Origin of the sequence: Nitrospira sp. (genome assembly GCA_037045225.1) — a bacterium.
Classification (GTDB): Bacteria; Nitrospirota; Nitrospiria; order Nitrospirales; family Nitrospiraceae; genus Nitrospira_A.
This window is the reverse complement of record JBAOHZ010000009.1, coordinates 2,874,029-3,104,714: the sequence shown is the minus strand read 5'-3', so window position 1 is coordinate 3,104,714 and position 230,686 is coordinate 2,874,029. Positions and strand designations below refer to the sequence as shown.

Here is a 230,686-nt window from a genome sequence, read left to right as displayed (position 1 = left end):
TTGCAAGGTCCCGAGCTTCAGCCCGTAGCGGTCGAGCCGCTCCATGCGTGTCTCAACATATTCCCGCAGCGCAGAAGTGACCGCTACATGCCGCCCCGTGATCATCAATCGCATTCCATCCTCGTTTCTCAGGCTGCCCGTACCACCATACGCTCAAGCCTGTTGCGACGATTGTTGTGCGCCCACGGAGCCGCATCCATGGTGCCGGCCCCGTCCACCCTAGAAAAATTTCCTGCGTTGCGTCGCAGAGGGAATGTTGTCCTCCGCGCGATATTTCGCCACGGTGCGACGGGCGATGAGGACTTGCTGCGTGCGCAGCCGTGCGGCGATTTCCTCGTCTTTAAGAGGTTTCCGAGCATCCTCCGCCGCTACCAGTTGTCGAATCATTTCGCGCACCGTGAGCGACGACAACATGTCTGTCGGCTGATCGGCGCGCTGCAGGCCGGCGTTAAAGAAAAATTTTAACTCCAACATCCCCTGCGGACAATACATATACTTATTGGCTGTCACCCGGCTGATGGTCGACTCGTGCATGCCGATATCCTCGGCGACTTGTTTAAGGACCAACGGCTTTAGGTGCTGGATGCCCCGTTCAAAAAATCCTTCCTGAAACTTCACAATGCTGGACACGACTTTCACAATCGTCTTGTTGCGCTGTTCAATGCTCCGGATCACCCATTGCGCCGCGCGCAGTTTATCGTCCAAATAGGCTTTGGTCTCCGCCGAGCCAGACTGCCCCGACGACATCAGTTGTTTGTAGTACGGGCTGATCCGCATACGCGGCAGGCCGTCATCGTTGAGCAGCACTTCCCACACACCTTCGTTCTTGACGACAAAGACATCAGGCACGATGGCATAATTCTGCGTATTCGAAAACGGCCTCCCCGGCTTCGGCTCCAACCCCTCGATAATCCGGGTAGCCTCGAACACATCGTCCATCGAAATATTCAACGCCTTGGCGATGCGGCTATACTGCTTTTTCTCCAGGTCCTTCAGGTGATGCAGTACGATGGATTCCAACACCGATCCCTTCAGCACGCCGGGGCGTGATCCTAAGGAAGCGATCTGACTGCGGCCCAAAAACTTCAGTTGCAGCAACAGACACTCGGACAAGTCCCTTGCCGCCACACCATTTGGGTCGAATCCTTGAACATCTTTCAGTACCGACTCCGCCTCATCGACAGTATATTTGGTGTCCGCCACCAGTTCGTCCAAGGTCATGCGAAGATAGCCATCGTCGTCCAGGTTTCCAATAATGAGGCGTCCGATGGCTTTTTCTCGGTCGGAAAGCCCCGACAAGGACAGCTGCCAGACGAGATGATCTTCCAATGAAGTCAACTTCGCCACGGTTTGTTCATAGGAGGGAAACTCATCCTTCGAGGATGAGCTATAGTCTGTTTCACCGCGACGCAAGTCCGTGTCGAAGTAGTCTTCCCAGCTGGAGGCCGAGAACTCCTCGGCATTTTCCCCGCTTTCAGCGGGCTTGTCATCGCCTTCGCCGCGCACTTCATTGGCCACGGTGGTCGACGTATCCGGCTGTTCCCGCTCTGCGGTCGCAGTTTCCTCACTCTCCTCGGTCTCCGTCGCCAATTCATCGAGCAAGGGATTTTCCATGAGATGCTGCTGCAAGCTCTGCTGAAGCTCCAACCGGGATAATTGCAACAGTTTGATCGCCTGCTGCAATTGCGGCGTCATGATCAGTTTTTGACTGAGCCTGAGATCCAGTCGCAGCTTCATCACACACTCACTTCCTTGCCGTTACAAACGGAATCCTTCGCCCAAATACACAGCCCTAGCCATTTCACTTTTCTCGATCACCCCCGGGGGGCCTGCTTCCAAGATCGTACCTTCATTGATGATGTAGGCCCGATCAGTAATCGACAACGTTTCCCGGACATTGTGGTCTGTAATCAACACGCCGATATTCCGCTGCTTTAAGCGGATGATAATTTGTTGGATATCGGCCACGGCAATGGGATCGATACCGGCAAACGGTTCATCCAACAGCATAAATGAAGGGCTGGTGGCTAACGCGCGAGTGATCTCGAGACGTCGACGTTCCCCGCCAGACAAGGCATAGGCCTTACTCTTGCGAATATGCACCAGATCCAGCTCTTTCAGCAATGTCTCGACCCGCTCCATACGCTCACTTCTCGAATAGCCCAGCATCTCCAGAATCGCAAGGATATTGTGTTCCACCGACAGCCGGCGGAACACCGACGACTCCTGCGGCAAATACCCAATGCCGCGTCGAGCCCGCTTATACATAGGCAACTCTGTAATCTCATGGCCGCTGAGGGTGATCGTTCCCTCGTCCGGCTGACACAGGCCGACCATCATATCGAAAATCGTCGTTTTTCCGGCCCCGTTCGGCCCCAGGAGACCGACGACTTCGCCGGCCTGCACATCCAGTGAGACGCCCTTCACCACCTTCCGGCTGCGAAAACTCTTCACCAAGCCACTGGCAGCCAGACGATCGGGCGCACCCGCCGGAGTCGCACCATCCAGGGCCGATGCGTGAGCGGCTGATGACATCGAGCTCACCGCTTGACACCACCTTCCCCCTCGATGACCACTTGTGAGTCGCCCTCGACCACACTTCGATCTTCGTCCAGAAACATGATGATCCGCTTGCCGGATACGCGGGTCCCCTTCTGCCAAGCCACCGGCTCACCAGTGAGAATGATTTTCTTTTGATCTTCGTAGTAGACGGCCTTCTCGCACGTTGCCCGGCCATCTTCTTTCTGAATTTTCACTCGGCCAGTCGCTTCAACCATTCGGATACTCCGCTCCGAGACCGCAGGCGCGGCATCCTGCTCCGGAGATTCCATCTTCTTCGCAGTCGGATTTGACTTGGACTTGGATGCGACGGCCGCAGGCTTGCTGTCTGCGCCAGTACGGTTGGGGTGAAACGACACCACCATATGATCTGAATGCACCACCAGCAGCCCACGGGTCAAGACAACCGCGCCATCAAAAATCGCGGTATTTTCTTGATTGCTGACCGTCATGGTTCGAGACGTAATGGTCGTCGTCGCCGCATTCGCCGAAGACTCTTTCCTTGCGACCGGGTCCGCTCCATGCACCACTGAACTACTGAGTAGAGCTCCGGCACTAGGAAGCAGGCACCACATCCACACGCACATCGTCCAAGACCTGAAACTCTTCTTTGTCCATCTTGCCCAGCAACCCTTTGCCGGTGACTTGCAACCCATGTCCGTGAATCGTGACCTCGTCTGGAGTTTGAATTTCATGCCGCGCATCAGTCCATACAAGATTATTTGTCTGAATGGTATAGCCACTTTGCGTCTCAACCACAATCGGCGTGGTCCTGTTGGAAAGTTGAAAGTTCTTCGTCTGTGTATCCAGGGTGCCCTCATCACCGGACAGTGTGAGTTCCTGTCCCTGCGCCCCGTACATGGTGATGTGCACCTTATTTAAGATGGCGCGGCTGTCCTTTTCGAACAGGCGTGCCTGTTCGGCCTGCACTTTCCACTGCACAAGATCGCCTTTGGTCTGAGTGAAGGTGAAGTCCTGAATACGGGCATCGGCCGATTCAGTGCCCACGGGCTCGACTGAACGCGACGAGGAACTAGGATTGGAACGGGTGATGAGCAAGTACCCAAGAAATGCAGCAAGCACCACACTAAGGGTGAGAAGACTTCGACGAATCCAACGTTCCCACATGGCGAAAAGCCCCTAATTTGAAGAGCTTCCCCGGTCGTGGCCGGTGGCATGATAGTAGCATTCCACCATGACCAAGTAAACCTGCAGCCTGCGTATAGCTTGAGAACAAGTTCGGAATGAGCGATGCAAAGGAAGGCAGGGAAGGAACGAGGCCACGACGACCATGAAGTCGTCGTGGCCTTCGCTATTTAGCTTTCTGCTGAGGCAGACGCTTTTTCAGTCGTCTCTTTCTTTTCTGCAGCCGTAACGTCCGTTGCTGGAACGGCCTTCGGCTTCTCCGGTCTCGTCACCAATTCGATGGCGACCATTTCTGCGGCATCACCAATCCGGCGGCGGGTGCGGATGATGCGCGTATAGCCTCCGGGACGTTCACGGAAACGTGACGCGACATCGCTGAACAGCTTTGCCACCACGGCCTTGCTGCGCAGGAAGCTCAGCGCACGACGACGGGCAGGAAGGTCCCCCTCTTTTCCAAGGGTGATCATACGATCGGTAAAACCACGAATTTCCTTGGCCTTGGCCTCCGTCGTTTCGATGCGCTCATGCTCCAGCAATGAAGTCACGAGACTCCGAAACAGCGCCCATCGGTGTTTAGTTTGACGTCCGAGCTGTCGACCCTTCTTTTTGTGGCGCACGGTAGTCCTGTTCCTTTCTTACTCTGAACGTACGCCCGCGTCGCCTGACGGCAAGGCGTCGACTTTCATTCCAAGGCTCAGTCCCATTTCGGTCAGGATTTCCTTGATTTCGTTGAGGGACTTCTTTCCGAAATTTTTGGTCTTCAACATTTCGGCTTCTGTTTTTTGCACTAAGTCGGCAATCGTCTTGATGTTGGCATTCTTCAAGCAATTGGCTGCCCGAACGGACAATTCCAGCTCATTCACACTACGATAGAGATTCTTATTCACTTCATCGGACAGCTCTTCACTTCCTGCAGTCGGCTTCGCATCCGAACGCTCTTCAGGATTGATGAAGATATCCAAGTGCTCACGCATAATCCCCGCCGCGTTCGACAAGGCATCGCGCGGAGAAATGGTGCCATCCGTCCAAATCTCAAGCGTCAACTTGTCATAGTCGGTCATCCGACCGACACGGGCATTCTCGACGTGGAAATTCACCCGCTTGATCGGGGAGAAAATGGAGTCCACAGCGATCACCCCAATAGGCAATCCCTCTTCCTTATTACGTTCAGCCGGTACAAATCCACGACCATGCTTGATGGTCATTTCCAAATCAAGCGCGGCATCTTTGTCCAGCGTGGCAATGTGCAGATCGGGAGTAAGAATCGTGACATCCCCGTCGTGCGCAATATCAGATCCCTTCGCTTCACCCGGTCCCTTCTTCTTGAGCCGAATGGTTTTGGGCTTGTCGCCCTGCAATGCCAACCGCAGACTTTTCACATTCAAGATGATGGAAGTCACATCTTCCGTCACGCCTGGAATCGTGGAGAACTCGTGTAACACCCCCTCGATCTTGACAGTGGTCACTGCCGCTCCCGTCAAAGAAGACAGCAACACCCGACGAAGGGAATTCCCCACCGTGGTGCCAAATCCTCGTTCAAATGCCTCGGTCGTAAATCTTCCGAATGTCGGGGAAAGAGTGTCCTTGTCGACTTCCACCCGCATGGGGATCTGAAAGTCTTTCATCGCTTTAATCATGACTCCCCCTTCAGTAACTCGTGTGTGCCCATCTATCGTTCAGCCATGGCCGGACAATCCCAAAACTCTCCGGTCATGTATTCTTAGCGCGAGTACAATTCCACGACCATCTGCTCGTTCACCGGCAGCACGATGTGCTCCTTGGTCGGCAACGAACGAATGGTGCCCTTGCAGGCACCTCGGTCCAATTCGAGCCATTCCGGGATACCGCGGCCGTCCACCGCAGCCAGCGCACCCTGAATGGGAAGAAGTTCACGGCTCTTCTGCCGGACTTCCACGGAATCACCCGCTTTGACGAGGGCACCGGGCGCCTTCACCTTCCGACCGTTGATCATCATGTGGCCATGATTCACCAACTGCCTGGCCTCTTTTCGGGAGGCTCCGAAGCCGAGTCGGTACACGACATTATCCAAGCGACATTCGAGGAGGCGCAATAACGTATCACCCGTGACGCCGGTCTGACGTTCGGCCCGTTCAAAAATGCCACGAAATTGGCACTCTTGCAGCCCATAGATCCTCTTGAGCTTCTGCTTCTCGCGCAACTGCAGACTGTAATCCGACGTCCGCTGACGAGCTTGACCATGCTGCCCAGGGGGATAACTCCGGCGCTCGATGGCGCACTTTTCGGTCATACAACGAGACCCTTTCAAGAAGAGCTTCTCGCCCTCTCTCCGACACAAGCGGCAGACAGGTCCACTATATTTTGCCACGCTACTACCCCTCCTCTACCTCAACGACTCAAGTACGACTAACTCAGCAATTACTTCGTTTTGATGGTGTCGCCCACTTTAGACGCGGCGGCGCTTCGGCGGCCGACATCCATTGTGAGGAATCGGCGTTACGTCGCGAATCAAATTGATGCGCAATCCGGCACTTTGCAGCGAGCGAATGGCGGACTCACGCCCAGCCCCCGGCCCGTTGACATACACGTCCACCTGACGCATACCGTTCTCCATGGCCTTCCGCGCCGCCGCCTCGCCCGCACGTTGCGCGGCAAAAGGAGTGCTCTTGCGTGACCCCTTAAATCCTTGATTGCCTGAGCTGGCCCAGACGACGGTATTGCCGCTCATATCCGTAATGGTCACGATCGTATTATTAAACGATGCCTGGACGTGAGCCACTCCGCTCTGGACAATCTTCCGTTCCTTCTTCTTGCCCTTCTTCACACTCATAAAATCTCCCTCAGCGCATGGCGCCTGCTCGGTCTAATCTCTTATCCTCTGGAACCAGCGGGCTTCTGTGGTTTGCTGCCCACACCCGAGCGACGGCCCTTGCGGGTGCGTGCATTGGTCTTGGTCCGCTGTCCACGAACAGGCAACCCTTTGCGATGCCGGAGACCACGAAATGTCCCGGTATCCACCAGTCGCTTAATGTTCATCGACACTTCTTTGCGCAAATCGCCTTCCACGCGATAGTCACGCTCGATGACTTCTCGAATCTTGACGATTTTATCTTCACTCACATCTTTCACGCGAATGGATCCATCAACTCCAGCTTTCTTGAGAATCGCTTGAGCTGCGACGCGCCCGATCCCATACACGTAGGTCAAACCGATATCGATTCGTTTGTCTTTTGGCAAATCCACGCCCGCAATACGCGCCATAATTACCCTCTCGTTCCTTCCCTTAATTGGACAGTGAGCCGGCTTGAAGAGCCCCCCAGGATGGGTTAGATGCTGCCTTAAACGACTTCATCTGCATGCCTGACATGCCCAATAGCCAAGGCAGCCCACATTCCGGTCAACCCTGTCTCTGTTTGTGACGCGGATTGGCGCATAAAACACGAACGACCCCACGCCGGCGGACCACTTTACATTTTGCACAAATCGGTTTGACTGACGACTTGACCTTCATAGCAATTCCATTTCTCCACTACTTGAAACGATAGGTAATCCGGCCCCTAGTGAGATCATAGGGCGACAACTGCACAGTCACCTTATCGCCAGGAAGAATACGAATGAAGTGCATCCGCATTTTTCCAGAGATGTGCGCTAAAATTCTGTGCCCATGTTCCAGCTCGACACGAAACATTGCATTCGGGAGTGTTTCAGCCACCGTGCCGGTCACTTCTATGACATCTTCTTTTGGCACGTATCGGTACGCCTCCCCGTCTTTAATGTGATAATTGTGACAGGATTCTCGCCGGGCCATTCGGCTGAATGGCAATCGTATGCTCAAAATGAGCTGACCACCGACCATCCTGAGTCACAGCCGTCCAGCGATCTTCCAATATGCGAATGGCACTGCTCCCCATATTCACCATAGGCTCGATGGCCAACACCATACCAACCTGGAGACGGGGACCTTGTCCAGGTCGTCCATAATTCGGAACTTGCGGTTCCTCATGGAGCTGCCTTCCTATACCATGGCCGACAAATTCAGTCACTACAGCAAAGCCTGCTGTTTCAACATGCGTTTGAACTGCATGCGAAACATCAGAGAGGCGATTGCCAACAACTGCTTTGGCAATGCCACGATACATCGCTTCTTCGGTCACCTGAATCAACCGTAAGGATTCACTACTTGCCGTTCCCACCGGGACGGTAATTGCCGAATCGCCGTAAAAGCCAGAGACAATGGCACCCAAGTCAAGGCCGATAATGTCTCCCTCGTTGAGACGACGCTTCGATGGAATCCCATGCACGACTTGCTCATTCACAGAGGCACACAACGTCTTCGGGTAGTTACGATACCCCTTAAACGCAGGAATGGCACCACGACCCCGGATGGCCTCTTCAGCCATGCGATCAAGATCATCGGTCGTAATGCCTGGTACCACTTTTCCCTTTAACAATTCCAGTACTTCAGCAACCACCTGAGACGCTTGTGCCATCAACGAGACTTCGTCCGGCGTTTTGAACACGATCATGTAGCGCCGAGCCCAACAAGCATCTTGGCTAACCGATCATACACGTGGGCCATCTCACCAGCCCCATCAAGGTTACTGAGCCTATTTTTGCCCTCGTAGTAAGCAATCAATGGCGACGTCTGCTCGTCATAGACCCTAAGGCGAGCCTCGATCGTCTCGGGCTTGTCATCACTCCGTTGAACCAACGGCGTAGCACAGCGATCACACTGGCCACTGATCTTCGGCGCGGCAAAATCCACATGAAAGACACTTTGACACTTCGGACAGCTCCGGCGGCCGCTGAGTCGCTTGACGACATCCTCTCGCGTGACCCGAAAATTGATCACCCGATCAAGGCTCACCCCTCGATCAGCAAGTAGCCGATTCAATTCTTCCGCCTGCGGAACGGTTCTCGGAAATCCGTCTAAAATGAATCCCTTCTGACAGAGCGGATCACCTAATTTCTCCCGCACCATGCCAATCACCACGCTGTCCGGAACAAGCTGCCCCGCATCCATACTTTTTTTAGCTTCGATTCCTAACGGGGTTTGCTTCCGCACTGCCTCACGTAGGAGGTCACCGGTTGATATCTTTGGCCAACCGAATTGAGCCGTAACTCGATCCGCTTGAGTCCCTTTTCCCACCCCTGGTGCGCCCAAAAATACAAGTCGCATTCGATCGCCTTAACTGGTTCTTCCCCGGAGCTTCCCCTTCTGGAGGAACCCATCGTAATTGCGATTCAATAGATGCGACTCAATCTGTTGAGCCGTATCCAGTCCGACACCAATAACGATCAGTAGTGAGGTTCCACCAAAGTAGAAGGGCATGTTGAGCTTGTAAATCAGGAACTCTGGAATGACGCACACGATTGCGAGATAGATCGCTCCGGCAAAGGTAATCTTGGTCAACACCGAATAAATATAGTCCGAGGTCCTCTGGCCTGGTCTGATGCCAGGCACAAAGCCTCCATATTTCTTCAAATTATCGGCCATATCAACGGGATTCATAACGACTGCGGTGTAAAAGAAACAGAAGAACACAATCAGCCCGACGTACATTAACGTATACAACAATGAGCCTGGTGCCAATTGGGATCCAATAGCCTTAATCCAAGGAGTCTCAAAAAATCCGGCAATCGTCGCAGGAAAAGCAATGATCGACGACGCGAAAATTGGCGGAATCACACCCGCGGTATTAATCTTGAGTGGAATGTGCGTGCTTTGTCCACCGTACACCCGACGGCCGATCACCCGTTTTGCGTATTGAACAGGAACCTTCCGACGCCCACTTTCGAGAAACACAATGGCTGCGACCACACCGAACATGACTAGCGTCAAGATAACCAAGAGAGGGAAGCTCAACTGACCAACCTTATACAAGTCGAAGGTCTGCGCCACAGCTGCTGGCAGTCTTGCAACGATACCGGCAAAGATAATGAGCGAAATGCCATTGCCAATACCTCGTTCCGTGATCTGTTCGCCCAACCACATTAAAAAACCCGTGCCGGCGCAGAGCGTAATCACGGTCATAAACCGGAACCCCCAGCCTGGGCTGAGCACGAAGGCACCTTGATTCATTTGCTCCAGGCCGACCGCAATGCCGAACCCCTGAATGAGGGCAATGACGATGGTGCCGAACCGAGTGTATTGAATAATCTTCTTTCGACCGCGTTCCCCCTCTTTGGCGAGTTTGGACAGATGAGGAATCACCACCGTCAACAACTGAAGAATGATCGAGGCGCTGATGTAGGGCATGATGCCCAGCGCAAAAATCGTCAGTCTGGAGAGGGATCCGCCGGAGAAAATATCCAAAAATCCGAGTAAGGCGCCGCCTTGCTTCTGAAGAAATTCGGATAAAGCTTCTCCATTGATACCCGGTGTGGGGATATGAGCACCCACACGATAGACGATAAGCATTCCCAGCGTAAATAATACGCGGGTTCGCAACTCAGGTATCTTGAAGATGTTTTGAAAACTAGTCAGCAGACGCTCAAACACAGGGAATGACCTCGGCCCTCCCCCCGGCTGCCTGAATCTTGGCCTCTGCTGATTTGCTGAACTTATGAGCCTGAACCACAAGAGGCTTCGTGAGCTCCCCCTGGGCCAGAATCTTAATCAGCTCTCCTTTTCGCCGCACAAGGCCTTCATTGATCAAGAGTTGGGGCGTAATGGCTTCTGTCGTCTCCAGATCAGCCAAACTTTTCAAGTTAATGATCGTATATTCTGTTCGAAATTGATTGGTGAAGCCGTACTTTGGAACTCGACGAATCAAAGGCATTTGTCCGCCTTCGAACCCAGGTCGCTTTCCTCCGCCTGAGCGAGCCTTCAAACCCTTATGCCCCTTCGTCGCGGTCTTTCCATGGCCGGATCCAGGACCACGGCCGATACGCTTTCGTTTGTGTTTCGCTCCACGAGAAGGAGCAAGATCATGCAACTTCATTGGGGACTCACTTCCAGTAAATAGCCAACCTTGGCGATCATGCCTTTAACTTGATCGCTGGCGGGACGTGACACCGTGGCGTTGAGTTTTCGAAGCCCCAATCCCCTGAGAACCAAGCGATGCTTATACGGCGTCCCAATCGGACTCCGCTTCAGGGTGATACGAAGGCTTGCTTGAGTACTTGCGGTTTTCTTTTCAGTAGCCATTAGACTTGCACCTGCGCTTCAGTTGCAACACTCCGTCGTAATCTCATCATTTCTTGAGGATCACACAATTGCTGAAGGCCGTGGAGAGTCGCTCTGACAGCGTTGAATGGATTACCACGACCCAAGGTCTTGGCAATGATGTTATGCGCGCCAGCCAGTTCAACAACAGCCCGAACAGCGCCTCCGGCAATGATCCCGGTACCATCAGCAGCAGGCTTCAGCAAGACGTGCTCAGCACCGAAGAGGCCGTGCACTTCATGCGGAATAGTCCCTCCCTTAATCGGGACACGAACCAAATGTTTCTTGGCTTGCTCGACGGCCTTGGAAATCGCAACAGGCACTTCTGCTGCCTTCCCCTTGCCAACACCGACATACCCCTGACCATCGCCAACCACCACTAAAGCGCAAAAATTGAAACGCTTTCCGCCCTTTACTACTTTGGCGACACGGTTGATAAATACTACTTTGTCTTTTAGGCTCAGTTCTTCGGGATTGACTCGCACAACGTCATTCTCCTTTAAGTCGTCTCATGTGACTTGTCACGAGCAGAAGTTAGGCAATCTGCACGGATCTGACACCTAAAACTGCAGGCCGCCTTCACGCGACGCATCAGCCAGGGCCTTAACGCGACCATGATACTGTCGCCCGCCACGATCGAAGACAACCATCGAGACCTTGGCTGCCTTCGCCCGTTCGGCAATTAGTTTTCCAACAGCTTTCGCGCCTTCAATGCTTCCCGTCGATTTCACAGACTTGCGCAAGGCCTCGTCCAATGTGGAGGCCGCGGCTACGGTATGACCGCGGAGGTCATCAATAATCTGAGCATAAATATGAGAGCGACTACGAAAGACATTCAGGCGTGGCCGATCACTCGTCCCAATGACAGATTTTCGAACGCGCCTCTTACGACGCGCTAATTTTCTATTTTTTTCTTGGATATTCATCAGTCGTCCCTACTTACCGGTCTTGCCCGCCTTCTTCCTCAAGACTTCACCGGCGTATCGAATTCCTTTTTGCTTATACACATCAGGCGGCTTAATCGAACGAATATTCGCCGCCACCTGACCGACTAAACGCTTATCCACCCCTTTAATGGAAATCAGGGTTTGCTTATCGACCTTTACATCAATGCCTGCAGGAACCGTATAGGTCACCGGATTGATGTAGCCGACATTAAAGCTCATTTCTCGTCCCTGCAATTGAGCCTTATAGCCGACACCCGTAATCTCCAGGGCCTTCTCATACCCCTTCGTGACACCTTGAATGATGTTACTGAGTTCCGCTCGAACGAGCCCATGCATCGCACGAATCTGGCGCGCATCGCCAGAGCGGTTGACCAACAGCTGCCCATCCTTCACCGCGACACTCAAACCATCAGTTAATTTCCAATCAAGTTTGCCGATCGGGCCCTTGACTGAGACAACGTGACCGGACACCTTAATGTCCACACCAGCTGGCACTGAAATTGGTTTCCGCCCTATCCGCGACATACGAACCCCGTTACGACGTTACAGCGACTCCGGTTATTACTGCGCCTTACCCGACTCTAACTACCAGACAGAACAAAGAACTTCTCCGCCTAACCCAGACCGCCTGGAATCACTGTCAGTCATAAGACCTTTCGAAGTAGAGATGACCGCCACACCGATACCATTCCTAACCTTGGGAACATCATCCCGACCGACATACACACGCCGCCCTGGTTTGCTGATTCGTCGCATCCCCGTGATCATCGGGCGAGCTTCATCCACATACCGAAGTTGGACGGAGAAATAGGGATGTCCCTCTTCCTGCATCTCACCGTAACCGAGAATGAATCCCTCTTTCCCAAGAATGTTGAGAATTTGCCGTTTCACCTTTGAAACGGGGACCTTCACCACATCCTGCCGCCGACGAGCCGCGTTCCCTAGTCTCACCAATAGATCAGCAATCGGATCAGTAATCATGCATTCCTCTTCTACGCCGGCAACAATTCACTTCAAATGAAGCGGCTACCAGCTTGACTTACGAACTCCTGGAATCTCACCCTTGAGGCTCAAAAATCGAAAACAGATACGACACATCCGAAAGCGACGTAAAAATCCACGAACACGACCACAGAGTCCACATCGGTGGTAGTCACGACAAGCAAATTTCGATTTTGCAGCCGCTTTGTTCCTTAGTGCTAATCTTGACACGCGATCCCCCTTACTCGTGCGCGGCTTACCTCGCCACGCCAACTGACACCTACGGGCGCATTAGGCCCGAAACGGCATCCCTAAATGCTTGAGCAAAGCCTTACCCTCATCGTTTGTTCTGGCGGTCGTGACGATCGTGATATCCATGCCATGGATCGAGGCGACGGTATCGTATTCGATTTCAGGAAAAATCAATTGTTCCTTCAGGCCGAGCGTGTAATTGCCGCGACCATCGAAAGCCTTTGGCGACACACCACGGAAGTCTCGAATACGCGGCAGGGCGAGGGAGATCAAGCGGTCCAAAAACTCCCACATCCGCCGGCTGCGAAGGGTAACCTTAGCGCCAATCGGCATTCCCTGTCTTAACTTGAAGCCTGCGATGGCCTTCTTGGCTCGCGTAGTAACCGGCTTTTGCCCGGTAATGATGCCAAGCTCATTAGAGGCACTCTCCAGTAACTTCACGTTTTGAATGGCCTCGCCCATCCCCACGTTCAGGACGATGCGTTCGAGCCGAGGAACTTGCATCAAGTTGCCGTAACCAAACTCCTTCATCAAAGCCGGAACCACCTGATCGCGATAAGTGTCCCTGAGCCTCGGGGAGAACTGGTGCTCATTGCCTGAATCCTGAGAGATCTCAGGAGCGGCGGCCTCTTTCTTGGTTGACGACTTTGAACTCGCCGCCTTACTGCCCTTACCCTTCTCTACTTTTGCCATGAACGTCTTTCCTGTTCCGACTATTCGACAATTTCTTTGGATTTTTTACTCAGTCTGGCCCGCCGACCGTCATCTTGGCGCTTGACCCCCAGCCGAGTCGGCTTCTTCGTAACTGGACACAAAAACATCACATTGGAAATGGCCAGTGGTGACTCACGCTCTAAAATCCCACCCTGACGAAGCTTTTGATTCGGCTTGGTGTGACGTTTGATCATATTGAGTTTTTCCACCAGGATCTTGCCGGCGACCGTATCGACAGACAAAACCTTGCCTGACTTCCCACGCTCACGTCCGGTCACCACCACGACGGTGTCGCCCTTGCGAATTTTTGTTTTAATTCGTGCCATCCCTACCAGAACCTTTCTTCCTTCAACTACAACACTTCCGGCGCAAGCGAGATGATCTTCATGAACTTCTTCCAGCGAAGCTCACGAGCGACCGGGCCGAAAATACGGGTACCAACAGGCTCCCCTTGCGCGTTGATCAACACACAGGCATTGCGGTCGAACTTAATGTAGGAGCCATCATCGCGACGCACTTCTTTGGTTGTCCGCACGATAACTGCCCGACTTACATCGCCCTTCTTCACACCAGCCTGTGGAATCGCTTCCTTGACGGCTACGACCACGATGTCGCCCAACGATCCGTACCGACGCCTGGTTCCCCCAAGCACATGAAAACACATGACTTGCTTCGCGCCGGAATTATCGGCCACATCCATGTATGTGTAATTCTGAATCATTCCCTGCCCTACTCACTGCCAAGGATTTAAACCCCTCAGCGGTTCAAGTGTGTTCCGTCGTTATTTCTCAGGTTGCCCCTTAGTCATGACGCGTACCACACGCCAATGCTTATCCTTGCTGATGGGACGCGTTTCACTCAGTTGTACCCGATCCCCTACTTTGCACACATTCCCCTCATCGTGCGCCTTCAGCTTGGTCACTCGACGAAGCACTTTTTTGTAGATCGGATGAATGACCGAACGTTCAACGGCAACGACCACCGTCTTATTCATCTTATTGCTGACGACGTTGCCATACCATTCACGTCGATGTTGTTGGCCTTCCTTCATACGCCCCTTCTCTCTTACTTACCGACCGATTGGTCGGTTTGTGTCTGCAGCAACTCCAGCTGACGCCTCACCGTCTTGAGCCGAGCTATGTCACGCTTCGTGCTCCGAACTTGCATCGGGTTTTCAAGCCTTCCAATGCCGAGCTGGAACCTGAAATTGAACAGCTCTTGGCGCAGCTGCTTTTCCTTGTCGGTCAACTCATCAATCGAGAGACCGCTGAGATCCTTCACATCCATCACATCACCACTCAACACGGGCTACAGGTTACTGAAATTCACCACGGGCAACAAATTTCGTCGCGATCGGAAGCTTGTACGAAGCCAGCTTCAAGGCCTGTTTGGCGACGTCAGGAGCCACGCCACCCATTTCGTACATGATTCGACCAGGCTTGACTACGGCCACCCAATACTCAGGGTTGCCCTTACCTTTACCCATGCGTGTTTCTGCCGGTTTCTTGGTGATTGGTTTGTCGGGGAAAATCCGAGTCCACACCTGACCACCACGCTTCACGAAACGTGTAATGGCAATACGGGCGGCTTCAATTTGACGACTCGTAATCCATCCTGGCTCAAGGGCCTTTAAGCCGAACTCACCGAGGGTAATAGCTCCCCCACGGTAAGCCTTCCCGCGCATTCGGCCCTTCTGCATTTTTCTGAACTTAACTTTCTTTGGCGCTAACACAGACCCACCTTTTCCTTATCGAAGCTATTAGCCAAGCCGACCAAGTGCCGAATCTGGCTTTAATTGAAGAGCAGGCAACAGCTCGCCCTTATAGATCCAGGTCTTCACACCAATCTGGCCCATTGTCGTATGAGCCTCAGCGAACCCATAATCCACCTCAGCTCGTAAGGTATGCAGTGGTACACGACCCTCACGATACCATTCAGTACGGGCAATTTCCGCTCCACCCAAACGTCCAGCCACCATAATTTTAATACCCTGAGCACCCAGACGAAGGGCTGACTGCACACTGCGCTTCATGGCGCGACGAAAGGCGACGCGCTTCTCCAACTGAGTTGCCACATTCTCGCTGACCAGCTGAGCATCAAGTTCCGGCTTCTTGATTTCCTTCACCGTTATGTAAGCTTGGCCGGAGTATTCCTTCTCAAGAGCCGCCTTGAGCTTGTCGACTTCCGCCCCTTTACGTCCGATGATAATCCCCGGACGGGCGGTATGGATAATCACCCGGGTCTGATCGCCAGACCGCTCGATTTCTACCTTCGCCACTCCGGCGTGATAGAGCTTAGCTTTCACCATTTTACGGATCTTAATATCTTGGTGAAGGAGCCGGGCGTAGTCCTTATCCGCGTACCAGCGGGAACTCCACGTGTAGTTATACCCGATGCGATACCCAATTGGATGTGTCTTCTGACCCATGAAGAATAACCCTCAGTCTAAGTGTAAAGGCCTAGCTATTCGCTGCGGCACCTGGAGCAGCCACCGCAATGGTGATATGGCTTGTGCGCTTCTGGATAGAATTAGCACGTCCCATTGATCGCGCTCGAAAACGCTTATAAATTGGCCCACAGTTCACAACGGCCTGAGATACCCACATCTCGTCGCTGTCGCCCAGCTCCTTCTGCTCGGCATTGGCTACAGCCGAACGAAGCAGCTTCTCAATAACCCGGGCGGCATGCTTCGGGGTATGCCGGAGCATCGCTAATGCCATAGGCACTTGCTGCCCTCGAATCATGTCAATGACAATGCGCGCCTTTCGAGGCGTAACTCGCACAAAACGTAAAATTGCTTTTGCTTCTGCCATAGCTGACCCCACCCACACCTTCCGATCCTTCAGCAAACCAGCGATTACTTCAGAGCCACTGCTTTTTCGGTCTTTGCCTGCCCATGGCCTTTAAAAAAGCGCGTAGGAGCAAATTCACCGAGCTTATGGCCGACCATATTCTCAGTCACAAAAACGGGAATGAATTTCTTGCCGTTATGCACCGCAAACGTGTGCCCGATCATATCCGGCACAACGGTCGAACGACGCGACCAAGTCTTAATAAGTTTGCGGTCTTTCATCTGATTCATCTGTTCGACTTTTTTCATCAGATGATCGTCAACGAATGGACCCTTTGTAATTGAACGAGGCATGAGCCGCTCCCCTACTTCTTCCTACGTGCGATGATGAATTTATCAGTCGCTTTATTCTTACGGGTTTTGTAGCCCTTTGCCGGTGTCCCCCAAGGGGACACGGGATGGGGATTGCCCTGACCGGACTTTCCTTCGCCTCCGCCGTGGGGGTGATCAACCGGGTTCATGACCACACCACGAACATGGGGACGCTTCCCCTTCCAGCGAGTGCGACCCGCCTTTCCGACAACAACATTCTCATGATCCACATTGCCAACCTGCCCGACCGTAGCCATGCAGGTGGATAATACCTTGCGCATCTCACCGGACTTCAGGCGAATTTGCACATACGCACCGTCGCGGCCCATGACCTGGGCAGACCCACCGGCACTGCGAATTAATTGGGCACCTTTTCCTGGCTTCAATTCGATGTTGTGAATGGTTGTACCCAACGGAATATTCACCAGCGGGAGCGCATTCCCTGGTCGTACCTCAGCACCCACACCAGACTGAACCGCATCGCCAATAGCTAGCCCAACAGGAGCGAGGATGTAGCGCTTTTCGCCATCGGCATAGTGCAATAAGGCAATTCGCGCGGAGCGGTTCGGATCATACTCGATCGCGGCCACTTTCGCGGGAACACCAGCCTTGTCCCGTCGAAAATCAATCTGTCGATAGAGGCGCTTGTGCCCGCCCCCACGGAAACGAATTGTTTGTCGGCCATCATTGTTACGCCCACCGGTCCGGAGATGGAAACCCGTCAGTGCCTTTTCAGGCTTCTTCTTGGTGAGCTTCTCACCCTGAATAGCCGTCATTCCGCGGCGGCCAGGCGTCGTTGGTTTATAGACTTTTAATGGCATAACTGTTTCTCACTTTATCGAGAGGCTCACCGGCTACACGCTTTCGAATAGCTCTAGCTTCTCGCCTTCCTTCAACGTGACAAATGCCTTCTTCCAATCTGACCGCTTGCCGACAAAGCGACCCAAGCGCTTTACCTTGCCACGAATATTTACCACGTTGACGCGGGACACCTTGACCTTCAAAAGCGTTTCGACGGCCTGTCTGATTTGAATCTTATTCGCATCGGGATGAACCAGAAAACCGACGGTGTTACCCTGCTCCCGCAGTGCGGTAATCTTTTCCGTCAAGAGCGGCTGAATAAGTACCTGATGGAGGTCGCCCCTCATGACCACACCTCTTTCACACGGCTTAATTCACTCTGCGGAATCACCAGAGAGTGACACCGAAGGACGTCGTACACATTCAATTCTTCCGGCCTCAAGACCGTGACGCCGGACAAGTTCTTACCAGCCTGCACGAGATGGGAATTCGCGTCACCGACAACGAGAAGAGCGGTGCCAGAGATACCGAGCTGAGCCAGCGCGCTAGCGAGCAACTTCGTTTTCGCTTCCGCAATGACTAGGTCGGATACCACAAGCACACTACCGTCAAGCACTTTCGAAGACAGTGCACTTTGCAAGGCAGCACGATACTTCTTCCTCGGCATACCATAGGCATAACTTCTCGGCTTTGGACCAAAGACGGTGCCCCCATGCCTCCAAACAGGAGAGCGGAGGGAGCCAGAACGTGCCCGCCCCGTATGCTTCTGCTTCCAAGGCTTTTTCCCTGAGCCACTCACTTCTCCTCTACGCAAGGTGGAAGCAGTGCCCTGGCGGTCGCATGCACGCTGCATCACCACAGCTTCATGCACGAGAGGCACGTGGGGCTTGCAACCAAACACTTCGTTCGGCAAGTCCACCGTACCGACTTTCTTCTTTTTTGAGTCCACCACATCAACGATCGGCATAGCTCAACTCTTCTTCGACTTCCGCACAATCAGCAGCCCATTCACACCACCGGGCACTGCTCCGCGGACAAACAACAGGTTTTCATCTGGACGTGCATCAATCACTTTCAGACGCTGAACCGTGACGCGCTCGTCCCCCATATGCCCTGGCAGGGCCTTATTCTTCCAGACACGGGACGGGTAGGAACTGGCACCGATAGAGCCTGGCGCGCGATGAAACATCGATCCATGAGTCTCAGGACCGCCCGCATAGTTATGCCTGCGAACAACACCCTGGAATCCCTTACCCTTGGAAACCCCGACCACATCGACCCAATCGCCCTTTTTAAAGATGTCGACCTTAATGGTCTGCCCAACAGTAACGTCCCCGACTTTCGGAAACTCGCGCAGCCATCGACTAGCTGGAGCCTGATGCTTCTTCAAATGCCCCAATTCACCCTGCGACAGACTACGCTCCTTGACTTCGCCGAATGATAACTGGACAGCCTCGTAACCATCACGCTCTTTGGTCTTGACTGAAACAACCCGACAAGGTCCAGCCTCAATGATTGTTACCGGCGCCAAAACGCTTTCGTCATAAACCTGGGTCATTCCCAGCTTTTTACCCAACAATCCGTTTGTCATCGTCTTCCTGTCAGCTCACACGAGATCGGCCAGGCCGATCGTCAGAGCTTAATCTCCACATCCACGCCGGCCGCCAAATTCAACTTCATCAACGAATCCATAGTTTCCGGCGTCGGCTCCATGATATCCAACAGTCGCTTGTGAGTGCGGATCTCAAATTGCTCACGAGACTTCTTATCAACGTGAGTTGAGCGCTGCACCGTAAACTTCTCGATTCGTGTCGGCAAAGGGATGGGACCGACAACCCGGGCACCACTCCGACGCACCGTCTCAACGATCTCGACTACCGACTGATCAAGCACGCGATAATCAAACCCGCGCAACCTGATACGAATTCTTTGATCGACTTTCACGCTCAACTCCTCACATGCCGGCCAACGGACCGGGACATCACTACGCTAAAATTTCCGTGACGACACCCGAGCCCACGGTTTTGCCGCCCTCACGCACCGCAAACCGCAACCCCTGATCCATCGCAATCGGGCTGATCAACTCGCCCGTCACCGTCACATTGTCTCCCGGCATCACCATCTCCACGCCCGGCGTCAACGTCACAATCCCCGTCACGTCGGTCGTCCGGAAGTAGAACTGCGGCCGGTAGCCGTTGAAGAACGGCGTATGCCGTCCGCCTTCTTCCTTTGTCAACACATAGATCTCGGCCTTGAACTTCGTGTGCGGCGTGATGCTCTTCGGCTTCGCCAACACCATGCCCCGCTCCACATCTTCCTTCTTCGTCCCGCGCAACAAGACGCCGATGTTATCCCCCGCCTGCCCCTCGTCGAGCACCTTGCGGAACATTTCTACGCCCGTCACGATGGTCGTCTGCGTCGGCCGCAGCCCGACGATTTCGATTTCGTCGCCGACCTTCACGATGCCCTTTTCGCAACGCCCCGTCACCACCGTCCCGCGCCCACTGATCGTGAACACGTCTTCGATCGGCATCAGGAACGGCTTATCAATGGCCCGAGTCGGGGTCGGGATATACGTATCCACCGCTTCGAGCAATTTCAGAATGGACGGCACGCCCAACGGCCCCTGATCACCCTCGACCGCCTTCAGCGCCGATCCCTGCACGATCGGAATCTTGTCGCCCGGAAAATCGTACTTCGTCAGCAACTCCCGCACTTCGAGCTCGACCAACTCCAGCAGCTCCTTGTCGTCGACCTTATCCGCCTTGTTCAGAAACACCACGATGTAGGGGACGCCCACTTGGCGCGCCAACAAAATGTGCTCCCGCGTCTGCGGCATGGGACCGTCGGCGGCACTCACCACCAGGATTGCGCCATCCATCTGCGCGGCGCCGGTGATCATGTTCTTCACATAGTCGGCGTGGCCCGGGCAGTCAACGTGCGCATAGTGCCGATTGTCCGTCTCGTATTCGACGTGACTGATCGCGATCGTCATGATCTTGCTAGCATCCCGACGGCCCTGGCTCTCGCTCGCCTTCGCCACTTCGTCGTAGCTGATAAACTTCGCCATTCCGCGATCCGCACAGATCTTGGTCAGCGCACTCGTCAGCGTCGTCTTTCCATGGTCCACGTGCCCGATCGTCCCGATGTTCACGTGGGGCTTTCGTCGCTCAAATTTCGCCTTCGCCATCCCCAGTCCTCCCTAGTTCACAGACCCAGAACCCCTACTCACCCCGATGCTTCGCAGTGATTGCTTCCGCAATTTGCCTCGGCACCTGGTCGTAGCGGTCGAATTCCATACTGTATGTTGCACGGCCCTGCGTCCGAGATCGCAAGTCCGTCGCATACCCAAACATTTCCATCAATGGCACAGTGGCCTCAATGGCCTGAGCGCCGGCACGCACCTTCATTCCCTGAACTTTTCCCCGGCGACCATTGAGGTTACCGATGACATCGCCCATGAAATCCTGCGGGACAAGCACTTCGACCTTCATGATCGGCTCGAGCAGCACGGGATCAGCTTTCTTACACGCATCCGCAAATCCCATGGAGGCGGCAATCTTAAAGGCCATCTCATTAGAGTCAACATCGTGATAGGAGCCGTCAATTACAGTAACCTTGACGTCGCGCAACGGAAACCCAGCAACCACACCGGTCTCCATCCGCTCCTTAACACCTTTCTCAATAGCAGGAATGTATTCCTTTGGAATGGAACCGCCGACTGTCTTATTAATGAATTCCAACCCCTTACCGGCCTCAGAAGGCTCGACTGTCAGGACAACGTGGCCATACTGCCCACGACCGCCCGTCTGCTTAATGTACTTAGACTCAGCTTCAGCCTTGCGCCGAATCGTTTCACGAAACGCGACCTCCGGCTTGCCAACATTGGCCTCAACCTTAAATTCACGCATCAATCGGTCGACGATGATCTCAAGATGCAGCTCACCCATACCAGCAATGATGGTCTGGGCGGTTTCCTCATCGGTCCGCACCCGGAATGACGGATCTTCCTGCGCCAATTTCTGCAAGGCGAAACCCATCTTTTCTTGATCCGGCTTCGTCTTTGGCTCGATCGCCATCGCAATAACCGGCTCTGGGAATTTCATGATCTCAAGCAGCACGGGCTGCTTTTCATCGGCCAGGGTATCACCCGTCGTGGCATTCTTAAGACCAACCGCAGCAGCAATATCTCCAGCGTAAACGATATCGATTTCCTCACGCTTATTGGCGTGCATCTTCAAAAGTCGACCAACACGATCCTTCGTGCCCTTGGTCACATTAAGTACCGGCGTACCGGTCTTCAAAGTGCCAGAGTAAACCCGAAAGAACGTGAGCTGGCCCGCGAACGGGTCTGTCATAATTTTGAAAGCCAGAGCAGAAAACGGATCAGAGTCGGATGGACGCCGCTCAACTTCCTTTGAAGTATTCGGATCAATGCCGATAACTGGAGGAATATCCACCGGGGACGGAAGGAAATCGACGACGCCATCCAAGAGCTGCTGCACACCTTTATTCTTGAAGGCTGATCCGCACAGGACAGGCACCACCTTCATCGCAATAGTCCCAGCCCGAACGACCCGACGCACCTCTTCTTCCGTCAACGACTGACCATTAATATACTTCTCCATGACCTGATCATCGAATTCGGCCACGGCGTCCAGCATTTTCTGGCGATACTCGTTGGCCTGGTCGACCATATCAGCCGGGATCTCACCAATCTTATATTTAGCACCTAACGTTTCGTCGTCGTAGAAGTACCCCTTCATGGAGATCAAGTCGACAGACCCACGAAACTCAGCCTCACGCCCAATCGGAATCTGAATCGGCACAGGATTCGCGCCCAATCGATCAATAATCGACTGGACACTCGCATAAAAATCAGCACCGATGCGATCCATCTTATTCATAAACGCAATGCGTGGCACTTCGTACTTATCGGCCTGACGCCAGACAGTCTCAGACTGAGGCTCGACACCCTGAACAGAATCAAACGCGGCGACCGCACCATCAAGCACTCGCAAAGACCGCTCCACCTCGATCGTAAAATCGACGTGACCAGGCGTATCAATAATATTGATACGGTGCTCACGCCAGAAGCAGGTCGTCGCAGCCGCCGTGATCGTAATACCACGCTCACGCTCCTGCTCCATCCAGTCCATAGTGGCGGCGCCCTCATGAACCTCACCCATCTTGTGCGTCATTCCCGTGTAGTAGAGAATGCGCTCAGTAGTCGTAGTTTTTCCGGCATCAATATGCGCCATGATGCCGATATTTCTCGTTCGCTCTAACGGTGTCTGCCTAGCCACAACTCCCCCAGAAAAACAAACGTGCCGCCATCCGAGCCGGAAACCTTTGACCGCAAGGCCGAATTCGACCCAACTACCTTGCAGCTCGGCTCATCAGCAGCACGACACTACCAACGATAATGGGCGAAAGCTTTATTAGCCTCAGCCATTCGATGAACGTCTTCGCGCTTCTTTACCGAAGCGCCAGTATTATTGGAGGCATCCAACAATTCAGCCGCAAGCCTATCCCGCATACTCTTCCCACCACGAGACCGGGAATACTCCGTGATCCACCGCAAAGCCAACGACACTCGACGAGAGGGACGTATCTCGACAGGAACCTGATACGAAGCCCCACCAACCCGACGAGACTTCACCTCCACCACCGGCTTCACATTATCGATGGCCGACTTGAAGACCTTCATCGGATCGCCGCCGTTAGTCTTCTCCTGAATCACATCAAAGGCCCCGTAGCAGATCCGCTCAGCCGTACTCTTTTTCCCACCACCCATCAGGACGTTCAGGAACTTCCCAACGAGCTTGTCACGATATTTCGAATCTGGCTGCGCTTCTCGGTGACCAAAAAATTGTCCGCGTGGCATCGTTGTCCTATAAAATGAAATCGGTTTTCGCCACGCATATGCGCGGCGAGATAATCACTTACTACTTGGGACGCTTCGCTCCATACTTTGAACGCGCCTGCTTCCGATCGGCGACGCCAACGGCGTCGAGGGAACCACGAACGATGTGATAACGCACACCAGGCAAGTCCTTCACGCGACCGCCACGAACCAACACAATCGAGTGCTCCTGAAGATTGTGCCCCACACCCGGGATATAGGTCGTAACCTCCATCCCATTCGTCAAACGAACACGAGCCACTTTTCGTAGCGCCGAGTTCGGCTTTTTCGGGGTCGTGGTGTAGACACGAAGACAGACACCGCGCTTCTGAGGACAGCGCTTGAGCGCAGGACTCTTCGTCTTTGACTTAACGAGCGTCCTGCCTTTTCGAACCAGCTGATTAATCGTTGGCATGCACGTACTCTTTCTTGAAAAACAAACGTTTGCTCAGAAAACATTCGTGAGCGAAGCCGTCGGATTATAGAGATGTGACCTACTTATGTCAAGAATGTTCTTTTTCTTTTCATCCATTATTTTCGGTTGGCGTATCTGCTGAACCACCCGCAGACTGACCAACGGCCACCGGTAACGGCTGTCCTCCCGATAGCTCACCAGGAGCCTTGGCACTGGCCACAAAGGTCTCCCGATACTCTTCAAAGCCACTACCGGCAGGAATGAGTCGTCCCACGATCACGTTTTCCTTCAACCCGAGGAGGTTGTCCTCGCGTCCATTGATGGCAGCTTCAGTCAATACACGGGTCGTCTCCTGGAACGACGCGGCAGAGATGAAGCTATCCGTGGTCAACGCAGCCTTGGTGATGCCCAGCAGGACCGGCTTTCCGAGTGCTGGTTTCCCGTCCTTCTCGAGCACCCGCTGGTTCTCCACATCGAAAAGGCCCTTGCTTACCTGGCTACCAGGCAAGAAGGATGTATCTCCTGGATCCTCAATCCTGACCTTCCGCAGCATTTGCCGAACAATGATCTCGATATGTTTGTCGTTGATCGACACACCCTGCAAGCGATAGACGTCTTGCACTTCGTCGACCAGGTATTTCTGCAGCTCCTTCGGCCCCAATACATCCAGGATGTCGTGAGGGTTGGCAGAACCGTCCATGAGGGGCTCACCGGCCCGAACCCAGTCCCCCTCGTGCACGTTGACGTGCTTCCCCTTGGGGATGAAATACTCTTTGACATCGCCCATTTTATTGTCGACCAGGACCTTGCGCATACCCTTCACAAACCCGCCATACGACACTTCTCCGTCGATCTCACTGATTACCGCCTGCTCCTTAGGCTTGCGGGCCTCGAACAGTTCAGCAACCCGCGGGAGACCTCCAGTGATGTCTTTGGTCTTGGTCGTTTCACGCGGAATCTTGGCTAGAACGTCACCGGGATGCACCATGGCACCCTTCTCAACGAAAATGTGAGCCCCGACCGGCAAAAGATATCGGGCAACCGGCGCGCCGCCAGACCCAGAAACTTTGGCCGTCTTTCCACTATCATCCTTGATCGATACGCGCGGTCGAAGCGTGGCCCCGCTCTGCTCGATGATCACCTTGCGTGACAGTCCGGTCACTTCGTCGAACTCTTCCTTCATGGTGACGCCTTCCAGAATGTCGCCGTAGGCAACCTTTCCGCCCGTCTCCGTCAGGATGGTTAACGAATAGGGATCCCACTCGACCAACTTCTGAGCAACCTCAACTCGATCGCCGTCCTTCACCTTGATTTTGGCGCCATAGACAACGGGATACTTCTCACGTTCCCGACCGCTGTCGTCGACGATAGCGATTTTTGCGTTGCGGTTCATAACAACCCACTCGCCCTCTTTGTTCCGAACCGCAATGCCGGCATTATGCACATCGGCATTTTTCTTCGCATCCAAGCTCATGTATTTCAGATGCCCCGCGTGCTTGGCCTCCAACACCGTCTGTTCGACCACTTTACTGGCCGTACCACCGATATGGAAGGTACGCATCGTCAACTGAGTGCCAGGCTCACCGATGGATTGTGCGGCGATGACGCCGACGGGCTCGCCCTTTTCAACCAATCGTCCACGCGACAGATCACGCCCATAACAAAGCCGACACACGCCACGAGCTGACTGGCAAGTGAGCACTGATCGAATCTTGACCCGATCAACACCGGCCTCTACCACAGCCTTCGCCTGCTCTTCGTCGATTTCTTCGTTGAAAGAAACAATGATCTCGCCCGTGACTGGATCGCGGATGTCTTCGCCGGCGAGACGTCCAAGGAGACGCTCTTCCAATGGCTGAATGATTTCTCCGCCCTCCAGCAGTGCACTGACCAAAATCCCGTCCGTCGTGCCGCAATCTTCTTCGGTCACGATGACGTCCTGAGCGATGTCAACTAATCGACGCGTCAGATAGCCAGAGTTGGCCGTTTTCAGCGCGGTGTCGGCCAGACCTTTTCGCGCGCCGTGCGTCGAGATGAAATATTGCAACACCGTCAGCCCTTCACGGAAATTGGCCGTGATCGGAGTCTCGATGATTTCACCGGAAGGCTTCGCCATCAATCCGCGCATACCGCCGAGCTGACGAATCTGCTGCGAACTACCTCTCGCACCCGAGTCGGCCATCATGAAGATCGGATTGAAGGACTCGATCTTCGCAGGATCGCCTCCGGCGCCCAACTCCTTCATCATTTCATTGGCGACCTGCTCGGTAACGTGCGCCCAAATGTCGATGACCTTGTTGTATCGCTCACCGTTGGTGATCAAACCCTCGGAATACTGCTTTTCGATTTCATTGACTTCATGCTGAGCCTTCCCGATCAGGTCTTCCTTACGAGACGGAATATGCATGTTATCGATACAAATGGACATCCCGGCTCGGGTTGCGTAGTGGAAGCCGAGATCCTTGATCTTATCCAGGAAGGTGACCGTCTCGCGATGTCCCGCTTGCCGATAGACCGCGTCGATGAGTTTCGACATTTCCTTCTTGGTCATCAGCTTATTGGCGTCGGCGAACGGCATCATCGGAGGCAGAATTTCTGCCAGGATGACGCGACCCGCAGTGGTCTGGACCATCGCGCCGTTGACTCGAACCTTAATCCGGGCGTGCTCGTCCAGGGCGCCCGCATCATACGCAATGCGTGCCTCTTCGGGTGAGCCGAACAACTTACCTTCACCCTTCGCGCCGACCCGCTCCTTGGTCAACCAGTAACAACCCAGCACCATGTCCTGAGAAGGAACGGCAATCGGTTTCCCGTTAGCCGGAGACAGAATGTTGTTGATCGACATCATCAGCACACGCGCTTCGACCTGTGCCTCCACGGACAACGGCACGTGGACCGCCATTTGGTCTCCGTCGAAGTCGGCGTTGAACGCCGCGCAGACGAGCGGATGAAGCCGGATCGCTTTACCTTCGACCAGGACCGGATCAAAAGCCTGAATACCCAGTCGGTGCAGGGTCGGGGCGCGATTGAGCAACACCGGGTGCTCCCTGATGACCTCATCGAGCACGTCCCACACTTCCGGGCGCTCTTTTTCGACCAACCGTTTGGCACTCTTGATGGTCGTGGCCGCGCCACGCTCTTCCAACTTGTGGAAGATAAACGGCTTGAACAATTCCAGGGCCATTTTCTTGGGCAAACCACACTGGTGCAAACGCAACTCCGGGCCGACGACGATAACGGTTCGGCCTGAGTAGTCCACACGTTTCCCCAACAGGTTTTGCCGGAATCGACCCTGTTTACCCTTGAGCATGTCGCTCAACGACTTCAGTGGGCGCTTGTTTGGCCCACGAATCGCCCGGCCCCGACGGCCGTTATCAAACAGCGCGTCCACCGCCTCTTGCAACATCCGCATTTCGTTACGAATGATGACGCCAGGGGCCTTCAGCTCGATCAAGCGCTTCAAGCGATTGTTCCGGTTGATCACACGCCGGTAGAGATCGTTGAGGTCTGACGTCGCAAAGCGGCCTCCGTCCAGCGGGACGAGCGGGCGCAATTCAGGCGGCAGCACCGGGATGACGTCCATAATCATCCATTCCGGCTTATTCCCGGAGCGGCGGAACGCTTCCAAGACCTTCAAACGCTTGGCATACTTTTTCTTGAGCGCGGCGGAAGCCGAAGCCTTCGCCTTCACATGCAATTCGTCCCACTGCGTATTGATATCCACCTTCCGGAGAAGTTCACGGATCGCCTCAGCGCCAATGCCGACCTTGAACGCGCCGCTTCCATACTCCGACTGCAATGACCGTAGTTGCTCCTCCGAGACCAACTCTTGCTCGCTCATGCTGGTCGAGCCGGGATCGACCATGACGTAACTCTCGAAATACAAAATCTTTTCGAGCTGCTTGAGGCTCATGTCGAGCAACGTGCCGATCCGGCTCGGCACGCCTTTCAGGAACCAGATGTGCGCGACCGGCGCCGCCAGCTCGATATGGCCCATCCGTTCACGGCGGACCTTAGACTGGATGACTTCCACGCCACACTTGTCGCAGACGATGCCGCGGTGCTTCATCCGCTTATATTTGCCGCAATTGCACTCCCAGTCCTTAATCGGCCCGAAAATTTTTGCGCAGAACAACCCGTCCTTCTCAGGCTTGAACGATCGATAGTTGATCGTCTCGGGCTTCTTGACTTCACCATAAGACCACGACCGGATTTTTTCGGGCGACGCAATGCGAATCCGCATCGAGTCGAACGACACCGAGTCACGCGGTTTTTCGAATAATGTGTATACACCTTCCAAGGTTGATCCCTCCTTAACGGTCGCCTGAGCGCAGTTCTGAGTGGTGAGCTATCTGACGTCCGCTCTCAAGACTCAGCACTAGAATCAGTCCTTTGATTTGACCAGCTCGACATCGAGCCCAAGACTTTGCAGCTCTTTGACTAACACGTTGAACGATTCCGGCAATCCAGGCTCCAGGAACGGCTCGCCCTTCACAATGGCCTCATACATACGAGACCGGCCCGGCACGTCGTCCGACTTGACGGTCAGGAATTCTTGAAGAATGGACGCGGCCCCATAGGCCTGAAGCGCCCAAACTTCCATCTCTCCCAAACGCTGACCACCGAACTGCGCCTTTCCTCCGAGTGGCTGTTGCGTCACAAGGGAATATGGACCAATCGACCGGGCGTGAATTTTATCGTCCACCAGGTGGTGGAGCTTCAACACGTACATATATCCGACGGTCACGGGACTGCTGAAGGATTCACCGGTTCGCCCGTCCATCAACATCGTTTGACCACTGGGAGACAATTTTGCTTTCTTGAGAAGCTCCTTGATCTCCTTCTCAGAGGCTCCGTCGAACACAGGACTAGCGACCTTAATGCCCAATGCTCTGGCAGCCCAGCCCAAGTGCGTTTCCAGAATCTGCCCCACGTTCATACGAGACGGCACACCCAACGGATTCAGCACGATTTCAACCGGCGTTCCGTCCGGAAGATACGGCATATCCTCTTCCGGCAGCACGCGAGACACGACACCCTTATTCCCGTGGCGTCCGGCCATCTTGTCACCGACCTGGATCTTCCGCTTCATCGCGATGTAGACCTTCACCAACTTGATCACACCCGGCGGAAGCTCATCCCCCCGTCTCAGCCGCCCGACTTTTTCGTCGTACAGCGTCTGCAGGATTTCAATCTGCTCCTTAGCGCGACGCTCAACATCCTCAAGCTCCTTCTGCTCATCAGGATCACTGAGAATGATGTGGCGCACCATGTCGTCCGGCAACCGCTTCAGAATTTCCGCAGTGAGCTTGCCCTTTTTCTTGAGAATCACGTCGCCCGTCTCAGGATCCATCAGATCCCTACCGACGACTTTTCCGAGCAACAGCTTACGGACCTTCTTGGTCTTTTCATCTTCAATGATACGCAGCTCTTCCTGGTGGTCGCGCTGCAACTTCATGTGATCTTCGCTCTCAATACTCTTGGAGCGCTCATCCTTATCCAGGCCCTTGCGGGAGAAGATCTTCACATCGACGACGATACCTTCCACGCCCGGCGGGACCGTGAGAGACGTATCCTTCACGTCACCGGCCTTTTCACCGAAGATCGCGCGCAACAGTTTTTCTTCCGGCGTCAGCTGGGTTTCACCCTTCGGCGTCACCTTCCCGACGAGAATGTCGCCAGGCTTCACTTCGGCACCGATCCGGATGATGCCGCTCTCATCGAGATCACGGAGCGCTTCTTCGCCGACATTCGGAATGTCGCGAGTAATGTCCTCCTTGCCCAACTTGGTATCGCGCGCTTCCACCTCGAACTCTTCAATATGGATGGACGTGAAGGCGTCTTCTCGAACGAGCTTTTCGCTCAACAAAATCGCGTCTTCAAAGTTGTATCCACCCCAGGGCATGAACGCGACGAGCACATTCTTGCCGAGTGCCAACTCGCCGTGGTCGATAGCCGGTCCATCGGCCAACACCTGCCCTCGCTTGACGGGCTCGCCGATCCGAACCACCGGCGTCTGCGTAATGCAGGTGTTCTGGTTCGATCGCTGGAACTTGATCATCTCGTATACATCAAGACCGGAATCGTTTCGCTTGCGGCCTTCTTTGGCATCCGCCCGCACCACAATCCGGGTGGCATCAACGCTTTCCACCACACCTTCACGTTTGGCCTGCACGACATACCCCGAGTCACGCGCAACCACCGCTTCCATGCCGGTGCCGACCAACGGCGATTCAGCCTTCAACAGAGGCACGGCTTGCCGCTGCATGTTCGACCCCATCAAGGCACGGTTCGCGTCGTCATGCTCAAGGAACGGCACCAACGCTGTGGCGACGCTGACGACCTGCTTCGGAGACACGTCCATGTATTCGATTTTGTCGGGGGTCGCAGTAATAAAGTCCCCGGCTGAACGCGCCGAGACCGTTTCGGACACGAGGCGACCCGTCGTATCAACTTTCGAATTGGCCTGGGCGATAATGTACTTGTCTCCCTCGATCGCCGAGAGATACTCCAGTTCGTCACTGACTCGCCCCTTCACCACCTTCCGATAGGGTGCCTCGATAAAACCAAATTCGTTGATGCGCGCATAGGTGGCAAGGGATGTGATCAATCCGATGTTCGGACCTTCCGGCGTCTCAATCGGACAAATGCGGCTGTAGTGCGACGGATGCACATCGCGCACTTCGAAGCCTGCGCGCTCGCGCGTCAAACCACCGGGGCCAAGGGCCGACAGGCGGCGCTTGTGCGTGATCTCAGCAAGGGGATTCGTTTGGTCCATGAACTGGGAGAGCTGACTGCTGCTGAAAAACTCCTTCACCGCTGCGACCACGGGCTTGGCATTGATCAAGTCGTGCGGCAACACGGTCTCCATATCCAGGAGATTCATGCGCTCTTTAATGCTCCGCTCCATGCGCACGAGGCCGAGCCGGAACTGGTTTTCCAAAAGTTCACCGACAGACCGCACACGACGATTGCCCAAGTGGTCGATGTCGTCGATCTCACCCCGGCCGATCTTAAGATTCACCAGATACCGCACTACCTCAACAATATCTTGCGCCGTCAGCGTCCGCTGTTCGAGGGCGAAATCCAAGCCCAGCTTTTTGTTGAGTTTGAGCCGCCCGACCGGCGACAGATCATAGCGTTTCGGACTTAAAAACAAATTATCGAACAGGGCTCGCGCAGTTTCGACAGAAGGGGTTTCACCTGGCCGGAGACGGCGGTAGATTTCGACCATCGCCTCTTCTTTCGAGCCGGTGCGCTCCATATCGAGCGTATCAAGGATCACCAGCGTGGCATTGGTCGTGTCCAGATAAATGACCTTGAATTCCTCAATGTCGCTATCCAGGATCTTCTCAAGGATTTCTTCCGTCAGTCGTTGGTTCTTCTCTGCCAGCGACTGTTTCTTGCCGCTGTCGACCAACTCAGTCAACACGGCGCGCCCCACCAGTTCGGCAGGCGTGACAGGAATTTCCTTGATCCCCGCCGCCTTCAGCTTGGCGATTAAGACCTTCGTTAACTTCGCACCTTCTCGAACAATGGGATCCTTGCCGCCCTTTTCGGTCACTTCCGTCGAACACTTCAGACCGTGATGGATTTCAGGATCAAGCTTCCGATAGAGCTTCCCCTTGGAGACACGAATCTCCTCCACGGGATAATACATTCGTAACAGATCATCCGTGCTATACCCGAACGCCTTCAAAAGGATGGTGGCCGGCATTTTCCGACGACGATCGATACGAACGTACAGAATATCCCGCGCATCAAACTCAAAATCGAGCCATGACCCCCGGTAGGGAATGATCCGGGCAGAATACAAGACTTTGCCGCTGGCATGCGTCCGCCCCTTGTCGTGCGTGAACGACGCGCCCGGCGAGCGGTGCAACTGACTGACCACCACTCGCTCGGTCCCGTTGATCAGGAAGGTGCCGCGCTCGGTCATAAGCGGAAGTTCTCCGACATAAACTTCCTGCTCCCGAACATCCAACACTTTTTTCTTCGGCCCTTTATCCTCTTTATCGAAGACAATCAGCCGTACACGCAACTTCAACGGCACGGCAAACGTCATGCCCTGCTCAAGGCACTCCCGCTCGTCGTACTTGGGTGTCCCCAACGAGTAGTTAGAGAATTCCAAGGCCGCGGTGTTGTTGTAGTCGGTAATGGGAAAGACGCTGGCTAACGCCGCCTGCAACCCTTGATCCTTGCGACGGTCCGGCTCGACTTCCATCTGGAGGAACTCTTCGTAAGACCGTTTCTGGATTTCGATGAGATCTGGGATATCGATACTCGTGCGAATCCGAGAAAAATCTTTACGTTCGACAAACTCCGAAAGAGTCGATTCCGACATTCGTTAGCCCTCCAAGCTCATAAGGAGATGAACGCCCTGCGCCATCCCAACGGACAACTCACACTGCAGCCCACAGAAAGAGTTACTTCACTTCGACTTTCGCCCCGCTCTCTTCGAGCTTCTTCTTCATCGTGTCGGCTTCTTCCTTCGTGGCACCGGCCTTGATGGGCTTGGGAGCGCCCTCGACCAGGTCCTTCGCTTCCTTGAGTCCGAGGCTGGTGAGCTCGCGCACCACCTTGATAACCTGGATCTTCTTGTCGGCCGGGGCACTGACCAAAATAACATCGAACGACGTCTTCTCTTCGGCTGGGGCTGCCGCCGCTCCACCGCCACCCGCGGCCACCACGGCCACCGGAGCCGCCGCCGTCACCCCGAAACGCGTCTCCAGTCCCTTGACCAGATCGGCCAATTCCAACACGCTCATGCCCTCGATTGCCTTGATCAACTCATCTTGTGACAACTTGGTTCCTGCTGCTGCTGACATGTCGCCCTCCCCTTTCTTTTTATCCTGAATGGCTGCAATGACTCGCACAAACTTGCTTAACACTCCGCTCAACGCGTACACCACGCCGCGAATCGGGCCCTGCATGGCCGATAGCAGCATCGCAATCAACACTTCCTTTTTCGGCAGCTGCGCAATGGCATTCAGATCCGCCGCCTGCACTAGCCGGCCCTCCAACACTCCGACCGTCACCTTGATTTTCTCAGAGCGTTTCTCAGCCTGAATAAAATCACGCAAGATTTTGGCCGGGAGAACCGGGTCGTCGTATCCGATCACCAAGCCGGTCGGCCCCTTGAAATGCTCCTTGGCATCCGCAAGGATGGTCCCGGTCGAGGCGCGTACGGCCAAGGTATTCTTGATGACGCAGTACTCGGCCTTGGCGCCTCGCAACTGCCGGCGCAACTCGGTCATTTGATTGACGGGCATCCCGGCACACTCCGTCAGAATGGCCAAGCGGGCGCGACCGAACTTTTCCGTCAACTCTGCGATCGCTGTTGCCTTCTCTTCTTTCTTCATGCCTCTCCCCTTACTGAGAACCTGCCTGTTCTCAACTCCACAACTTCGACAGCGCCACAGGATCCAGCTTCACGCCAGGCCCCATCGTGCTCGACATCGTCACACTCTTCAGATATCGGCCCTTACAGGACGACGGCTTTGCCTTCACCACAGACTCCAACACAGCCTGCGCATTGTCGTAGAGCTTCTGAGCATCAAACGATACTTTGCCGACAGGCACTTGCACGATTCCGGCTTTCTCGACCTTAAATTCGACACGACCCTTGCGAATCTCACTGACGGCCTTGCCGACTTCAAATGTGACCGTGCCGGTTTTCGGATTGGGCATCAACCCACGGGGGCCGAGCACCTTACCGAGCTTACCGACAGAGGCCATCAGATCAGGCGTGGAGATTGCGCAATCAAACTCCATCCACCCGCCCTTGATCTTTTCCATCAGGTCATCCGACCCCACGTGATCGGCACCGGCCTGGCGAGCCTCCTGCTCTTTCTCACCCTTGGCGAAGACGAGCACGCGGAGCTTCTTACCCGTTCCATGCGGCAACGCGGTCGTCCCGCGCACCATCTGATCCGAGCGCTTGGGATCAATCCCCAGCCGAATCGCCAGATCGACAGATTCATCGTACTTAGCAAACGACGCCTGCTTGACGGCCTCGACGGCCTCTTTCAATCCATAAAACCTAGGCTCGATCTTTTCCTGAGCCGCGGTCAATTTCTTTCCCATACTGCTGCTCCTTCACATCCGACGGAGGTTCACTCTGCAGACACTTACTGGACGGTGATGCCCATGCTACGCGCGGTTCCCTGAATAATCTTGATGGCGCCCTCAAGATCAGCCGCATTCAAGTCAGACAATTTCTTCTGCGCGATTTCACGAACCTGAGCCTGACTGACCTTCCCCACCTTATCCTTGTGTGGCACGCCCGACCCTTTGATGATCCCAGCGGCCTTTTTCAACAAGTCCGACGCCGGAGGCGTCTTCATGATGAAGGTAAAGCTCCGGTCCTTGTAGACCGTGATAATCACCGGGATAATGCTATCCCCGTCCTTCTGCGTCTTGGCGTTGAACTGCTTGCAGAACTCCATGATATTCACACCATGCTGTCCCAATGACGGGCCAACCGGCGGAGCAGGATTGGCCTTGCCGGCCGGAATCTGCAACTTAATCTGCGCTGATACTTCCTTGGCCATGAGTTACTCCCTGAGAACTGCGGACTGAGCGCGAGGGCTGAGAACGGCTCCCAGTCCACCATCTCGAATCCAGTGACCTCAAATACGTTCGACCTGCAAAAAACCAAGCTCGACCGGTGTCGATCGGCCAAAAATACTCACAAACACCTTCACCCGGCTATGATCGGCATCCACATCATCTACCGCGCCATTAAAGCCCAGGAATGGACCGTCGACAATCCGAACATTGTCGCCCTTGATAAACCGAACCTGCTCCCGCGGCCCTGCCGCACCGGCATCCACCTGCTTCAGCAACGAATCGACTTCTTCCGACGACAACGGTGTGGGCTGCGCACCTCCGCCGACAAACCCGGTCACCTTCGGCGTCTCCTTGATCATCTGCAGCGTTTCGTCAGCGAGCGGTGCCTCCAGCTCAATCAGGACATAGCCCGGGAAAAACTTTCGACGAGACGTCCGCCGCTTCCCGTCCTTGATCTCAATGACATCTTCTGTAGGAACCAGAACCTGCCCAAGTCGCTCGGTGAGCCCCATTTGACTTGCGCGCTCGAGGAGACTGGTCTTCACGCGACCCTCAAACCCCGCATAGGTATGGATGACGTACCAGTTCTTATTGCTCATCGTCTCCTCTCAGCTGAACATCCAGCATCGTATCGTCCGGGCATCGCAGGACCTGTCCAGCCGCACCACGCAACTAAATAACCTTGCGCATCAGCCAGCCCAGCACGGAATCCATCATCGACAGATACAGGGACATGAGAATGCAGAATACGATCACGACCGTGGTGGCACCGATCGTTTCCGCCCTCGTCGGAAAAGAAACCTTCTTGAGTTCACCGCGCACACCCTCGATGAATTCTCGAATAGAGGTGATCAATCGATGAAACACGGTTACAATCCTCTCTTAGAACGTTCCACACACTTCATTGACCGCGAGCCAACCGGCACCCGCCACACATCCACGCGCTCAGGCGCCCTCGGCTTGGCAGGGGCACTAGGATTTGAACCTAGACTCTCGGTTTTGGAGACCGATGTGCTGCCGTTGACACCATGCCCCTCCATCCGGAACATGAGCACTGCCGAGCCACGGGCCATGCCCCACCCAGCAGAAAAACCCTACTTCACTTCCTTGTGCGCGATATGCTTCCGGCAGAACTTACAGAACTTATTCCGCTCCAGCCGATCCGGATCGTTCTTCTTGTTCTTGCGGGTCGTATAATTTCGCTGCTTGCAGACCGTACAGGCCAAGTCAATGATATCTCGCATTTGCCATCCCCTGAGCCGTCAACACTCAGCCACCAGCCCCGCTTCAAGAGCTGATCACTGATCGCTGATCGTGCATTCTTACGCTAAAATTTCCGTGACGACACCCGAGCCCACGGTTTTGCCGCCCTCACGCACCGCAAACCGCAACCCCTGATCCATCGCAATCGGGCTGATCAACTCGCCCGTCACCGTCACATTGTCTCCCGGCATCACCATCTCCACGCCCGGCGTCAACGTCACAATCCCCGTCACGTCGGTCGTCCGGAAGTAGAACTGCGGCCGGTAGCCGTTGAAGAACGGCGTATGCCGTCCGCCTTCTTCCTTTGTCAACACATAGATCTCGGCCTTGAACTTCGTGTGCGGCGTGATGCTCTTCGGCTTCGCCAACACCATGCCCCGCTCCACATCTTCCTTCTTCGTCCCGCGCAACAAGACGCCGATGTTATCCCCCGCCTGCCCCTCGTCGAGCACCTTGCGGAACATTTCCACGCCCGTCACAATGGTCGTCTGCGTCGGCCGCAACCCGACGATTTCGATTTCGTCGCCGACCTTCACGATGCCCTTTTCGCAACGCCCCGTCACCACCGTCCCGCGCCCACTGATCGTGAACACGTCTTCGATCGGCATCAGGAACGGCTTATCAATGGCCCGAGTCGGGGTCGGGATATACGTATCCACCGCTTCGAGCAATTTCAGAATGGACGGCACACCCAACGGCCCCTGATCACCCTCGACCGCCTTCAGCGCCGATCCCTGCACGATCGGAATCTTGTCGCCCGGAAAATCGTACTTCGTCAGCAGCTCCCGCACTTCGAGCTCGACCAACTCCAGCAACTCCTTGTCGTCGACCTTATCCGCCTTGTTCAGAAACACCACGATGTAGGGGACGCCCACTTGGCGCGCCAACAAAATGTGCTCCCGCGTCTGCGGCATGGGACCGTCGGCGGCACTCACCACCAGGATTGCGCCATCCATCTGCGCGGCGCCGGTGATCATGTTCTTCACATAGTCGGCGTGGCCCGGGCAGTCAACGTGCGCATAGTGCCGATTGTCCGTCTCGTATTCGACGTGACTGATCGCGATCGTCATGATCTTGCTAGCATCCCGACGGCCCTGGCTCTCGCTCGCCTTCGCCACTTCGTCGTAGCTGATAAACTTCGCCATTCCGCGATCCGCACAGATCTTGGTCAGCGCACTCGTCAGCGTCGTCTTTCCATGGTCCACGTGCCCGATCGTCCCGATGTTCACGTGGGGCTTTCGTCGCTCAAATTTCGCCTTCGCCATGATTCACTCCTTTTCTCAGAACTCTGTTTTCCCAGAAACCCTAACCGTATATTCAGGCTTCCCACCGACGGACGGGCGCCCCTTCCGAACAAACTTGACTGGAGCCCACGACGCGAATCGAACGCGTGACCTCGTCCTTACCAAGGACGTGCTCTGCCAACTGAGCTACGTGGGCCCTACTTCACAGTCTTCATCCGCTCGCGCACCCTCTGTCCGCACCCGTGGTCGAGCACACTGGATTTGGAGCGGGCGATGGGATTTGAACCCACGACAGCCAGCTTGGAAGGCTGGAACTCTACCACTGAGCTACGCCCGCCCACGGTGAACTAGCAACACTTCAACGATCCGCCCACGCCGGACTCAGCTCTACAAGCCCGCACACACCGACAGATCCGGATCAATCTTCAATACCAACCAGACGTGCCTCTCGCACACACCATCCGGCCGGACGAGCTTGGTTTGGTGGGCAGGCAAGGATTCGAACCTTGGAAGCCATAAGGCAGCAGATTTACAGTCTGCCCCCTTTGTCCACTTGGGTACCTGCCCGCTAGGCACACGTTCCCAAACTCAAGCGTATTCGACTTATTTCAAATAAATCCCAACCAGAGTGACGTCATTCCCAAGAGAGAAGAACGAAAGTAAGCCTCACCACGCACAGCTCCCCAGCAAAACAACAGAGCTGGAGCGCTGATGAGATGAGGATTGATCTGGCCTCGAAAGCAGCCGATTTTATTTGCCGCGCGGTCCATTGTCAAGGGGGTATGTTCTATGCAGGAACAATTCTAGGAGACAGGCGTGGCAACACAGGCGCCTCTGGCAGGAGGAGCCCCTCCCGGGCGCGTGAGCACCTGATCGGCCTGACGAATCATGTCCGTAGAGCTTCCCAATACATCCGTCATCAGTCGCAACAACTCCGGAGCAGACAGGCGGAAGTCCGGCGCCAGAAACCGCTTGCGCGCCATGACTTTTTCAGCTGGATCTTCCGGCTCGTAATACCCGCTCAAGACAGCATTCTGTTCCGCCTGACTGAGCCGGGACATCCAGGCCGACACCTGACGCGACCGGCTAGGCGAGCGAGCTTCACGTCCGCCGGCCTTCTCCACTTCCAACTGTGTCCATACCGCCCATCCCACAAACACCGCCCAGGTTTCATTAAGCGCTTCCCACGATTCCGTCTCGCTGAGAAAACGCTCCTCCGTCACAGTTTTTTTTTGGAGCACGGGGGTAATGAGGACGTGCTGGTACCGACACCGCTGCTGTTCACGGGCGAAAGCCATCAGTGACAGAGGGGCCGGCAAGAGCCCAGCTTCCTGCTCGATAAAATCCATGTACGCGTGAAATAGCTCGTGATAGAGCGTTTCCAACTCTTTATGCGTCAACCGCGCCAATGGACGCAACGTTCTCCCCGCTGCATTGAGAGACAGCGATCGGGCCAACACCATTCGATGCTCAGCCGGATGATACTCTGCGGCAAAGGCATGGAGATCCTCAAACTCGAAGGACACAAACTCCGCTGGAACTTGCTCAAGGAACCGAGTGGGGAGATTGAGGGCCTTTGCTTCCGCCATGAGGGTGGCCCAGAGACGTGAGGAATCCGAAGTCGCTGCCACCGTGTCAGCCATGGCCTGGCCGATGCCCAGCCATCCCCACAACAACCCCACCGTCACCACGGAGAGCGCGGTTCGGCAGACACTGCTCTGTGAACGCACAAGACGCATGATGATCCTGAATCGAAAAACGGACTGCGAGCACTTATCCTAAGTTATCTGGTGGGAGCGAGCATCCTAGACATACCGGTCATCCTCGCGCGCCCAATCGTGCCCATGCCCTTCCTCGACCAAGGCCAAGGTTTCGAACAGACGGGGAGACACGTGATCGAGGAATCGCGAAGGTTTGGACAACAACATGCCCGAACTCCGATCATAGACATTGATCGGATAGGTCAAGAACAGGTAGCGCTTCGCCCGCGTCACGGCGACGTACAACAACCGTCGCTCTTCTTCAAGCTCCTCATCGGTATTGAACGAGAAGACCGAAGGGAATTTCCCATCCACCACCCATAATAAAAACACACACTGCCACTCCAACCCCTTCGCCGAATGAATCGTCGACAACACCACTTGCTCATCGTCACGCCCGATAGCCTCCACGCCCACGGCACTGCCGTCGGGTGGTGCCAGCGCTAAATCCGCCAGGAACTCAGTCAAGCCGGGGTAGCTCTCGGCAATGGTGTGCAAATGATCCAAATCTCGAATGCGCTTGGGATAGTCGTCATGATGATCCTTCAGAATCGGCAGATAATACTCGTAAACCCGGTTCACCTGTTCCGTCGGGCTCAGATCGTCACTCTTCGACAGATTGTCGAGGACCAGCGCCAGCTCCTTCAATCCCTTGCCCGAGCGGCCGCTACTGCTCCGCAGCACCTCGTACGGATCATTCACCCGCACCATGGCCGCGACCAGATCCTGAGCCTTCTTCGGACCGACCCCTTCAACCAGCATGAGCACCCGGTGCCAACTGACCGCATCCTGGGGATTCACCACCACTCGCAAATGGGCCAGAAGATCCTTCACATGCGCGGCTTCGATAAACTTGATCCCGCCCCGCTTCACGAACGGCAACCCACAACGCGACAGCTCGATTTCCAAATCGAAGGAATGAAAGCTGGAACGAAACAGCACCGCAATCTCATTCAGCGGCACACCTTCTTCGCGCAGTTCCAGAATTTTTTGCGCCACAAATCGAGACTGTGCATTCTCCCCGGCTGCCTCCACCAGCGCCGGCAGCGGCCCGTCCAACTTACGCGTGAACAAATGTTTCGTATATTTCTCGGGAGCTTCCTGAATGATCTCATTCGCAACGCTCAGGATCGGCTGCGTGCTGCGGTAATTCTCCTCCAGCTTGTAAATCTTGGCACCGGGGAACCAGGAGGGAAATTCCATGATGTTACGGAATGTGGCGCCGCGGAACGCATAGATGGATTGGGAATCGTCACCCACGACCATGACATTGTCATGAGTGGCCGCCAGCTTCCGAATGAGTTCCGCCTGCAGTCGATTCGTATCCTGGTACTCATCCACTAGGATGTACCGGAATTGCCGCGAGATCGTGGTACGAGTCGGCTCATCCTTCGTCAGTAGGTCCCGCAATAACACCAACAGGTCGTCGTAATCGAGCAGCTGGCGCTGGCGCTTCGCGGCCTGATAGGCGCGCTGGAGCTTCCCCAGCGCATCGAGATGGTCGGCAAAGTGGGAATATTCGTCGAGAACAATCTCTTCCAATCCGCGGAGCGTATTTTCGCACTTACTGTAGATCTCCGCGATGGTTCCCTTGCGGGGGAATCGCTTATCTTTTTCGTTCAGGCCCAGCTGGGCGCGCAGGAGGGCAATCAAATCTTCCGCATCGCCTCGGTCCATGATCGTAAAGCCTGGCTCGATCCCGAGCACTCGCCCGTGGCGGCGCAGCAGCATATTCGCCACGGAGTGAAACGTGCCGCCACAGACTCGCTGGCTGCGCGATCCGATTAACGCGCCGACACGTTCCAGCATTTCTTCGGCAGACTTCCGGGTGAAAGTCAGCAGCAAAATATGCGAAGGATCCACCCCGGAATCGATGAGATAGGCAACGCGATGCACGAGCGTCCGCGTTTTGCCGCTTCCGGCACCGGCAATGACGAGTGCCGGGCCATCCACTGCCGTCACAGCCGCATACTGCTGCGGGTTCAGCTCCTTGGCATAATCCAACGAGAACTTCCGGACATGGTCTTGATCCGGAGTCCGTTTCAGAATGTAGGGCTTACTCTCTCGGTCCATGTTGGCATCCGACTGGGTAGTGAGGCACATGACGGGGCGGTCGGGCTGTATAACATACCATCCGGTCCCTTGCAACGACAGCGCCTATGAGCGCCGTCCACGATCGCGTCAAATCAAGATCAACACTTGGCCCTTCAAATTGAGTTGTATATAATGCCGGACCAGCAGGGGACTTCTATGATGACCAGACCGCATTCGTTCGCGCAACAAATACAAACCGTGGCTGAGCTCATGCTCGCGGTGGCAGGAGAATCCGTCTCCGTCATTAAACGCGCCGCCCCGGAGCAGGCCTTGAAGCTCAAACGCCAAGATGAGTGGAGCATCTATCTCGAATTCTTGCGCGTCATGTTCAACCTCACCGACCGCGTGTCAGCGCTCAATATCCCGCTGAAGGAGCAGCCGCAATTCATGGACGAGTTGACCGACACGGTCATCGACCAACTCAAAAAAGCCCTGGAGCCCGCCTTTGGCGTCGGCAGCGACCAAACGGAAATCGTCCTAACGATCGGAACAGCCGTGGCCGAAAGCCGACAGACCTATGAGCGCTACCGATTCCTCGTCACAGAAGACAGCCCGGCAAAGAACGACTTGTACCGGGACTTCAGCGATCGCATCGCGAGTGCCGTCGGCGCCCCGAAGAATCCGGGCGTCAGCGCAGCCGCCACGCTCTGTGTGAGCGCCGTCATCCCCGCCCTCATCGGTATTTTCGAGGGACAGACGCCAGCGACGGCCGCCGATACCACCGCGAGCCCGGCCACGGCCGGAGGGAGCAGCGCTCCACGCGGAACCACAGGCACCGATATTAAATTGGTCAGCGTCATGTCGAGCATTAAAGGCGAGGAAGTCGAAACGCGATGGGGACTGCATCCGCGTTTCCGCCAAGACCTGACCCAGGAGGAGGCGAAACAACTGACGGCAACCATGAATCGAGTCGCCAAGATTCTCGGAGAGCGCTACGCCACCGTTGCCTTTTCTGACCAGTGGGCATCCTGGCACAAAGCCGGACACGCCTGACGCACAGCATTCGGGAAGCGTGACCCCACGGTCTCCTTCCTTACCTAATCGACCACATTCCACGGAGGCGTCGTGCAAGCACCCGATCATACACAACCCCCTCAAGATACGATTCCCCACAACCTGAACCGACTCGGAGAGCTGGCCCGCAATCTTTGGTGGAGCTGGAACCAACCGGCACGGCAGCTCTTTGAATCCATCGACCCGACGCTCTGGTTTCTGACCCATCACAACCCCGTGCAGTTGCTCTCCGGGGTGAAACCTGAACGCTTCGCCACATTGGCCAACGACCCAAATTTCGCACGCCAATACTCCGCCGTAGTGCGTGGCTTCGACGAATATATGAGCAGTAAGAACACGTGGGCAGCCACCGAGTTCCCTGCGCTCCAAAATTCTCCAATCGCCTATTTTTCGGCTGAGTTCGGACTCCACATTTCGATTCCCATCTATAGCGGCGGACTCGGCATCCTGGCTGGGGACCATTGCAAGGAAGCCAGCGACCTGGGTATTCCCCTCGTCGGTATCGGGTTCATGTACCCACAAGGGTACTTCAAGCAGCGGATCAACCCGGAGGGGTGGCAGGAAGCCACCTATGCGCCTTTCAATCGGCATGATTCGCCGATTCAGCAGGCCATGACGCCGAGCGGCAGCCCCTGCTCCATCAAAGTCGAGATCGGCCATCGCCAAGTCACGGTCCTCGTCTGGCAAGTGCGCAACGGGCGGATGTCCCTCTATCTGATCGACACGGATGTGCCCGAAAACACCCCGGAAGATCGCGCCCTCTCCGCACGACTCTACGGCGGAGATCAAGAGACCAGGCTCTGCCAGGAATTTTTGTTGGGAATCGGCGGCGTGCGTATCCTGCGCGCACTGGGTATCAATCCCGCCGTCTGGCACTGCAATGAAGGCCATTCGGCCTTCCTCACCCTGGAACGGATCCGCGAATTCGTCACTGCCGGTCGCAGCCACGCCGAAGCGAGCGACTTAGTCCGTCAGAGCACGGTCTTCACCACGCATACCCCCGTTCCCGCCGGACACGATATTTTCCCCTTTCATCTAATGGACCGCTACTTCAGCAACTATTGGGGTCAACTGGGACTCTCCAGAGAAGAGTTCCTGCGGCTGGGCGAAACCCCTGAAAGCGCAGGGCATGGCTTCAACATGACCGCCCTTGCGATGCGCCTCTCAGCCCACGTCAACGGTGTCAGCCGTGAACACGGGCGAGTCTCCCGACAAATGTGGCAACACTTATGGCCTGGCCTGGCGCAGGATCTCGTCCCCATCCGCAGCCTGACCAACGGCATCCACGCGCCGACCTGGATCTCCCCGGAGTTGAGCTCTCTCTATGCCAAATATCTCAGTCCTGACTGGGCGGAACGGATCGATGACCCCACCATCTGGCAACGGGTCACGGACCTGCCGGATGACGCCCTGTGGGCCGTTCTGCAAACGACGCGGCGAAAACTCATGCGGTTTATTCGCGAACGGGCGCGGGACGGCTGGATTCGCGGCCAACTCCAACCCATGCAAGCGATCGCCCGAGGAACGCTGCTAGACCCGGAAGCCCTCACGATCGGATTTGCCCGACGGTTTGCGACCTACAAACGCGCAACCCTGCTCTTCCGTGACCTGGAGCGGCTCAAGCAACTGCTCCACAATCGATGGAGACCGGTCCAAATCGTATTTGCCGGCAAAGCCCATCCAGCCGACGAACCAGGCCGATACTTCATCCACGAGGTTCTGAATTTCTGCAACGATCACACCCTCGGCGGACATATTGCCTTCTTGGAAGACTACGATATGCACATGGCGAAGTACCTGGTCCAGGGTGTCGACATCTGGCTCAACACACCAAGAGCCCCGCTCGAGGCGAGCGGCACCAGCGGCCAAAAGGCCGCGCTCAACGGGGTGATTAATCTGAGCGTGCTCGATGGGTGGTGGCAGGAGGGCTACAACGGCGCCAACGGATGGGGCATTCAACCCCTGCCTGAGGGCACAGACACCCAGGCGCAGGACGCACACGATGCCGAACAGCTATTTCGTGTATTGGAACAAGAGGTCGTCCCGCTGTTCTACCAACGCGACTTGGACGGCATTCCGCGTGGCTGGCTGCAGATCGTCAAAGAGAGCATTAAAACCGTGGCCCCACGCTTCTGCACCAAACGGATGGTCAAAGAATACATGAGGCAGCTCTATGCACCGGCCACCGCGCGCACCCCGAACAAGTGGTAGCGTGACGGCACCCTGGCCCGGTTGCATAGAAAGCCGCCGATACATCACCTGGACGTTTCTCGCTGGGCTCGCATCCCTTGTTTGGGCCATGCCCTACCCGGCAATCGCGGCAGCATCATCTCCCAAGCCTGCCATCACCTCGCTTGAGCGAGAGGCCATGACCTTCTACCAAGCCGCTGACTACGCCCGCGTCTTGGAGCTACTTCAGCAGGTCCAACCTGGCCAAGAGCCGGGTCTAGGCATGCTCCGGTATGGCATCATGAGTCACCTCAAGCTTGGAAAGCCTGAGGAGGCGTTGAAGCTCTATACCAAACTCGTCGCGAACAATCGACCCGACGAACCAGCGTTGCTACGGGACGTCGCTCGAAGCTTTATTGTCACCCGCGTCCGTGACACTCAGGAACATGTCCGCATTGCTGCCTATACAGCATTGGCCGACATGGGAGAGAGTGACACGTTACCGATCCTTGAGGATGGCCTACTGGATTCGTCGGCGCTCGTGCGCGCTCGTGCCGCTGAGGCCATTGGACGAGCTGGTCTGGCCGGACGTTCCTCGGCGCTTAAACGAGCGCTACGTGATGAAGCTCCCGGAGTTCGTATCGCAGCGATTAATGCGCTAAGTGATGCCAAAGTCGCCGGCATTACCGATCAACTCACCGAAATCGCCCGCGTGGATGAGGGCCCCGAATCCATCTTTGCCTTCGCGGGCCTCTACAAGCTCGGACGAACGGATGTCCTAACTGACATCTCTAACGCCGTCACGCTCCCAGATCCTGAAGTCCGCATGGCAGCATTGGGGATACTTGGACGATTACGCCGTCCCGCCAGCCTGTCTATCCTGAGCCAAGCCGTCTACGATCCCCATCCTGCCGTCCGGGCCTTCGCGGCTGGAGCGCTAGGGGAGTTTGGGAGGCCCGAAGGCCTCGCGCCTCTGACACACGCCCTCAGTGATGAAAACCCACGCGTCCGCAGTGTCGCGGCTTCCAGTCTCGGACGCCTAGGCTCCGCTGAGGCTCGCAGCGTCGTGCAACCACTCTTGCGCGACCCCGATGAACATGTTCGTATCAGCGCCGTCGAAGCCCTCCTTCGTCTTGGTGATGCCGGCGCGGTATTGCACGCCGCAGACCTGGCCCGACATCCCGATCCGTCAATACGTGGTGGTGCAGCCCATGCATTGGCAGCGGCAACAACCGCCAATGCCGTGACCATCCTGGAAAGTTTGCTTCGAGACCAGCAACCGCTCCCGCGCCTCATGGCCGCACGGTCGTTGGGGAAATTGCAACAGAAGGCCCTCCTGACGCCCCTTAAATCTGGCCTCCAAGATTCGGATCCAACGGTGCGCATTGCTTCGGCAGGAAGTCTCATCCAGGTATTGTCTCGAAAAGACAAACCAGGGAGCGCCCGCTAGGAACTGTGATCCGGCATGCTCAGATTCATAGGGCTATTGATGCTCCTAGCCCTCTCATTCGGATTTGGATACCTTTGGGGGAAACAGCCGGCGAATAATCTTGAGCAAACGGTGCGGAACTTCTCGCGGAATGTGGTGGACACCACACTGGGAATAGAACGCGATCTGCATCGCCGCCAACACCTGGTTGATGCAAAATCAAGCGTAGTGCAGGCGAAGGCCGATCTCTACAACAAGAATACGACCGACGCGACAAAAGAATTGGCACTCGCCCTCGAGTCACTCGAGCTCATCGCGCGTGGGAATGGGAAACAGGCAGATCCGAATGCTCAGATCAAGGAACTAGCAGGAAAAATCAAAGAGTTCCGTCTCGAACTCTCGATGGGCAAGAAATTCTCCGCCACAAAGCTGGACGATATCCAGAAGGAGCTGGACCTGCTCCTTCGCAAGTAGTCCTTACCCTATACAGTAGCCGGCTGCTTCTTCCACTTTGCAAGAATGCGTTCGACCCGCATCTTGACCACCATATCGCTGTCCTTCAACAACGGCTTGATCGCTTCGCGACCCCGATCATCGCCGATCGCCTCGAGCGCTGCGGCAGCCGTCAGTCGAGTAAACCAGTCCTTATTTTGCAGCATCTCGATCAACGGATCGATGGCCTCCGGGGACTTAATCCGCCCCAGCGCGATCACCGCTTGCTTCCGCACCAATTCCTCTTTGTCCTTCAACGCCTTGATCAGCCCGGGCAGCGCAGGCTCCCCAAGGTTGACCAATGCATCGGTGGCATCCTCCATGAATTCGTCATTTCTGAGCTGTTGCATGAGCGGCTCGAGCACCCGCTCATCACGAATTTTTCCCAACGCCACGATGGCAGACTTCCGCACGTCCCAGTCGCGCAGCAACTTGAGCAGCACGTCAACGGCGGGAGAACCGATCTGTCCGATTCCCTCAATCGCCACTTCCCGCACCTGCCAATCACCGTCTCGAAGTGCCCCAGCAAGCGGCGCCACACAACGTTCGTCGCCCATCTCCCCGAGCGTAATGGCAGCTTCTCGTCTGACCACCCAATCAGGATCCTTCAGGAGATCGATCTGAATATCGATCTCGTCCTTGACCAGCTCCTCCTCAAGAATCACTTCTTGCATGGGATCGGTGAGGTCTTGAGCCTCCGCCGAAGACTCCAGTGACGCAGCCAGTTGGTCCGAGACCTGATCGGTCAACGTGTCATCCGCGACTTGGCCAACCGGGGAAACAGCCTGGGCCTGTTCTTCTTTTTCACCAGCATGTTCCATATCAATGTTCCTTGTTCCGAGGAGGGGGCGTGGCGATCAGCGCCATCAATTCCGCAACCGATTAGGACTTTGCTTCAGTTTGTTTTCCCGCCGCATGCTTTTTTCTCAAAGAGAGCGCACGTCGTTTGCGCTGCACTCGTTTGAGTCGTTTCTGCAACGCGCGTGCAGCCGGATCACCCGAGAGCTTCGTTTCTTGTGTGACGCGCGCCGCAACTTTTTTCTTAAGGCGAACTTCGTCTGATTCACCAGCCGGTTTCTTTGCCATTCAGCTTTCAACCTCCAACAGTTAAGATCCACAAACATGGGAAATGACGGCGCAATCGAGCCTCATTCTAGAGCGGCAGTCTAATCAAGTAAGGGCGGGGGTGTCAACTCACGGCGTGGGAGTCAGCCGCGCCTAGGACAGGATGAGGACAGGGACGGTGTTGTGAGCCGTATGGTCGGCCGCCAACATGCTGCCGATGCGGCGCTCACGCCTCACATAGAGCGCTTCCTGTGGCATCAGTCTTACAGGAACGGCGGGGCGCTCAAACCCGTCATCAGGGCGACGATGTTGCTTCACGACCCGCGTGTCCGTATTCAATAACATTCCGGCCACCGTCGGAATCTTCGTCGCGGGAATCTGCGTGACCGGGCGATGATCTCCAATCACCTCGATTTGCACGGCAGTCGTACCCACTTCGACCATGCCTAACTCGCGAGCCGCAGCCTGCGAAAGATCCAGCATACGGCCTGCCACATATGGCCCTCGATCATTAATTCGAACGTGAACAGTCTTTCCGTTGGACAAATTGACCACACGAACCACCGTGCCTAACGGTAACTTACGATGAGCCGCAGTGTAGGCGGTCATATCGAAAACTTCCCCATTCGCGGCGAGTTTCCCGTGAAACTCCTTGCCATACCAGGAGGCCACACCCCGATCCTTGATACCAAGGTCCAACGTGAGGTCACCTTTCGGTAACGCAGAACAGGCACTGAGGAGCAGACAGGTAGCCAGGGGAATCACCGTATATCGGGCCTTATGACGGGAAGGGTTCCGGGAGTTCATAAGAAGCACCTCATGTGAAAACCTAGACACCACTGCCGTTCGACAACCCTTGTCGCGCAGTGATGTCAGGCTACGAAAGATTCCCCCTGGCGACAATACCATCGGGGTAGGAAGATCCCCTACCAATAGGCAGAGAAACCAACAGGTAACGACGAAGGACCGGTGGTCGTATTGAACGAGACCTACGACCGACTTGAAGCAGGTGGCCCTCCGGATAACAGACAGACTAGGCCCAAGACAACTGCTCGTTCAGGGGTACCACCAGCCGGCGCTTCCATCCCTCAAATCACCCCACTGATGGGGCAGGACTACCGGTTCAAGACCTGGTCCCTCACCTAGCGGAACCGAAGAGCCTGGTCCTCGAACTTGGTATTCACGACGAACCGTTCAAAATTCTTTTCCAACACTTCGGACAGAATATCGGCGCCATCCTCCGGCTCGAACCAGAAGATATTGTCATGGTTGCCGGAATGGGCATCGGTTCTGACCAGCGAGCTGTTGTCCCCTCGGTTACTCGCCTGAATCAGGACCTTGCTGTGGGCTTCGATGTCGGTCAGCAGAACACCACGCTTGGCATCAACCGCCAGTTCGAGAATTTTACCGGAAAGCACAACGTCGGGCGCAGCCTCTGTCGCGACCGGAGCAACCTTGGCATATTGCGCCTGCCATCCTTTGCGTTTGAGATAATCGGCAAAGGCCTGAGCGGTTTCCTCGCCTACGCTGCCGTTCGAGACATTAAAATACGTTTCGCCTCCCCACATCGAACTTCGGCTTCCCACTTTGGTTCGATCCGTTCGTCCGTCGTCAAACGGCACCACCGTCACCCGCGGGCCCACCATAGGCTTCACCGGCTGAACGGCCACTGAAGCATCTTTAGGCGCCTTGGGCGTCAGATTCATAGGAATCACGTCGCCTGTTCCCGAGCAGCCCAACAGGAGCAGCAACCCGACGGCCACCGGCGCAGACATCCCCCGCACCACATGCTGTCGAATCATAAAATCTCTCTACCTCCTTGTGAGTATCACTAACCGACCAGGTCGTTGCCCCTGGCGCTTTTAGTTTCGATGCAGCACGATTGATCGAACGGTGAGTCCATCGCGAGTCTTGACGTACTTCACCGTCACCTTATCCCCTGCCCGAATATGATCGAGCCCGATCCGCTTCTTCCCGCGCAGAATGGTCGTCCCCTGCTTGAGCACCGCTCCCACCACGGTTTCGTCATTCTCCCCGCGCTGTCCCCTGACCACAATGACCGCAGGGTCGTCCGCAAGATTGAGCACTTCAACCGTCCCGCTGATTTCATGCACCGTATTACTGGCGGCATACACCGCGGTGAGGAAACTTCCGAGTCCCGCCAGGGCCACACACAATGCCGCGCCGATCACTAAGACACCGAGCAAACTGGGTCGCGGCTGATTCATGTCACTCTTCATCCCTGTCGAACCTCACTCCATTCATTGCACAGAGTCACTCGGCGGATAAAGTCGCGGAACTGTAGCAGTTACGCATCACGCTGTAAAGACGAACGAGGTCTTTTCCTGCTATGCGGAACGCTTGGTGTACATCCTTCGCTTGACTGCATCGAAGGCGGTCGGTAAGATCCACGTTCATTTGCCACACCACGTGCCGTATCAACGAACAGTAGGAATCACACCCATCCGGCCGTCTCTCTCGACTGCATGATCGAAGTTTGCAACATCACAAAACGGTATGGAAACCTGACTGCGATCGACCGGGTCACCTTTCGTGTCGACAAAGGTGAGGTGTTGGCCTTCCTCGGCCCGAATGGCGCAGGAAAAACGACCACCATGCGGATTCTGACTTCCTTTATTCCCGCAACGGAAGGGACGGCACAGGTCGCAGGGTTCGACTGCGCGGAGCAACCGGAGGAGGTGAAAAAGCGAATCGGCTATCTGCCCGAGACGCCGCCGGTGTATCAAGAGCTCACCGTCTCCGAATACCTCTCCTTTGTAGGAAGACTCCGCGGACTCAGTGGCGCAGACCTGACCACTGGCATGGATCGTGTCATGGAACGGCTTTCTCTGGGATCTGTCCGCCGGCGACTCATCGCCAATCTGTCTCGCGGGTATCGCCAACGTGTCGGCCTTGCCCAAGCGCTGATTCACGATCCGCCGGTGCTGATCCTGGATGAACCTACGGTCGGGCTCGATCCAAAACAAATTATTGAAATCAGGGAATTGATCAAGAGCCTGGCAGGCTCTCATTCGGTGATATTAAGCACACACATTCTTCCTGAGGCCACGGCCGTCTGTCAGCGCGTGGTGATCATCAGTGGCGGTCGGATTGTCGCCGAAGACACGCCCGACCAATTGTCTGCCCGCCTCCGACGGTCGGAAAAGATCAGCGTGACCCTCAAGGCCCCGCCGGCAAATATCCTCGAGCGTTTTCGCGAGGTCGCCGGGGTTGAGCATGTCCTGACCACGCCCGATCCCCAAACGGTCCTCCTCGAATGCGCCCTGGGTATAGATATCCGAGAGGAAGTGGCACGCTTTACGGTCGGACAGAATTGGGGGTTGCTTGAAATGAAACCGGTCTCCATGACCTTGGAGGACGTCTTCCTGAAACTGACGCAGCGCGAAGACGGTCTCCCGAAAACCGACGACACCGCGGAAACGGAACGACACTAATCCGATGCCACCTGTCCAAGCCATCATCGCCAAAGAACTGCGCTCATACTTCGTCTCTCCGATCGTGTACGTCGTTGGCGGAGTATTCCTGTTGACCTTCGGCTTCCTGGCCTACCTCTATATTGTGTTTACCGGCGCCCAAGCCATTCAGTTGATGCAGATGCAGGGTGGCACCGCACAAATCAACTTGAACGATCTGGTCTTCCGCAATCTCTTTGCCAGCATGCGGTTCGTGCTACTGTTGATCCTCCCCATTCTCACTATGCGCCTCCTGGCAGAGGAACGAAAACTACGGACCTTCGAGTTTTTAATGACCGCCCCGGTGCGGGTCGTCGAGATCATCGTCGGAAAATTTATCAGCGTGTACCTGGTGTTTATCGGGATGCTGCTCCTGACCACCTTGGTCCCGCTCACCCTGGCCCTCTTTAGCGATTTCGACTGGTATCCCGTGCTCACCGGATACCTCGGCATGACGCTCCTCGGAGGATTCTTCCTGGCCGTCGGGCTCTTCGCCTCCTCCATCACTGAGAATCAAATCGTGGCCGCGTTTACCAGCTTCGGCCTGCTCCTGATGTGTTGGTTACTAGCTGGCCTCGGCTCACTCCTTGGTGACACGCCAGCCGGGCATGTGGTCTCATACCTCTCTTTTATGGAACACTTCGATCATCTGGTCCGAGGATTGGTCGACACGAAAGATCTCGTGTATTACATCAGCGGCACGGTCTTCATGTTGTTCCTCGCCCACCGAGTAGTGGATTCGTCACGATGGAAATGACTCGGCGCCCCCTTCCCATCGGTGCGATCGGAACAGGCCTGGCCATTGCCGGAGTGATCGCCTATTCCCTGGTGCCCGACAAGCTGTGGCTCGTGACCCTCCTAGAAGGATTGGCCCTCGCCTCCTTGATTTGGGCCTTCGCCATTCACTTCGAGCGCCTCAAAAACTTTTCCTCCCAACGATCGACCCGCATGGGTGCCAACAGCGCGCTGATGGTCGCGCTCTTTGTGACCATTCTTGCGATCGTCAACTTTCTCGCTGCCCGACACTCGATCCGCTGGGACTTCTCAGAAAACCAGAACTATACGCTTGCGCCGGAAACGTATCGCGTCCTTCGCAACCTCACCAGGGATATCAGCATCACGGTGTTCACCAGGGAAAAGGATCCCGGGTACCAGGCCTACAAGGAACGCCTCGACAGTTATCGGCAAGCCAGTTCCAAGCTGACCGTCCAATTCATCGACCCCGAGCGCCAGCCGAAAGTTGCACAAAACTACGGCATCACTCGAACTGATATCGCCATCTTTGAAAGCGGCCCGCAATCCGTTCGGATTACGTCACCGGCTGAAGTGGAGATTACCGGGGCGCTCGTCCGCGTGTCCAAAGACACCAAGAAGCGGGTGGTGTTCCTGGAAGGGCACGGGGAGCGAAGTCTCGACGATACCGACCGCGGCGGGCTAGCCCTGACGAAAGAAGTGCTGCAGAAGCAAGGGTATGACATCGGCACCGTCACCTTGCTGCAGGAATCCGCAGTGCCTGACCACACCGACGTCCTGATCATTGCCGGCCCTCGTCGAGCGATCACCAAAGAAGAGAAGGAGCGCATCCAGGCCTACGTCGCCAAGGGGGGACACCTCCTGGTGATGGTCGATCCCGACACGCAATCCAACATGGACGACCTGTTGAAAGTCTGGGGACTGGAACTGGGAGCTGGGGTCCTCGTCGATCTACAAGACCGCCTGGCGCAAGGGGATCTGACGGCCCTCTTGGTCCGCACCTTTACCGATCACGAAATCACCCATGAGCTAACGGCTGCCGTATTGTTTCCCCTGGCACGCCATCTGACCTTCCAGGAGGAACAAGGCAAAGATTGGGAGTATGTTCCGCTCGCACGCACCTCGCCCCGCAGTTGGGCCGAAACCGACATGAAAGGGCGCGTCGTCAGCTACACCGAAAAGGAAGACGTACAAGGCCCTCTCGCGCTGGCTGCAGCCTTGACCCCCAAGCAGGCGCCCGAGGAAGGCAAACCGCGCCCCGCCGTCGTGGTCGTCGGAAACTCTGCGTTTGCCAGCAACGGATTTATCAATTTCGTGGGCAACAGCGATTTCTTTCAACGCACGGTGGGATGGCTCTCGGAAGAACGGGATCTCATTTCCCTCACCCCCAAAGACCCCGCCGTACGCCCCTTTACCCCTAACCCGCTCCAGGAACGCATTCTGCTTTATGTTCAGGTGATTCTGCTCCCAGCCATGACTGTGCTTTGCGGTCTGCTGGTCTGGCGGAAACGGCGTCGTTTGTAACACCATGGCGCGCTACTGGCCGACGCTCATACTCGCAGGCATCGTCGCAGGACTTGGACTGTACCTCTATCTGGTCGAACTCCCCGACCAACGCACCGAAGTCGCCACCGCAACCCAAGCCAAACAGATTCTGCCGTTCACAGAGGCACAGATTACGACCGTGACAGTTCGCGGCCAATCCGGCGAGGTCGTGTTGTCCCAAACACCAGGCCACCCCTGGACCATCACCGCACCCATTCAAGCCGACGCCGATCAGCGGCAAGTGCAGGCCTTGATCCGTGCGCTGGTCATGGGAACGGTCTCCCGCTTGGTCGAAACACATCCGGCCTCGTTGACGCCATTTGGCCTCGACCACCCGTCAACGATCGTCACCCTGGCCGCAGGCAACAAACAGGAAACGCTGTCGATCGGCGACGCTGGCCCCCTGTCCTCAACCCTCTATGTCCTAAGAACGTCCGACGAGGCCGTACTCCTGACGGATCTGGCGCCGAAAGACTTTCTGAACAGAACCCTGCTCTCCTTCCGCCGCAAGGAACTGTTGCAGTTTAATCAGCAAGAGACAGAGCAAGTGCGCCTGACCTACCCGTCGACAGAAATCGTGCTCCACGCCCTAGACGAAAAACCCAAAAAGAAATGGAAAATCCGCTATCCAATCGAAGCGGAGGGGGACCGCATCGAGGTCCAAGCCCTCCTCTTCCGCTTGGAAGATCTGAAGGCGTTGGCGATCGTCGATCAAGGGCCGGAGCGGGAGAGGCTCGCGCCCATGCTGACCAAACCTAAAGTGAAGGTCACCCTGAGTGCTGCCGGGGCAGACCACGTGGTTCGCCTTTTCCAACCCGATCCAACCAGCGGGGAAGCCTACGCCCAAACCACATCGGACGGCCCGATCTATAAAATCAGCCCCTCATCTATCAAAGATCTGACCAAGGATCTCTTTACGCTCCAGGACAAGCGACTGCTCGGAGTGGAGATCGGCGATATCGCCATGCTCTCGATCAAAACCCGTGAAGAGCAATATGTGCTCATCCACGAGCGCAACGAATGGGTGCTCGAAGATCAGCCGACAGAGAAGCTCCGCCAGGACGTTGCGGACCTGCTCGTCAGTCGCATCGTGAATCTGCCTGCGGAAGAACGTGTCCTGAAACAAGCCGGGCCGCTGGCCCCCTATGGCCTCGTGGCTCCGTCGGCTGAATTCGTGGCCACAGGGAAAGACGGTCGCGTCGCCGGCCGCCTCGCGATGGGCAATCAAGTCGGCGGACTCGTCTATGCCATCGGTCATCGAATTCCAGGGATATTCCAGGTGCGACCCGACTTACTCAAACAAATTCCCTCTCGACTCGCACTCCTCGGCCAGGCTCAGGGGTCACCCCCCTAAACGACCTGCCGGAGGTGTTTCAAGATAGAGAAGGTTTATGCTACTGTGCGCCCATCGCTCTTGATCAAGGAGGATCCTTCAATGACGTACTCGCGCCCTCACCGTGCCGTTATCTTGTCCTTATCTCTGTTGTTCCTCAGTGCCTGCGCCACAGAAGAAACCATGACCAGCGGCGGATCGACGCAGACTGCATCATCGAGCGCTGCCATGAAAGCCTCCTCGCAGGCGTATGACTCGTTGCAGTCCTGTCTGGCACGCATCCAATCGGGCGGCACGGCAGGCACGCGCCTGCTCGCGGAAGAAAGCTGTCAGAGGGATGAGGCGCTTCGCCAGTCCATCGCTGGGAATGCGACCGCCAAGAGCGGAAATCGGGTCGCGGCTGGAACTGCGGGTGATAGCCTTGAAGCTTGTATGGCACGCATTCCAAAAGACGGCTCCGTCGGGCAACGGATGTTGGCTGAAGAGAGCTGCAAGCGCGACCAAGCCAATCAACGCTAGCACCGCATCACTGCTTGAGATCGACTCACCTCCGAAGGCGGCAGCAGCCCCTTCGGAGGCGCGTCACGTGAGTAGACAATCCTTCCCGCTTTCAGTATCGTATCCTCACGCCCCCGTAGCTCAGTTGGATAGAGCAGCGGTTTCCTAAACCGCGGGTCGCACGTTCAATTCGTGTCGGGGGCACCAAATTCTCAACAAGTTCGCGACACCTGCTCTGGTCGAGCCCCCGTGGACTAACCCGCTAGACCGAGACAGCCAACAACAGCACACTAGTACTAAGAAGCTGTTAGTGGAATGTCACTTGCCCCACTCTTAAGGCTAGGCGTGTCGTACGTATTCCGTGAGGCGCAAACACGCCTTAAAACGCGAGGCCGCATCTGTGCGCAACGGTTTGGGGAAAGGAATACCGACAGATGCGAGTCTGGCCGTCAGACCGCCTGTAGGCGGCTCATTTAGGCCTGACCCGCGGGCGCGCGGCCGCCACCTCTGTGCGCATTGGATAGACCGACGCCGCAAAGCAGTGAGTGAACCAACGTCGTCGCGTGTACCGCAATCGGCTTGGGGGGTGTGGGCTGACAGAAACGCGTGGGAACGGAGCCTTCTGGCGCAATCACCCGTGAGGGAACCGTATCCGTCTAAGCTGAAGCCCTCGGCGGGCCTACCGTGATGATGTAGTCGACGAGTTCATCCATCGCAATGCAGGGCAGTTCACAGGACAGTCGATAGAACTCCTGGCCACGGTCGCCCGCCGTAAAATCAATGGAGACGCTCTTCCGTGTCTCGCCGTCGATAGTCGGCGACGTGATTTCGGTATTTTTTGCGGTCAACGTAAATTTATGCGCGTTTCGGTTCGTGTCCGCATAATCGAGAACAAGCCGAACGGGAGTGCCACGCGGAACGATCATTCGTCGATCCTGCATACCAATGCCGGAGACCTTCAGCCCCTCCGACGTCACTTTTATGGTCACAGTCAGCCGTTCAACGGCCTGCACGTGCAATGGCTCAGTGGCCGTCACCAAGAACATGGAGGTGAACAGCAGGCCGACAATTATGCGTATGCGCTGAATCATGGTCATAACACCTTGTGTTCCTTGTTGGTTCGATTAGCCAATAACGCGGCTCTGAGCGATCACCGGTTGTGTTTTGTTGAGGGAGGCTAGACACGTCTGTTTGCAGCCGTGCTTGAATTCCTGTCCATCGCAAGACTCGACTGCCAGACTGCGCTCGGCCCCATTCCACATCAAGGACACGTGTACTGGTTGGTCAGTTGTCGGGCAGTGAGTTGTTGCTGCGGTGGCGGGTGGCTTCTGCGATTGCATCCCAAATACGCTTACGGCCAACATGGCGAAAAACGTGCCGACGACTCCGATTCCTACAATATCCATGGAAAACCCCTCCTCATCTGCGCCCAGGTTACGATCGCAGCCTGTGCTCTTTGAATTTTTGCCGCGTGATTCTTAGGTCATGCAATGCAAATGCCAGAAGACGCATGAAGAGATTTCCAAGTAGAACACAGGTATATGCTGAGTTTTCGTAGGCTCCCTGGACAGGGACAACGCGAGGACGGACACAAAGTGGCGATAATCGTCAAAAATGTCAGTAGGCCGGTTTTGTGAGGCGCACTGGGAGGCTGATCCAGGGACAAGCGAAGGACACCTGGTATTCCGGATGTCGGCAGCCAATCCTGGCTACGGGACAGGTATTCTCGGTTCTTACTTCATCAATGATCTGGGAGCGGGAATGATCTTCAAATTGTTTCGTGCACCATTCGGACAGAAGAAGATGCCACGTTCCTCGGCGAATGCCACGATGTTGTCACCCGGCGTCAGCCGCTCCTCGGCCATCTGTCAGGGGAGCCGCGGAATTATTCCTACACACTGCTTCGCCATCTGCGCTCTCTCCTGGTGCCACGTGTGCACAGTCGTTGTGTCTCGATCTGGGGTCGGTCCACCCTATTCGGTCCACCCCATCTTGGTGCGCTAAATTTGCGCCAAATATTTTCGCAAGCCACCGATCCCCCTCAAATCTATCGAGTCCCTAGAAAGCACCCCAGCAATTGTGTCGACCATACCCGCGGGGAGCAGGTTCAATTCGTGTCGGGAGCACCATCCTCCCTCCATGTATTCACCCAGCACTCACGTGACGCGGACCGATGCTTTCGGTCGCGCCCCATGCCAGCTGGTGCGAGCAAAGGTTTTCTCGACTGGAGCCAATCGATCACCGGCGTCATTCAACACGATGGCACGACCAAGCTATCCCATCTGCGCGACTACCCTTAGGCCTTCCGGCTCAGCGCAAAACGTTGTCATTGCACAGTTCTCTACAGCAGTTCCGGACCTACGCCGAAGCACTTCCTTGGAAACTGGCCTCTAACGCGTGAACAATCAATGCGTTACAGAAATAGACCAAACCGGTACCGAGCTTGCAATGGGTACTTCCCATAACAAAGGAGTCCCCATCATGATTGAGTTCCCGTTACTGCTCATCGGTTATGCGCTTCTCCCCCTGATCGCCATCCAGGTGATGATCATGGCTGACCGACCCAAAAGGACAGGCGAACAAAACGCCTTTCCACAGGTCGAGATCCTGTGAGACTGCGGCGGCTCTGTTAGCCATGGACAGAGCCGCCGCCTTTCCATCTCAAGACGTTCATTCTCCTCTGGATCACCTCATCGTTACGTACACGTTGCGAACTCAACGCACGCGCTAATGTCTGCGTCAAACCTTCGAGGCGAGGCACCTACGTAGGGGCAATGTGCCCGACTGACCGTGACGCCAGCCCTGCGCCCTCGACGATTAGAGCAGACGTAGGTAGAATTGGTCATGTATAATACGGGCAATTAATGATCCTACTGTGAGACGCGCCGTCCCGATGGTTTTTGAGGAAAACATCCTGCACTCTTCCGATACGCGGCCGATTCTCCTCTGACGAGCTCCATGAAACCGACACTCCTGTTCATAGGCCTGTCCCTATTCTTCCTGGCAACAACCGGTTGTCGTGGGTACACATTCCTCGAAACACCCACAACCGATGGATTCCACTCCAAACTCCCCTCTCCCTACACCCGCGCGGTCGTCTGGGGTGGTCGTCCTGACACGGTCCAAAGCGCAAGCACCTGGCTGCTAAAAAAGGGTATTCTGGTGGTGGACCAGACCAAGGTCCTGCAGGCGGCCGCGGATCAAAAGGTCAGCCTCACAGGATTTCAATATCTCGAAACGGATGTGCTCCGAATGGCCAAACTCGTCGGCGCACGCCTCGTGGTCTTTAGCAATGCCGAGGTCGGATCCTGGGATGCCTTGAGTTGGAGCAGCGGATTTCCGCACAGCCAACGGGTCTACTCCGCCACCGTTGCCCTACGGGCCGTCGATGTCAACACCGGAGAAATCGAATGGAGCGGGAAGGCTCAGTCCACTGAACGGTTCAGCAATATCGAAGACGGTGTGAGCCTACTGACCTGCCATGCCCTCGCAACTGCCTGGGGCATGCGCAATCCGGGTGCCACTGCACCGGAAAACATTTGCCCTCCAGGGTCTGGCCTCATGACGAGCGAAGTACCCTCGCAGAAGCCCCACACGCCCCCTGCCACATCCAGTAAAGACAGTTCCACCAGTTCCACGAATTATTAACCATCTCCAAGCCGTTTCCATTTTCAGGATCGATCGCGAAGGCTGTGCCCGTACTTCCCCGGCATGGCCTGGGACGTCTCTCTCCAACTCGTCTCAGCGCAAAAGCGCTCTTTTGTCGTTTTTTTTGACCCGAGAGCTATACTGCAAGTAGGCCGTTCCCTGGTGGTCCGTTGTCCGATGCACCTATGGTCCACTACCTTGTCATCACCACCCTCAGCCTTCTCTTAGCCTCCACGGTGTGGGCGGTGGAGAATCGCCCATTTTGGACCGAACAAGCGCTCTTCCATTTCGGCGACGATGTGTTTTTTACAGGACGCGCGTCCTGCGCCCCCAACGCGGAAGAGGGGCGGCAACGGGCCTACGTCGCCGCAATCCAGGAGATCAAGAATTTCTCCCGCACCCAGGAAGTCGGAGGATTTCCCATCGAGACACAAATGATTTTCGAGGACCAGCATCCTGGAGACTGCGCACAAGGACTTGTCACCGTGTGGCGATTATTGCGTGTGTCTCGTAGTGAACTGGAGTCCCTGGCGAAACACCGTCGTCCCGGCACGCAGAAAGACATTTCTCCGATCCAAGCGCAGATCACGGCCGTCCGAAACCTGACACCACGCGTCGGCATGTTACGCGATGAGATTTGGAATCGATACGGCCTGCCCCGCTCGATCTGGGCGCGCCCGGATCAGGGGGAGCTGGTCTGGGAGTACACACAGTTTGGCTTGACCATTGTGTTCAATCAGGACGATGTGTTGACACGCTGGCAACTACACGGCCCTCACCCACGCTCAAGCGACGATCAACCGACGCCCACGCGACAGGACACTCCCGCAGGCAACGAGCTTCCGGCGATTGATCTCACTGCCCGTCTTCAGCAACTCGAAGAGCAACAAGACCTCGATCGACGACGCCAAGCCCAGAGCTATTGCACGGTTCGCTTCGCGGAAGTCCCTGAATCCTTACGCGCGAAACAAAGCAGTTGTGAGCAGCGGGAATACGAACGCTTGAAGCAACAACGCCCTCCCTTCTAGCGCCGCGGCGTGCAGGCACTGCGGCTAGAGGAGTCCAACATGGCCACTGACAGAGCATCCCTCCCCACAATCATGATCATAGACGACGATCCCACAACCCTGCTCCTGAGTACGAAGCCCTTGCGGGATGCCGGCTACACGGTCCTCCAGGCAACGGGCAGCGCTGAGGGGCTCAAACTGTATGCAGAACACCCCTCCCCGATCCATCTCGTGATCGCCGACGTTTTTCTCCCTCCTCCCGGTTTCCAACTTTCCGTCGACAAGAACCCCTATCCCCGCGTGAACGGCCTGGACATGGTTGAACGGCTCATCCAGGGAAAACGAGAAATCCGCGCAATACTCATGTCCAGCAACCCGGCTTCTGAGTTGCAGAATCGCGGCCTCGTACGGGACGGGCTGGTCTTTCTCAAGAAACCCTTTACGAGTGCCGCGCTGTTGTCACTCGTGCAGCAGGTGCTGGCAGGCCCTCCTGCCACTCCAGACCCGAAACACGCGGCTCGATCCGGGAACGGCGATGTCGAGTGGGTGGGGTAACGCTCCTGCGCCGCCCCCCCCTGCCTGGCATCTCATCAGAGATAAGGCAGGGATTTCTTGTCAGACCAGCGCCGCTCGGATAGACTTTTCTCACGAGAGGGACCATAGGCATGGCACGAGCGAAAGCAAGCGAGCCGCAGCGCAGCCGATCGAAACCGAACGCCGTCGAAGAACTCACTCGCGGCATCACCACATTGCGCGAACTCAACACTCAGATCGACGATCTGGGTCGCGATGGATTTCCGTACCGCGAAGCGGTTCGCGCCCGAACCGAACTCTCCTTTCGGGAAACGATTCGGCGGCTGTTCGGGGAAAAGTCGCCGGAGTATCAGGCACACAAGAATCACAAACTCCGAATCGGTACCCGCGCCGAGTCCGCACAGAGCACCACGCTGCTCAAAGAATTGATCGTCGCTTTGGAGCAGCAAAAAGCCGAACTCCTCGGCCTTGCACCCGCTACACCCACGACACCTTCACCAGCGGCACCCGAACGCCCGCCACTGACGGCGGTTCCTCCCAGTCGACCTGCCGAGCCACTCACAACACAGCACGCTCACAGCCCCGCGCCCCTTGCCGCTGTCACCATGTCCGGAACCCCGGCCACCGTCGCAGTGACCAAGACGACGAATCTCAGTCCTCCCACGCAGACTCCGGCTCCACTCGTGATGACGACACCGGTGGCGATGACAACCACGCCCACTCCAACCACCTCAGCCGCTGCCCCCCAACCGATTCGGGACTCGTCGATACAGCGAGGAGCGCCATCACCGCCGCTCCCTTCAATCGCGCCTGGAGCCGCCGTGGTTCCTGCCGTACCCCCTACGGCAGCACCCGCGAGCCCATCACCATCGAGACCGACAGAATCTACGGCCCCTTCTCCGGTACCAAAAACTACCGCCCCGTTGGAACAGACCGCGCGCCGAGTAGAACCTCCGGTATCAGCAGCACCCCTGACACCGGTCCAATCACCCGTTCCATCGGGAACCATCCCCCCGATTCCGCGAGTGAGCCTAGACTCCGTAAGTATGCCGACGAATCCGATCCCACCACCCCTGCCACTGGAGCAATGGTTCAAGCCTACAGACAGCCTGGCCGCCAAACCGGCTCCGGTCACGTGCACGCCGTCGACACCGTCCCCATCTCTTACGGAGGTTGCTCCGGCAAAAAATCCGGGCGACATGGTACCCATCACTCCAGATATTTCCTCCCGCCCGGCTCTCATCGACACACCGTCCACGGCGACGTCTACCCCCATGGCCAAACCGGAAGGAGCCGTCGCGGCGGCCACTCAATCACCCGCGTCACCACCGTTACTAGTCGCCCCTCTTCAGGCGTCGACAGACGACCACCGTTCAGCAACAGCCACGCTCGACACGCTCCGCAGAATGTGCGCACGCTTTCACCTGGTGGCTCGACAACTCCGCCTGCGAAAGGAATATCGACCGACGCTGGAAATCACGGATGAGTACGACCTCCAGGACCTGTTCTACGCCCTACTCCGTTTACAGTTCGACGAGGTCGGCACAGAAGAGTGGGCCCCGGCCTACACCAACGGCGAACGTCGGACCAGCTATCTGCTCGACTGGGACCAGACGGTGGTCGTCGTCAAACAAACCCGCTCAGGGTTGACGACTCGAGACATCGCGGAACAAATTGCCGCTGACAAAGCGCACTTTTCCTCACGCCCGAACGGAACCAGCTTGGTATGTTTTATTTACGATCCGGATGGACGCGTGGGGAACCCTCGCGGGTTGGAAGCCGACCTCTCGACCGTCAGCGACACGTACAAGGTGGAAGTCATCGTGGCACCCAAGTAACGCAGTGCGCGCCAGCCGCCCTGCCCGAACCAAGCGCGTTCTGTTGACTTCATCCAAAGTAATCCGCTAGGTTTCGATTCGTGTTCCGGCGTGACCGACGCCTCACACCACCTTACGGGAGATCCCCCGCATGTCTGACCGAGCGTACGTGTTGATCAATGTGCATCCCGGCCAAACGACTGATGTCGTGAAAGCCCTCGGAGACATTAAAGAAATCAAACAAATTGACCCCTGCTGGGGAAAGCCCGACATCTTCACCATCGTCGAAATTCCGCATCAAGATGCCTTGACCCAACTCGTGCTCGCAAGAATTCACGCGATACCCGGTGTTGATCAGACCGATACGCACATGGTCTATCGCCTTCAGGAAGACAAGCCCAAATGAGCACGCGCGCCCTGGGCATCGTGGCATGGGTGTTCGTCCTAGCCGTCTCCGGATGCGCGGGGGGGCCGCCCGTTCCCGAGCCCGACGTCGTGGAGGTGACACTGCCTGTTCCCGCCGAGCGCGTGAAAACGGCCCTCTCCGATATCCTCACCCAAGAGGGCTATACCGTCGATCTGGATGACGACGGCAACGTGACGACCGGGGCGCGGAAGGAAATTCGAAGTCCTTGGAACGGACTCCTGCGTTGGCGTTTCGGCGTGGGCAAAAGCCGGGTGGAAGCGCGAGTGGTTTCACAAGACGAGACCACCACACGACTCCGGCTCCAAGTGTTTCATCGCGGGAAAGATGGGATCTTCGATTCGTGGGAGGATGCAGAGACGCCGCTGCCGGAAAGTGCGGCGAACGAAATACGACGGCTGAAGAACGCGCTTCGATTATTGTAACGCTACGCTACTTGTCCTCCGCCTCCTCGCCGAAATCCAATCCAAACCGCTCCGCCATCCGGTACAAGGTCCGCCGATCGATCCCCAGGATCTTCGCTGCTTTCACCTTATTCCCCCTCGTTTCTTTGAGCACCCGCGCCAGATGCCGCTTCTCAACCTCATCCAAGGTCAACAGCGCGTCCGGATCCCCCTCAACCTGCCCCTTGAGGACCTCGCTTGAATCCGGCTCATCCCTAATCGATTCCGGCAGATCTTCAGGCAGCAGCAGCGGGCCATGGCTTAGAGACACGGCCCGTTCCACGGCATTTTCCAATTCACGCACATTTCCCGGCCAGTGATATCCCTTCAGCATCGCCATCGTTTCGGGCAGAAATCCCCTCACATGCGACGATTGTTTCGCGTATTTTTGAAGAAAGTGATGCGCGAGCATCGTAATGTCCTCGCGTCGCTCAGCGAGAGACGGCAGAGCGATCCGCACCACATTGAGACGATAGTACAAGTCATCGCGAAACTTGCCTTCCTTGACGAGCGTGGCCAGATCGCGATTGGTCGCAGCAATGATGCGTACATCGACCTTCACCGACGCCGTGCTGCCGACCCGCCGCACCTCCTGCTCCTGCATGACCCGCAGCAGCTTCACCTGCAAGGCCTGGCCGAGATCGCCGATCTCATCGAGAAACAACGTACCGCCATTGGCGGCCTCAAACAATCCGGCCTTCGCGCCGACCGCTCCCGTAAACGCCCCTTTCTCATAACCGAACATCTCCGATTCGAGCAGATGGTCAGGGAGCGCGCCGCAGTTCACGGGAATGAACGGCTTCTCGCGACGCGGACTGTTCAAATGCACCGCCCGCGCAATCAGTTCCTTTCCCGTTCCGCTCTCCCCTTCGATCAACACGGTGCTCCGCCCCTCCGACACCCGCGCCACCAATTTATAGACCTCCAGCATGGCCGGACTGCTGCCGACCAACTGCGACCAGGGCTCGCGCACGCGCGCATCCTCACGAAAGCGGGCATTCTCTCGTACGAGGCGACAATGCTCCAGGCTACGTTGGACCACCAGGCGGATGTCTTCTCTCTTAAACGGCTTGGCCAAGTAATCGTAGGCGCCCTGTTTAATCGCTTCGATCGCGCCCTCCAACGAACCGAACGCGGTCAACAACACGACCGAGGTCTCCGGGCTGAATTTCTTAAACTCCTTCAAAACGAGAAACCCGTCACCTTGCACCATGCGAATATCGGTCAACACCACATCAGCCCGGGATTGCTTCCCGCGCTCCACGGCAGCCTGGCCGCTGGAAAAGGCCTCGACCTCATACCCCTCCTGCACCAGCGCTTCCGCCAACAACGTTCGCGCCGCCTCATCATCATCCACCACAAATAATTTCGCCTGACCCATGCAGTTCCTTCCGCTATGCGGCAGCCGAATCCGACGGCAAACCAGGCAACACGACCGTGACAGTCGTGCCGGTCCCAACTTCACTCGCCAGCGTCAAACTCCCACCATGAGCCGACACAGCCTCGTGGCTCAGAAATAACCCCAGTCCCGTCCCCTTTCCCACCGCCTTCGTCGTAAAGAAGGGTTGGAACACTCGATCTACATCCTCCTGCGGCATCCCACATCCTGAATCGCTCACCACCAGCATAGCCACCGTCCTGAGGTCGGACCGACCGGTGCAGGTTGCGCGGTCTCGCTCATCCGCGGAGGCCTGTCGGAGGCTCACCGTCACCGTCACCCGCCCGCCCGCTCCAGTAGCGGCCAGGGAGTTGGTCAGAAGATTCACTAACACCTGGTGAATCTTTTCTGCATCGGCCCACACCAGCAGAGCCGGCGCCACCGCTGCCTGCAGTACCACATCTTTGGCGTGGTATCCCGGTTCCATTAACGCGACGACCGGCTCGATCAGGCGTTCGGCGGGATACCAGGTCGGTTCAGGTTTCCGTTGCCTCGTCGACGATAAGAGATCTTGAATGATCCGCACCACACGATTCAACTGTTCATCGACGATTGCGATGCGTTTCTGCATCGCCGGGGTCACACCAGGCTCCTCAGCCAAGGCTTCCACATGCCAGGCAATCGAATGTAACGGAGTCCCGACCTCGTGCGCCACCGACGCCACCAATTGCCCCACAGCCGCTAATCGCTCCGATCGCGCCAGCTTGTCTTTGATCTCGACCAGCTGAGTATTCGCCCGCAACAGATGCTCGGTTTGTGTGGCTAAGGCGGCTCTGGCGGCTTCTTCGCGAGCCTTGCGCTCCTCCCAGGTCACCCCGATCGAGGCCACTCCGGCCAGGACACAGACCACCATGACGCGATTAAACACGACGGCCGTGAATCGGTCCTTTTTCTTGCCCGGCTGGAAGAGACCGACAACCGTGACCAGGACACACAAGGCGAGCGTCAAGACCATGAGCCATCGGTTCCGGAGCGTCGCCACCAACAAAATCGGCAACACAAACCCGAATGCACCCACTACATTCAGTGGGAACATCCATTCCATCACCGTGATGATGAGGAACAACAGTGCGGCGATGGCAAGGACCACCGAATTCCGACTCTTCATGGCAATGTCGTGCCGCGCAGGAAAGACCGTTCAGAAGGTTGCGGCCGAGGGGCGAAGAGGACGCACGGCAGCGGCGAGTGAGTGTACGCGTTCATCCCGTTGGAGTTCCTCCAGAGACAACGACAGTTTACGCGACCAGTTCGGATAGGCATCCACGGTTCCCGGCAGGTTCATTTGGGTGACTTCGCCGATAACATCGTCAAGATTGGCCATGACGACCCAGGCCGGCGATGAGGCTAGATAAACATGAATCGCTCGACACAGGGCGGGCGTCATCGTCGAAACCGCGCCGGGTTGATCACTCACGCCAGCGGGCAACAATCCAGCCCCGCCCAGGGCACGAAGAATCTGGCCCTTGTCGCGCGTTCGCTCGTGCAACGCCTGCTGCACGGCCTGTTCGTTCGCATACATCCCCAACCTCGCCCGCAATCGAATGTCTTCCCCCACCCAATAACCGCTCAGGGTAGGGAGGTCATGGGTGGTGACGACCGCGAGGGATTGGTCGGGATAGGCTGATGGAGACTTACACGCCCCATCCCACTCGCGCTCGAAATAAAACACCCGATAGGAGAGGACCTTGTACCGCGCCAGCTGCTCCCGCACATAGTCTGGCACCGTCCCCAAGTCTTCTCCGATCACCAAGGTCTGGGCGCGCAGACTTTCCAGCGCGAGAATCCGCAGCAGGTCCTCCGCCGGATACTGCACATAGGCCCCAGCGGCTGCGCTCATCCCGCGGGGAACCCAGAACAGACGGAACAGCGCCATGACATGGTCGATACGGATCGCACCACCCTGCTGGAGTGTTTTCCGAAGCAGCTCAATAAACGCGCGATACCCCGTAGACTTCAGACGCAGCGGATGAAACGGAGCGAACCCCCAATTCTGTCCTTGCGGAGCGAATGCGTCCGGTGGAGCGCCGCAGTCCGCACCGAGCGCGAGCACATCCTGCAGCATCCACGCCTCCGCCCCATTGCGATCGCTCCCCAATGCCAGGTCGGGGTACAACCCGACCGTCATCTGCACTTGAGACGCGCGGGTCTTGGCCGCTCGCAACTGATCCGCCGCCACCCACTGCACATACTGGAAAAACCGGACCCGCTTACGGTGCCCCCTCGCAAACTCGCGCAAGCCCGGTGCGTCGGGACTCCGATACTGCGGCGGCCACTCAGGCCAAAGCGTGGGCGACAGTTCGATCACGCGCCGCTCCTCTTCCAGCACCTGGAACAACGCAAACCACTCCAACGAGTCCCCCTCGTCACGAATAAATCGTTGCAGTAACCCTCCACGAGGGGTAGTCGGTTCCAGCGACGGTTCAGTCCCCGAATAGTTATCCGTCAAGAACTGCCGATACGCCAGATCCAACATCGTACGCTTCGCCTTGACCACGGATTCGGAATCCACCAAGTCGGCGGTGCGAGCCTGCTCCAATCCCTTCTGAAATTCCGCGCTGTTCCGCAGCTGTTGCGCATCAGCCGAGGCGTGATACTCAGGCAATTGATCAAGGTCGATATACAGCTCGTTCAAAAAGAGCCGGCTGGTCGGGGAATAGGGACTGAGGTGATACGGACGCGAATTCTTCAGCGCATGCAGCGGATTCAATCCGATGATGCCGGCACCTAACTCCTTGCCCGCCCATTCAACCAGCCGAGACAAATCCGTAAAGTCACCCACACCCCAATTGGTTTCAGAGCGAAGTGAATAGAGCTGCACCGCCAAGCCCCACATACGACCACCCCGGGCCATCTCCTCCGGCACAAAACAGTGCGGCGGGGCCACGACGACGCGGAGCGCCCCCTTGGTCATCACCTTGCTGCCGGTAGTGGCGACGGCCACGTCGTAGTAGCCGAGTGGCAGGTCTGAAACTAACGGCAACTCAAAGCGCACGATGCGCCGCCCGGCCGACGACCGGATCTCCTGTGGAGCGAGGCCCGGGCCGGAAGCCTCGCGATGCACGTTCACACCGCTCTCATCGGTGATCGTCCAGGCCACGGAGACATCCTGCTCCTCCCCCTCCTCCAGCATAGGACGAAACGCCCACTGCGTAGGGCCATATCCTTGTTGAAGAATGAGTATCGGGTCACAGGCCTGTTGCCACGGCAATTCGTCCCAGGCCAGCAGTTCGGTCGTGAGCAACTCGCGCGACGCAACCTGAAAGCCCATGGCGGACAGGATGGCGCGACGCGTGTCGTCGCTGGTGACATGCAGCGTGCCGGCAATGTCGTGATATTCGGGTAAAATACCGGCCCGTGAGGCGAGAAGGCGCAGGAGATCTTGCTCAGTACTGTCGTACATAGTGTCGTGCCAGAGTGTGAGTGAAGACCTGCATCAAGTCAAGGCATCCAATGTTTTTCCTCACGGTTGCGCCGCGACATCCTTCGCACGACCACGGGCCTACGCATCGCACCGACACAAACCCGTTCATAGGCGGCTGCCCGGGGCGCGCAGCGATGTTGGTTGAGGCACCATGTCCTCCCCTCAACCACATTGCTGCCACGTCAGAGGCGTGGTAGCATAATCTAGCGCTGAGACTCGCATCGTGCGTACATGCACTCTGTGGAACCAGCCACAAAAAGGGAGGTGGCTTGTATGACCCCGCAGCGATCACTTTCAGGAAGCGGCGCCTTGCTGGCGCTCGTCCTCCCCTGTGTCGTACTTGGCGCCTCGGCCCAGGCTGCGTCTGAGCAAGCACGGGTAGATGTCAGCGGGGACTATCGGTATGCCTACCACGAGCCGGAAACCGTGGAGGAAGCGAAGCAGCATGCCTGTACCGAAGCGCTGTATCAGGCCGTCAGTAACGCAGCCGCGGTGCGAGAGCAGACAGGTTCAATCGTAGACTCAAAGCTCTTCCGCAATCTGGTCCACACGCTCGCCTCGCAACATGTCTCCGATCACCACATCGTGCACCAAAGCGCAAAGGGGCACACCGTTTACTGCAAAATAAAGGCCGTCTTCCACGCCGATGAGGTGAAGCAAGTCTTGATCGCCCAGACGACGGGGGGACCAGAGCCCGGCCTGGATCAGAATCGTGCGCTGAAGATTGTCAGCGCGCGCGAAGATGCCGACGGCGCGCTCGTCATCGTGTACCAAGCACTCAAGCGTCTCGATTGGCTCGGGACCGCCTACCAGGGTGGCCTTCGCGAATCAGCCGATGTGATGGTGGACTTCTACGACGACCAAGGCCTGCTGGTTCGGAGCAGCCGCCACCCGGCAAGAAAAACCGTAGCGGGCGACGATGTGATGAATCCCGGTGAGGTGGGCACACTCAGGATCGCCAAGCCGCTCAATGCAAAAACTTACCGTGTCTGGGTGGTAAAGTAGTCCGCCACGTGGCCGGAGCCAGCGCCGGACAGTCTCCGCCGCTGGCTCCTTCTCGTCACACGTCAAGTCGTTCGCTGGCCGGGCGTTACCGATCACCAGCGAGCGGCGGCATATTAATACCGACTCGCTCCAACCCCATAATGACCGTCAAGGCCGCGGGTGAGTGCTGCACGATTTCCTTCTGCACTTCGATGCGCCGCAGATCGACAAATTCCGGCGCCGTCAGTCCCAGCGATTCACGATACGCGCGATCCGCGATCCCTCGCTGCTTCTCGGCTTTTTCACGTGCCTCTTCCGCCTTCTGAAACTCAACCATCGTAATCTTTCGCTGCTCCTGCACAATCGTTTGCGTCGTCTGTTCGACCACACCCTTCGGCGGCAGAATACTGCCGACAACGACTCGATTCAGCCTGATCGGCATATTTTGCTTATCGATCAGCTTGGTCTGCACTTCACGCGCAATGGCGTCCTGCAGCTTTGTCCGGGTCGTCGGATCGGTCGTCAGCTGAAACAGCGGGTACTTCTGCACTTCCTCCCGCACGAATGTACGGAAGGCTTCCTTTACATTGTTTTGATACCAATTGGTGCCGTAGCGGCCGACGATCTCCGGAGAGCGACCTTCAACCACATTGGCGATCATAAACGCATCGAAGGATACCGGAGCATTTTCCGCTGAAATGATGTCGAAATGCTCCGAGTACTGTAACGGCCGGACGTCGACTTCAATGACCTTCGTCGTGGGCGCAACCCAAACCCGTCCGGTCTTGGAGGGCGCAGCGTCCACACCACCATGGCCGAAGAAGAATGGTTGCTCGACCAGAACGCCTTCATGGCCGGCTTCGATCGCCACACAACCTGACGTCACCAGCAATAGCCCTACAGTCCCCAACATGGACCAGGCTCCGTATTTCATAGGGTCCTCCTGTGAAAAGGTCTGAGCAGCGGGGGCACCGCACGACACCCTGCGAGTGTCGACGCTCCCATGATGCCATGTTGATACCTTACGAACCGTACGGAGACGTTGTCAAATAATGACACACTGAACGGGACTTGGTGAGAAGGGAGGACAAGCCGGACGGGTGAGGACGGCAGGAGTCGAATTAATAGATCCCTGCCTCCCGCTGCAGCCATCGCACATATCGAATGATGTGTTCCACGTCCCCAGACGTCACACCCTCAATCTTCGGCATATTACCGAACTCCCAATGGTGAGCACGGACGCCGTTTTCTGCCGCCCGCTGGAACGCCAGATCGGCATGATGATTCGGTTCGTAGATCTTATGGACCAGCGGCGGCCCCTGTTTGGTCCCGACCCCGCGCACTCCGTGGCAGGCGGCACAATTGGCAGCGAATTTCGCCTCGCCGACCTGCATATCCGCCGGTGTCGCGCCGCCAGCCGGCTTGGCCGCATCTTGGTTCGTCGCATTGGACTCGCACGCCGCCAGGGCTGCCACCATCACCGCAAGCCCGATTCCCATCATCCAGACCTTCATCTGAATACTCCTGACTTTGATTGGCTTCATCGCGGAGGCTCAGAAGGCGGGGGTGTCGTCTGAGTGGCCTGCGATTGTTTCAGCTGATCCCGAAGCAATTGTGTCGTCCGATTCAGGGTCAACCGGCGATAGACTCGTGCGCCGATCGGCGCAATGATCACCAGGGCGATGATCAGGTACATGAAAAATTCTTCAGGCGTCATAATGTGCTATCTGGTGATTGGGTGATCTGACACGTCGTCAACATCTGTACTGCGCATCAATCGATCCGTGCGTCGACAGATTTCCTCGACTTCACGGCTAGAGTATCGCATAGGGGACCGGATCCACAACTCCCGCCAGGCGAAAGCCTTCGCGTCGAATCCGGCAACTGTCGCACCGACCGCAGGCCACGCCATCAACACCGGGATCATAACAACTATGCGTGAGTCCCAAGGGGGCTCGGAGGGCCAGCCCGCGGCGCACGATATCGGCTTTGGACAGCATCAACAAGGGAGCACGCACCTCGACCGCACGGCCTTCACTCCCCATCTTGGTTCCAAGCCGGGCAACCGATTCAAATGCTCGAATAAAATCGGGACGACAATCGGGATAGCCCGAGTAGTCCAACACATTCGCCCCGAAATAAATCGTGTACGCCCCAAGCGTTTCAGCATAGGCCAGAGCCAAGGAGAGGAAGATGGTGTTGCGGGCCGGTACATAGGTGACGGGGATCTCGCCGGATCGTTCCTCGTGAGTGCGGTCTTTGGGCACACTGACGTCGCCCGTCAGAGCGGAGCCGCCGAATACTCTCAGATCCAGATCCAACACGACATGATGGATCGCACCCAACGCCGTGGCGACGGCCTTCGCCCGCGCGACTTCAACCTGATGGCGCTGGCCGTAAGCGATGGTCAGGCAGGCAATCCGATACCCATCCTGCTTGGCAACGGCAGCCGTGACGGTAGAATCTAATCCACCGCTCAGCAACACCACGGCCGTCGGATCGACGTGAGTCATAGGAGACAGGACAAGACCGCGTAGAGGCCCGACACGAGGAGACGGGAAGACGGGTCACACGGATGAGGCTCGACACACACCGATGGGGGCAAACACAGTGGACGCAACCGGCTCCTGCGAGCTAGTCGCGATCCTCTTCTTTCTCGATCTTTTCGAGCAGTTCTTGACGAGATTGGCATTGAACGCACAGCTTGGCGAACGGCACGGCCTCCAGCCGCTTCTCACTGACCTCAATACCACATTCAGCGCAAATCCCGTAGGTGCCTTCGCTGAGTCGGGTTAGCGCTTCATCAATCGCTTGCCGTTTGCGGTTCCGCATCTCCATCAACGAAATGCCGAGCTCGCGATCCAAGTCCATGAGGGCTTGATCCCCCACGTCTCGGGCTGACTCCAGACGACGCTGCTGATCTTCCGTCAGGGATTGACCGAGGTTGCCCTCGATCTCACGTATGATTTCCTGGCGCTTGCTCAGCAGCATGCGCTGCAAGACTTCGCGCCGGCGTTGACGCTCTTCTCGTTCCTTGGGTGTTTCCTTCAACGTGAGTGCTGCCACCACACGCGCGGCCACACTATCTTCGTCTTTTTCAGTCATAGCTGTAACCGGAGCCGGGCGCTCTTTTTTCATGGGTTTCTCGGGAGCAGGATCTTTAGCTTTTGTCGCGGCTGTCTTTTTTTTCGCGTGGACTTTCGTCGCCATAGAGTCTCATGCCCTTTCGTGATGAGTGCAAGGCGAAAAAGTTTGGGTGGTATATCACGCTACAAATCGTTTGACAAGTACCTGACTCCCCAAGATCTTGGGGACCTACGGATAGATGATCATGGAATGCACGTCATACCCTGCCAGCCGGTCACGTCCATTCAGACCTTTCAGCTCAATCAGGAAGTCCAGCCCCGCAATCTCGCCGCCGAGTTCGCGAACCAAATCGATGGTGGCGGCGGCGGTACCGCCTGTGGCCAGCAGATCGTCCACTATCAACACGCGCTCTCCCGGTGACACGGCATCCCGATGAATCGCGAGCGCGCTGGACCCGTATTCAAGGTTGTATTCGACTTCATAAATATCGGCCGGCAATTTCCCTGGCTTGCGCACCGGAACAAACCCAGCGCCGAGGCGAGCGGCCAACGTCCCGCCCATGATGAACCCTCGCGATTCGATCCCGATGATCTTCGCGATGCGCTGTCCCTCATAACGGGCGGCGAGCTCGTCCGCGATGGAGCGGAACGCCTGGGCATCTTTGAGGAGGGTCGTAATGTCGTAGAAGAGGATACCGGGCTTAGGAAAGTCGGGAACTTCTCGAATGAGAGCTTTGTAATTCATACGTGCCGTCGAATCGGGACGTCCTCATAAGAGATCCGCCCGCTTCATGGTTTTCCGTTCAATGATACCGCGAAGCCTGGCCAATGCCGCCGACTCAATTTGGCGAACCCGCTCACGGGTGAGCCCCATCTCCTGGCCGATCTCTTCTAACGTCCGCGACTCGGCCCCGTCAAGCCCAAATCGTGCCAAGATGACGGTGCGTTCCTTTTCGGGCAGCTCTTTCACCCAGGCCATAAGTTCGGCCCGTCGCATCACGCCTTCGGTCGTTTCCGCCGGCGTCAGGCAGAGCGGATCTTCGATCACATCGCGCAGAAAGGTATCCTGACGGTCACTGATCGGGCTGTCCAGCGAGCACGTGGTACGGACCAGTTGTTTCAGATCATCGACTTCGGCCACGCTGGTTTTCAGCTTGGCGGCGACTTCGTCGGCCATCGGTTCCCGTCCCAGCTCATGGACCAGGTGCTCTACCTTGCCCAGGTACCGGTTCAACCGTTCGACGACATGGACCGGCAACCGGACAAGCTTTCCCTGATTGATGATGGCCCGTTCGATAAACTGGCGAATCCACCAGGACGCGTAGGTACTGAAGCGGAACCCTCGCTTGTAATTGAACTTCTCGACCGCTTTGATCAGGCCAAGATTACCTTCTTCAACGATATCTGCAAAGGGAAACCCCCGGTTCATGTACCGCTTACCGATACTGATCACCAGGCGAAGATTCGCCTCGATCATCTCCTGGCGCGCCGCTTCGTCGCCCGCCATGACTCGCTTGCCCAATGCCTGTTCCTGTTTAAAATTCAGCAGGGTCGACTTGCGCACCTCGCGCAGATAACTCTTGATCGTGTCGAGGCCCTCGGCCCGCCCGGATTCCGCAGGACGATTGTCCGCACCGGACTCTTCGGCTTCGGCGTGACTCCCCGACTCCGCATCCTCGTCCTCATCCCCGCGCGCCGCGCGCGGCCGGCGAGTCGAGACGGGTGAATTCACCGCGCTGTTCTGTCCCGCTGCTGCACGTCGAGCCATAATTCCGTTACCTACCGCTTAATCGTAAAGTCCTGATATCGACCCGTGGCGCGACTCCATTCCACCTGCACCTGCGTCACGCGCGATCCGACAGGGCCCTTCTTGAGATCCAGGAGAAATTCCTCAAGGGCGCCCCGGCTCCCTTCCGCATCCACCGCCACCTGCCCACTATCGAGATTCTCGACGTTGCCGGTCAGTCCATGCGAGAGTGCCTCGCGACACGTGAAGGCCCGATACCCAACACCCTGCACGCGCCCACTGACAAGAACTCTTGCGCGCACTGATTCGCCGATCTCGGGCATCGTCTCGCAGACCTCCCACTAGCCGATCGCCGCGCAGCGTGAGTACCGCGCCTAGCATAGAATACTCTCACAGCTCCCAGAGAGCGTCACGCGATTTGCAAGTTTACGCGGCATCATCAGGCTCATGCTCTTATCTTATCGGCAGGTACGTAACGAAGCATGAGCGTGCGTACTGAGAGCCATGCCGATATGTGACAGGAACAGAACCGTCAGACTAGAAATGAACGCCGACCGGTGGAGACTGAGGAGTGATGTGCATACTTGTCCCGAGCAAGGACACAATCTAAGGCAAGCAACTGTGTGTGACGTGCAATTGGGAGAACCCCATACCCCCGCACGAAGTGCGGTTTGGTCGGGGCGAGAGGATTTGAACCTCCGACCCCTGCGTCCCGAACGCAGTGCGCTACCGGGCTGCGCTACGCCCCGACCGGGCAGAACCGAAAACGGGAAGCCGGATTGTCTTACATCACGGGGGTAAAACGCAAGCCATGTGCATCGGCCACACCTTGGCACGTAATTTTGCCGTTCATGACGTTCACGCCCTTAGCAAGACCGGGATCTGATCGAATCGCGTTCTCCGCCCCGGCAGAGGCAAGCCGGACGACATATGGGAGCGTCGCGTTGGTCAACGCGCGTGTGGAGGTATGGGGCACGATGCCGGGCATGTTCGTGACGCAGTAATGCACGACACCGTCCACCACGTAAATCGGATCCGAATGCGTGGTCGGTCTTGTTGTTTCACAGCAACCGCCCTGATCAACCGCGACATCGACAATCACAGCGCCCGGCGTCATCTTCGCCACAAGCCCGCGCGAAACGACCTTCGGCGCGCGCGCGCCGGGAACCAACACCGCTCCAATCACTAAATCCGCCTCGACGACGGCGCGTTCGATGGCCGACTCCGTGGCCGCACACGTCACAATACGTCCGCCATAGAGATCGTCAAGCACACGTAACCGGTCAAGATCCAAGTTGACCACCGTCACCTGCGCACCCATCCCGACGGCAATTCTGACGGCTGAGGTTCCCACGACGCCAGCCCCTAAGACGGTGACCCGTCCCGGGGGCACCCCCGGAACGCCGGCCAACAAAAGCCCCCGGCCTCCTTGCAAAGTCCCCAGATAATGCGCCCCGACCTGCACGGCCAGTCGTCCGGCAATCTCGCTCATCGGTCGTAACATCGGCAGACTGTGATCGTGAGCCTCGACGGTCTCATACGCAATGGCCGTGATATTGGCCGCCATCAACGCTTTGGTCAGGTCCGGCAAAGACGCCAAGTGTAAATAGGTAAACAGCACCTGCCCCGGACGGAACAGCGTACATTCAGACAACTGCGGCTCCTTCACCTTTACGATGAGCTCTGCCTGTTGAAACACCTCGGCTTTGGAACCGGCCACCTGGGCGCCTGCCTGACGGTAGGCTTCGTCAGAGAACCCGCTCCCCTGTCCGGCAGAAGGCTCCACCACAACCTGATGCCCGGCCTGCCGTAACAGGCGGGCACCGTCAGGCGTCACACTCACCCGATATTCGTAGTCCTTAACTTCCTTCGGAACCCCGATGATCATAACCGCCTCCTTGCACCCTGCACCGCTTCGCCCTCATATTACGCATTATACATGGCTGAGCGTGATCATCGTCAGGAGCCTACGCACCTTGCTACGAGAAAGATCAGTGCGGTAAGATTCGCCCACCATCGACGACTGCCGTTAAGAGGAGCACCTCCCGCATGAATGCCGGATCCTGTAATGCCTGCAGCGCCACAGGCGCAGCATTAATGAAGTTCTCATTGGGTAAAGATTTCTTCGGACGGTCGTATGACCGGCTGTCGCCGGCGTCCGATCAAAGTCCCAAGTGGTATTGTGAGCCCTGCTCGATGATGAAGAATTTGCAGCGTGATTTCCGTGACATCCGCACGGAGTTTGACAAGCTGGCCAAGGGACAGGCCTCTGCCTTGTCGGAGCCTGACGCCAAACAACGGGCACAGTTGCGTCTCCGTGAAATTGACGCCATTGCAGGTACCCAGGCCGCCGGATCCTCGCTCCTGAACTCGACGGACGTGAAGCAATTGATCGAGCAATTTCACGCCCGTGTGTAACCTCGCACGACACACCTGGCCACGAGGGAATCGCTAGCATGACCGGCTATCAACGACACATTTTTGTATGCACCAACAAGCGCGAGCCAGACGATCCACGCGGCAGTTGCTCAAAACTCGGCTCCGACGCGCTCCACGCCTGCTTCAAACAGGAGGCGAAACGACTCAACTTAAAGGGCATCGTCCGTGCCAATAAGGCCGGCTGTCTCGATTATTGCGCACAAGGGCCGAGTGTCGTGGTCTACCCTGAGGGAATCTGGTATCGCGTCACATCCGAGACCGACGTGAAGGAAATCATGGAGCGGCACATCGTCAAGGGGGAGGTCGTTGAACGACTCCTGATGCCCGATCAGTCCCCGCGGCCCCTCCTCTCCCCGTTGAAAGCCTGAACCCATTATCCCCTGCTACTCTCGCGAGATCGCTATGCCAGCCGACGACAAATGGAAGGCCAACATGGAAAAGGTGGCCTACATGAAGGCCTTCCCGGGCCTGCTCCGTCAGTGGGAGCACCTCGTGGGGAAAACCATTGAAGCAATCACCCCCCTCAAGAGCAAGGCCGGCGCAGCCGCGCTGTTCTGCACAGACGGATCCTTCGTGGTGCTTCCGCCTCTGACGACGGAGCCGTACGAATTGGGGGAGGCCCTGCAGGCAGGCCGCGGCTACCTCGCAGCCAAACATCCGGAGGCCTACGCCGGGTACGATCAACTGCTCAAGAAGGATCAAGAGGCGCAACGCACCGCCCGCCTCGAAAATATCTTGGGGGCGATTCGCAACAATATGGAACAGATTCCAGAGTTGAAAGACCGGATCAAAGACCTGGTCAAGGAGTGGAAGTGAGCAGCCTCCCGCAAAAAAACATGTTCGAGATTTTCTCGCAAGGTCTCTTCGAAGGAGTAAAACCCATGCTGGTTATTCGCGATCACCTGGTCCGCCATCCCGACCGTTGCACCCACCAAGCCATTTGCGTCCCTATCTGCCCGACCAGCGCCTGGCTCTCTACGCCGCCCTACAAGTTCGATCCCTCGCGCTGCCTGGAAAGCTGCCGGTTGTGCCTCGACGCCTGCCCATCACAAGCGATCTATGCCGTGTTCAAGAAGGGCGAGAAATTGCTTGAGCCGCAGAAGAAGTAAGAGGGGGTCACGGTCGACGAACAGCGCAGGGCCTCGGCGACACTTCACGCGTTGCATCTCACCAGCTGGCTAAGTGTTCTTCTCCTTCCACGCAGACTCCTATGAGACGCTGTCCTTCGACAGCAAGTCTAGACAACCTGCTTCCGCAGGCGTCCCCAGTAGGCCGTCCCGACATAGCCGCACGCGCCGGTGCCGGTGGTGAGTGCCATCACACGATAGACGACCGAGCGCGGCACTTTGACATTGACCGCCGGGTCGAGGAGATCGGGCGCAGAGGCCACACGTTTGAGCGTTTCCCCGGCCAATAGGATCGGCCACATACAAGCCAAGCGTTGGCGGATTTCCAGGCGCGGAATGGCCATGGTGTATATCCAGCCCTGATCCAAGTGTTCCATGGCCATTTTAATCAGGCGCATCAGAACCGGCCTGAATCTGGGAAGGCTGTCCGGCTCGAGCAAATCAGCCGGCGTCAGGCCCACCTCTCGAAGTAGCGGCTCCGGGACATAACAGCGGCCATGATGAAGATCCCGGGCAATATCCTTCACGATATTCGTGAGCTGCAATCCCTTACCGAATCGCACGCCGATGGCTGACATCTGCGTGACATCCCACCGCGCCATCGACGGACAATGCGCGCAGACCATCCGGGTCCAAAATTCTCCGACACAACCGGCGACGTAGTAGGTGTACTGGTCCAATTCGGCCAGCGCTTGAAAAGCCGTCAGCTCCTGCGCCGACTCGCCGCGAAAATACGCAAGATCCATGGCCATCCCATCCGGCAAGACCCCCATCAACCATCGAATGCGGTCTTGATCGGCGGAATCGAACCCGTCATACAGCGACAAACAATCTTCCAACCGCTGCAACAAGACACGTTCCGCGGAGTCCGCTTGATGCGGCACCAGTGCAGCTTGGATCGCCTGCACCTCGTGTCGGGCGACCGCGCCGGCGGTGAACTGGGCTCGAAACTGATTGAGATAACTGAGTCGCTGCTCGCGGCTGATCAGATTGGTATCCGCAATCGTGTCGGCGGCACGCGCGAAGAGATAGGCCAAGCCCATCTGGTCGCGTACCGTCGCCGGTAACACATTGAGGGTCAGATAAAACGACCGGGAAACCTGCTTGAGGATACCGTGGAGGAGTTCGTGTCTTGCGGAGTCGATAGCCGTGGAGCAACCTTCTTATCTAACTTCCAGCACGCCTTCCATGCCCTTTTCCTGATGGCTGGGGAAGAACAGCAATTTCTTGTCGCAATAAAAGCGGTAGCGACCAGGCTTCGTCACGGTAAACTGCACCGTGACCGTGCGTCCAGATGACACATCACGTTCTATAGACAGCCCCGCCGCCTCGTCCTTGAGGAGAAAATTATGCGGAGTAATGGTCGTGATGCTGGTCAAAATGAGTTCGACGGGTTTTCCTGCCTGGACGATCACATGGTGCGGCGTATAGGAGTAGCTGTCGAGAATAATCGTGGCCCGTTGAATACCGTCCAGTTGATCGATCGGGACCTGGTGCGGCGGTACCTGCGGTGCCTGGTCGGCCCCGATGCCAAGCGCCGGACTCCCAACGAACCCAAGGGCCAAGGCCCAGGCCATACTCAGCCGTCGCACACCGTCGCCGTTCCTCATACGCATGGGTTCTAGCAGAAGGCGCCGGAGTCGGTCAACCGAGCAGGCAACTTGACTGGAAGGGAACCTGGTATTATCTCTGAACATCGAGACGCGATAGCCCCCTTTGCCCAGGGGTCCAACAATCGGCTCGAGATCCGGTATACTAACACCCAAGGTTCATTCCTCTCTGTGGAACAAGCGCGCGAGGAGAACGGGCCGCCAAGGAGGAAAGATATGAAGTCGTTGAAGGGTATCGGGCTGCTTCTCATTTCGAACATTCTCATTTATCTGACCCTGTCGATTACCGTCAGAGTGTTGGTGAACGTTGTGCTGCCGGCCTTCGGCATCGATGTCCGAGGAGCCTTCAGTCAGGAACTGCTCGTCTGGTCACTCGTCATCGGTTTTGGTGGCGCATTCATTAGTTTGCTCTTTTCCAAACAGATGGCCCGCGCCATGTTGGATTGTGTGCAGATTACACAGCCCCGCACAGGCGCCGAACAGGTGATTTACGGCTCCGTGCAAGAGATTGCGCAACGCCTCCATATCACCATGCCAGAAGTCTGGGTGTATGAATCGCCGGACCCCAACGCGTTTGCCACGGGCCCGAGCAAGAATAACGCGATGGTCGCCGTATCGACCGGGCTGCTGGCCAATCTGCGGGAAGACGAGGTGAAGGCCGTGCTCGCCCATGAGATGGGGCATGTCTTCAACGGCGACATGTTTTCTACAACGGTGCTCGCGGGCTTGATGAACACCTTCGTCCACTACATCAGCAACTTTGTCTACCAAACGGTCGCCCAGCCCCAGGGCGGCGATCGAGAAGAGGGCCAGAGCGGCAGCCCGATCCTGGGCTTCGTGGTCTACATCTTCTTGCAGGTGGTCCTGTCCGTACTGGCCATGATAGTCGTCAGCTGGCATTCCCGCCACCGGGAATATGCCGCCGATGCCTTCTCCGCGAAGGTCTACGGAAAAGAGTCGATGATCAAGGCCTTGCAGGCCATCGATCGCTGGGTGAACCGGGCCCATTTCGAATATTCGACGCAAGATACCCTGGCCACGATGAAGATTTCAGGCAACACCTCAGGCTTTTTACACTTGCTCGCAACCCACCCTCCGATTGAGGAGCGGGTGGCGGCACTGGAACGCCTCTAAACAAGGAGCCTTCATATGCCGACCTATCGACCGACCTGTTCCTGGGAAATGCTGGTCCTCGGGCTCGCAGTGGGTCTCGGGCTTGGTGCCATTGAAGCAGGTATTGGTTCGGTCGATGCGGCGGAACAAGGAGCAACACGCATGGCAGCGAAAGCCTCGACGGTCTATGACTTTACGCTGAACGATATCGACGGCAAACCCGTTTCGTTGAGCCAATACAAGGGCAAGGTCATCATGCTGGTCAATACGGCCAGCTTCTGCGGCAACACGCCGCAATACTCCGACCTTGAGAAAATGTACGAGACCTATAAAGATCAGGGGTTCGAGATCCTGGCGTTCCCGGCCAATAACTTCGGCCAGCAGGAGCCTGGGACCAACGAAGAAATCAAGGGATTCTGCCTGACCAAGTACAGTGTCGGCTTCCCGCTCTTCAGCAAGATCAGCGTCAAGGGCAATGACAAACACCCGCTCTACCGCTATCTCACCGAACAGGGCCCGTTCCCCGGTGAAGTGGAATGGAACTTTCAGAAATATCTCGTCGATCGCTCGGGCAACGTCGTCGCTCGTTACCATCATCGAACCAAACCGGTGGCCGACGAAGTCGTGAAAGATGTGGAGCGGTTCCTGGCGAAGCAGTAAGACCGGTCAGCTCTTCTTCACAAAACTGACATGCGTGCGATACTCTTGGATGGCCGCCCCTAGCGCGGCCTTCCCAAGAGGGATATTGGCCTCCAATGCATCCTCCACAGCCTGATCATCGATGATCACCTCATACTTATCCTGAAGATTGGTTCGAACCGCGGTGCCGTCCTTGAACGTGCGCGGCATATAGATTTCCGTCCACACTTCCTTCTCAACCAGACACACATCGCAAAAACGCTCATACAAGAGCGCCAACTTCTCCACGTCAGTCTCTTTCATGTACCTGCTCCCGGGTAAGACGCCAGCACCGCGCGCTCAAAAGGCGGTGAGTGAAGGTAGACCAAGCGGCGGGGAATATTCAACGGGCCGGGGAATCGGAAGGCGCAGATGGGGATGGCTGGTCGGTCACGACAAATCGCATGGTCCCGACCTGATTTACCGCGTGAAACGGTTGCTGCCCCAACGAGGTGATATAAATCTTGACCAGATACGTTCCTTGCGGCCATAGCTCCGATGGTTTCTTCAACTCCAGGAAACCATACCGTTCGTGGCCCGGCACTTCCAGACTATCGGTCACGACGGCACGATCACCGGTTTTGCCGTCTGCGCCCACGGGAAACACCTGGGCTGCAAACTGCGCCGGATCTTCGAGTGGAGCCACCTCAAAAACGATATAGACGGCCGGAGTATCCGGCGAGAACAGCGTAGTTCCCGGAGCGATGGGCTTCAAGCGGGGATCCTGCGTATACCAGCCCTTTCTCCCAAATGTGTCCCACTCCACTTCATAGCCGCGCGCCATCTTGATCCAGGTGAAGAGCGATTGAGGGACCCCTTTCTGCTGGACATCCATCGAAGGCGCTTCCATCGGCTCGAACTCCGTGGTCACCTGCTCCTTCGGAACCATCAAATCCCGTCCCTCCACGACCGCAACGGAGAATCCCACTCCTGCCATCACACCAACCATGAGAGCCAGACGGCAGACGCCCCACCGTCCGTTCATTCCCCTGACTGATTGACCGCATGCAGCTGAGATCGGGAGATCCATAGGATTATCGTACTCACTGTGGAGAAGGGGGTCAACCGGCCTGCAGGGATTCACTCTCAACCTCGGCCATGTTGAATGGCTCTGATATAATCCGGACAACCATCACCTATCATAGTGCTCAACCTACTTCCGTCGCTATCCACAATCTCATGAACCAACCAGTCCCTCAGCAGCAGGCCTCTCTCCCCCTCCATCACCTTGAGCCTTCAGGCGATCATGGTCAGCCTTCCGATCGAAATCCCAAGGCTGAGAGCCGCCGATACGGTCTTCGCGATGCTGCCTATCAGGCCGCCTCACAGGGCGGCGGGGAAAATTATTTTTCGGCGCTGGCCCTGTTTCTCCATGCCTCTCCGTTTCACATCGGCATCCTGTCCGCGCTCCCCCAATTGGTCGGCGTGGTGGCGCAGCTCCTGTCGGTGAAACTGCTCCACTATCTCCGCATGCCCGCACAACTCCTGATCGGCGGCGGCTGGGCACAGGCCCTCTGTTGGCTACCGATCCTCTCGCTCCCCCTGCTGATGCCAGAACATGGCCCTTGGCTCTTAATCGCCTGTGCCATACTGTACTTTGCCTGTGGACATGCCACGGCCCCGGTGTGGAATAGCCTGCTGGTCGACGTCGTTGAGACAAGCAGCCGGGGCGCCTACTTTGCCCAGCGAGCCCGCGTGACCGCGTTGACGAGTTTTGTGGCCCTTGGGATTGCCGGAATGGTCCTGACGCTGGGCCAGAAATGGGAACTCAGCTGGATCGGGTTCCTTATCATTTTTCTGGGCGCGGCAGCCGCGCGAGTGGGAGCGACTCGCTGCCAGACCAGAATCGCTGAATTAGTACCGGCACATCAGATCGACGCCCCGCACGGATTCCGGCACTTCCTGGTCAAGAGCGCCACACCGGATTTCCGGCACTTCCTGCTGTTCTCCGGACTCATGCATTTCGCAGTGCTGATTTCAGGACCGTTCTTTGTCGTCTACCTGTTGCGAGATCTGCATTGGTCATATTTGCAATACGCCGGCTGGATGGCCAGCAGTATCTCGGCGCAATTCCTCACCCTCGCGCCATGGGGGCAGATCGGCGATCGATACGGCAACAAGACCCTGCTCATGGTCACAGGTCTGGCGGTCCCGCTCCTACCGATGGGCTACCTGTTGAGTGAACACTATCTGTTTCTGTTGACGGTGAACTTTTTCGGCGGGGTGATTTGGGCGGGACTGTCGCTCGGCCTCCAAAACTATGTCTTCGACTCGCTCCGTTCGCAGGAGCGCACACGAGGCCTCGCCCTAGCCAATGCTACAAACGCGATCGGCTGGGGCATCGGGGCGTTGACCGGCAGCTGGCTGGCCACCATCCTCCCGGCCCAGGTCTCGCTCGGGTCCTGGGTCCTGATCCCGGCATCCAACCTGCCGTTCCTGTTCTGCCTCTCCGGGGCGTTGCGATTATTGATTGCCCTGAGCCTTCTGAGAACATTCGGCGAACCACGCGAGATCGGAACGCCGCCACAACGGCATCTGATGTGGGAGCTGCCGCTGGTGAAACCGCTGGTGGCACTGCTCCCCTGGAGAAATTCTCGCGTGGCGCCATAACGGGTCACACCCGGATACCGGGTTCGGCTACATCCCGGCCGGCTTATGCTCCCCTTCTTCCTGCTTCAGTTTATCGAAACCGCGATCCGCATTGCCCTTCACCTGCTCCAGCGACGGTTGGGCCATCGGTTTGGGTTTCTCACTCGCACAGCCGGTCACGAGCCCCCCCGCGGCAAGCAATCCTCCCAATAGTCCGATCACGCGAATTCCTACACCCACGCTACCGTTCTTGAACTCCATGCCGCGCCCCCTTTTTCGATAGGTCTATCGATCGGCCACCACCCTGATGAGGCATTATGGGATAGTGCCGTGCCGCGCTCAACATGAAAACGCCGCCGTGGCGGACACGTTGACTGCCTCCGGCAAAGGCGTTATCCTCCGCGATACACACCGACGCCTCCCGAAAGGAACCCGATGTCGCTACACGATCGCTTAACCGAAGATCTCAAATCAGCGATGAAGTCGAGAGACCAGCTACGCATGGACGTCATCCGCATGATCAAAGCTGCCGTGCAATACAAGGAAGTCGAGCTGAAACAAGACCTGGACGATGCCGGGATGAGCCGAATCATGACGACGCTCATCAAGCAACGCAAGGAAGCCGCCGAGCAATTCGAAAAGGGCAACCGGCAGGACCTGGCCACTAAAGAACGGCAGGAGATCAGCATCATCGAGGGATATCTCCCCGCCGCCCTCTCCCCAGAGGAACTCGCCCGAATCGTCGATGCCGCAGTGAAGGAATCGGGGGCATCCTCGCTCAAAGACATGGGACAGGTGATGAAAGCCGTGATGGCCCGCCTAGCCGGCCAATCAGTCGACGGCAAAGTCGTCAGCGACCTGGTCAAAGCCGCCCTTCAGCGTTAGGCAACCGACCTCGCTCCCAGGACACTTAATCTCTTCCTCGATTCTGCCGATACTGCCTCAGACGGATAGCATCAGACCGATGCCATCCTGGGCATGTGCCTTTTGGACCATGCCCGATCGGCAGGTACTGAGCCTGCTCACGCACTACGAACCAAACGAGGCGCGGCATGGGCATCTTGATCGTCGACGACTCCCCGGACCAACAGCTGCTCTTACGGGCCATTCTGACAAAAGCCGGCTATCAAGACCTCCTCTTTGCGGACTCGGCCACGGCCGCCTACACCCACCTGGGCATCGAGCCCCCCAGGCCGAACGACACAAGCCCGTCGATTGACTTGATCCTGATGGACTTTCTGATGCCGGGTATCGACGGCGTCGCCGCAACGCAACAGATCAAGAGCCTGGAGCACTTACGGGATATCCCGGTGATCGTCGTCACGGCGAAGACCGCCCTGGGAGATCTGCAGGCGGCCTTCTCAGCCGGCGCGATGGACTTCATTACAAAACCGGTCAACAGTGTGGAACTGCTCGCCCGGGTGAATTCCGCACTGATGCTCAAAAAAGAAATGGATTGCAGAAAAACCCGCGAATTGGAGCTTCGTCGGAGCAATACCGAACTCCAGCAAGCGCTGCGGGAAGTGAAGGTACTGAAAGGCCTGGTACCGATCTGTGCCTCCTGCAAAAAAATCCGGAACGATCAGGGGTTCTGGCAACAATTGGAAGAGTATATCCAGCAACATTCGGAAGCCGAATTCAGCCACGGCCTCTGCACCCCCTGCATCAAAAAGCATTACCCTGGTGTTTATCCAGACTAGCTGCTAGCATCGCCCTACGACACACTTTCAGGGAGACACTGAACATGGGTATCCTGATCGTCGATGACTCGACGGACGATCGTCTGTTGATCCAATCCATCCTCGCCAATGCCGGTTATGAAGAAACCTTTGTTGCGGAATCCGCCGCGGCCGCGTTTCGTTTGCTGGGGCTCGACGGCATGCGGCAAATGACCGGGCGGGTGGATTTGATCCTCATGGATATCGTCATGCCGTCGACCAATGGGATTGAGGCCTGCCGGCAGATCAAAGCCATCGAACGATATCGCGATACCCCGATCATCATGGTCACGGTGAAAACAGATCCGGTCGATCTCCAACTGGCCTTTGCCGCCGGCGCCATCGACTACGTCGCCAAACCCATCAGCAAGATCGAGCTCCTGACCCGCGTCCGGTGTGTGCTCCGCCTCGTTCATGAAATCGAACGACGCCGCGCACGCGAGCAGGAACTCCTGGAAGTCATGCGTCAACTGCAGGAAGCCAACCAGATGTTGTTGCGACTCTCCTGCCTCGATGGCCTCACTGGGATCACCAATCGACGCCAGTTCGATGACTTTCTAGACCAGGAATGGCGCCGAGCCGCACGCGAATCGACCCCGCTGTCGCTCATCATGTTGGATATCGACTATTTCAAGACCTACAACGACGGCCATGGGCACCAGGCCGGTGATGAATGTCTCCGCCAAGTCGCACAGCTCATCTCCAGCCACGTCAATCGTCCCGGCGACTTGGTCGCCCGGTACGGCGGTGACGAATTCGTCATCGTACTGCCAGGCACCACGGTCGACGGCGCGGCGCAGGTGGCCGATACGCTCAGGCGCAAGGTCTGCGAAGCGGAGCTGAAACATCCGAACGGCGATCCCGTCACCATCAGTCTGGGCTTTGCGTGCACCGTCCCCAGTCGGGTGGCCGCCGCGACCGATCTCATCCGGGCCGCCGACCAGGCGCTGTACCAAGCGAAGCAAGAAGGGCGCAATCGCACCAAACAAGCCGGAGTCCTGACACTCGTGCACCACACGCATAAAGATTAACGCCCTCTCGCTGTCGCGACGCTCGTGTGAGCCATGCGCGATACAGAATGGGCTGGCTGGACTGAAGACGACCGGACCACGACATGGCGAAACGCATCGCGCCCACCAGACGCACCACCACCACACCCAGTCGTACTCCCCGCACCTCGTCCCGACCGCCCACCGCGCTGCAGCGTGAGCAGGCCGCGCGGAAGCGGGCCGAGCGGGCACTCCAACGCATTTCCAAAGAGCTCCAACGCCGCGTCGAAGAGCTGCAACGCGCCAAAGACGCCGCCGATGTGGCTAACCGCGCCAAAAGCGAGTTCCTGGCCAGCATGAGTCATGAGATCCGCACGCCGATGAATGCCATCATCGGAATGGCCGACCTCTTGTGGGAAACCACCCTCACGCCGGAACAACGGAAATATCTCCGGATTTTTCGCCGTGCCGGCGGCAGTCTGTTGAGTCTCATTAACGACATTCTCGACCTGTCGAAAGTCGAATCAGGACGGCTGGACCTGGACTCGATCGACTTCGATCTCTCCGAGCTGATCGACAAAACCAGTGAAATGCTGGCGTTGCGGGCCAACGAGAAAGGCCTCGAACTCGTCTGTCACCTCGCCAACGATGTCCCCTGTCATCTGATCGGCGATCCCAACCGCTTGTACCAAATCCTGCTCAATTTGCTGGGGAATGCGATCAAGTTCACCGAGAAGGGATCGGTGGTCATGACCATCACCAATGATCCCGAGCTCCAGACGCCCGGCGCGATTCGATTCTCGATTACCGATACCGGCATCGGAGTCCCGCACGACAAGATCAAAGCCATCTTCGACACGTTCACCCAAGGGCACAGCGCTATCGCGCGCCAATATGGCGGTACCGGGCTGGGACTGTCGATCTCGCAACAGTTGGCAGTCCTTATGGGCGGGCGGATCTGGGTTGAAAGTACCCTTGGCGAAGGCAGCACGTTCCACTGTGTCGTCCAACTCGGCGTGCAGACAGCCCCGATGCCTTCGAAGGTCTCGGGGACCATGAACTTGGCAGGGCTTCGCTGCCTGGTTGTGGATGACTATCCGACGAATCGGTTGATTCTGCGCGAAACACTCTTCGGGTGGGGCGCCACCGTCGTCGAAGCCGACAGCGGCGAACAAGGCATGGAGGCCCTGGAAGCTGCGCAACAAGCTAACACCCCATTCTCGCTACTCCTGCTGGATTGTCGGATGCCCGGAATGGATGGGTTTGAGGTCATTGAACGAATTCATGCCGATCCCCGACTGAGCAATCTGACGATCATCATGCTGGCCTCCGACCGATGGGCCGACGATATCGCGAAGACCTACGACCTCGGTTTGGGCGGCTACCTGGTCAAGCCCATCCGGCGTTCCGACCTTCAGCAAACGATCAGCATCGCGTTAGGGCGAAGCAAGAGCAGCGTTTCGACGTCCTTTCCCGTCCCAGCTCCGGCAACCACGCCCCAACAGGGACGGTCCTTACGAATTCTGCTGGTGGAAGACTCGCCGGATAATCAGGTACTCATCCAGTCCTATCTCAAGAACACCATCCACCGTGTGGAGGTGGCCGACAACGGACAGATCGGCGTCGCGAAATTTCAAAACGGCCACTATGACCTGATTCTCATGGACATGCAGATGCCGGTGATGGATGGCATCACTGCGACACGGACCATTCGACGGTGGGAACAAGAACAGGGCCTCCCCGCCGTCCAAATTATTGCCTTGACCGCACTGGCGCTCAAAGAAGAATCAGCACGGATCTTCGAAGCCGGATGCAACGCGCATATGACCAAGCCGCTGAAGCGCACGACACTCCTGGAATTGCTTCTGGCCTATGAGAAGACGCGAGCGCAATGACATCTCCTCATCCTGAGCCGAGTCGGGGCAAAATCTGCATCCAAATCGATTCCAACCTGGCCACCATCATTCCCGGATTCCTCGCCAATAAAGAGCGCGACCTTACCACCATCGAATCCTGCCTGAAACAAGGGGACCTTCAGACCATTCGCCTGCTGGGCCATCGCATGAAAGGCGACGGTGGCGGGTATGGCTTCGATCAAATCAGCACGATCGGCGATCAACTTGAACAGGCGGCGATAGCCCACAATCTCTCCGCACTCCACGATCAGCTCGAAGGCTTGAGGGACTTCCTCTCCCGCGTCGAAGTGGTGTACACAGACTGAATTCTGCTCCAGCCTCAGCACCCCCCCCTCATCCAACTGCAGCGTCATCTCCCTCAGTGTGCTCTGGCCCTGAATTCATCAACCGCACGTCGCAACTACCTGCCGGCGCCCATGCCGCCACGCAAAATTCAACGGAGTGCTGCCCAAGGGTGATGAACGAGAACAAGAGGAATGCACGGCAGGGCCTGATTGGAATGAACCACCTGCCAAGGGGACAACGGAACACACGGAGGATGATGTCTTAAAATCGAGCTCTGAGCGGTGTGATGAACTCGGAAGGAACGGCCGCGATGGTGGCAGATCTCACAGGTGAAGTTTGGTGGAGGGCAGGGGAGTTGAACCCCCGACCCCTACGTTGCGAACGTAGTGCTCTCCCAACTGAGCTAGCCCCCCACAACTCCCAGGCGGCATTATACACAACCGGAAGCTGGGTCTCCACACGAACTTACGGCTCTGCGGGAAACTTCATGCAGGATAGTGAAAGCCAGCGGCCGCTGCCCCCGGTTCCGCTACCGTTACCCGTCGCCCCTCTACGCGCAGTTTACCCTCAGCATAGAGCTGGATTGCCCGAGGATACACTTGGTGTTCCTGTTCCAGGATACGAGCAGCCAGGGCATCCGGCGTATCCCCTGCCAGAATCGGCACGGCCGCCTGGATAATGATGGGCCCCTCATCGACGCCCTCAGTCACAAAGTGCACGGTGCAACCGGCGATTTTGCACCCATGATCGATGGCTTTTTTCTGGACATCAAGGCCGGGAAACGACGGGAGCAGGGACGGATGAATATTCATCATCCGGTTTTCATAGGCCGTGACCAGCACCGCCGTTACAATTTTCATGTACCCGGCCAAGAGCACAAGATCCACCTCGTGCTTCTGCAACACCTCAAGAACAGCCCTATCGTAGGCTTCGCGACTATCGGGGCGGCCCACAAACGGCTTCGGGTCCAACCACACAGCAGGTGCGCTATGTTTCCGGGCCCGTTCGAGGCCACCGGCGGCCTGCTTATTGCTGAGCACGACCGCGATCTCAGCCGACAGGGTTCCCGCCTCAATGGCATCGATGATCGCCTGCAGATTGGATCCTCGACCGGAAACCAACACACCGAGCCGCACTAATCGAGGGGGCCTAGCCGACATACTCCACCACACCCTCGTCGGTCGTCTGCGCCACCATCTCTCCAATGTGATAGGCCCGATCGCCTAGTTCCACGGCTTTCGCCATGACGCGATCCACGTGTTCCGGGGCCACCACCAGAATCAGCCCGATACCCATATTGAACACGCGATACATCTCGCCCAACTCCACATCTCCACGTTCCTGAATCGCCTGAAAAATCGGCAGCACCGGCCAGGATCCACGACGAATTCGCGCCCCACAGCGAGTGGGAAAAACCCGCGGCAGATTTTCGGTAATTCCACCGCCGGTGATGTGGGCGATGCCCTTGATCGGGCAGGCCTCGGCCAACGAAAGCACTTGTTTGGCATAAATCCGCGTCGGCGTCAGGAGGGTCTCGCCCAGGGCACCGCCAAGTTCCGGCAGCACACTCTCGACCGTCAGTCGGCTTTTCTCAAACAGCACCTTGCGCACCAGGGAAAAGCCGTTGCTGTGAACGCCGGTTGAGGCCAACCCGATCACGGCATCCCCCGGAACAATCTGACGGCCATCGATCATCTTCGGGCGATCGACAGCCCCCACGGCAAAACCCGCCAGATCGTATTCACCCTCGGCATAGAAGGAAGGCATCTCGGCGGTTTCCCCTCCGATGAGGGCGCAACCGGCCTGACGGCAACCGTCTGAAATCCCGCGGACCACGGCCTCGGCCGTCTTTAAGGAGAGTTTGCCGGTGGCAAAGTAATCCAGGAAAAAGAGCGGCTCTGCGCCACTCACGGCAATATCGTTGACGCACATCGCCACCAGATCGATGCCGACCGTGTCGTGTTTGTCCATGAGGAACGCAATTTTGAGTTTGGTCCCGACGCCGTCGGTTCCCGACACGAGCACCGGATCCTGATACCGATTCGCCTGGAATCGGAACAGGCCCCCGAAACCGCCCAAATCGGTCATCACTTCCGGGCGAAAGGTCGCCCGCACATGCGGCTTGATCCGTTCGACGAATTCATCGCCGGCATCGATATCGACTCCGGCATCACGATAGGTAGTCATTGGGGCCGCATCTTAACGATGCGGTGGACGGTTGGTCAACAGCGGTACGTGACTCTTATTCTGCAGTAGGAAAGTGTGAGAGTGCGCTGTGTTTCCAGCCGGCAATGCGTTGATATGGGCCGGGTGCTCAAAACGATCGTCCAGCAAGGCCGCAGGGAGCGAGGCGAGTGAGGCGTACCCTCGGGGTACGTCGCAGGGAGAGTCGCGACTGAGAACGCCGCTGGCGATCGTTTTGAGCACCCGGCTACATCTCGGGGCGCATTTCAACATCCAACAACTTAATCTTGCGATGCAAGTGGCTGCGCTCGATCTGCAGGTCTTCGGCCGTGCGGGAAATGTTCCAATGATGTTCGCGCAACTTGCGGGCGATAAATTCTTTCTCGAACGCATTACGGGCATCGCGGAGCGAGTCGTAATGCCTCGTCAAGAGGGAATTGGACGCCTGCGCCCCAACCGGCTGTTGCGAGGCGGGTAACTGAGGGCGAACCTGCAACGCCACCGAGGCGTGCGAGGCTTCAATCACCGGCCCCGGGACCATGATCATCAGCCGCTCGATCAAGTTACGCAATTCGCGGATGTTGCCCGGCCATTCATACTGCATGAACACATCCATGGCTTCGGGAGCCACCGGCTTGATCTTCAAGCCCTGCTCCTCGGCATGCACCTGTAGGAAATGTTTCACGAGCAAGGGAATGTCCTCACGGCGATCCCGCAGCGTCGGCACCACGATCGGCACCACATTGAGCCGATAGAACAGATCTTCCCTGAACGCACCTTTTTCGATTTCCTTCAGTAGATCCTTGTTCGACGCAGCCAAGACCCGTACATCCACCTTGATCAACTTGGTCCCGCCGACCCGCGTAAACTGCTGCTCTTGCAACGCCCGCAAGACCTTGGCCTGGGTGCTCAAGCTCATATCCGCAATTTCATCCAGAAACAGCGTCCCGCCGTCGGCCTGCTCGAACTGGCCCCGTTTCATTGTCGTCGCGCCGCTGAAGGAACCGCGCTCGTGCCCGAACAATTCGCTCTCGATCAATGTTTCAGGAATGGCGGCGCAGTTGACCGCCACAAACGGACGTGTTGCCCTCGCACTGTGCTGATGGATGGCTCTGGCGACCAATTCTTTACCGGTGCCGTTTTCGCCGCCGATCAAGACCCGACTGTTGGTGGGCCCCGCCGTTTCAATAATCTGCTTGAGCTGCCGCATGGCCGGTGACTGCCCGACCAGCTCGAACTTCCGCTCCACCTTCGTGCGCAGCGTCCGATTCTCCTGCTCAAGCCGGTGCTGATCCAGGGCATGTTTTACCCGCAGCGTCACGTTTTCGAGCGACAGCGGCTTCTCGATGTAATCGTACGCCCCCAGCTTGATCGCCTTCACCGCCGTCTCGATCGACCCGTGCCCGGACATCATCATGACCTGCGTCTGAGGCACCAGTTCCCGCAACCGCCGGAGCGTCTCCAGCCCATCCATGTCAGGCATCCAGATATCCAGCATCATCAGTTCGGGGGGGCCCACCGCGCACAGCTTGAGCGCCTCGATGCCGCTCTTGGCCACACTCACTTCGTAGCCTTCATCCTCCAGAATACTGCTCAAGGAGTTCAGGATGGAGACTTCATCATCGACAATCAGAATTGAAGCAGACATGTTTTCCCCACACTACACATCGGCGGGCCCGGCTCACACCGGTAACTCGAAGGTAAACAAAGCCCCCTTGGGCTGATGGTTTCCGGCATGAATCTGGCCATCATGATCGGTCACAATCCGCCGTACGATCGCCAGCCCCAGCCCGGTCCCCGTTTTCTTCCGTGAAAAATAGGGCACGAACAATTTCTCCTGATCCTCCGGCGCGATACCAATGCCTTCATCCGCCACGGTGACGACGGCACGACGCTGTTTCGTATCGTAGCGGGTCTGGATCCACAGATGCCCCTTGTGGTTCATCGCGTGAATCCCGTTATCGCACAAATTGACCATGACACGCTTGATCTGCTCGCGATCGAAATTAAACGGCGGCAGGTCCGGATCCAGCGTCACCACGCATTCTACTTCGCGATGCGCGCTCTCATACAACGCGACCACTTCTTTCACCACATCATCCAGCGAATTCATCGTCATGTGCGGGGCCGGCATCCGGGCAAACTTGGAGAACTCGTCCAGCATTTGCTTGAGGCTGCCGACCTCATTGATGATCACTTGCGTGGACTCATCGCAGATCCGGTCGAAATCCGGAGCCTTATCCTGAAACTTTTTCCGCAGCCGCTGCGCCGACAGCTGAATGGGTGTCAGCGGATTTTTGATCTCATGAGCAATCCGCTGCGCAACCTCCCGCCAGGCCGCCGCCTTCTGCGCCTTGATCAATTCCGAAAGGTCTTCGAAAATCAGTACGAAACCGAGGTCCTTGTTCGACTCATCCTTCATGCGGGAACACTGCACACCGATGGTCAGAAACCGCCCCTGCAAATCCAGTTGTCCTTCGAGCGCAATATTATCTCGCTGGTCGGCCAGCATCCGATCGTAGACCGATTGAAACAGGTCCAGCTTGTATTCCTTGAAGACCTCGTTGGCCGGCCGGCCCCGAAACCGGTCGGCCCACAACCCCAACATCCGTTCCGCAGAGGGATTGAAGGTAGTAATGATCCCCTGCCGATCGATCGAGAACAGTCCCGCAGCGATCGTATCGACTACCGTTTCAATATAGGCGCGCCGACGGTCCAACTCGCGGTTGGATTGCCGGAGCGAGACGTTGGCTTCTTCAACCTTCGTCTTGCTGCTCTGGAGGTCGGCGGTCATACGATTGAAGGACTCGACCAGGGTGCCGATCTCGTCCGTCGCCTTAGCTTCGATGCGCACGGAGAGATCCCCCTGCGCAATGGCTTCCGTCGCCTCGGCCAACCGCTGAATCGGCACGGTAATGCCGCGCGCCACATAAAACCCGAACCAGGTGGCACTGAAGAGAATCATCACCGTGATGACCGCCACCAGCAAGTAGGCGCCTGCCTTGATGGGGTTCTTCATCGCCTTCATTTGTTTATACTCGGTATACTGACGCCCGATGCTCTCCATCTTGCCGAGCAGCGACTCCGGCACGTAGGCATCGACCACCACCACCCCGTCGATTTCTCCACGGCGGATACTGGAGGCGATCGGGACACCGGCCCTCACCAGCCGTCCCGTCTGCGCTTCCTGGACGGATGTCAGTTCCTGCTTGCCGTTGATGACCTGCAGCACCAGTTGGCCGATCGGCAGATCGAGCACCGCCACCGGCACCTCGGGATCCAACGATTTGGTCAACGTTTCCATTTTCGAAGAAAAAACCTCGATCCCGGCCGTGGCATATTCCGCGCGCTTCCGGGCGATCGCCGCGACCAGCAAATCCCGCTGCTCGGGCGACAGCAACTCCTCGCGGAAAATCTCATGGCTGATGGCGCGTGCGCTGTTAATCGCCAGGGACACATGCCCGGCATGGTGCATGCGGGCGACTTCATAGGAGTCCTTCATCACGTGCTCGATCTGGTCGTTGAACCAGACATCGACAGCCTTGTTGACCAGGCCGCTGGCGACCAGCGCCAGGAGGACCGTGGGAATCAGGGAAAAACCGATGAAGGCGGCGACCAACTTCGCACGGAACCCCGACCCCACAAGCCGATGTCGCCGTTCGAAGTAGGCCTTAATGAGATTACGCGAGAGCAGCAGCGTGAGCACGACGAAGCCGATCAAGTCGAGATTGACCAGCAACAGCACGAAGGCATACCCGGTACTGGGGAGAAAAGAATCCGACTCCTCCCCCACCGGGACCGCCATTTGAGCGTAATAAAAGGTGAGGGCCAGGCACGGCAGGAGTAAGATCAGGACGATCCACACCGGGCGGACATGTCGCTTGCGTCGTTCACTCTCGAGCGAGGCAGGCGTCGACGGCTCTTTCTCGCGCAGCACACCCGGGGGTATGAGCTTCGTCATGTCCGTCGATTCAGGCATTCTCGATACTCCGACTCACACCCGGCCCACTCGATCCTGCCTCACTATAACGAATTCAGGTGGGAGTCTCAAAAGAAGACGCGCGGACCACGCCCCTCGCTTCATCGACCACCAGTCGGGAACAGAGACATTGAGGGAGACAGTGTCACCCCGAAGAAGGACCGACACCACGGAGCAGGACGGCACGCAGAATAAATTCACGAGGCTACGGAGTGTGAAGCGTCGATTTCCCTGAGGTCAAACTGACGAATTTCATCCTCAGCGCATAGAGCATGTCCTTCATGACAACTTGCTCATCCGCGGTGAGGTTGCCCCGCGTCTTCTCTTCAAGCATGGACAGCAGATCGATGATTTCTTTGGCCTGGGGAAGATTCAGCGGCATAGACGGCTGCTGAGGATCCAACTGCTCTCCCATCAGCATCAACGCCGAACTGCCCATCGAGATGACGAAAGAAGAGAAGTTAACCGGCAGATGCCCCGAATGTGTATGGGCATCGGGCTCATGATGGGGTGCGGCAGCGGCAGCCTCCGTGGGGGGAGGTGTCACCGACGGTGCGGGTGGAGGGGCCTCGTCACCCCGTCCTCGACGATCACGGACGACGAATCCCTGCTCCTTGTCATCACCCATGGGAAAGCCTCCGATCATCCAATGAAAAATGCAGGGCCGTACCCTACCACAGGCCTTGAAGAGGCGCAAGACGAGCAGCCCCGTTGAACGTCCTGAAAAACTCAGTTAGAGTGGCGCCACGGAGGGCTTCGCATGTCATCACGTTTCGATAGAGTCGTGGCCATCATGGCCCAGCTCCGGGCGCCGGGCGGGTGCCCCTGGGATCGCAAACAGACCCACGAATCCCTCAAGCCCTATTTGATTGAGGAGACGTATGAAGCCCTCGATACCATCGACCGGCTGGACTTCGCCAAGCTGAAAGAGGAACTGGGCGATGTATTGCTGCAGGTCTTGTTTCACAGCCAGATCGGCACAGAAGCAGGCACCTTCACCATCGACGACGTCTTACAGCAATTGGCCGACAAACTCGTACGCCGCCATCCGCACGTGTTCGGCGACCAGGCCACCGGCCAGCCCTCCCTCAATTCCGACCAGGTCGTCCATCGCTGGGAAGATATCAAGCGGGCCGAACGCAAGCAGGCCGGCAAACCGGATTCGGTCCTGCATGATATTCCTCAAGCCCTTCCCGCGCTCCTCCGCGCCTATCAAACCCAGGTCCGTGCGGCGCGGGTCGGATTCGACTGGCCGGACAACCCCCAGGGCCTGGCGGCCGTACTTGCCAAGGTCGAGGAAGAAATCGGGGAACTCAAAAGCGCGATCACCGACGCGGGTGAACCTCCCTCCGGGGACGAAGCTCAACCGCAGGCCACGCCGGAAATGGCCGCGGAGCTGGGAGACTTGCTGTTTTCTCTGGTCAATGTTGCCCGGCACATGAAGGTGAATCCGGAAGAGTCGCTTCGTCTCGCCACGAATCGCTTCACCACCCGGTTCCAGTTCATCGAGCGCGAGGCCACTCGAAGCGGGCGGAGCGTCAACGACCTCTCCACGTTGGAAATGGATCACTACTGGGAAGCTGCGAAGCGGCTCGAGTCCACCGGAAGCGCCGAGACCATCCCGCCCCTCACGCCCTCAACCGAACCGACACGGACGCTCACATGAGTGGGGAGCAGAATCCGTACGAAGAAGGCAAACGAGCGGGGCTGCATCCGCTCATCGTCCTATTCGGCGCCATTTTAGTCATGTGGCTGCTGATCAACCTGGCCGTGCCGAGCGGGAAACAAAAACAGGCCGCTGGACCGGAAATTTCACAGGTGGCCACCGAAGATCCGGATGCCGCGCCGGTCATGTATAAAGTTCAGACAACGTTGACCGAATTCAATGCCGTCAGCATCGTGGTACCGACCCAGGTAACGAGCAGCCAGGTGGTCGGCCTCTTGAAACAACTTAAGCAGGCCCGGCTGGGTCAGAGCCTCCCCTCCATGCTCCCCCCCACCAGTCCAGGGCACAAACTCGGGGACCAGGCCGTGGCTGATCTCTACATTTTCTCAGACCCCAAGTATGCAGTAGCCGAAGTGGTCGGGACGCTGGCCCGCGGCGCCCACGCCCCGGGCAATCTCTACCCGCAAGCCATTCCATTCGAAGAAGCGATGGAGCATGTCCTCGGACACTATCGAATCGACCTCAATGACACCAGCAACCCCGACACCGGATCGCTTGGATTTGCCGACGATTCCGGCGTACACAGCAAACAATATCGACGCATTTTCTGAGCCGCTCCCGCGAATCTCCGCTCCCAGACTGTCTCCACTATCCCCAGGCGCGAATCTGTCCCTTAATATCTCCCTAGGTGTTTCCATTCCCTACAGCATCTAGGGGCTTGGCTGTCCGCCACCCCAATGCCTAAAACTTGTGCAGGTTGCTGAAGGGCCGCTCTACGGAGGGGCTTCAGCGAGGAGTCGGCTGATATGCACACGCTTATCCACAGATTCTGTGCGTGGGAAGGAGTCGACAGGATGCGCGATGATGGGACAAGGCCCCGCGAGCCGGAGGCCATCAGACGGCAGGAGGGTTCCTCACGAGGCCAACGACGTTCTTGATCTCCGCCCGCAAGGCATCCTGCTCCGCTTGAACCCAGGCCTCAAGCTGTGCGAAGTACTGCGAGAGCGAACCAGTGAAGGGGGCTACCAACACATCCCCGCGGTCCTTCAACCAGCCTTCCGCCTCGGCGATCCGGACCTTCTGGTCACCGATCTTGCGGGACAGAAATTTATTCAGCATCAGCTGCTGTCCCGGGCTACCAACGACCGTGCCCAGCAACTTCTCCTTCACATACTCCAACTCCTCTGCCTGGGCAATCTTCACCCGGACGGCATGAGTCGCTGCCCAGGTCGCCCGCTGAATCGAGTAGTCGTACGACAACACCGGCTCGCGCGGCTCGCGAAAGGGACCGGTTACACTGGAGATCACCAATTGGTCGTTCAGCATCTGGGTATTCCTTCTCTTCCCGTTCCCATCGTCATTGAAACATTAGACCGGCGACGCCTGCAGATACCGGAGCAGCTTCGCCGCCGTCTCAGCGCCGTCGCGAATACAATCGGGAAGGCCCACCCCACGATAACCGGCGCCGGTGACAGCGAGGCCGCCGAATCGCGAGAGTGCCGCCTCCATCTGCGCAAGCCGGTCGAGATGTCCGATCGTATATTGAGGCATGGCCCGATTCCAGCGATTCACTTCGACATAATGCGGCGTCGCCTGCAGGCCGACAATCGAGGCCAATTCCTCCCGCACACACTGGACCAAGGCCTCATCGTCACGCTGCAAAATGGCCTCTCGCCCAACCCCCCCGAGATAACAACGCACGGATACATCCTGCGGTGGGGCTCGGTGCGGCCACTTGAGCGAAGTCCACGTGGCTGCGATCAAATCACGACCCTCGATGCGCGGGACCACGAAACCGAACCCTTGCAGCCGGTTGCCCACCGCCTCCTCAGGATAGATGAGCGAAATTGTGGCCGTCGAAGCATAAGGAATCAGATCCATTAAGCCGGCTGCCATCGGCGTCAACGGCCGAACGAGCTCGGCGCTGACATAGGCCGGTGTAGCCAAGACCAGCGCTTCCGCCGAAAGCGAGGTCCCGTCGGTACAGATGATATCGTACATCCAACGTCCGGCCTGGTGGGAGCGCACCCGTAACGCCTCCACCTGAACACCGGCCTTCAACATCCCGCCGGCTTGCTGGATATGCGCTGTCAGCCCCGCCACCAAATCGGCCAGGCCGTTTTTCAGCGTCACAAACATCGTGTGTCGCGGGCGGCCGCCGGGCGCGTTCTGCATCCGTGCACGACGCGCCGCCATCATACCCCGAATCACACTACCATGCGCCTGCTCCAACTCGTAGAACCGCGGGAACGTCGCCCGAAGACTCATCTGCTCCGCATCACCTGCGTAGATGCCGGCCATCAGCGGCTCCATGACCCGTTCGCAGGCATGCCGTCCGAATCGACGGCGAAAAAACGATGCCAGCGATTCGTCGTCGGCCGCCCGACGCGCCGGAATCAACACATCGCAGCCCATACGGGCCAGATCGATCCAGGATAATAGTCCGCTGCGAAAAAACGGCCCCAGCTGAGTCGGCGTAAAGGTTACAAGTCCTTCCGGCAACTCGTGTAACTGCCCGCCCCTCAAGACGCTCGCTTTTTTCTCAACCGGGTTGGTGTTGATGAGCTGATCGGCGATCCCGAGGCGTCGGCAGAGCTCCATGCCCCAGGGCTTTTGCGAGAGAAACGAGTCCGGCCCCGCCTCCATCACTAACTGGCCGACCCGATGCGTGACGATTTTCCCGCCCCAGACCGGTGCGGCATCAAGAATGGTGCAGGTGAGGGCCACATCAGCCGCGGCCGCCTGCTCCTGGAGCGCAAACGCCGTGGAGAGGCCTGAGATACCTCCGCCGATGATGACAACTGACCGTGGTGTACGCGCCACAGGTGGTGCCGCTAATGGACGAGCGAAGACTCGTGCGCCTCCACCACCGACATCAACATGTCGATCAGGGGAGCCGAGGCGTTCAACATGGGAATACGTTCCAGCTGGAGTCCCTTCGTCCGGGCCAGCTGCGTGAGCTCAATATCGATATCAAACAGGGTTTCCACATGGTCGCAGATGAAACCGATCGGCGCCACCAGCACCTGGCGATGGCCTTCCTGCGCCAATTCCGCCAAGGCCTCCTCGACCGATGGCCCAAGCCATTTCTCTCCCGATCGTCCCTGGCTTTGATAGGCAAACCGCGTCGGCTGAGTCCCGAGTTGTTCGCAGACCGCCTGAGCCGTTCCTTTGACTTCTTCAGGATAGGGGTCCTTCATGGCCACGACCCGCTCCGGCAAACTGTGCGCGGTAAACAAGACTGGCACCTGCCCACGCACCTCGGCGGGGAATCGCTCCAGCGTCCGGCGAATATTGTCGACAATGGCGGCGATCAAGAGCGGATGGCGATGCCAACTCTTGACGAAGCTGATCGGGGTCTCGTTGGCAAGTTCAGCACGCGCCTCTTCAACCTTCTTTCGATAGGCGCCGATGCTGAGCGAAGAATACTGCGGGGCCATGCACAACCCAATGATGCGGTCCGGAAGGGCATCGAGCAGTTCCGTGTAGGTTTCCTTGATGAACGGATGCCAGTGCCGCAACCCCACATAACAGCGGTAGTACGCGTGACCCGACATATTTAAGCGCTGCTCCAATGCCCGCGCGACCTCACGCGTGACATCGAGCACCGGAGACTTTCCGCCGGTCACCCGATATCGCTCGCGGATTTCCGCAATCAGTTCAGGCGAGGTTGGTCGTCCACCGCGAACATCCAGGAGATACGGCGCCACATTCTCGAGGCAATCGGGGCCGCCCATGGCCATGAGCAAGACAGCAACCGGCTGCTTCGCCACAGACCCGCTCACCGCGTACTCAGCTTATGCACCAGATCGATCGTGGCGGCGACATTCTCCACGGGGGTATTCGGGAGAATTCCGTGACCCAGATTGAAAATGTGGCCCGGACGCCCTGCGGCCCGTCGGAGAATGTCCGTCACGCGCCGCTCGATCTCGGAGATCGGTCCAAACAACGTCACCGGATCGAGGTTCCCCTGCACCGCGCGATCGTGGCCCACCAGGGCCCAGGCCTCGTCGATCGGAATGCGCCAATCGATCCCGATCACGTCACCACCGGCCTGGCGCATGGCCTTGAGGATCGCCGTGGTCCCGGTGCCGAAATGAATCAGCGGGACGCCTTCGTGCTTGAGCCCCTCGAAAATCAGCTGCACATGCGGCATGACGTATTCGGCATAATCCCCGGCTGAGAGACACCCGACCCAGCTATCGAAGAGCTGCACGGCCTGGGCGCCGGCCTTGATCTGACGACGAAGATAGCCGGTAATCACGCGTGCGAATTTATCCATCAAACGATGCCAGGTCTCCGGCTCGCGATACATCATCTGTTTCGTATGAATGTAGTTCCGCGAGCTTCCACCTTCAATGGCATAACTGGCCAGCGTAAAGGGCGCCCCGGCAAACCCGATCAGAGGCACCCGACCGGCCAGCATCTTGCGGGTCAGACTGATCGCATCCATCACGTACTGCAGGTCCCTCTCATCGATGACCTTCAGCCCATCCACAGCCGCCCGATCCCGCACGGGATTGTGGATGATCGGCCCCTCGCCCTCCGCAAACTCCAGAGAGAGCCCCATCGGCTCGAGCGGAAGCAGAATATCGGCGAAAATAATGGCGGCATCGAGGGCAAACCGGTCGATCGGCTGCAACGTGACCTGCGCCGCCAATTCAGGCGTCTTACACAGATCGAGAATGGAATGTTTTTCTCGTAACCGGCGATATTCAACCATGTACCGGCCTGCCTGGCGCATGAACCAGACCGGCGTGCAATCAACCGGTTCGCGCCGGCACGCTTTCAGAAATCGATCATTCATAATGGAGCGCATTTTAGAGGGGCAGTCCAAAGAGAGTCAAACAATCTTGCGCCCAACCGGGCACTGAACCGGAACCATCGAGAGTCTGCCGATGGCTCCGGTTCTGCCACTCCTGCAACCACCCGCACCTCGCGCCCTGTGGAAAAATTCTCACGACAATTCCCCATCAATCTGTGTATAATGATCACACGTGTCTTTGAGCCTGAGTACCCTCACTCACTGATCGACACCATTTCAGAGCATTCAGCGGCCTGCCTATTCGTATCACTCGCAAGCGCCGCGATAATTCAGTCACGCTAGTGGAACCGCGGCGCGATCCCTTCGATAACGCGTTCTAGATTCGTATAACTGTGGAGGTGGCATGAGTAGTGATCTGCATCCGCTCACCTTACCTAAAAACGGTGAGCTCCCCAAAACCGATGCACAGCCAGGAGAACATCCCACGAGCGATGGAGCCTGGATTACCATCATACGCTGGTTTGACTCCTGGGCAGGCATTGAGAAAATGCAAACGGATACCGCGCCGCCGACAGTCGACTGGCTGCGGGCCATCCCGCTCATCATCGTGCACCTGCTCTGCCTGGGCGTGTTCATCGTCGGATGGAGCTGGGTCGCCGTAGGAGTCGCAGCAGCGTTCTACTTCATACGCATGTTCGCCATCACGGGCTGGTACCATCGCTATTTCTCGCACCGTACCTTCAAGACCTCCCGGGCCTGCCAATTTGCCTTTGCCTTGCTCGGATCTTCCTGTGCGCAACGAGGCCCGCTCTGGTGGGGCGGACACCATCGCCATCACCACATCTATTCAGATAAACCCGAAGATACCCACTCGGTGCGCCAAGGGGGATTTCTCTGGGCTCATATCGGCTGGATCAGCTCCAAGAAATTTTTCCCGCCGCGCCTCAAGAGCATCGGCGATTTCGCCAAGTTTCCGGAGCTGGTCTTCCTGGATCGATTCGACACCCTGGTCCCGACGATTTGCGGATTCGGCATGTTCGGCCTCGGCAAACTCTTAGAGACCTATGCCCCAAGCCTCGGCACGAATGGTCCGCAGATGCTCATCTGGGGATTCTTCGTCTCCACCGTCGCGCTGCTCCACGGCACCTGCACAATCAACTCGCTTTCACACGTGTACGGATCCCAGCGTTACAAGACGGGTGACGACAGCAAGAACAATTTCATCCTGGCCATGATCACTCTCGGTGAGGGCTGGCACAACAATCATCACTACTATGCCGCCTCAACCCGCCAAGGGTTCTACTGGTGGGAAATCGACATCACCTACTACATGCTGAGGGGCTTGCAAGCGCTGGGACTGATCTGGGACATTCGGGAAGTGCCCGCGCATGTGCGGGAAGGTAAGAATAAACTCGCCTGACAAAGACCAGAGGGGCGGACGCGAAGCGCCCGCCCCTCTACTCTACGCTACACCCACTCCGATTCATCCGCCGATTCCGGCTTCCGACCGTACTGCGGGGCCAGGCGCTCTCGAATCTCCCGGCTGACCGGATCGATCTCCACCAGCTCTTCTTCCCTCGCAATCCAGGCATCCTCCGGCACCAATTCAATTCGGTAATGATTCTTCCGCATGGAGAACCACTCGATGTACGGGTGCGGAACCAAATGCGGATGCGGATCGAAGGAGATGAGGCTCGCATCGCCGATCTGCGGAATCTCGACATCCCCGAGCACTTGCCCCGCGAGATCTTCGTCGGCAAACCGGCTGTTATTGAATCGGATCACCTTCCCGGCGATTTCTCCCCGGCAATCGCCAGCCAGGTAGAAGTCGACCACACCCAACACCGCGAATGTCATACGCCCGACAACCGTCCCCGCTTGACGGTTATCGAGAAAACCCTCTTGCACCCACCGACTGTTGCCGAACTTCTGAGCCACATCAGCCTCCTTCTGAGCGCGCCGTCGAAGGCCCCTGATGCGCCGGTGACGATTCACCCGTCACCCACGATCCGAGCAGGACGCCGCCGAGAATCATCGCACTCCCGAACCACCCTTGCGCATCCAGGTTTTCGCCCAGGAAATACCAGGCCAGCCAGGCCGCGACGGCCGGCTCGGCCGCAAACAGCAAAGCAACCTGCTGGGCAGGCAACAGCCGCTGTGCCCACATTTGTACCGCAAACGCACCGGTCGCCAACACGCCGGTCACCACCAACCCGACGACTAGGACGCGGCTTGGCTCAAACATCGCAAGCGTCGGCGGTTCCCACCACATGGCGCCCAACATGGCCAGGGTCATCAACAACAGTTGCCACGCGAACAACGAGACCGGATCTGCCACCCGGGTGTACCGTTCCAGGCAGACCATATGGGCGGCGAATGCCGCCGCGCTCCCCATCGTGAGGAGATCCCCAAGATTAGCGGAGGCCGTCGGCCTCACCAGAAGCCACAAGCCAAGCAGCGCAATCCCGTTAGACACCCAGGTATGGACGCCCAAGCGACGTAAGTACAGCGGCACAAACACCACGTACAAGACCGTGATAAAGGCGGAGTTCGATGCCGTCGTATAGCGGAGCCCCACGGTTTGCAACACATAGCCGAGGAAGAGCCACGCAGTTGCGATCGCACTTGCTCGTACCATATAGGCGTCGCAGGTCAATCGGCGGCGCATGAGCAGCAAGACCCCGAACACAACGAGCGATCCAAGGAGAAATCGAAGGAAGAGAAACGAGAGTGGAGAGATTTGTTCGAGCGCGGCCTTCGTGGCCGGAAACGTCGCTCCCCACACAAAAGTCGTGAGGAGCAGCGCGAATTGAGGCATGGGCTACAGACCTCATGAACGCCGAATGCAGACGGTGGGAGGAGAGAAACATCCCCCCATCCCACCACCATCAATCAACAGTCAGGAGGCATCATTCCTGGCGTTAGGGTTTGCACAACGCACATTTGCGCTCGTCGCTGGTACCTGCCTGCTCCATCGCGGCGAGCGCCCGCTCTTTATCGGGATAGTCGAACCATCCCCCTTGCCAGTAATCACTGCTCGACACGCCGGAGGGGACCTCGGAACACCGGTCCCGGTGGAGCGTCACCCGATCGATCGCCCGTGCAATGTGAAGCCAATACATCATGTTACACCGTCCAATTAGTACGTCATGACCATACCGGCTCAACCTACCACGCCTCTCGATACGAGAGCAATGCGCGGCACGCACCGAGACGAGACGAGTCTCGTGACGGCGGGACACATACGATTATGGGGTGAAACCGGGAGGGTGCGCTAGGGCAGGAGCTGCCACTCGTCCTTCTCGATCACGGTCTTGACGCCGGTTTGCAACTTCTTGACGTCCTTCTCTTCAAAGAGACGCATGTAGCGCTCGATCCGGTCCGGATCATCGATACGCTCTTCCTGCATGACTCCGCCGCTGCCTTTGTACTTCCGAATTAACAGGGACATTTCAACCGATCCTCCAATTGTGACTCGCGTTTCGGCATAAAGATTGGGTACAATAGTGCAAAGTTACACACAGGGTCAAGCGTTTCTAAACGGAGAATCGCTCTATCCGGTCTTCCCGGTTGCGGTGAGGCCACAGGGTGCCATTGAAGGAGTCGGCTATGCCGGTCTACGAATATCGCTGCGAACAATGCTCCCACCAGTTCGAGGCCACTCAGTCGGTGCATGCACGCCCGGAAGACACCGTCTGTCCGCAGTGCAACCAAGTCGGCGCCACCCGAATGCTCTCTGCGTTTGCCTCGAAGATCAAAGGCTCCCACAAGCCGGGCTTCGAGGAAATCAAAGCCTATGACATGCTGCACGAACGCATGGATCGATTCTCCAAACTCCCGCCCGCCATGGGCAAGCGCGTGGATGTCACGCCGGACATGATGTCCGGAGCCGGAGCCGCTGCTCCGACAGAAGGCACCGACGCATAAGCGCCGCCCTGACGTTGGGCGCGGAACTCCCGCCCTGTTGCATCGCCGTGAGACAGAGCCGTCCAGGGGCTCAAGACTGACAAGACTGAGAGGAGTATTGTTCAGCATGTGCACCCGTCTCAGCGGATTTGCCTGTGCCATCCTGCTCTGCCTCCTTGGCGCCCCGGCTTCAGCCGAGGTGGCCGGCTCAATGGTCATCGCAGGCCATGGTCCCGAACAACGGCTGATGGAATCGCTGGCTCACGCGTTTGAAAAAGCCAACCCCCGCGCCTATATCGACATCGTCTGGGACGGTAATTCGAAGCCGCTCGATTTGGTGAAATCCAAGCAGGCGAACATCGCCGTGACTGGAGCGGCGGAAGACGGCCTTCGCTCGTTCCAGATCGCCTGGGACGGGATTGCAATCATGGTGCACCGGTCGAACTTCACCAAAGAAGTGACCAAACAGGAAGTCGCCGAGCTCTTTTCCGGTAAGTACAAAGTATGGGCCGACCTGGGCGGACCGGATACGAAGGTTCTCCTGATCGACCGACCGCGCAATGAAAATAATCGCGACGCCTTCGAACAGCAGCTCGGCATCGTGGGCAAGATTCCCGACGGGACCAAGGTCATCCCCATGGACGAAAAGGTGATCAAGACGATCGCCGGTACCCTGCCGCCGCATTCAGCCGTCGCCTACATCTCGCTCGGTCAGGCCTTGGAGGCGGTCGCCTCCGGTGTGCCCGTGAAGCTACTACCGGTCGATAAAATAGAACCGGAAACACCGACCGTCAAGGATGGCCGGTACACCCTGCGCCGCCCGGTCCTGTTGCTGTCCCACAACGAGCCGGATCCGCTTGTGGACGCCTTCGAGCAATTCGCCCTGTCGGAGAACGGACAAAAAATCATCAGCGAGTCTTATACGCCGCTCCCGAAGACATCATCTCCATAAGAGGAGGCTTTTATGCGCACTATTGTCACCTACATGCTCGGCTGCACCCTTCTGCTCGGAACCACGTTCGTTGCCGTCCCGGCTGGGCATGCCCAGGAAGGAGCGATGGTCGAGGGTGCCGGGTATACGATGTTCAACACGGAATCAATCAAGGGATCGGACACCTCCAAGCTGGAGAATGACCCGGTTTGCGACCGTTCCAAACGTCCTTCCATCGCGAAAGTTGAACCGGATGAGGCGAAGCCCGGCGAAAAAGTGACCATCAAGGGTGAAAATTTCGGCAGCAAGGAATGTTTCCACGGCGTCACCTTCAGCGCCGCCTCCAAGGAAAAAATCGACTACCACTTCGTCAATGACACCACGATCGAGGCGGTGGTGCCGGAGGCGAAAGCCGGCATGTCCTTTATCATCGTGGTCGCCGGCGGCGGCAGCGCGCAGTCGAAGCCGCTCCTGATTCAACCCAAATAAGACCCTCAAAGACCTTTCGGCGGGCAGGAGGCTCATCACCTCCTGCCCGATTCCGTCCCTCGCCCAGTCCACCCGTTCATCCTGGTTCGTCTCGACAACTCTCTTGACCCTATGCTAGGTTACGCGATCTTTTTGGAGGCGAATCAGAGGTGAGCTACGGCTCCAAACCTCTCGCAGTCTCATCATGTTTCGGAAGATTCTTATTGCCAACCGTGGCGAGATCGCCATGCGCATCATCCGTGGCTGTCGCGAGCTCAATATCGCGACGGCCGCGATTTATTCCGAAGCCGACTCCTCAGGAATTTACGTCAAGAAAGCCGACGAGTCCTACCTTGTAGGACCCGGACCCGTCAAAGGCTTCCTGGACGGGAAACAAATCGTCGACATCGCCAAGCGCATCGGCGCGGACGCCATCCATCCCGGATACGGATTCCTCTCCGAAAACACCAAATTTGCTCGGCTCTGCCAAGCCTCCGGCATCACCTTTATCGGTCCGTCGCCCGAGACGATCGACCTCATGGGCAGCAAAGTGAAGGCGCGACAGATCGCCCAGCAGGCCGGCCTCCCGATCGTCCCCGGAACCGAAGGCGGCATCACGACTGTCGAGGAAGCGCTGGAGTTCACCAACCGCATCGGCTATCCGGTCATGATCAAGGCCAGCGCCGGCGGTGGGGGACGCGGACTTCGAGTCGTTCGTTCCGACCAAGAATTACGCGAGAATATGGAAGTCGCGGCACGGGAAGCGCTGGCAGCGTTCGGCGACGGCAGCATCTTCATCGAAAAGTACATCGAGCGGCCGCACCACATTGAATTTCAAATCCTGGGCGACAAACACGGCAATATCATCCACCTGGGTGAGCGGGATTGTTCCATCCAGCGCCGGCACCAGAAGCTGATCGAGATCGCCCCGTCATTGATTTTGACGCCCAAACTGCGCGCGCAAATGGGCGAGGCCGCCATTGCCATCGCGAAAGCCGTGAACTACGACAATGCCGGCACCGTCGAGTTCCTCCTCGACCATGAGAACCATTTCTATTTCATGGAAATGAACCCCCGCCTTCAGGTGGAACATACCGTCACGGAACAGATCACGGCCATCGACATCGTCCGGAATCAGATTTCGATCGCGGCGGGCAAACCGCTGGAGATCCGGCAAAAAGATGTAACTCTGCAGGGCCATGCAATTCAGTGCCGGATCAATGCCGAAGACCCGCGCAATAACTTCATGCCCTGCACCGGCACCATCACCGCCTACCTGTCACCCGGCGGGATCGGAGTCCGCATCGACGGCGCGGTCTATCGAGACTACACGATCCCTCCTTACTACGATGCATTGCTGGCGAAACTCACGGTCCGTGGTCGCACATGGGAAGAAGCCGTCAGCCGCATGCGGCGTTCACTCGAAGAATATGTCCTGCGCGGGGTGAAAACGACCATTCCGTTCATGAAGAACGTGATGATGGAACAGGATTTTCAGGCCGGACGGTTCGATACGTCCTACCTGGAGACTCATCCGGACCTGTTTCAATACGAAGAATCCGAGGAGCCTGAGGACCTGGTGCTGGCGATCTCAGCCGCGATTGCCGCATACGAAGGACTCTGACCTCCCCAGCCACCCGGCACCAATACCTCAACCCTGTTACGCGAGCGGATTCGCCGCCGAAGGCCGCCAGTATGGCAACGAAAAAGACCAAGAAAACCGCCCCGAAGAAAAGCCCTGCGAAGAAAAAACTCCCGACCAAGTCCAGCGGACCCGTTGCCTCACGCGCCGTCAAAGGTCCGCAGCCGGCGAGCCCTGAATTCCGTGTGACCCCGGCACCGGGGAAAAAGCTCTTGATGACCGAAGTCGCCTTGCGCGACGGACATCAATGCCTCCTGGCAACCAGAATGCGCACCGAGGATATGCTCCCCATCGCCCAAAAACTGGACGCTGTGGGATTCTGGTCGTTGGAGGTCTGGGGCGGGGCCACTTTCGACACATGCCTCCGGTTCCTCAAAGAAGATCCGTGGGAACGCCTGCGCGCGCTCCGCGCGGCGATGCCGAAGACGAAGCTGCAAATGTTGTTGCGCGGCCAGAACCTTGTCGGATACCGCCACTACGCCGACGACGTGCTGGAGAAATTCATTGAGCGCTCGGCATTCAACGGCATCGATGTCTTCCGCATCTTCGACGCACTCAACGATGTCCGCAATCTGGAGCGGGCCATCCGTGAAGTCAAAGCCTGCGAAAAGCACGTCGAGGCGGCCATTTCCTACACCACCAGCCCAGTCCACCGGCTGGATGGATTCGTAACGATGGGGAAACGGTTGGAAGACCTCGGCGCCGATACGATTTGCATCAAGGACATGGCCGGGCTGCTGGCCCCCGCGGATGCCTATCACCTGGTCAAGAAACTCAAAGCAGCGGTCCGCGTGCCCATCCACCTCCACTCCCACTATACGTCGGGCATGGGAACCATGTCGGCCCTGATGGCGGTCATGGCAGGACTCGATCTCCTGGATACCTCAATTTCTCCGCTTGCCGGAGGCGCCTCGCATCCCCCCACCGAGTCCATGGTGGCCGCATTACGAGGCACGCCCTATGACAGCGGATTGGAGCTGGAAGATCTGCAGCCCATCGCAGAGCATTTCCGGAACGTGCGCCGAAAGTACCGGCAATTTGAAAGTGACTTCACCGGGGTGGACGCCGAAATTCTGACGTCCCAAATTCCAGGCGGCATGCTCTCCAATCTCGCCGCCCAGTTGGCCGAACAAAACGCGCTCGACCGGATGAAAGAAGTGATGGACGAAATCCCCCGTGTCCGCAAAGACATGGGCTACCCGCCGCTCGTAACGCCGACCAGCCAGATCGTCGGCACACAGGCTACGCTCAACGTGCTCACGGGCGAACAGGGTGAACGGTACAAGGTCATCACCACGGAGACCAAGAATTATTTCCTCGGCCTCTATGGCCGGGCTCCCGGACCCCTCGATAAAGGGATTATGGCGCGGGCCATCGGTGATGAAGAACCGGTGAAGGGCCGGCCGGCCGACCGGCTTGAGTCGGAATTTGAGAAGTTAAAAAAAGACATGCCTGAGTCCGCCACCACACTGGAGGACCAGTTGTCGTTCGCCCTCTTCCCGGCGATTGCCAGGGACTTTTTCGAGGCACGTGAACGGGGCGATCTGCAGGCCGAGCCACTGGAACCGACGGAAACGAAGGGCCCTGCCGTGGCCCACGATCTCCACCTCGCCCCGGCTGAATTCAACATCACTGTGCATGGCGAGAACTACCATGTCGTAGTCTCCGGTTCAGGCCGCACCACCGACGGACGCAAGCCCTACTACATCCGGGTCAACGACCGGCTGCAGGAAGTCTCGCTGGAACCGCTGCAGGAAGTGCTGGCCGGTGTGCCGGAATCGCCCGCGGCCGGCAGCACGAGCAAACCGAAACGTCCCAGACCGACGAAACCGGGCGATGTCGCCCCGCCGATGCCGGGTCGCGTCGTGAAAGTCCTCGTGGCCGATGGTGCGCGAGTAAAGACCGGCGATCCGCTCTTGATCATCGAAGCCATGAAGATGGAAAGCCAGGTCCCGGCGCCGATGGACGGGCGCGTCACGGCGATTCTGGTCGTCGAGGGCGACAACGTGAAAATCGACGAAACTGTGATTCAACTGGAGTAGCCGTGAGGCTCTCGACGTGGACTGTCGGTCTGACTGCGGTCGCGTCGTCACACGTCCTAACATTCTGTCTCGCGGCGGCCCTCATGAGCGGTTGTGCTGCACCTCCAGAGATTCCCCGCTGGTTCGACGGCTTCCAACGATTTCCCATTCACACCGCCTCGGTCAGCGGCCACCGCATCGCCTATCTCGATGAAGGCCAAGGCCCGCCGCTCATCCTGCTTCACGGATACGGCGGATCGATGTGGCAATGGGAGTATCAGCAGCTTCCGCTGTCACAACACTTCCGTGTCATCACGCCCGACCTGATCGGCTCAGGCCTTTCGGACAAACCTGACCTCGACCACCGGCCTGAAGACTTGATCGAATCGATCCGTGGCCTCATGGATGCGCTCAACCTTCCGACCGCCACCTTGATCGGCAACTCCATGGGAGGCGGCGTGGCCATCGGCATGGCTCTGACCCATCCCGACCGGGTATCCCGCTTGGTGTTGATCGACAGCCTGCCCGACCATGTGCGCGAACGCCTGGTCAGCCCGCTGATGCACCGTGCCCTGAACACCAGCGTCCCCGCTTGGCTGGCCCGCTTCGGAGCCCTGTTCGTCGGCAACCGCACCATGGAGGCGGTGCTGAAAGAAATCATTTACGACCACACATTAGTGACACCGGCGGTGTTGGACCGCTCAAACCGGAACCGTCAACGCGAGGATATGATCACACCCCTCATGTCGCTGCGGAACAGCCTGCCGCTCTGGGAGCAGCACTTTGCCCCCCGACTCAAAGACATCCGACATTCCACATTGATCCTCTGGGGTGAACAGGATCGACTCTTTCCCCCGCAGGTCGGCCGTGACTTGCACGCTGTGATCCCGCAAGCCCGCCTCATCGTGATCCCCGATGCCGGGCATATCCCGCAGTGGGAACGACCACAGGTGGTGAACCGGCACATTACGGAATTCCTTCAACCTTGACAGCCTACCAAAGCAGCCATAGAGTGACGGAGTAGCCCTCACAATCTTCCTCGTTGATGGAGACACTTTATGCGACCATTTCATATCCGTACGATCCCCAGCGGTACGATGTTTTACGCGGTAGCGGCCCTGCTCTGCCTGAGCCTCAGTGGTTGCGGGACCCCCTCCACGTCCGGCCACTCAGATTTCTCGTACAAGAATATGACCGTGGCCGACGGCAGTGCCGTCGCCGGAGAAGGCAACAACATCCTGTTCCAAGGCAAACCATTGATGCTGTCAGGAATGGGCATTAGAGTCGGCGACAAGCTGCGTGACGTCAAGCTCACCCAAACCGACTTATCGATGGTCCCCATCAACGACACGAAGGGCAAGGGGAAGGTCCGCATCATCAGTATCGTGCCGTCCCTCGACACCAAGGTCTGCGAACAACAGACCCACTACCTGAGCGAGAAGAACATGGGACTCGATCGAATGGTTGAGCTCATCACCATCAGCATCGATACGCCCTTCGCGCAAAAACGGTTCGCGGAAGACGCGAAGATCGCCAATGTGACCTTCCTGTCCGATTTCCGTGCCGCCGATTTCGGCAAAGCCCACGGGCTCCTGCTCAAAGATCCTCATCTCCTGAGTCGGGCCCTGCTCGTCATCGACAAAGACAATACGGTTCGGTATCTCCAAATCACCCCCGAGCTCGCGCAACTGCCGGACCTTGAGGAAGCATTCCGGTTCGCGCGTAAACTGGTCACGGCCAGCTGAGGCCGGCGCCCGGCCATGGAGCGTCGCGCGTATCTCGCACAGGCAGCGAAGCGCGTATGGTGTCTGGCCGAGAGCACGGAAGGCAGGACAGCATCTCGATGAGCGCACGGCGCTGTTTCACAACGAGAGACGCGTCACACGTCACGAAGTACAGGAACTAATCAACACACCATGGCTCACTACGATTTGCTGGTCATCGGAACCGGCCCAGCAGGGCAGAAGTCCGCCATCCAAGCGGCAAAACTCGGCAAGAGAGTCGGCATCGTCGAGCGCAAACAGGTTGTTGGCGGCGTCTGCGCCAACACCGGCACCATCCCCAGCAAATCTCTCCGCGAGGCCGCACTCTATCTGTCAGGTTTCCACCAGCGCAGTCTGTATGGCGCCAGTTATCGCGTCAAACAGGACATCACGATGGAGGATCTCACCTTTCGCGCCAACCACGTCATCACAAGGGAAATCGAAATCATCCAGCACCAGATGACGCGCAACAAAGTCGACCTCCTGTTCGGAACGGCCTCGTTCGTCGATCCGCACCGCCTGCGCATCGAACGCGACGGCGACCACGTCGAACACACCGCCGACTTTGTGGTGATTGCCTGCGGAACACTTCCTGCCAGGCCCTCGCACATTCCCTTCGACGACCACAGCATCATCGACACCGATGGACTGCTGGCGTTGAAAACCCTGCCCAAGTCCATCACCATCATCGGCGGCGGTGTGATCGGCGCGGAATATGCCTCGATCCTGGCCACCATGGGCATCCACGTCACTCTGATCGAACGTCGTCCGCGCCTGCTTGAATTTGTCGATCAGGAGACGATTGAAGCGCTCCAGTACCATATGCGCAGCATCGGCGTGACCCTCCGTTTCAACGAAGAAGTCGTGTCGGTCGAGCGACAGGCGCAAGAACAGGTCATCGTTCGGCTGAAAAGCGGTAAAGAGATCGCCGCGACCACGGTGCTCTATTCGGTCGGCCGCACCGGCGCCAGCGCCGAACTCAACCTGGACGCGGTGGGACTCTCGGCAGACGACCGTGGGCGATTGACGGTCAACGAGCATTACCAGACGGCGGTGCCCCACATTTATGCGGCGGGCGATATCATCGGCTTCCCCGCACTGGCCTCGACCTCCATGCAGCAAGGGCGCCATGCTGCCTGCCATGCCTTCGGCATTCCCTGCCAGACCCAGTCCGAGTTGATGCCATACGGCATTTATTCGATCCCGGAAATTTCCATGGTCGGCCGCAACGAAGACGACTTGACCAAACACGGCGTCCCCTATGCCGTCGGTATCGCCCGCTACCGGGAAATCGCCCGTGGGCAAATCATCGGGGACGAACTCGGTATGCTGAAACTGCTCTTTCACAACAAAACCCGGCAACTGCTCGGCGTGCATGCGATCGGCGACGGCGCCACGGAACTCATCCACATCGGCCAAACCGTGATGGCCTATCACGGCCAGATCGATTATTTCGTGGACACTGTATTCAACTACCCGACACTCGCGGAGTGTTACCGCGTCGCGGCCCTCGACGGCATTAATCAATTGCCCCGACCCTGGCCGCCGAGAGTCTGACGTGTCGCCAACCGCAATGCACCATGTTCACTGTTTAATGGACGATTGAATATCGAATATTGCGCATGACGTGGCACGACGAAGGAGGAATCAGATGTCGTTTTCGAACCATCTTCGAAAATTGGCCCAGCCGATCTGGGATGCCCAGCTGACGCATCCGTTCGTCGTGGCCCTCGGAAAGGGCACGTTGGCGGAGCGCAAATTCCGCTACTACATCCTCCAGGATGCCCGCTTTCTCGCGGATTTGGCACGCGTATTTGCCGCCGGCTCGTTGCGAGCGCCAGACTCCGAATCCGCGCTACGCTTTGCCAAGCTGGCCGAAGAAACCATCACCGTGGAACGCAGCCTTCACGAAACCTACGGTAAGCGCTGGAAACTCGCCCCCCACGACATGCTGAACGAACCGATGGCTCCCACCAACTATGCCTATACCCGTCACATGCTGGCGGTCGCCCAGAGCGGTACGGCCACCGAGATTACGGTGGTGGCACTCCCCTGTGCCTGGATCTACTGCATCGTCGGCAAACATTTTCTCAAAAGCGGCCCGCCGCCCGCCAAACATCCCTACCGGGAGTGGCTGATGCTCTATGCCTCACCGGAGTTTGAGGCGGTGCAGGAATGGATGCGGGCCCGAGTCGATACCTGGGCGCGCACGGCAGGACATGAGGAAAAGAAGCGCATGGAGCAGGCGTTTCTGATCAGCTCGAAGTACGAATGGATGTTTTGGGAAATGGCCTGGAACGAGGAGAAGTGGCCGGTGTGAGGAGCGAGAGAGGAGGCCAGGCTCTTCCGCGTAGAACCACCGCACCGGCATGCGCTGCCGGAGGCGGCCCTGGCGTCAGAACTTGCTGCGTCCCGCAGCTTCGAACAGCTGACGCCACCTGCGATGCAGGATGGCTCGCCTCTGGCAGCACAAAGACCTAGCCGGTGCGGTGAGCACGCTCAGAGCCTGCCCCCCTCCCTCGCCATTCCCACATCCACTAAGGGTGGGGAGAACCACTTACCTACATCGCAGCCGTGAAGCTGAGATTTTGAGACACTCCGCTCAGGCCGCCCGCGCGGGATACACCACGCGCTTCGTGCACTTATTCCCTGCCGGTACGGTAGTCGGGACTGACAGGTGGATCACGTCACACGTGTTCGAAGAGGGCTCGACCGAACCGCTCAGCTAGCCTTTCGATATTCTTCCGGCTGGGTGAGTGGTTCGACATCCCAATCGGGTTCTTCATCACCCCTCATGGGAATACTCTCCTGAGTAGCAGAAGCCCAGACTGCAATGCCGCAAAACAGGATCGTCAAGGCGATGAGGAAGTAGACAGGCATGATGACCTCCTTCATTCCTGGTTGTCCTACTTTCATGCTAGTCCTGCCATCAGACATAGGCTACGAGGCAAACACCCAGGTGTCGGAGGAAATCTCCCTATAGTTGAAACAATGATAGTACGTAGCTCATCTCTTCAGGCATCGCCGGGGCTGATGCTCCGCCGGGCCTGTGGCAGCAAGTGTGCACGTGACTGTGGAATCGCCGAACAGGCAGCTTCAACCTTGGCTAGCGGTTCAACCGTAGGACTTACGAACAGCGGTGCGATCTCTCATCCAATGACAACTACTTCATCTACTTCGCGAGGGATGGCAGGTGACAGCCTATCTGTATCGGCAGCGACGATCCTCATCCGCTCCAACGCGGCTGGGCTACTCAAGAAGCACCGCACCCTGTCTCTCGCTCGCACCCCAGCGTTTCCCCTCCGTTGTGCTACGCTGATCTCGACACTGTGCACTTCACGATATGAGTCTTCCACATGATCAACAACGCTTCATCACCCACCGTCCTGACGCCACGAGAGATCAGGTTGCACCTGCTTGGCCTCGTCCTGTTCATCGCTCTTCTGGCACTTTGGTATTGGCTTTCAACCGGCGCACGAGCCGTGCCGACATTGATCGCGATGCTCCAGGACGACGATCCATCCACACGCATCGTCGCGGCGGAACAACTGGGACAGGTCGGACCACCGGCACAGGCGGCCATTCCCTCCCTACTGGCGCAGGCCATGCGGGATGGCAGCCAACATGCCAACAGCACCGCTGCCGCGGCGCTGAAATCGATTGATCTGACGGCAGCCAGGCAGGTCATGACCCACCTCATTCCGCACCTACAGGATCAGGACGTGCAGCAACGTCGCACCGCTTGCGCCGTGCTCGGCAGCCTGGGGCCTGTGGCCAAACCAGCGGTGCCGGCGCTGCTGGCGCTGGAACATGATCCTGACGAGCTCGTTCGCCGAAATGCCTTGATGGCCTTGGCGAGTATCGGCATTCCATCCACGCCCATCGTGGCAGCCTTGCTGGATGGGCTTCACGATTCCTCCTCATTGGTTCGCCAGACCGCCGTCGCCCAATTTGCCTTTACGGTGCCCTTGACCCAGCCTGTCATCACCATGCTGACACCGTTGCTGAACGATCCGGACACGTCACTTGCGACGCTGGCCCGCCGTGCGTTGGACAAGGCCCAGCCTGACGATGCGGCCCAAATCGAATCGCTCGGGATGATGGTCCAACATTCCTCCGCGCGCGACTATGCCTTACATCAGTTAGCCCAGCTCGGTCCGGCGGCCGGCGACGCCCTGCTCCCGGTCCTGCCGCTGCTCCAGGATGACCGGCCGCTCATTCGATACCTCGCGGCAGAAACCCTGGGCGCGATGGGGCCCGCCGCGAAACTGGCGATCCAGCCTCTTCAACAGCGGCGAGACGATCCGGATCCGGTCGTACGTGACACCATTGCCGGCGCAATCTCTGCGATTGAGGCCGCGCCGGTATCCGCTGCCAAGGAGCCTCAACCATGACCACCACGCCACACGACGCATCCTCGCGACTCCGCCTCCTGACTCGCATGGGGTTCTGGGGCAGCATGGTCGGCGGGCTCCTGCTCCCCTGGACCATCATGCTGGCGGTAGAGGTTGTCGTTCGTGATACCCCCATTGCACGGGCCTGGCGATCATTCACCTTGCACCTGTTCGCACCCGGCTATAATTTCTTCCTTATCGGCCTGTTGACAGCCATTCCATTTTTGATCCTGGCAGTAATGATTCTGCTGCATCTGGGTACCGCCCGGACGCAGGATCCGCTGATTCCACGTCGCCGGGCCCTAGGACTCGCGGGGGCGGGGGTGGGCATGCTGGTCCTCGCAAGCTGGACCCATCTTGACGTGTTGCTCCATCCGGATGCGCAAGGCGCGCTGGCCTATTTGTATCTACCGGTCATGTTGTCGGCCGGCATCCCGGTTGGCTACGGGTTGGGGCGTCTCCTGACAAAACTGCTCCTACCGAGGCCTCTTGCTGAATGACACGGGCTGGACAGTATCAACAACGTGAGTATAATGTGGGCCATGCGTCACTATGCCGTGAGTGCCTCCCGATGATCCGTATCCTCTGGTGTCTTGCCTTGCTCCTCCTGTGGCACTCAGCTGCCCTCGCGGCTTCCAAATATGAAGAGAGCGTGAAGGAATTGGCAGAGGGGGTGGCGGCCGAAGCCATCAAGATGAAAAAGTCACGGCTCGCGGTGCTGGACTTTGTCGATAGCACGGGCGAAGTGACACCCATCGGGCAATTCCTGGCCGAGGAATTGGCCACCCATTTACTCGTGGCGGGAGAGCTGAAAGTCGTCGACCGCAAGCTCCTGCTGGCCACTATGGAGAAACACGAGCTCACCCATCTGGATACCTCACAAGCCAAAGCGGCCAAGAAAGTGGCAAAGGCCTTACGCGCCGATCTCTACGTCACCGGCGCCTATCTTGAAATTCCCGAGGGCGTTCAAGTCACCGCCAGGTTGATCGGCCCCTATACCGTGTTCCCGGTCGGCGCCGCCCGGTCGGTCTTGCCTAAATCAGGTCCACTCGCCGCACTCCTGAAGCAGGCGAATGCCCCCAAACCGCCGGCACCGGTAGTGATAACAGGCCCCGTCACCCCCCCCTTGAACTCCCATGAGAACGAGTTGTACAAAATCAGTGTCGTGAGCATCTCCAAGCAAGATGACCAGATCCAGCTCGACCTGCTGTTCATCAACCGCACCACCCATCCGGTCAAAATCGGGTGCCAACTGCTGGACACCTACCTATCGGATGAGCAGGGCGAACAGTGGAAGCAGGATGTCGCCCAAAACCGCGAAGGACTCTGCACGCGCGGGATGGAACTGGATCCTAGACGACAGCGACATACAGGCCTTTCGTTCCTGACGACCGACAAGCCGCCCAAGGGATCTCTGACCCTGCATTATCACGAAACATCCCCGCGGCCGGATCGTGTCATCAACCTCGACGGACTGACGCTCGAAGCTGCGCCGGTTACCGAGGCCGACCAGCCTACCCCGCAGGCACCAAGCGCCCCCACTCCATAAGGTATTATCTCCGGACCATTTGCAGAGGAAATCTTCACGATGAAACAAGTCTTGACAATAGCGGGTTCAGACTCGGGCGGCGGAGCAGGGATTCAGGCGGACCTGAAGGCCATGTCGGCCAACGGAGTCTATGCCATGTCGGTCATCACCGCCGTCACAGCCCAGAACACGGAAGAGGTGGTCGATGTGTTCGAACTGCCGACTTCGATCATTGCCGCGCAGCTTGACGCCATCTTCGACGATTTTGACGTCGCGGCGGTCAAGACGGGCATGCTCTCCTCCACCGACATCATTACGACGGTCGTGAAACTGCTGAAGCCCCAGCAGGTGAAAAACCTGGTGGTGGATCCCGTGATGATCGCCAAGGGCGGCCACCCGCTCCTGAAACCGGATGCGATCGACACGATGAAGAGAGAACTCTTCCCGATCGCCTTACTGGTGACCCCGAACGTGCACGAGGCCCAACAGCTGTCGGGCATTGAAATCGCCTCGCTGGCCGACGCCCGCCGGGCCGCTAAGATCATTCACCAATTCGGCTGCGCCAACGTCCTCATCAAAGGAGGACATCTACCAAGTGACCGCGCCACCGACCTGCTGTACGACGGCCGGTTTTTCAATATCTACAAGGGTGAATTCATTGACACGCCGCACACCCACGGCACCGGCTGCACCTTTGCGTCAGCCATCGCGGCACATATCGCCCGGGGGAAAACCGTGCCCGACGCCGTTCAAACCGCCAAGACCTATCTGACCGAGGCCATCCGGCACAGCCTGGCCATCGGGCACGGAACTGGGCCGACCAACCATTTCTATTTCTTAAATCAGGAGTAAGCGCGATGAGTAGCGGGTTGGGATCCCCACTATCGTTTCTGCTGACCGGATGGGGCTGGCTGTTGTTGACCTCACTGCTCGGACTTGCGACGTTCCTCGGCATTGTGCGCGGCGCCCCGCTTCCTCCTGGGCTTCGCCTCCTACACGTGCATGGGGCGCTCATCGGAGGGCTTCTTCAAATCATGACCGGCTTGGCCCTGACAGCAGTAGACCTGGCCGGACAGGACCGCGCACGACCGAAACACCGCCTACTCTTCCTCAGCCTGAATCTCTCCGCCCTGGGACTCGCTGCCGGCGCCTGGTTGCGCGATTCCACCCTCACGATTGGCGCCGGGCTGTTACTCGCCGCACTGTTTGTCCCCATGGTACGTCATCTGATGGCCGGGCTACGGACCAGCTCCAGCTGGACTCCGCTCTCGACCTTCTTTTTCGGGATCACCTGTACCGGACTAGTCGGCACATTGGTCCTGGGCGAATTTCTCGCCGGAGCCTGGTTTCCCACCTGGCACGGCATCATACGGCTAGGGCACCTGCACGCGGGTCTTCTGCTCTTCCTCACACTGGGGGTGGTCGGAGCGATCCAACTGGCGATACCCGGGCTGATGAATCGCGCCCTGCACAGCGCCGGCCTCGGAGAGATGGTATGGCTCCTGCTGCCGGCTTGCGCCGCAGGACTGATCACAGGGTTTTTGTTGTCCTCCGTTCACATTCAACTGGTTGCCGGCGTCGGCCTCCTTGTGACGCTGGCACTTCTCACCGTGAATCTCATCCGAACCTGGAGCCGAGCGGGCCAACCCAGTTCCGTCGCCACAGACCACCTCATGGTCGCCTTGTGCCTCCTGATCATCATGACGTGCATCGGCCTGGCGCTGGGAATCAATGTCCTGTGGTCTCCACCGGTCATGCCCTACGGCACGCTTCACCTGGTCGCCTACACCCACACAGCGTTCCTGGGCTTCCTCCTGCAAGCAACCGTTGCTGGACTGTCTTGTGCCTTACCGGCAATCCTGGCGGCACAACAGGTGGCGAATCACAAAAAGCGGAGCACCTATCGAGAGCACCTTGTGCGCATCATGGACCGATGGCGGGCGCTGCAGGTCGTCACGCTCAGTTTTGGATCACTGGGGCTTGTCCTCGTCTCTTCACTGACCTGGAACCTCCCACTCTCTTCGACCTGGATTCAGGTCGGCACCTGGGGGAGTTTAGGTCTCCTCCTGGTCCACCTCACGATGGTGACGGTCAAAATGACGCAGGTCGTAGGAAGCACGCCGAGCGGCGACCGTGCATCAACGGACAAACCGGGATCACATCACACCGGCGTGTAACGAGTCGTCCTATGGAAGAGACCGTCTTTTTCCACGACACGCCAGGCCACCGCATCGCCGCGGTCCTGGCGAGACCGGATGAGCCAACCGATCACGTAGCCGTGCTCTGCCACGGATTCCTGTCACACAAAAATAGTTCGAGCAATCAGGCCCTGACCGCACTGTTGATCGGCAGGGGGATCGCCACGCTCCGATTTGATTGCTTCGGGCACGGCGACAGCGACGGCCCGTTCGCCAAATTGACCACGACGATTGGAGTCGGCCAAGCCCTCGCAGCCCTGCACTACCTGTTGACCCGTGGATATCACCGGCTCGCACTCGTCGGCTCCAGCTTCGGCGGCCTGATCTCGATCCTCGCCGCGGCTGACTGGACACAAGCGCACACCGCGAAGCCGGCATCCATTCCACCGCTCGCCTGTCTGGCGTTGAAATGTCCCGTCGTCGACTTCGGAGAAGAACTTCGCTTGGAGCTCGGGGAGGATGGTCTGCAAGAATGGAAACAAACCGACACCATTCCCGATCTTCACGGAGGTGCCACACGCCTGCCCCTCGACTATACCTTCTACCAGGACGCCCTCAACCGGATTGCCTATGAACCGGCCCGAACCATCACGGTGCCAACACTGATCGTCCAGGGCGATCGTGATGAATATGTGCCACTCCACCAGAGCCAGCGACTCTTCGAAGCCTTACCTGGCCCCAAACGATTGGAGATACTCGCAGGGGCTGATCACCGCTTCACAAAGACCTCGGATTTTCAACGGATGCTGACGCTCCTCACTGAGTGGGTCTCTCGACATCCGATGGCCTGACCTCGGTGTCTTCCGACATCACCACCTCGTCGACGACGTCCCTCACCCACGTACCGGGCTGACTTACAACACGATGTCGCGGAATAGCGAGGCGTCGAAGGTTTTCTCCTGCAGCCAGTGCTCCATCTTGCACAGCGAAAAATAACGAGCAGCAATTCCCCATTCGATTCCTGGCAAAATGGCGCGTGACAAGGGTTTCTGGGAATCGCGCTCATTCTGCGCGTGGCACGACGGTTGCTCATCCACCGTCTGGCTTTCTCCCGGAGGAAATATGATGAAGACGCCCACGAGTGTGTTTGTGATCGGTGCATTCGGTTGTTTGTCTTCAGCCCTTCTCTCTGCAGGGGTGCCGTCCCACGCAACGGCCGCGGACAGCACCACCACACTGAGCCTGCTGCAACAGTCGTCGCTTGCCGCAGCCGTCACGAAGGCCCAAGGTAGCGGAACCGCCCCCATCCTACCGAATCCAACAGCATTGGTCTTGACGGCGCAGAAGGGCAGGCCCGCTGTCGGCACGCTCACGCTGAAGAAATCCAGTGCAGATCAGCACACGTACTACATCAGCACGAACCAGTCGTGGGTCTGGTTGAATCCGCCCTACGGCAGCACCCAGTCCATCACTTCTGAAACCGATCAGTTGATGATTACGGCCCAAACCGCCAACTTGCCGACCGGCACCCATTCGGCAGTGGTGTATGTGGTGGACTCAGGGCCCAACAACTTCACCAACATGCTGCGGATCCCGGTCACCCTCACCGTCACGAGTTCACCGGTCACCCCCCCGGCACCCACGAGCCCTACAGCGGTGCCCCCACCGCCACCAACGCCTATCGTCCTGACACCGCCCCCACCACCAACTCCCGTGGCCGTACCACCAGCCCCGGCGCCCGTCACGCCGCCGGTGGTCGCAGACAGCGGGATCGCCACAACCCCCATGGCGCTCGTGCTCACGGCGGCCAAAGGGGGAACGGCTGTGGGGACCCTGGCTTTGCGTAAACAGGGAGCGGCCCAACACGTCTATTCTCTGAGCACCAATCAACCGTGGGTCTGGATGAATCCGCCCTACGGCAGCACCCAAACGATCTCCACTGAGGCCGATCAGCTGGTGATTACGGCCCAAACCGCCAACTTGCCGACCGGCACCCATTCGGCGGTGGTCTACATCGTCGAATCAGGACCGAACAACTTCCGGAACATGCTGCGGATTCCGGTCACCCTGACCGTGACAGCTTCCTCCGTCGCACCACCGTCCCCCACGCCGCCGGCAGTCACGCCGCCCCTCGCTAAACCGGTGGCCCTGACGCCTCCCCCACCGCCGACGCCTGTGGCCGTGCCGCCCCCGCCGGCTCCATCACCGACTCCCCCGGCACCGGTGACCGCCGCTACTGGACCGATCCAGGTCAGTCCGTCTTCGCTGTCACTGACAAGTGCCAGTGCAGTCGGCACCTTAACCCTTCGCAAGACAGGAACCGATCAGCACGTCTATTCACTCAGCACCAATCAACCGTGGATCTGGATGAATCCGCCGTACGGCAGCACCCAAACGATCTCCACTGAGGCCGATCAAATTGTGGTGACCGCCAAGACCACAGGCCTTGCGGCAGGAACCTACTCTGCGGTCGTGTATATCGTCGAGTCCGGGCCGAATAATTTCTCCAATATGCTACGCGTCCCGGTGACCGTTACGATTGCCGCAGGCCAAACCGCTGCGACATCGCCTTCGGCGCCGACCACACCGACGGTGACCGCTCCACCACCACCGCCCCCCAGTCCGCCGGCCCCGCTGCCGGTCGCGACCACATCGACGACGTCCACGATTACCAGCGCCACGGTCAGTTGGACTGCAAATTCCGAGGCTGACCTCGCCGGGTACCGGGTCTACGTCGGAACGCGATCGGGCAGTTATGGATTCGCCGGCCCCTTCGAGGTGAGCAACCGGACCAGCTTTACGGTCACCAATCTACCGGTCGGTACAACCTACTTCTTTGCCGTATCGGCTTTCGACAAGTCGGGGAACGAGAGTGCCAAGTCTGCGGAGATCAGCAAGAGCCTGTTCTAAAGGAACCGGTGAGACAGAAAAGCGAGATGCCGTGAGCTGGCGCGCAATAGGCGCCCAGCTCATGGTGAAGTGATCGGAACGACCGTCCTGGCACAGCGAAATCCCGTATAGCTATTTTGAGTGTCCGGCGACAACTTCCCCCGAGCATAGGTCAATAGATACTTCGGCAAATCCGACCAAGACCCGCCCCGCACGACGCGAAATGTGCCCTGCTCAGGTCCCGTGGGATTCTTCAACGCCCTGGCTTCATAGATATTCGCCCCGTACCAATCGGCCACCCACTCCCCGACATTCCCCGCCATCTGAAATACCCCGTAGGGGCTGCGACCGGCCTCGTATCCCTGAACAGGCGCTAACACCTGACTGTAGCTGAACCTCGCGCCAAGTCCGAAATTCGCCGCACCATCGGTCGGAGATTGGCTGCCCCAGGGAAATAATCGACCATCGTTCCCCCGCGCCGCCTTCTCCCATTCGGCTTCGGTCGGGAGACGTGCGCCTCGCCAGCGACAATAGGCCTCCGCATCGAACCAGCTGACGCCAATGACCGGACGATCGTGATGCCGGGCCAGATCGACTGACTCCCATTGCCACGGCGGCGACTGGTGTGCCTGCGCCAGAAACGTGGCATAGTGCCCAATCGTCACCTCGTAGAGATCCATTTCATACCGATCCAACCACAGGCGATGCTGCGGCCGTTCATCCTCCAAGGCATCCGTGCCATTAGCTCCCATCAGAAAGTGGCCCTCAGGAATTTCCACCATTGGCGTCTCAGGAACTGTCGCTGCTTCAATGTCTCTGTTTTTCCGCAGCCGTTCAAGCTGCGCATACGCTGGATCGTCAGTCGGCACACTGGGAAGGAGTAGGAGCAGTATCACGAAGCTGAGGGACAGGCGCATAGCACAGAAGCATACACAAACAGCCCTTCAGGCGCGAGCGCCCTGCGAGACCGGGGAAGAAAGTCATCAGCATAACAGGATAGGCACACCGGGCATCCAGCAGGGCCCCAGCCGACGACCACAGCGCAGGCGCGCCCTCAGGGGTACGTTCAGGATGTAACCGAGGTGAGAACGCAACTGGGGCACGTGTTCCCCATACTGCTTACAGAAGGACGCCACCGACGACCCAATGCCGGTCGTCCGGCACGTCGATGAGGAGCCGGGAGAGGTTCATCTCGGCCAGTTGCGCCGCAACCTCATCCTCGGTAAAGGCGGCCAGCAGCGAGTTGTAAAAGTCGCGCTTCAAGATCGGATCTTCGTCGCCTGCATATTGGTCCACTAAGGCCTGAGCCGCCTCAGGGGAATCCGGCCGCAAGAGATCCATCACCAGAACACAGGCGCCCGGCTTGGCCCATTGCTTGAGGTAAAACCAAAACTGCAGCGGATTCGGGACATGGTGCAGGAGACTATTGGACAGCAGCGCATCGGCCTGTTCAGAGAGAGTGAGTGACTGAAACCGCTCACAGCGGAGGGTGATGCGATCTGCCAGGCCTGCACCGGCAATAGCCTCTGCCGCCAGATCGAGCATTGGACGGCTGGCATCGACGGCCGTCACGCGCGCCCCCGGGAAGGAACGGAGCAAACGAATCGGGATATCCGCCGGTCCACACCCCAAATCGACGATATGACCACCGGCCCAATCGGGAAAGTATTCGCGAAAACGATCGACGAAGCCCTGATTTTCCTCCGCGAAATCCGCTTTCGCATAGGCGCGGGCCTGAGCCGCATCGTCCATCAGTTCCGGTTCCAGCACTCGCTTCATACGATCAACCTACCTGCTTCATTCGTTCCACCACCACGCGATCGCCGGGCCGCACCGTCCCTTCGTGAAGAACCCGCGCATAGAGCCGGCTCCATCCGGGGTGCGCCTCCTCGTCAATTCGTTCATAGTCCCCGCCCTTGAACCACTGCGCATTGTATCGACAGGGTGTCGTATAACTCGTCAGCTCCAGCTGCACCTGCTCACCGATTCGAAGTCGATCGCCAGGCCGCATGAGGAACCAGTCGAGCCCCGCCAGGGTGAGGTTCTCCCCGGACGACCCGGGCCCGATCGAATGACCTTCCGCGCGAAGGGCTTCGATGACCTCCAGGGAGAACAGGCACAGGGCCCGATCCGGCCCGCCGTGATACTTCCGGTTGCGTTGACGATCGCCGACTAATCCATCACGCGTCACCTGCGCACACAGCGCAGCCGACTTCGGCACCCCGCCGTCGGACAGGCTCACCTGATGCACGTATGGAATCACCCGCTGGGGTATCTGATCGTCAGGAGCAGAGTCCGCCATCACAGGACTCCATACCGCTCGCGTCCAGGGCGATCCATCCGTCCCGTTCTCTCCATGCCCTCACATAGACTCCATGCTCGGCATAGGCGGCTTCAATCTCAACCCGCTGATCGGCCAATAGACCGGACAGCAGCAGGCGCGCCCCGCCTGCGGCATATCCACAGAGCGTCTCTGCGGCGTTGAGCAGGGTCTGCCGGTCTAAATTGGCGAGGACCAGAGTAGGCTCGAATCCGTGATGCGGCTTCTGCGTCTGGGCATATTCCACCGCCAACGTCAGTCGGGCATCGAACCCGTTGACCTGAGCATAGTCTCGCGCGCACTCAATCGCCACCGGATCGAAATCCTCCCCGACCGCCTCTGCGGCCCCGAGCCGGAGGGCCACCATCGCCAATATACCGCTGCCGGTTCCCACATCCAGCACGCGATCCGCGGGCGTCACCACCCCTTGCAGCCAGTCGATCAGCAGTTGAGTCGTGGCATGGTGGCCGGTGCCGAATGCCTGCTTGGGATCGATGATCAATTCGATGTCGCCGGGGTTCAGCGCCACCGTTTTCCAACTTGGCCTGATGACCACATGCCCGATTCTGATCGGCTCCACCAAACGCGACCATTGGGCATTCCAATCTTGGTCCGCCAGGCGATTGATCGTGATCGCGCCGGCCGTTTCGGGATGCCCCAGCTGAGTCAACGCAAGCCTCAGGCCCTGCCACGTATCCGGTCCACAACGGGCCGCAGGCCAATACAGATGGATCCAGTCCTGTTCCTGCCACGCGCCGGTCACTTCCGGATCGTTCAGCATCCCGAGAAGTTCACCGGCATCCAGCGAGGTCTGCACATCGACTTGGATCCAGTCGCCTGAACCCGGCGTGGCGGGTGCATCAGCGTTACAATCATATGTCTTCGAGGTTGACGCCATCTCAGACTCCCAGTATCGTCAGCGGTACGATGACACCCAATACAGAAACCACACCATCACGATATTTGCCGGCGCGAGAACAGAGTCTGGTGCGAATGCTGCGCCGCCTGACACGAATAGAAACGGATGGCCGCCGTGTCAGCCAACGGTTCACCACCTGGCGTCTCACAATTTTTGCCGCTGGACTCTTCGGCTCCATCATTCCACACAAACTGGGATGGACCCTGCTCGGCAACGCCATACTCGCAGGCAGCTTCCTGCTGTTCCTCATAGTGGCCTGGTATCATAACAGGCTCGAAGATCGCTTGCACCGACTCCGCCGCTGGCAGGGCATCAAACAGGTGCACCTCGCGCGCATGCGCCTAAGCTGGGGCGACATTCCGCTTCGCCCGGTCGCGGTGCCTGAACGGCATGGGTACGCCACCGACCTCGACCTTACCGGCCCGCATTCACTCCTGCACCTCATCAACACCACCATCTCGTCGCAGGGGCAGGAACGGCTCACATCGTGGTTCTTCGATCAACCGCCGCAATCGACGCAATGGGCACACCGGCAGGCTCTCATCAGGGAATTGGCGCCGCTTTCCCTGCTCAGAGACCGGTTGTCCTTGGAGGCGCAAGCAGTGGAAGACGCCGATATCGACGGCCGACGACTCCTCGCGGTACTCCAGAAGCGAGTCGACAGTCCCAGCTTCATCCCCATGTTGGTGACTGAAACTGTCCTGGCCCTCGCGACGGCTGGGCTCATGCTGGCCGATCTCATCTACGGAATCGGCAACTATTGGATGTTGTCGTTCGGGGTCTATGCAATCCTGTTTCTCTCCGTTCGCAGCCGCTCGGAAGAAATCTTCGACCATGCCCAATCGTTGCACCGGCAACTGGAGCGGCTCAGCGCAGTCCTGGGGTATCTGGAGCGACGATCCTACCGTGCCACCCCACGGCTAGCGGAACTGTGCCGGCCGCTCCTGCAGCAGTCCACCCGTCCCTCCACCTCGCTGAAGCGGGCCGCCTCCCTGATGAACCGGCTCAGCGTGCGGGCCCACCCGCTGGTGCATTACCTCATCAACGCCGTCGGCCCCTGGGATCTCTACCACACCTATCATCTGCAGCACTTGCAGGACCGGATTGCCGCCGTCGCGCCGCAGTGGTTCGAACTGCTGGCCGAATTGGACGCCGCTGCCGCCCTGGCGACATTCGCCTACCTGCACCCGGACTACCCCTGGCCTTCGCTACAGCAGCCGAATGAGTCCGGCCATCCCAACGGTGCGGGACCGATCCTCGATGCACAGGAACTGGCCCACCCCCTCATCTCCGCGAAGACCCGCGTGGCGAATACCATTGTATTTCAGGGGCGCGGACGCATGTTTCTCGTGACCGGGTCCAACATGTCAGGGAAGAGCACCTTTCTCAGAACCATCGGTATCAACACCTGTCTCGCGCAGGCAGGAGCTCCGGTGTGTGCCACATCCTTCCATTGGTCCCTGGTGCGCATCGGCAGCTGCATTCGAGTGGACGATTCCCTCGACGGCGGCCTCTCATTTTTTTATGCCGAGGTGAAACGGCTCAAGACCATTCTCGACAGCACGCGAGATCTCCAGGGACCGCCCGTGCTCTGGCTGATCGATGAGGTGTTCAAAGGGACTAACAACCGGGAACGGCTCATCGGAGGACGCGCCCTCATCGCCGCCCTGGCAGGCGGGAACGGGTTCGGTTTGGTCACCACGCATGATCTCGAACTGGCTGAATTGGAAACACAACTTCCTCAGGTCACCAACGTGCACTTCCAGGAAACCGTGGCGGAAGGCGCGTTGCACTTCGACTATCGATTGAAACCAGGCCCCTGCCCCACCACCAATGCGCTACGAATCATGGCACTCGAAGGGCTACCGATAGAAAGTCCACCGACAACGTCGCGATAGCGCATTGCATCATTTCAACAATTTCGGCACACTGCGGCAGCAATACCGTTCGCGGACAGCGGCACGCAGGCACAGGAGGCTCCTATCGATTCTCAGCCCGCCCCCTCACCAGACCGGCTTCCTTTGCGCGGGCTCCTGATCGCGCAGTTTTGCGGCGCCTTCAACGACAACGCCTGGAAATTCATGGTGGCGCTCCTGGGCATCCGGGCCGCCACGGCCACCCTCGCGCCAGGCCAGGATCTGGAAACGGCATCCCAAACCCAAACGACCATCGCCATGGTCGTCTTTACGCTGCCCCTCGTGCTGACATCCTTCGTGGCTGGGTTTTGCGCCGATCGCATCAGTAAACGTAGCGTCATCCTCACCATGAAAGCGGTGGAGGTCCTCCTCATGGCCGCCGCAACCCTTGCCCTGCTGGCAAATCCGACCGGAGGGCCCTGGGCACTCATCGTGCTTGCCTGCATGGGGGTGCACAGCGCGATCTTCAGTCCGGCTAAATACGGCATTCTTCCCGAACTGCTCCCGCACGAACAACTCGCGCGAGGCAACAGCGTCCTGGAGCTGTTTACCTTCCTGGCCATCCTGACCGGCACGACTGCCGGAGGTTTCCTCTTGGCCGGTGCAGGCACGCAACCCTGGCTGGCTCCCCTCGCGTTAACCCTGCTGGCCCTGGGCGGTTTCGCCGCAGCCTGGGCCGTTCCGCCGGTGCCGCCTGCGCGCGCGGCAGGCGGACTCTTCGACACATTGCGCGGAGCCGTCTCGGCCTTGCAGGCAGATCGACTGCTGCGCCTCGCCATCACCGGGGCGGTGTTTTTCTGGACCATCGCCAGCCTGGTCGTCCAGAACGTGTTGATCTATGCGAAGGCCGTGCTGGGCCTCTCGGATGCACTGGCGACCATTCCCTCTGCCTTGATCTCGGTAGGCATCGGGATGGGAGCAGTTGTCGTCGGGCGGCTCTCCCGCTCACGGGTTGAATACGGGCTGGTGCCCCTGGGAGCGGCCGGCGTCGCCACCTTCCTTCTGATCCTCGGCTGGTGGACACCTCCGTTCAGCGGCACTCTCGCGCTCATGATCGCATTAGGCATGTCGAGTGCGCTCATCTTCATTCCCATCAATGCCCTGGTGCAGTGGCGTGCGCCCCACGACCGGCGGGGATCGGTCATCGCGCTCGAAAACATTTGTGTCTTTACCGGCATTTTGCTGGGTTCGTTGAGCGGCGGCGTACTGGCGAACGCCGGCCTCTCGACCGTCGGCATTTTCCTCGCCACCGCTCTCGCCACCACAATCGGAACGGCCTGGGCGATGTGGCTCATGCCTGAAACGTTCCTGCGATTGGTCCTCGTGCTGCTGACGCATACCATCTACCGATTGCGTATCGTCGGACAGCAGCACGTGCCGGTGACGGGCGGCGCCCTGCTCATCCCCAACCACATTTCCTTCGTCGATGGTTTTCTGCTGATCGCCAGCCTGGATCGTCCCATCCGGTTCATCGTCGATGCGCAATACGTCAATCACCGCCTCTTCAAACCATTCATGAAGGCGTTGCAGGTGATTCCGATTTCGTCCGAGGGCGGTCCCCGTGTGATTCTTCGCGCCTTACGCGAGGCTGGTCATGCACTCGATGCCGGAGACCTTGTCTGCATTTTTCCTGAGGGCCAAATCACGCGTACCGGTAACCTCTTGCCATTTCGCCGCGGATTCGAACGGATCGTCAAAGGCCGCACAGTGCCGGTTGTGCCGGTTCATCTGGATCGCGTCTGGGGCAGCATTTTTAGTTTTGTCGGGGGACGATTCGTCACCAAATGGCCGGAGCGTATTCCCTATCCGGTCACCGTCTCCTTCGGCGCCCCGGTTCCAGCCGAGACGCCCGCACACGAACTGCGCCGCCTCGTCCTCGAACTCGGTGAAACCGCTTGGCAACTACGGAAACCGGCCAGGCGCCCGTTACATCAGGCCTTCATCAGCACCATGCGTCGGCATCCCTTCCGCCTGGCGATGGCCGATGCGACGAAACCACATGTATCCTCGCTCCAGGCTTTGATCGGCGCGATTGCCCTGGCTCGCGCGCTGAAGACCCACTGGCAGGGGCAACAGAATGTCGGCCTGCTGTTACCGCCCACCGTGGCAGGGGCGCTGACGACAGTTGCCGCCACACTCGCGGGCCGCACCTGCGTGAACCTCAACTACACCGTGGGGAAAGCCGGACTGGAATCGGCCGTCCGCCAGGCGCAACTGCGAACCATCGTCACCAGTCGCAAGTTCATCGAGAAAGCCAAACTCGAACTCCCGGAGGGACCGGCGATACTCTGGCTGGAGGACATCGGCGCCACCATCGGCACGTGGCAGAAAGCCGCCGCGGCCGCCCTCGCCCTACTCGCCCCGCTTCGCCTCATCGAATCGGCCTGCGGTCAGACTGAACGTGTGACGATGGATCACCTCGCCACCATCATCTTCAGCAGCGGGAGCACCGGCGAACCGAAGGGCGTGATGCTCACCCACTTCAGCATCGACGCAAATGTGCAGGCCGTCTCGCAAGTGCTCCCCTTGGATGCGGAGGATCGAATTCTGGGCATCCTCCCGCTCTTCCATTCATTCGGCTATTTGGTCTTCTGGTACGTCGCACTCAATGGCGCCGCGACCGTCTTTCACCCCTCGCCGCTCGATGTGGCGGCTATCGGAGAACTCTGCGCCAAACATCGCCTGACGTTTCTGGTCTGCACTCCCACCTTTCTTCAGCTCTATCAGCGTCGCTGCACCCCGGAACAGTTCAGCACGCTGCGAGTGGTGCTCACGGGGGCGGAGAAATTGCCCCTTCGTCTCTGCCAATCGTTCCAAGACCGGTTCGGCATCGGCCCGATCGAGGGCTATGGCGTCACCGAATGCGCCCCGGTGATTGCTGTGAATTGTCCCGACTTCCGGGCCGCCGGATTCTACCAACCGGCCTCCCGTCGTGGCACGGTCGGCCAACCCCTTCCCGGCGTCTCAGTCCGCATCGTCGATCCGGACAGCTTCGCCATCCTCCCGCCCGGCACAGCCGGCATGTTGCTCGTCAAGGGGCCGAATGTGATGAACGGCTATCTGGGCCGCGAAGATTTGACCGCCCAGGCGATCCGTGACGGCTGGTATATTACCGGGGACATCGCCACACTCGATGACGATGGGTTTTTGACCATCACGGATCGCCTGTCGCGTTTCTCAAAAATCGGCGGTGAAATGGTGCCGCATCGACGGGTGGAGGACGCCCTCCAATTGGCTTCCGGTGAAGAGCTGCAAGTCTTTGCCGTCACCGGGATACCGGATGAGCGCAAAGGGGAACAGTTGGCTGTGCTCCATACACTCACCGAAGACCGGATTCCAGCCATCCTAGCCAAAGCGGCGGCGGACGGCCTTCCCAATCTGTTCCTTCCCTCGCGCACCCATTGCCTCAAAGTCGAGGCACTCCCGATCCTGGGAACGGGTAAACTGGATCTCAGAGCCCTCAAACGAATCGCGTTGGAACGGCTAGGAACATGAAGGGAAATTCGTGACGCACGAGGGACGAGAGACGAACGACCAGCGACGCGAGCCACCCCCGAAAGCCAGGCCGCAGGGAAAAACACTGATCGACTGCCATGTGCATTTAGCGGCCCTGCCCGATGGCGACAACGGCTGTTACATCTCGGCCAAAATGCTCAAGAGCCCGCTGTTTCGGTTCCTGCTGTGGAAGCACGACCTCGAACCGAACCAGCCACGCGCCGCAAACCAGAAATACCTCGCCGACCTGCTGACGGAACTGAAGGCCTCGCGCCACGTGCAGCAGGCCGTGATTCTTGCCATGGACGGGGTCTATGACCAGAACGGCCGGCTCAATCAGGCCCACACAGACTTTCTGATCGGCAACGACTATGTCCTCAAAACCGCACAGGCTCATCCCGATGAGTTGTTGGCCGGCGTCTCCATCAACCCGCAACGGCGCGACGCCATCGATGAAGTCCACCGCTGTGCGGACGCGGGCGCGGTACTGGTGAAGGTCTTGCCGAACGCGAAACAATTCGACCCGGCAAACCCGAAATACAAACCCTTCTACCGCGCCCTGGCCGAGCGCCGATTGCCGTTTCTCAGTCATGTCGGCTACGAATTCAGTCTGATCGGCAAAGACCAGTCCGTCGGTGACCCGGACCGGTTGCGCCTGGCGCTGGATGAAGGCGCCACGGTCATCGCAGCCCACGCCTGCAGCTACGGATTGATCCTCTATGAGAAGTTTCTGCCGACCCTGCTCGACCTCGTGCAACGGTATCCGCATTTTTATGCGGATATTTCCGCCCTCACGTTACCGAACCGTATTCGCATGCTCTTACATCTACGCCGATATCCCAACGTGCAAGAGCGGCTGCTCTTCGGTACTGACTATCCGTTGTCGGTGTTCCATATCGCCGCCTGGGGCCGGGTCGCACTCGGAACATTGCGCAAGATGATTCAGACCAAGAACCGTTTCGACCGGCAGGTCGAGGTTTGTAACGGGCTGGGGCTTGGATTCCGCTCCCTCGGAGATCTGCTTCCCCATTCGTCGACAAAAACGAACGACTGACCGACACAGCCATGACGCGAGACGACATTCTCACTAGTTTGCGCGAAAGGATTTTATCCTTCGCGACATCACGTGTATCGAAAGAACTGGCTGAAGATCTCACGCAGGAGGTGTTGATCCTGTTGCACGAAAAGTATGTGCGCGTCACCGAGCTGACCGAACTGGTTCCTCTGGCCTTTCAAATACTCCGGTTTAAACTGCTGGATGCCCATCGCAAGTCATTGCGCCGGGGCGAGTATCACCAGGAATCGGTCGATGAGCTGCCATTGGCAAATCCCGGCGACGATCCGGCGACACTCTTGGACCAGAAGCAACGCGTCGATCGGTTGATTGCCGCCGTGGCTCAACTCGGGGATCGTTGTCGCGACCTGTTCAAGTGGAAGTTGGAAGGGAACAGTTTTCCGGAAATTCAGAAGCTCATGGGGCAGACTTCGATCAATACCATTTACACCTGGGATCTGCGCTGCCGGAAACAGTTGTTGAGTTTAATGGGCGGCACGTGGGAATGATGGAGAGTGACACGAGTCTCCGGTTCAGTGCGACATGACCGGACAGATCCATCGGTTCACGAGATACGCTTCACGAACGACGACCTTGTATGCCTGAACACGATCTCGAAAAATTACTCGGTGGATTCGCCGCGAATACGCTGACGCCGGAGGAGCGTTCACAACTCTACAAAGCCGCCCTGCAAGATCAGCCACTCTTTAATGCCTTGGCGGATGAACAGGCGTTGAAGGAATTACTCTCTGATCCCGCCGTGCGCCGGAAGCTGCTGGAAACACTCGCGCGGGCCAGCACATCCGAGGCTGGTGAATCGCTTCCCTGGTGGGCCTGGTTCAAACGACCGGCTGGGCTCGCCTTCGCAGGCGGTCTTGCCGCCGTGATCTTCGCGCTCGCATTCGGCACCAGAATCTACCAGGAAAGTCTCGATCGAGCCGCCAGACCGGTTGCGACTGAGGACGCCCGGCAAGCCGCGCCATCGGTCCAGGCACCTCAACCATCAGACTCGCTCCGATCGCCCGAGGCAGAATCACGGCTCAAAGCACAAGCGCCTGGCGACCCAAGGCAGGCGCCATCGAAGAGGAATGTGCTCACCGACAAGGTTGCCAAGCGGGAGCGATCCGCAATGGCAACGCTGCCGGACCAACGCGCCAGTGAAACGGCACGCGATCGCGTCAGGTCGCCGCGCGAACAGGACGGATCGCCGCGCGAACAGGACGGATCACCGAACCCAGCTCCTGCCGCAACACCGGGCAGGCCGGCGGAGCAAGCAGCCGCATCCCCAGACAAAACCCTCTCGCTTCATGCTCCGTCACCAGCCGCTGCCCCGGCAACGGCTCCGGCCGCGCGCGCGCTCGCCCCAAAACACAGTGCCCGCGCACTCTTCTATGGGGAGGCATCCCCGCGTGTCGATACAAACAATCCTGCGCAAGAGAGCGAGGAGGCCGGCCGGCTTGAACGAAGAATGGACCAATTTGCTGCGGCAGGGAAGACTGGGGCTGTCGGCCGCGTGAGGCCGTTGGGTCTGCGGTATAGCTTTGTGATACAGGAGCCAGACGGGCAGAGCCGGGAAGTGGGTGCCGCGATCGCTGCCGGAAGTAAAGAGCCGGTGCGCATCACGGTGGAGACGACTCAGGATGCGTATTTGCAAATTCTCCAAAACCTGGGCTCCGCCGGCACCAGACTCTGGTGGCCTCCACAGGAAACGGGGAAAATCTCGCTCAAGCTGCTGGCAGGAAAACGAAGTGACATTCCCTTACCTCCCCCGGCAGAGAACGGATTACTCGACCTCATTGTCCGTCTTTCCCCGAAACCGTTCGGCCCCTTGACCATGCAGGAGGTCGGCATGCTCGATCGCTTCTCGGCCAACCTGCTCATCGAATCGATCTCGCCCGTCGACGCAGGAGGCGCACAGGAACAGGCCACCTACGTCGTGAGCCAAGATCCCTCGACCAGCGCCCAACTGGCAGTGGAAATTCCCATCAGCCAATGACCCTGCCGCCGGCATGGCCCGCAGCGGCGATATGCCGTCGGGCCACGCGGGGCTGCAGACATCGGTGCAACCTACTGCGCGTCATAGATCCTGATCTCCGGGTCCGCCGCGAGATACGGCTTCAACGCGCCGATTACATCAAGACTGCACCGTGAACTCGTGAGGTACTGCTCCGAGTGAGCGCGCGAATCAAATCCATGCCACACCTGCACGTCTCCGTCGCGAATGAGCAACTCTTTGGACTGTGCGCCAGGAATCGTGGTCAGAAAGGGCTGTTTGTACTGCGTATACACCGCCCCGGCCTTGGCACGATTTGCAGGCGTGATCTTCATAGATGACAGCCGGAAGAAACCAGGACCTCAACCGGTGCATTACGGATAGAAGCGCATCACCAACATGCCGGCAATCGCGGCCACACCTCCGGCGAGGCAGAGAAAAAACCCCAGCGCACCCCCCACAAACCAGGGCCATACCTCCTGATATTCACTCGGCGTCAAGAGCGGATGCAGCTCGACCGGCCGGTACCACCAACGGGATGGAAGCCCGATACGTGCCGCCAATGTCCGATAGAGGACGACGTGGTACCACCAGCCGGTCGGGATGCCGATGAGCAAACCGATCGCCAATCCCCAGAGGCCCAACTCAACCATCAGGGGCGGGGTGAGCACAACCGTCAGCAAGCCGATCAGGCCGATCACCACCAGACTCCCGAGAACGAGGAGTAGCTCAAGCATGGGACGGATTATACCGGAGAGACTGCAGTGATGGGATGAGGCGCATAGCAGGCATCGATGTATCCCGCAGCCGCCGCTCCCCATCGCATCATGGCGAATTCTAAGCAGCTCGCTTTTCGTCAACCGAGACCTTTCAATTGGTCGGCCACGGACAGGCCGTGCCCTCCGTTATGATTCAAGCACTTACACAATGCTTTTCAACGTGAAAGGATTCCTCCCTTCGCCCCATATCCTCCTGTGAACGGAGGACATCATGGCGCAAGCGCAGGGCACATCCCACTCGAACCCATCAGCGAACGAGCACGCAGCGAACTGGCACGACCCCCGCCTGTATCAGATCGCCAGCCTGGGAGCCTTGCTGACATATGGCCTCTTCTGGCTGCATTTCGACATCTCACTCTGGCAGATCGTCGTCACCATCGGCACGGCGTTGTTCACGCAATATCTCGGAACACGCCTTGCCAAACTTCCATGTTTCGATCCCAAGAGCGCCTTCATTTCTTCCTTGTCGCTCTGCCTGCTCCTCCGCACCGATCACCTCGCCATCGCAGCATTGGCTTCGCTCATTGCCATCGGCAGCAAGTTCGTCTTTCGTTGGAATGACAAGCACCTCTTCAATCCAACGAATCTCGCCCTTGCCGTCATGATCGCCACAGGTCTCGGCTGGATCTCGCCGGGGCAGTGGGGACAGGTCGCCTGGTTCGGTTTTCTCATCGCCTGCCTCGGCAGCCTTGTCGTCACGCGCGCCGCACGGGCAGATGTGACGCTCGCGTTTCTCACGTTCTACGTCGGCCTCTTGATCGCGCGCGCCCTCCGGCTAGGCGATCCACTGACCATTCCATGGCATCAGCTCGAAAGTGGCGCCCTGCTCATCTTCACCTTCTTCATGATCTCGGACCCGAAGACCACACCGGACTCCCGCACCGGCCGGATTGTCTATGCGCTCTGCGTCGCCCTCGCCGCGCTCTACGTCCAGTTCGGATTGTTTCAGCCGAATGGGCCGCTGTGGGGGTTGATCATCTGCACGCCGCTTGTGCCCCTGCTCGACCACCTGCTTCCCGACCTTCGTTATGTCTGGGCGACACCATCACGCAGTAGCGCAGCCGTATCCGCCTCGCCGCGCATCCCCGGCCAACCGCCAGCTGTGACGCATCATCGACCTGTTCCCGTCCCAATCGTGTCACCAACCAAGGAGGTCCTCATGAGACAGACCATCATTTCGTCACTATTATTCACCCTAGGCCTGCTCGCATGGAGCGGCGAGGCCTCGGCCTTTTGCGGTTTCTACGTCGGCAAGGCCGACACCAAACTCTTCAACAAGGCCTCCGAAGTAGCCATCGCACGCCACGACAATAAGACCGTGATCACCATGGCGAATGACTTTAAGGGCGACGTGAAGGAGTTTGCGCTGGTGGTGCCGGTGCCGACGGTCCTGGAGAAAGAGCAAATCCACGTCGGGGATCCGGCAATGCTGAAACATCTGGCCGACTATTCGGCTCCGAGACTGGTGGAATACTTCGATAAGAATCCCTGCCTACGCTACGAATTGATGGAGCGCCGGAGTATGGATGCGATGAAGAGCATGGCCCCGGCTGCAGCGCCGGCCCGCCAGCGCGACATCGCGTTGGGCGTGACGGTCGAGGCGCAGTACACGGTCGGCGAGTACGACATCCTGATCCTCTCGGCCAAAGAAAGTCACGGCCTCGAAACCTGGCTGGTCGAGAACGGCTACCGCATCCCGAACGGAGCCTCGGCGGTTCTGCACAGCTACCTGAAACAGGACATGAAATTCTTTGTGGCGAGAGTGAACCTGGGCGAGCAGACGAAACTCGGCTTGACGCACCTCCGGCCGCTCCAGATCGCCTTTGAGTCACCGAAGTTCATCCTGCCGATCCGGCTCGGCACGGTGAATGCCGACGGCGCCCAGGAACTGTTTATCTATTTCCTGACGAAGCAGGGCCGGGTGGAAACGACAAACTATCGGACGGTGCGACTCCCTGAGGCACAGGAAATTCCGCTCTACGTGAAAGACAAGTTCGGAGACTTCTATCGCGACCTGTTCACGCAACAGGTGAAACGGGAAAGTGAGCGCGGCGTTTTCATGGAGTATGCCTGGGACATGAACTGGTGCGACCCCTGCGCGGCCAATCCACTCTCTGCGGAAGAACTGCGCGGCTTGGGTGTGTTCTGGCAGGACAACAACGGACGGATGGGCAAAAGCATACCGATGGCGCAGAACGTGTTCCTCACCCGATTACACGTTCGCTACGATGCCGCGCACTTCCCTGAAGACCTGATGTTCCAGGAAACCTCGGATCGCGGCAACTTCCAGGCACGCTACATCCTGCGTCATCCCTGGACCGGAACCGATGAATGCGCCGCCGCCACGGCGTACCGCCAACAACTGCGGGAGCGGTATGAGCGGGAAGCGCAGACGCTGGCCTCCCTGACAGGCTGGAACATCGGTGACATCCGCAAAACGATGAACATCGCCTCGCTGACGCCCGGCGAAGGAAAGAAGTGGTATCAGCGCTTGTGGACGAACTAGCAGGAGAGGGCGACAGGCAGGAGGCCGGGACAACCCGGCCTCCGCATCAACAGACATAGCAAAGAGTCCACGCGCGACCTGAACCGCATCACTTGCCGGGACAATCCCCGGTTCGTTTTGCATCGACTTTCATCGTCACTGACAAGGCATGATCACCCTTGGGCGTGGCTTTGCGTACCACGGAAAAACCGGTGGGAGACACCGTCCCCTCCACGCGGGTGACCGCATAGACACCTTCGATGTCATAACTGACTTTCCCGCCTTGGATCGACACATTCAGCACCTTGTTCGACGGGTTGGGCTGAAACCCATTCACGGCGTAGTAGTTAAACACCGCATCCGGATTGGCGAGATGTTCTTCCTTCACACAGCGAGTGCGGCTGTCCGGTTTGCCCGCCTCCCCGTTGCTGGCATCCGTCACCGCAGTCACGTGATATTCGCCTGGTTTCAAAGGAACCGATTCCGCCCACACCGGCGCCCCCCACAGGATCACACCGATAAGCCCAAACTGCACAACACACGTCTTCATTTTCAAGCCTCCTCATCGTACCGGGGTGCGCCGGCCTCTGGGTCTATGTGATCCCCCAGACCGCCTCGCCCGAAGTTCTGCCCCATCAAGGCCTTCAAGATTGTGCTCATGCTCTGCATTATTGTCAACGGTCACGTTCCACGCAGGCGCCGCCGGACCGCATCGAATCCAGCGGCTCTCCTGGCTCAATTTGGCCGCCACTATGGTATAGTCGGCATCATCACATCCGTGCCGGTGGCCTCATCCAAGGAGTACACGCATGATTGCCAATCATCGTCCGATCGTCGCCGCATTCGGCGGGCTGTCTCTCCTCCTGCTACTCTCGGCATGCTCCTTCAAAGCGACTTTCAAAGAGACCACTGACTCCACCTCCAATCTCACCGGGACGACCTCGGGCCGTATCTGGTGGAATGAAGACGGCCTACTGAAACCCGAACACAAAACGGCGGCCTTCGCGGCCTATAACGCGGACAATCTGGAAGCCGACGCGGCTCGTGGCCAAGGCGAGTACCTGGTCTCCTTGGCCCACCTCACCGGCACCGTCGAAGCCTCCGCATTTCAGCCACACGCGCAGGACGCCTATAACCGGTGGAGCCAGTCTCAACAGGCCTCCCCCGCCGACTTGCTGAACAACCTGCAATCACCGACACGATGACCGCAGCAACCCTCACGGCCCCCCTACGGCCCCTCACAGGAGTGTGACATCGACATGACGGCTCCGCTCACGATTCATCGCATTTTTCACCCCACAGATTTTTCGCAGGATAGTCAGGTGGCATTTATCCATGCCCTCAAGCTGGCACTGATGTTTCATGCCGAGTTGACCATCATGCATGTGGACCCGGCCGTCTCGCCGGAGGGATTCGAAGATTTTCCACGTATCCGCCCGACACTGGCACAATGGGGGCTGCTCCCGGAATCCAGCTCCAAGAGCGATGTGACCACACTCGGGATCAGGATCCGGAAGGTACGAGCCCTGGCAGCCGATGCCAAGCAGGCCATCATCCATCATCTGACGTCGTCGCCGACCGACCTCATGGTCCTAGCCACACACCAACACGAGGGGTTTGCCCGCTGGGTGCATCAGACGCTCGCAGCACCGGTCTCGCGTGAAATGCATATGAAGACGTTGTTCGTCCCCTCGCACGTGGAAGGGTTTGTCGACCGTGAAACCGGCCAGACCACACTCCAACGCCTGCTCATACCGATGTCCCTCCAACCGCCTTCCCAGCCGGCCATCGATGCCGCCTGCACGCTGATCTCACAACTGAACAGTCCGGCCGTTTCGCTGACACTGGTCCATGCGGGCAAGGAGCCGGACGTGACCGCGCTGAACATGCCGCAAAAAGCGGGCTGGTCCTGGCATCAGCTCTTCGGAAAAGGCGACCCGGTCGAATGGATTCTGGCGGCCGGCGAAGAATTCGATGTGGATTTGATTGTGATGGCGACGAAGGGACAGGACAGCTTGCTCGACATGTTGCGCGGCAGCACCACGGAACGCGTGCTCCGCGGCGCGCGCTGTCCACTGCTCGCGATTCCAGCCAAACTGGTGTGATCCGAATCACACTCCCCGCGGCCCGTTGCTATCCGCCGACACGACCGACCTCGAGAACCGGCGACAGGGGCCGGTCGTTCGTCTCACGCCCCGTCACCGTGCGTACCACCATGCCGTCGCGAAAGACCACGAAGTTGGATGGCACCGCCGCAATGCGAGTCCCCGGCAGAATCAGCCCTGCGAGATTCAGCGGATCGGCGGCGGACAACTTGATCTCCTGCTGCGCCGTCGCGCCCGGCCGTTTTTTGAGCGCACGAAGTGCTTCGAGCGCACCAGGCAAGGCGAACTGCTCGCCCGTAAACCCAGTCACAAACCGGCCCCCACGAACCTCTCCGGTCAATTCGAGCCGCCGGTAACAAACCAGCAGATCGCGCCACGACGACACTATCGACTCGCGCCCCAAGAGGTCCCGAAACACCACCCCATACCGTTGCAATAATCGGCGCGCCACAAGCTCCGTCGGGCTGGCAGACGGCGGCTGACAGCCCTCGCGTGATCTCAAGAGCGACCACCGGCCGCCGACATGACGCGGCCGCCGGCTTCGATCGGAGGCTTCGGCACGGCGCCGTTTCGGATCGATCAGCGCACGCAGGTTGTCAAATCCGTCCGCGGTCACCAGACCCGCCGCGACGAGTTCCCACAAGCCATCTTCCACTTCGGAAGCCAGCAATCGGCTCCCGTGCAACAGTTCGCTGAAAAAGCTCGCACCCCGCTCCTGCAGACACCGTCGAACAGCCTGCGCCGATGCGCTCAAGCGTGCGGACAGATCCAGATGCGCTAGCTCCTCACCGGCCGCCGCCAACAAGACCGGCCCGTCTTCGCGCGCAAAGAGACTCACCGGCGCGACGCGCGTCGGAATCACGCGACGACCCGGCACAGGATTCAACTCCTGCATCAAGCGGGGATGCGGCGTGAGGCGACCCCACATCAGGGCCCCACTCAAACACAGTCGATCAAGCCATTCAGGTTGATACTTGGCCATGCGGACCCGGAGGATCTGGGATTCCCAGGCCGATGCAGCGGCCTCAAACCCGCCGAGTTGCGTGACGACTTCCAGGAGTCCGGCCTCGCCATGCAACCGTACGCCCGGCGCCGCATGTTGCCACTGAAACAGGAATCGCATGAACTCGGCGGCCGTGACCGGTTCGATTTCCTTGCGCAACCGCCCGATCGTCAACCGGTGAATCCGGGCGAGCAGACGGCGATGGCACCACTCAACAACGTCGCCCGTCGTGCGTGACGCCTGAGGCAAAAACCGGCCTCGGAGCAGATGGCCCTGAGATTCGAGTCGCACAAACGTGGCCTGTATGTCCGACTCGGATAGGTGCAACGTCCGTGACAGGTCCATGGCCGTGGTCGGCCCGATACTCTCCATCCATCCCAAAACCACACGGTTCAACACCTCTTCCAGTTCGACCGCTTCTGCCACTCCGACCGAACCGGTCGCCGGATCGATTCGCGCCTCAGGAAACAGGAGGCCTGCGTAGTGACGATATTCCGCTGCCAGCCACCCCAGCTTCGTCTCGCCCTGCCAGAGGGTGACGACACGACCGGCCGCCGCCAGCGTCGGCACCAGCAGATCCCAACCAGGCATGCGCTCACAGGGTACCCAGCCCAGAGACAACAGTGCGTCGTGGAATTCCTCCGCGTCCCGCACCACCGGCCAGGACTCTTCGATCACCTGGTCGATAGCCGATTGATCCAATGCGCCCAGTTCGCCTGCCAGCTCAGGGGGCAAACTACGCCGCATGTCCACCGCCCGGGCCCGGCGTTCCTCCAACGGGGCATCGTCGAGAAAGGCATACGGATTGGCATTCAAAATTTCGTGACAAAAGGCCGACGGCATCGGCGTATCGACCGCCACACACGTGATTACGCCCTGTTCGATCTTCTGCAGCACGGCCATCAAGCCGTCGACATCCATCGCCTCCGTCAGACAATCGCGAATGGTTTCTTGCGCCAACGGGTGGTTCGGAATTTGCCGGACCGTTCGCGCTCCCTGGAAATTATCCTGACAGGCGATCGCATCGGGAAACACCGCCGCGAGGAGATCTTCGGCACGCATCCGTTGAATCTGCGGCGCCACCCGCTTCCCTCCGACAAACCGGAGTAACGCGAGGGCCCGGGAGGCATTCCACCGCCACCGCGTCATGAACATCGGCGCTTGCAGGACCGCCTGCGTCAGCACCTCGCGCAAGGTGTTGACGTTCAGAAACGCAAACACCGTATCAAGCGGAAAACTGTGCTTCTCCCCCAACGACAGGACGATGCCTTCATCCGTCGCAGCGGCCTGCAACTCGAAGTCGAACGTCACACAAAACCGCTTCCGCAATGCCAATCCCCAGGCCCGATTGACGCGCCCGCCGAACGGAGCATGGATGACCAGCTGCATCCCGCCGCTTTCGTCGAAAAATCGCTCCGCCACAATCGTCTGCTGGGTCGGGACGATCCCCAGCACCGCCTTGCCCGCCAAGAGATATTCAACCGCCTGTTGCGCACCCCGTTGATCGAGGCCACATTCCTGCTTCAGCCACTGCACCGGCGGCGAAACAGCAGCGGAGAGCGACTGGTCGGCGCCGAGCCGTTGATCGATATCCGCCCTGAGTCTGGCGACTTCCGCAGACAGTTCCGCCGTACGTGCCGGCGCCTCCCCGCGCCAGAACGGAATCGTCGGCGGAGCGCCCTGCGCATCCTCGACCCGCATCTTGCCGGTCTCCACGCCTTTGATCCGCCAGGATGTGTTGCCCAGGAGAATAATGTCTCCAGCCAAACTCTCGACCGCGAAATCCTCATCGACCGACCCCACCACCGTGCCATCCGGCTCGGCAATCACCGCATAATTGGCCGTGTCGGGAATCGCACCGCCTGAGGTGATGGCCGCCAGGCGAGCGCCGCGACGGCCTCGAATGTGATGATTGATACGATCGTGATGGAGATACGCCCGCCCCCGGCCCCGACTGGTCACGTATCCATCGGCGAGCATTGTGACCACCGCATCGAACATCGGCCGATCCAGATCGCGGTAAGGCATTGCGCGGAGGCACAGGTCGTAGAGCTCCGTCTCGTCCCACGATTGGGTCGCCGCGGCAGCCACGATCTGTTGCGCCAAGACGTCCAGCGGCGCAGGCGGGATCTCGATACGGTCCAGCACTCCCGCCCTGATCGCCCGGATCAACGCGGCGCACTCGATCAATTCGTCACGCGTGGTGGCAAAAAGACGTCCTTTGGGAATGGCATGAATCCAATGACCGGCCCGACCGATGCGCTGGAGGCCCGTGGCAATCGAACGGGGGGACCCGATCTGGCACACGAGATCGACCGTGCCGACGTCGATCCCGAGTTCCAACGAGGCCGTCGCCACCACCACTCGCACCCTCCCGGTTTTCAAACGATCCTCCGCCGATAGGCGAATCTGCCGCGACAGACTGCCGTGATGCGCCGCGACCACCCCTTCGCCGAGATGCCGCAGACGCTCCTCCAAATAATGCGAGACCCGCTCGGCCAGCCGTCGCGTATTCACAAATACGAGGGTAGAACGGTGCGCTTCGACCAGCGCGGCGACACGATCATACACATCGCTCCAGATCGCATTCGTCGCGACGGCCCCGAGTTCATCCTTCGGCACTTCAACCGCCAGATCCATATCGCGGCGATGCCCCACGTCGATGATCATCACGTCGTTCGTTGTTCGCATGTCGTCGATCGTCCCGTCTCCCGCGAGAGACGCTTCACGTTTCAGGCTTGACCGGCCTCCATTTCCCACCAAAAACTCGGCCACGGCTTCGATAGGTCGCTGCGTGGCCGACAGGCCGATGCGTTGCACTCCCGCGCCGGTGAGCGCCGCCATCCGCTCCAGGGACAGGGCCAAATGCGCCCCCCGTTTATTGGGAGCCACGGCATGAATTTCATCCACGATGACCGTGCGCACGGTCTTCAGCATGGCTCGGCTTTTTTCGGCCGTCAGCAGGATGAACAGCGATTCGGGAGTTGTAATCAGAATATGCGGCGGACGCCGAAGCATCTGTTGCCGCTCGGTCATGGGCGTGTCGCCGGTCCGCACGACCACCCGCAGCTCCGGCAGCAACAATCCGGCGGACAACGCGGCCTGCCCAATCTCGCTGAGCGGCTGTTGCAAATTTTTCTGCACATCGTTGCTGAGCGCTTTCAGGGGCGAAACATACAGCACGTGCGTCTCATCCTGCAGCTCACAACGCACCGCCCGCTGAAACAGGGTATCGATGCAGGATAGAAAGGCCGCGAGGGTCTTCCCCGACCCAGTGGGCGCTGAGATCAGCACGTCACGCCCGGATTGAATCGCAGGCCAGGCCTGCATCTGGACATTTGTCGCAGAGGCGAATCGGGTCGTGAACCACTCGGTGATGATGGGATGAAACGGCAGGATAGACATCAGAAAATCATCGTAGCACAACAGGAAACGGCAACACATCGTGCAGCCTGTTGTCGATACGGATTACGGAGCCGGAACGCAGACGGTGGAGGGGCAACAAACGGAGTTGCTCAGAAAAGAAAACCCGGAACGATCAGGAATGGCGGGATGCGACGCAACCGATGATGCTCACCGGACAGTTCAGATGGAGGGCTTCAAGACATCGGGGTCGCGCTATTGCTCTCCGTAGGTTTTGAGAATGTCGTAGGAGAGCCGGCACTCGCTGCAGTAGTCCCTTGAAAACCGCACCTGCGAGGGTGGCACGACATGCCGCGCCAGGTAGCTTGGAAAATCGATCCAACTGTTCGCCCCAAAGGTCGAAGCACCCTCATCGCGAACCCGGCGGCACATCTCACACATCGGTACGACTCGCACCATCGTCGGTCTCCTTTTGCGGAAATCCTCCTTCTCGCCGGAAGGTGACGGGTCAGATGTCTTTTGATCGAGACGGCCGCTGCTGCAAATCATCCGGACAACAGACTCGTTCGCCTTGCAGCACCCGATTCAGATAGTGTCCAAGATCGACCGTGAGATGCTTGACCAAATACCCCATCGCTCCCGCCTCGAAGGCGGCCGCGACATACACCGGATCTTCATGGAGCGAGAAAAATATGATCTTGATATCTGGCATCGTCTCATACAGCTGCCGAGCAGCCCCAAGCCCTTCGAGAAACGAGAGGGAGAAGTCCAGAATGACCAATTCCGGCGCAAGCTTTTTCGCTGTCAATACAATGGCTTCTGCTTCTGTTTCGGAAGACACCACCTCGAATTGAGGTTCCAGGAGAATCTCCAAAAAGGCCAGCATGGCCTGCGATGAATCGCCGATGAGCACACGGGGGCGTAATGTTTTCTTTCTCATATTCCTACGCGTCACTGCTTAGAAAGTGGAATGGGTATACTAGGCAAGTGAAGGAAAAACCACACGCGTAACAACTCGAGGCATCATCGAAAAAAAATACCTGCATTACGACTGGTAGTTCAGGGATGGGCGTCGACACGACGGCAGTGAAACAGAATGGCTAGGACTGGCTGGTCAATCCCTGAGCTAAGGCATATTTGACGAGTTCGACCGTGGTGTGCAGATTCAGCTGTTCCATAATCTGTCCCTTATGAAACTCAACCGTACGCGGGGAGATCTTGAGCGTGCCCGCAATATCCTTTACCGTATGGCCTTCAGCGAGCAATTGCAGGACCTCGCGCTGGCGAGTCGTCAGTTCGGGGCCCGACGGCGCCCCGCCGTCGATCCCGCGCAACATACTTTCAACGACCTCTTTCGTCACCAGCGGTGTCACATAGAAGTTCCCGCTCCGCACAGCCCGTATCGCCTGCCCTAATTCGTCGCCCACGCAGCGCTTGAGGAGATAGGCGGAGGCCCCGGCCTCGAACGCCGCCCGTACGTAGGCCGGATCGGCGTGCATGGTGATAAACACCACTTTGATGTGAGGAAATTTGACCTTCAAGACGCGGGCGGCATCGATCCCGTTCAGAACCGGCATCGAGATATCGAGAATCACAATATCCGGCTTCAACTCCGGTATGGCGTCCAACAACGCACGCCCGTCCCCGACGGTGCCGACCAATTCACACTGGTCGTCCAGCAACCGGCGAAACCCTTCCAGCACGAGGGTGTGATCATCGGCCAACAGTACGCGTGGCAGGGTCATGTTGCCACCCGCACCAACGGCACATACATCGACACCGTGGTCCCTCGTCCCGGATGGGATTCCACCTCACAGAATCCATGCACCGCTAACAGCCGCTCCCGCATGTTCAAGAGCCCTAAGCCCCCTTCGGCCCTGTCGATCGTCAATTGATCGAACCCCCTGCCGTCATCGCGTACCACCACGACCACCCCCTCGTCTTCGACCGTCACTTCCACTTCCACGCGAGCAGCCTTTGCATGTCGCGCAATATTCGACAAGCTCTCCTGAACCACCCGGTACAGTGCGGTTGAGGTGGTCTTGTCCAGTTGGTGGTCGATCGGTTGATGGACAAACAACGTTTTGACTCCCGTACGACTCGAAAAGTCGTCCAACAAACGCTGCAATGCCGCCTTCAGCCCCAGGTCATCCAGAATGGAGGGATGGAATCGATAGGCCATAAACCGTACATCGTCCGACAGCTCCTCCAGCCCCTTCAGGGCGTTGTGGAGGCCCGCCTGTGCATCGCCCGGGGCAGGGCCGATTTGCCGGTCGACTGCCTGCAAATCCAGCATGAGCAAGGCCAGCCGCTGATTGACATCATCATGCAAATCCTGAGCGATCCGGCGACGTTCTTCTTCTTGTGCCGTCAGAATCCGGCCGGTGAGTGTGTGCAACTGTTCTTCACTACGTTCGAGCGCCAACCGGCTGGCGTGTAGGTCCGCCGTCCGTGCTTCCACGCCCTGTTCCAGCCGCTCATTGACCTCTGTCAGCAATAACTCCGTGCGCCGGCGCTGATAGATAAACATGACCGGCGCCCAGATGCCGAACAGACTGAACAGATGATTGCCCCACTCAAACCATGAGGGAAGGCCGGGGACACGCGGGCTGAACGGCGCCGCGATGATCGTTAACAGGGAACAGAGCATCGCTGCGGCGATCGGCACCCATCGATGCTGACTGGCTGCGGAGAGAAACACAACTGCGCAGTACAACACCGCACTCGCCACCCCGAGCGGTAGCAGGAGATCCAAGACGAAAAAGAAGCAGGCCAGCAGGCACGCCGCTCCAACCATGAGACGTTGTCGCCGCTGCGACGGGTCATCGACCAATAGTCTGTTCGATTCCCCCCCCTCCTCCTGCTGGCTGACGCTGAAGGATGCCATAGGGGCAGGATCTTAGCATGCCCCGCTGGCCGGAGACCAGAACCAGAATAGGCCGAGGTCGACCTCAGCAAACCAATGACCCGTTCAGGTATGATGCGCCGATGACCACCGCACGCCCCCTCGTGATTCTCGGCTCCGGGTACACCGGCCACTGGATCTACACACTCGCCCTGCAACAGTCCTTACCCATCCTGGCCAGCAGCCGTGCCCCGGAGCGTCACCTGCGCGATGTCGACCCATCGAGACGCATCCGATTCGACCTGGAAGATCCAAGCACCTGGTCCGCACTCCCTCCCGACGCAGACCTGATCTGGACCTTTCCTGCCACACCACTTGAGCAGATACAGGCATTGGCTCAGCATCGTGGCGGCCCTTCCGGACGGCTGGTAGTCCTGGGCAGCACCTCTGCGTATGACAAGGAGGGGGCGCCGGTTGATGACCTTCCGCCCTGGATCGATGAAGCACAGCCCATCAACAACAAGCTCCCGCGCGTGCAAGGCGAAGAATACCTCCGCACACATCACGGGGCGATGATTCTCCGGGTGGCCGGCATCTATGGCCCAAACCGCAATCCGGTGGAGTGGATCCGGCAAGGACGTGTCGGTCCGACCAAGAAGTTCGTCAACCTGATCCATGTCGAAGATCTGGCGCATCTCTGTCTCCTGGCGCTGCAACGAGGCCAGGCCGGAGAGACCTACAATGTGAGTGATGGTCATCCACGCCGATGGGCGGATATTTGTGCGGAAGTCTCCGGCAGATGGGGGGTTGTGAGTCCTCGACAGGCAGACCGCAACGAATCAGGCAAACGTATTCGGAATCACAAAATCCTCACCCACTTGGGCTATACGCTTCGGCACCCGGAATTCTATCACGCACTCCAGTCGATTGAAGCGGACAGACAACCGCCGATCAGGCTGTAAACCTCCGAGATCCAGCCGCTCAGGCCCGCAACAAGGCCATGACACTCAAACAGACCAGCAGATTGTTGATGGCGTGCCCGATCATCCCCGGCCAGAGACTACCGGTCCGCTCATAAGCCCAGGCCCAAATGAGCCCACTCCAGAAGACGCTGAGAAATCCAATCAGCCCATACCCATGGGCAAGCGCAAACAACGCCGCGCTCAGCATGGCCGCCACACCCCACTGAAACCGGCGCCGGAATACGCCAAACAACAGGCCGCGAAAGGCCAGTTCCTCAAAAACCGGCGCAAACACCACATACTCTATCAAGCTGACGACCAGGGTCGATGGGGCCCCCCACACCAGATCCGCATCGAACCACTCCGTCCAATGACTAATCAAATTCAACGGCTCGGCGATCCTGCCCAACACCCATTCACCAACGAGTCCGGCCGCCACAACCGCCAGCACAGCCAACCCCAATTGGCCCATGTGGCGCGGCTCGATACGCAGACCGAATCCATGCCAGAACGTCTGCCGCTGGGGCCGGAGCAGATGGTAGTAGGCCAACGCCAGCAGGGGAAGGTTCGATAGCGGTACGGCCACGACCCGCAACGATGGGAAGTCGCTTGCGACATAGAGAAACGCCACGGTCAGCAATGCGCCCACGGCTCCACCACGCAGGAGCACCCCCGCGCCCAGCCGACCGGCCCACAGCGGTGGAAGTTCCGCGGAGCCCACGCGAAACATCGCCTCGCCCTTTCCTCGTCGCACCCACAGCAGCAGGACGAGCAGGCCGACGATCATGAGTGTCAATTCGAGCAGAGCAAACGCCCGGGAGCGCCACAGCAACCCTTCCACCCGTTGCTGTGACGACGTGTCGATCGTCGCCAATAACGGACGGTCTCCCGCTCGTTCAGCGATTCGAGTGGCCAGGCGGCTGTAAAACCAGCCGGAAACAGGCTGCTCCGCCAGGTAGGCTTGCAATTCAAACCCAACGCTGGGAGACACACGTCCCTCCAGGTATCCGGCCCGTAGCAGCTCGGCATAGGCGGGGTACGGTTCAGTCTGAAGCAGCCAGCGTGCAACTGCCTGCTCCACGGCCGGAAGGTGCCCGGACTCTCCCTCCAGGATCGCCAGGTGTAGCTCGACCGCAGGGGTGGGCGATTCTTCGGCCAGTTCGCGATACCATTCGATGGCCTGTTCACGATCATTCGCGCCGCTTCCCATCGTCGCTTCGTAGAGAAACTGTTCCCAAATCGGCAGGGTTTTGAGCCCGTCTTCCTGATCCATCAAACGCCCGACCATGTGACTGAGCGCGCGTTCGGCATCCGGGACCCGATCAACCCGAGGGACATCAAACGATAACCAGGCGACCACGGAGATCGAGGCACTGAGGACGACCGCCGACAACCAGGTGATGGCACGGGAGAAGCGAGGATCGTAGGCATGGGGCGGTGGAGGCGCCCCGACGCAGGGCACCGGAGGCACAGCCGATGGCGAGGGCGTTCCGGTTGATTCGTCTGCGTCCACAGGTCCCTCCGGGCGTGATTGGCGCCGGAGTATACCACCGGCTTTCAAGAGGCGAAACTGGCCAAGGCCCCCCTGCACAGCTCACCGCCGAGTCCTGTAGACAATCCCATGGCTGAACCGCCTTCTGTTTCGTTATACTACGCCCCTCTGAGGCAGAGACCATTGCCCTGGCTGTGAGACCTCCCTCGATCGTCAACGACGGCTCTATCACCTATGGCAACCGACTCCTCCTATCGGAATTTCGTCCCACCGCATCGGCTGCTGATGGGCCCAGGCCCGAGCATGGTTCACCCTCGGGTGTTACAGGCGCTTGCTCAGCCGCTACTCGGACACCTCGACCCGGTCTTTCTCGGCCTGATGAATGAGATTCAAGCCCTGCTTCGCGCCACGTTTCACACACACAATGAATTTACGATTGCCTTGTCCGGAACCGGATCGGCAGGAATGGAAGCGGTCATCGCCAATCTCATCGAGCCTGGCGATCGCGCGATCGTGGGGGTCAACGGCGTATTCGGCACACGCCTGGCCACGATGATCGAGCGCAGTGGCGGGATACCCATCCGCATCGAAGCGCCTTGGGGAACCACCATCCCGCTAGACGCGTTAGAAACCGAGTTAGTCCGTGCAGCGCCGGTTAAAGCCGTGGTCCTTGTCCATGCGGAAACCTCCACCGGCGCGTGGCAACCCCTCCAGGATGTAGGGGCGCTGTGTCGCGCGCACAATGCGTTATTCATTGTTGATGCCGTCACCTCCCTGGGAGGCATCCCGGTCGAGGTCGATACGTGGGGCATCGACGCCTGTTACAGCGGGACCCAGAAGTGCCTGAGCTGCCCGCCCGGCCTCGCCCCGCTGACGGTGAGCCCGCGAGGCATGAGCGCCATTCGAAACCGGCGCGTGCCCTGTCCCAGCTGGTACCTCGATCTGTCCCTCATCGCCGACTACTGGAACGACCACAGCCGCGCCTATCATCACACCGCGCCGATCTCGATGCTCTACGGACTTCGAGAAGCCCTCCGGCTCGTCCATGAAGAGGGGCTCCCGGCGCGCGCCGCGCGGCATCAGATGAACAGTGATGCCTTGCTGGCCGGACTCCGAACTCTGGGACTGAGCCCCCTTCCCCCGCAGGGTTGTCGACTCCCGATGCTCAACTGTGTCACGCTACCGGACGGGATCGACGAAACGATGGTCCGAACACGGCTCCTGCAAGAATACGGCATTGAAATCGGTGGTGGACTCGGGCCATTGCGCAGCCAAGTCTGGCGCATCGGCCTCATGGGCGAATCGAGCCAACACGCGCATGTACTCACGCTGCTCAACGCCTTGGAAGCAATCTGTGCCAGCCTGAAACGGCCGGTACAGCCAGGCCGCGCGATTCAGGCGGCGACAGACACCTATACCCAATCACTGGAATCGTCGAGGAGGCAGGCATGAGTCGAAACGGGTTATGGATCGTGGCAGCAGGAGTGGCAGGCTTCGTGGCCGCCATCACGTACTGGGTCATCGCCCTCGCGGTGGCAGAATCCCGCAAGGCCGACATGTTGGCTCCCGAACGTGTGACCACCTTCATCCATGCGGTCATCGACGCAAATCGTGCCAACTACACGCAGAACGTCGTGGATAAATTGCACAACCAGGGTGTCGTCGAAGCCCTTGAACATTGGAAAGAAGAGAAAGGGCTTCCGCTCCCCGCCCAATTTCTCCTCGAGTCCGGACGCTTGGTCGCGCAAAAGGATATGAAACTCAGTTTCCGGCTGGCCAGCCTCACCCCGATCTATGTGTGGAATGGGCCGAACAGCGAATTCGAACGGCGGGGACTTGAGGTCGTGATGAAGGCGCCGGAAAAACCTTTCACCGGCTTCTACCAGCAGGCCGGCATCCGCTACTTTCAAGGTATCTACGCAGACCGGGCGGTGTCCGAAAGCTGCGTCTCCTGCCACAATGGCCACGCGAACAGTCCCCGACGGGATTATAAGCTCAACGACATCATGGGCGGCGTCATCGTCACCATTCCAATCAGTGAGGCGCCATGATCATCGCCATCCGTCAGATTCGAATTCTGGACGGCCTGGGCCACCGGATTGAGCGAGGCACCCTTCTCATCGAGGGCACCCGCATCCAGGCTGTCGGGCCGGAAGGGCAGGTTCGGATTCCTAAGGGCGCACAGCGAATCGACGGTCGTGGCCTGACCGTCCTTCCCGGCCTCATCGACTGCCACGTCCACTTCTGCTTGGGAGCGGAAGCGGATGTCGTGGCTGCGGTAGAGGGAGAATCCTCGTCCATCACGTTGCTCAAAGCCGCCGAGCTGGCGCGGCGCACTCTCCAGGCCGGGGTTACCACCGTTCGGGATGTCGGTTTCCGCGACCATGCGGTCTTTACGCTGAAACAGGCCATTGAGTCCGGACTGACGCCGGGGCCCAGAATTCTCGCCGCCGGTCTCGCGATCTGCATGCCGGGCGGACATGCGCGCTTCATCGGACGCGAAGCCGATGGAGTCGAGGCCGTCCGGGCCGCCGTCTTGGATCAACTCAACGCCGGCGCCGAAGTCATCAAAGTCATTGCCTCCGGCGGTGTGCTGACTCCCGGCACTTCCCCGGACCAGGCTCAGATGACCGTGGCAGAATTATCCGCAGCCGTGGAAGTGGCCGTCGCCCATGGGCGACATGTGGCCGCCCATGCCCACGGCGCAACCGGGATGAAGAACGCGCTCCGCGCGGGTGTCCACTCCATCGAACATGCCACGCTCATGGACGACGACGCGGCGGAGATGATGACGCAGCGCCACGTCTACATGGTCCCCACACTCTCCGCCCTCGCCACCACAGCGGCCTGCCCGGCCGGCTGCGGCATTCCCGACAGCGCCCGCTCCAAGGCCAGGAACATGGTGAAACAACACGAGCGAAGTTTCCGCACCGCCCTGCGCCGGGGTGTTCCGATCGCGATGGGCACGGATGCCGGAACGCCGTTCAACGATCACGGGAACAATGCTCAGGAATTGGAACGGATGGTCGCGCTGGGCATGACACCGATGGACGCGATCATGACCAGTACCTCCGCTGCTGCTCGGTTACTGGGACTGACTCAGGAAATCGGATCCATTGCGGCGGGGAAACAGGCCGACCTGCTGTTGGTGGAAGGCAATCCCCTCAGAAATATCGGCGTGCTACTGAAACGGGAGCGACTTGCAGGAGTGATGCAACGCGGTCGGTTCGTGGCGGGTCCACTCTCAGGCGCGTGACACAGGCAACGAACGACGTGGGTCGTCACCGTCTTTCGTAGAGCAATTCCAACGCCGTCGCGAAGCCGTTGATCCGGCCCTTACGAAACATTTCCTCCAGCCGGCCGCGAAGCGCACGAGTCCCGCCCTCGTCTCCCCGTGCGACCACGGCCTGCGACACCATCATCTGCACGGCCACCTCAAGCAAGCGCTGTTTCCGTTGCTCCATTTCAGGAGTCACGAATTCATCCAGGACTTCCGCTCCACGCACGTCCACGATGGACTCCTTGAACGTGTCGTACCCCTGCTGCGCCACCGTGCGTTCACGAATGAGGGCCAATTCTGATTTAATCCGCGGCACCATCTTCATCAGAACGGCGAACACTTCCTTCCGCCCTTCGTCGAAGAGCTTTTTCTCCATCTCCTCAAGAATCAGGGACGGATCGACCGTCTCCGCCCGCACCTCTTCGCCCCAATGCAGGCGATCATAGGTTCTCCGGCTCTCGGAGTCCCCTAGGACCTCATAGGCGGAGTTGATCTCGCGGATCTTCTCTTCCGCCTGCTTATTGTTCGGATTGCGGTCGGGATGGTGCTCGAAAACGAGCTTCCGATAGGCTTTCTTTATGTCGTCATCGGAAATGTCGCGCGACACACCGAGGACACGATAATAATCCAAGCGAGGCATATAGACCGGGACTATACCATGCCTGGTTAGCCGGCTTCATCTTGACAGCGTCGGTTCTCCCCCGTAGCCTGGCGCGATTCAACGAGCTCGCAGGGGAGGGATTTCAGCATGGGATGGGCCCACGGCGTGACGAGGTATCAATGGCTGGTCCTGTTCGTCGCCTGGCTTGGGTGGGTGTTCGACGCCATGGACGCCACGATCTATGCAATCGTGCTGCATCCTGCCTTACATGAGCTGCTGCAAGCCGGGGCCGCCGGCGGAGCGGTCACGGACGAACAGATCGGGTGGTACGGCGGCATCGTGTTCTCCATTTTTCTGATCGGGTGGGCCATCGGAGGGATCGGCTTCGGAATGGCCGCCGATTATTTCGGCCGTACCAAAACACTGATCGTCACGATTTTGATCTATGCCGTCTTCACCGGCCTGGCGGCGTTTGCGCAAGAATGGTGGCATCTGGCCATCTATCGCTTTCTGACTGCGCTCGGGATCGGCGGCGAATGGGCAGCCGGGGCGGCGATCGTGGCCGAAACCTGGCCCGAAGAGAAACGTGCCCGAGCCGCGGGAGTTCTGCAATCGGCCTGGGCCGCCGGTTTTTTTCTGGCCGCCGGATTCAACCTGCTCCTGAGCAGCTACGGGTGGCGACTCCTCTTCCTCGTCGGCATCCTGCCGGCCTTTGTCGCCCTGCTGGTCCGTTGGTGGGTGAAAGAACCGGAGCGGTGGGTCCAGGCTCACGAACAGGAGGCGCAATCCGCTCACACCAGCTTCATGCACCTCGCCGAGTTGTTTCAACCGGCATTACGCCGCAACACCTGGATCGGCTCGACCCTGGCGTTCGTGGCGGTCTTCGGTCTGTGGGGCGCGACCAATTGGGCCCCTACCTTGATCCGGGCCATGCCGGATCTCCAGGGGCAGGATGCCGCGACGCTGACAGAGAAGGTCAGCTACGCGATCATGGCGCTCAATGCTGGCTCGTTGTTCGGGTATCTGGGATTCGGGCCGCTGGCCGAACGATTCGGCCGCCTACCCGTATTCGGCTTGATGTGCCTCGGCAGCTTCATCATGCTGCCGGCGACCTATTTTGTCCCGCACAGTTATACAGAGGTGTTGTTGTTACTCCCGCTGCTGGGATTCTTCAACAATGGCATTTTCAGCGGCTTTCCGATTTACTTACCTGAGCTCTACCCGACACGACTCCGGGCAACCGGCTCAGGATTTTGCTTCAACGCTGGCCGTATACTCGCCTCAGCCGCGCCCTTCGTCACCGGGTGGCTCGTCACCCTGCTGGGGTCGTTCAACAATGCGGCGAGCACCATTGCGCTAATCTATCTGTTGGGATTGGCCGTGCTGCCCTTTGCGACTGAGACCAAAGGAAGGCCGTTACCGGAGTGATCTCTCACGACGTGATGACTCGGCCATCATGACACAACCTGTGAATGCGACTCCGCGCATCGTGCCCCTGAGTGAGTCTGCCCTCACTGTCGAGTTCGGGGAGACCATCGACATCCAAACGAACGACTTGGTGCTGGCCTTTGCCGCCGCAGTGGAGCAGGCAAGACTGGCAGGCTTCCTGGAAGTCGTGCCGACCTACCGGTCCGCCACCGTCTATTTCGATCCATTGCGCACCGATGTGGCCACACTCACCGAGCAAGTGCGTCCCATGCTAACGGCAATAGACACGATCCCACGACGCGCGCCCACAACTCACACGATCCCCGTGTGGTACGGAGGCAGCGCAGGCCCTGACCTGAACGACGTGGCAAAACACGCAGGCCTCACGCCCGAGGAAGTGAGTATCTTGCACGCCTCGGTGATCTACCGCGTCTACATGCTGGGGTTCAGTCCGGGCTTTCCCTATCTGGGCACCGTGCCAGATCGCATCGCGACGCCGCGACTCCCGACGCCTCGCAAACAGGTCGCGGCAGGATCGGTCGGCATAGCCGGCACACAAACCGGCATGTACCCTCATGCCAGCCCGGGCGGCTGGCGCATTATCGGGCGGACGCCCGTGTCTCTGTTCAGCGTCACCAGACCTGCACCGTTCCTGCTGTCCCCCGGCGATCAGGTGCAATTCGTGCCGATCGAGGAAACAGAATTCCACGCGCTGATCGAACATCACCCATGAACAAGAGACAACACATTGATCTCAATTGTGACCTGGGAGAAGCCTCGACGCCGGAGCAACTAGACGTGGAAGCCCATCTCATGGCGTACGTGACCTCCGTCAATATCGCGTGCGGAGTGCATGCGGGCAATGCGGATATCATGCGGAGTACCGTGCAACTGGCTCGGCAACATGATCTGGCGATCGGCGCGCACCCCGGATTGCCGGATCGAGACTCTCGCGGCCGCCGCGAACAACCACTCTCCCGTTCGTTCGTACAGGACTTGATCCTGTCCCAAGTGGGCGAGCTGATGGCCATCGGTCAGGCCGAGGGTCTTCGCCTCTCGCATGTGAAGCCGCACGGGGCGCTCTATAACATGTCGGCGCGCGACCCCACACTGGCCGACGCCATCGCCGAAGCCGTCGCACACATTGACCCACGATTGATCCTCGTGGGATTGGCCGGATCGGAACTCCTCATCTCCGGCACCGCCCGCGGGCTCCCGGTTGCCGCCGAAGGCTTTGCTGATCGCGCCTATCAGCGCGATGGCCGGTTGGTGCCCAGAGATCAAGAAGGCGCCCTGATCTACGATGAATCGACGGTCGTCTCGCGAGCACACGCACTGATTCACGACGACACCATCGCGGCAAACGACGGTTCGTTGCTTCATCGGCATATCGATACCCTCTGTGTGCACGCAGACTCCCCAGGCGCAGTTCGGCTCGCCCACGCCTTGCGAACGATGTTCGACGATGGAGGCATCGCCGCAGTCCGTATCGATCATGCCGCCTAAACCACCTACCATCCACGTGCTGCGCCCGGGGCTTTTTACCACCATGCAGGATCTCGGTCGCAACGGATACCAACGGTTCGGCGTATCGGTAAGCGGGGCGATGGATCCCTGGGCACTCACGGTGGGGAATCGCCTGCTCGGGAATCCCGACCGAGCTGCCGGATTGGAAATCACCATCCAAGGGCCGGAACTGCTGTTCACGGAGGAGTTGGCTATCGTCATCACCGGCGCAGATCTCTCCCCCACCAGCAACGGCTTGGCCGTTCCGATGTGGACCGTGATCGCCATGCCGGCTGGAAGCCGCCTGCAGTTCGGGATGCGTCGACAAGGCACTCGAGCCTATCTCGCCGTGGCCGGCGGTATAGACGGTCCGCTGATGCTCGGAAGCCGATCGACCCATGTGCGGAGTGGACTGGGAGGCCTCGCCGGCCGTGCGTTGAAGAAATGGGATCAGCTCACTATTGGACCGGCACGAGCCACAGCGAAGCACCACGTAGGACGCATGCTTCCGGAATCGAATCGTCCTCAGTATCAACGTGCCGCAGCCATACGCGTGGTGCCAGGACCACAAGTCGATCGTTTCATAGACGATGCCCTGGAGCGACTCACCAGGACGCCGTACCGACTGAGCAATGAATCCGACCGAATGGGCTATCGATTACAAGGATTGGCGCTGGCTCACCGAACTTCAGCCGACATCGTGTCTGATGCCGTGAGTGTCGGGACCATTCAAGTACCGGCGGATCAACAGCCGATTCTGCTCATGGCAGACTGCCAAACAACAGGCGGGTATGCCAAACTCGCAACGATGATCGCGGCTGATCGCTCTGGCGCGGCGCAAGTGTCCCCGGGCGATACGCTCTCGTTCATTGCCACCACGTACGAGTCCGCATCTACACTTCTTCGGTCGGTCCAGGCCGAACTTGATCGGCTCTTACCTCCACACAATGCCTGAGGAGACGCCCCTAGCCCAAACCGTTTAGGCATCGCACGCCGACGCATTCAAAAGCAACGCCCTCTGAACGAGGGGGCTTTTTCTATTCCGTTGAGTCCTTGACATTGCCCTGAAGCAATCTATTATTATTCGTATGGACACCACACTGACTCCTCGACAAATCACTCACGATGAGAAAAAGGCGGCCGAAGCCGCTTTCGCTGGTCGCCCATTCAATCCGAAATGGTCGGACGCGGCTCGCATCGTTTATGACGGCCTGCTCGCCGCAATGGGAAAAGACGCTCGGACCGTCGACATGCACGACGAACTCGAGCCGGTTGAGCCGCTGGCTTAACGCCCCTCGCGTCGTGTCAACGGGTACGGGAGACGGTCACGACACCTCCCGAGGTTATCCGCACTGAGCGGCGCCGTCGATGTTGCCTAACGCCCCGCATCGTGCGGAGGGCTCTCCCTTCGCACCTCCCGAGTCCGATCCGATAATTCTTTCACCAGCTCACGTTCCTCCGCGTCAGTCTTCACCTCACCATCCAACCTCGCTTCAGTCAATCGGGCCAGAATCGTGCGATACAGCGGGCCTGGTTTCACACCAAGGGCCTGCAGCGCTTTCCCTGTCAACGTCGGTTTTACGTTTCGATACGTGGTGAGGTAGAGGGACAGGTTCCGCTTGGCCGACGCCGAACCGTTCTTCGCCAGCAGAAACACGAGCGTTTCGTCCGCCAAACCGGTCAGCAGCGCGACTGTCTCCGAAGGCCGGAGCGGCGCACGCCGACTCAGGGCCCGGCAGACCGGCTGCGTGAAAAACCGAGCCGCGGTGATAGCGCCTCGTTCCGCTTCCGTGAAGGGAAATCGCTCGAGCATCTCGCGCACGGCCTGATCCGGCATGACCTCGGCAAGCGCCATCGCACACACCAGCCATCCGTTGAGCTTTCGTTCGAAAGAGGACAGCTTGTACCAATCCTGCGCCGCTTCGACATCGATCAGCCGACGATCCAGTCGATTCGACCAGGTCAGCGTCGGATGAATGAACCGCAGAAGATCAAGGTCTGCCAGCCGGCGGACGGCCTGCCGTGGCGTCCGTTCAGAGAACAAGAAACGCAGTTCGTCCAACACACGCTGGCCGGACAGTCTATGGAATAACTCCATCTTCGCCGCGCCTTTAATCAGTGCCAGCGTCTCCTTGCTCAAGTGAAAATCGAAACGCAGTTCGAAACGAATCGCGCGAAAGACCCGGGTCGGGTCCTCCACAAAACTCAGGCTATGCAATACTCGGATGAGGCGCTCCTTGAGATCGCGTTGCCCACCGTAAAAATCGATCAGTTGACCAAACGCGCGTGGATTGAGGCGAACCGCCAGCGTGTTGATGGTGAAATCCCGCCGATAGAGATCCTTCTTGATGGAGCTCTGCTCGACAGTCGGCAAGGCAGTCGGGTATTCGTAGTACTCCGTGCGGGCCGTCGCTACATCCAACTTGAACCCGTTCGGCAACCACACCACCGCCGTACCGAATCGCTCGTGGACCTTCACACGCCCTGCCCGTTCCTTCGCCAGGGCGCGCGCAAACGCAATCCCGTCGCCCTCCACCACAAAATCCACATCGAGATTGTCGATGCCCAGGAGCAAGTCACGTACAAATCCGCCAACCACGTACGCTGAATACCCGAGGCGCTCCCCCAAATCGCCTGCCGCCTGCAGCAGGTCATACACCTCACGAGGTAACCGATCACGCAGGAGTCCCCCGACATCACGCCGCCGCACGCCTCCCGAAGACTCCACATCCATCAAGGATTTGGCTTTCCCGCGCGCAGACGCAAGCACATCCTCATGGAGAGTACGGAGCAGATCCGTCCGCGTGATGACGCCCACCGTTTTGCCGCCGGACAGCACCGGCACAAACCGCTGATTCAGTTCGATCATTCGCGTTTCAATATCATGGAAGGGAGTCTCCGGCTCTGCGCTGTACTGATCGTGCCTGGCCAGGTCCTCGATTCGTTCGTCTCCGAGATGATGAAACAGAGCCTTCTGCACGACCTCACGGGAAATGGTACCGACATACCGAGTCTTTTGATCGACGACCGGAAGGACGTTGACTCCGTAAGTCGTGAGCGCTCGCTCCGTCTCCGCCACCGTCGCATCCGCGACGATCGTTTTCACCGGCTGCGTCATGACATCCCGGGCCAGCAAGGTCGGACGGTATCGTTCCGTCAGCAAACGGGTCAGCTGCTCCTGCACTTCAATAAGTGTTCGGCCTTTGATACTGGCTGCTGCCGCCACGGCATGCCCGCCCCCGCCGAATTCGCGCGCGATCCAGGCCACATCGATCTCGGGGCGCCGGCTCCGGCCAATCACCTCGACCTTCTCATCCAGTGCAATGGCAACGATGACGGCATCGAATCCCTGCAACTCCGCCAACCGCTGAGCTGCCTCCGCGAGGTCGCCCCTGTACCGATCATAGGTGCTGGTGGCCACAAGTATTTTACGGCCCTCCAGATAATAGATCGATCCGGACTGCAACAGATCGTTCAGGAGAGCGATCAGATGGGGATTCAACGGATGCCGCAAGACCTCTGCCACGACGTTCAAATCTGCGCCGGCGCGTAAGACAACTGCCGCAGCCTCCAGATCGCGTGGAGTGGTTGATGGGTAGGCTAACGAGCCTGTCTCCTCGTACAACCCGAGCGCCAGCAACGTCGCCTCCGCAGCCGTGAGCGTGACCTGCTGCGCGTTCAATTGCTCGACCAGCAGCGTGATCGTAGCACCGACCGGTTCGACGTGCCGTTGCGTGACCGAAGGCCACTCGGATCCAGCCCGCGCTGGCCGATCGTCAACCTCATGATGATCGAAAATATGCACCTCCACATCCGCACGAGACTTGAGATCCCTCAATGTACCCAGCCGCTCCGGCTCCTGAACATCCACAAGGATCAACCGTCGCACCTGGTCCAACGCCACGTCCTTAAGACGAGCGATGTGGAGCGGGTGTGTTGTCAGAAAATTGCGCACTGATTCCTGTGCGCCACCGGGAAGCACCAGGACCGCTCCCGGATAAAGCTTTCCGGCCGCAACCATCGAGGCCAGGCCGTCAAAGTCCGCATTCAGATGGGTCGTGATCAGATCCATGCCGGCATTTTAGCAGGATCGATCGAATCGATTCAGTCCCGCAGTGAGGAAAGGAGGAGTCACATAAAGTTTCTCGGCAAGAGGAGAGGGCCGGCTCAACAAGCAACCAGGCCGTCCACAAGTCTGGTGTGGACGGCCTGGGACTACGCGACAGAATACGCAAGCGCGAATGCCTGGCGGAATCGAAACGGTCGCTCGACCGCACACCACCAAGTCACAGCACCGGCAGCATGACCTATCGCTGCTGGCGATCGTGCTTCTGGCGAGCCAGATGGCGTGACGTGCGATCCTGCGCGTGATTCATCCGAGCCCGCTCTTTTTTGGTCACTACGCCGTCAGATTTCGCCATATCTTCGACCTTATTGACGTGTTCCTGCTGATTGCTCAAGCGATTGGCCTCACGTTCGTTCAGTTGGCCGCTGGCAATCCCCCGATCGATCCGCTTCTCCTGATTGGCCTGCCGCTGATCGATCCTGGGCGTCTCCGCCTGCCTGGGCATCTCCGCCTGCGCATACACCAGCGACGTGGCACACACCGACAACAACGCCGCGCCCCAAATCACCTTCTTCATACGTGTCCTCCTTTGGTTGCCCCTGCACTGTCACCCGTTTCAACGTACAAGGACGTCGGTTGGTTGACAGTCGAATTGGCGGTTTTCAAAGGAGACCAGGCATCACCAGCGCAGAAGATACGCTTTCGTCGAGAGGAGCCGCAGCCTCCTCCCTGCTGGGATCAGTGCCTGAGCCACCTCCGGCACCGAAACCCGGGCAACATGATTCCAAACCCGGAGTCGCCTGGAAGACGGTCGGCGGGACCGTGAAAAAAATCACGGCGAGACGTACACGGTGGAAGACTTCGGTGGCAAACAAATGACGGCGCACGCCGGGCAAAGCGCTAAACATCTTCGCGGCAACAAAAAGGTGGGCGACACCTTTCGAACTGAAATTACCCACGATGGCTTCGCGAATTCGATTCAATAACTCACAAACTCTGCGAACCCACATCAGCTCGCCGGTGTCCCGGGGAGGCCGACCCTGCACAGATCGGACTCCCCGCCTTCCTCAGTTCCGGCGCTTCCCGGACCCTCTCACTTCAACGCTTTGACGAAGACGATGTCGCCGTAGTAGGCCACGGCCCGCTCTTTCGTATTGTCCGTATCGCTCATAATCGCAACCCCGCTGATCGCCGGCGGCTCCTCGCCGAAGGCCAGTCGATAATCTTCAAAGACATTCCGCTCTTCCTCAACCCAGGAGCCGATCCGCTGCGACCCACTTTCCACCACAATCATTTTGGCGAAGTCGGTGAAAGCATTGTCGACCACTGTCCCGACCGGGCTCTTGGCATCCCAAATGTAGTTCAATGCGCCGATCGGAATATCTCCGAACAGCATCCGCCCGGCCTGATACTTCAATTTTCTTCCCAAACCCACCTTGTCCGGCTCATACGCAAACGTAATATAGAGACGGGCCGGATAGTCATCCCCATCCTTGCGGTGCACATTGCCCTGCGGCAACACATTCTCCACCTTCCACCGCCAACGCACGATCGGATACTCATGCGGATCAATCGTCACAGCCTTGGTCAGACCCGACGCAGACGCCTCACTCACAGCCTTCACCACGGAAATCGACCCGTCTTTCACCACCTCATACGTCGTGTGCCGTTCGATTTTCTTAAACGTCAGCAGTGTCCACCCATCCGGCAACGTGACGCCGGCTGCCGCAGCCGAAAAATTTCCCACCTCGAGCTTGGTGAGGCCTTGTGCCAACGTGAAGGCGGGAGCACCTAACAGGACCGCGAGCAAGGCAAACCCGAGGCGTACCATATGCCCCCTCACCGTCTTAACCAGGCAAAGAGCCTGGTCAAGAGCGCCTTGGTCCGGACGGTAAAATGCGCCTTCCGCCAGAGATTGACGACCTTCTTATTCACGTCCGACCGCGTGGGGTAGGGATGAATCGTCGCGGCGATCGTTTTTGCACCGGCACCCGCCTTCATCGCCACAGAAAACTCATTGATCAGATCGCCGGCATGCGCCGCCACAATGGTGGCTCCAAGAATCTTCTCGGTGCCTTTCTGAATATGGATGCGAGCAAACCCTTCTTCCTCACCATCCAGGATGGCTCGATCCACCTCAGCGAGGTTGTAGGTATAGGTTTCGACCTCCAGCCCTTTCTTCTGTGCGTCGGCTTCGTAGAGGCCCACATGCGCGATCTCAGGTTCGGTAAACGTGCACCAGGGCATGATCAGCGACTCCATGCTGGCATATCCCAGCCCGAGGGGGTGGGGAAACAGCGCATTTTGAATCACGATCTGCGCCATCGCATCCGCGGCATGCGTGAATTTATACCGGGAACAAATATCCCCGGCGGCATAGATGCGCGGGTGTGTCGTTTGTAGGCGGTCATTCACTTTTACGCCGGTCTTGTCGTACTCAACCCCCACCGCCTCCAACCCCAGGCCATCGATATTCGGAGTACGCCCCACGCCGACCAGAATTTCGTCCACCATGACGTCGTAGTGCCGGCCGTGTGAATCGAGCAGGAGCTGCTTGCCGGCCGCCGTTTGCTCCACTTTGAGATCCTTCCCACAACAGAGCAGCCTGACGCCATCCCGCGCCATGGACTGCTGCACCACCTCCGCTGCATCGCGATCTTCATTCGGCATAATACCGTGCATGGCTTCGATGAGTGATACCTGGCTCCCGAAGCGAGCGAAGGCCTGCGCCAATTCGCACCCGATCGGACCTGCACCGATGACGGCAAGGCGCGCCGGCAACGCTGTCAGCGAAAACACCGTTTCATTCGTGAGATATCCCGTCTCTGCCAACCCTGGGATAACCGGCGCCGCAGCCCTTGCTCCTGTGCAGATCGCTGCTTTGACGAATGCCAGCGTTCGATGTCCAGCCGGCCCCTCCACCGACACCCTATCCTGGCCGGTGAATCGAGCCTGTCCGATATAGACATCGACACCCAGTGATGTGTAGCGATGTGCGGAATCCATATGGCTGATCCTGGCTCGCAACGTTCGCATCCTCGCCATCACCGCGCCGAAGTCACGAGTCACCCCCGGCGGAATGTGCAGGCCGAAGGCCGAGGCATCACGCAACTGCGCCCAGGCATGAGCCGCACGAATCAACGCTTTCGAAGGAACGCACCCGACGTTCAGACAATCCCCTCCCATCAGATGGCGTTCGATCAGCGCAACCTTCGCGCCCAATCCCGCCGCCACCACCGCCGTGATCAACCCCGCGGTGCCGGCACCGACTACGACCATGTTGTAGCGACCAGCAGGCTCTGGATTCACCCAACCGGACGGATGCACATTCGCAACCAACCTCCGGTTGTGTTCGTCGTCCGGCAGGACCAAACTTTGGACTGGAGCGCTCATTGAGGTCGGATTCTCTCTCTGGTGAATCAACCCGTCAGCGGTCTTTCGCTCCGCCGCTATGAATGGCGACGGGCACCCACATGCAACTAGATCAACTTACCGGCAAACTTCCTATGGAGTATCGGCACCAGCGCCAACAGACCCAGAAGTGTAAAGGCGATCAACACATTGGGTGAAGCAATTTCCTTGAGGGAACTGATCGTGCCAAGTTGGCGCCCTGCATAAGCGAACACAAAACTGCCCGGAATAATCCCGAGGGAGGTGGCAGCCATGTAGGTGCCGATGCTCACCCGGGTCAGCCCCGAGACCATATTAACGAGAAAAAATGGAAACAACGGAATCAGCCGCAGCGTCAGCAGATAACTGAACGCGTTACTGGCAAATCCCTGCTGAATGCCATCCAGTCGATTGCCGAATTTCTGCTCCACCCATTCCCTGAGCAGATACCGAGCCACCAGGAACGCCAGCGTCGCGCCCACGGTCGCACCGACATTGACGTACAGCGTACCCAACAGGCTGCCAAAGAGAAACCCTCCGGCCAACGTCATGATCGCGCCACCGGGGAGCGAGAGCCCGATTACCACACAGTAGCCAAGCACAAACATGGCCACCGCAACCGGATAGTGAGCTTCTGTAAAGGCGAGCAACTGATCCCGATTGGACTTGAGTCCGTCCAGGGAAAGGTACCGTCCGAGATCAAAGTAGAAAAATGCCGCAATGCCTAGTCCAACCACGAGCCCCAGCATAAGTTTGCCAAGGCCACCCTGTTTCGAGGCGGAGGACGATTCTACCGGTGTAGTCATAGCTGTTTGGGGCGATATCATCGTGACTCCTTGCTCGTGTGTCAATCACTCGTTCCCGTTGAGACAATACGCACATTGTGGCCGAAGGGCTGTGAGCTACCTCACAGAGTGACTCGCTCGCTGGTCATCGGACGGAGTTGTATGCGGATTGTGCGGCAGAAGAGATGCCCACCACAAAAATTTCCGGCCGAAAGACCTGCGAAAGAAGCAACGACGTCATGGCGTGGATTCCTCGTTGTGATTGATATCACAGTATTTAACAGGGAAAGGTTGCTTGCCACGTCTCCCAGTCACGACTCCAGAGCCTCAAGTCCCGGACCTGCCCCTCCGAAAGAACTCTTGAAGACAGGCTACCAGTGGAGGTAATGTCATAGATGCATGCGCTGATTGAACTCTTGGACGCCGCAATGCCGACAACACACACCATCCCGCAACAATCTCAGTCCTCACACCCCATCTATGAGACAACTTCACATGTCTGGATGCGCCCGTGCCCTCACTGCACTTCGGGTCTAAGGAAGAAATCACCCGAAGAATCATGGCGTTGTGGATGCGGTTGGCAAGCAGAATGAAGTGGTACAATTACAGTAGGGTGGGGGTGATGTCATGGGACCGCTCTCGATGCACGATATGAAAAGTGGATTTTTTCTCTTCGCCAGCTTCATTCTCCTGGCTACGATCTGCGCCGTCGCTGCGTTGGGCACGTTGATGCGCCCGCAGCGCTGGTCTGAACGAGAGACCAGACTTCACGTCTGATTCTCGCCAGGGAAACCTTCGGCTGGGCTAGAGGCCGGCTGAGGGCCCATCCTTGTGTGTGCCCTCCTGACAGCCCCTTTCTTCACAACCGTCCAGACCAGTTCAGCTACCTCAGCCTTCAACCTGAGAACATCGGCATTCACCCCTCGACACTCCGGCCTTGTAAGATCGTAGGCTCTTGCCCTACTCTGTCTCCAGGAGGCTGGAGAATGGATCAGAACGACCGCTTCATCAAGTCGAAGGAAAACTGGGCCAAAGCCAGACGTGGCGGAGAAGAACGCGAGGTCTTCTATGAAGGAGACGATCGACTGCCTCCAGGTCAACACCTTGTGGAAACCTGGCCGGTACTCGACCTGGGACAAAAACCGGATATTCCCCTGTCGGAATGGACGTTGACGATCGGAGGTGCGGTGACAACTCCCGTGACCTGGACGTGGACGGACTTTCTTGCGCAACCGCAATTCAAAGACGTGTCGGACTTCCATTGCGTAACGTCCTGGAGTCGGTATGATAATGAATGGGAGGGGGTCAGCTTCAAACAGCTGATGGCTGTCGTCCAACCCCTCCCCTCTGCGAAATTCGTCCTCTTCCAATCCTACGACGACTACACCACCAATTTACCACTCGACGCCTGTCAGACAGATGACGTGCTCCTCACTTACAAATGGAATGGTCGGCCACTGACAAAAGAACACGGCGGCCCGGTTCGCATGATTGTCCCCAAACGGTATGCCTGGAAAGGCGCCAAATGGGTCAAAGCCATCACCTTCTCCGAGCACGACGAGAAGGGGTTCTGGGAAGTGCGAGGTTATTCGAATAGCGCCTTCCCCTGGCAAAATGACCGGTACGGATGAGCAGGCACAACTCCCCGGTGAACTCGCACATCATACAGCGCATTGAAATCTGGCCGGTCGACATCCCGATTACGGATCCGTTCGTCGTCGCGACAGGCGCACGTGTGACGGCCGAAAACCTGTTCATGCGAGTGACCTTGCGAGATGGCACTCAGGGTATCGGAGAAGCTGCACCCTTCCCCGAAGTGGGCGGCGAAGACCGTCCAACCTGTTTCGCCGCCGCGACGGAACTGGCTCAGGCCATGATCGGCCAATCGGCCGCGGACTATGAGTCCCTGGCAGACCGGTTCTACGAACAGTCCCCACTCCAGCCCGCCGCCCGTTGCGGGCTGGAAACAGCGCTCCTCGACGCCTACTGTCGCGCACAGAGCATCCCACTCTGGAAACTGTGGGGAACAGCGGATATCCGAGAGCGAGAAACGGACATCACCATCCCCATCTGCAGTCCGGACAAGACACTGGAACTGGCCCGTGGCTGGTACACCAGGGGATTCCGCCTGTTCAAGATGAAAGTCGGGACGGATGTCGAGCTCGATATTCGCCGATTGCAGGCTGTGCACGACACATTTCCTGATATCGGGTTTATCGGTGATGGGAATCAGGGATTCTCCCGTGAAGACTGCCTCCGCTTCGTCAGCGGGGTGAAACAGTTCGGAGGGCGGCTGGTTTTACTCGAACAACCGCTTGTCCGGGATGATCTCGAGGGCCTGCAGGCGATTCGCCACCTGACGGGCGTTCCCGTGGCGGCTGACGAATCCGTTCGCTCGTTGGGCGACGCACGCGAGGTTGTCCGGCTGCAAGCCGCCGACTACATCAACATCAAGATTATGAAGACCGGCGTGATCGAGGCATGGAAAATTGCGGCCTTCACCCGTTCGGTCGGCCTTCGCCTCATGGTCGGTGGGATGCTGGAAACCCGAATCGCCATGGGCTGCTCCTTCAGTCTTGTCTTAGGCTTGGGCGGCTTCGACGTGCTGGACCTCGACACCCCACTGCTCCTCTCAACCGACCCGGTCACCGGCGGGTATCGCTACAGCGGCCCGCGCCTCCATCCCTGGTATGAAGCCGGACTCGATATGCACGTCTCTTCACCCGCAGATCGTATGACCATTCAATAGCTCCCTTCCCTGACGCCCGGGCCGCCACCTCCCTCTCTGCCACGTACTGCAGGTTTCCCGAAATATTTTGCCGTTTCTCCACTTTTCTGAAAAATTAACCTCAAGCAGGGTGGCTCTGAGCTGGCGAGTCACCTATCGCACATATTGGCACTGTACGTACTCGGGAGGAGCATCCCATGCAATCAATCACTGCGGGTCCGACATTTACGACCGCACCTCACGACAACATCCGGCCCAGCACACCTTTCTGGATGGTTGGAGTCGCGGCCCTGATGCTGGGAGGCTGTGTCTCGCAACAGACGTACGACACCGCCCGACACGAGGCAAAAACACGCGCCGGCGAACTCGCGCAGATACAGACGGACATCCAAAGCCTCGAACACCAACGGGAGGAGGCGCAACTCGCCAATCAACGCGATGAACGCGCCCTTGCCAGTCTCAAACACGAGCTAAAAAAGATTCAGATCTCCTACGACCAACTTCACAAGAGCAACCAGGCCAAACTCGCGGTGCTTGAACACAGCATCGCGGCATTACGTGCCCGGCATCAGGCTATGTTGAAAGAGATCAACGATACCAAACGGCTGGAGAAACGGCTGGAAACCCTGACAGTGCAACAGGAACAAGCCACGACAACCACACCCTCCGGTCCGGAGGCCCATATAACCATGGCAGGCGGCAACCCCCAGGAGTCACAACTGGTCGCGGTCATCACCCCGCAATCGCCACAGGTGGATCCCACTTCGGCTCTGACTCAGCCCCCCGCGCCCCAGACCGTCCCGGTGCCACCGGCACCGGCCACGCCGCACCCCGAAGCGGTCGTTGCCGCAGCCACTCCGGCAAGCTCCCCGGTGGCTGTCGCGCAGGCACCTGTTTCCCCACAGCCCCCTCGCCCGACGACCGCCACAGCCACACAGGAAGAGTCCTGGTTTTCAAGTGTGACGGGATGGTTCACGTCGCTCTTCGATTGGATCTGGGCCTAGACACCGACCGCAGCGCCTTGCACAACCGGTTCTGATTCGAGCGTTCCGCCTCCCCCTCAGCTCCACCGTCGTCCTCAAGACAGGGCCTCGGTGGGGCCAAACCCGTCACCGCCGTCTTCGCACTTTTTACAATTCAACTCAGTGCCGAGGAACGCACGCCGCCCCTCCTCCGTCAGCACCCAGGGGCGGCTCGTCATAGGCGGCTGATGTCGTACATGCTGACCATGGCCACACCGGAGGTCGGCGACCCAATGCCCCTCCTCGTCCTGGTGATACCCGATAATCGACTGTTGCATACCCCACTCCCTGAGACTCTTGTTCTACCGTGAATTGACACCCTCGCCCGGCAACACCGGCCATCCCCCGATATCTGCGTTGGAAGAGACTATGCTACACTCCCGCGCGCACCAGCGTAGCATGTTTTCCAGGAGGTCGCAGATGGCACCGTCAGACTTTCAGATCGGCATCGTTGGCGTGGGGCGCATGGGGGCCAATATGGCCCGGCGCCTTCACGATCTCCGATATGCCATAGTTGCAGTCTATGATACCGACACCCAGCGCGCCAAGGAGCTCGCCAAGGAATTGGCCTGCGTAGCGGCCACGAGTCCGGCACATGTAGCCGAGATGACCGATACGGTCCTGACCGTGGTGTCGGACGATGCCGCCATGCGCCAGATCTATTCACCCGATGGCCCGGATAGCCTCTTGCGCCACGCGACCAAGCGACTTTTCATCAATTGCGCCACCCTCTCCCCTGAGCTCCAAAGGGACGTCCATGCATTGGTCGAGCAATACGGCGGCCGAAGCCTGGAAGCCTGCATGGCGAGCAGCATCACGCAAGCACGCCAGGGTACCCTCTATTTGATGTGTGGAGGACGACCGGAGATATTCGAGCAGGCAAAACCACTCCTACAGGACTTGAGTGCCCACCTGCGATATATCGGGGCCGCGGGCGACGCGGCCAAGGTAAAAGCGCTGGTCAACATGGTCATGAACGCCAACACCGCGGCTCTCGCCGAAGGACTGGGACTGGGATCGGCCTTGGGGCTGGACCTCACCACGCTTCGCGAAGTCTTTTCTCAAACCGGCGCCAACTCCCGCGTGTTAGAGACCGATGGTGAAGACATGCAACAGCGCGCCCATGACTGCTACTTCTCAGCAGCCCATGCCGCGAAGGATTCGGGAATAGCCTGCACCTTGGCGCAACAAGTGGGATTGAATCTACCGCTGGCGAACGCCACCTATGAGCAATACCGTCGACTGGTGGCCCTCGGCAAGGGCGAATTGGATAAGTCTGCGGTGGCCGAACTCACCTTCAAGGGCCGGCTCAGCTCATAATCGTCGATATCGGACCACCTTCCCGCTCAAACCGGCCGAACGGGCGGCGCCTGCGGCGTATGAGGTGAGCAGCCACTTGCGAGAGCGGGTTAGTGTTTTTCAAATGACCGTTCCGGTCGCACGGACGCGTCAAGAAATCGCCACCGTTTCTGGCCATCGACATCAAAGGCGCCTAGAAAGGTGGCCTGACCGACCAGCGATTGAAACTCCACCAGGCGGATGCTGCAGCTGGCCGGGTCAAACACTCGCGCATCGTACTGTCCCAAGACCGTCATGGCACCCGACGGCTGCTGGTACACATTTCGCCGTCCGGCATACCCTGTGTCTGGAAATAACTCTTCCGTGGCTGAGCAGCCCTGCGGCCCTTCAATACGAAGGGTTAACCGATAGCGAGACAGAAACGGATGGGTGGCTAGGCGAGTCAGGCTCACCCGAAGTCCGGCTGAGCGAAAGTCGAACTCAGCCAGTTCAGGGCGATCATTATTGCAGGCGGACAGGAGAAGAACCAGACCGATCAGGCTCCGGCCCAATCCGTTCCCTTGTCCCTTCCTCATTTGGCAGTGGGAATCTTCGAAGCCGCTCCGATTGCATCAAGTCCCGCCTCAGCGCAGGCATCATCCAAATGCGTGCCCGGCGCGCCACCGACACCAATCGCGCCGACCACCTCGCCGGCGATTTCGATGGGAAGGCCCCCACCGACCATCAAAATACTGTCATTCATCTCGCGCAACGCCTGCAGGCTCGGCTGCTTAGCGATTATGTCGGCCAGGTCGCTCGTCGCACGCCGCAGGCTGGCGGCGGTATAGGCCTTCTTCCGGCTGCTATCGACCGTATGCGGCCCTGCCCCATCGGCCCGCACCATCGCACGCAACACCCCGGCGCGATCCACGACTGAGGCGCTGATTCGATAGCCATCTTTCTTACAGAAATCGAGTGCCGCTTGCGCAGCTTTTTCTGCCAATGCCGCCGGCAGGACCGATTCTTTCGGTAACTCGTCTGCCGCCGGCGCCACAGCAGACCACCCGCCGGCCACCAACAACACCCCCGCAATCATGCCAATACGACCCACACCCCATGTGAACGATTGTCTCGCCGACACCATCACAAGCCTCCTTGATTCCTTGATACACAGGTCATTACGCGTCTCTCGACCGACAACTCCATGTTCGGACATGCGAGGGTACGGCCATCACCCCGCGCTGTCAATACTCAGCACTCGGGCACATAGACAGGCACCGGCAAGCAAGGACTGCCGGGCGAAACTCGCGGCCCCGCTGCGGTACGTGAAGGCGCTGGATGGGTGAAGTGAGAACGCCGCTGACGAACTGTTTCAACGGTCGGCTAGTAGGCGGAGATGGGATGGATACCAGCATCCACCATGCCAGGGCGATGCAATTCCTCGATCCACACCTTGGCCTGAGCGACATAGAAGGTATAGTCGCTTTCCGGATAACTGAGCACCACAGCGTACAGCAGCTGTTCTGCTTCCTGCTCACGTCCGGCGCTCAGGCTCGTCCGGGCTGCCTGCAATGTGCACGAGGCGGCCAATGCTTTGGGATCAACGGTCGTACGAACCGGCTGTCGCGTGACAAATCGGTCCAGACTCTTGGGAACATCTGGGGCTGGAACCACATGCGTATCTGCCGACTGCTGCAGCTGTTTTGCTGCCGATAAGACCGTCTCGACGTCACCGCTCGATTGGCAATGCCGGTACAACTCCCACATCGACATCACGGAAGCCGAATGAAGCGCAGGCTGTCGCGTCGAGGAATCGACCAGCTGACAGCCGGTCAGGAACAACCCGACTGACAATAACGTACCAATAGCAACAGAGTTGTGCATACGCATCGCTTCTATCCTTACCGGATCGTTTCTCTGACTGTCAAGAATTTCGGGGCAGAATCTGGAAGAAACATGAGGGAGAGGCAAGCACTGACGCGCTGACACCGCGTGGAGAAGTCGGTCGATAGGAGAACCGCACCGCAACCATTCAACTCAGCGCGTGATCGGCGATCGCACATGAACCGCATCAAGATCTTCGATCAGCGCGCGCAATGGCTCAGCCACGGACCAGGCCTGCGCCACACACCCGCGCGCACGATGCGGCTGCTGACCATCGAAAATCTCCGACACCTGGCCCAGACAAGCGTCATCCAGGTGTTGGAGCACTCCGTCGAGAAACATGCGCGCATCCCGCCGCACCGTCGGATGGTCGCCATACGTTTTCACCCACGCGGCCACAAACGGCCCAAGGAGGAACGGCCACACCGTTCCTTGATGGTAGGCGCTATCCCGCTCTAACACTCCCCCCTCGTACGACGCACAGAATCGGATGTCCTCAGGCGCTAACGTGCGTAAACCCATCGGCGTGAGCAATCGCTCCTTCACGAGCGGCAAGATGTGTTTGGCCTGCGCCTCCGTCACCAGTTGATCATCCAATGCCAGGGCGTAAATCTGGTTCGGACGAAGCGACGCATCATCTCCGAACGGCCCGTCCACCACATCGAAGAGATAGCCCCCGGTCCGGTACCAGAATCGGGCTCGAAACGACTCCGTCGCCCGGGCACGATCCTGCCGGCATTGTGCGGCATACTCCGATTCGTCGAAACGCGCAGCCAGCGCGGCAGCCACCGCCAACGCCCGCACCCAAAGCGCTTGAACCTCGACCGGCTTTCCATGCCGTGGAGTGACCACCCAGTCGCCGATTTTGACATCCATCCACGTCAACTGAACGCCCTCTGTGCCGCCGCTAATCATCCCGTCGTCATCCATGCGAATGCCGAATCGCGTACCCCGGCGGTAGCCATCCACAATCTGTTTGATCGCGGGCCAGGCGATCCGGCGGACTCCGTCGATGTCTTGGCTATAGTGGAGATAGCGGTCCACGGCATGGATAAACCATAACGACGCATCGATGGTGTTGTACTCAGGCCGTTCGCCCATGTCGGGAAATCGATTCGGCACCATCCCTTGCGAGACATGGGAGGCAAACGCCTCGATCACCTGACGGGCGACGTCGTAGCGTCCCGTGACCAAACACAGCCCGGGCAACGAGAGAAAGGTATCCCGCCCCCAATCGGCAAACCAGGGATACCCGGCAATCACGGTCTGCCGGTCTCCGCGCTGCACCAGGTACGCACGGCTCGCGGTCCAGAGCTTTTGCGTCAACAGATCCTCGGGCGGCACAGATGCCAGGCACTCTGCACGCTTTCGCCGCTCCCCCTCGACAACCTGCGTGACATCGGCAGACTCAAGAGGTTCCGTCGTGAACAGCAGTTCTGCCGCCGATCCAGGAGTGAGGGTGAACACACATTCGCCCGGCGACCACCAGTCCTCCGTATCGTCCAGGCCTCGCTCGCGCTCGACCCGGTAGTGAATGTGCCGGTACCAATCCGGCCCATGATGGTACTGCCCGTTGTGGAACGCCTGCACAGCAGGCAACGCATCATAGGGTTGCCACCTGACCCGCCCCTCGTGAATCGTGGCCTGATTGAATAGCCCGGCGTTTTCCTGATGCAGTGCATGGAAGTCGCGACCCGATAACATCGGTCTGATCCGCAGCGTCACCGCCGACGGCGCGTCGCCGAGCAATCGCCACCGCACGACGACCATATCCCGGCCATCCGGACAGAGCAGTTCACGCTCGAGGCGGATTCCATGCGCGGCGTAACGCCAGGTCGGCCAGGGCACGGCGGAAAATCCGTCGCAATACCGATACCCTTCGGGATGAACCGCGCCGTTATACAGGTTGGTTGACAGCGGAAAGGATTGGCCGCCGACCTCCACTGATTCTTCAAGGTGATTCACCAGGACGACACGATCGACCGGCGGGCGCCTCGCCACCAACAACAATGCGTGATAGCGTCGCACATTCGCGCCGGCGACGGTGCCTGAGGCAAACCCGCCCCGCCCGTTCGTTTCCAGCCATTCCAGGTTGAGTGCCCGATCAAGATCCTGACAGCGCCTCGAATCGATGGTCATCCCCTGCCTCCGGCTTACTGGCCTGACTGCTGAATCAATTTGGCCACCAACCCAGTCCAGCCGGTTTGATGACTCGCACCGATCCCGGCACCGTTGTCGCCGTGGAAATATTCATAAAACAAGATGAGGTCGCGCCAATGCGGATCCTGCTGAAACTTGTCGGTCCCACCGTAGACGGGACGCCGACCATCGGGCCCACGCAGAAAGGTATGCGTGAGCCGCCGAGAAAGCTCCGCAGCCACGTCGGCGAGATTGCGCTTCTGCCCCGATCCCGTCGGATACTCAATCGTAAAGCTGTCGCCCAAATAATAGTGAAACTTCTGGAGCGATTCGATCAGGAGGTAGTTCACGGGAAACCAGATCGGCCCCCGCCAATTAGAATTCCCCCCGAATAGACCGTTGGCGGATTCCGCAGGCTGATAGTCGACGGACTGACTCGTCCCCATCATCGAGAGCACGTAGGGATGGTCCTTATGGTAACGGGACAAAGCCCGTACGCCATACGGTGACAAAAACTCCTGCTCATCCAACATGTACCGCAGGACCTTGGGCAGTCGATGCCGATTGACGAGTGATAAGAAGCGCCGCACCTCCCCGTCATGCGACAACGTTTCAATATGCAGGCTGAAGTCCGGGCGGTTTTCGATGAACCATTGCATCCGGTGCTTAAAACGCGGCAACCGGTCGATGAGCTCAGAATCCAACGTCTCCACCGCAAACAGGGGAATCAACCCGACCATCGACCGGACCTTCATCGGGAAACTTGTCCCGTCCGGCAGGTGCAGCACATCGTAAAAAAACCCGTCGTCTTTGTTCCAGAGTTCGATCTTCGCATCCCCGATATTGTTCATCGCCCGGCAGATATACACAAAATGCTCGAAGAACTTGCTCGCGACATCTTCATAGGCCCGATCTTCCCGCGCGAGTTCCAGCGCGATGGATAACATGTTCAGGCAATACATCCCCATCCAACTGGTCGCATCAGATTGCTCGATCTGGCCACCAGTGGGCAACGGCTTGCTGCGGTCAAATACGCCGATGTTGTCCAGCCCTAAGAATCCGCCCTGAAAAATATTCTTTCCCTCGGCATCTTTCCGATTCACCCACCAAGTAAAATTCAGCAGGAGCTTATGGAAAACCCGCTCTAGAAAGATGCGATCGCCGACGCCTTTCCGTTTCTTCTCGATCTTGTAGACCCGCCAGGTCGCCCAGGCATGGACCGGCGGATTCACATCACCCAAGGCCCATTCGTACGCCGGAATTTGCCCGTTGGGATGCATATACCATTCACGCAGCATGAGGACGAGCTGATCCTTCGCAAAACGGGGATCAACAAGCGCGATCGGCACGCAGTGAAACGCCAGATCCCAGGCCGCATACCAGGGGTATTCCCATTTATCCGGCATGGAAATCACGTCGGCATTGTAAAGATGCGTCCAGTCGGCATTTCTCCCGTGCAGCCGCTCCTGCGGAGGTTCCGTTCCCGCCGGGTCGCCTTTCAGCCAGCGATCGACTTCGTAATGATAGAACTGCTTGCTCCACAAGAGCCCGGCGAACGCCTGCCGCTGCACCATTCGTGCATCATCGGACACGTCCGCAGGGGCCAAGGCGGCATAAAATTCATCCGCCTCCTTCAAGCGCTTGGCAAACAGTGCATCGACCACTTGCGGATCGAGCGCCTCCCTGGTTGCCCCGTTCGTGAAGCGCAATCGAATCGTCACTGGCTGCCCGGGCAATGCGGTCACTACATAATGCGCGGCGGCCTTGGATCCGATCTGGTCTGGATTGACTGCGCTCTTGTCGCCCTGTACGACATAGTCATTGATCCCGTCTTTCACATACCGCGCACCATCCACATCGCCATAGAGACGCCGTGTGTTGGTTTCATTTTCGGTGAAGAGCAGGTCCGGGCCCCCCTCACAGAGCAAGTGCCGCGGCCCGTAATACTCATGGTCGAACTCCACGATACTGACCGACGGCGTGGAGTCGCCTTTCCGCATCCGTGGGCGGCGCACATCGAGCCCCCACGACCAGGTGTTGCGAAACCAGATCGTCGGCAACACCGTCAGTTGAGCCGGCTCCGTGCCGCGATTAATGATCTGGATCCGCATCAGCAGATCCTCCGGTGAGGCCTTGGCGTATTCGACACCGACGTCGAAGTACCTGTCGTCGTCGAATATTCCCGTATCAAGCAATTCGAATTCAGGGTCGGTCCGGCCTCGGCGTCGATTTTCTTCGACCAGTCGCGTATAGGGGAATGCCGCCTGCGGATACTTATAGAGAAACTTCATGTAGGAATGCGTGGGCGTGGAGTCGAGATAGAAATAATACTCTTTGCAATCCTCTCCGTGATTGCCTTCGTTCCCCGTGAGGCCGAACATCCGTTCTTTAAGAATCGAATCCCGCCCGTTCCAGAGGGCCAGCGCGAGACAGATGAACTGGTGCCGATCGCAGATTCCGGCTAATCCGTCCTCATTCCAGCGGTAGGCTTTCGAGCGAGCATGGTCGTGGGACACCGCTTCCCAGGCCGTTCCGTAAGGGCTGTAGTCCTCGCGGACCGTCCCCCACGCCCGTTCGCTGACATAGGGCCCCCAGCGTTTCCAATGTTTCCGGCGCAGATCGTCTTCATCCAAGCGCTGCTGCTCGGCCGATGACGGACGAGCAGTCCCTCCTCCGGGCAATGTCGGCATAGGACAGGGTCTCCCAGGTGAATGCAACTCGAGCCGCAGCATGCGCTCGGCCCGAAAAAGATTCAACTGAGATTCAAGCCAATGAGGTGAGGACACGAGGACCGCGCTGCGGCTGAAGACTAGAATCAAGGAAACCGATCACGTCGTGAAAGAACCGGCGATGAAAGATAGGTACTGACAGTGAATGGGGAAGGAACAGAAAGGGACACTCAGCGGGAAGACACAGGCCCTAACTCCAAACCACGCCTTCTTGGTTCATGAGGTAGTCGATGACCTCAATGCTGTCCCGCAATTGCAGTTGTGCCTGCTCGGACATCGGCAAGATGGCCCCAAGAACCTTGCCCGATTCCACCTCTGCGAGGTTGGGAATTCCGTCGGTACTCCGCTTTTCCAGGTCGAATCTGAAGCTGGCCACCTGTTACCTCCAATCCCTTCTCGGTCGTAGTACAGCAATTCTTGAGCCACGCCCAAGAAACCTGTATGCCATGCGCACAATGAAGCATAGCACAAGGAATTCTGCGGCTAGGTGAGATGCCTAACCGCTGAATTTGTTGCCGCTTTCTTGCCGGAAGTCAGTGCGATTTGGGAAGCGGGGGCAGGGCTCCAAGATAGGGAAACTCACCGATTTTCACGAGCGCCGTATCGGCACGGAGCCTGAAGTCATCCCGGGCAGTGTCAACGAATCGCGGATCCACCGTCAAATCCGAATCAGGCTTTAAGTCTGGCGCAGGCTGGTTGGGCGTTCCGTGCCGGAGATAGTTCGACCCGGAATTCTGCATGGCATTGTAAGATAACAGCACCCGGCTGGAGGAAGCCACCACGAATCCATAGGCGTTGAGGCTCACGATGTTGCCGGACACTTCATTTTGTGACGTCCCCAGAAACGCCGCGCCTCCTCCGTTTTTCACAAAGGTATTGCCGACCAAAGCCGCCTTCGACTCATCATTCACAATCACCGCCTCAAACAGGCTCCTGGTGATGACATTTCGTTCGAGGCGAACCGTGGATTTACCCGCGACACTCACCCCATGGTCATTGTCATGGATGAAATTGCTTCGCATGACCGCCTGGGAATTGGCAAATTGCACACCGGTGGTTTCACTGCCGCCGATAATACAGTCCTCGATGCGCACATCTTCCACCTGCTGCGTAAACAACATGCCCTTGACGCGCACATGATGCAGGGTGATACCACGGCCGTTGAACATCCCCATCGCGTGGCCGCCATGTTCGTTGATCGTGAGGCCGGAGATCTCGATGTTCGTCGCACCATAGGGCCACTTCCCGACATGGAAGACCCCGACACGTTCACGTCCCAGGATCGTCACTTGATCCATACCGGCCCCGACCAATCGGACATTTTCTTTGCTGTGAATGGTGACATCCTCGGCATAGGCGCCGGGCTTGATGAGAATGGTGTCGCCCTTCTTTGCGGCATCCACCGCTTCCTGAATGGAGTGATACTGACCTGAGTCATCCAAGGCCACCACCAGCGGCTGCCGTTCGGCGGGCGCCGGCTCTTCTGCCCGCGCGAGGGCGAGGGCGAGGGATAGGCTCACGCCCCCGACTGACATGCACAGCGCAAGGACAACGACGAGGCACGTTCTCATATTCTTCATACGAATGGTCATACCGCCGGGCATGGAGAGAAGTCAATCGAGCGTCATTGCGAGCACTCGCCCCCCATGCTATCTTCCCGCGTTATGATCCTTGTGGGCCTCACCGGCGGCATTGCGACCGGCAAAAGCACGGTGGCGAACATGTTCGAACGATGCGGGGCGGTCGTCATCGATGCCGATGCGCTGGCCCACCAAGTGGTGGAGCCGGGCAAGCCGGCCTGGCGCGCGATCATCGAAACCTTCGGCAAGGCCGTCCTCAATCCCGATCGTACCCTCAATCGCCAGGCCCTGGGCGCCGTCGTGTTCCGGAGCCGAACCAAATTGCGTCGCCTGGAGCAAATCATTCACCCCCGCGTCGCGCGTGAACAGGCCAGGCTGACAAGACAAGCCGCTCGCAAAGATCCCAAAGCCGTGGTCATCTACGATGTCCCACTCCTGTACGAAGCCGGCATCGACAAGCGGGTGGATACCACTATCGTCGTCACTGCCGACCGCGAAACCCAAATTGCCCGCCTGAAGAAACGCAATGGATTCACCCGCACTGAAGCCATCCGGCGCATCCGCAGCCAAATGCCGCTCAAGGAAAAGGCCGCAGCCGCAGACTATCTGCTCGACGGAACCACAGTCCGGCCACGCCTGCTGGCGCTGGCCAAACGGCTCTACCGCGAGTTACGCACCCTCGCCTAGATCACAGCTTTTCCCTCGCGCCTTCGGTGTGTTAGCATCCACGCATGCACAACGTCGTCATTATCGGTTCCGGTCCTGCCGGCCTGACCGCCGCCATCTATGCCGCGCGGGCGAATTTGTCCCCACTGCTCATCGAAGGCTGGCAGTCCGGCGGGCAACTCACGACGACTACGGAGGTCGAAAACTATCCGGGCTTTTCCAAAGGAATCATGGGGCCCGAGCTCATGAAGGAAATGCGGGGCCAGGCTGAGCGCTTCGGCACTGAATTCTTGACCGGCGATGTCTCTGCCGTGGACCTCACACAACGGCCGTTTCGCCTGACTATCGACGGAGAACAGACGGTGAAAGCGGCGACCCTGATTCTGGCCACCGGCGCGTCGGCTATTGCGCTGGGCGTACCGAATGAAACCCGGCTGATCGGACATGGCGTCTCGACCTGCGCAACCTGCGACGGCTACTTCTTTCGCGGAAAAGATTTAGTGGTCGTGGGCGGCGGCGACAGCGCACTGGAAGAGGCTAACTTCCTCACGAAATTCGCCCGAACCGTCACTGTGGTCCACCGACGGGATAAGCTGCGGGCCTCGAAAATCATGCAGGACCGCGCGATGAAAAATGAAAAAATTTCCTTCGCGTGGAATTCTGTCGTCGAAGACATCCTCGGCCAAGACGTGGTAACAGGAGTCCGTCTCAAGAATATCGTCACCGGCACCTCCACGGACCTGGCCTGTGACGGCGTCTTCGTCGCCATCGGACACCGGCCCAACACCGATCTCTTCAAAGGCCAACTCAACATGGATGAGAAGGGATACCTCCTCACCTCGCAAGGGACGGCCACCAACGTCGCCGGCGTGTTTGCCGCAGGCGATGTCCAGGATACGAAATACCGCCAAGCCATTACCGCGGCCGGCTCCGGCTGCATGGCCGCCATCGACGCCGAGCGGTTTCTGGAAAATGAATGATTCTCGAATGCGACTCCGGCAGGATGCTCAAAATGGACGTCCGGCGAGGCCGCAGACGAAGCAAAACCGGAGGCGTACCCTTGCGGTCCGTTGAGGATATCGTCGAGCCGGGGACGAAGTTCGAGCTCGGCGGCGGCGAGTAATTCTTGAGAAACTAATACCGCGATTACCCCGGAAGGAGGTCGCTCAAAAGTTCTCCCAGTAAGGCCGCAGAGAGCTTGGCCGACTGAGCGTACCCTTGGCGGTACGTGAGGAAGGAGAAGCGAGCGAGAACGCCGCTGGGGGAGGTTTTCAGCGACCGACACTATGCGTTGCGCCATTGTCCACTACCACGAACTCGCCCTCAAAGGTCGCAACCGCGATTTCTTCGAACAACGGCTCGTTCGCAATCTCCGCCTGGCACTGACAGATCTAAAGATCCGGCGCATCGAATCGCTGCAGGGACGCATCCGGGTGACGATTCCCGATGAAGTGACGCCCGACCTGGTGACTGAGCGACTCCGCCGCACGTGTGGAGTGTCAAACTTTCTGCTGACCGAATCCGTGCCGTTGGACCTCACGGCGCCGGATCTGACGACCATCAAACAGGTCGCCCAGCGACAGCTCTCCGAACAGACATTCAACTCGTTTCGGGTGACGGCCAAACGCGCGGATAAACGCCTGCCGCTGACCTCCATGGATGTCGAACGTGAAGTCGGCGGGTATCTGCACGACACCACGGGGAAAGCCGTGAAGCTGAAACAGCCGGACTTGACCCTCTACATCGAGCTGCTCACCAAAGAAGCTCATGTCGCGGCACAAAAGATTCAGGGCCCGGGCGGCATGCCGGTGGGCACCAGTGGGAAAGTGGCCTGCTTGATTTCCGGCGGCATCGACTCCCCTGTGGCGGCCTACCGGATGATGAAACGCGGCTGCAAAGCCGTCTTCGTGCATTTCTCCGGACGCCCGTTGGTGAGTCGCGATTCAGAGGAGAAGGTCCAGGAACTGGTCCGACTGCTGACGGCCTATCAATACCATTCGCAGCTCTACATTGTGCCCTTCGGCGAGATTCAACGTGAGATCGTCGCAAACGCCCCGGCGGCCTTTCGTGTCGTGTTGTATCGACGAATCATGGTACGCATCGCGGAGGAACTCGCGCGGCCTCACGGCTGCTGGGCACTGGTCACCGGCGATAGCCTCGGCCAAGTCGCGTCGCAAACGCCGGAGAATCTCTCGGTGGTGGAGGCGGCCGCGGAACTCCCGCTCCTGCGCCCGTTGATTGGCATGGACAAGATCGAAATTACCGAGCAGGCGCAGCAGATCGGGAGCTTCACGACATCGATTGAGCCGGATCAAGACTGCTGCAAACTCTTCGTACCGCTCCACCCGAGTACCAAAACTAAGCTGGACGATATCCTGCGCATCGAACGGGGCCTGGAGATCAGTGCCTTCGTCAAACAGGGCGTTGAAAAAGCCGAGCTGTCGACGTTTACCTTTCCTTCGTGACTCGATCCAAGGCGCGTTCTCGAACCAGCCGAAAGTGGGTATTGAGCTCCCGTTCCATGGCCACGGCGACCAGCCAATCCGGGATGAGCGTCTTTGCCTCGATCAATAGGTCGAACTCCGCTCGCGTCTGAGTGCCATCCCCGGCAGGTTGTAGCCGCCACTCCCGATGATACCGCGTGAAATCCCCTCCCTTGAGGTGCGTGATGAGCCCTCCGCCCGGCAATGGCCGCGATTCACAAAGTAGTCGCTGTTCACCGGGCAGAAGCGCATGTGAAATATAGATATCCGTGAGGACCCGCCCCTCCCGCTCTTCAACCTGCGCCACCCGCATCTGGGTCTCAAAGAGTTCAGGCCAGTTGCGGTACTCTGACAGGATCGACTGGAGAACGGCAGGACCGCCGGGAAACAGCAGGGTGGCCGTTGCCCGAACGCCACCTTCAGGATCGGGCTGCACGACAAGAGCCCGGAGCAGATGGTCTGGCCCAACCTCTCCAGCCCTCGCGCTCCCGACCGGCTCTGCCATCAGAGCCAGCAAGCAACCGAATGCCAATACAACCAATCTCACGACAAATCGTAGCCTGTGCATCACAGTAGAAGGGTGGGGGTCACGACCCGAACAAGGTGACGATTCTCAGACGGACGCGACGTCCGGGGGATTGCGGAACCAACGCTCATCAGTGCCTCCACACCTTGAAACCATTTGCCCAATCCGACGCTCGAAATCGAGAGCCATTTCAAACCCTACTCAATCAGTATACTCATTGAATACGCGCAGTGCGAGCAGAGCGCAGGGCGACATGACTCATGCCTGATGACCGGATGATCATATCGCAAACATGGCGGGAGCCTGAAGAGCTATGTCGCGGCAAGACGAAAGACCAGCACGAATCCTGACGGGTCTCCTCACCCAGACGAGATACTTCCCAACATATACCAGCGGTGGTTTTTGAACAGTCCCTGAACAGCATCGGCAAGAACAAGGCTTGCGTGGACCAGACTCTCCGGGGAGGATTCGCTGCGGAAACGACCGCTGTGGTACCATGACAATTTTTACGGGAGTTACCCCAGCATGTCTTGGCTGATTCATCCGATCCTCCCCCTCTTGCTCTGCGGTGCCCTTGCATGGGGCCTTGTTCTCGACGAGGCGCAGGCCCAAGCCCCGCCTGACTCCTCTGCGACCACCGAACAATCCTGCAGTTTCGGCATGGCGAAAGGCGACCCTACTCACCAATGTCAGGTGCCGATCCCGGCCGGCTGCGTCATCGCCCGCCTCCCGGGAACCGACAAACCGTGGACGACCATCTCCAAAGCCGGCCGCACCTTTTGCACCTTTGATCAAAAAGGCACGGACTGGAAGACTCGCATCACCGGTCAATGCACCCGCTGCGATTCCGACCATTGCACTGGACAATTCATGGTGCGATTCGAGTGCGCGAAACCGTAATGTCCGCGCCCCTGACCGACGCCATCAAACAAGCCGCCCGAGAAATCGGGTTTGACGCCGTCGGCATCAGCCTGCTGCCCACCCAAGCGATCTCACCCACGAACCGGAATCATCAGGCCTCGACGGGTGAGCTGCTCGACCGACTGCAAGAATGGCTGAGACGTGGCTACCACGCCACCATGGCATGGATGGTCCGTGATCCCCAACGGCGAGCCGATCCTGCGCAAGTGCTACCCGGCTGCCGATCGATCATTTCTGTCGGCATGAACTATTACACGGGCCATCGGGCCGACGAACGTCCGGGAAACGGGCGCATTGCCCGTTATGCCTGGGGCCTCGACTATCACAAGATCCTTGGCGACAGATTGGCCCAACTCGCCGAGCGCATCGGCACCTTGGCTCCACAGAGCCTCAACCGGACCTACGTCGACACGGGGCCGGTGATGGAGAAGGCCTGGGCCCAGCAGGCCGGCCTTGGCTGGATCGGCAAACATTCCAATCTCGTCTCGACAGACTTCGGCTCCTGGCTGCTCCTGGGAGAAATTCTGACGACTCTGGAGCTGGAGCCGGATGAGGCGGGAACCGATCTCTGCGGCAGCTGCACGCTCTGCATTCAGGCCTGTCCGACCGGCGCGATCACCGAGCCGTACGTCGTCGATGCCGGGCGCTGCATCTCCTACCTGACCATCGAACTTCGCGGTACCGAACCGCCGATCGCGGATGACCTCCGGCGAAAGCTGGGCAACCGAATTTTCGGCTGTGACGATTGTCTAGACATCTGTCCCTACAACGTCCAATCCAGACCAACCAGCGAACCAGGCTTCCAACCCTCCACACTCACCAGCGCTCCTTCGCTGCTGGCCCTAACGAAGATGGATGAGCAGACCTTCGCCGCAACGTTCAAACACAGTCCCGTCCGCCGCACAAAATATTCGGGGCTCCAACGCAATCTCTCCTGGGCACTGTCCAACGACGTCGCACCCGCCGAGGTCCGCACCACCACTTCTCCGTCGAATACCGATCCCCGCTAAGCCACACCCACTGTTTCTCCCCCGCCGATAGTGGTAGGCTACGTCTCACGTCCTCACGGATGCGAGGACCCACCTCAGCCGGTTGCGAGGCCATGCACGCACCCACCCTCCTAATCGTCGAAGATGAAGAACGAATGCGACGGCTCTTTGAGCTGGTGCTGAAACCTGCCGGGTATCAGTTGCTCCTGGCCCGCTCGGGCGACGAAGCCCTCCGCATGATCCAAGAGCACGACTCCCTCGACATGATCATTACAGACCTCCAATTGGGTACCGTCTCGGGCATGGACGTGCTGGACGCAGCCCGGCAACAGCTGCCCGATGTGCCGGTGCTGATCGTGACCGGATACGGCACCGTCAAGTCGGCCGTCGAGGCCATGCAGAAAGGCGCCTACGACTACATCTCCAAGCCCGTCGACAATGAAGAGCTCAAGATCGTCATTGCCCGCGCGCTGCAAGTCCGACAGCTCGCCCGGGACAATCGCATCCTGCGGGCAGGGTTGCATGAACAGTTCGGCTTCGACCGCATTGTCAGCGTCTCCAAAGAAATGGAACTCGTGAAGCGGCTTGCTCGGGAGGTCGCGCAGACCGACGCGTCCATACTCATTACAGGCGAAAGCGGAACGGGCAAGGATCTTCTCGCGCGCGCCATCCACCTCGTCAGCCCACGCGCCCAAGGCCCGATGGTGGCCCTCAACTGCGCCGGCATTCCCGAGCACCTGTTGGAATCCGAACTGTTCGGGTATGAGAAGGGTGCCTTTACCGACGCAAAAAAATCCAAACCGGGACGCTTTCAAACGGCCGACCGAGGCACGTTGTTCCTGGACGAAATCGGCGAACTGAGTTTGACGGCCCAGGCCAAACTCCTGCGCGTCCTCGAACAGCATATCGTGGAACCACTGGGCGGAGTACGCAGTGTCGCCGTCGATATCCGCGTCATCGCCGCGACCAACCAGGAATTACCGGACCTCATCAAAGCCGGTCGTTTCCGCCTGGACCTCTACTATCGCCTGAACGTCTACCAACTCCGGATGCCGCCCCTGCGCGAACGGCCGGAGGACATCGAGCCGATTCTGACTCAGTTCCTTGGCCAGGCTCGTCGGGAGCGAGGAAGTCGAATCAAAGGCATTACCGCCGAGGCGCTCGCCATCCTCAAACGGTATCCCTGGCCGGGAAACGTGCGGGAACTGCACAATGTCGTGGAATGGCTGACCATCACCTGCAAACAGGGCGAGATCACGCACGAGCATCTGCCGGCCTCGCTCAAGACCGCACCGACGCCAACCGAGGCAGCACCGGCCGGCACACCGTCACTCCTCGCGCTGGGACTCTCCGTTGAGGAAGTCGAAAAAACGATGCTCCAGGAGGCGCTGCAAAAAACCGGAGGCAACGTGTCGGAAGCCAGCCGGCTGCTCAAAATCACGCGCAACACACTGCGGTATCGAATGGCCAAACATAACCTGTCGTTGCCCTCAGGCTGATGCGCCTCGCACAAGGAACCGGCGGACTCCAGCGGAAGTTTTTCGTCGCGCTGCTGATTGTCGGCATCGTGCCTGGCATGGTCGCGCTGTGGGCGACCTACCGTTCCAGCACCGCCACCCTCAAACAAGCCATCGGGGAAGGCTTTCAGGAGATCGCGCGCTCGACCTCCATTCGCCTTGCGGCCGCAGTCGACAATGAAATCGATCGGGCCATCCGGCTGACCCTCGTCCCCTTGCACATCCGCCAACCGGTCCTGCTCGCAAATCAACGCGCACGCTCCGCATCCGCCCCGGCACCGCGCAGCTCGTCATCGACACATCAGAACGCCGGCAGCTCACCAGTGGTGGGCCAGGACACCACAAGCTACCTCGACGAATGGGCGCGCGAGTCCCGGCACTATGTGCGTGTCACCATTGCCGACCGACAGGGCCTGGTCGTCGCCTCAACGGATCCGCAACTGCCTCCGCAACAGGCAGATGCCGCCTGGTGGCGTGAAGCTATGCAGGCCACACCCGGCACGTCCTACGTCAGTAACGTGGTGTTCGATCCTCAGATCAACGACATGGTCTTCCATGTGGCCGTCTCCATTCTGGACGACAGTCGCCACGCCCCCATCGGCGTCGTCGACCTCGTCATCCGCCGCAATCTCCTGACCCAGATGATCCTGCCCATCCACATCGGGAATACCGGTCACGCCATGTTGCTCGATACGCAAGGCACGCCGTTGATCTGCCCGGTCTTGCCGCCCACCGCGCATTTGATTCCATCGGCCTTGATGAACCAACTGACCTTGGATCACCCCCTGTGGCTGGTTGCGGACGATGACGCGCATGGCGGCCGCGATGCCATCGTTGGAGCGGCGCCGGTGCAGCTGACACATCCGCTGACGCCGTCGAGCCTCGACGGCAACCGATGGTATGCGTTTATCCGACAGGCGCCGGAGGAAACCTATGCGCCGATCTATTCCCTGCTGCTGACGGTCGGCATGATCGGCTTCGGACTGGTCATCGTGCTCTCGGCCTTCGGATTCCTCGTCGGGTATCGCATTGTGAAGCCGATCGTGGCGCTTCAGCGCGAAGCGGAGGGCCTTCGCCTCACACTGGCCTTACCGGAGAGCAGCAACGCAACACCCCCTCTCACCCCGTTGCTTTCACCGAGCTATCAGACCGGTGATGAAATTGAAGACCTGGCCTCGAGCTTCGCAGCCATGCGGGAGGTGCTGGAGGAAAACCTGCGGACGATCCGGTCACAGCAACATGAGCTGATCCGGCAGGAAAAGCTGGCATCGGTGGGACAACTGCTCGCCGCCCTCGCCCACGATCTACGGAACCCGCTCGGCGTTATCCGGAGTTCCGCACAAGTCGTGCTGGAGGGGCCGCAGGAAGAACCTCTCCGCCAGGAAATGGCACGTTACATCATCGATGAGGTCGACAAACTCTCCCTCCGACTACACGACTTTCTCCGATATGCCAGGCAAAAGCCACCGGACTTCAAGGTGGAACGTGCAGAAGACGTCGTCCACGCCGCTCTGAAACAGTGGCACGCACAGGGTGGCCATGAACGCATCCGAGTCGAGCAGCGGTTCGGGCGCGATCTACCCCAGATTCAGGTCGACCCGGAACAGGTCAAGGAGGCTCTGGTGAACCTCCTGATCAATGCACGGGAAGCGATGCCGGAAGGAGGAATACTGACCCTGACGACCAGGACCGGGCGTGACAACGAGGTGGACATTGAGGTGGCCGATACCGGAAGCGGCATCGCGGCGGAACACCTCTCACGAATCTTCGAGCCCTTCTTCACGACCAAAGACTATGGAACCGGGCTCGGCCTCACCAACGTCAAACGGCTCATCGAAGATAACGGTGGAACGCTGATCATCAACAGCAACCTGGGGAAGGGAACCACCTGCACGCTGCGCTTTCGCCGCGCTGGGAGCTGACCACCCGCAGGAGGCTCAAACAGGTTGCTCAGCAAGGCCGCAGCGAGTGAAGAGCCGAGGCGTACCCGCTGGGTACGTCGAGGGTCTGAACGATGCGAGAACGCCGCTGGCAGCCTGTTTCAGCATCCTGTCAGACGCGTTTGGTCATGCGGAGGAACCGTTCCTGCAACAGCAAGCCGTTGGAGGCAAGATGCTGGGCACGAATGGTTTTCTCCACCGCCTCGATTCGCGCGGAAAAGTTGGGATGGGTCTTGAACAGCGCGCGGTCGTCGCCCTTGAGATCCCGCAACCGCGTCAGGAGGCCCACATAGGCCTCCGCATCGTATCCGACTCGCGCGGCAAACACGTCGCCCACCGTATCGGCGTCGGTTTCTTTCTCCTGGTCAAACCCCTCATCGAGCAGCTTCTTGACGGCGCCGTCGATCACGCCCTTGAACGCAGCCGGATTACTCGTCGCATAGGAGAGACCCGCTTCGGTCACCCCGGCCAGGCGCTTGCTGCGTTGAATCACATCAAGAATGTGTTTTTCACTCACGTGCGCGATTTCATGTCCCAAAACGGCGGCGAGTTCCGCCTCATTCTTGATCTGCCTGAGCAGGCCACGCGTCACAAAAATATACCCGGCAGGCGCGGCAAACGCATTGATCGACTCATGATCCAGGATCGCGACCCGGTACGGGATGTCAGGACGGTCAGACGTGTTAGCCACCGCTCTCCCCACCAGGTTCACATACCGCACTAATTCAGGCTGATCCACCACACCGCCGTATCGTGCCACGACTTGCAGGGCTATCGCCTGCCCGATCGACACTTCTTCCTCGTAGCCGATGGGAAGCAAGCTACCGACAACATTGCCTGCGCCATGGATCGCACCGGCCAATCGGGGATTACCGGACTGTCGGGCCACATCCTCGGCAGCCCGCTGCACCTCTGCGCAACCAGCCACGCTCATCGACAACGCCATGAGGCTCGCCATCCAGATCCTGTTATTTCGCATATTCACCGAGCCCCCCTTCCCGCAAAAACTCCTCCACATCCTGGTCAGGGATGTGATAGGCCGTCATACGATCCACGATCTCCCGATCACGCGGGGACACGCCGGCCCGGTCGGCATACCCCTCGGACGCCTTGTCCAGCCCCCTCGCACCCGCCGATGCGGTGGTCGCGGACGCATCCCCACCCCGCATACTCTGGCCAAGCCGGGCCAGAGTATCGTTGCTCCCGGACGGTTTGGAGGTCGATGTTTTGTTGGCAAAGATCCATCCCCGCGCACCGGCCGACGTTTTGACCTCCAGCCAGCTCCCAGCGCGACCGACCACCTCCAGCCCCTCCCCGAACTTGACGTTTGCGACCACCGCATCCAACGAGGTTTTTCCAGCGCGAAGTTGAGCCGTCTTGGCTTGAACGTAGACGGTTTCGGCCCAGGCATCCGTCCCCCAGGCAAACAGACCAATCCACAGGACAATGAGCGGAATCCAGAACGATCGTGATGCGGTCACAGTTTCCTCCCCCTCGGCACGGCCACTTATTTTGAGGTCATTTCATAGACGCCGTCCCACTCTACAGGCGGGGGCATCTGCCGATAATTCGTGGATCGTTCCAGGTATACCCGAGAAGGCCCGTCCGACGGATCCAGCGCAACGGCTTCTAAAAACCTGACACAAGCCGTTGAGAAATTCCGCATCTTATAGGCCGCCAGCCCTTCCAGATACACATCGATGACTTGCCGTTTTTTGTCATCCAGCCGTCCCTTGCGGGCCAACAGTTCGAACACGACGACCGGCTCTTTTTTCCCTTTCACTCGTAACAGATCGATCTCCCGCACTTCAATGTCGTTCTTCGCCAATTCGGCCGTCCGCTGGCCGATGAGAATCAGTGTGTCGTAATACTTGCTGGCTCCCTCCAGGCGCGAAGCCAGGTTCACACTATCTCCGGTGACCGTGTATTCCATGCGCTCCTCGGACCCCATGTTGCCGACGATGCAGGGACCGGAGTTGAGGCCGATCCTGGCGCCGATCTCCGGCAGCCCCTCCCGCTTCCAGACCTCCCGGAGGCGTGCCAACTCGACTTGGCAATCCAACGCCGCGTAACAGGCCAGCGACGCGTGCTTCGGATCGCCCAGCGGCGCGCCGAACAGCGCCATGATTCCGTCACCGAGATACTTGTTCACATTGCCGCGATGCGTGTTCTTGATGATGATCGTCATCGCCGACAGGTAGCGATTCAGCAAGGTCACGAGGTCTTCGGGAGACATCTTCTCCGAGATCGTGGTAAAGCCCGCGATGTCGGAAAAGAAGATCGTGATTTCCTTTTTCTCCCCGCCGAGCTTGATGGCCTCGGGGTTCCGCATGATCTCTTCGACCACCTCAGTCGACATGTACTTGTCGAAGGCCGCCCGCATGAGACGGCGCTGCCTGCCTTCGGTCACATACTCGACGGTCGCTGCGGAACCGAACGTCAAGGCCAGAGCCACTTCAGGAAAGACCAGTTCCAGCCACCGCTCGTGTCCGCCAAATGCATGCACGACCAACCCATAGTAGGCCACCGCCAATCCGATCGTGACGCCGAACTTGACCGGATAGGAGCGGAACAACATAAACGTGCCGGCAGAAGCCAGACAGAGCAGAAGAAGGGTCGTGAACGAAAACCACCTTGGAGCGGCTTGCAAGCCCTGCCCGTGCAGGAGGTTGTCCAACGCCGCCATGTGAATGAGCACGCCCGGCGTGGCGGCAGAAAACGGCGTGACACGAAGATCGTAGAGCCCCGCCGCCGTACCGGCGATAAACACGACCTTGTCCTTGAACAGCGACGGATCAAGCGACGGCCGTTCGCCTTTCTCCTGCTGCGCGAAGGCCTGCAAGACCCGTCCGATCGAATACTTCTTCGCATGGTAGGTCTGCTCCAACGAACCATGCCAGTCGATCAACAGGTTGCCGTCGGTCCCCAACGGAACGTCATGGGCGCCGATCTGCAGGCGCCCGTCACGCATCGAGAGCCGGTCCGCGCCGAGTAGATATTGCGCCACCGCCAGCGAGAGGTGCGGCACGAGGTTACCGTGTACCTGCCCCAACAGGGGCACTCGCCTCGTCGGGCCGTCTGCGTCGGCAGACAGATTGATGACACCCAGTCCACGCGCCTGCTGTGCCAGCACCGGAATCGGCAGTTTCACTCCGGCATGCGTATCCGGCGCGTGTCTCGCATTCGACAGCTCCACCGTGACCGTCGCGCGAGGCTGCAGCTCAGGCGGGATGGCAGCGGGCTCGGCCTGGAAGAGCATCGGCAGAAACACATTACCTGCCTCCTTCAGGTCATCGGCAAACGACTGGTCGAATTCTTCCGCATTCTCGTCCGCCTCGAAGAACATCACATCGAACACGACGGCTTTGGCGCCTGCTTGCTTGAGGTAGCGGACGACGTAGCCGAACCGATCACGCGGCCAGGGCCAGCGCCCGAATGCTTCGAGGCTCGATTCATCGATGGCGAGTAACACAAGATTGGAATCGGCTTTGGCAGGATCCGCGTACCGCCGAACGAGATGGTCCAACGCCTCTAGTTCAACAACTTCGAACCACCGGGTACTACTGAGCCCGGCCACGACGGCAAAGACCGTCAGGCTCACCGCGAGCGCCGACAGGATTTTTTTGTGAAAGGGACTGAAGGTCATGGAGGCGATTGCACGATCAAAGGTGCACGGACCATCCGACTATCGTACGTGAGAATGACACGGAGGGAAAGGGGGTGGACGGGTATGTGCTCAGGCGAACGAACCGTCTTCAAGGAATCCTCAAAAAGGCCGTCCGGCAAGGCCGCAGCCAGCGAGGAGGCGAGGCGTACAAGTACTGTACGTTGAGCCTCTTCGCGCAGCGAGAACGAAGCCGGTGGCCTTTTTCAGGATTCCTTGGGCTAGGGAGCGTCGGTTGCGCAACGAAATCCTAACGTCGGCCCCCAATACGTCATCTCGTCCCAGCCCCGGTAACCGGCACGCAACTCGAGAGGCCGCTCCATCCAGCTGCCGCCCCGCAAGACACGAAACGACCCGCGCAACGGCCCCTGCGGATCCCGGGCCGGCGAGGTCGGGTAAAAATCTTCCGCATACCAGTCCTTCACCCATTCCGACACCAGGCCGATCATGCCGAACACGCCATAGGGTGAACTGGAGACCGTGAGCGTGCCAAGCAGATCGACGCCATGGGAAGAATTCCCGTCCGCCAGCGTGACCCTGCTTTTCTGAATGACTGCGTCATTATTGCCCCAGGGATACCGCCGGCCGTCGATTCCCCGCGCCGCCTTCTCCCATTCCGCCTCCGTCGGCAATCGTTTACCGATCCACTGACAATAGGCTCTGGCTTGAGACCAGGTGACATTGATCACCGGCGATTGCGCGCGCTGCGAATCATCGAAGGCGTCGCGTACTTTCGGAATCAGACAGGCGCCCCCATCCACACAGGCCCGATACTGCTCGTTGGTTACCCCGTGCCGGTCGATCCAATAGGCACTCACATATACCCGATGCACCGGACGCGCATCGGGCAGACCATCCTCCATGCCCATGAGGAACTCGCCGGCCGGGATCAACACCATCTCGCCGGGCGGTGTCAGGCCTTGATCGACGAGTCGCTTGAGCTCTTCCTGCTGATGTGTCAGGAGTTGCGCATTCACGCGATCGATAGATTCGTCTCCGGCGAGGGGAACCGGCTCATGGACACGGGCGGGGGGCACCGGCACATGAGTGACGGATGGCTGGGCGTTGTACCGGCCATCGGAAGACGGAGGCATCGGAGCAGGGTGAATGACCGTGGCCGGTCCCTCTGACATGCGCAGGGTTTCGATTCGCACGGACGTTCGTATCAGTTCCGTAATCAGATCCCCGTTGCCTTTTCCCTTGGGCGACTCCCTTCTGCCCCGGCCGATGGCGGAGAAATCGAAATCCGGAATGTTGGCCAACAGTGGTGTGGCGTAACTGATGGGCACAGCAAAGGCCATGCCTTCAGGCACAATCCCGGACGGATGGGTAAACTTCGTGGTGAGGATGCCCAGGACTTCGCCCCTCCGGTTGAACACCGGACCACCGCTGTTGCCGGGATTCACCGCGGCATCGACCTGAAAGACCCGTTGCACCCCTTTGGTCCTGACGGCAGCGACGTGGCCGCGGGTGATCGTGATTTCGCGCAGCCCGAACTGGAACCCGACAGCAATGACTTCCTGATCCAGCTTCACGGCGCCGGCATACCCGAGCAGCGCCTCGGAGAGTCCGACCGTCTCCACCTTGAGTAAGGCGAGATCGTGTTCCGCATCCACACTCACCAGCACGGCGGGCACCCGAAACTCCCCGGATGTCACGATCGTGATCCGTTTCGCATTCGCAACGACATGGTGGGCCGTGAGGACATACCCATCACGATGAACAATGACGCCGCTGCCGGCCGGCTTTTCCATCGGCGACGGCGGACGCTCATTCGCCCATCCACTCTCGACCGGCGCGAACAACAGCACCATCAAGACGATGTAGATCTTCATTTTCCGACCGGCAACAGCACGCTAATGGCACCGGCGTTTTGCCCCAACGTGAGGCCTTCCCTTGGATAACCCGTGCGATCGAGGCCACCCTTCGGACCGCCATGACAATCGAGACACTGTCTCGTCGCGTAGAGCGGGAACATCAAGCGGAGCGACGAACTGTTGGCAGCCATTTCACTGATGACTTTTTCGCGAGGGTAGGAAGAGTCCGCAAAGGCTTCCAAGGCAACCCGTTCGTAGGCATCAGGCCGATTGGCAGGATTCCGTGGATCCAAGGCGGTCTGTTTCAGTCGTACACCCGTCACAGCGGTGAACCGCGTGGACACGCGCGCGCCGAACACGGCCGGAATAAACCCCTTGAATCCCGCCCCCTGCCGATTGAGTTCCGCTTGAGCATCCGCAATCACCTGCTTGCTCACGGCCACCAGCTCTTGCAGCAGACGGCGGCTCCGCGGGGACAATGTCCCGCCGGCCAATTCGTCCAAGTTGATGCCGGCGCGGCCTCGAAACATGTCGCGTAGTTGCCCTTCAAACGCCTCCGGCGTGAAACCCTTGTCCGCCCTGCTCGGATCGTCCAACAGGGTTTGATTGTCATTCACGACTGCGCGGCCGGAGTCGAGCAAGACCGCCAGCAAACGAGCCGTCTGCTCCAATTCGAGAATGGTCTGGAAGGGAATGGTTGAACGGTCGGAGGACTCAAGCCCCCAGGCAGACGGCACGGCGGAGAGCCACCCTGCTGCTACGAGGTACGCCAGCATCCACGGCAGACGTTGCATGAACCGCCTCTGATGCGTTCGCGTTGCAGACTCTGAGGGCAGCGCGCTCCTGCGTCTGATTGCCTGCAGGAGCGCGCGTCATAAAAATGGTACGAACCTCTCACGATGAAGTCAAGGTGGCAACACCTGCCACAGCCACATTACCGGTCGGACTGAATGTCGATCATCACGTTATCCGAATCCAACTCGATCGTCACAGGCATTCCCTCCTGAAATACCGACAGCTTACTTCCTGCCAGCGCATCGACGTCAAACCGTTCAAATCCCTCAGGGGTCGAAATCTGAATCTCTCCCCAGAAGGGGTCCGCATAGTGAATCCGGCCGGCCACGAGCTTGTGATTGGCAAAATGTTCACCGCCCGGCCTGGCCGCATCCAGCAGCACGTTTCCGGAATCGATCAGCAGCCACACCTCATCGCCGGGACGAGCATTGTGCAGCCCCACCCGGTCGGCCTTATTCGGACTGATGGTTCGCAACTGCAAGCCATAGGGAGTTTTGACAAACAGAAGCCCGCTCTCGATTTTGACGATCTGCCCGCTCAAAGCGAGTCGCGCCCCCACCATAGGACTGTCGGTCGAATCAGCCCATCCTGATGCCGTCGGGCAGAAGATCCCTATCGCAGCAACGACTAGGCATGCGTTCCACCTCATAACAGCCTCCTTTCGCGTCGCCTGAAATGCCCGCATCGCGGATCAATAACCAGGCTCGGTGCCGCCACCGGGCGCCGGTGGAACCGTGATGCCGTATTCCAGGATCGGCGTGACCATCAACGCAAAGTTGAATAACTCATCGGCAGCGACATCGTGAATACCCTGATCACGGGCCCTGAGCATCTTGAACCATTTGCCCATTTCAGACTTGACCGTCTTGGTATCCGCACGATCCACCGCCTCTTTGACGGCCTGCAGCCGCTGACTGTACGGCTCCCAATTCGAACCGGGATAGCTGGCCTTGTAGAAATTGAGGGAGTTATTGATTTCGTCGACCCACGATTGCTCGGCAAACGCAGACCCTACCAGCAAGCCCACACCGAGACACAACCCGATCAACAAGGCACAGAGCCCATATCCGCTTGTCCGACTATCCATGGTACGCCTCCTCCCAATGGCACGATTCCTCGAGATCAAAAGGAGACCGACGACTGACGATCCGACTCACGCGCATTCTCCGCGTCGGCGGCGTCCGGCGTGTTCAGCTTGTTGAGATCCATACTTCCGGACGCACCGCTTTCCGGAACGATCAGTTGACGATCGAACCCCTTCTCCATGTCACTTGCCGCCGGCTCGGAGGATGTCGGACGCTCCCCGGAACCGATCTCCGGTTGCGGCGGGGGAACTCCGATCATCTGGTCGGGATGGATGACTTGCACCTGTCCCCCGGACGCTATGCACGGCCCCAGGCCCAACCCCACGACAATGAAGCACGCACACATGATTCGTGATCCCGTTTCCATGATGTCTCCCTCCTCCATGAAGGATGACTGCATCGTATCGGCACGGTGCGCTAGCACCTCGAACGGTACAGGAAACCGGACAGGGGGCCTATTGCCTGGAGGGTGGATTTTCCCTCCACCCTTCGAGTGAGGACCATGGCGGGAATGAACGGGGATCTAGCGGCTCTGCAGATAGGTGAGTACGGCTTCCACCCGGCCGCTCACCCGCAACTTTTGATAAATGTGGTGCAGATGGGTCTTGACGGTATCGAGGGACACGTACAACTGATCGGCGATTTCTTTATTGCTCCGTCCGGCAGCCGCGCAAGCGAGGATTTCATGCTCGCGATCGGTCAAAAGGGACAACCCGCCCCCGCTCGACTCCTCCTGCTGATTCACCAAGGCGACCGCCTGCTTCGCAAACCCATCGGGCATGAACGGAGACCGCACCGGTTCGCCCTTGAACGTTGCGCGAATGATCCGCAAAAACTCCTGGTGGTCCGCATCCTTGAGGATGTACCCGCAGGCCCCCGCTTGCACGGCGGCCACGATCCGGGCATCGTCGTCATGCACCGAAAGCATCAACACCTTGCTGTCCGGCACACAGCTGCGGATTAACCGCGTGGCGGTAATGCCGTCCAACCGAGGCATGTCCACGTCCATCAAGACGATACCGGGCTTGTGGAGCACCGCAAGGTCGAACGCCTGCCGGCCATCCATTGCTTCCCCGACCACAACGAGGTCTCGCTCATGTTCAAGCAAGAGCCGCAGGCTTTGCCGGAACAGACGTTGATCTTCGGCAATCACGATGGTGATGGACATAGCTGCTCCTGCCTGACTGGCAACGCAACGGTAAATTCCGCGCCGCCTTCGGGGCGATTCGCCGTCGTGATCTGCCCGCCATGGGCGGCCACCACCAGCTGACAGAAGTGCAGCCCCAGGCCGCGCCCGATCCGGTAATCCTGCCCATCCTTTTTCCTGAAGAACATTTCAAAGAGATGCGGTAGGTCCTCCGGCGCAATTCCTGGCCCTTCATCCTGAATCTGAATCGTCACGCTCGAACCGCCATGCGGCTCGGCGACAGATTCTCGTTGTGAGACCTGTCCGCTATTCGCCTGCACGCTAATCATGATGGTGCCCCTCGGCGGGGAATACTTCAGCGCATTGTGAATCAAATTGATCAGCACCCGCTGCAACCGCCGACCGTCTCCCATGATCCAGACATCCGTCTTGGGAACCTGCAACCGGAATTGCACCTCCTGCGCCTCGGCCTCGGAACGAAAGAGTCGCACCACCTCGTTCATCAACAGACTGGGCGACACCGGTGACGTACTCAACGGCAGTCCCGAATAGTTCTCCTGGTAGACATCCAACATGTCGTTGATCATGCCCAACAGAAGATCGGTGGTGAAGCGCAAATCCTCCAAGCAGCGACGCGGCGGATCCTGCCTCATCTCCGGGCAGCCTCCAAGCCACTCCAGCGTTTTCTTGATCCCGGCCAGTGGGTTCCTGATGTCATGGGCAAACATCGAGGCAAATTGGCTCAACGACGCCAGCCGCTCGGACCGAACTAATTGCCGTTCGAGCGCCTGCTGCTCGGTGAGATCACGGAGTTGGACCATGATCGATTCAATACGGCCGGCTTTCTTGACCGGCACCACATCAACCTCCATCGTCAGCTCGCCGGCGGGTATCGGGACATGCATCGCCCCGCCCGGCACGTCCGCCCCGCTTCGAATCGCCAGCTTCAGCTGTTCCAGCAGACGGGGGCGATCGGGCTCAGCAACGAGCTCAGTCACTGAGTGCTGCGCGAAGGCCGATGCCGGTCGCCCGAGGGTGATCTCCCCCCGCCGATTGACGTCCCGTATGGTACCGAAGGGATCGAGCAGAATTTTGGTATCGACCGAATGGTTCCATAGGAGGCGGTAATGCTCCTCCGACGTAGCAAGATCAAGGTTCACCTGCTCCAGCCGACGAACGTACTGAGCCTTGACTTGCGACGCCTGTTCCAATCGTTGAGCGAGATCGTCGAAACTCGCGGCCAACGCATCGATCTCGACAATCCCGCTGGGCACGAACGAGGCCTGAAACGAAAGAGGATTCGACGGCTCGGCGCCGCCGCACACATTGACCCGCTGGATCAAATCGCCGAGCGGATGCACAATGCGTCGGCCCAGTCGCCAGCGCAACCACACGATACATGCAAGCGCGCCAACCCAGAATGCCCCGAGTTTCCCCATGAGGGCCAGCAACGGCTCGAACGTCTCCGACGGATCTTGCTGCATCAGGATGGACCAGCCGCGCGCTTGTTCGATCTGCGCCGGGAGGACAACCCGGGCCAGACCAATGATGCTTTGCTTGCCCCCATGGGTATCCTGCTCCACCTCAAGCCCCCGAGCGGTGGCAACATCCACCGATGCTTGCGCGAGCGGTGCCTGGAGAGTCGCGTGGAGCTTGGGGGCAAGCATGGCGCAGGCGAGCACCACACCATCGTCGGCCAGCAGCATCATGTGTCCTGTCCGGCCGATCCGGCTTCCCACAATCGAGGACAGGATACGGTCCGTCCCAATCACGGCCTTCAGGGCTCCCCGCACCGATTCACCCTGTCCGCCGATCGGCACTGCGACTTCCCAAAAACCATGGCCCTCCTCGTCAACAGTCAATGGACCGGCCCAGGGACGGTGTTCCGAGAACACCACCGGCCACCATGGTTGCTGCGCATAAAACGTGCGCGCGGATTCGCTCCGCCGGCCTCCGATTAATTGGCCATCCGCCCGGACAATCGCCAGCGAGTGAAAATAACGATGCTGCTCCTCCCGCCACTGCTCGAACTGCAGGGTAGGCTGGTTCACGGAACCTGTGCCGGCCACGGAAGATCGAATCTCAGGCAGGGCGCTGAGCCGTTGCAGCCATTCGAGTTCCTTGGCAAGCAGGAGCGCGGCTTTGTCTGCGCTCTGACGGGCTATTTCCTGGAAGGTAATGCCGACGCTGGCGTGAAGTGATTGTGTGGCCTGCCAATAGGCATACACAAGACCGACTGTGCCGGAAAGAATCCCGACCGACAGCACAGAGAGGGTGATCAAACGTTGAAGACTGACCCGCTGACGCATGACGGCAGGCCATTGAAGAAAGCGATTCGACCGGCCCCTCGCCCCAGGCAACACGTTCTGCCAGGCGGGAACGCCCGTCGGATCGCACATCGGTTACGTCATGTCACACTCCACTGTTTGCAGGCGCGCTTCGTCACTCTTCAGCATACAAAATTTCGAGAACCAAACATAGGCCTCGCACTGCACGGTCATCGCAGTTCGACAATGGTGACACCATCGCCCCCCTCTGCGCGATCACCGGGCCGAAAGGTCACGACGTAGGGAGACGCTTTCAAATAGTCGCGTAGGACGGCTCTCAGTCGGCCGGTCCCATGCCCGTGAATGATGCGCACGAACGGACTGCCTCCCAGGCTGGCGCGGTCGAGGCCGGCCACCACGATGTCCAATGCGTCGTCCGCAGCCTGGCCTCGCACATCCAGCGTCTCCTGGATATCCTCGGGGGCCAGGGTCTGGCTGGTTCGCCTGAACTGCACCGCAGCCGCCTTCCCAGTCGCGCTTCGAACAGGCTGCGGCGTCCGTGCAAGCCCAACCACACTCGCCACGTTGGCGAGAATTTCGCCTTCCCCGACTTTCAGGCGCACACGCTTTTTCCCCTGTGGACATTCGAGCAAGGTTCCAGTCATGCCTAACCCGACCACCTCCACGGCATCCCCCACCGACAGCTGATCTACGGGAATCGACTCCTGCGCCGCCCCCACTTCGCGGCTGACAGCTTGCTCCAGTTCGATGAGCCGGACTTTGGTTTCCTTGGCCTTGAGCACTTTTTGATCGCGCTTCAGATCGTCGAGAGTCGCTTGGACCGCCGCCCGGGCACGCTGAAATTCCTGAGACAGCTTTTTCTTCAATCCCTGCCGCTCGTCCCGCTCCGACTCCTGCAGGAAGGTCAGTAGCTCTTGCGCCTCACGCGCCGCCTGCTCGGCAGTCTGCTTGGCGACCGTGGCGGCAGCGAGGTCCTCGCTCATACGCCGTTGCTTGTCCTGCAAATCGTTCAGCAGAGTCTCCAGCAGCCGAGTATCGCCCTGCAGCCGGGCACGGGCGTCCTGCAACAACGTGTGATCCATGCCGAGACGCCCGGCAATTTCGATGGCCGCCGACCCTCCCGGCTGCCCCTGGATCAGGCGATAGGTCGGAGAGAGGGTTTCAATGTTGAACTCCACACTCGCATTCGCAAAACCCGGCGTCTCTTGCGCTAGCCCCTTCAATACACTGTAGTGCGTGGTGGCGACGACCTTCACGCCCGCCGCCGCCAGCCTGCAGAGTAGAGCACTCGCCAGCGCCGCACCCTCAGCCGGATCCGTGGACGTGACCGGCTCATCCAGCAGCACCAATGCCCGCCCCGGGGGCACCGGAGAGAGAGACGTGCCGGCGTCGGTCCCCTCGGACACTTCCGTCAACAATTGCACCATCTGCGTGATATGGGCCGAAAAACTGGACAGATCCCGCGCCAGATCCTGCGCATCGCCGATATCCGCATAGACCGATGGAAAAATGGCCATCTCCGACTCGGAGGCACAGGGCAAGTGCAGGCCGCAGCGGGCCATCAACGCAAACAAGCCCAGTAACTTCAGGGTAACGGTTTTCCCGCCGGTATTGGGCCCGGAAATGATGAGGACGCGCACGGATTCATCGAACATCAGGTCATTCGGAACCACCTGGTCTTTGGTCAGGACCAGGAACGGGTGCCGCGCTCGATGGAGCAGGATACGCCCCTGATCATTGAGCCGTGGGGGAACGGCCTGCAGCCGCTGGCACAGCCCGGCCTTCGCGGAAATCGCATCCAGCTCACCGAGCACCGTCACACTGCCGGCAAGCGCCGGCTGGTGAGGCGCCACCATCGCAGACAGTTCCCGCAGAATTCTCCGCACCTCACGCTCAACATCCAAATCCACGACTTTAATGGAGTTATTGAGATCCACCAGCTCGCGAGGCTCCAGGAACACCGTCGCGCCGCTCGACGAGACGTCATGAACAATGCCGGGAATCCGTCCCTGCATTTCGGCCTTAATCGGGAGCACGTAGCGCCCTTCCCGTTGCGCGAAATAGTGTTCCTGCAGCACCTCCTCATACCGGCGCGAATGCAGAATCTGGTCGAGACGATGCCGCATCTGCTGCTTGAGGTCGTTGGCGCGCTGCATCAGCCGATGCAATTCAGGGCTTGCGGATTCCCGCATGGATCCATCGGGATCGATCGCGGCATTTAATGCGAGGGTCAGCCGACGATAGGCCTCCACCGGTCCCAACTGCGCCGCCATCGCGCCCACCGCCGGGGCATCGGCTTGATGCCGCAGGAGATACCGCTGCACCTCATCGATCAATCCCAAGACCAACGCGATATCCCGCAACTCGTGCACCTCAAGACAGGCGCCCTTGGCAACGCGGCCTAACCACTCCGCCACATTGGGAAATCGAAGCACGGGAAAGGGATCGACGCCGGACCTCAATCGAAGCAGATCCGACGTTTCCTGTTGGCGCAGCTGGGCCTGCATCAGACTGGTTTCCAAGACCAGCGATCGACACCGCTCAGCCCCGACCACCGATTGAGCGTAGGAAGCCAGATAGTCCAGCAGCTTGGCCCATTCCAGCACGTTGCACGATTCAGATTGTAAGGTTACAGATTGCATCGCACCCCAGCGACCGGTTGATATGCACAAAAACGCAGACTCTACCCGACCGACCGGGTACAGGCAAGGTACGCCTCGACCGTTTGAGTGACGACCACCTGTTACCCGATTCCTGCACTCGATTTCCTCTTTTTGTATGCTTGACACACAGAAAGTCGGTCAGTACTATCCCCCCAGACTCACTCAATTCAACCCGTTTAATTCGTGAGGATTTAGCCCCATGACCACACGTATCGGTATCAATGGATTTGGACGCATCGGTCGCAACGTTCTTCGTGCCTCCCTGGGCGATCCCAGCCTGGAATTTGTCGCCATCAACGATCTCACCGATGCCAAGACATTAGCCTATTTGCTCAAGTACGACTCCGTTCATGGCACCCTTGAGGGTACCGTCGAAGCCAAAGACGACCAGCTCATTATTAACGGCAAAGCCATCAAGGTGTTAGCCGTCCGAGATCCGAAGGAGCTGCCCTGGAAGGCGCTCGGCGTTGATATCGTCGTGGAATCCACGGGGCACTTTACCGACCGTGAGGGCGCAGGAAAACATCTCTCAGCCGGGGCCAAAACCGTCATCATCTCGGCCCCCGCAAAAGATCCCGACGCCACGGTGGTCCTCGGCGTGAACGAACAAGTGTACGACGCCAAGTCCCATCACATCGTCTCCAACGCCTCCTGCACGACCAACTGCCTGGCTCCGGTCGCCAAGGTCTTGCTGGAAAATTTCGGCATCAAGCACGGTGTCATGACGACCATCCATTCCTACACCAACGACCAACAGTTGCTTGATCTCCCCCACAAGGATCTCCGCCGTGCGCGGGCCGCAGGCATGTCGATGATTCCGACCAGCACCGGTGCAGCCAAGGCGCTCCACCTGGTCATCCCGCAATTAAAGGGGAAATTGGACGGATTGGCCATCCGGGTTCCGACCCCCAATGTGTCCTTGGTCGACCTCACGGTCGAAACCGAAAAGGATTGCGATGTGGCCGGAGTGAATGCCGCATTTAAGAAAGCCGCCGAAGGGCCCATGAAAAACGTGCTGGCCTACTCGGATGCTCCGATCGTCTCGATCGATCTCAAGGATGATCCACACTCCGCAATTGTCGATGCCCCCTTAACCGCAGTGATCGATAAACGACTCGTGAAAGTTACCGCCTGGTACGACAACGAGTGGGGCTACTCCTGCCGCGTGCGGGATTTGATCAAGTACATCGTCGCCAAAGGGGCGTGAACCGCTTCGTAGCTAACGAGCTTTTCTGCCGTGCGGTCCGAGCCGGAGCAACTGCCCGCTCGGACCATGCACACCAGAGGAGGAGTGAAGGTCTGACATGAATATTCGCAAACGAATCATCGAGGATGTCCAGCTTCGTGGGAAACGCGTCATCATTCGCGCCGACTACAACGTCCCGCTTGATGATTCCTTGCAGATCACCGACGACACTCGAATTCGATCGACACTTCCCACCATCAATCGTGCCGTCGATGAGGGCGCAAAGGTCATCCTCTGCTCCCACCTCGGTCGACCGAAAGGCAAGTTCGATCCGAAGTTCAGCCTCGCCCCCGTGGCCAAACGACTCCAGCGATTGCTCGGCAAAGAAGTGATTTTTGCCCCGGATTGTATCGGCTCGGCCGTTGAAGGCTTGGTCGCCAAGATGCAACCTGGCGACGTCATGCTGCTGGAAAACCTCCGTTTTCATCCTGAAGAGGAGAAGAACGAGGACGGATTTTCAAAAGCCCTGGCCTCGTTGGCGGATGTCTACATCAACGACGCCTTCGGTGCGGCGCACCGGGCGCATGCCTCCACCGTCGGCATTACGAAATTCATTCCTGAAGCGGCTGCTGGGTATCTGCTCAAGAAAGAAATTGAATATCTCGAAGGCGCAGTAGAAAATCCAGTCCGACCGTTCGTCGCGATTCTCGGCGGAGCCAAAGTGTCCGGGAAAATCGGCGTGATCGAGAACCTTGGGAAGAAAGTCGACAAGGTCATTATCGGCGGCGGAATGGCCTTTACCTTCCTGAAAGCCATGGGGCTGGAGATCGGCCAATCGCTGGTGGAAAATGACATGCTCGACTTCGCCAAGGGCGTGCAGGACCGTGCCTTTGCAAGCGGGGTGAAATTCTATCTCCCGGTAGATTGTGTTGTCGCAGCCAGCCGCGAACCGAGAGCCGAAACAAAGATCGTTCCGGTTCAGGAGATACCCAAAGGCTGGTACGGACTGGATATCGGCCCCGCCTCCGTCAAACTATTCTCAGAAGCGGTCCAGGATGCCAAAACCATTCTCTGGAACGGTCCCATGGGCATGTTTGAAGTCGATGCGTTTGCCAGAGGCACCCTCGCGATGGCCCATTCAGTCGCCAACGCCTATGCCCTGACCATTGTCGGCGGCGGCGAAACGGCCCTCGCCATCCATCGGGCCGGGGAGTCCGAGAGTATTTCGTTCATTTCAACCGGCGGTGGCGCAGCGCTTGAGCTACTCGAGGGGAAAACCCTCCCTGGCCTCGCAGCCCTTCCCAATCGTCCGGCGTAATACACCGTATCCGTCCCCGAATAGAGGCTCTGTGAGAACTCGCTTCATCGTCGGCAACTGGAAAATGAATAAGACTGCCTCTGAAGCCGGGGCATTCGTGCATCGCCTCTCGCAAGAACTCACCGACCACGCCGGCATCCGGGTCGGCCTGACCCCACCGTTTACGGCGCTCCATGCAGTTCGCGATGCCTTGGGACCGACCCCGACTTTTCTCCTTGGCGCGCAAAACATGTATTGGGAAGACAAAGGCGCCTTCACCGGCGAAGTATCCGGCGCCATGCTCAAAGACATAGGGTGTCAGTTCGTCCTCGTCGGCCACTCAGAGCGGCGCCAGTATTTCGGGGACCAGGACAGTTGGACGAACAAGAAAGTACTGGCAGCCCTCCGGTATGGTCTTCAACCGATTCTGTGCGTGGGCGAAACACTCCAGGAGCGTGATTCGGGGCAGACCGACCTCGTCATTCAACGACAACTTCGCGCCGGGCTTGCCGGAATCGAGGCACAGGCGGTTACAACCCTGGCCATCGCCTATGAACCTGTGTGGGCTATTGGTACAGGCCGGGCCGCGTCACCGGAGCAGGCAGTTCCCGTCCATCGACTGATCCGTCGAACGATAAACGAGCTGAGCGGATCGGATTCCGGTCAACACATCGCCGTTCTCTACGGGGGCAGTGTGACACCGCACAATATTGCCGAATTCTTGGCGTCTGAAGAAATCGACGGGGCGCTTGTCGGCGGGGCTTGTTTAGACCCGGTCTCTTTTGCTACACTCGTGAAAGTTGCTATCGGGACAAAACCCGCCAAGGCCTAAGAATCAATCACTATGTATACCCTACTCGTCATCATTCATGTGATCGTCTGCCTGCTCATGATCGGAGCGATTTTGCTGCAATCCGGCAAGGGCGCTGAAATCGGTGCGGCCTTCGGCGGATCCAGCCAAACCGTGTTCGGCAGCCGAGGACCGGCAAACTTTTTGAGCAAATTCACGGTCATCACCGCCTTCGTGTTTATGTTCACCTCTTTGACCCTCGCTATCTTAGCCAAGGACCGGAACTTCTCCTCTACCGTCATTGATTTGAATAAAAAACCGGCAGCCACGACTCCAAGCTCCACGCCTGCTGAATCCACCACACCGCCTGCGGCAGAGTCGCATTCCTCGGGCGAAGCTTCCCACTAAGTTTTCTCGGACTACACCGCCTCCACATCGCAGAGTCATCCGCAGAACAGCCGCCTACGGCATGAGCACCAGCGCTATGTCCTGTCTCGTGGAGTGACGCGCTACGGGAAAGTGGTGTGTGCGGAACGTGAAGGAAGGACTACTAGACGGGAGTCAGCCACTGACTGTGGGCAGCATCGGTACCACCCACCACGTCAAAAAACGCCTTTTGTAAAGTCTGCGTCACCGACCCAGGCTTCCCGCTGCCGATGCGCCGTTGATCGATTTCTGTCACAGGGGTGAGCTCCGCCGCAGTCCCGGTGACAAACACTTCCTCGGCCACATACATTTCATCACGGGTGAACCGTTCCTCAACCACTGGAATCTTGCGCTCCTTCGCCAACTGAATGATGGAGTTGCGCGTTATGCCCTCGAGGATGGAGGTCAAGGGGGTTGTCTTCAGGACGCCTCGTCGCACGATGAACACATTTTCGCCTGTCCCTTCAGCCACATATCCTTCAGGGTCCAGCATGATCGCTTCATCGTACCCGTCGGCCTTCACTTCTCGTTTGGCCAGAATGGAATTGACGTAATACCCGGAAATTTTGCCGCGCGTCATCGAGACATTCACGTGATGACGCGTAAACGACGACACTCTGGCTCGAATTCCCTTGGACAAGGCCTCATCGCCCAGATACGTACCCCATTTCCACGCCGCGATGCTCACCTTGATGGGATTTTCCGCGGGATATAACCCCATGGCACCATACCCGATGTACACTAATGGGCGAATGTAGCACGCTTCCAGGCGATTAATGCGAACGGTTTCAACGATGGCTTCTGTGATCTGCTTCCTGTCGAAGGGCATCTCGATCATGCCGATATGGGCGGACTCGAATAAACGGTCCACATGTTCAGGCAACCGAAAGATCGCCGACCCGCTTTTTCCCTTGTAGCAGCGAATACCCTCAAACGCTGCCAATCCGTAGTGCAGGGAGTGCGTGAGCACGTGAACGTTCGCATCTGCCCACGCGACAAACTTGCCATCCATCCATATTTTTTCGCTGGTTTGTAACATGCGCGGGATAATACCAGCGCCTCCCGACGACCGTCAAGACAACAGCCACATGAACCGTACGTTGCTGTAGACGCTAAGAGTCGTATCCACCCCAGCATCGTTCCGACGCCTTCAGCGAGGATCAACCTGGCTCGCTGGCGCACTAAATCTTGACACCTTCTCCGCCGCTATGATAAACACCCACGTTCTGCTGACGAGGAGAAAGACGCACATGTACGCTATTATCGAGACAGGTGGAAAACAGTATCGAGTGGAAACCGGAACCGTGCTCCAAGTGGAGTCACTCCCGGGTGATGTCGGACATTCCGTACAGATCGACAAGGTCAAGCTGTTGCATGGCGACGGCGGACTGGTGGTCGGCCAGCCGGTAGTCGCCGGCGCGAAGGTCACCGCGGAAATTATCCGCCAGGGGCGCACCAGATCGATCACGGTCTTCAAGAAACACCGGCGCAAAAACTATCGCCGCACCCGAGGCCATCGACAGGGATTCACGCAACTGCGTGTCACGGGAATCGAAACGAAATAACGACTCGAAGGGGAGTTCGCCATGGCAACAAATAAAGGCGGCGGTTCGACAAGGAACGGCCGTGACAGCAACCCGCAATACCTCGGTGTCAAAGCCTACGGCGGAGAGACGATTAAGGCAGGCTCCATCATCGTACGCCAGCGGGGGACGAAATTCTTCCCGGGCCTCAACGTTGGCTTGGGCCGGGATCACACCCTCTATGCCTATGTGTCCGGTGTCGTGAAGTTCGAAGGTGGCCGTGGCCGTCAGAAGGTCAGCGTCTACCCCGTCACCGCGAAGGCCTGATCTTGCCTCAGTCCATACCTGTGTTCTGACGAAACAGGTGTCCTTCGTTCATACAGCATCCCCCTTGAGCCGGCGATTACGCTATACTGCTGTGTCTGAATAACCACGCCGGCTCGGGGATCGCTGCCATGTCTACATTTGTCGATCAAGTCCAAATCCTGGTGAAGGCCGGTCACGGCGGCAGCGGCGCCTGCAGCTTTCGACGGGAAAAGTTTGTCCCCCGCGGCGGTCCTGACGGCGGGGATGGCGGCGACGGAGGCAGCGTCGTGGTCGAAGCCACCACTCGCCTCAGCACGCTGCTGGATCTTCGATACCAGAAACATTACGAAGCGGAAAAAGGCGAGGTCGGGGGAGGCAGCAACTGCCATGGACGCCGGGGCACCGACGTGCGGATTCCAGTCCCGGTCGGGACCATGGTGTTCGACGAAAACACCCAGGAACAACTGGCCGATCTCACCAAGGACGGCGAAACCTGCGTCATCGCTAAGGGCGGTCAGGGTGGCCGCGGGAATACCCAGTTCGCGACCTCGACCAACCGGGTGCCGACTCAATTTGAACCGGGCACTCCCGGTGAAGAACGATTACTTCGACTCGATCTCAAACTCTTGGCCGATGTCGGATTAGTCGGCTATCCGAACGCCGGCAAATCGACACTCATCGCTGCCGTGTCCGCCGCCCGTCCGAAAATCGCCGATTACCCCTTCACGACCCTCACGCCCAACCTGGGCGTGGTACGTTGGACCGCCGAACAGACCTTTGTCATCGCCGATATTCCGGGCTTGATCGAAGGGGCGCACGAAGGCAAAGGACTGGGGTTTCAGTTTCTGCGCCACATCGAACGGACCAGCCTTTTACTCCATGTGGTTGATATTTCAGAGTGGGCTACCGAGGACCCGGTCTCGAGCCTGGAAGTCATGCGTCACGAACTGACCGCCTATGACGACGCACTCACGACGCGCCCCTTTGCCGTCGTAGGCACGAAACTCGACGTCAAGGGAGAAGGCGAACGGCTCGAACGGCTCCGGAAATACTGTCAGCGACGCAAGATTCAATTTTTTGCGATTTCGGCAGCCACCCGAGAAGGACTGGACGAGTGCATACGCTATATGGGCCAGCAGGTGGAACGGCTTCGGAAAACCCCGTGCGAGACGAACTCCTAAGACAAGCCAAACGCGTCGTCATTAAGATCGGGAGTAGCCTGATCGCCTCGCGTGAAACCGGTCTGAGCACCGAACGCATCGAGCACCTTGCCGGCGAAATCGCCGAGGTACGGGCACAGGGGCGCGAAGTCCTGGTCGTCTCATCGGGCGCAGTCGTATCCGGCATCAAAAAGCTCGGGCTGCGGGAATACCCGAAGAGCCTGCCGCTCAAACAGGCTGCGGCTGCGGTTGGCCAAAGCCTCCTGATGTGGGCCTACGAGAAGGCCTTCGAGCGCCTCTCGCTCCGAGTTGCACAGGTACTGCTCACTCACGAAGACCTCACCGATCGGCGTCGGTTTCTCAACGCCCGGCACACCCTCACCACCCTGATCAAATTCGGGGTGATTCCCATCATCAATGAAAACGATACCGTCGCGGTCGAAGAAATTCGCGTGGGGGATAACGATACGCTGGCGGCCCAGGTCGCCCACCTCGTCGATGCGGATTTGCTGATCATCCTCTCGGACGTCGACGGGCTCTTTACCGTCGACCCCCGCAAGGACCCAACGGCCTCGTTGATTCCACTGATCGCCGAGATTACAGCAGACATCGAACAGCGCGCCGGTATGTCGTCCACCTTCGAAGGCACAGGCGGCATGGCCACCAAAGTCCGCGCCGCCAAAAAGGTGGGGGAGTACGGCGTCGCCACCCTGATTCTTAATGGAACCCAGACAAGGCTCCTTCCGGACGTGTTTTCCGGGAAACCCGGCGGCAGCCTGTTTCTCGGCCGGGAACGGCGCATGAACAGTCGCAAGCACTGGATTGCGTTTACCCTACGCCCCCGCGGCCATGTACAACTGGATCAGGGCGCCGTCGAAGCGCTGGTGCGGAACGGCAAAAGCCTCCTGGCATCGGGCATCCTCGATATTACCGGCCATTTCGACGCCGGCGACCCGGTTACCTGCGCCGGTCCTGACGGGAAAGAATGCGCCAAAGGCCTGGTCAACTTCTCCTCAGAGATCCTGACTCGTATCAAGGGTCTCAAGACAGCCGACATTCAGAAGATCCCCGGCCTTCAGGAGTATGAAGAGGTCATTCACCGCGACAACCTGGTGATCCTCTAGTCGGCTTACGACCACCCTGCCAAGGCTCGGGCGCGAATTGACCAGCACCCGAACTGCATACCGGTCCGCCACACACAATGAGACGTTCGCATGGAGCCCGTTTGATATGCGCCTGGGACTCTTCGGGGGCAGTTTTAATCCGATCCACCGGTGTCACCTCTCAATTGCCCAATCTGCCCGACAACTCCTGCACTTGGATCGCGTCCTGTTCATCCCGACCGGTGATCCCCCGCACAAACAACCGGGCACATTGGCCACGGCCTCACATCGGCACCGAATGGTTCAACTCGCCATCCAGGACACCCCTGAATTCGCGCTCACAGATATGGAAATCAACCGGTCCGGCAAATCCTATTCCATCGACACCATCCGCGCGCTCCGGCAGGAATACGGCCCCGACGTGGCCTTCTTTTTCATCATCGGACTGGACGCGTTTCTGGATCTTCCCTCCTGGAAAGAAGCAGACGCCCTCCTGAACAATTGCCACTTCGTCGTCATTTCAAGGCCGTCCACCACCTTTCAGGCGATGGCTTCAATCCCGCTCTTCCAGGACGTGCCGAACGCGACGCTGATCGACCTGGACGACGCACGACAAGATCGTGCCGACGTGGCCATTACAAACGGGCAGGCCCTCACATTCCTGCGCTTGCCTCCCTGCGACGTGTCGGCTTCAGAGATCAGGGCACGGCTGCGCACCGGCGTTTCTCTGGCAAATTTGTTGCCCGCCCCTGTCGAATCCTATATACTTCGCGAGGGGTTATACAGGGAGGACAGTGAGCGTCTCTGAATCAAAGGCCAAAGCTCTCGCGGTGGCAAGCGCCATCCTGGACAAAAAAGCCACCGATGTTCTCATCCTGCATATCGCCACACTGACCTCTGTTGCCGACTATCTGGTCATCGGTTCCGGGGAATCGGAGCGTCAGGCGCGGGCCATGGCGGACCACGTGAGCGATGTGCTCACAGCGCAAGGTCACCGGCCGCTCAGCACTGAAGGAGCCTCGTCCGCCAAGTGGGTCGTCATGGACTTTGGTGACGTGATCGTCCACATTTTCCAAAAGGATATTCGCGAACACTACGCCCTCGAACGACTGTGGGGCGACGCGGGACAAGTTCGATTGCCGGAAGAGCGGGCTGTGAAAGCCGCTCCCACGACACGAACTGCCACACGTCCGGCGCGCACCCGGAAACGGGTCTAGCATGTTTCGGCTCCTCTCCACCATCTTCCTCGTCAGCGTCGGCATCTTCCTCTACAGCTATTTTCGCGAACTCAACCCAGGCTTCATCACGATTCGAACCAGCCCGGACGCGCTGTTCGAGCTGAGCCCCGTCTCATTGGTCCTGTTCTCGATGGCCTTGGGCGCCACCATGGTGGCCCTCATCGTCACCATCAAAGAAACCTCTCATGTGTTCATGAATTGGCGAACCAATCGCCTCGTACGCCGCAAAGAGAAGGTCGATGCCCTGCATCGGGACGGAACCCACGCCTTTATGTCCAAGCGGACGGCCGATGCCGTCAACCTCTTTGAGCGGGCACTGGTCATCGACCCGAATCGAACGGATTCGTTGCTCTGGCTCGGGAACATCTACCGGTCGGAGAGCAATTTCACGGAAGCGATTCGCCTCCACCAGCAGGCCCACCGTATCGAAGAACGCAATGTGGAAGTCCTGCTCGAATTGGCCAAAGATTTGGAGGGCGCCCGGCGATACGAGGACGCGCTCCAAACGCTCCAGAACATCCTGCGTATTGAGCCGGATAACTTGATGGCCTTGATCCGCAAACGCGATTTGCAGATCCGGCTTGAGAAATGGAGCGATGCGCTCGAAATCCAACACCGCTTGGCCAAAGCCAACCTACCCGAAAGTGAACGGCGCGCCGAATCAAACCTACTCCTCGGCTGTATGTACGAAGTCGGGCGGCAACTCTTGGAGCGCGGTCACCCGGACAAGGCCCGCCGTTACTTCCGAGGCGCAATCAAGAAAGATCGGACCTTCCTGCCGGCCTACATCGGCATCGGAGAGATTCTGGTCCGTGAAGGAAAAACCAAGAACGCGGTCGAAATTCTCAAGAAGATCTATGCCAAGACACGCAGCATCATCATCCTGCACCGACTGGAGGAACTCTTTCTAGAGCTGGGAGAACCGGATGAGATCATTCGCGTCTACCAGGAGGCGCTCCAACAGGACCCCCACAATGCCATGATCCAGTTCTATCTCGGGAAACTCTACTATCGACTCGAAATGGTCGATGAAGCCTACGACGTGCTGGCAACACTCGACGGAACACAGGAACAACTCGTCGACTACCATAAGATCATGGCCAACTTATACCTGCGCAAACAGCACATGGACGAGGCCGTGGGAGAGCTCAAGAAAGCCCTGGGTTTCAAAAAACGGGTCGTGGTGCCCTATCAATGCACCCAGTGCCACCATGAATTGGCCGAATGGTCAGGCCGCTGCCGGCGATGCGGACGATGGAATACGTACGTCGCTCTCCCCTGGCGCGACGCGAACCAGCCCGATGCCGACCCAAACGGACAGGCCACACGGATCCCGGCCGTTCCCTATCAAGGCATTGCATCTCCATTTGAAACCGTGTAGGGTTTCTCCGCCCTTTTTTCATTTCACAGACACGGCCTCTGCCCACGGGTCTCCCGATCGGGAATCAAGGTTCGATCTGTCTTTTCGAGGAGTAGCGTGCATGACTGACTTCACGATCCTGGCCGAGAAGGCCTTGCGGGACGAATTGCTCACCCACGAGGAATCCCTCGCCGTATTGCAGACCCCGGACTCCCGGCTGCTGGAACTGTTACAGGCGGCGTTCACCGTCCGGGAACGCTACTTCGGCAAGACGGTTCGCCTGCAAATGCTCTTGAACGCCAAGAGCGGCGCCTGCCAGGAGGACTGCGGCTACTGTTCGCAATCGGCGATCTCCAAAGCCCCGATCGAACGCTACGGACTGCTCTCGCAAGACCAGATGGTCACCGGCGCCCGCCGCGCGGCGGCAGCCAAAGCCCAGCGCTATTGCATCGTCATCAGCGGACGCAGCCCGCTGGACCGGGACATTGCCGATATCGCCTCCGCCGTACGCTCGATTAAGCAGGAAGTTCCGATTCAGATTTGTTGCTCACTGGGGCTCCTCAACGAACGCCAGGCGAAAGACCTGAAGTCCGCCGGGGTGGACCGGATCAATCACAACCTGAACACGAGCGAAGCCTATCACCCCGAGATCTGTACCACGCATACCTTCCAGGACCGGCTGGCCACCATCCGGCATGCCCGGACCGCCGGGCTCGAAATCTGTTCCGGTGGCATCGTCGGAATGGGAGAGAGCGATGAAGATCTGATCGATCTCGCGTTGGCCCTCCGTGAGGTCAAACCAGACTCGATTCCCATCAACACGCTCCACCCGGCATCCGGCACACCGATGGAACATTGCGCCCCCCTTACCCCGCAACGATGCCTGAAGGCCCTGTGCCTGTTCCGGTTCCTGCACCCCAGAACGGAGCTCCGTATCGCCGGAGGCCGTGAACACAATCTGCGCAGCTTGCAGCCGCTCGCCCTGTATCCTGCGGATTCAGTGTTTGTGAACGGCTACCTGACCACGCCGGGTCAACCGGCCGCAGAGGTGTGGCGAATGATCGAAGACCTAGGATTTGATATCCAGGTGGACGCAGTCCCGACCACACAAGGCTCCACTCCTGCCTCAGAGCCGATGGCCGGCCTTCATTCGTAACGGAGCCCCTCAATCAGAGGTTGCCTGGCGGCCCAGCGGGCCGGCCAGAATCCGGCGAGCAGGGAGGCCACGAGGGCCAGGACGGCGACTTGAGCCATCAAGCCCAGTGGCCATGAGACCTGGATTGTCCAACCGAATGACTGGCGGTTAATGACCCTAATCAGGATCCACGCAAGCGCCAGTCCCCCGACGAGTCCCATTGCCGTTCCTAACAACCCCAGATAACCGGCTTCCCAGAGAATCAACGCCGTAATCTGGCCTCGGCTGCTGCCAAGCGCCTGCAACGTGGCCAACTCCCGACGCCGCTCAACCACCGACGTCACCAAGGTGTTGATAATCCCCAGCATGGCAATAATCACTGCGATGGCCTCCAACACGTAGGTCAGCGTGAAGGTCCGGTCAAAGATTCGAAGAATCTCCCGGCGCAATTCTCCGTTGCTTATGACCGTCGGCGCCAGAGTCCCGTGGGAACCATCGGCTACGGCGTGAAGCAAGGCGGCTCTGGCTTGGTCCAGATCGACTCCCGGATCGATATACACAGGAAATACGGTCACGCCCTCATCGTTCCACCAGTGCTGATACAGCGACCGGTCGATGACGATCTTCCCCCCATCGGTCGCATAGTCGTAAAAGATCCCCAGAACCGGCAACGATTTCACCCCCATCGGCGTCGGGATGGATAGTTGACTGCCCCTGACCACCTGCAGATGATTGGCCACCACTTCCGAGAGGATAGCTCCTTCGCCGGCGGCTGCGCGAGTCAGGATCGCCGCCGAGTCCCCGTCGAGAAACAGGTACCGGCTTCGTGCCGCATGAAGCGCGAGATCTCTGGATACGAGCGCGATCGGCCGCCCCTCCAGTTCGATACGCACATCACGGTAGGCATCGACCGCCGCCACATGTGCCGACCCGGCCAAGCGGGTGCGCCAGATACCAGGGAGGGCTTGGCTCGATGCCCCCCCGCGAACGACATGCGGCCAGCCGGCCGGTGCCACGATGAAATCGGCCATGACCGTCTGGTCGATCCATATCTCAACCGTGTCGCGAAAACTCCGGATCATCACCATCACCCCGACCATGATGGCAACCCCGACGAGAAAGGCAGACACGGTCACCGCATTCCGGCCAATGCCCCGCGTTGTTTGCTCCCGCGCAATGTGGCGAATGGCGCCGCCCAACGAAGGCGCGGAAGGCGCATGAGAAGTGGTGCCCAACTCCCGGGTGCGGCAGACCCACTGCATGAGGATCGGAACCAGGCACGAGAGGCCGGCGAGCAGACAGAACGTCGCCAGATATCCAAAGACAGGAACCCCGCCGACTGGTCCGGCGAACGCGCAGCCCAGCGAGAAGAGCAGCAAGCCTCCGCCCACCGCCCCCAGCGAGGCAGCACGAACCCGCTGAGCAACATCATATTCTCCGGGAGCAAGAGCCGCGACTACCTGAGTACGTCCGGCATCCAGGCTGGGCCCCAACGCTCCCAAGATCGACACCCCACCACCGATCACAATCGCTTCGATCAACAGACGAACAGATCCCGGCGGAAAACCGAAGGTGGTTGGCGCATCGGCCATCGAAACATAGAGGTCCTGGATCGTCCGACCGACCAACCCGACAAGTACATTCCCTAGGACAAGCCCTAGACTCCCCCCCAATACTCCTCCCACCACACCCACCACGCCCGCCTCCGCGAGGAAGAGGCCAACGACCATCGGCTCCGACATCCCGATCGCACGCAGAATTCCCACCTCCCGCCGGCGTTGCGCGACGGTGAAGGACACGGTGTTGTAAATCAGAAAGATCCCGACCAGCAGCCCCACCATGCTCAACACAGAGAGGTTTAATTGAAACGCGCCGACCATGGATTCGACTTGTCGGCTCCGCTGGATCGGACGGCGCACCGTGACGGCAGGAGGGAGAATCGTTGTAATCGCCTCGGCCACGTGCCCGACCGAAAAAGAGGGCTCCGTCACCAGGTCAATCCGATCCAGCCGACCGATCAGGCCGAAAGTTCGCTGGAAGGCCGCGATATCCATCACCGCCAGCCGGTCCCACGCCGAGATCCCGCTGGCCTGACGGCCCATCACCGAGGTGATCAAGACGGACACCTCGCGGCCACCGACATCCAGGTTCAGGATATCCCTAGGTCCAACTCCCAGCTCCAGAGCCAATCCTTGCCCTACCATCAGCCCGTTTGGAGCCAGGAACCCCTCCATCCCGTCGCCTACACCGGGATGGCCTGAATCCTCCACCGCCGCAGGAAGACGCCCCTGCACCGCATTCAACTCGTCCAGGAGGTCCAGACCAAGAATGAGAAACGACTGAGGGCGGCCGGCCACACGGGCGCCGACTTCCACCACCGGTCTTGCTGAATCCACACCACCCACAGCCCGTACGGCAGCAATCAGTCGCTCGTCCATACCTAGCTCACCGGCTGATATCTCCAGGGTGACCGGACCAGCGACCGACAAGACCGAATCCTGGAACGTTCGTAGGACATTAACATTAGCCGTCTGGACCGCGATGGTTGCCGCAACGCCTAAGCCAACACCGATCACCGTGAGGAGCATGCGGCCGGGATGGGTAGACAAATGCGTCCATGCAAGACGGGCACAGACCCAAAATACACCAGCAGAAATCAACCGCATCGATAGACCTACTGAAATCACACTCTAGTAGTTGTTTTTACAGATTTGCCCAGATATGCTAGGATTAATTCAGTCGAATTTGGGGTATACATCTATATGGCAATACGCAAACGACCTCAATCCAGAAAGCCCGCGAAGACCAGCAAACCCGCTTCATCGACCAAAAAGAAACAACCGCGTAAGGTCGCGAAGCCGGTACGCACGCGTACGACACACTCCGAGGCGCTGACACCCAGACAGAAGGAAATTCTGAAACTGGTGTCACAAGGAAATACCAACCGAGACATCGCCCGTCGCCTGGCCATCAGTGTGCGGACGGTTGAGGTGCATCGCTTTAACTTGATGCGGCGATTGAAGGTTCGCAACGTCGCGCAGCTGCTTCGGCAGGCGTTGCAACAGGGATTCCTCCCGAAGAACTTCGCGTTCCGATAAACACGTCGTGCGCCGGTTTCGTCGCTGGAACCGGCGCACCGTTCATCACAGCTCTTTGAGTTTCCCCCGACGGCTCTCAAGCGACGTCGCGCCACGCGTGTGTAACTCAGCCGCCAGCTCACGCTCCAGTCGCTCAAACACTCCGACACCTTCTTCGACCAGCACCGTCCCCACCTGAACAGCCGAGGCCCCGCACAGGACATGTTCAAACGCATCGAGCCCCTGCACGACCCCACCGGTCCCGATGATGGGAATGCGCCCTTCCAGCAATTTCCAGAATGCTCGCACATTCGCCAGCGCAACCGGTTTGATCAGCGATCCGCCCAATCCTCCAAAGCCGCCCTTCGGCTTAATGACCGGCGTTTCACGTTTGGGATCGACGACCAGACCATTCCCGACCGAATTGATCAAATTCAGGTAATCCACCCCGCAGCGTCGGATCACCTCGGCCATGACCGCGTGGTGCGCCGGATCGAAATAGGGCGGTAACTTCACGCCCATTGGAACGGTAATGAGGGGCCGCACCCGCTTGAGCAGCCGTTCTGAATCCACCGGATCGTAGGCGATCTGGGGTTTACCGGGAATGTTCGGACAGGAAAGATTCACCTCGATCAGATCCGGTTTCGCCTGATTAATCACACGCGCCATGGTGAGAAAGTCATCCTCACACAGGCCGGCGATGCTGGCGATCACAGGTTTCCCGAACTGTTTCAGCTCGGGAATCATCTCCGCATAGGCAAGATACCCAAGATTCGGGAGCCCCATGGAATTGATCGACCCACCGGAGAACCCGTAATACCGCGGCTCAGGATTGCCGGTCCTCGGCTCCAGGGTCATCGACTTGGTCACGATGGCTCCCGCTCGAGAACGTCCTAGTGCAAGGAGTTCCTCCCGCGTCATACAGAGCGCTCCGGAGGCATTCATGAAACAGGTCGGGAATTTCACTCCCGCAATGGTCACACTCAAATCCATGCTAGTCCTTTCTCCTGGCAGGATGTTGACAAACCTTGCCGCCGCACGCCACACATCGTCGCCGAAATCCGTGGTGCCTGGCTCATATGGGCGCGTTCATACGTCACGAGCACAGAGGCATCCTTCTCGAACATCACACATACTCCTTGGGAACTACGGCCTGACACACTGTACCAGCCGGCCGTCCCGCATATGCCACACATAGTCGGCTGCTGCCGCCGCACTATCGCTGTGCGTCACCAGCAATACAGAGTGTCCAAACCGTTGAGGTAACGTCCGAAACAACCGGACGATGTCCGCCCCTTGCTTGGAATCGAGGTTCCCGGTCGGCTCATCGGCCAAAATCAGCCGTGGTCGATGCACGATCGCCCGGGCAATGGCCACGCGTTGCTGCTCTCCTCCCGACAATTCGCTCGGCCGATGTGAACGTCGGGTGTCCATTCGCACCGCGACCAAGACCTCATCGACCCGTTCCGCCACCGCGGCCCCCTGCTCCCCCCTCAGCAGCAAAGGCAACGCCACATTTTCCGCAACCGTCAGACCGGGAATCAAATGAAACGCCTGGAAGACAATACCAATCAATTCCCTTCGTATCCGGGTCCATTCCATGGCACTTGCTTGGGTCACCGGCCGGTTCTCGATCGCAATGGTACCTGAGGTCGGCTGATCGAGGCCTCCGATCAGATTCAGTAACGTGCTCTTCCCGCATCCGCTCGGCCCCACAAACGCACAAAACTCCCCGCCGTGCACGTCGAGCGTCACATCTTGTAATGCCGACACCAGCGTCTCGCCTCGGCGATAGGCCTTGGACAGATTCTGCACACGTACTAACACGTTGCTGGGATCTTGCATGATGAGAACCGACGACCATGACAGATTGCGGGGGCACCCGGCAGGTGCCTCGGAGCGGCACAACGCGGAGCCATGGGAATCAACCCGATGCGGACGGAATCGTCCTATACCATACCCCGTTTATACCCCACAACCTTGACAGGCCGAGGGGTGTTCCGTGCACAATCTCGTGTGCACGGCCGATCTATTTTCACGGACCTCTGTCATGAGCCTACACGCCTTGTTCACAGACATGTTCCAACGGGCCTCACACCTGCTGATGCCTTCGGCCTGCGCCACCTGCGAACAACCTCTCACACATGATCCCACGCCGTTCTTCTGCCGCCGATGCTGGGAACTGATTCAACCGCTGCAAGGGCCGGCCTGTCCGCGATGCCACCGCCCCTTCGCGTCACCATACGCGACAGTCCATAGCCCAACGCATGAATGTCATGACTGCCGTACCCGCGCACCTCACTATTCGCACGTCTGGGCCGCCTATGCCTACTGCCCCCCACTACAGGACGCCATTGCCTTGTTTAAATATCGCGGGAAGGTGGGACTGGCGGATGCCCTGGGCGCGCTGCTCGTCCGAGCGCTCCCGGCAGACCTGGACGCTGACCTCCTGATGCCGATCCCGCTCCACCCCAACCGCCTTCGACAGCGAGAGTTCAATCAATCCCTACTCCTTGCCGATCGCATCGGGCCTGTGCTGAAACGCCCCGTATCCTATCGGAACTTGGTTCGTACCGTCGATACCGATCCGCAGACCACTCTTCACCGCTCGGCACGCCTGCAGAACCTCCGCCAGGCGTTCACTCTGCGGAAGCCCGAGGAAGTGGCCGACAAGCGCATACTCCTGGTTGATGATGTGTTCACCACCGGCACCACAGCCAACGAGTGTGCCGGAGTCCTGCGCAGGGCCGGCGCCAAAGACGTGGCCATCCTCGCGCTCGCCCGCTCCGTAGAGGCTGGTATGATACCGGACGCCTGGCTTCCTCCATCGGCCTTTGGCCAACCGCCCGCGCTGAGAGTCTAGCCCATGCCGATCTACGAATATCGCTGTCGCCAATGTGGCACACGAACGACCCGGTTGATCCTCAGCGTCAGCGCGGCGCCTCAACAGACGTGCGGGCACTGTCACAGTCCGAACCTGGAGCGGCTCCTCTCCCGGTTTGCGTCGCCGAAATCAGACGAAGCACGTCTCGAAGCCTTGTCTGATCCAAGCCATCTGAGCGGATTTGATGAAAACGACCCCCAGAGCATGGCCCGAATGATGAAAAAAATGGGGGAAGAAATGGGAGAAGACCTCGGGGATGATGTCGACGGAGCGATGGAAGGTGGGCAGGATGCGCCGCCCGGCATCGACCAGACCGACTTTGAATAACCGCCGGGTCCTGAATATTCACTTGACAGGATTGGTCGTGTCTCCTACCATCAGCCAAGAATAGCTATTCGGCCAAGTCCTATGCACCTACGTACAGATCCATCGATGCTTCTCTGTAGCCGTCCTCACGAGCGAGGCTGCCGATAATGTTTGCCGGCGAATACCTCTGCAAAGTCGATGACAAGGGACGCTTCCTGATCCCCTCTCCCCTTCGAGAACGTCTCGAGACCGAGGGTAATCAGGTGATGTTCGTCAAGAATACCGAGCAGACACTCTGGATGTACTCAGCCAAGGAATGGGAAAAGGTTCTGGAGCGGACCAGGATGACCCTGGACGAGGACCAAAGCCGTCTGTTCATGCACCATGTCATGTCGCAAGCCGGCACGTCAGATATCGATAAAGCCGGCCGCGTCCTGATTCCAAGCCGCCTCCGTAAGCTCGTTCCCATGGATGAAGATCAGGAACTCTTCCTCGTCGGAATGTATCACCGTCTGGAAGTCTGGGGACCGTCGGAATGGCGACGATATCTCACCAGAACGGAAGACCGGTACGAGCAGGATATGGCGAAGATCCAAAATCTTCTCTAGTGTAATAGGCAGGCCCTTGCGCCGCGTGTCCCGCCCCAGACAGTCCCCCCTTCCGATTCGGACCACCTCCTTCAGGCCTGCGCCTCAGACCGTACCACTTCCCGCAGAGCAGCCGGTGCTGCTACCCCGCTCCATCCGTAGACGAACCTCGGCCTCTCCCGTGACGTCCGTTACGTCCATCACCCTGACGACGAACGTGACGGACGATTCTATCGCGCTCACGTTGCCCGTTCCTCCTAGCGTGAACCACCAATACGCCACCGTCAACGGACGCCGCCTGCTCTCAGCGAGGGGCCGTGCGTACAAGGAACTCGTCGGGCAACAAATTCTGCTTGCGCTTGCCCAATCATCGAATCATGGTACTCTAAGACGAACTTTGAGCCGGGCGAGCCTCGCATTATCAATCCGGTTCTTCTTCGCCTCGGCGCTCCGTCGAGATACCGACGGAGGACTCAAGATTGCCCAAGACGCCTTATGCGAGGGCCTCGGCCTGAACGACAATCGGGTGATCGAAACTCACCTCTACAAGTACCAGGATCGCGACAATCCTCGCATGGAAATACTGTTATCGGTGGTGCCGCCGGCAACACCCGGATCCCCGTTTCCGGCCCCTCCGCCGACATCGCGTGCCGCGGTCACAACGCCACACAAGGACATCCCCACAAGGTAGCGCACGTGCACCGACCCTACAGCTATGGCATACCGACCGATTACCATTGATGCGCTGCGAATCGGCATGCACGTCGCCAAACTGGACGTGGCCTGGTTCCGTTCGCCCTTCATACGACACTCGTTCCTGATCCAGACCAACGAGCAAATCGAGAAGTTACGACGCGCAGGCATCAAAAATCTTTCCATCGACCCGAGTCGAGGAATCGATCTTCCGGCCCCCTCCGGCTCGCCCTCCTACCAACAACCAATCGTCGCGCACACACCATCCTTCCACGCGACGAGTGCATCGGAGGTCCGGTCTCTCGCAGCGATGACTCAAGAACTGTTGACGGCCAGAACGGCACGTGCCCAACTTGAAGCATCGGTACAAAGCACCTTTTCGCGCATTGCCCAAACAGGCATCGTCGATCGAGACGAGGCCGCACACACCGTGCACGCCATCAGTGCCGTCGCGCAGGCATTAAACTCTCATGCCTTGTTTATGGCATTCAGTCAGGGCCGCGATGGAGACGCCCCGCTCAGCCAGCACGCCCTCGCCACCTGCAGCTTTTCGATGATTCTCGCACACGCAGCCAGCTACGACCTCATGCTCATCCAGGAATTAGCCACCGGCGCTCTGCTCCACGATATCGGACTCCTGCAGGTACCGGCGAACATTCTTCGACGGATTCACGACACCTCCACCACGCTCACGGAACAGAATCGCCGAATCTATGAATCCCACGCACGTGGCGGCACGATCCTGCTCGAACGCCAGGGCGGGTTTGCCCCGGCCGTGGAACAGATTGTGGCGGAGCACCATGCGTACTTGAACGGAAGCGGATTTCCGGCGGAAACCAGCGGGGCCTTCACCTCGGATATGACGCGGATCGTGATGGTGACGGATCGGTACGACGAACTGCTGTCAGGATTCGGCGGCGCGTCGCCGCTCACCCCACACCAGTCGCTGCAACGACTGTATCAGGAAGGACAGGAAGGGAAATACGAGACCCGACTAATCTCGCTCTTCGTGAAAGTAATGGGTATTTACCCGGTCTATAGCTATGTCTCGCTGACGACCGGAGAACGAGCCATCGTCTCCGTCATCAACTCAGGAAAGCTGCACCAGCCCATCGTGACCATCACCCACGATTCCGAGGGACAGCCCTATATCGTTCCGCTCGTCATCGATCTCGCGAATCAGGATGAACAGGCTCCGGCCCGTGGCATTCGCTCCGTGCTGGGGACTATCCCCGCCGGATTCGATCGTGCCATCTCCTGATGCTCGCGCGACTCCATGTCCACATGGCCCGAACCAGTCGACAGCAGAACTGCCGGTCCGGCAGAGTCGTCATTCATACCGCAGGGCGTCGATCGGATTGAGGCGAGCGGCTTTGTTGGCGGGATAGAGCCCGAAGAATAATCCGACAGCCAGCGAGAACACAACAGCGGTCACAACGGCATCGAACGAAATGATGGTCGGCCATCCGGCGAACACCGTCGTGAGTCGCGCGCCGACAATGCCAACGACCACGCCGATGACACCGCCGAACAGACTCAGCGTCACCGCCTCGATCAGGAACTGCATCAGAATGTGCAGTCGTGTAGCACCCACCGCCATACGGACCCCGATCTCCCTCGTCCGCTCCGTCACCGACACCAGCAGAATGTTCATGATGCCGATCCCGCCGACCAACAGCGACACCGACGCAATGGCAAACAGCATCACCGTCAGCGTCTGACTCGTGCTCTCCTGCACCTTTCCGATATCGACCTGTGTCCGAATCGTGAAATCATCTGCCTGCTCGCCTTGGAGACGATGTCGAGTCCGCAAGACCTCACGAATCTGCTCCACCGCCTCCGGCAAATCCGCGCTCTGCTCAGTCGACGCAAACAGGGCCCCAACCGAACCCAGGAACTGACTACCGAAGACCTTCCGTTCGGCAGTCGTGAAGGGGATGAAAATCACATCGTCCTGATCGGACCCCTGAGCGGATTGCCCCTTGGGCGCCAGCACGCCCACCACCTGAAACGGCACATTCTTGATACGAATCGTCGCCCCGATCGCATCTTCCTCGAAATCAAAGAGATTTTCCAGCGTGGTCTGCCCGATCAGTGCCACGCGCGCCGCGCTTTCCAGATCGGTATGCGTAAACGGCCCACCGCTGGTAAAGGACCAATCCCGGATGGTGAGATAACTCGGTGAAATGCCGTTGACCGGCCCGTTCCAATTGCGGTTGCCGTTGACGATCTGCATCACATCCCGCTTCGCCCAGCCGGTGTCCGACAACAGGGGACTCCGCTTCTTGAGCTCAGCCGCATCACTGACGGTCAAGGTCACGGCTCCGCCCTGCCCACCCCGCACACCACCGACGGTGGTGGAGCCCGGCATGATGATGATCACATTCGTCCCCATACTAGCCACCTGCGCCTGCACGGCCGCACGGGCTCCCTGCCCGATACTGACCATCGCGATGACGGCCCCCACACCGATGACGATACCGAGCATCGTCAAGCCGGCGCGCAGCCGATTCCGACTGAGGATGCGCAAGGCAGTCATGACGGTGAGGAAAATAAAAGCCGGCATGGGTGTTCTACGGCACGACCGTCGCGCGCGGCGCGCGCCGCATATCCTGCACAATCTGGCCGTCTTTCATGACAAGTTCGCGAGACGCATAGGCGGCAATATCGGATTCATGGGTCACCAGGACGATGGTGATGCCGTCTTCACGATTGAGTTGGTCGAGGATACTCATGATTTCCCGGCTCGATGCCGTATCAAGATTCCCCGTGGGTTCGTCGGCAAAGAGAATCGACGGCGCTCCGACCAGCGCCCGCGCGATCGCCACCCGCTGCTGCTGACCTCCTGAAAGCTGCGTGGGATAATGCTGCTCCCGACCGGACAACCCGACTCGCTGGAGAGCCGCGGCAGCCTGTGTTCGCTGTTCCTTGATTGAGATCCCCCGATAAAACAGCGGCAATTGCGCATTCTCCAACGCGCTGGTCCGGGGAATGAGATTAAAACTTTGGAACACGAACCCGATCTGCCGGTTGCGGAGTTCGGCCAGGAGATCCGGTTTCGCCGCTGCGACATCCAAACCATCCAGCTCATATCGGCCACGGGTGGGCTGGTCGAGGCAGCCGAGGATGTTCATGAGGGTCGACTTACCAGATCCGGACGTGCCCATCACCGCGACAAATTCACCGCGATCGATGGTGAGGTTGATGCCGCGCAGCGCCTGCACCTCAACGTCGCCGACACGATAGATCTTCCAGAGGTCTTCGCAGACGATTAAGCCGGCCATAGAGACGTCGTCATCCGCCGCTCAGGAGGTATGTCTCGCCACACTGTTCACCGCGCGACGCTCAATGCACAATCAACCGTGCAGGAGGGAGCGCCGACCATCGAACAGTACGCATTTCACTACAGCCCGCGATCACGCCGAGCACCACGCTGTTGCCCCGATCCGAATCCTGGGGGCAAGTCGCCTCCCCTACGGTCGCCACGAGGGGAGTCGATCCCGATAATGACCTGGTCTCCCTCATTGATCGAAGTTGCGCTGACCTCAGCATAGGTCCCGTCTGAAATGCCCATCTCGACCGGGATTCGCTCCAGAGACTCGGTCACACCCTGCTTCCAGAGGGCGAACTGACGGGTTGCGGGTTGGGATGACCCGCCTCCGGTCGGACGGCCATCCCCCTCACCCTTGGCAGATCGGCCCACCGTCTTTTCATCGCGCACCGTCTTGGGCGGAGTAAAGCGCAGCGCCGAATTCGGCACCTTGAGAATGTTCTCTTTCTTCGCCACCACAATGGAGACGTTCGCCGTCATGCCCGGCTTCAAACGAAACGCCGGGTTCTCGAATTCGACCACCACATCGTAGGTCACCACATTCTGGATATTGATCGGCGCATTTCTCACCTGGCGCACCCGGCCGAAAAATTGCTCCCCGGGATAGGCGTCCACCGTAAACGAGGCCGCTTTTCCTTCGGCGATCCCGCCGATGTCGGCTTCGCTCACATTTGTGTCGACCTGCATCTTCGTCACATCTTCGGCAATCAAGAACAGCATGGGGATGGTAAAGCTGGCTGCAATGCGCTGCCCCACCTCCACGAGGCGCGAGATCACCACCCCGTCGACCGGTGAACGGATCACCGTATACTTCAGGTCCAACTCAGCCGCCTGCAGCATCGCCTCGGCCTGCTTGACCGCAGCCTCGGTGACTTTGAGCTGCGCCACCGCGCCTTCGGAGGCGGTCAACGCGACGTCCACTTCGTTCTGCGAGATGAATTGCTGTCCGATCAGCGACTTGGCCCGGTCCAGTTCCCGGCGCCGTTGCGCCAGATCGATCCGCGCCTTATCGAAGGCCGCCTTGGCGTTCGCCAAACTCGCAACCGCCTGATCGCGTCTGGCCTGGTAGGGAAAGGGATCGATGCGGGCCACCACCTGATTCGCCGTAACCTTGGAATTAAAATCCGCATGGAGACTCTCGATCATGCCCGAGACCTGACTCCCGACCTGAATCGTGGTGATAGGATTGATCGTCCCCGTGGCCGTGACCAGCGAGACGATGGTACCCCGTTCGACCGGCACCGTGCGATAACGCACCGGGACCTTCCGCTCGCCGTTGAAAAATACGTAGCCGGCGATGGCCAGACCCAGCACGAAGATCCCGATAATGACAACGATACGACGCATGAACAGGCCCTTTCACCATCGAACGACGAAGCCATTCTAGCAGGAATCGATTTTGCGATGCAGCACGCCTCCCCCAACCGACCACGACCAGGGCGCACCGGCGACGAAAACACGAAGGCCGTTTGCCTGTGACGGCAAACGGCCTTCCGAACCGATCTGTCCGCTATGAGCGGACGGTCATGACACGACTAGGGACTGACGGTGATGCGATCCTTGATATCGTCGAAGATGTCCTTTGGAACCACATTCTTCGCCACCAGCTCACCCTTCACGCGATACGGGCGATTACTCACGATCCGCTCGGCCACATCCTGGCTGATCCCCAATGTGAGAACCAGGTCGGTGGAGGCCACCTTATTAATATTCACCAACGCGACCGACGGAGCCGCCGCCTCTACCAGTCCGCCGGACGCGGCAGTCGCCGAGGCCGACTTTGAGGATGCGCTACCACCTATCGACGGCGCGGTCGACTCCGAGCGCGACGAGTTCGAGGGCAGCGACCGGGAACGCTCCTTCATTTCTTTCTGATAGCGCGCGACCAACGACTTCAACTGTTCGTTATGCCGGCGGGCCTCCTCATACTCCTGCTTCACACTCCGGTTTTGCGCGGTCAGCTGCTTAACCTTGTCGTCCAATTCCTTGGTCCGGGCATCAATGGTATCGCGTTCCTTGTCCCGACCATGCTGGATGCGCTGCAGTTCGTCGCGGGCAATCTGGCTTTCCGAACCGAACTTCGCGTTGAGATCCTTGAGCGTCTTCACCTGTTGCTCCAACGCGTTCTTCTGCGCACGCGCCCGCTCCAGGTCCCCCCGAACGGTGTCGGCATCGGCAAGCGCCTCATGATATTTCTTGTCACTTACGCACCCGCTGACGGCCATCGCGCTCATCAGCGCGAGCCCAGCCATCCACACATGCCTCATGCGACCCTCCCCTGTTCGACCTGGACCGATCGGACTACTTTCCTCTTGTTGTGTGTATGCCATCATCCCAACTTTGTCAACAAGATTGCCGATTGCGAAGCGCCGGATGGTGCATCCGTGATGACCCGATAAAATGTGACGACCCTTGACTGCCGGAGAGCAGTCTGGGAATATGCAACGACTGTTCGGCGACCAACCACCAGCAGACTCACAAACCATCCCACACAGACCATTATGATGAACTGGGGCCCGGAGCTCGCCGTCATTCTCGGCATCATCGAAGGACTGACGGAATTTCTTCCCGTTTCCTCGACGGGCCATCTGATTCTCGTCGGGCACGCGCTTGGATTCACGGGAGACATCGCCTCAAACGTGGAAATCTCGATCCAGCTGGGGTCGATCCTCGCCATCATCGCCTACGAACGCACCAAGCTAGCCTCGCTCGCGGCACATGCGCTCCGCGAACAACGTGACTTTCGAGCGCTCGTGGCGTCACGCGGCACAGCGCCCTGGTCGACGCTCATTCCACAGTCCATTCAAGCCCAGCCCAATCTCTGGTTTGTCATCGGTCTGGGACTGGCCTTTTTGCCAGCGGCATTCGTGGGGTTCTTCGCTCACAAGTCGATCAAGGCCTATCTCTTCTCACCGACGACCGTGGCGATCTCGCTGATTGTGGGCGGCATCATCATCCTGCTGGTCGAACGCATGCGCGACCGCGTGCGCGTGACGGAACTGCTCCAGGTCACCCCTCGCTTGGCCCTCTGGGTCGGCCTGGCCCAATGCGTCTCATTAATACCGGGCATGTCCCGTTCCGGCTCCACGATTGTCGGCGGGCTGCTGGCCGGTCTCGACCGCCGTGTCGCGACCGAATACTCCTTCTTCCTGGCCCTCCCGACCATGATCATCGCGACCATCTATCAAATGTTGAAATCGCAGGCCGCCTTCAGCCAGGACGACTACGTCGCCCTCGGGATCGGCCTGGTGGTCTCATTTGCCGTCGCCTGGGCCGTCATCGCCGCGTTTCTCACCTATGTACAACGCCACAGCTTGAGCGTCTTCGCCTACTACCGCATGGTGCTGGGCGTCCTGGTACTGTTGGTCGTGCGCTAACTCAATCGATAACGAGGAGCCGATCGAGCATGGCAAATCAAACGGACAGCGTCCACGTCTACGATACCTGGGTCAAGGGAAAGAAGGGCAAACTCCACTTCGACGTGATGACCACGAATCAGGAACAGGCGCTGACGCTCGCCAAGCAATACCTGCTAGGAATCGGTGAACCGAACGCCGTCATCACCGTCAAGGAATGCCAGTTCTGCCACAGCGAGCCGCTCGTCATGTTTTCGGAAGCGCAACAACGCCAGTTCCGGGAACAAGGCGGCTTCATCGTTACCATGCCCGTCTGAGTGGACTCGCACGAAGCAATGAGTGCGGATCGCTGACTGAACGGGTGAACACGGCGCCGGCCGGCCTGTTCAGCCCCCTGTCAGGAGGGAGGATTGTCGGGAACCACCGGAGTCGCCTCCGGCTCCTTCTCCAACGCAAAGTGCAGAATGAGAAACGCCACCCCGACGGTAATCGCCGAGTCCGCGACGTTAAACGCGGGAAAATGGTAGGCATTGAAATAAAAGTCCAGAAAGTCGATCACTTCCCCGTACCGCAAACGATCCAGTAAGTTCCCGATCGCCCCGCCGAGAATCGCCGCCACGCTCAGCCGTCCCATCCAATCATCCTTCGGCATGCGAACCAGAATCGTACCCAATAACCCCACGGCAAAGATCGAGGTCACGCCGAAAAACACGAACCGGAACGAGCTGCTGCTGGAGGACAGAAACCCGAAAGCCGCGCCGGGATTCCGGATGTAGGTGATGCTGAAGAAGTTGGCCACGACCGGAATAGATTCATGGAGCCGCATGGTCTCCATGACATAGACCTTCGTGACCTGATCCAGTACGACAATCGCCAGACTCAGCACACCGAGCAGAAGATAGCGGACAGATGGGCTCAACGGACCGCCTCAACACAACGGTCACAGAGGGTCGGATGCTCAGGGAATGTCCCGACCGTTCCTCGGTAATTCCAGCACCGTTCGCACTTCACGCCCGTCGCCTTCTCCACGGTAATAGCAAAACCGGGATTCTCGGGCAGATGCGACGCGGGCTGCAGAACCACGTCGGAGACGATGAAAAACGCCGGAAGATCCTGGCCGTATGTTTTCAGGAGATCGTACTGGGCCGATTGAGCCTCGATCAGCACCTTCGCCTCCAGCGGCGCCCCGATCACCTTCTCACGGCGTTGCACTTCCAGCGCAGCCTGGACCGCCGTTCTTACTTCAAGCAACCGCTCCCACCGCTCAGCTAGCTTTGCGTCTGCCCAGCGAGGATCGACTTCCGGGAACATCGCCAAGTGCACACTGTCGGCCTTCGCAGCTACCCGCACCGATTCCGGCAACATCCGCCAGAGTTCCTCCGCCGTAAAACTCAGCACAGGCGCCATCAACTTCGTGAGGGCCACCAAGATATCGAACAACACCGTCTGCGAGCCGCGGCGCAAGGGAGAATCTTTCCGAAACGTATAGAGCCGGTCTTTCAGGATATCGAGATAGACCGCGCTCAAGTCGACGGAACAGAAATTGTTCAACGCGTGGAAAATCATGTGGAACTCAAATTCGTCGTACCCTTTGCGTACGCGCGGGATCAGCTCGCCCAGACGCATCAAGGCCCATCGGTCGAGCTCAGGCAACTGCTCAAACGGCACGCGGTGTTGCGCCGGATCGAAGTCATAGAGATTGCTCAGCAAGAAGCGGCAGGTGTTACGGATCTTCCGGTAGGCTTCGATGAGATGGTTCAGGATCTCCTGTGAAATCCGCAGGTCTTCACGATAGTCCTGGGCCGACACCCACAGTCGAAGGATCTCCGCGCCCGATTGCTTGATCACATCCTGCGGTGCTACGACGTTGCCCGCCGACTTCGACATCTTCCGCCCCGCGCCATCCAGCACGAAACCATGCGTCAGCACGGCCTTATATGGCGCGCGATGGTCGGTGATCACGCCGGCCAACAGGGCGCTATGGAACCAGCCGCGATGCTGGTCGGAGCCCTCCAGATACAAATCCGCCGGATACCATTGCCGAGGCTTGAGCACCGTCGCATAACTCACGCCGGATTCGAACCACACGTCCAGAATGTCACGTTCCTTTTCAAATTCCGTCCCGCCGCAACCTTCGCACTGAGTGCCGGCAGGGAGCAACGCGGCAGCCTGGTTGGCAAACCAATAGTCGGTGCCATGCTGCCCGATCAAATCGGCGACATGATCGATCACCCGCGGATGCGCTAACACCTTGCCGCATTTCAGGCAGGTAAACCCCGGGATCGGCGTACCCCAGACGCGCTGACGCGAAAGGCACCAGTCGGGCCGGTTCTCGATCATCCCGTTAATCCGGTCACGTCCATAGGCCGGGATCCAGCGCACCCGCTCAATCTCCGCCAGCGCTTCCTTCCGCAACTCATTCGTCTCCATCGAAACGAACCATTGCTCCGTCGCGCGAAAAATGACCGGCTGCTTGCAGCGCCAACAATGGGGATAGGAGTGATTGAGCGAACCCTGACCGAGCAACCGGCCGTTCGCCTTGAGGTGCTCCACGATTTTCGGATTGGCTTTGAAGACATGTTGGCCGGCGAACTCAGGGACGGCCTCCGTAAATCGTCCACCGTTGTCGACGGGCGCTAAAATTTCCAGGCGCTCTCCGACGCTGGACTTGGCATTGTGCTCCAAGACCAGCAGGTAGTCTTCCATACCGTGGCCCGGCGCGATGTGCACGCAGCCCGTTCCCTGCTCCAACGTCACGAAGTCGCCCAGGAGCAACGGTGAGAGCCCGGTCGTCAATGGACGTTGCGTCTCCAGCCCTTCGAACCCCTCCGCGCCTTTCTTGACGCCCACGACCTTGTAGGCCGGGAGGTTGCAGGCCTTCGCCACCGATTCCACCAACTTCTCGGCGATGACGAGCAACTCGTCGCCGACCTGCACAAACGCATAATCGATGTCGGCATGCAGACAGACCGCCTGGTTCGCGGGCAGGGTCCAGGGGGTGGTCGTCCAGATCAAGACAGAGGCACTCTTTACATCGGCAGGGAACGTCAGGCCGCCGAATCTCTTGCTCAAGACAGCCGGGGGACTCACCAGCGGAAACTTCACATAGACCGAGGGCGACGTGTGATCGTCGTATTCGACCTCCGCTTCGGCCAGCGCGGTCTGATCCTGAGTGCACCACAAGACCGGCTTCAGCCCCTTGTAGACCCCGCCCCGCTCGACGAAGCGCCCGAACTCGCGGATGATCGTGCCCTCGTAGGCAGGATTCAATGTGAGATAGGGTTGTTGCCAATCGCCCAACACACCCAACCGTTGAAACTCTTCCCGCTGAATCGAGACGTATTTCTGAGCATATTCCTTACAGAGTTTGCGGATCGCGAGGGCATCCAGGTCTCGCTTTTTGTCACCCAGATCCTTCAACACCTGATGTTCGATCGGCAACCCGTGACAGTCCCAACCCGGCACGTAGGGGACTTGATATCCCGACATCGTCTTCGATTTGACAATGATGTCTTTCAGAATTTTGTTCAGCGCATGGCCGATGTGGATCCGCCCGTTCGCATAGGGCGGTCCGTCATGCAACACATACCGCGGGAAGCCTTGGCGGGATTCCTGGATACGTTCGTACAGCTTTTCCTGCTCCCATCGAGCGAGCATCTCCGGCTCTCGCTGCGGCAGGTTCGCCTTCATCGGGAAGTCGGTCTTGGGCAAATTGAGGGTCGATTTATAGTCCATAGGATGATCTATCTGAGGAACGAAAGAGTCATGAAGTGCGCGTAAAAAGAGGACTATACCGAAACGGGGCGAGAGGAACCAGTGGTTTGTTGTGACTACGACTATAGGGCTCAGTCATCCTCATTATTCGGAGGCGATCGAAGGCAGATGCGAGGCGTTCGAGACCGAAGCCCGCCGTGGCTTCTCGCAAGTGAGGCTGACGCAGGCGTACTGCTAGTACGTCGAGGAGGCTGAACGAGAAAAGCCGCGCCGGGCGAGAGGATCGAACGACGTAGCCGGCCTTTCTCAACAGCCTGTCAACTGAGGGCCATCATGCGGTCCAGGGCCACCTTCGCCAACTGCTTTTCGTCATCCGGAACCACGATCCGGTTCACGACATGGCCGTCGGCCAGGTTTTCCAACGCCCAGCAGAGATGCGGGGCATCGATCCGGTACATGGTGGCGCATTGGCAGACCGTCGAGGAGAGGAAAAACACCTTCTTGTCGGTCTGCTCATGCTTCAAGCGATTGACCAAATTCAATTCTGTTCCGACCGCCCAGGTGGTGCCCGCCGGCGCTGCCGTAATGGTGCGGATGATGAACTCCGTCGAGCCGACCAGGTCGGCCTTGTTCACCACATCCTCATGGCATTCGGGATGCACAATCACCTTGGCGTCCGGGTACTGCTTGCGGAAATAGTCCACGTGGGAAGGCTGGAACATCTGATGCACGCTGCAATGGCCCTTCCAGAGGATTAACTTGGCTCGCTGAATCGCCTCTACAGAGTTACCGCCGCGAGGCATGTAGGGATCCCAGACGATCATCTGCTCGCGGGGAATACCCATCTTATTGGCCGTGTTGCGGCCCAAGTGTTCATCGGGGAAAAACAGGATCTTCTCGCGCCTCGCCCAGCTCCATTCGATGACCTTCCGCGCGTTGGACGAGGTGCAGGTGAGCCCGCCATGTTCGCCGCAGAAGGCTTTCAGAATGGCTGCGGAATTCACATAGACCGCCGGCATGACCGTCTCTTCGACCGGCAACACGCGCCCGAGCGCATCCCAGCACTGCTCGACCTGCTCGATCGCCGCCATGTCAGCCATGGAACAGCCCGCCGCCATGTCGGGGAGAATGACCGTTTGACTGGAACGGCTCAACACGTCGGCGGTTTCCGCCATGAAGTGCACGCCACAAAACACGACATAGGGGCGGTCGGAACGCTGCTCGGCCACTTGCGCAAGGATCAGAGAGTCGCCCCGGAAATCGGCATGCTGAATGACTTCATCGCGTTGATAATTATGGCCGAGGATCATCACCCGGTCGCCCAGCGTCCGTTTGGCCGCGCGGGTCCGTTCGAAGAGTTCTTCGGCAGACAAGGCTTGATAGTCGGTAATGGGACGAGGAAGCGTGGCGACCGTTTTCACCTGCAGCCTTTCGGTTGATAGAAAAAACTATACCACGAGGGAACTTACACTGTCTGATTCTACGACACCCCTTCCCGCACAATCAATGAAACCAGCCATGAGAAGAGGGCCTAGAAAGGGTTAG

236 protein-coding genes, 7 tRNA genes and 1 pseudogene (1 of these 244 only partly in view) are annotated in these 230,686 nt (G+C 58.5%); 98 read left to right on the top strand and 146 right to left on the bottom strand.

All coding sequences use genetic code 11. The features are described 5' to 3' along the window. The 56 genes and pseudogenes from raiA to V9G17_15235 all read right to left on the bottom strand — a co-directional run. On the bottom strand, nt 1-114 hold the beginning of the coding sequence (gene raiA / locus V9G17_15510; GenBank protein MEI2754003.1) for a ribosome-associated translation inhibitor RaiA. Its footprint begins 438 nt before the window's first position; the window shows 114 of its 552 coding nt (coding positions 1-114); the start codon lies at nt 112-114; its stop codon lies beyond the left edge, outside the window. Between the two features lie 105 nt (nt 115-219). Then, nucleotides 220-1,737 (bottom strand): RNA polymerase factor sigma-54, encoded by a 1,518-nt coding sequence (gene rpoN, locus V9G17_15505; GenBank protein ID MEI2754002.1) that lies wholly within the window; start codon nt 1,735-1,737, stop codon nt 220-222. Between the two features lie 21 nt (nt 1,738-1,758). Further along, entirely contained in the window at nt 1,759-2,535 is a 777-nt protein-coding gene (gene lptB, locus V9G17_15500) for an LPS export ABC transporter ATP-binding protein (protein MEI2754001.1), read from the bottom strand. A 5-nt stretch (nt 2,536-2,540) separates the two neighbouring features. Beyond that, nucleotides 2,541-3,086 (bottom strand): LptA/OstA family protein, encoded by a 546-nt coding sequence (locus tag V9G17_15495; GenBank protein ID MEI2754000.1) that lies wholly within the window; start codon nt 3,084-3,086, stop codon nt 2,541-2,543. Between the two features lie 28 nt (nt 3,087-3,114). Further along, on the bottom strand, nt 3,115-3,687 hold the full coding sequence (gene lptC / locus V9G17_15490; GenBank protein ID MEI2753999.1) for an LPS export ABC transporter periplasmic protein LptC: 573 nt from the start codon (nt 3,685-3,687) through the stop codon (nt 3,115-3,117). 188 nt (nt 3,688-3,875) lie between these two features. Next, a complete protein-coding gene (gene rplQ / locus V9G17_15485; GenBank protein MEI2753998.1) occupies nt 3,876-4,322 on the bottom strand; it encodes a 50S ribosomal protein L17 in 447 nt (148 codons plus the stop codon). Between the two features lie 18 nt (nt 4,323-4,340). Next, nucleotides 4,341-5,342 (bottom strand): DNA-directed RNA polymerase subunit alpha, encoded by a 1,002-nt coding sequence (locus V9G17_15480; protein ID MEI2753997.1) that lies wholly within the window; start codon nt 5,340-5,342, stop codon nt 4,341-4,343. A gap of 83 nt (nt 5,343-5,425) precedes the next feature. Then, entirely contained in the window at nt 5,426-6,052 is a 627-nt protein-coding gene (gene rpsD / locus V9G17_15475) for a 30S ribosomal protein S4 (protein MEI2753996.1), read from the bottom strand. Nucleotides 6,053-6,130: 78 nt separating this feature from the next. Continuing rightward, nucleotides 6,131-6,514, bottom strand: a complete 384-nt coding sequence (rpsK, locus tag V9G17_15470; protein ID MEI2753995.1) for a 30S ribosomal protein S11 — start codon at nt 6,512-6,514, stop codon at nt 6,131-6,133. A gap of 41 nt (nt 6,515-6,555) precedes the next feature. Further along, on the bottom strand, nt 6,556-6,945 hold the full coding sequence (gene rpsM / locus V9G17_15465) for a 30S ribosomal protein S13 (GenBank protein MEI2753994.1): 390 nt from the start codon (nt 6,943-6,945) through the stop codon (nt 6,556-6,558). A 136-nt stretch (nt 6,946-7,081) separates the two neighbouring features. Further along, nucleotides 7,082-7,195, bottom strand: coding sequence for a 50S ribosomal protein L36 (gene rpmJ, locus V9G17_15460; protein ID MEI2753993.1), 114 nt, complete (start codon nt 7,193-7,195; stop codon nt 7,082-7,084). 18 nt (nt 7,196-7,213) lie between these two features. Further along, on the bottom strand, nt 7,214-7,432 hold the full coding sequence (infA, locus tag V9G17_15455; GenBank protein MEI2753992.1) for a translation initiation factor IF-1: 219 nt from the start codon (nt 7,430-7,432) through the stop codon (nt 7,214-7,216). A gap of 22 nt (nt 7,433-7,454) precedes the next feature. Continuing rightward, nucleotides 7,455-8,210, bottom strand: a complete 756-nt coding sequence (gene map / locus V9G17_15450; protein MEI2753991.1) for a type I methionyl aminopeptidase — start codon at nt 8,208-8,210, stop codon at nt 7,455-7,457. Beyond that, the gene (locus tag V9G17_15445; protein MEI2753990.1) at nt 8,207-8,863 is read right to left on the bottom strand and encodes an adenylate kinase; all 657 of its coding nucleotides are present in this window, start codon (nt 8,861-8,863) and stop codon (nt 8,207-8,209) included. Before V9G17_15445 ends, map begins: the two co-directional genes overlap by 4 nt. A 9-nt stretch (nt 8,864-8,872) precedes the next feature. Beyond that, nucleotides 8,873-10,186: a preprotein translocase subunit SecY gene (secY, locus tag V9G17_15440; GenBank protein MEI2753989.1), complete on the bottom strand. Its 1,314-nt coding sequence runs from the start codon at nt 10,184-10,186 to the stop codon at nt 8,873-8,875. Further along, complete coding sequence (gene rplO, locus V9G17_15435; GenBank protein ID MEI2753988.1) at nt 10,179-10,628, bottom strand: 50S ribosomal protein L15; 450 nt, start codon at nt 10,626-10,628, stop codon at nt 10,179-10,181. The genes secY and rplO overlap by 8 nt, the downstream gene beginning before the upstream one ends. Next, nucleotides 10,625-10,834, bottom strand: a complete 210-nt coding sequence (gene rpmD, locus V9G17_15430; GenBank protein ID MEI2753987.1) for a 50S ribosomal protein L30 — start codon at nt 10,832-10,834, stop codon at nt 10,625-10,627. Before rpmD ends, rplO begins: the two co-directional genes overlap by 4 nt. Continuing rightward, complete coding sequence (rpsE, locus tag V9G17_15425; protein ID MEI2753986.1) at nt 10,834-11,337, bottom strand: 30S ribosomal protein S5; 504 nt, start codon at nt 11,335-11,337, stop codon at nt 10,834-10,836. The genes rpmD and rpsE overlap by 1 nt, the downstream gene beginning before the upstream one ends. A gap of 75 nt (nt 11,338-11,412) precedes the next feature. Next, nucleotides 11,413-11,778 carry a 50S ribosomal protein L18 gene (gene rplR, locus V9G17_15420; protein MEI2753985.1) on the bottom strand — a complete coding sequence of 122 codons (366 nt, stop codon included), beginning with the start codon at nt 11,776-11,778 and terminating at the stop codon, nt 11,413-11,415. Between the two features lie 9 nt (nt 11,779-11,787). Continuing rightward, nucleotides 11,788-12,324, bottom strand: a complete 537-nt coding sequence (gene rplF, locus V9G17_15415) for a 50S ribosomal protein L6 (GenBank protein MEI2753984.1) — start codon at nt 12,322-12,324, stop codon at nt 11,788-11,790. 60 nt (nt 12,325-12,384) lie between these two features. Continuing rightward, complete coding sequence (gene rpsH, locus V9G17_15410) at nt 12,385-12,780, bottom strand: 30S ribosomal protein S8 (protein ID MEI2753983.1); 396 nt, start codon at nt 12,778-12,780, stop codon at nt 12,385-12,387. A 45-nt stretch (nt 12,781-12,825) separates the two neighbouring features. Next, the gene (locus tag V9G17_15405) at nt 12,826-13,011 is read right to left on the bottom strand and encodes a type Z 30S ribosomal protein S14 (GenBank protein ID MEI2753982.1); all 186 of its coding nucleotides are present in this window, start codon (nt 13,009-13,011) and stop codon (nt 12,826-12,828) included. Nucleotides 13,012-13,071: 60 nt separating this feature from the next. After that, nucleotides 13,072-13,725: a 50S ribosomal protein L5 gene (gene rplE, locus V9G17_15400; GenBank protein ID MEI2753981.1), complete on the bottom strand. Its 654-nt coding sequence runs from the start codon at nt 13,723-13,725 to the stop codon at nt 13,072-13,074. Nucleotides 13,726-13,745: 20 nt separating this feature from the next. After that, nucleotides 13,746-14,072 carry a 50S ribosomal protein L24 gene (gene rplX / locus V9G17_15395; protein ID MEI2753980.1) on the bottom strand — a complete coding sequence of 109 codons (327 nt, stop codon included), beginning with the start codon at nt 14,070-14,072 and terminating at the stop codon, nt 13,746-13,748. Between the two features lie 26 nt (nt 14,073-14,098). Further along, nucleotides 14,099-14,467 carry a 50S ribosomal protein L14 gene (gene rplN, locus V9G17_15390; protein MEI2753979.1) on the bottom strand — a complete coding sequence of 123 codons (369 nt, stop codon included), beginning with the start codon at nt 14,465-14,467 and terminating at the stop codon, nt 14,099-14,101. Between the two features lie 60 nt (nt 14,468-14,527). Continuing rightward, entirely contained in the window at nt 14,528-14,797 is a 270-nt protein-coding gene (gene rpsQ / locus V9G17_15385) for a 30S ribosomal protein S17 (GenBank protein MEI2753978.1), read from the bottom strand. A 14-nt stretch (nt 14,798-14,811) separates the two neighbouring features. After that, nucleotides 14,812-15,033, bottom strand: coding sequence for a 50S ribosomal protein L29 (gene rpmC / locus V9G17_15380; GenBank protein MEI2753977.1), 222 nt, complete (start codon nt 15,031-15,033; stop codon nt 14,812-14,814). Nucleotides 15,034-15,061: 28 nt separating this feature from the next. Beyond that, nucleotides 15,062-15,478 carry a 50S ribosomal protein L16 gene (rplP, locus tag V9G17_15375; GenBank protein MEI2753976.1) on the bottom strand — a complete coding sequence of 139 codons (417 nt, stop codon included), beginning with the start codon at nt 15,476-15,478 and terminating at the stop codon, nt 15,062-15,064. Between the two features lie 27 nt (nt 15,479-15,505). Then, complete coding sequence (gene rpsC, locus V9G17_15370; protein MEI2753975.1) at nt 15,506-16,174, bottom strand: 30S ribosomal protein S3; 669 nt, start codon at nt 16,172-16,174, stop codon at nt 15,506-15,508. A gap of 31 nt (nt 16,175-16,205) precedes the next feature. Continuing rightward, on the bottom strand, nt 16,206-16,559 hold the full coding sequence (gene rplV, locus V9G17_15365) for a 50S ribosomal protein L22 (protein ID MEI2753974.1): 354 nt from the start codon (nt 16,557-16,559) through the stop codon (nt 16,206-16,208). 44 nt (nt 16,560-16,603) lie between these two features. Next, on the bottom strand, nt 16,604-16,891 hold the full coding sequence (gene rpsS / locus V9G17_15360) for a 30S ribosomal protein S19 (protein ID MEI2753973.1): 288 nt from the start codon (nt 16,889-16,891) through the stop codon (nt 16,604-16,606). Between the two features lie 11 nt (nt 16,892-16,902). Continuing rightward, nucleotides 16,903-17,730 (bottom strand): 50S ribosomal protein L2, encoded by an 828-nt coding sequence (gene rplB / locus V9G17_15355; GenBank protein ID MEI2753972.1) that lies wholly within the window; start codon nt 17,728-17,730, stop codon nt 16,903-16,905. A gap of 33 nt (nt 17,731-17,763) precedes the next feature. Next, complete coding sequence (locus tag V9G17_15350) at nt 17,764-18,057, bottom strand: 50S ribosomal protein L23 (GenBank protein ID MEI2753971.1); 294 nt, start codon at nt 18,055-18,057, stop codon at nt 17,764-17,766. Beyond that, nucleotides 18,054-18,677: a 50S ribosomal protein L4 gene (gene rplD, locus V9G17_15345; GenBank protein ID MEI2753970.1), complete on the bottom strand. Its 624-nt coding sequence runs from the start codon at nt 18,675-18,677 to the stop codon at nt 18,054-18,056. The genes V9G17_15350 and rplD overlap by 4 nt, the downstream gene beginning before the upstream one ends. A 3-nt stretch (nt 18,678-18,680) precedes the next feature. Then, the gene (gene rplC / locus V9G17_15340) at nt 18,681-19,301 is read right to left on the bottom strand and encodes a 50S ribosomal protein L3 (GenBank protein ID MEI2753969.1); all 621 of its coding nucleotides are present in this window, start codon (nt 19,299-19,301) and stop codon (nt 18,681-18,683) included. Nucleotides 19,302-19,342: 41 nt separating this feature from the next. Further along, nucleotides 19,343-19,654 carry a 30S ribosomal protein S10 gene (gene rpsJ / locus V9G17_15335; GenBank protein ID MEI2753968.1) on the bottom strand — a complete coding sequence of 104 codons (312 nt, stop codon included), beginning with the start codon at nt 19,652-19,654 and terminating at the stop codon, nt 19,343-19,345. Nucleotides 19,655-19,694: 40 nt separating this feature from the next. Continuing rightward, nucleotides 19,695-20,900 carry an elongation factor Tu gene (gene tuf / locus V9G17_15330; protein MEI2753967.1) on the bottom strand — a complete coding sequence of 402 codons (1,206 nt, stop codon included), beginning with the start codon at nt 20,898-20,900 and terminating at the stop codon, nt 19,695-19,697. A gap of 34 nt (nt 20,901-20,934) precedes the next feature. Further along, nucleotides 20,935-23,016 (bottom strand): elongation factor G, encoded by a 2,082-nt coding sequence (gene fusA, locus V9G17_15325; GenBank protein MEI2753966.1) that lies wholly within the window; start codon nt 23,014-23,016, stop codon nt 20,935-20,937. 107 nt (nt 23,017-23,123) lie between these two features. Beyond that, entirely contained in the window at nt 23,124-23,597 is a 474-nt protein-coding gene (rpsG, locus tag V9G17_15320; GenBank protein MEI2753965.1) for a 30S ribosomal protein S7, read from the bottom strand. Between the two features lie 61 nt (nt 23,598-23,658). Next, nucleotides 23,659-24,030, bottom strand: coding sequence for a 30S ribosomal protein S12 (gene rpsL, locus V9G17_15315; GenBank protein MEI2753964.1), 372 nt, complete (start codon nt 24,028-24,030; stop codon nt 23,659-23,661). A gap of 109 nt (nt 24,031-24,139) precedes the next feature. Further along, nucleotides 24,140-28,273: a DNA-directed RNA polymerase subunit beta' gene (gene rpoC / locus V9G17_15310; GenBank protein MEI2753963.1), complete on the bottom strand. Its 4,134-nt coding sequence runs from the start codon at nt 28,271-28,273 to the stop codon at nt 24,140-24,142. A gap of 141 nt (nt 28,274-28,414) precedes the next feature. Beyond that, entirely contained in the window at nt 28,415-32,374 is a 3,960-nt protein-coding gene (gene rpoB, locus V9G17_15305; protein ID MEI2753962.1) for a DNA-directed RNA polymerase subunit beta, read from the bottom strand. A gap of 82 nt (nt 32,375-32,456) precedes the next feature. Continuing rightward, on the bottom strand, nt 32,457-32,858 hold the full coding sequence (gene rplL, locus V9G17_15300) for a 50S ribosomal protein L7/L12 (GenBank protein MEI2753961.1): 402 nt from the start codon (nt 32,856-32,858) through the stop codon (nt 32,457-32,459). 27 nt (nt 32,859-32,885) lie between these two features. Next, nucleotides 32,886-33,392: pseudogene (rplJ, locus tag V9G17_15295) on the bottom strand (50S ribosomal protein L10). Nucleotides 33,393-33,423: 31 nt separating this feature from the next. Beyond that, nucleotides 33,424-34,116, bottom strand: coding sequence for a 50S ribosomal protein L1 (gene rplA / locus V9G17_15290; protein MEI2753960.1), 693 nt, complete (start codon nt 34,114-34,116; stop codon nt 33,424-33,426). A 44-nt stretch (nt 34,117-34,160) separates the two neighbouring features. Beyond that, entirely contained in the window at nt 34,161-34,583 is a 423-nt protein-coding gene (gene rplK / locus V9G17_15285) for a 50S ribosomal protein L11 (GenBank protein ID MEI2753959.1), read from the bottom strand. Between the two features lie 78 nt (nt 34,584-34,661). After that, the gene (gene nusG, locus V9G17_15280; protein MEI2753958.1) at nt 34,662-35,201 is read right to left on the bottom strand and encodes a transcription termination/antitermination protein NusG; all 540 of its coding nucleotides are present in this window, start codon (nt 35,199-35,201) and stop codon (nt 34,662-34,664) included. Between the two features lie 73 nt (nt 35,202-35,274). Beyond that, nucleotides 35,275-35,469, bottom strand: coding sequence for a preprotein translocase subunit SecE (gene secE / locus V9G17_15275; protein ID MEI2753957.1), 195 nt, complete (start codon nt 35,467-35,469; stop codon nt 35,275-35,277). A 94-nt stretch (nt 35,470-35,563) separates the two neighbouring features. Further along, a tRNA-Trp gene (locus V9G17_15270) sits at nt 35,564-35,638 on the bottom strand. A gap of 58 nt (nt 35,639-35,696) precedes the next feature. Then, on the bottom strand, nt 35,697-35,846 hold the full coding sequence (gene rpmG, locus V9G17_15265) for a 50S ribosomal protein L33 (GenBank protein ID MEI2753956.1): 150 nt from the start codon (nt 35,844-35,846) through the stop codon (nt 35,697-35,699). Between the two features lie 78 nt (nt 35,847-35,924). Continuing rightward, nucleotides 35,925-37,130, bottom strand: coding sequence for an elongation factor Tu (gene tuf, locus V9G17_15260; protein MEI2753955.1), 1,206 nt, complete (start codon nt 37,128-37,130; stop codon nt 35,925-35,927). A 99-nt stretch (nt 37,131-37,229) separates the two neighbouring features. After that, a tRNA-Thr gene (locus V9G17_15255) sits at nt 37,230-37,305 on the bottom strand. A 66-nt stretch (nt 37,306-37,371) separates the two neighbouring features. Then, a tRNA-Gly gene (locus tag V9G17_15250) sits at nt 37,372-37,446 on the bottom strand. Nucleotides 37,447-37,590: 144 nt separating this feature from the next. Next, nucleotides 37,591-37,676, bottom strand: a tRNA-Tyr gene (locus V9G17_15245). 236 nt (nt 37,677-37,912) lie between these two features. Beyond that, a complete protein-coding gene (locus V9G17_15240; GenBank protein ID MEI2753954.1) occupies nt 37,913-38,848 on the bottom strand; it encodes a hypothetical protein in 936 nt (311 codons plus the stop codon). A 66-nt stretch (nt 38,849-38,914) separates the two neighbouring features. Beyond that, nucleotides 38,915-40,942 carry an ATP-dependent helicase gene (locus V9G17_15235; GenBank protein MEI2753953.1) on the bottom strand — a complete coding sequence of 676 codons (2,028 nt, stop codon included), beginning with the start codon at nt 40,940-40,942 and terminating at the stop codon, nt 38,915-38,917. Nucleotides 40,943-41,119: 177 nt separating this feature from the next. Between V9G17_15235 and V9G17_15230 the strand changes: the two genes are divergently transcribed. The 4 genes from V9G17_15230 (at nt 41,120) to V9G17_15215 (ending at nt 46,049) form a co-directional block, all read left to right on the top strand. After that, a complete protein-coding gene (locus tag V9G17_15230; protein MEI2753952.1) occupies nt 41,120-41,956 on the top strand; it encodes a hypothetical protein in 837 nt (278 codons plus the stop codon). A gap of 72 nt (nt 41,957-42,028) precedes the next feature. Further along, entirely contained in the window at nt 42,029-44,188 is a 2,160-nt protein-coding gene (gene glgP, locus V9G17_15225) for an alpha-glucan family phosphorylase (GenBank protein ID MEI2753951.1), read from the top strand. Nucleotides 44,189-44,345: 157 nt separating this feature from the next. Then, nucleotides 44,346-45,596: a HEAT repeat domain-containing protein gene (locus V9G17_15220; protein MEI2753950.1), complete on the top strand. Its 1,251-nt coding sequence runs from the start codon at nt 44,346-44,348 to the stop codon at nt 45,594-45,596. Between the two features lie 15 nt (nt 45,597-45,611). Beyond that, nucleotides 45,612-46,049, top strand: coding sequence for a hypothetical protein (locus V9G17_15215; protein ID MEI2753949.1), 438 nt, complete (start codon nt 45,612-45,614; stop codon nt 46,047-46,049). An 8-nt stretch (nt 46,050-46,057) separates the two neighbouring features. Here V9G17_15215 and V9G17_15210 read toward each other — a convergent pair whose 3' ends face one another. From V9G17_15210 to V9G17_15190, 5 genes are all read right to left on the bottom strand, one after another. Next, complete coding sequence (locus tag V9G17_15210) at nt 46,058-46,888, bottom strand: HEAT repeat domain-containing protein (protein ID MEI2753948.1); 831 nt, start codon at nt 46,886-46,888, stop codon at nt 46,058-46,060. A gap of 61 nt (nt 46,889-46,949) precedes the next feature. Further along, nucleotides 46,950-47,153: a hypothetical protein gene (locus tag V9G17_15205; protein ID MEI2753947.1), complete on the bottom strand. Its 204-nt coding sequence runs from the start codon at nt 47,151-47,153 to the stop codon at nt 46,950-46,952. A gap of 132 nt (nt 47,154-47,285) precedes the next feature. Beyond that, nucleotides 47,286-47,939: a septal ring lytic transglycosylase RlpA family protein gene (locus V9G17_15200; GenBank protein MEI2753946.1), complete on the bottom strand. Its 654-nt coding sequence runs from the start codon at nt 47,937-47,939 to the stop codon at nt 47,286-47,288. A 335-nt stretch (nt 47,940-48,274) separates the two neighbouring features. Beyond that, nucleotides 48,275-48,934: a hypothetical protein gene (locus V9G17_15195; GenBank protein ID MEI2753945.1), complete on the bottom strand. Its 660-nt coding sequence runs from the start codon at nt 48,932-48,934 to the stop codon at nt 48,275-48,277. A gap of 60 nt (nt 48,935-48,994) precedes the next feature. Continuing rightward, the gene (locus V9G17_15190) at nt 48,995-49,360 is read right to left on the bottom strand and encodes a hypothetical protein (GenBank protein ID MEI2753944.1); all 366 of its coding nucleotides are present in this window, start codon (nt 49,358-49,360) and stop codon (nt 48,995-48,997) included. A 258-nt stretch (nt 49,361-49,618) separates the two neighbouring features. Between V9G17_15190 and V9G17_15185 the strand changes: the two genes are divergently transcribed. From V9G17_15185 to V9G17_15160, 6 genes are all read left to right on the top strand, one after another. Continuing rightward, nucleotides 49,619-50,587, top strand: coding sequence for an ABC transporter ATP-binding protein (locus V9G17_15185; GenBank protein MEI2753943.1), 969 nt, complete (start codon nt 49,619-49,621; stop codon nt 50,585-50,587). A gap of 4 nt (nt 50,588-50,591) precedes the next feature. Then, nucleotides 50,592-51,362 (top strand): ABC transporter permease subunit, encoded by a 771-nt coding sequence (locus V9G17_15180; GenBank protein MEI2753942.1) that lies wholly within the window; start codon nt 50,592-50,594, stop codon nt 51,360-51,362. Then, the gene (locus V9G17_15175) at nt 51,353-52,882 is read left to right on the top strand and encodes a DUF4350 domain-containing protein (protein MEI2753941.1); all 1,530 of its coding nucleotides are present in this window, start codon (nt 51,353-51,355) and stop codon (nt 52,880-52,882) included. The genes V9G17_15180 and V9G17_15175 overlap by 10 nt, the downstream gene beginning before the upstream one ends. 4 nt (nt 52,883-52,886) lie before the next feature. Beyond that, nucleotides 52,887-54,257, top strand: a complete 1,371-nt coding sequence (locus tag V9G17_15170) for a DUF4340 domain-containing protein (protein MEI2753940.1) — start codon at nt 52,887-52,889, stop codon at nt 54,255-54,257. Between the two features lie 207 nt (nt 54,258-54,464). Further along, nucleotides 54,465-54,755 carry a hypothetical protein gene (locus V9G17_15165; protein MEI2753939.1) on the top strand — a complete coding sequence of 97 codons (291 nt, stop codon included), beginning with the start codon at nt 54,465-54,467 and terminating at the stop codon, nt 54,753-54,755. Between the two features lie 109 nt (nt 54,756-54,864). Further along, nucleotides 54,865-54,941: transfer RNA gene (locus V9G17_15160), tRNA-Arg, on the top strand. 449 nt (nt 54,942-55,390) lie between these two features. Here V9G17_15160 and V9G17_15155 read toward each other — a convergent pair. Further along, the gene (locus tag V9G17_15155; GenBank protein ID MEI2753938.1) at nt 55,391-55,825 is read right to left on the bottom strand and encodes a hypothetical protein; all 435 of its coding nucleotides are present in this window, start codon (nt 55,823-55,825) and stop codon (nt 55,391-55,393) included. A 1,390-nt stretch (nt 55,826-57,215) separates the two neighbouring features. Between V9G17_15155 and V9G17_15150 the strand changes: the two genes are divergently transcribed. The 7 genes from V9G17_15150 to V9G17_15120 all read left to right on the top strand — a co-directional run bounded on the left by V9G17_15150 (nt 57,216) and on the right by V9G17_15120 (nt 62,589). After that, on the top strand, nt 57,216-57,347 hold the full coding sequence (locus V9G17_15150) for a hypothetical protein (protein ID MEI2753937.1): 132 nt from the start codon (nt 57,216-57,218) through the stop codon (nt 57,345-57,347). Nucleotides 57,348-57,692: 345 nt separating this feature from the next. Next, nucleotides 57,693-58,382, top strand: a complete 690-nt coding sequence (locus tag V9G17_15145; protein ID MEI2753936.1) for a hypothetical protein — start codon at nt 57,693-57,695, stop codon at nt 58,380-58,382. Nucleotides 58,383-58,567: 185 nt separating this feature from the next. Next, nucleotides 58,568-59,410 (top strand): hypothetical protein, encoded by an 843-nt coding sequence (locus V9G17_15140; GenBank protein MEI2753935.1) that lies wholly within the window; start codon nt 58,568-58,570, stop codon nt 59,408-59,410. Nucleotides 59,411-59,449: 39 nt separating this feature from the next. Next, on the top strand, nt 59,450-59,944 hold the full coding sequence (locus V9G17_15135) for a response regulator (GenBank protein MEI2753934.1): 495 nt from the start codon (nt 59,450-59,452) through the stop codon (nt 59,942-59,944). A 110-nt stretch (nt 59,945-60,054) separates the two neighbouring features. After that, nucleotides 60,055-61,761 carry a hypothetical protein gene (locus tag V9G17_15130; GenBank protein MEI2753933.1) on the top strand — a complete coding sequence of 569 codons (1,707 nt, stop codon included), beginning with the start codon at nt 60,055-60,057 and terminating at the stop codon, nt 61,759-61,761. A gap of 130 nt (nt 61,762-61,891) precedes the next feature. Further along, nucleotides 61,892-62,146, top strand: a complete 255-nt coding sequence (locus tag V9G17_15125; GenBank protein MEI2753932.1) for an Lrp/AsnC ligand binding domain-containing protein — start codon at nt 61,892-61,894, stop codon at nt 62,144-62,146. After that, nucleotides 62,143-62,589 (top strand): hypothetical protein, encoded by a 447-nt coding sequence (locus V9G17_15120; GenBank protein MEI2753931.1) that lies wholly within the window; start codon nt 62,143-62,145, stop codon nt 62,587-62,589. The genes V9G17_15125 and V9G17_15120 overlap by 4 nt, the downstream gene beginning before the upstream one ends. 7 nt (nt 62,590-62,596) lie before the next feature. Here the strand turns inward: V9G17_15120 and V9G17_15115 are convergent, their stop codons facing one another. Genes V9G17_15115 through malQ form a run of 3 tightly spaced genes read right to left on the bottom strand, consistent with a single transcriptional unit; the run spans nt 62,597 to nt 67,445 of the window. Beyond that, entirely contained in the window at nt 62,597-63,988 is a 1,392-nt protein-coding gene (locus V9G17_15115) for a sigma-54 dependent transcriptional regulator (GenBank protein MEI2753930.1), read from the bottom strand. 13 nt (nt 63,989-64,001) lie between these two features. Further along, nucleotides 64,002-65,153 carry an ATP-binding protein gene (locus V9G17_15110; GenBank protein ID MEI2753929.1) on the bottom strand — a complete coding sequence of 384 codons (1,152 nt, stop codon included), beginning with the start codon at nt 65,151-65,153 and terminating at the stop codon, nt 64,002-64,004. A gap of 30 nt (nt 65,154-65,183) precedes the next feature. Further along, the gene (gene malQ / locus V9G17_15105; protein ID MEI2753928.1) at nt 65,184-67,445 is read right to left on the bottom strand and encodes a 4-alpha-glucanotransferase; all 2,262 of its coding nucleotides are present in this window, start codon (nt 67,443-67,445) and stop codon (nt 65,184-65,186) included. 294 nt (nt 67,446-67,739) lie between these two features. Between malQ and V9G17_15100 the strand changes: the two genes are divergently transcribed. Further along, complete coding sequence (locus V9G17_15100; GenBank protein MEI2753927.1) at nt 67,740-68,471, top strand: hypothetical protein; 732 nt, start codon at nt 67,740-67,742, stop codon at nt 68,469-68,471. An 85-nt stretch (nt 68,472-68,556) separates the two neighbouring features. On the opposite strand, the gene V9G17_15095 is transcribed toward V9G17_15100, so the two are convergent. The 10 genes from V9G17_15095 to ald all read right to left on the bottom strand — a co-directional run bounded on the left by V9G17_15095 (nt 68,557) and on the right by ald (nt 75,171). Continuing rightward, nucleotides 68,557-69,384 carry an SPFH domain-containing protein gene (locus tag V9G17_15095; GenBank protein MEI2753926.1) on the bottom strand — a complete coding sequence of 276 codons (828 nt, stop codon included), beginning with the start codon at nt 69,382-69,384 and terminating at the stop codon, nt 68,557-68,559. 187 nt (nt 69,385-69,571) lie between these two features. Then, a complete protein-coding gene (locus V9G17_15090; protein MEI2753925.1) occupies nt 69,572-69,964 on the bottom strand; it encodes a cytochrome c in 393 nt (130 codons plus the stop codon). A gap of 26 nt (nt 69,965-69,990) precedes the next feature. Continuing rightward, a complete protein-coding gene (locus V9G17_15085; protein ID MEI2753924.1) occupies nt 69,991-70,167 on the bottom strand; it encodes a hypothetical protein in 177 nt (58 codons plus the stop codon). Nucleotides 70,168-70,264: 97 nt separating this feature from the next. Further along, entirely contained in the window at nt 70,265-70,963 is a 699-nt protein-coding gene (gene queC / locus V9G17_15080; GenBank protein ID MEI2753923.1) for a 7-cyano-7-deazaguanine synthase QueC, read from the bottom strand. A 121-nt stretch (nt 70,964-71,084) separates the two neighbouring features. Then, entirely contained in the window at nt 71,085-71,660 is a 576-nt protein-coding gene (locus V9G17_15075; GenBank protein MEI2753922.1) for a TraR/DksA family transcriptional regulator, read from the bottom strand. Nucleotides 71,661-71,765: 105 nt separating this feature from the next. Next, nucleotides 71,766-72,281, bottom strand: a complete 516-nt coding sequence (locus tag V9G17_15070) for an adenine phosphoribosyltransferase (protein MEI2753921.1) — start codon at nt 72,279-72,281, stop codon at nt 71,766-71,768. A 24-nt stretch (nt 72,282-72,305) separates the two neighbouring features. Continuing rightward, nucleotides 72,306-73,304 (bottom strand): sigma-70 family RNA polymerase sigma factor, encoded by a 999-nt coding sequence (locus V9G17_15065; protein ID MEI2753920.1) that lies wholly within the window; start codon nt 73,302-73,304, stop codon nt 72,306-72,308. An 11-nt stretch (nt 73,305-73,315) separates the two neighbouring features. Beyond that, nucleotides 73,316-73,606 carry an acylphosphatase gene (locus V9G17_15060; GenBank protein ID MEI2753919.1) on the bottom strand — a complete coding sequence of 97 codons (291 nt, stop codon included), beginning with the start codon at nt 73,604-73,606 and terminating at the stop codon, nt 73,316-73,318. Nucleotides 73,607-73,955: 349 nt separating this feature from the next. Continuing rightward, nucleotides 73,956-74,032 (bottom strand) — tRNA-Pro (locus V9G17_15055). Nucleotides 74,033-74,067: 35 nt separating this feature from the next. Continuing rightward, nucleotides 74,068-75,171 carry an alanine dehydrogenase gene (gene ald / locus V9G17_15050; protein ID MEI2753918.1) on the bottom strand — a complete coding sequence of 368 codons (1,104 nt, stop codon included), beginning with the start codon at nt 75,169-75,171 and terminating at the stop codon, nt 74,068-74,070. 161 nt (nt 75,172-75,332) lie between these two features. Between ald and V9G17_15045 the strand changes: the two genes are divergently transcribed. From V9G17_15045 to V9G17_15030, 4 genes are read left to right on the top strand one after another with little or no spacing between them, the layout of a single operon-like run. Then, entirely contained in the window at nt 75,333-75,701 is a 369-nt protein-coding gene (locus V9G17_15045) for a hypothetical protein (GenBank protein MEI2753917.1), read from the top strand. 38 nt (nt 75,702-75,739) lie between these two features. Further along, nucleotides 75,740-76,090: a (2Fe-2S) ferredoxin domain-containing protein gene (locus tag V9G17_15040; protein MEI2753916.1), complete on the top strand. Its 351-nt coding sequence runs from the start codon at nt 75,740-75,742 to the stop codon at nt 76,088-76,090. A 34-nt stretch (nt 76,091-76,124) separates the two neighbouring features. Beyond that, nucleotides 76,125-76,538 (top strand): hypothetical protein, encoded by a 414-nt coding sequence (locus tag V9G17_15035; GenBank protein MEI2753915.1) that lies wholly within the window; start codon nt 76,125-76,127, stop codon nt 76,536-76,538. Continuing rightward, nucleotides 76,535-76,831 carry a hypothetical protein gene (locus tag V9G17_15030; protein MEI2753914.1) on the top strand — a complete coding sequence of 99 codons (297 nt, stop codon included), beginning with the start codon at nt 76,535-76,537 and terminating at the stop codon, nt 76,829-76,831. Before V9G17_15035 ends, V9G17_15030 begins: the two co-directional genes overlap by 4 nt. 128 nt (nt 76,832-76,959) lie before the next feature. On the opposite strand, the gene V9G17_15025 is transcribed toward V9G17_15030, so the two are convergent. Both V9G17_15025 and V9G17_15020 read right to left on the bottom strand, forming a co-directional pair. Beyond that, entirely contained in the window at nt 76,960-77,961 is a 1,002-nt protein-coding gene (locus tag V9G17_15025; GenBank protein ID MEI2753913.1) for a phytoene/squalene synthase family protein, read from the bottom strand. Between the two features lie 51 nt (nt 77,962-78,012). Then, on the bottom strand, nt 78,013-78,441 hold the full coding sequence (locus tag V9G17_15020; protein MEI2753912.1) for a cupredoxin domain-containing protein: 429 nt from the start codon (nt 78,439-78,441) through the stop codon (nt 78,013-78,015). A 234-nt stretch (nt 78,442-78,675) separates the two neighbouring features. Here V9G17_15020 and htpX point away from each other — a divergent pair, with 234 nt between their 5' ends. Together htpX and V9G17_15010 are read left to right on the top strand one after the other, a co-directional pair. Further along, entirely contained in the window at nt 78,676-79,593 is a 918-nt protein-coding gene (gene htpX / locus V9G17_15015; GenBank protein MEI2753911.1) for a protease HtpX, read from the top strand. A 141-nt stretch (nt 79,594-79,734) separates the two neighbouring features. After that, nucleotides 79,735-80,232, top strand: coding sequence for a glutathione peroxidase (locus V9G17_15010; GenBank protein ID MEI2753910.1), 498 nt, complete (start codon nt 79,735-79,737; stop codon nt 80,230-80,232). Between the two features lie 6 nt (nt 80,233-80,238). Here V9G17_15010 and V9G17_15005 read toward each other — a convergent pair whose 3' ends face one another. Together V9G17_15005 and V9G17_15000 are read right to left on the bottom strand one after the other, a co-directional pair. After that, nucleotides 80,239-80,514, bottom strand: a complete 276-nt coding sequence (locus tag V9G17_15005; protein MEI2753909.1) for a hypothetical protein — start codon at nt 80,512-80,514, stop codon at nt 80,239-80,241. Between the two features lie 79 nt (nt 80,515-80,593). Next, complete coding sequence (locus V9G17_15000; GenBank protein MEI2753908.1) at nt 80,594-81,235, bottom strand: hypothetical protein; 642 nt, start codon at nt 81,233-81,235, stop codon at nt 80,594-80,596. 194 nt (nt 81,236-81,429) lie between these two features. Between V9G17_15000 and V9G17_14995 the strand changes: the two genes are divergently transcribed. Further along, nucleotides 81,430-82,860 (top strand): MFS transporter, encoded by a 1,431-nt coding sequence (locus V9G17_14995; GenBank protein MEI2753907.1) that lies wholly within the window; start codon nt 81,430-81,432, stop codon nt 82,858-82,860. Between the two features lie 27 nt (nt 82,861-82,887). Here the strand turns inward: V9G17_14995 and V9G17_14990 are convergent, their stop codons facing one another. After that, entirely contained in the window at nt 82,888-83,100 is a 213-nt protein-coding gene (locus tag V9G17_14990; GenBank protein MEI2753906.1) for a hypothetical protein, read from the bottom strand. A 174-nt stretch (nt 83,101-83,274) separates the two neighbouring features. On the opposite strand from V9G17_14990, the gene V9G17_14985 reads away from it, so the two are divergent. The 5 genes from V9G17_14985 to V9G17_14965 all read left to right on the top strand — a co-directional run bounded on the left by V9G17_14985 (nt 83,275) and on the right by V9G17_14965 (nt 87,767). Next, nucleotides 83,275-83,724 carry a GatB/YqeY domain-containing protein gene (locus V9G17_14985; GenBank protein MEI2753905.1) on the top strand — a complete coding sequence of 150 codons (450 nt, stop codon included), beginning with the start codon at nt 83,275-83,277 and terminating at the stop codon, nt 83,722-83,724. Between the two features lie 167 nt (nt 83,725-83,891). Further along, nucleotides 83,892-84,539, top strand: coding sequence for a response regulator (locus V9G17_14980; GenBank protein ID MEI2753904.1), 648 nt, complete (start codon nt 83,892-83,894; stop codon nt 84,537-84,539). A 44-nt stretch (nt 84,540-84,583) separates the two neighbouring features. Then, nucleotides 84,584-85,588 (top strand): diguanylate cyclase, encoded by a 1,005-nt coding sequence (locus V9G17_14975; protein ID MEI2753903.1) that lies wholly within the window; start codon nt 84,584-84,586, stop codon nt 85,586-85,588. 83 nt (nt 85,589-85,671) lie between these two features. Beyond that, on the top strand, nt 85,672-87,441 hold the full coding sequence (locus V9G17_14970; protein MEI2753902.1) for a response regulator: 1,770 nt from the start codon (nt 85,672-85,674) through the stop codon (nt 87,439-87,441). Next, complete coding sequence (locus V9G17_14965) at nt 87,438-87,767, top strand: Hpt domain-containing protein (GenBank protein ID MEI2753901.1); 330 nt, start codon at nt 87,438-87,440, stop codon at nt 87,765-87,767. The genes V9G17_14970 and V9G17_14965 overlap by 4 nt, the downstream gene beginning before the upstream one ends. Before the next feature lie 317 nt (nt 87,768-88,084). Here the strand turns inward: V9G17_14965 and V9G17_14960 are convergent. The 6 genes from V9G17_14960 to V9G17_14935 form a co-directional block, all read right to left on the bottom strand. After that, nucleotides 88,085-88,160 (bottom strand) — tRNA-Ala (locus V9G17_14960). 72 nt (nt 88,161-88,232) lie between these two features. After that, on the bottom strand, nt 88,233-88,907 hold the full coding sequence (gene purN / locus V9G17_14955; protein ID MEI2753900.1) for a phosphoribosylglycinamide formyltransferase: 675 nt from the start codon (nt 88,905-88,907) through the stop codon (nt 88,233-88,235). Continuing rightward, complete coding sequence (gene purM / locus V9G17_14950; GenBank protein MEI2753899.1) at nt 88,897-89,934, bottom strand: phosphoribosylformylglycinamidine cyclo-ligase; 1,038 nt, start codon at nt 89,932-89,934, stop codon at nt 88,897-88,899. Before purM ends, purN begins: the two co-directional genes overlap by 11 nt. Nucleotides 89,935-90,178: 244 nt before the next feature. Next, entirely contained in the window at nt 90,179-91,579 is a 1,401-nt protein-coding gene (locus V9G17_14945; GenBank protein ID MEI2753898.1) for a sigma-54 dependent transcriptional regulator, read from the bottom strand. Nucleotides 91,580-91,612: 33 nt separating this feature from the next. Beyond that, the gene (locus V9G17_14940; GenBank protein MEI2753897.1) at nt 91,613-93,910 is read right to left on the bottom strand and encodes an ATP-binding protein; all 2,298 of its coding nucleotides are present in this window, start codon (nt 93,908-93,910) and stop codon (nt 91,613-91,615) included. Nucleotides 93,911-94,115: 205 nt separating this feature from the next. After that, complete coding sequence (locus V9G17_14935; GenBank protein ID MEI2753896.1) at nt 94,116-94,538, bottom strand: DUF1844 domain-containing protein; 423 nt, start codon at nt 94,536-94,538, stop codon at nt 94,116-94,118. Nucleotides 94,539-94,670: 132 nt separating this feature from the next. On the opposite strand from V9G17_14935, the gene mazG reads away from it, so the two are divergent. Then, the gene (gene mazG / locus V9G17_14930) at nt 94,671-95,576 is read left to right on the top strand and encodes a nucleoside triphosphate pyrophosphohydrolase (GenBank protein ID MEI2753895.1); all 906 of its coding nucleotides are present in this window, start codon (nt 94,671-94,673) and stop codon (nt 95,574-95,576) included. Next, on the top strand, nt 95,573-96,187 hold the full coding sequence (locus V9G17_14925) for a hypothetical protein (GenBank protein ID MEI2753894.1): 615 nt from the start codon (nt 95,573-95,575) through the stop codon (nt 96,185-96,187). Before mazG ends, V9G17_14925 begins: the two co-directional genes overlap by 4 nt. A gap of 283 nt (nt 96,188-96,470) precedes the next feature. Here V9G17_14925 and V9G17_14920 read toward each other — a convergent pair whose 3' ends face one another. Genes V9G17_14920 through hemE form a run of 4 tightly spaced genes read right to left on the bottom strand, consistent with a single transcriptional unit; the run spans nt 96,471 to nt 100,383 of the window. Further along, entirely contained in the window at nt 96,471-96,902 is a 432-nt protein-coding gene (locus V9G17_14920; protein MEI2753893.1) for a hypothetical protein, read from the bottom strand. A 42-nt stretch (nt 96,903-96,944) separates the two neighbouring features. After that, entirely contained in the window at nt 96,945-98,399 is a 1,455-nt protein-coding gene (hemG, locus tag V9G17_14915) for a protoporphyrinogen oxidase (GenBank protein MEI2753892.1), read from the bottom strand. Nucleotides 98,400-98,410: 11 nt separating this feature from the next. Next, nucleotides 98,411-99,361: a ferrochelatase gene (gene hemH / locus V9G17_14910; protein MEI2753891.1), complete on the bottom strand. Its 951-nt coding sequence runs from the start codon at nt 99,359-99,361 to the stop codon at nt 98,411-98,413. Beyond that, the gene (hemE, locus tag V9G17_14905) at nt 99,358-100,383 is read right to left on the bottom strand and encodes a uroporphyrinogen decarboxylase (GenBank protein ID MEI2753890.1); all 1,026 of its coding nucleotides are present in this window, start codon (nt 100,381-100,383) and stop codon (nt 99,358-99,360) included. Before hemE ends, hemH begins: the two co-directional genes overlap by 4 nt. A gap of 361 nt (nt 100,384-100,744) precedes the next feature. Between hemE and V9G17_14900 the strand changes: the two genes are divergently transcribed. Then, on the top strand, nt 100,745-101,761 hold the full coding sequence (locus V9G17_14900; protein ID MEI2753889.1) for an acyl-CoA desaturase: 1,017 nt from the start codon (nt 100,745-100,747) through the stop codon (nt 101,759-101,761). Between the two features lie 47 nt (nt 101,762-101,808). Here V9G17_14900 and V9G17_14895 read toward each other — a convergent pair whose 3' ends face one another. From V9G17_14895 to V9G17_14880, 4 genes are all read right to left on the bottom strand, one after another. Beyond that, a complete protein-coding gene (locus V9G17_14895; protein ID MEI2753888.1) occupies nt 101,809-102,279 on the bottom strand; it encodes a hypothetical protein in 471 nt (156 codons plus the stop codon). 1 nt (nt 102,280) lies between these two features. Continuing rightward, nucleotides 102,281-103,159: a DMT family transporter gene (locus V9G17_14890; protein MEI2753887.1), complete on the bottom strand. Its 879-nt coding sequence runs from the start codon at nt 103,157-103,159 to the stop codon at nt 102,281-102,283. 103 nt (nt 103,160-103,262) lie between these two features. After that, a complete protein-coding gene (locus tag V9G17_14885) occupies nt 103,263-103,466 on the bottom strand; it encodes a hypothetical protein (protein ID MEI2753886.1) in 204 nt (67 codons plus the stop codon). A 149-nt stretch (nt 103,467-103,615) separates the two neighbouring features. Further along, on the bottom strand, nt 103,616-103,792 hold the full coding sequence (locus tag V9G17_14880; protein ID MEI2753885.1) for a hypothetical protein: 177 nt from the start codon (nt 103,790-103,792) through the stop codon (nt 103,616-103,618). A gap of 158 nt (nt 103,793-103,950) precedes the next feature. Between V9G17_14880 and V9G17_14875 the strand changes: the two genes are divergently transcribed. From V9G17_14875 to tenA, 9 genes are all read left to right on the top strand, one after another. Beyond that, a complete protein-coding gene (locus V9G17_14875; GenBank protein MEI2753884.1) occupies nt 103,951-104,268 on the top strand; it encodes a zinc ribbon domain-containing protein in 318 nt (105 codons plus the stop codon). A 106-nt stretch (nt 104,269-104,374) separates the two neighbouring features. After that, nucleotides 104,375-105,199 carry a substrate-binding domain-containing protein gene (locus V9G17_14870; protein ID MEI2753883.1) on the top strand — a complete coding sequence of 275 codons (825 nt, stop codon included), beginning with the start codon at nt 104,375-104,377 and terminating at the stop codon, nt 105,197-105,199. 12 nt (nt 105,200-105,211) lie between these two features. Beyond that, nucleotides 105,212-105,667, top strand: coding sequence for an IPT/TIG domain-containing protein (locus V9G17_14865; protein ID MEI2753882.1), 456 nt, complete (start codon nt 105,212-105,214; stop codon nt 105,665-105,667). Nucleotides 105,668-105,851: 184 nt separating this feature from the next. Continuing rightward, nucleotides 105,852-107,270 (top strand): acetyl-CoA carboxylase biotin carboxylase subunit, encoded by a 1,419-nt coding sequence (gene accC / locus V9G17_14860; GenBank protein ID MEI2753881.1) that lies wholly within the window; start codon nt 105,852-105,854, stop codon nt 107,268-107,270. Nucleotides 107,271-107,341: 71 nt separating this feature from the next. After that, nucleotides 107,342-109,330: a sodium-extruding oxaloacetate decarboxylase subunit alpha gene (gene oadA, locus V9G17_14855; protein MEI2753880.1), complete on the top strand. Its 1,989-nt coding sequence runs from the start codon at nt 107,342-107,344 to the stop codon at nt 109,328-109,330. A 2-nt stretch (nt 109,331-109,332) separates the two neighbouring features. Further along, nucleotides 109,333-110,298 carry an alpha/beta hydrolase gene (locus V9G17_14850; GenBank protein ID MEI2753879.1) on the top strand — a complete coding sequence of 322 codons (966 nt, stop codon included), beginning with the start codon at nt 109,333-109,335 and terminating at the stop codon, nt 110,296-110,298. A 69-nt stretch (nt 110,299-110,367) separates the two neighbouring features. After that, nucleotides 110,368-111,054 (top strand): thiol peroxidase, encoded by a 687-nt coding sequence (tpx, locus tag V9G17_14845; GenBank protein MEI2753878.1) that lies wholly within the window; start codon nt 110,368-110,370, stop codon nt 111,052-111,054. Between the two features lie 171 nt (nt 111,055-111,225). Then, nucleotides 111,226-112,629: a Si-specific NAD(P)(+) transhydrogenase gene (gene sthA / locus V9G17_14840; protein MEI2753877.1), complete on the top strand. Its 1,404-nt coding sequence runs from the start codon at nt 111,226-111,228 to the stop codon at nt 112,627-112,629. A gap of 94 nt (nt 112,630-112,723) precedes the next feature. Continuing rightward, nucleotides 112,724-113,392 carry a thiaminase II gene (gene tenA, locus V9G17_14835; GenBank protein ID MEI2753876.1) on the top strand — a complete coding sequence of 223 codons (669 nt, stop codon included), beginning with the start codon at nt 112,724-112,726 and terminating at the stop codon, nt 113,390-113,392. Between the two features lie 401 nt (nt 113,393-113,793). On the opposite strand, the gene V9G17_14830 is transcribed toward tenA, so the two are convergent. Further along, entirely contained in the window at nt 113,794-113,952 is a 159-nt protein-coding gene (locus tag V9G17_14830) for a hypothetical protein (GenBank protein ID MEI2753875.1), read from the bottom strand. 476 nt (nt 113,953-114,428) lie between these two features. Between V9G17_14830 and V9G17_14825 the strand changes: the two genes are divergently transcribed. The 6 genes from V9G17_14825 (at nt 114,429) to V9G17_14800 (ending at nt 119,983) form a co-directional block, all read left to right on the top strand. After that, nucleotides 114,429-115,466 carry a HEAT repeat domain-containing protein gene (locus tag V9G17_14825; GenBank protein MEI2753874.1) on the top strand — a complete coding sequence of 346 codons (1,038 nt, stop codon included), beginning with the start codon at nt 114,429-114,431 and terminating at the stop codon, nt 115,464-115,466. Then, entirely contained in the window at nt 115,463-115,966 is a 504-nt protein-coding gene (locus tag V9G17_14820; protein MEI2753873.1) for a hypothetical protein, read from the top strand. Before V9G17_14825 ends, V9G17_14820 begins: the two co-directional genes overlap by 4 nt. A 71-nt stretch (nt 115,967-116,037) precedes the next feature. After that, nucleotides 116,038-117,015 (top strand): FlgO family outer membrane protein, encoded by a 978-nt coding sequence (locus tag V9G17_14815; GenBank protein MEI2753872.1) that lies wholly within the window; start codon nt 116,038-116,040, stop codon nt 117,013-117,015. Nucleotides 117,016-117,054: 39 nt separating this feature from the next. After that, nucleotides 117,055-117,846, top strand: a complete 792-nt coding sequence (gene thiD / locus V9G17_14810; protein MEI2753871.1) for a bifunctional hydroxymethylpyrimidine kinase/phosphomethylpyrimidine kinase — start codon at nt 117,055-117,057, stop codon at nt 117,844-117,846. Nucleotides 117,847-117,851: 5 nt separating this feature from the next. Next, nucleotides 117,852-119,171: a hypothetical protein gene (locus V9G17_14805; GenBank protein ID MEI2753870.1), complete on the top strand. Its 1,320-nt coding sequence runs from the start codon at nt 117,852-117,854 to the stop codon at nt 119,169-119,171. Nucleotides 119,172-119,182: 11 nt separating this feature from the next. Continuing rightward, a complete protein-coding gene (locus V9G17_14800) occupies nt 119,183-119,983 on the top strand; it encodes an alpha/beta fold hydrolase (GenBank protein ID MEI2753869.1) in 801 nt (266 codons plus the stop codon). A 63-nt stretch (nt 119,984-120,046) separates the two neighbouring features. Here the strand turns inward: V9G17_14800 and V9G17_14795 are convergent, their stop codons facing one another. Then, the gene (locus V9G17_14795) at nt 120,047-120,229 is read right to left on the bottom strand and encodes a hypothetical protein (protein ID MEI2753868.1); all 183 of its coding nucleotides are present in this window, start codon (nt 120,227-120,229) and stop codon (nt 120,047-120,049) included. Between the two features lie 25 nt (nt 120,230-120,254). Here V9G17_14795 and V9G17_14790 point away from each other — a divergent pair, with 25 nt between their 5' ends. Continuing rightward, nucleotides 120,255-122,042, top strand: a complete 1,788-nt coding sequence (locus tag V9G17_14790) for a fibronectin type III domain-containing protein (protein MEI2753867.1) — start codon at nt 120,255-120,257, stop codon at nt 122,040-122,042. Nucleotides 122,043-122,101: 59 nt separating this feature from the next. On the opposite strand, the gene V9G17_14785 is transcribed toward V9G17_14790, so the two are convergent. The 4 genes from V9G17_14785 to V9G17_14770 all read right to left on the bottom strand — a co-directional run bounded on the left by V9G17_14785 (nt 122,102) and on the right by V9G17_14770 (nt 125,239). Further along, on the bottom strand, nt 122,102-122,803 hold the full coding sequence (locus V9G17_14785) for a formylglycine-generating enzyme family protein (protein ID MEI2753866.1): 702 nt from the start codon (nt 122,801-122,803) through the stop codon (nt 122,102-122,104). Nucleotides 122,804-123,140: 337 nt separating this feature from the next. After that, nucleotides 123,141-123,800, bottom strand: a complete 660-nt coding sequence (locus V9G17_14780; GenBank protein ID MEI2753865.1) for a class I SAM-dependent methyltransferase — start codon at nt 123,798-123,800, stop codon at nt 123,141-123,143. A gap of 4 nt (nt 123,801-123,804) precedes the next feature. Then, the gene (locus V9G17_14775) at nt 123,805-124,323 is read right to left on the bottom strand and encodes an MOSC domain-containing protein (protein ID MEI2753864.1); all 519 of its coding nucleotides are present in this window, start codon (nt 124,321-124,323) and stop codon (nt 123,805-123,807) included. Beyond that, nucleotides 124,304-125,239 carry a 50S ribosomal protein L11 methyltransferase gene (locus V9G17_14770; protein MEI2753863.1) on the bottom strand — a complete coding sequence of 312 codons (936 nt, stop codon included), beginning with the start codon at nt 125,237-125,239 and terminating at the stop codon, nt 124,304-124,306. Before V9G17_14770 ends, V9G17_14775 begins: the two co-directional genes overlap by 20 nt. Nucleotides 125,240-125,268: 29 nt before the next feature. Here V9G17_14770 and V9G17_14765 point away from each other — a divergent pair, with 29 nt between their 5' ends. From V9G17_14765 to V9G17_14745, 5 genes are all read left to right on the top strand, one after another. Beyond that, nucleotides 125,269-127,158 carry a MutS family DNA mismatch repair protein gene (locus V9G17_14765; protein MEI2753862.1) on the top strand — a complete coding sequence of 630 codons (1,890 nt, stop codon included), beginning with the start codon at nt 125,269-125,271 and terminating at the stop codon, nt 127,156-127,158. 123 nt (nt 127,159-127,281) lie between these two features. Beyond that, on the top strand, nt 127,282-130,671 hold the full coding sequence (locus V9G17_14760) for an acyl-[ACP]--phospholipid O-acyltransferase (protein MEI2753861.1): 3,390 nt from the start codon (nt 127,282-127,284) through the stop codon (nt 130,669-130,671). A 10-nt stretch (nt 130,672-130,681) separates the two neighbouring features. Beyond that, nucleotides 130,682-131,725 (top strand): amidohydrolase family protein, encoded by a 1,044-nt coding sequence (locus V9G17_14755; protein MEI2753860.1) that lies wholly within the window; start codon nt 130,682-130,684, stop codon nt 131,723-131,725. Nucleotides 131,726-131,736: 11 nt separating this feature from the next. Further along, complete coding sequence (locus V9G17_14750; protein MEI2753859.1) at nt 131,737-132,234, top strand: sigma-70 family RNA polymerase sigma factor; 498 nt, start codon at nt 131,737-131,739, stop codon at nt 132,232-132,234. A gap of 89 nt (nt 132,235-132,323) precedes the next feature. After that, complete coding sequence (locus V9G17_14745) at nt 132,324-133,721, top strand: hypothetical protein (GenBank protein MEI2753858.1); 1,398 nt, start codon at nt 132,324-132,326, stop codon at nt 133,719-133,721. A 71-nt stretch (nt 133,722-133,792) separates the two neighbouring features. Here the strand turns inward: V9G17_14745 and V9G17_14740 are convergent, their stop codons facing one another. Further along, complete coding sequence (locus tag V9G17_14740; GenBank protein ID MEI2753857.1) at nt 133,793-134,053, bottom strand: hypothetical protein; 261 nt, start codon at nt 134,051-134,053, stop codon at nt 133,793-133,795. Between the two features lie 39 nt (nt 134,054-134,092). Then, complete coding sequence (locus V9G17_14735) at nt 134,093-134,455, bottom strand: hypothetical protein (GenBank protein ID MEI2753856.1); 363 nt, start codon at nt 134,453-134,455, stop codon at nt 134,093-134,095. A gap of 253 nt (nt 134,456-134,708) precedes the next feature. On the opposite strand from V9G17_14735, the gene V9G17_14730 reads away from it, so the two are divergent. Further along, nucleotides 134,709-137,003, top strand: coding sequence for a DUF2330 domain-containing protein (locus V9G17_14730; protein MEI2753855.1), 2,295 nt, complete (start codon nt 134,709-134,711; stop codon nt 137,001-137,003). An 88-nt stretch (nt 137,004-137,091) separates the two neighbouring features. Here the strand turns inward: V9G17_14730 and V9G17_14725 are convergent, their stop codons facing one another. Further along, nucleotides 137,092-137,532 (bottom strand): DUF3617 family protein, encoded by a 441-nt coding sequence (locus V9G17_14725; protein ID MEI2753854.1) that lies wholly within the window; start codon nt 137,530-137,532, stop codon nt 137,092-137,094. 259 nt (nt 137,533-137,791) lie between these two features. On the opposite strand from V9G17_14725, the gene V9G17_14720 reads away from it, so the two are divergent. Together V9G17_14720 and V9G17_14715 are read left to right on the top strand one after the other, a co-directional pair. Next, nucleotides 137,792-138,187, top strand: a complete 396-nt coding sequence (locus tag V9G17_14720; GenBank protein MEI2753853.1) for a DUF3015 family protein — start codon at nt 137,792-137,794, stop codon at nt 138,185-138,187. A 54-nt stretch (nt 138,188-138,241) separates the two neighbouring features. Next, entirely contained in the window at nt 138,242-139,087 is an 846-nt protein-coding gene (locus tag V9G17_14715) for a universal stress protein (GenBank protein ID MEI2753852.1), read from the top strand. A 28-nt stretch (nt 139,088-139,115) separates the two neighbouring features. Here V9G17_14715 and V9G17_14710 read toward each other — a convergent pair whose 3' ends face one another. The 5 genes from V9G17_14710 to V9G17_14690 all read right to left on the bottom strand — a co-directional run bounded on the left by V9G17_14710 (nt 139,116) and on the right by V9G17_14690 (nt 146,340). Beyond that, entirely contained in the window at nt 139,116-143,495 is a 4,380-nt protein-coding gene (locus V9G17_14710) for a DEAD/DEAH box helicase (GenBank protein MEI2753851.1), read from the bottom strand. Between the two features lie 213 nt (nt 143,496-143,708). Next, nucleotides 143,709-143,912: a hypothetical protein gene (locus V9G17_14705; GenBank protein MEI2753850.1), complete on the bottom strand. Its 204-nt coding sequence runs from the start codon at nt 143,910-143,912 to the stop codon at nt 143,709-143,711. Nucleotides 143,913-143,961: 49 nt separating this feature from the next. Next, nucleotides 143,962-144,393, bottom strand: a complete 432-nt coding sequence (locus tag V9G17_14700) for a response regulator transcription factor (protein MEI2753849.1) — start codon at nt 144,391-144,393, stop codon at nt 143,962-143,964. A 160-nt stretch (nt 144,394-144,553) separates the two neighbouring features. Further along, nucleotides 144,554-145,198 (bottom strand): response regulator transcription factor, encoded by a 645-nt coding sequence (locus tag V9G17_14695; protein MEI2753848.1) that lies wholly within the window; start codon nt 145,196-145,198, stop codon nt 144,554-144,556. Next, a complete protein-coding gene (locus V9G17_14690; protein MEI2753847.1) occupies nt 145,195-146,340 on the bottom strand; it encodes a sensor histidine kinase in 1,146 nt (381 codons plus the stop codon). Before V9G17_14690 ends, V9G17_14695 begins: the two co-directional genes overlap by 4 nt. A 101-nt stretch (nt 146,341-146,441) precedes the next feature. On the opposite strand from V9G17_14690, the gene V9G17_14685 reads away from it, so the two are divergent. After that, on the top strand, nt 146,442-147,260 hold the full coding sequence (locus tag V9G17_14685) for a hypothetical protein (protein MEI2753846.1): 819 nt from the start codon (nt 146,442-146,444) through the stop codon (nt 147,258-147,260). A 19-nt stretch (nt 147,261-147,279) separates the two neighbouring features. Here the strand turns inward: V9G17_14685 and V9G17_14680 are convergent, their stop codons facing one another. Further along, nucleotides 147,280-148,773, bottom strand: coding sequence for a CPBP family intramembrane glutamic endopeptidase (locus V9G17_14680; protein MEI2753845.1), 1,494 nt, complete (start codon nt 148,771-148,773; stop codon nt 147,280-147,282). A gap of 213 nt (nt 148,774-148,986) precedes the next feature. On the opposite strand from V9G17_14680, the gene V9G17_14675 reads away from it, so the two are divergent. The 3 genes from V9G17_14675 to V9G17_14665 are packed head-to-tail and all read left to right on the top strand — an operon-like array spanning nt 148,987 to nt 152,008. Further along, complete coding sequence (locus tag V9G17_14675; protein MEI2753844.1) at nt 148,987-150,204, top strand: alanine--glyoxylate aminotransferase family protein; 1,218 nt, start codon at nt 148,987-148,989, stop codon at nt 150,202-150,204. Beyond that, nucleotides 150,201-150,803 carry a DUF3365 domain-containing protein gene (locus V9G17_14670; GenBank protein MEI2753843.1) on the top strand — a complete coding sequence of 201 codons (603 nt, stop codon included), beginning with the start codon at nt 150,201-150,203 and terminating at the stop codon, nt 150,801-150,803. The genes V9G17_14675 and V9G17_14670 overlap by 4 nt, the downstream gene beginning before the upstream one ends. Continuing rightward, nucleotides 150,800-152,008 (top strand): amidohydrolase family protein, encoded by a 1,209-nt coding sequence (locus V9G17_14665; protein ID MEI2753842.1) that lies wholly within the window; start codon nt 150,800-150,802, stop codon nt 152,006-152,008. The genes V9G17_14670 and V9G17_14665 overlap by 4 nt, the downstream gene beginning before the upstream one ends. 25 nt (nt 152,009-152,033) lie before the next feature. Here V9G17_14665 and V9G17_14660 read toward each other — a convergent pair whose 3' ends face one another. Next, nucleotides 152,034-152,672: a DnaJ domain-containing protein gene (locus tag V9G17_14660; protein MEI2753841.1), complete on the bottom strand. Its 639-nt coding sequence runs from the start codon at nt 152,670-152,672 to the stop codon at nt 152,034-152,036. A 108-nt stretch (nt 152,673-152,780) separates the two neighbouring features. Between V9G17_14660 and V9G17_14655 the strand changes: the two genes are divergently transcribed. The 5 genes from V9G17_14655 (at nt 152,781) to V9G17_14635 (ending at nt 156,856) form a co-directional block, all read left to right on the top strand. Beyond that, nucleotides 152,781-154,061 (top strand): MFS transporter, encoded by a 1,281-nt coding sequence (locus V9G17_14655; protein MEI2753840.1) that lies wholly within the window; start codon nt 152,781-152,783, stop codon nt 154,059-154,061. A gap of 28 nt (nt 154,062-154,089) precedes the next feature. Then, nucleotides 154,090-154,794, top strand: coding sequence for a 5-oxoprolinase subunit PxpB (gene pxpB / locus V9G17_14650; GenBank protein MEI2753839.1), 705 nt, complete (start codon nt 154,090-154,092; stop codon nt 154,792-154,794). Continuing rightward, nucleotides 154,791-155,567 carry a 5-oxoprolinase subunit PxpA gene (locus tag V9G17_14645; GenBank protein MEI2753838.1) on the top strand — a complete coding sequence of 259 codons (777 nt, stop codon included), beginning with the start codon at nt 154,791-154,793 and terminating at the stop codon, nt 155,565-155,567. Before pxpB ends, V9G17_14645 begins: the two co-directional genes overlap by 4 nt. Then, a complete protein-coding gene (locus V9G17_14640; GenBank protein ID MEI2753837.1) occupies nt 155,527-156,522 on the top strand; it encodes a biotin-dependent carboxyltransferase family protein in 996 nt (331 codons plus the stop codon). Before V9G17_14645 ends, V9G17_14640 begins: the two co-directional genes overlap by 41 nt. 133 nt (nt 156,523-156,655) lie before the next feature. Continuing rightward, nucleotides 156,656-156,856, top strand: a complete 201-nt coding sequence (locus V9G17_14635; protein MEI2753836.1) for a hypothetical protein — start codon at nt 156,656-156,658, stop codon at nt 156,854-156,856. Between the two features lie 86 nt (nt 156,857-156,942). Here V9G17_14635 and V9G17_14630 read toward each other — a convergent pair whose 3' ends face one another. The 5 genes from V9G17_14630 to V9G17_14610 all read right to left on the bottom strand — a co-directional run bounded on the left by V9G17_14630 (nt 156,943) and on the right by V9G17_14610 (nt 163,850). Beyond that, entirely contained in the window at nt 156,943-159,639 is a 2,697-nt protein-coding gene (locus V9G17_14630; protein ID MEI2753835.1) for a CBS domain-containing protein, read from the bottom strand. A gap of 235 nt (nt 159,640-159,874) precedes the next feature. Continuing rightward, nucleotides 159,875-160,210, bottom strand: coding sequence for a hypothetical protein (locus tag V9G17_14625; GenBank protein ID MEI2753834.1), 336 nt, complete (start codon nt 160,208-160,210; stop codon nt 159,875-159,877). 516 nt (nt 160,211-160,726) lie between these two features. Beyond that, nucleotides 160,727-161,464 (bottom strand): DUF3047 domain-containing protein, encoded by a 738-nt coding sequence (locus V9G17_14620; protein ID MEI2753833.1) that lies wholly within the window; start codon nt 161,462-161,464, stop codon nt 160,727-160,729. An 8-nt stretch (nt 161,465-161,472) separates the two neighbouring features. Further along, the gene (locus tag V9G17_14615; protein MEI2753832.1) at nt 161,473-163,026 is read right to left on the bottom strand and encodes a mercuric reductase; all 1,554 of its coding nucleotides are present in this window, start codon (nt 163,024-163,026) and stop codon (nt 161,473-161,475) included. A gap of 86 nt (nt 163,027-163,112) precedes the next feature. Next, nucleotides 163,113-163,850 (bottom strand): TVP38/TMEM64 family protein, encoded by a 738-nt coding sequence (locus V9G17_14610; protein ID MEI2753831.1) that lies wholly within the window; start codon nt 163,848-163,850, stop codon nt 163,113-163,115. Between the two features lie 585 nt (nt 163,851-164,435). Between V9G17_14610 and V9G17_14605 the strand changes: the two genes are divergently transcribed. From V9G17_14605 to V9G17_14590, 4 genes are all read left to right on the top strand, one after another. Next, complete coding sequence (locus V9G17_14605) at nt 164,436-164,585, top strand: hypothetical protein (protein ID MEI2753830.1); 150 nt, start codon at nt 164,436-164,438, stop codon at nt 164,583-164,585. 209 nt (nt 164,586-164,794) lie between these two features. Further along, the gene (locus V9G17_14600) at nt 164,795-165,439 is read left to right on the top strand and encodes a molybdopterin-dependent oxidoreductase (protein ID MEI2753829.1); all 645 of its coding nucleotides are present in this window, start codon (nt 164,795-164,797) and stop codon (nt 165,437-165,439) included. Next, on the top strand, nt 165,436-166,557 hold the full coding sequence (locus V9G17_14595) for a dipeptide epimerase (GenBank protein MEI2753828.1): 1,122 nt from the start codon (nt 165,436-165,438) through the stop codon (nt 166,555-166,557). Before V9G17_14600 ends, V9G17_14595 begins: the two co-directional genes overlap by 4 nt. A gap of 176 nt (nt 166,558-166,733) precedes the next feature. Then, complete coding sequence (locus tag V9G17_14590; protein ID MEI2753827.1) at nt 166,734-167,540, top strand: hypothetical protein; 807 nt, start codon at nt 166,734-166,736, stop codon at nt 167,538-167,540. Nucleotides 167,541-167,614: 74 nt separating this feature from the next. Here the strand turns inward: V9G17_14590 and V9G17_14585 are convergent, their stop codons facing one another. Beyond that, entirely contained in the window at nt 167,615-167,836 is a 222-nt protein-coding gene (locus tag V9G17_14585; GenBank protein ID MEI2753826.1) for a DUF3565 domain-containing protein, read from the bottom strand. A gap of 91 nt (nt 167,837-167,927) precedes the next feature. On the opposite strand from V9G17_14585, the gene V9G17_14580 reads away from it, so the two are divergent. Further along, on the top strand, nt 167,928-168,878 hold the full coding sequence (locus V9G17_14580) for an NAD(P)-dependent oxidoreductase (GenBank protein ID MEI2753825.1): 951 nt from the start codon (nt 167,928-167,930) through the stop codon (nt 168,876-168,878). Nucleotides 168,879-168,967: 89 nt separating this feature from the next. Here the strand turns inward: V9G17_14580 and V9G17_14575 are convergent, their stop codons facing one another. The 7 genes from V9G17_14575 to V9G17_14545 all read right to left on the bottom strand — a co-directional run bounded on the left by V9G17_14575 (nt 168,968) and on the right by V9G17_14545 (nt 177,168). Further along, nucleotides 168,968-169,432 carry a hypothetical protein gene (locus V9G17_14575; protein ID MEI2753824.1) on the bottom strand — a complete coding sequence of 155 codons (465 nt, stop codon included), beginning with the start codon at nt 169,430-169,432 and terminating at the stop codon, nt 168,968-168,970. Beyond that, a complete protein-coding gene (locus tag V9G17_14570; protein MEI2753823.1) occupies nt 169,429-169,980 on the bottom strand; it encodes a heme-binding protein in 552 nt (183 codons plus the stop codon). Before V9G17_14570 ends, V9G17_14575 begins: the two co-directional genes overlap by 4 nt. A 239-nt stretch (nt 169,981-170,219) precedes the next feature. Next, nucleotides 170,220-170,726, bottom strand: coding sequence for a hypothetical protein (locus tag V9G17_14565; protein MEI2753822.1), 507 nt, complete (start codon nt 170,724-170,726; stop codon nt 170,220-170,222). A 147-nt stretch (nt 170,727-170,873) separates the two neighbouring features. Then, nucleotides 170,874-172,859, bottom strand: a complete 1,986-nt coding sequence (locus V9G17_14560; protein MEI2753821.1) for an amylo-alpha-1,6-glucosidase — start codon at nt 172,857-172,859, stop codon at nt 170,874-170,876. A gap of 14 nt (nt 172,860-172,873) precedes the next feature. Further along, complete coding sequence (locus V9G17_14555) at nt 172,874-175,549, bottom strand: glucosidase (protein MEI2753820.1); 2,676 nt, start codon at nt 175,547-175,549, stop codon at nt 172,874-172,876. 229 nt (nt 175,550-175,778) lie between these two features. Beyond that, nucleotides 175,779-175,964, bottom strand: coding sequence for a hypothetical protein (locus tag V9G17_14550; protein MEI2753819.1), 186 nt, complete (start codon nt 175,962-175,964; stop codon nt 175,779-175,781). A gap of 157 nt (nt 175,965-176,121) precedes the next feature. Further along, complete coding sequence (locus tag V9G17_14545; GenBank protein MEI2753818.1) at nt 176,122-177,168, bottom strand: pectinesterase family protein; 1,047 nt, start codon at nt 177,166-177,168, stop codon at nt 176,122-176,124. A gap of 84 nt (nt 177,169-177,252) precedes the next feature. Between V9G17_14545 and coaE the strand changes: the two genes are divergently transcribed. The 3 genes from coaE to thiI all read left to right on the top strand — a co-directional run bounded on the left by coaE (nt 177,253) and on the right by thiI (nt 180,299). Next, on the top strand, nt 177,253-177,855 hold the full coding sequence (gene coaE, locus V9G17_14540; protein ID MEI2753817.1) for a dephospho-CoA kinase: 603 nt from the start codon (nt 177,253-177,255) through the stop codon (nt 177,853-177,855). 44 nt (nt 177,856-177,899) lie between these two features. Then, entirely contained in the window at nt 177,900-178,814 is a 915-nt protein-coding gene (gene trxB, locus V9G17_14535) for a thioredoxin-disulfide reductase (protein ID MEI2753816.1), read from the top strand. Nucleotides 178,815-179,120: 306 nt separating this feature from the next. Beyond that, the gene (gene thiI, locus V9G17_14530) at nt 179,121-180,299 is read left to right on the top strand and encodes a tRNA uracil 4-sulfurtransferase ThiI (protein MEI2753815.1); all 1,179 of its coding nucleotides are present in this window, start codon (nt 179,121-179,123) and stop codon (nt 180,297-180,299) included. Here the strand turns inward: thiI and V9G17_14525 are convergent. Beyond that, nucleotides 180,283-180,864, bottom strand: a complete 582-nt coding sequence (locus tag V9G17_14525; GenBank protein ID MEI2753814.1) for an SRPBCC family protein — start codon at nt 180,862-180,864, stop codon at nt 180,283-180,285. The genes thiI and V9G17_14525 overlap by 17 nt on opposite strands. Before the next feature lie 504 nt (nt 180,865-181,368). Between V9G17_14525 and V9G17_14520 the strand changes: the two genes are divergently transcribed. The 4 genes from V9G17_14520 to V9G17_14505 all read left to right on the top strand — a co-directional run bounded on the left by V9G17_14520 (nt 181,369) and on the right by V9G17_14505 (nt 186,192). Beyond that, entirely contained in the window at nt 181,369-181,743 is a 375-nt protein-coding gene (locus V9G17_14520) for a hypothetical protein (protein MEI2753813.1), read from the top strand. Beyond that, nucleotides 181,728-182,774 carry a tRNA epoxyqueuosine(34) reductase QueG gene (gene queG / locus V9G17_14515; protein ID MEI2753812.1) on the top strand — a complete coding sequence of 349 codons (1,047 nt, stop codon included), beginning with the start codon at nt 181,728-181,730 and terminating at the stop codon, nt 182,772-182,774. Before V9G17_14520 ends, queG begins: the two co-directional genes overlap by 16 nt. 92 nt (nt 182,775-182,866) lie before the next feature. After that, a complete protein-coding gene (locus V9G17_14510; protein ID MEI2753811.1) occupies nt 182,867-184,252 on the top strand; it encodes a sigma-54 dependent transcriptional regulator in 1,386 nt (461 codons plus the stop codon). After that, nucleotides 184,252-186,192 carry a cache domain-containing protein gene (locus V9G17_14505; GenBank protein ID MEI2753810.1) on the top strand — a complete coding sequence of 647 codons (1,941 nt, stop codon included), beginning with the start codon at nt 184,252-184,254 and terminating at the stop codon, nt 186,190-186,192. Before V9G17_14510 ends, V9G17_14505 begins: the two co-directional genes overlap by 1 nt. 130 nt (nt 186,193-186,322) lie before the next feature. On the opposite strand, the gene V9G17_14500 is transcribed toward V9G17_14505, so the two are convergent. From V9G17_14500 to V9G17_14450, 11 genes are all read right to left on the bottom strand, one after another. After that, on the bottom strand, nt 186,323-187,168 hold the full coding sequence (locus V9G17_14500; protein ID MEI2753809.1) for a M48 family metalloprotease: 846 nt from the start codon (nt 187,166-187,168) through the stop codon (nt 186,323-186,325). 10 nt (nt 187,169-187,178) lie between these two features. Beyond that, nucleotides 187,179-187,691 (bottom strand): SH3 domain-containing protein, encoded by a 513-nt coding sequence (locus V9G17_14495; GenBank protein MEI2753808.1) that lies wholly within the window; start codon nt 187,689-187,691, stop codon nt 187,179-187,181. Between the two features lie 26 nt (nt 187,692-187,717). Further along, a complete protein-coding gene (locus tag V9G17_14490) occupies nt 187,718-189,856 on the bottom strand; it encodes an adenylate/guanylate cyclase domain-containing protein (protein ID MEI2753807.1) in 2,139 nt (712 codons plus the stop codon). A 239-nt stretch (nt 189,857-190,095) separates the two neighbouring features. Continuing rightward, entirely contained in the window at nt 190,096-191,709 is a 1,614-nt protein-coding gene (locus V9G17_14485) for an SUMF1/EgtB/PvdO family nonheme iron enzyme (GenBank protein ID MEI2753806.1), read from the bottom strand. Beyond that, on the bottom strand, nt 191,706-192,485 hold the full coding sequence (locus V9G17_14480; protein MEI2753805.1) for a DUF3365 domain-containing protein: 780 nt from the start codon (nt 192,483-192,485) through the stop codon (nt 191,706-191,708). The genes V9G17_14485 and V9G17_14480 overlap by 4 nt, the downstream gene beginning before the upstream one ends. A gap of 140 nt (nt 192,486-192,625) precedes the next feature. Further along, the gene (locus V9G17_14475) at nt 192,626-193,135 is read right to left on the bottom strand and encodes a hypothetical protein (protein ID MEI2753804.1); all 510 of its coding nucleotides are present in this window, start codon (nt 193,133-193,135) and stop codon (nt 192,626-192,628) included. A gap of 42 nt (nt 193,136-193,177) precedes the next feature. Further along, complete coding sequence (locus tag V9G17_14470) at nt 193,178-193,573, bottom strand: hypothetical protein (protein MEI2753803.1); 396 nt, start codon at nt 193,571-193,573, stop codon at nt 193,178-193,180. Between the two features lie 35 nt (nt 193,574-193,608). Further along, nucleotides 193,609-193,938, bottom strand: coding sequence for a hypothetical protein (locus V9G17_14465; GenBank protein ID MEI2753802.1), 330 nt, complete (start codon nt 193,936-193,938; stop codon nt 193,609-193,611). A gap of 156 nt (nt 193,939-194,094) precedes the next feature. Next, nucleotides 194,095-194,739, bottom strand: a complete 645-nt coding sequence (locus V9G17_14460; GenBank protein MEI2753801.1) for a response regulator transcription factor — start codon at nt 194,737-194,739, stop codon at nt 194,095-194,097. Then, entirely contained in the window at nt 194,721-197,117 is a 2,397-nt protein-coding gene (locus tag V9G17_14455; protein ID MEI2753800.1) for an ATP-binding protein, read from the bottom strand. Before V9G17_14455 ends, V9G17_14460 begins: the two co-directional genes overlap by 19 nt. 98 nt (nt 197,118-197,215) lie before the next feature. Continuing rightward, a complete protein-coding gene (locus V9G17_14450) occupies nt 197,216-199,648 on the bottom strand; it encodes a Smr/MutS family protein (GenBank protein ID MEI2753799.1) in 2,433 nt (810 codons plus the stop codon). A 220-nt stretch (nt 199,649-199,868) separates the two neighbouring features. Here V9G17_14450 and gap point away from each other — a divergent pair, with 220 nt between their 5' ends. The 4 genes from gap to secG all read left to right on the top strand — a co-directional run bounded on the left by gap (nt 199,869) and on the right by secG (nt 203,350). Next, complete coding sequence (gene gap / locus V9G17_14445; GenBank protein MEI2753798.1) at nt 199,869-200,876, top strand: type I glyceraldehyde-3-phosphate dehydrogenase; 1,008 nt, start codon at nt 199,869-199,871, stop codon at nt 200,874-200,876. Nucleotides 200,877-200,979: 103 nt separating this feature from the next. Beyond that, complete coding sequence (locus V9G17_14440; GenBank protein MEI2753797.1) at nt 200,980-202,173, top strand: phosphoglycerate kinase; 1,194 nt, start codon at nt 200,980-200,982, stop codon at nt 202,171-202,173. Nucleotides 202,174-202,204: 31 nt separating this feature from the next. Then, the gene (gene tpiA / locus V9G17_14435; protein MEI2753796.1) at nt 202,205-202,984 is read left to right on the top strand and encodes a triose-phosphate isomerase; all 780 of its coding nucleotides are present in this window, start codon (nt 202,205-202,207) and stop codon (nt 202,982-202,984) included. A gap of 12 nt (nt 202,985-202,996) precedes the next feature. Continuing rightward, nucleotides 202,997-203,350: a preprotein translocase subunit SecG gene (secG, locus tag V9G17_14430; GenBank protein ID MEI2753795.1), complete on the top strand. Its 354-nt coding sequence runs from the start codon at nt 202,997-202,999 to the stop codon at nt 203,348-203,350. Between the two features lie 142 nt (nt 203,351-203,492). Here the strand turns inward: secG and V9G17_14425 are convergent, their stop codons facing one another. Beyond that, on the bottom strand, nt 203,493-204,407 hold the full coding sequence (locus V9G17_14425; GenBank protein ID MEI2753794.1) for a branched-chain amino acid transaminase: 915 nt from the start codon (nt 204,405-204,407) through the stop codon (nt 203,493-203,495). A 211-nt stretch (nt 204,408-204,618) separates the two neighbouring features. Here V9G17_14425 and rplU point away from each other — a divergent pair, with 211 nt between their 5' ends. The 8 genes from rplU to bioB all read left to right on the top strand — a co-directional run bounded on the left by rplU (nt 204,619) and on the right by bioB (nt 211,214). Continuing rightward, nucleotides 204,619-204,933: a 50S ribosomal protein L21 gene (rplU, locus tag V9G17_14420; GenBank protein ID MEI2753793.1), complete on the top strand. Its 315-nt coding sequence runs from the start codon at nt 204,619-204,621 to the stop codon at nt 204,931-204,933. A gap of 21 nt (nt 204,934-204,954) precedes the next feature. Continuing rightward, nucleotides 204,955-205,218, top strand: coding sequence for a 50S ribosomal protein L27 (gene rpmA, locus V9G17_14415; GenBank protein ID MEI2753792.1), 264 nt, complete (start codon nt 204,955-204,957; stop codon nt 205,216-205,218). Between the two features lie 128 nt (nt 205,219-205,346). After that, nucleotides 205,347-206,378 (top strand): GTPase ObgE, encoded by a 1,032-nt coding sequence (gene obgE / locus V9G17_14410; protein ID MEI2753791.1) that lies wholly within the window; start codon nt 205,347-205,349, stop codon nt 206,376-206,378. Next, the gene (gene proB / locus V9G17_14405; GenBank protein ID MEI2753790.1) at nt 206,360-207,481 is read left to right on the top strand and encodes a glutamate 5-kinase; all 1,122 of its coding nucleotides are present in this window, start codon (nt 206,360-206,362) and stop codon (nt 207,479-207,481) included. The genes obgE and proB overlap by 19 nt, the downstream gene beginning before the upstream one ends. Before the next feature lie 106 nt (nt 207,482-207,587). Beyond that, nucleotides 207,588-208,268 carry a nicotinate-nucleotide adenylyltransferase gene (gene nadD, locus V9G17_14400; GenBank protein ID MEI2753789.1) on the top strand — a complete coding sequence of 227 codons (681 nt, stop codon included), beginning with the start codon at nt 207,588-207,590 and terminating at the stop codon, nt 208,266-208,268. After that, on the top strand, nt 208,255-208,677 hold the full coding sequence (gene rsfS / locus V9G17_14395; protein ID MEI2753788.1) for a ribosome silencing factor: 423 nt from the start codon (nt 208,255-208,257) through the stop codon (nt 208,675-208,677). The genes nadD and rsfS overlap by 14 nt, the downstream gene beginning before the upstream one ends. A gap of 1 nt (nt 208,678) precedes the next feature. Beyond that, complete coding sequence (locus V9G17_14390; GenBank protein MEI2753787.1) at nt 208,679-210,079, top strand: tetratricopeptide repeat protein; 1,401 nt, start codon at nt 208,679-208,681, stop codon at nt 210,077-210,079. A gap of 100 nt (nt 210,080-210,179) precedes the next feature. Then, nucleotides 210,180-211,214 carry a biotin synthase BioB gene (gene bioB / locus V9G17_14385; GenBank protein ID MEI2753786.1) on the top strand — a complete coding sequence of 345 codons (1,035 nt, stop codon included), beginning with the start codon at nt 210,180-210,182 and terminating at the stop codon, nt 211,212-211,214. Here the strand turns inward: bioB and V9G17_14380 are convergent. Then, nucleotides 211,205-213,859, bottom strand: a complete 2,655-nt coding sequence (locus V9G17_14380; GenBank protein MEI2753785.1) for an FtsX-like permease family protein — start codon at nt 213,857-213,859, stop codon at nt 211,205-211,207. The genes bioB and V9G17_14380 overlap by 10 nt on opposite strands. 96 nt (nt 213,860-213,955) lie before the next feature. Between V9G17_14380 and V9G17_14375 the strand changes: the two genes are divergently transcribed. Continuing rightward, on the top strand, nt 213,956-214,291 hold the full coding sequence (locus tag V9G17_14375; GenBank protein ID MEI2753784.1) for a response regulator transcription factor: 336 nt from the start codon (nt 213,956-213,958) through the stop codon (nt 214,289-214,291). Nucleotides 214,292-214,336: 45 nt separating this feature from the next. On the opposite strand, the gene V9G17_14370 is transcribed toward V9G17_14375, so the two are convergent. Together V9G17_14370 and V9G17_14365 are read right to left on the bottom strand one after the other, a co-directional pair. Then, nucleotides 214,337-215,263 (bottom strand): dihydroorotate oxidase, encoded by a 927-nt coding sequence (locus V9G17_14370; GenBank protein MEI2753783.1) that lies wholly within the window; start codon nt 215,261-215,263, stop codon nt 214,337-214,339. Between the two features lie 153 nt (nt 215,264-215,416). Continuing rightward, nucleotides 215,417-216,115 carry an ABC transporter ATP-binding protein gene (locus V9G17_14365; protein ID MEI2753782.1) on the bottom strand — a complete coding sequence of 233 codons (699 nt, stop codon included), beginning with the start codon at nt 216,113-216,115 and terminating at the stop codon, nt 215,417-215,419. A 514-nt stretch (nt 216,116-216,629) separates the two neighbouring features. Here V9G17_14365 and V9G17_14360 point away from each other — a divergent pair. The 5 genes from V9G17_14360 (at nt 216,630) to V9G17_14340 (ending at nt 220,001) form a co-directional block, all read left to right on the top strand. After that, nucleotides 216,630-217,133, top strand: coding sequence for a ComF family protein (locus tag V9G17_14360; GenBank protein MEI2753781.1), 504 nt, complete (start codon nt 216,630-216,632; stop codon nt 217,131-217,133). Nucleotides 217,134-217,136: 3 nt separating this feature from the next. Next, on the top strand, nt 217,137-217,481 hold the full coding sequence (locus V9G17_14355) for a zinc ribbon domain-containing protein (GenBank protein ID MEI2753780.1): 345 nt from the start codon (nt 217,137-217,139) through the stop codon (nt 217,479-217,481). A gap of 146 nt (nt 217,482-217,627) precedes the next feature. Then, a complete protein-coding gene (locus tag V9G17_14350) occupies nt 217,628-218,068 on the top strand; it encodes a hypothetical protein (GenBank protein MEI2753779.1) in 441 nt (146 codons plus the stop codon). Between the two features lie 160 nt (nt 218,069-218,228). After that, nucleotides 218,229-218,738 carry a RusA family crossover junction endodeoxyribonuclease gene (locus V9G17_14345; GenBank protein MEI2753778.1) on the top strand — a complete coding sequence of 170 codons (510 nt, stop codon included), beginning with the start codon at nt 218,229-218,231 and terminating at the stop codon, nt 218,736-218,738. A 24-nt stretch (nt 218,739-218,762) separates the two neighbouring features. Further along, entirely contained in the window at nt 218,763-220,001 is a 1,239-nt protein-coding gene (locus V9G17_14340) for a DUF3391 domain-containing protein (GenBank protein ID MEI2753777.1), read from the top strand. 69 nt (nt 220,002-220,070) lie between these two features. Here V9G17_14340 and V9G17_14335 read toward each other — a convergent pair whose 3' ends face one another. From V9G17_14335 to V9G17_14320, 4 genes are all read right to left on the bottom strand, one after another. Further along, nucleotides 220,071-221,306 carry an ABC transporter permease gene (locus V9G17_14335; protein ID MEI2753776.1) on the bottom strand — a complete coding sequence of 412 codons (1,236 nt, stop codon included), beginning with the start codon at nt 221,304-221,306 and terminating at the stop codon, nt 220,071-220,073. A 7-nt stretch (nt 221,307-221,313) separates the two neighbouring features. Next, nucleotides 221,314-222,024 carry an ABC transporter ATP-binding protein gene (locus tag V9G17_14330; protein MEI2753775.1) on the bottom strand — a complete coding sequence of 237 codons (711 nt, stop codon included), beginning with the start codon at nt 222,022-222,024 and terminating at the stop codon, nt 221,314-221,316. Between the two features lie 119 nt (nt 222,025-222,143). Then, nucleotides 222,144-223,418 (bottom strand): efflux RND transporter periplasmic adaptor subunit, encoded by a 1,275-nt coding sequence (locus V9G17_14325; protein MEI2753774.1) that lies wholly within the window; start codon nt 223,416-223,418, stop codon nt 222,144-222,146. Nucleotides 223,419-223,606: 188 nt separating this feature from the next. Further along, nucleotides 223,607-224,338: a hypothetical protein gene (locus V9G17_14320; protein MEI2753773.1), complete on the bottom strand. Its 732-nt coding sequence runs from the start codon at nt 224,336-224,338 to the stop codon at nt 223,607-223,609. 234 nt (nt 224,339-224,572) lie between these two features. Between V9G17_14320 and V9G17_14315 the strand changes: the two genes are divergently transcribed. Both V9G17_14315 and V9G17_14310 read left to right on the top strand, forming a co-directional pair. Next, nucleotides 224,573-225,448: an undecaprenyl-diphosphate phosphatase gene (locus V9G17_14315; protein ID MEI2753772.1), complete on the top strand. Its 876-nt coding sequence runs from the start codon at nt 224,573-224,575 to the stop codon at nt 225,446-225,448. Nucleotides 225,449-225,477: 29 nt separating this feature from the next. After that, on the top strand, nt 225,478-225,744 hold the full coding sequence (locus V9G17_14310) for a DUF2024 family protein (GenBank protein MEI2753771.1): 267 nt from the start codon (nt 225,478-225,480) through the stop codon (nt 225,742-225,744). 80 nt (nt 225,745-225,824) lie between these two features. On the opposite strand, the gene lspA is transcribed toward V9G17_14310, so the two are convergent. The 3 genes from lspA to nadA all read right to left on the bottom strand — a co-directional run bounded on the left by lspA (nt 225,825) and on the right by nadA (nt 230,562). After that, on the bottom strand, nt 225,825-226,346 hold the full coding sequence (gene lspA / locus V9G17_14305; GenBank protein ID MEI2753770.1) for a signal peptidase II: 522 nt from the start codon (nt 226,344-226,346) through the stop codon (nt 225,825-225,827). Next, complete coding sequence (gene ileS / locus V9G17_14300; GenBank protein MEI2753769.1) at nt 226,343-229,162, bottom strand: isoleucine--tRNA ligase; 2,820 nt, start codon at nt 229,160-229,162, stop codon at nt 226,343-226,345. The genes lspA and ileS overlap by 4 nt, the downstream gene beginning before the upstream one ends. A 296-nt stretch (nt 229,163-229,458) precedes the next feature. After that, a complete protein-coding gene (gene nadA / locus V9G17_14295; protein MEI2753768.1) occupies nt 229,459-230,562 on the bottom strand; it encodes a quinolinate synthase NadA in 1,104 nt (367 codons plus the stop codon). Between the last annotated feature and the right edge of the window lie 124 nt (nt 230,563-230,686).

Coding starts and splice junctions, on each gene's coding strand:
- rpoN (MEI2754002.1), bottom strand. CDS start 1,737: ATGAAGCTGCGACTGGATCTCAGGCTCAGTCAAAAACTGATCATGACG.
- lptB (MEI2754001.1), bottom strand. CDS start 2,535: ATGTCATCAGCCGCTCACGCATCGGCCCTGGATGGTGCGACTCCGGCG.
- lptC (MEI2753999.1), bottom strand. CDS start 3,687: ATGTGGGAACGTTGGATTCGTCGAAGTCTTCTCACCCTTAGTGTGGTG.
- V9G17_15480 (MEI2753997.1), bottom strand. CDS start 5,342: ATGATTAAAGCGATGAAAGACTTTCAGATCCCCATGCGGGTGGAAGTC.
- rpsK (MEI2753995.1), bottom strand. CDS start 6,514: ATGAGTGTGAAGAAGGGCAAGAAGAAGGAACGGAAGATTGTCCAGAGC.
- rpsM (MEI2753994.1), bottom strand. CDS start 6,945: ATGGCGCGTATTGCGGGCGTGGATTTGCCAAAAGACAAACGAATCGAT.
- rpmJ (MEI2753993.1), bottom strand. CDS start 7,195: ATGAAGGTCAAGTCGTCAGTCAAACCGATTTGTGCAAAATGTAAAGTG.
- map (MEI2753991.1), bottom strand. CDS start 8,210: ATGATCGTGTTCAAAACGCCGGACGAAGTCTCGTTGATGGCACAAGCG.
- V9G17_15445 (MEI2753990.1), bottom strand. CDS start 8,863: ATGCGACTTGTATTTTTGGGCGCACCAGGGGTGGGAAAAGGGACTCAA.
- rplO (MEI2753988.1), bottom strand. CDS start 10,628: ATGAAGTTGCATGATCTTGCTCCTTCTCGTGGAGCGAAACACAAACGA.
- rpmD (MEI2753987.1), bottom strand. CDS start 10,834: ATGGCTACTGAAAAGAAAACCGCAAGTACTCAAGCAAGCCTTCGTATC.
- rplR (MEI2753985.1), bottom strand. CDS start 11,778: ATGAATATCCAAGAAAAAAATAGAAAATTAGCGCGTCGTAAGAGGCGC.
- rplF (MEI2753984.1), bottom strand. CDS start 12,324: ATGTCGCGGATAGGGCGGAAACCAATTTCAGTGCCAGCTGGTGTGGAC.
- rpsH (MEI2753983.1), bottom strand. CDS start 12,780: ATGATTACTGATCCGATTGCTGATCTATTGGTGAGACTAGGGAACGCG.
- rplE (MEI2753981.1), bottom strand. CDS start 13,725: ATGGCAAAAGTAGAGAAGGGTAAGGGCAGTAAGGCGGCGAGTTCAAAG.
- rplX (MEI2753980.1), bottom strand. CDS start 14,072: ATGGCACGAATTAAAACAAAAATTCGCAAGGGCGACACCGTCGTGGTG.
- rplN (MEI2753979.1), bottom strand. CDS start 14,467: ATGATTCAGAATTACACATACATGGATGTGGCCGATAATTCCGGCGCG.
- rpsQ (MEI2753978.1), bottom strand. CDS start 14,797: ATGAAGGAAGGCCAACAACATCGACGTGAATGGTATGGCAACGTCGTC.
- rpmC (MEI2753977.1), bottom strand. CDS start 15,033: ATGGATGTGAAGGATCTCAGCGGTCTCTCGATTGATGAGTTGACCGAC.
- rpsC (MEI2753975.1), bottom strand. CDS start 16,174: ATGGGTCAGAAGACACATCCAATTGGGTATCGCATCGGGTATAACTAC.
- rplV (MEI2753974.1), bottom strand. CDS start 16,559: ATGGCAGAAGCAAAAGCAATTTTACGTTTTGTGCGAGTTACGCCTCGA.
- rpsS (MEI2753973.1), bottom strand. CDS start 16,891: ATGCCTCGTTCAATTACAAAGGGTCCATTCGTTGACGATCATCTGATG.
- rplB (MEI2753972.1), bottom strand. CDS start 17,730: ATGCCATTAAAAGTCTATAAACCAACGACGCCTGGCCGCCGCGGAATG.
- V9G17_15350 (MEI2753971.1), bottom strand. CDS start 18,057: ATGAGGGGCGACCTCCATCAGGTACTTATTCAGCCGCTCTTGACGGAA.
- rplD (MEI2753970.1), bottom strand. CDS start 18,677: ATGCCGATCGTTGATGTGGTGGACTCAAAAAAGAAGAAAGTCGGTACG.
- rplC (MEI2753969.1), bottom strand. CDS start 19,301: ATGACAAACGGATTGTTGGGTAAAAAGCTGGGAATGACCCAGGTTTAT.
- tuf (MEI2753967.1), bottom strand. CDS start 20,900: ATGGCGAAGGCGAAATTTGAGCGACGAAAGCCCCACGTGAACATCGGG.
- rpsG (MEI2753965.1), bottom strand. CDS start 23,597: ATGCCACGCGGACAATTTTTTGGTCACCGAGAAGCGCAGCCAGATTCG.
- rpsL (MEI2753964.1), bottom strand. CDS start 24,030: ATGCCAACGATTAATCAGCTGGTTCGAAAAGGCAGGACGCTCGTTAAG.
- rpoC (MEI2753963.1), bottom strand. CDS start 28,273: ATGCGGATTCGCATTGCGTCGCCCGAAAAAATCCGGTCGTGGTCTTAT.
- rpoB (MEI2753962.1), bottom strand. CDS start 32,374: ATGTCGGAATCGACTCTTTCGGAGTTTGTCGAACGTAAAGATTTTTCT.
- rplL (MEI2753961.1), bottom strand. CDS start 32,858: ATGTCAGCAGCAGCAGGAACCAAGTTGTCACAAGATGAGTTGATCAAG.
- rplA (MEI2753960.1), bottom strand. CDS start 34,116: ATGGGAAAGAAATTGACCGCGGCTCAGGAAAAGATCGAGCCTAGGTTT.
- rplK (MEI2753959.1), bottom strand. CDS start 34,583: ATGGCCAAGGAAGTATCAGCGCAGATTAAGTTGCAGATTCCGGCCGGC.
- nusG (MEI2753958.1), bottom strand. CDS start 35,201: ATGAGCAATAAGAACTGGTACGTCATCCATACCTATGCGGGGTTTGAG.
- rpmG (MEI2753956.1), bottom strand. CDS start 35,846: ATGCGAGATATCATTGACTTGGCCTGTACGGTCTGCAAGCAGCGAAAT.
- tuf (MEI2753955.1), bottom strand. CDS start 37,130: ATGGCGAAGGCGAAATTTGAGCGACGAAAGCCCCACGTGAACATCGGG.
- V9G17_15240 (MEI2753954.1), bottom strand. CDS start 38,848: ATGCGTCTTGTGCGTTCACAGAGCAGTGTCTGCCGAACCGCGCTCTCC.
- V9G17_15235 (MEI2753953.1), bottom strand. CDS start 40,942: ATGGACCGAGAGAGTAAGCCCTACATTCTGAAACGGACTCCGGATCAA.
- V9G17_15230 (MEI2753952.1), top strand. CDS start 41,120: ATGATGACCAGACCGCATTCGTTCGCGCAACAAATACAAACCGTGGCT.
- V9G17_15220 (MEI2753950.1), top strand. CDS start 44,346: ATGACCTTCTACCAAGCCGCTGACTACGCCCGCGTCTTGGAGCTACTT.
- V9G17_15215 (MEI2753949.1), top strand. CDS start 45,612: ATGCTCAGATTCATAGGGCTATTGATGCTCCTAGCCCTCTCATTCGGA.
- V9G17_15210 (MEI2753948.1), bottom strand. CDS start 46,888: ATGGAACATGCTGGTGAAAAAGAAGAACAGGCCCAGGCTGTTTCCCCG.
- V9G17_15205 (MEI2753947.1), bottom strand. CDS start 47,153: ATGGCAAAGAAACCGGCTGGTGAATCAGACGAAGTTCGCCTTAAGAAA.
- V9G17_15200 (MEI2753946.1), bottom strand. CDS start 47,939: ATGAACTCCCGGAACCCTTCCCGTCATAAGGCCCGATATACGGTGATT.
- V9G17_15195 (MEI2753945.1), bottom strand. CDS start 48,934: ATGATTCGACAGCATGTGGTGCGGGGGATGTCTGCGCCGGTGGCCGTC.
- V9G17_15190 (MEI2753944.1), bottom strand. CDS start 49,360: ATGAATCAGCCGCGACCCAGTTTGCTCGGTGTCTTAGTGATCGGCGCG.
- V9G17_15185 (MEI2753943.1), top strand. CDS start 49,619: ATGATCGAAGTTTGCAACATCACAAAACGGTATGGAAACCTGACTGCG.
- V9G17_15180 (MEI2753942.1), top strand. CDS start 50,592: ATGCCACCTGTCCAAGCCATCATCGCCAAAGAACTGCGCTCATACTTC.
- V9G17_15175 (MEI2753941.1), top strand. CDS start 51,353: ATGGAAATGACTCGGCGCCCCCTTCCCATCGGTGCGATCGGAACAGGC.
- V9G17_15170 (MEI2753940.1), top strand. CDS start 52,887: ATGGCGCGCTACTGGCCGACGCTCATACTCGCAGGCATCGTCGCAGGA.
- V9G17_15165 (MEI2753939.1), top strand. CDS start 54,465: ATGAAAGCCTCCTCGCAGGCGTATGACTCGTTGCAGTCCTGTCTGGCA.
- V9G17_15155 (MEI2753938.1), bottom strand. CDS start 55,825: ATGATTCAGCGCATACGCATAATTGTCGGCCTGCTGTTCACCTCCATG.
- V9G17_15150 (MEI2753937.1), top strand. CDS start 57,216: ATGATTGAGTTCCCGTTACTGCTCATCGGTTATGCGCTTCTCCCCCTG.
- V9G17_15145 (MEI2753936.1), top strand. CDS start 57,693: ATGAAACCGACACTCCTGTTCATAGGCCTGTCCCTATTCTTCCTGGCA.
- V9G17_15140 (MEI2753935.1), top strand. CDS start 58,568: ATGGTCCACTACCTTGTCATCACCACCCTCAGCCTTCTCTTAGCCTCC.
- V9G17_15135 (MEI2753934.1), top strand. CDS start 59,450: ATGGCCACTGACAGAGCATCCCTCCCCACAATCATGATCATAGACGAC.
- V9G17_15130 (MEI2753933.1), top strand. CDS start 60,055: ATGGCACGAGCGAAAGCAAGCGAGCCGCAGCGCAGCCGATCGAAACCG.
- V9G17_15125 (MEI2753932.1), top strand. CDS start 61,892: ATGTCTGACCGAGCGTACGTGTTGATCAATGTGCATCCCGGCCAAACG.
- V9G17_15120 (MEI2753931.1), top strand. CDS start 62,143: ATGAGCACGCGCGCCCTGGGCATCGTGGCATGGGTGTTCGTCCTAGCC.
- V9G17_15115 (MEI2753930.1), bottom strand. CDS start 63,988: ATGGGTCAGGCGAAATTATTTGTGGTGGATGATGATGAGGCGGCGCGA.
- V9G17_15110 (MEI2753929.1), bottom strand. CDS start 65,153: ATGAAGAGTCGGAATTCGGTGGTCCTTGCCATCGCCGCACTGTTGTTC.
- malQ (MEI2753928.1), bottom strand. CDS start 67,445: ATGTACGACAGTACTGAGCAAGATCTCCTGCGCCTTCTCGCCTCACGG.
- V9G17_15100 (MEI2753927.1), top strand. CDS start 67,740: ATGACCCCGCAGCGATCACTTTCAGGAAGCGGCGCCTTGCTGGCGCTC.
- V9G17_15095 (MEI2753926.1), bottom strand. CDS start 69,384: ATGAAATACGGAGCCTGGTCCATGTTGGGGACTGTAGGGCTATTGCTG.
- V9G17_15090 (MEI2753925.1), bottom strand. CDS start 69,964: ATGAAGGTCTGGATGATGGGAATCGGGCTTGCGGTGATGGTGGCAGCC.
- V9G17_15085 (MEI2753924.1), bottom strand. CDS start 70,167: ATGACGCCTGAAGAATTTTTCATGTACCTGATCATCGCCCTGGTGATC.
- queC (MEI2753923.1), bottom strand. CDS start 70,963: ATGACTCACGTCGATCCGACGGCCGTGGTGTTGCTGAGCGGTGGATTA.
- V9G17_15075 (MEI2753922.1), bottom strand. CDS start 71,660: ATGGCGACGAAAGTCCACGCGAAAAAAAAGACAGCCGCGACAAAAGCT.
- V9G17_15070 (MEI2753921.1), bottom strand. CDS start 72,281: ATGAATTACAAAGCTCTCATTCGAGAAGTTCCCGACTTTCCTAAGCCC.
- V9G17_15065 (MEI2753920.1), bottom strand. CDS start 73,304: ATGGCTCGACGTGCAGCAGCGGGACAGAACAGCGCGGTGAATTCACCC.
- V9G17_15060 (MEI2753919.1), bottom strand. CDS start 73,606: ATGCCCGAGATCGGCGAATCAGTGCGCGCAAGAGTTCTTGTCAGTGGG.
- ald (MEI2753918.1), bottom strand. CDS start 75,171: ATGATCATCGGGGTTCCGAAGGAAGTTAAGGACTACGAATATCGGGTG.
- V9G17_15045 (MEI2753917.1), top strand. CDS start 75,333: ATGAATGCCGGATCCTGTAATGCCTGCAGCGCCACAGGCGCAGCATTA.
- V9G17_15040 (MEI2753916.1), top strand. CDS start 75,740: ATGACCGGCTATCAACGACACATTTTTGTATGCACCAACAAGCGCGAG.
- V9G17_15035 (MEI2753915.1), top strand. CDS start 76,125: ATGCCAGCCGACGACAAATGGAAGGCCAACATGGAAAAGGTGGCCTAC.
- htpX (MEI2753911.1), top strand. CDS start 78,676: ATGAAGTCGTTGAAGGGTATCGGGCTGCTTCTCATTTCGAACATTCTC.
- V9G17_15010 (MEI2753910.1), top strand. CDS start 79,735: ATGGCAGCGAAAGCCTCGACGGTCTATGACTTTACGCTGAACGATATC.
- V9G17_15005 (MEI2753909.1), bottom strand. CDS start 80,514: ATGAAAGAGACTGACGTGGAGAAGTTGGCGCTCTTGTATGAGCGTTTT.
- V9G17_15000 (MEI2753908.1), bottom strand. CDS start 81,235: ATGAACGGACGGTGGGGCGTCTGCCGTCTGGCTCTCATGGTTGGTGTG.
- V9G17_14995 (MEI2753907.1), top strand. CDS start 81,430: ATGAACCAACCAGTCCCTCAGCAGCAGGCCTCTCTCCCCCTCCATCAC.
- V9G17_14990 (MEI2753906.1), bottom strand. CDS start 83,100: ATGGAGTTCAAGAACGGTAGCGTGGGTGTAGGAATTCGCGTGATCGGA.
- V9G17_14985 (MEI2753905.1), top strand. CDS start 83,275: ATGTCGCTACACGATCGCTTAACCGAAGATCTCAAATCAGCGATGAAG.
- V9G17_14980 (MEI2753904.1), top strand. CDS start 83,892: ATGGGCATCTTGATCGTCGACGACTCCCCGGACCAACAGCTGCTCTTA.
- V9G17_14975 (MEI2753903.1), top strand. CDS start 84,584: ATGGGTATCCTGATCGTCGATGACTCGACGGACGATCGTCTGTTGATC.
- V9G17_14970 (MEI2753902.1), top strand. CDS start 85,672: ATGGCGAAACGCATCGCGCCCACCAGACGCACCACCACCACACCCAGT.
- V9G17_14965 (MEI2753901.1), top strand. CDS start 87,438: ATGACATCTCCTCATCCTGAGCCGAGTCGGGGCAAAATCTGCATCCAA.
- purN (MEI2753900.1), bottom strand. CDS start 88,907: ATGTCGGCTAGGCCCCCTCGATTAGTGCGGCTCGGTGTGTTGGTTTCC.
- purM (MEI2753899.1), bottom strand. CDS start 89,934: ATGACTACCTATCGTGATGCCGGAGTCGATATCGATGCCGGCGATGAA.
- V9G17_14945 (MEI2753898.1), bottom strand. CDS start 91,579: ATGTCTGCTTCAATTCTGATTGTCGATGATGAAGTCTCCATCCTGAAC.
- V9G17_14940 (MEI2753897.1), bottom strand. CDS start 93,910: ATGCCTGAATCGACGGACATGACGAAGCTCATACCCCCGGGTGTGCTG.
- V9G17_14935 (MEI2753896.1), bottom strand. CDS start 94,538: ATGGGTGATGACAAGGAGCAGGGATTCGTCGTCCGTGATCGTCGAGGA.
- mazG (MEI2753895.1), top strand. CDS start 94,671: ATGTCATCACGTTTCGATAGAGTCGTGGCCATCATGGCCCAGCTCCGG.
- V9G17_14925 (MEI2753894.1), top strand. CDS start 95,573: ATGAGTGGGGAGCAGAATCCGTACGAAGAAGGCAAACGAGCGGGGCTG.
- V9G17_14920 (MEI2753893.1), bottom strand. CDS start 96,902: ATGCTGAACGACCAATTGGTGATCTCCAGTGTAACCGGTCCCTTTCGC.
- hemE (MEI2753890.1), bottom strand. CDS start 100,383: ATGAATGATCGATTTCTGAAAGCGTGCCGGCGCGAACCGGTTGATTGC.
- V9G17_14900 (MEI2753889.1), top strand. CDS start 100,745: ATGAGTAGTGATCTGCATCCGCTCACCTTACCTAAAAACGGTGAGCTC.
- V9G17_14890 (MEI2753887.1), bottom strand. CDS start 103,159: ATGCCTCAATTCGCGCTGCTCCTCACGACTTTTGTGTGGGGAGCGACG.
- V9G17_14885 (MEI2753886.1), bottom strand. CDS start 103,466: ATGATGTATTGGCTTCACATTGCACGGGCGATCGATCGGGTGACGCTC.
- V9G17_14880 (MEI2753885.1), bottom strand. CDS start 103,792: ATGTCCCTGTTAATTCGGAAGTACAAAGGCAGCGGCGGAGTCATGCAG.
- V9G17_14875 (MEI2753884.1), top strand. CDS start 103,951: ATGCCGGTCTACGAATATCGCTGCGAACAATGCTCCCACCAGTTCGAG.
- V9G17_14870 (MEI2753883.1), top strand. CDS start 104,375: ATGTGCACCCGTCTCAGCGGATTTGCCTGTGCCATCCTGCTCTGCCTC.
- V9G17_14865 (MEI2753882.1), top strand. CDS start 105,212: ATGCGCACTATTGTCACCTACATGCTCGGCTGCACCCTTCTGCTCGGA.
- accC (MEI2753881.1), top strand. CDS start 105,852: ATGTTTCGGAAGATTCTTATTGCCAACCGTGGCGAGATCGCCATGCGC.
- oadA (MEI2753880.1), top strand. CDS start 107,342: ATGGCAACGAAAAAGACCAAGAAAACCGCCCCGAAGAAAAGCCCTGCG.
- tpx (MEI2753878.1), top strand. CDS start 110,368: ATGCGACCATTTCATATCCGTACGATCCCCAGCGGTACGATGTTTTAC.
- sthA (MEI2753877.1), top strand. CDS start 111,226: ATGGCTCACTACGATTTGCTGGTCATCGGAACCGGCCCAGCAGGGCAG.
- tenA (MEI2753876.1), top strand. CDS start 112,724: ATGTCGTTTTCGAACCATCTTCGAAAATTGGCCCAGCCGATCTGGGAT.
- V9G17_14830 (MEI2753875.1), bottom strand. CDS start 113,952: ATGCCTGTCTACTTCCTCATCGCCTTGACGATCCTGTTTTGCGGCATT.
- V9G17_14825 (MEI2753874.1), top strand. CDS start 114,429: ATGATCAACAACGCTTCATCACCCACCGTCCTGACGCCACGAGAGATC.
- V9G17_14820 (MEI2753873.1), top strand. CDS start 115,463: ATGACCACCACGCCACACGACGCATCCTCGCGACTCCGCCTCCTGACT.
- V9G17_14815 (MEI2753872.1), top strand. CDS start 116,038: ATGATCCGTATCCTCTGGTGTCTTGCCTTGCTCCTCCTGTGGCACTCA.
- thiD (MEI2753871.1), top strand. CDS start 117,055: ATGAAACAAGTCTTGACAATAGCGGGTTCAGACTCGGGCGGCGGAGCA.
- V9G17_14805 (MEI2753870.1), top strand. CDS start 117,852: ATGAGTAGCGGGTTGGGATCCCCACTATCGTTTCTGCTGACCGGATGG.
- V9G17_14800 (MEI2753869.1), top strand. CDS start 119,183: ATGGAAGAGACCGTCTTTTTCCACGACACGCCAGGCCACCGCATCGCC.
- V9G17_14790 (MEI2753867.1), top strand. CDS start 120,255: ATGATGAAGACGCCCACGAGTGTGTTTGTGATCGGTGCATTCGGTTGT.
- V9G17_14785 (MEI2753866.1), bottom strand. CDS start 122,803: ATGGTGGAAATTCCTGAGGGCCACTTTCTGATGGGAGCTAATGGCACG.
- V9G17_14780 (MEI2753865.1), bottom strand. CDS start 123,800: ATGAAGCGAGTGCTGGAACCGGAACTGATGGACGATGCGGCTCAGGCC.
- V9G17_14775 (MEI2753864.1), bottom strand. CDS start 124,323: ATGGCGGACTCTGCTCCTGACGATCAGATACCCCAGCGGGTGATTCCA.
- V9G17_14770 (MEI2753863.1), bottom strand. CDS start 125,239: ATGGCGTCAACCTCGAAGACATATGATTGTAACGCTGATGCACCCGCC.
- V9G17_14765 (MEI2753862.1), top strand. CDS start 125,269: ATGACACCCAATACAGAAACCACACCATCACGATATTTGCCGGCGCGA.
- V9G17_14750 (MEI2753859.1), top strand. CDS start 131,737: ATGACGCGAGACGACATTCTCACTAGTTTGCGCGAAAGGATTTTATCC.
- V9G17_14745 (MEI2753858.1), top strand. CDS start 132,324: ATGCCTGAACACGATCTCGAAAAATTACTCGGTGGATTCGCCGCGAAT.
- V9G17_14740 (MEI2753857.1), bottom strand. CDS start 134,053: ATGAAGATCACGCCTGCAAATCGTGCCAAGGCCGGGGCGGTGTATACG.
- V9G17_14735 (MEI2753856.1), bottom strand. CDS start 134,455: ATGCTTGAGCTACTCCTCGTTCTCGGGAGTCTGGTGGTGATCGGCCTG.
- V9G17_14730 (MEI2753855.1), top strand. CDS start 134,709: ATGGCGCAAGCGCAGGGCACATCCCACTCGAACCCATCAGCGAACGAG.
- V9G17_14725 (MEI2753854.1), bottom strand. CDS start 137,532: ATGAAGACGTGTGTTGTGCAGTTTGGGCTTATCGGTGTGATCCTGTGG.
- V9G17_14720 (MEI2753853.1), top strand. CDS start 137,792: ATGATTGCCAATCATCGTCCGATCGTCGCCGCATTCGGCGGGCTGTCT.
- V9G17_14715 (MEI2753852.1), top strand. CDS start 138,242: ATGACGGCTCCGCTCACGATTCATCGCATTTTTCACCCCACAGATTTT.
- V9G17_14710 (MEI2753851.1), bottom strand. CDS start 143,495: ATGTCTATCCTGCCGTTTCATCCCATCATCACCGAGTGGTTCACGACC.
- V9G17_14705 (MEI2753850.1), bottom strand. CDS start 143,912: ATGGTGCGAGTCGTACCGATGTGTGAGATGTGCCGCCGGGTTCGCGAT.
- V9G17_14700 (MEI2753849.1), bottom strand. CDS start 144,393: ATGAGAAAGAAAACATTACGCCCCCGTGTGCTCATCGGCGATTCATCG.
- V9G17_14695 (MEI2753848.1), bottom strand. CDS start 145,198: ATGACCCTGCCACGCGTACTGTTGGCCGATGATCACACCCTCGTGCTG.
- V9G17_14690 (MEI2753847.1), bottom strand. CDS start 146,340: ATGGCATCCTTCAGCGTCAGCCAGCAGGAGGAGGGGGGGGAATCGAAC.
- V9G17_14685 (MEI2753846.1), top strand. CDS start 146,442: ATGACCACCGCACGCCCCCTCGTGATTCTCGGCTCCGGGTACACCGGC.
- V9G17_14675 (MEI2753844.1), top strand. CDS start 148,987: ATGGCAACCGACTCCTCCTATCGGAATTTCGTCCCACCGCATCGGCTG.
- V9G17_14670 (MEI2753843.1), top strand. CDS start 150,201: ATGAGTCGAAACGGGTTATGGATCGTGGCAGCAGGAGTGGCAGGCTTC.
- V9G17_14665 (MEI2753842.1), top strand. CDS start 150,800: ATGATCATCGCCATCCGTCAGATTCGAATTCTGGACGGCCTGGGCCAC.
- V9G17_14660 (MEI2753841.1), bottom strand. CDS start 152,672: ATGCCTCGCTTGGATTATTATCGTGTCCTCGGTGTGTCGCGCGACATT.
- V9G17_14655 (MEI2753840.1), top strand. CDS start 152,781: ATGGGATGGGCCCACGGCGTGACGAGGTATCAATGGCTGGTCCTGTTC.
- pxpB (MEI2753839.1), top strand. CDS start 154,090: ATGACACAACCTGTGAATGCGACTCCGCGCATCGTGCCCCTGAGTGAG.
- V9G17_14645 (MEI2753838.1), top strand. CDS start 154,791: ATGAACAAGAGACAACACATTGATCTCAATTGTGACCTGGGAGAAGCC.
- V9G17_14640 (MEI2753837.1), top strand. CDS start 155,527: ATGGAGGCATCGCCGCAGTCCGTATCGATCATGCCGCCTAAACCACCT.
- V9G17_14635 (MEI2753836.1), top strand. CDS start 156,656: ATGGACACCACACTGACTCCTCGACAAATCACTCACGATGAGAAAAAG.
- V9G17_14630 (MEI2753835.1), bottom strand. CDS start 159,639: ATGGATCTGATCACGACCCATCTGAATGCGGACTTTGACGGCCTGGCC.
- V9G17_14625 (MEI2753834.1), bottom strand. CDS start 160,210: ATGAAGAAGGTGATTTGGGGCGCGGCGTTGTTGTCGGTGTGTGCCACG.
- V9G17_14620 (MEI2753833.1), bottom strand. CDS start 161,464: ATGGTACGCCTCGGGTTTGCCTTGCTCGCGGTCCTGTTAGGTGCTCCC.
- V9G17_14615 (MEI2753832.1), bottom strand. CDS start 163,026: ATGAGCGCTCCAGTCCAAAGTTTGGTCCTGCCGGACGACGAACACAAC.
- V9G17_14610 (MEI2753831.1), bottom strand. CDS start 163,850: ATGATATCGCCCCAAACAGCTATGACTACACCGGTAGAATCGTCCTCC.
- V9G17_14605 (MEI2753830.1), top strand. CDS start 164,436: ATGGGACCGCTCTCGATGCACGATATGAAAAGTGGATTTTTTCTCTTC.
- V9G17_14600 (MEI2753829.1), top strand. CDS start 164,795: ATGGATCAGAACGACCGCTTCATCAAGTCGAAGGAAAACTGGGCCAAA.
- V9G17_14595 (MEI2753828.1), top strand. CDS start 165,436: ATGAGCAGGCACAACTCCCCGGTGAACTCGCACATCATACAGCGCATT.
- V9G17_14590 (MEI2753827.1), top strand. CDS start 166,734: ATGCAATCAATCACTGCGGGTCCGACATTTACGACCGCACCTCACGAC.
- V9G17_14585 (MEI2753826.1), bottom strand. CDS start 167,836: ATGCAACAGTCGATTATCGGGTATCACCAGGACGAGGAGGGGCATTGG.
- V9G17_14580 (MEI2753825.1), top strand. CDS start 167,928: ATGCTACACTCCCGCGCGCACCAGCGTAGCATGTTTTCCAGGAGGTCG.
- V9G17_14575 (MEI2753824.1), bottom strand. CDS start 169,432: ATGAGGAAGGGACAAGGGAACGGATTGGGCCGGAGCCTGATCGGTCTG.
- V9G17_14570 (MEI2753823.1), bottom strand. CDS start 169,980: ATGGTGTCGGCGAGACAATCGTTCACATGGGGTGTGGGTCGTATTGGC.
- V9G17_14565 (MEI2753822.1), bottom strand. CDS start 170,726: ATGCGTATGCACAACTCTGTTGCTATTGGTACGTTATTGTCAGTCGGG.
- V9G17_14560 (MEI2753821.1), bottom strand. CDS start 172,859: ATGACCATCGATTCGAGGCGCTGTCAGGATCTTGATCGGGCACTCAAC.
- V9G17_14555 (MEI2753820.1), bottom strand. CDS start 175,549: ATGCCGACATTGCCCGGAGGAGGGACTGCTCGTCCGTCATCGGCCGAG.
- V9G17_14545 (MEI2753818.1), bottom strand. CDS start 177,168: ATGAAGAATATGAGAACGTGCCTCGTCGTTGTCCTTGCGCTGTGCATG.
- coaE (MEI2753817.1), top strand. CDS start 177,253: ATGATCCTTGTGGGCCTCACCGGCGGCATTGCGACCGGCAAAAGCACG.
- trxB (MEI2753816.1), top strand. CDS start 177,900: ATGCACAACGTCGTCATTATCGGTTCCGGTCCTGCCGGCCTGACCGCC.
- thiI (MEI2753815.1), top strand. CDS start 179,121: ATGCGTTGCGCCATTGTCCACTACCACGAACTCGCCCTCAAAGGTCGC.
- V9G17_14520 (MEI2753813.1), top strand. CDS start 181,369: ATGTCTTGGCTGATTCATCCGATCCTCCCCCTCTTGCTCTGCGGTGCC.
- V9G17_14510 (MEI2753811.1), top strand. CDS start 182,867: ATGCACGCACCCACCCTCCTAATCGTCGAAGATGAAGAACGAATGCGA.
- V9G17_14505 (MEI2753810.1), top strand. CDS start 184,252: ATGCGCCTCGCACAAGGAACCGGCGGACTCCAGCGGAAGTTTTTCGTC.
- V9G17_14500 (MEI2753809.1), bottom strand. CDS start 187,168: ATGGCGAGCCTCATGGCGTTGTCGATGAGCGTGGCTGGTTGCGCAGAG.
- V9G17_14490 (MEI2753807.1), bottom strand. CDS start 189,856: ATGACCTTCAGTCCCTTTCACAAAAAAATCCTGTCGGCGCTCGCGGTG.
- V9G17_14485 (MEI2753806.1), bottom strand. CDS start 191,709: ATGAAGATCTACATCGTCTTGATGGTGCTGTTGTTCGCGCCGGTCGAG.
- V9G17_14480 (MEI2753805.1), bottom strand. CDS start 192,485: ATGCAACGTCTGCCGTGGATGCTGGCGTACCTCGTAGCAGCAGGGTGG.
- V9G17_14475 (MEI2753804.1), bottom strand. CDS start 193,135: ATGAGGTGGAACGCATGCCTAGTCGTTGCTGCGATAGGGATCTTCTGC.
- V9G17_14470 (MEI2753803.1), bottom strand. CDS start 193,573: ATGGATAGTCGGACAAGCGGATATGGGCTCTGTGCCTTGTTGATCGGG.
- V9G17_14465 (MEI2753802.1), bottom strand. CDS start 193,938: ATGGAAACGGGATCACGAATCATGTGTGCGTGCTTCATTGTCGTGGGG.
- V9G17_14460 (MEI2753801.1), bottom strand. CDS start 194,739: ATGTCCATCACCATCGTGATTGCCGAAGATCAACGTCTGTTCCGGCAA.
- V9G17_14455 (MEI2753800.1), bottom strand. CDS start 197,117: ATGTGCGATCCGACGGGCGTTCCCGCCTGGCAGAACGTGTTGCCTGGG.
- V9G17_14450 (MEI2753799.1), bottom strand. CDS start 199,648: ATGCAATCTGTAACCTTACAATCTGAATCGTGCAACGTGCTGGAATGG.
- gap (MEI2753798.1), top strand. CDS start 199,869: ATGACCACACGTATCGGTATCAATGGATTTGGACGCATCGGTCGCAAC.
- secG (MEI2753795.1), top strand. CDS start 202,997: ATGTATACCCTACTCGTCATCATTCATGTGATCGTCTGCCTGCTCATG.
- V9G17_14425 (MEI2753794.1), bottom strand. CDS start 204,407: ATGTTACAAACCAGCGAAAAAATATGGATGGATGGCAAGTTTGTCGCG.
- rplU (MEI2753793.1), top strand. CDS start 204,619: ATGTACGCTATTATCGAGACAGGTGGAAAACAGTATCGAGTGGAAACC.
- rpmA (MEI2753792.1), top strand. CDS start 204,955: ATGGCAACAAATAAAGGCGGCGGTTCGACAAGGAACGGCCGTGACAGC.
- obgE (MEI2753791.1), top strand. CDS start 205,347: ATGTCTACATTTGTCGATCAAGTCCAAATCCTGGTGAAGGCCGGTCAC.
- nadD (MEI2753789.1), top strand. CDS start 207,588: ATGCGCCTGGGACTCTTCGGGGGCAGTTTTAATCCGATCCACCGGTGT.
- V9G17_14390 (MEI2753787.1), top strand. CDS start 208,679: ATGTTTCGGCTCCTCTCCACCATCTTCCTCGTCAGCGTCGGCATCTTC.
- bioB (MEI2753786.1), top strand. CDS start 210,180: ATGACTGACTTCACGATCCTGGCCGAGAAGGCCTTGCGGGACGAATTG.
- V9G17_14380 (MEI2753785.1), bottom strand. CDS start 213,859: ATGCGGTTGATTTCTGCTGGTGTATTTTGGGTCTGTGCCCGTCTTGCA.
- V9G17_14375 (MEI2753784.1), top strand. CDS start 213,956: ATGGCAATACGCAAACGACCTCAATCCAGAAAGCCCGCGAAGACCAGC.
- V9G17_14370 (MEI2753783.1), bottom strand. CDS start 215,263: ATGGATTTGAGTGTGACCATTGCGGGAGTGAAATTCCCGACCTGTTTC.
- V9G17_14365 (MEI2753782.1), bottom strand. CDS start 216,115: ATGCAAGATCCCAGCAACGTGTTAGTACGTGTGCAGAATCTGTCCAAG.
- V9G17_14355 (MEI2753780.1), top strand. CDS start 217,137: ATGCCGATCTACGAATATCGCTGTCGCCAATGTGGCACACGAACGACC.
- V9G17_14350 (MEI2753779.1), top strand. CDS start 217,628: ATGTTTGCCGGCGAATACCTCTGCAAAGTCGATGACAAGGGACGCTTC.
- V9G17_14340 (MEI2753777.1), top strand. CDS start 218,763: ATGGCATACCGACCGATTACCATTGATGCGCTGCGAATCGGCATGCAC.
- V9G17_14335 (MEI2753776.1), bottom strand. CDS start 221,306: ATGCCGGCTTTTATTTTCCTCACCGTCATGACTGCCTTGCGCATCCTC.
- V9G17_14330 (MEI2753775.1), bottom strand. CDS start 222,024: ATGGCCGGCTTAATCGTCTGCGAAGACCTCTGGAAGATCTATCGTGTC.
- V9G17_14325 (MEI2753774.1), bottom strand. CDS start 223,418: ATGCGTCGTATCGTTGTCATTATCGGGATCTTCGTGCTGGGTCTGGCC.
- V9G17_14320 (MEI2753773.1), bottom strand. CDS start 224,338: ATGAGGCATGTGTGGATGGCTGGGCTCGCGCTGATGAGCGCGATGGCC.
- V9G17_14315 (MEI2753772.1), top strand. CDS start 224,573: ATGATGAACTGGGGCCCGGAGCTCGCCGTCATTCTCGGCATCATCGAA.
- V9G17_14310 (MEI2753771.1), top strand. CDS start 225,478: ATGGCAAATCAAACGGACAGCGTCCACGTCTACGATACCTGGGTCAAG.
- ileS (MEI2753769.1), bottom strand. CDS start 229,162: ATGGACTATAAATCGACCCTCAATTTGCCCAAGACCGACTTCCCGATG.